The organism is Bacillus sp. CPT56D-587-MTF, assembly GCF_058792335.1.
In genome coordinates, this window is record NZ_JBYTEF010000001.1 from 3,079,449 (window position 1) to 3,310,134 (window position 230,686).

General features: G+C 36.5%; 228 protein-coding genes and 13 pseudogenes (2 of these 241 only partly in view). 48 read left to right on the forward strand and 193 right to left on the reverse strand.

Features of this window, described 5'->3' with window-relative positions; all coding sequences use genetic code 11:
* Positions 1–293 carry the 5' portion of a hypothetical protein gene (locus tag AC3WVZ_RS15845; RefSeq protein ID WP_233935065.1) on the reverse strand. It extends 40 nt beyond the left edge of the window, so 293 of the gene's 333 nt are visible here — the first part of the coding sequence; it begins with the start codon at positions 291–293; the stop codon falls past the left edge of the window.
* 149 nt (positions 294–442) lie between these two features.
* Here AC3WVZ_RS15845 and AC3WVZ_RS15850 point away from each other — a divergent pair, with 149 nt between their 5' ends.
* Together AC3WVZ_RS15850 and AC3WVZ_RS15855 are read left to right on the forward strand one after the other, a co-directional pair.
* On the forward strand, positions 443–646 hold the full coding sequence (locus AC3WVZ_RS15850; RefSeq protein ID WP_000869305.1) for a helix-turn-helix domain-containing protein: 204 nt from the start codon (positions 443–445) through the stop codon (positions 644–646).
* A 76-nt stretch (positions 647–722) separates the two neighbouring features.
* Positions 723–1,049 carry a hypothetical protein gene (locus tag AC3WVZ_RS15855; protein ID WP_233935067.1) on the forward strand — a complete coding sequence of 109 codons (327 nt, stop codon included), beginning with the start codon at positions 723–725 and terminating at the stop codon, positions 1,047–1,049.
* 42 nt (positions 1,050–1,091) lie between these two features.
* Here AC3WVZ_RS15855 and AC3WVZ_RS15860 read toward each other — a convergent pair whose 3' ends face one another.
* The 42 genes and pseudogenes from AC3WVZ_RS15860 to AC3WVZ_RS16065 form a co-directional block, all read right to left on the reverse strand.
* Positions 1,092–2,189, reverse strand: coding sequence for an N-acetylmuramoyl-L-alanine amidase (locus AC3WVZ_RS15860; RefSeq protein ID WP_233935069.1), 1,098 nt, complete (start codon positions 2,187–2,189; stop codon positions 1,092–1,094).
* A complete protein-coding gene (locus AC3WVZ_RS15865) occupies positions 2,186–2,422 on the reverse strand; it encodes a BhlA/UviB family holin-like peptide (RefSeq protein WP_088322528.1) in 237 nt (78 codons plus the stop codon). Before AC3WVZ_RS15865 ends, AC3WVZ_RS15860 begins: the two co-directional genes overlap by 4 nt.
* Positions 2,423–2,458: 36 nt before the next feature.
* Positions 2,459–2,833 carry a hypothetical protein gene (locus AC3WVZ_RS15870; RefSeq protein WP_233935070.1) on the reverse strand — a complete coding sequence of 125 codons (375 nt, stop codon included), beginning with the start codon at positions 2,831–2,833 and terminating at the stop codon, positions 2,459–2,461.
* Between the two features lie 15 nt (positions 2,834–2,848).
* Positions 2,849–8,158 (reverse strand): phage tail spike protein, encoded by a 5,310-nt coding sequence (locus AC3WVZ_RS15875; protein WP_233935072.1) that lies wholly within the window; start codon positions 8,156–8,158, stop codon positions 2,849–2,851.
* Positions 8,155–9,645, reverse strand: coding sequence for a distal tail protein Dit (locus AC3WVZ_RS15880; protein ID WP_233935073.1), 1,491 nt, complete (start codon positions 9,643–9,645; stop codon positions 8,155–8,157). Before AC3WVZ_RS15880 ends, AC3WVZ_RS15875 begins: the two co-directional genes overlap by 4 nt.
* A 14-nt stretch (positions 9,646–9,659) precedes the next feature.
* Positions 9,660–13,439 carry a phage tail tape measure protein gene (locus AC3WVZ_RS15885; protein WP_233935075.1) on the reverse strand — a complete coding sequence of 1,260 codons (3,780 nt, stop codon included), beginning with the start codon at positions 13,437–13,439 and terminating at the stop codon, positions 9,660–9,662.
* Positions 13,440–13,462: 23 nt separating this feature from the next.
* On the reverse strand, positions 13,463–13,762 hold the full coding sequence (locus AC3WVZ_RS15890; protein WP_233935076.1) for a hypothetical protein: 300 nt from the start codon (positions 13,760–13,762) through the stop codon (positions 13,463–13,465).
* Positions 13,763–13,803: 41 nt separating this feature from the next.
* Entirely contained in the window at positions 13,804–14,178 is a 375-nt protein-coding gene (locus AC3WVZ_RS15895; RefSeq protein WP_233935078.1) for a tail assembly chaperone, read from the reverse strand.
* Between the two features lie 65 nt (positions 14,179–14,243).
* Positions 14,244–14,732, reverse strand: a complete 489-nt coding sequence (locus AC3WVZ_RS15900) for a phage major tail protein, TP901-1 family (protein WP_233935079.1) — start codon at positions 14,730–14,732, stop codon at positions 14,244–14,246.
* 12 nt (positions 14,733–14,744) lie between these two features.
* Complete coding sequence (locus AC3WVZ_RS15905) at positions 14,745–15,158, reverse strand: hypothetical protein (RefSeq protein ID WP_233935080.1); 414 nt, start codon at positions 15,156–15,158, stop codon at positions 14,745–14,747.
* A 2-nt stretch (positions 15,159–15,160) separates the two neighbouring features.
* Complete coding sequence (locus AC3WVZ_RS15910; protein ID WP_233935082.1) at positions 15,161–15,520, reverse strand: hypothetical protein; 360 nt, start codon at positions 15,518–15,520, stop codon at positions 15,161–15,163.
* A complete protein-coding gene (locus AC3WVZ_RS15915; protein WP_233935083.1) occupies positions 15,520–15,894 on the reverse strand; it encodes a hypothetical protein in 375 nt (124 codons plus the stop codon). Before AC3WVZ_RS15915 ends, AC3WVZ_RS15910 begins: the two co-directional genes overlap by 1 nt.
* Positions 15,895–15,897: 3 nt before the next feature.
* Positions 15,898–16,704, reverse strand: a complete 807-nt coding sequence (locus AC3WVZ_RS15920; protein ID WP_233935085.1) for a hypothetical protein — start codon at positions 16,702–16,704, stop codon at positions 15,898–15,900.
* Positions 16,701–17,057, reverse strand: a complete 357-nt coding sequence (locus tag AC3WVZ_RS15925; protein ID WP_233935086.1) for a hypothetical protein — start codon at positions 17,055–17,057, stop codon at positions 16,701–16,703. The genes AC3WVZ_RS15920 and AC3WVZ_RS15925 overlap by 4 nt, the downstream gene beginning before the upstream one ends.
* A 14-nt stretch (positions 17,058–17,071) precedes the next feature.
* Positions 17,072–17,248, reverse strand: coding sequence for a hypothetical protein (locus AC3WVZ_RS15930; protein ID WP_233935087.1), 177 nt, complete (start codon positions 17,246–17,248; stop codon positions 17,072–17,074).
* Between the two features lie 29 nt (positions 17,249–17,277).
* Entirely contained in the window at positions 17,278–18,306 is a 1,029-nt protein-coding gene (locus AC3WVZ_RS15935; RefSeq protein ID WP_233935089.1) for a major capsid protein, read from the reverse strand.
* A 63-nt stretch (positions 18,307–18,369) separates the two neighbouring features.
* The gene (locus AC3WVZ_RS15940; RefSeq protein ID WP_233935091.1) at positions 18,370–18,756 is read right to left on the reverse strand and encodes a hypothetical protein; all 387 of its coding nucleotides are present in this window, start codon (positions 18,754–18,756) and stop codon (positions 18,370–18,372) included.
* 22 nt (positions 18,757–18,778) lie between these two features.
* Positions 18,779–19,348, reverse strand: a complete 570-nt coding sequence (locus AC3WVZ_RS15945; RefSeq protein ID WP_233935092.1) for a hypothetical protein — start codon at positions 19,346–19,348, stop codon at positions 18,779–18,781.
* The gene (locus tag AC3WVZ_RS15950; protein ID WP_233935093.1) at positions 19,349–20,890 is read right to left on the reverse strand and encodes a phage portal protein; all 1,542 of its coding nucleotides are present in this window, start codon (positions 20,888–20,890) and stop codon (positions 19,349–19,351) included. It lies immediately after the preceding gene.
* Positions 20,891–20,904: 14 nt separating this feature from the next.
* Complete coding sequence (gene terL, locus AC3WVZ_RS15955; RefSeq protein WP_233935095.1) at positions 20,905–22,608, reverse strand: phage terminase large subunit; 1,704 nt, start codon at positions 22,606–22,608, stop codon at positions 20,905–20,907.
* Positions 22,608–23,081 (reverse strand): phBC6A51 family helix-turn-helix protein, encoded by a 474-nt coding sequence (locus AC3WVZ_RS15960; protein WP_233935097.1) that lies wholly within the window; start codon positions 23,079–23,081, stop codon positions 22,608–22,610. Before AC3WVZ_RS15960 ends, terL begins: the two co-directional genes overlap by 1 nt.
* 1,017 nt (positions 23,082–24,098) lie before the next feature.
* Positions 24,099–24,923: a hypothetical protein gene (locus AC3WVZ_RS15965; RefSeq protein WP_233935098.1), complete on the reverse strand. Its 825-nt coding sequence runs from the start codon at positions 24,921–24,923 to the stop codon at positions 24,099–24,101.
* A complete protein-coding gene (locus tag AC3WVZ_RS15970) occupies positions 24,923–25,093 on the reverse strand; it encodes a hypothetical protein (protein ID WP_233935100.1) in 171 nt (56 codons plus the stop codon). The genes AC3WVZ_RS15965 and AC3WVZ_RS15970 overlap by 1 nt, the downstream gene beginning before the upstream one ends.
* A 198-nt stretch (positions 25,094–25,291) precedes the next feature.
* Positions 25,292–25,459, reverse strand: a complete 168-nt coding sequence (locus AC3WVZ_RS15975; protein WP_233935101.1) for a hypothetical protein — start codon at positions 25,457–25,459, stop codon at positions 25,292–25,294.
* On the reverse strand, positions 25,449–25,976 hold the full coding sequence (locus AC3WVZ_RS15980) for a Pycsar system effector family protein (RefSeq protein ID WP_233935103.1): 528 nt from the start codon (positions 25,974–25,976) through the stop codon (positions 25,449–25,451). The genes AC3WVZ_RS15975 and AC3WVZ_RS15980 overlap by 11 nt, the downstream gene beginning before the upstream one ends.
* Before the next feature lie 139 nt (positions 25,977–26,115).
* Positions 26,116–26,376, reverse strand: a complete 261-nt coding sequence (locus AC3WVZ_RS15985; RefSeq protein WP_233935104.1) for a helix-turn-helix domain-containing protein — start codon at positions 26,374–26,376, stop codon at positions 26,116–26,118.
* Positions 26,377–27,068: 692 nt separating this feature from the next.
* Complete coding sequence (locus tag AC3WVZ_RS15990) at positions 27,069–28,187, reverse strand: IS110 family RNA-guided transposase (RefSeq protein WP_134207532.1); 1,119 nt, start codon at positions 28,185–28,187, stop codon at positions 27,069–27,071.
* A gap of 250 nt (positions 28,188–28,437) precedes the next feature.
* Positions 28,438–28,710, reverse strand: a complete 273-nt coding sequence (locus AC3WVZ_RS15995) for a hypothetical protein (protein WP_233935106.1) — start codon at positions 28,708–28,710, stop codon at positions 28,438–28,440.
* Positions 28,711–29,004: 294 nt separating this feature from the next.
* Positions 29,005–29,535, reverse strand: a complete 531-nt coding sequence (locus tag AC3WVZ_RS16000) for a hypothetical protein (protein ID WP_425594289.1) — start codon at positions 29,533–29,535, stop codon at positions 29,005–29,007.
* Positions 29,535–29,939, reverse strand: a complete 405-nt coding sequence (locus AC3WVZ_RS16005) for a sigma factor-like helix-turn-helix DNA-binding protein (RefSeq protein ID WP_233935109.1) — start codon at positions 29,937–29,939, stop codon at positions 29,535–29,537. Before AC3WVZ_RS16005 ends, AC3WVZ_RS16000 begins: the two co-directional genes overlap by 1 nt.
* A 4-nt stretch (positions 29,940–29,943) precedes the next feature.
* On the reverse strand, positions 29,944–31,524 hold the full coding sequence (gene dcm, locus AC3WVZ_RS16010; RefSeq protein WP_233935111.1) for a DNA (cytosine-5-)-methyltransferase: 1,581 nt from the start codon (positions 31,522–31,524) through the stop codon (positions 29,944–29,946).
* 25 nt (positions 31,525–31,549) lie between these two features.
* Positions 31,550–31,672: pseudogene (locus tag AC3WVZ_RS16015) on the reverse strand (glutaredoxin family protein); the annotation flags it as partial.
* Between the two features lie 250 nt (positions 31,673–31,922).
* Positions 31,923–32,549: a nucleoside/nucleotide kinase family protein gene (locus AC3WVZ_RS16020; protein ID WP_233935112.1), complete on the reverse strand. Its 627-nt coding sequence runs from the start codon at positions 32,547–32,549 to the stop codon at positions 31,923–31,925.
* Complete coding sequence (locus tag AC3WVZ_RS16025) at positions 32,539–33,147, reverse strand: hypothetical protein (protein WP_233935114.1); 609 nt, start codon at positions 33,145–33,147, stop codon at positions 32,539–32,541. Before AC3WVZ_RS16025 ends, AC3WVZ_RS16020 begins: the two co-directional genes overlap by 11 nt.
* A gap of 13 nt (positions 33,148–33,160) precedes the next feature.
* On the reverse strand, positions 33,161–33,313 hold the full coding sequence (locus AC3WVZ_RS16030; RefSeq protein WP_233935115.1) for a hypothetical protein: 153 nt from the start codon (positions 33,311–33,313) through the stop codon (positions 33,161–33,163).
* Positions 33,314–34,012 carry an FAD-dependent thymidylate synthase gene (thyX, locus tag AC3WVZ_RS16035; protein WP_233935117.1) on the reverse strand — a complete coding sequence of 233 codons (699 nt, stop codon included), beginning with the start codon at positions 34,010–34,012 and terminating at the stop codon, positions 33,314–33,316.
* Entirely contained in the window at positions 34,012–34,449 is a 438-nt protein-coding gene (locus tag AC3WVZ_RS16040) for a dUTPase (protein ID WP_233935118.1), read from the reverse strand. Before AC3WVZ_RS16040 ends, thyX begins: the two co-directional genes overlap by 1 nt.
* Positions 34,446–34,589, reverse strand: coding sequence for a hypothetical protein (locus tag AC3WVZ_RS16045; protein ID WP_166669633.1), 144 nt, complete (start codon positions 34,587–34,589; stop codon positions 34,446–34,448). Before AC3WVZ_RS16045 ends, AC3WVZ_RS16040 begins: the two co-directional genes overlap by 4 nt.
* Positions 34,586–34,744: a hypothetical protein gene (locus tag AC3WVZ_RS16050; protein WP_233935120.1), complete on the reverse strand. Its 159-nt coding sequence runs from the start codon at positions 34,742–34,744 to the stop codon at positions 34,586–34,588. Before AC3WVZ_RS16050 ends, AC3WVZ_RS16045 begins: the two co-directional genes overlap by 4 nt.
* Positions 34,741–35,256, reverse strand: a complete 516-nt coding sequence (locus tag AC3WVZ_RS16055) for a crossover junction endodeoxyribonuclease RuvC (protein ID WP_233935122.1) — start codon at positions 35,254–35,256, stop codon at positions 34,741–34,743. The genes AC3WVZ_RS16050 and AC3WVZ_RS16055 overlap by 4 nt, the downstream gene beginning before the upstream one ends.
* Positions 35,249–36,157: an RNA ligase family protein gene (locus AC3WVZ_RS16060; protein WP_233935123.1), complete on the reverse strand. Its 909-nt coding sequence runs from the start codon at positions 36,155–36,157 to the stop codon at positions 35,249–35,251. Before AC3WVZ_RS16060 ends, AC3WVZ_RS16055 begins: the two co-directional genes overlap by 8 nt.
* Positions 36,157–37,197 carry a hypothetical protein gene (locus AC3WVZ_RS16065; protein WP_233935124.1) on the reverse strand — a complete coding sequence of 347 codons (1,041 nt, stop codon included), beginning with the start codon at positions 37,195–37,197 and terminating at the stop codon, positions 36,157–36,159. Before AC3WVZ_RS16065 ends, AC3WVZ_RS16060 begins: the two co-directional genes overlap by 1 nt.
* Positions 37,198–37,317: 120 nt before the next feature.
* Here AC3WVZ_RS16065 and AC3WVZ_RS16070 point away from each other — a divergent pair, with 120 nt between their 5' ends.
* On the forward strand, positions 37,318–37,566 hold the full coding sequence (locus AC3WVZ_RS16070) for an alpha/beta-type small acid-soluble spore protein (RefSeq protein WP_086389064.1): 249 nt from the start codon (positions 37,318–37,320) through the stop codon (positions 37,564–37,566).
* Between the two features lie 74 nt (positions 37,567–37,640).
* On the opposite strand, the gene AC3WVZ_RS16075 is transcribed toward AC3WVZ_RS16070, so the two are convergent.
* The 8 genes from AC3WVZ_RS16075 to AC3WVZ_RS16110 all read right to left on the reverse strand — a co-directional run bounded on the left by AC3WVZ_RS16075 (position 37,641) and on the right by AC3WVZ_RS16110 (position 46,382).
* The gene (locus AC3WVZ_RS16075) at positions 37,641–37,793 is read right to left on the reverse strand and encodes a BC1881 family protein (RefSeq protein ID WP_016123180.1); all 153 of its coding nucleotides are present in this window, start codon (positions 37,791–37,793) and stop codon (positions 37,641–37,643) included.
* The gene (locus tag AC3WVZ_RS16080) at positions 37,790–37,975 is read right to left on the reverse strand and encodes a hypothetical protein (protein ID WP_086389063.1); all 186 of its coding nucleotides are present in this window, start codon (positions 37,973–37,975) and stop codon (positions 37,790–37,792) included. Before AC3WVZ_RS16080 ends, AC3WVZ_RS16075 begins: the two co-directional genes overlap by 4 nt.
* Positions 37,972–40,809 (reverse strand): DNA polymerase, encoded by a 2,838-nt coding sequence (locus tag AC3WVZ_RS16085; RefSeq protein ID WP_233935126.1) that lies wholly within the window; start codon positions 40,807–40,809, stop codon positions 37,972–37,974. The genes AC3WVZ_RS16080 and AC3WVZ_RS16085 overlap by 4 nt, the downstream gene beginning before the upstream one ends.
* A gap of 194 nt (positions 40,810–41,003) precedes the next feature.
* On the reverse strand, positions 41,004–41,957 hold the full coding sequence (locus tag AC3WVZ_RS16090) for a hypothetical protein (protein ID WP_233935128.1): 954 nt from the start codon (positions 41,955–41,957) through the stop codon (positions 41,004–41,006).
* 31 nt (positions 41,958–41,988) lie between these two features.
* On the reverse strand, positions 41,989–42,396 hold the full coding sequence (locus AC3WVZ_RS16095; RefSeq protein WP_016123184.1) for a hypothetical protein: 408 nt from the start codon (positions 42,394–42,396) through the stop codon (positions 41,989–41,991).
* 12 nt (positions 42,397–42,408) lie between these two features.
* A complete protein-coding gene (locus tag AC3WVZ_RS16100) occupies positions 42,409–43,161 on the reverse strand; it encodes a single-stranded DNA-binding protein (RefSeq protein ID WP_233935129.1) in 753 nt (250 codons plus the stop codon).
* Between the two features lie 543 nt (positions 43,162–43,704).
* A complete protein-coding gene (locus tag AC3WVZ_RS16105; RefSeq protein WP_065484829.1) occupies positions 43,705–44,352 on the reverse strand; it encodes a sigma-70 RNA polymerase sigma factor region 4 domain-containing protein in 648 nt (215 codons plus the stop codon).
* An 830-nt stretch (positions 44,353–45,182) separates the two neighbouring features.
* Complete coding sequence (locus tag AC3WVZ_RS16110) at positions 45,183–46,382, reverse strand: AimR family lysis-lysogeny pheromone receptor (protein ID WP_233935132.1); 1,200 nt, start codon at positions 46,380–46,382, stop codon at positions 45,183–45,185.
* A 114-nt stretch (positions 46,383–46,496) separates the two neighbouring features.
* On the opposite strand from AC3WVZ_RS16110, the gene AC3WVZ_RS16115 reads away from it, so the two are divergent.
* Both AC3WVZ_RS16115 and AC3WVZ_RS16120 read left to right on the forward strand, forming a co-directional pair.
* On the forward strand, positions 46,497–46,694 hold the full coding sequence (locus tag AC3WVZ_RS16115) for a helix-turn-helix domain-containing protein (RefSeq protein ID WP_016125072.1): 198 nt from the start codon (positions 46,497–46,499) through the stop codon (positions 46,692–46,694).
* Positions 46,695–46,731: 37 nt separating this feature from the next.
* Positions 46,732–46,950, forward strand: coding sequence for a helix-turn-helix transcriptional regulator (locus AC3WVZ_RS16120; protein ID WP_157686159.1), 219 nt, complete (start codon positions 46,732–46,734; stop codon positions 46,948–46,950).
* A 53-nt stretch (positions 46,951–47,003) separates the two neighbouring features.
* On the opposite strand, the gene AC3WVZ_RS16125 is transcribed toward AC3WVZ_RS16120, so the two are convergent.
* From AC3WVZ_RS16125 to AC3WVZ_RS16135, 3 genes are read right to left on the reverse strand one after another with little or no spacing between them, the layout of a single operon-like run.
* Positions 47,004–47,972 (reverse strand): toprim domain-containing protein, encoded by a 969-nt coding sequence (locus AC3WVZ_RS16125; protein WP_233935133.1) that lies wholly within the window; start codon positions 47,970–47,972, stop codon positions 47,004–47,006.
* Positions 47,960–48,223: a hypothetical protein gene (locus AC3WVZ_RS16130; protein WP_233935135.1), complete on the reverse strand. Its 264-nt coding sequence runs from the start codon at positions 48,221–48,223 to the stop codon at positions 47,960–47,962. Before AC3WVZ_RS16130 ends, AC3WVZ_RS16125 begins: the two co-directional genes overlap by 13 nt.
* 17 nt (positions 48,224–48,240) lie before the next feature.
* On the reverse strand, positions 48,241–49,584 hold the full coding sequence (locus tag AC3WVZ_RS16135) for a DnaB-like helicase C-terminal domain-containing protein (protein ID WP_065484833.1): 1,344 nt from the start codon (positions 49,582–49,584) through the stop codon (positions 48,241–48,243).
* A 318-nt stretch (positions 49,585–49,902) separates the two neighbouring features.
* Here AC3WVZ_RS16135 and AC3WVZ_RS16140 point away from each other — a divergent pair, with 318 nt between their 5' ends.
* Entirely contained in the window at positions 49,903–51,093 is a 1,191-nt protein-coding gene (locus tag AC3WVZ_RS16140) for a S8 family peptidase (RefSeq protein WP_065484835.1), read from the forward strand.
* A 192-nt stretch (positions 51,094–51,285) separates the two neighbouring features.
* Here the strand turns inward: AC3WVZ_RS16140 and AC3WVZ_RS16145 are convergent, their stop codons facing one another.
* From AC3WVZ_RS16145 to AC3WVZ_RS16170, 6 genes are all read right to left on the reverse strand, one after another.
* The gene (locus AC3WVZ_RS16145) at positions 51,286–52,050 is read right to left on the reverse strand and encodes a P-loop NTPase family protein (RefSeq protein ID WP_233935136.1); all 765 of its coding nucleotides are present in this window, start codon (positions 52,048–52,050) and stop codon (positions 51,286–51,288) included.
* Positions 52,050–52,757, reverse strand: a complete 708-nt coding sequence (locus AC3WVZ_RS16150; protein ID WP_233935138.1) for a DUF723 domain-containing protein — start codon at positions 52,755–52,757, stop codon at positions 52,050–52,052. Before AC3WVZ_RS16150 ends, AC3WVZ_RS16145 begins: the two co-directional genes overlap by 1 nt.
* An 83-nt stretch (positions 52,758–52,840) precedes the next feature.
* Positions 52,841–53,227 (reverse strand): hypothetical protein, encoded by a 387-nt coding sequence (locus AC3WVZ_RS16155; protein ID WP_233935140.1) that lies wholly within the window; start codon positions 53,225–53,227, stop codon positions 52,841–52,843.
* Positions 53,170–53,385 carry a Fur-regulated basic protein FbpA gene (gene fbpA / locus AC3WVZ_RS16160; protein ID WP_233936583.1) on the reverse strand — a complete coding sequence of 72 codons (216 nt, stop codon included), beginning with the start codon at positions 53,383–53,385 and terminating at the stop codon, positions 53,170–53,172. Before fbpA ends, AC3WVZ_RS16155 begins: the two co-directional genes overlap by 58 nt.
* A gap of 414 nt (positions 53,386–53,799) precedes the next feature.
* Entirely contained in the window at positions 53,800–54,144 is a 345-nt protein-coding gene (locus tag AC3WVZ_RS16165) for a hypothetical protein (protein ID WP_233935141.1), read from the reverse strand.
* A 336-nt stretch (positions 54,145–54,480) separates the two neighbouring features.
* Positions 54,481–54,918 (reverse strand): helix-turn-helix domain-containing protein, encoded by a 438-nt coding sequence (locus AC3WVZ_RS16170; RefSeq protein WP_000108901.1) that lies wholly within the window; start codon positions 54,916–54,918, stop codon positions 54,481–54,483.
* A gap of 209 nt (positions 54,919–55,127) precedes the next feature.
* On the opposite strand from AC3WVZ_RS16170, the gene AC3WVZ_RS16175 reads away from it, so the two are divergent.
* Complete coding sequence (locus AC3WVZ_RS16175) at positions 55,128–56,258, forward strand: site-specific integrase (protein WP_233935143.1); 1,131 nt, start codon at positions 55,128–55,130, stop codon at positions 56,256–56,258.
* Positions 56,259–56,343: 85 nt separating this feature from the next.
* Positions 56,344–56,895, forward strand: a pseudogene (locus AC3WVZ_RS16180) (DUF3900 domain-containing protein); the annotation flags it as partial.
* A 336-nt stretch (positions 56,896–57,231) separates the two neighbouring features.
* On the opposite strand, the gene AC3WVZ_RS16185 reads toward AC3WVZ_RS16180, so the two are convergent.
* From AC3WVZ_RS16185 to AC3WVZ_RS16220, 8 genes are all read right to left on the reverse strand, one after another.
* Entirely contained in the window at positions 57,232–57,579 is a 348-nt protein-coding gene (locus AC3WVZ_RS16185; protein WP_000227983.1) for a hypothetical protein, read from the reverse strand.
* Positions 57,580–57,943: 364 nt separating this feature from the next.
* Positions 57,944–58,789 (reverse strand): exonuclease, encoded by an 846-nt coding sequence (locus AC3WVZ_RS16190; protein ID WP_065211554.1) that lies wholly within the window; start codon positions 58,787–58,789, stop codon positions 57,944–57,946.
* A 188-nt stretch (positions 58,790–58,977) separates the two neighbouring features.
* On the reverse strand, positions 58,978–59,178 hold the full coding sequence (cspB, locus tag AC3WVZ_RS16195; protein ID WP_001179150.1) for a cold shock-like protein CspB: 201 nt from the start codon (positions 59,176–59,178) through the stop codon (positions 58,978–58,980).
* 215 nt (positions 59,179–59,393) lie between these two features.
* Entirely contained in the window at positions 59,394–60,293 is a 900-nt protein-coding gene (locus tag AC3WVZ_RS16200; protein ID WP_063220826.1) for a WD40/YVTN/BNR-like repeat-containing protein, read from the reverse strand.
* A gap of 16 nt (positions 60,294–60,309) precedes the next feature.
* On the reverse strand, positions 60,310–60,753 hold the full coding sequence (locus AC3WVZ_RS16205) for a flavodoxin (RefSeq protein WP_001062752.1): 444 nt from the start codon (positions 60,751–60,753) through the stop codon (positions 60,310–60,312).
* A gap of 326 nt (positions 60,754–61,079) precedes the next feature.
* The gene (locus AC3WVZ_RS16210) at positions 61,080–61,700 is read right to left on the reverse strand and encodes an acetate uptake transporter (RefSeq protein WP_000070938.1); all 621 of its coding nucleotides are present in this window, start codon (positions 61,698–61,700) and stop codon (positions 61,080–61,082) included.
* Between the two features lie 86 nt (positions 61,701–61,786).
* Positions 61,787–62,182: an NUDIX hydrolase gene (locus AC3WVZ_RS16215; protein ID WP_000620822.1), complete on the reverse strand. Its 396-nt coding sequence runs from the start codon at positions 62,180–62,182 to the stop codon at positions 61,787–61,789.
* Positions 62,179–62,520, reverse strand: a complete 342-nt coding sequence (locus AC3WVZ_RS16220; protein WP_063220825.1) for an ASCH domain-containing protein — start codon at positions 62,518–62,520, stop codon at positions 62,179–62,181. The genes AC3WVZ_RS16215 and AC3WVZ_RS16220 overlap by 4 nt, the downstream gene beginning before the upstream one ends.
* Before the next feature lie 110 nt (positions 62,521–62,630).
* Between AC3WVZ_RS16220 and AC3WVZ_RS16225 the strand changes: the two genes are divergently transcribed.
* Positions 62,631–63,188 carry a CatB-related O-acetyltransferase gene (locus tag AC3WVZ_RS16225; RefSeq protein WP_000966303.1) on the forward strand — a complete coding sequence of 186 codons (558 nt, stop codon included), beginning with the start codon at positions 62,631–62,633 and terminating at the stop codon, positions 63,186–63,188.
* A 49-nt stretch (positions 63,189–63,237) separates the two neighbouring features.
* Here the strand turns inward: AC3WVZ_RS16225 and AC3WVZ_RS16230 are convergent.
* Positions 63,238–70,708: pseudogene (locus AC3WVZ_RS16230) on the reverse strand (DUF7507 domain-containing protein).
* 116 nt (positions 70,709–70,824) lie between these two features.
* Between AC3WVZ_RS16230 and AC3WVZ_RS16235 the strand changes: the two are divergent.
* Positions 70,825–71,574 (forward strand): (S)-benzoin forming benzil reductase, encoded by a 750-nt coding sequence (locus AC3WVZ_RS16235; RefSeq protein WP_033695963.1) that lies wholly within the window; start codon positions 70,825–70,827, stop codon positions 71,572–71,574.
* Between the two features lie 35 nt (positions 71,575–71,609).
* On the opposite strand, the gene AC3WVZ_RS16240 is transcribed toward AC3WVZ_RS16235, so the two are convergent.
* From AC3WVZ_RS16240 to AC3WVZ_RS16265, 6 genes are all read right to left on the reverse strand, one after another.
* A complete protein-coding gene (locus AC3WVZ_RS16240; RefSeq protein ID WP_000615373.1) occupies positions 71,610–72,443 on the reverse strand; it encodes a GNAT family N-acetyltransferase in 834 nt (277 codons plus the stop codon).
* A gap of 66 nt (positions 72,444–72,509) precedes the next feature.
* A complete protein-coding gene (gene argH / locus AC3WVZ_RS16245) occupies positions 72,510–74,018 on the reverse strand; it encodes an argininosuccinate lyase (RefSeq protein ID WP_063220822.1) in 1,509 nt (502 codons plus the stop codon).
* A 101-nt stretch (positions 74,019–74,119) separates the two neighbouring features.
* The gene (locus tag AC3WVZ_RS16250; protein ID WP_063220821.1) at positions 74,120–75,229 is read right to left on the reverse strand and encodes a serine hydrolase; all 1,110 of its coding nucleotides are present in this window, start codon (positions 75,227–75,229) and stop codon (positions 74,120–74,122) included.
* A 117-nt stretch (positions 75,230–75,346) separates the two neighbouring features.
* Positions 75,347–76,279: a nucleoside hydrolase gene (locus AC3WVZ_RS16255; protein WP_065211553.1), complete on the reverse strand. Its 933-nt coding sequence runs from the start codon at positions 76,277–76,279 to the stop codon at positions 75,347–75,349.
* Between the two features lie 123 nt (positions 76,280–76,402).
* A complete protein-coding gene (gene panF / locus AC3WVZ_RS16260) occupies positions 76,403–77,836 on the reverse strand; it encodes a sodium/pantothenate symporter (RefSeq protein WP_233935144.1) in 1,434 nt (477 codons plus the stop codon).
* Between the two features lie 3 nt (positions 77,837–77,839).
* The gene (locus AC3WVZ_RS16265; protein ID WP_000656239.1) at positions 77,840–78,118 is read right to left on the reverse strand and encodes a YhdT family protein; all 279 of its coding nucleotides are present in this window, start codon (positions 78,116–78,118) and stop codon (positions 77,840–77,842) included.
* 273 nt (positions 78,119–78,391) lie between these two features.
* Between AC3WVZ_RS16265 and dhaS the strand changes: the two genes are divergently transcribed.
* Positions 78,392–79,876, forward strand: coding sequence for an aldehyde dehydrogenase DhaS (gene dhaS, locus AC3WVZ_RS16270; RefSeq protein WP_000080281.1), 1,485 nt, complete (start codon positions 78,392–78,394; stop codon positions 79,874–79,876).
* A gap of 50 nt (positions 79,877–79,926) precedes the next feature.
* Here dhaS and fabG read toward each other — a convergent pair whose 3' ends face one another.
* Positions 79,927–80,667: a 3-oxoacyl-ACP reductase FabG gene (gene fabG / locus AC3WVZ_RS16275; RefSeq protein ID WP_000395038.1), complete on the reverse strand. Its 741-nt coding sequence runs from the start codon at positions 80,665–80,667 to the stop codon at positions 79,927–79,929.
* Between the two features lie 132 nt (positions 80,668–80,799).
* Between fabG and AC3WVZ_RS16280 the strand changes: the two genes are divergently transcribed.
* A complete protein-coding gene (locus tag AC3WVZ_RS16280; RefSeq protein WP_001035815.1) occupies positions 80,800–80,949 on the forward strand; it encodes a YfhD family protein in 150 nt (49 codons plus the stop codon).
* A 73-nt stretch (positions 80,950–81,022) separates the two neighbouring features.
* Here AC3WVZ_RS16280 and AC3WVZ_RS16285 read toward each other — a convergent pair whose 3' ends face one another.
* From AC3WVZ_RS16285 to fdhF, 17 genes are all read right to left on the reverse strand, one after another.
* Positions 81,023–82,876: a terpene cyclase/mutase family protein gene (locus AC3WVZ_RS16285; RefSeq protein ID WP_233935146.1), complete on the reverse strand. Its 1,854-nt coding sequence runs from the start codon at positions 82,874–82,876 to the stop codon at positions 81,023–81,025.
* Between the two features lie 99 nt (positions 82,877–82,975).
* Positions 82,976–83,401: a divergent PAP2 family protein gene (locus AC3WVZ_RS16290; RefSeq protein WP_000447820.1), complete on the reverse strand. Its 426-nt coding sequence runs from the start codon at positions 83,399–83,401 to the stop codon at positions 82,976–82,978.
* Positions 83,402–83,480: 79 nt separating this feature from the next.
* Complete coding sequence (gene rarD / locus AC3WVZ_RS16295; RefSeq protein WP_233935148.1) at positions 83,481–84,422, reverse strand: EamA family transporter RarD; 942 nt, start codon at positions 84,420–84,422, stop codon at positions 83,481–83,483.
* Positions 84,423–84,514: 92 nt separating this feature from the next.
* A complete protein-coding gene (locus AC3WVZ_RS16300; protein WP_000871349.1) occupies positions 84,515–84,763 on the reverse strand; it encodes a DUF1294 domain-containing protein in 249 nt (82 codons plus the stop codon).
* A gap of 183 nt (positions 84,764–84,946) precedes the next feature.
* Positions 84,947–85,345, reverse strand: a complete 399-nt coding sequence (locus AC3WVZ_RS16305) for a hypothetical protein (protein WP_000367297.1) — start codon at positions 85,343–85,345, stop codon at positions 84,947–84,949.
* A 42-nt stretch (positions 85,346–85,387) separates the two neighbouring features.
* A complete protein-coding gene (locus tag AC3WVZ_RS16310) occupies positions 85,388–85,612 on the reverse strand; it encodes a hypothetical protein (protein WP_000752375.1) in 225 nt (74 codons plus the stop codon).
* A 15-nt stretch (positions 85,613–85,627) separates the two neighbouring features.
* Positions 85,628–86,677 carry a P-loop NTPase gene (locus tag AC3WVZ_RS16315; protein ID WP_000957508.1) on the reverse strand — a complete coding sequence of 350 codons (1,050 nt, stop codon included), beginning with the start codon at positions 86,675–86,677 and terminating at the stop codon, positions 85,628–85,630.
* 72 nt (positions 86,678–86,749) lie between these two features.
* Entirely contained in the window at positions 86,750–86,986 is a 237-nt protein-coding gene (gene moaD, locus AC3WVZ_RS16320; RefSeq protein WP_000628500.1) for a molybdopterin converting factor subunit 1, read from the reverse strand.
* Positions 86,987–86,990: 4 nt separating this feature from the next.
* Positions 86,991–87,455 carry a molybdopterin synthase catalytic subunit MoaE gene (moaE, locus tag AC3WVZ_RS16325; RefSeq protein WP_000531881.1) on the reverse strand — a complete coding sequence of 155 codons (465 nt, stop codon included), beginning with the start codon at positions 87,453–87,455 and terminating at the stop codon, positions 86,991–86,993.
* Entirely contained in the window at positions 87,436–88,743 is a 1,308-nt protein-coding gene (locus AC3WVZ_RS16330; RefSeq protein WP_000442200.1) for a molybdopterin molybdotransferase MoeA, read from the reverse strand. The genes moaE and AC3WVZ_RS16330 overlap by 20 nt, the downstream gene beginning before the upstream one ends.
* Positions 88,744–88,760: 17 nt before the next feature.
* Positions 88,761–89,777 (reverse strand): molybdopterin-synthase adenylyltransferase MoeB, encoded by a 1,017-nt coding sequence (locus tag AC3WVZ_RS16335; RefSeq protein WP_000785261.1) that lies wholly within the window; start codon positions 89,775–89,777, stop codon positions 88,761–88,763.
* A 24-nt stretch (positions 89,778–89,801) separates the two neighbouring features.
* The gene (locus AC3WVZ_RS16340; RefSeq protein WP_000863998.1) at positions 89,802–90,581 is read right to left on the reverse strand and encodes a formate channel; all 780 of its coding nucleotides are present in this window, start codon (positions 90,579–90,581) and stop codon (positions 89,802–89,804) included.
* 191 nt (positions 90,582–90,772) lie between these two features.
* Positions 90,773–91,789, reverse strand: coding sequence for a GTP 3',8-cyclase MoaA (gene moaA, locus AC3WVZ_RS16345; protein ID WP_000844124.1), 1,017 nt, complete (start codon positions 91,787–91,789; stop codon positions 90,773–90,775).
* 16 nt (positions 91,790–91,805) lie between these two features.
* Positions 91,806–92,603 (reverse strand): formate dehydrogenase accessory sulfurtransferase FdhD, encoded by a 798-nt coding sequence (gene fdhD / locus AC3WVZ_RS16350; RefSeq protein ID WP_233935149.1) that lies wholly within the window; start codon positions 92,601–92,603, stop codon positions 91,806–91,808.
* 16 nt (positions 92,604–92,619) lie between these two features.
* Positions 92,620–92,964, reverse strand: a complete 345-nt coding sequence (locus AC3WVZ_RS16355) for a Na-translocating system protein MpsC family protein (protein ID WP_000039582.1) — start codon at positions 92,962–92,964, stop codon at positions 92,620–92,622.
* A gap of 115 nt (positions 92,965–93,079) precedes the next feature.
* Positions 93,080–93,562 (reverse strand): helical membrane plugin domain-containing protein, encoded by a 483-nt coding sequence (locus AC3WVZ_RS16360; protein ID WP_000729897.1) that lies wholly within the window; start codon positions 93,560–93,562, stop codon positions 93,080–93,082.
* 12 nt (positions 93,563–93,574) lie between these two features.
* Positions 93,575–96,514, reverse strand: a complete 2,940-nt coding sequence (gene fdhF, locus AC3WVZ_RS16365) for a formate dehydrogenase subunit alpha (protein WP_001063637.1) — start codon at positions 96,512–96,514, stop codon at positions 93,575–93,577.
* A gap of 332 nt (positions 96,515–96,846) precedes the next feature.
* On the opposite strand from fdhF, the gene AC3WVZ_RS16370 reads away from it, so the two are divergent.
* Genes AC3WVZ_RS16370 through gerSC form a run of 3 tightly spaced genes read left to right on the forward strand, consistent with a single transcriptional unit; the run spans position 96,847 to position 100,616 of the window.
* Positions 96,847–98,385 carry a spore germination protein gene (locus tag AC3WVZ_RS16370; RefSeq protein WP_033695956.1) on the forward strand — a complete coding sequence of 513 codons (1,539 nt, stop codon included), beginning with the start codon at positions 96,847–96,849 and terminating at the stop codon, positions 98,383–98,385.
* Positions 98,382–99,479, forward strand: coding sequence for an endospore germination permease (locus AC3WVZ_RS16375; RefSeq protein ID WP_233935150.1), 1,098 nt, complete (start codon positions 98,382–98,384; stop codon positions 99,477–99,479). The genes AC3WVZ_RS16370 and AC3WVZ_RS16375 overlap by 4 nt, the downstream gene beginning before the upstream one ends.
* Complete coding sequence (gene gerSC / locus AC3WVZ_RS16380) at positions 99,480–100,616, forward strand: spore germination protein GerSC (RefSeq protein ID WP_025687015.1); 1,137 nt, start codon at positions 99,480–99,482, stop codon at positions 100,614–100,616. It begins immediately after the preceding gene.
* Positions 100,617–100,690: 74 nt separating this feature from the next.
* On the opposite strand, the gene AC3WVZ_RS16385 is transcribed toward gerSC, so the two are convergent.
* The 6 genes from AC3WVZ_RS16385 to AC3WVZ_RS16410 all read right to left on the reverse strand — a co-directional run bounded on the left by AC3WVZ_RS16385 (position 100,691) and on the right by AC3WVZ_RS16410 (position 109,312).
* A complete protein-coding gene (locus tag AC3WVZ_RS16385; RefSeq protein WP_233935152.1) occupies positions 100,691–102,073 on the reverse strand; it encodes an APC family permease in 1,383 nt (460 codons plus the stop codon).
* A gap of 497 nt (positions 102,074–102,570) precedes the next feature.
* A complete protein-coding gene (locus AC3WVZ_RS16390; protein WP_001116195.1) occupies positions 102,571–102,711 on the reverse strand; it encodes a hypothetical protein in 141 nt (46 codons plus the stop codon).
* 57 nt (positions 102,712–102,768) lie between these two features.
* Positions 102,769–106,131, reverse strand: coding sequence for a tubulin-like doman-containing protein (locus tag AC3WVZ_RS16395; protein ID WP_000175124.1), 3,363 nt, complete (start codon positions 106,129–106,131; stop codon positions 102,769–102,771).
* Positions 106,132–106,210: 79 nt separating this feature from the next.
* Positions 106,211–108,310 carry a vWA domain-containing protein gene (locus AC3WVZ_RS16400; RefSeq protein WP_233935154.1) on the reverse strand — a complete coding sequence of 700 codons (2,100 nt, stop codon included), beginning with the start codon at positions 108,308–108,310 and terminating at the stop codon, positions 106,211–106,213.
* 256 nt (positions 108,311–108,566) lie between these two features.
* Entirely contained in the window at positions 108,567–108,905 is a 339-nt protein-coding gene (locus AC3WVZ_RS16405; protein ID WP_033695953.1) for a VOC family protein, read from the reverse strand.
* 59 nt (positions 108,906–108,964) lie between these two features.
* Positions 108,965–109,312, reverse strand: coding sequence for a hypothetical protein (locus tag AC3WVZ_RS16410; RefSeq protein WP_063220817.1), 348 nt, complete (start codon positions 109,310–109,312; stop codon positions 108,965–108,967).
* A gap of 134 nt (positions 109,313–109,446) precedes the next feature.
* Between AC3WVZ_RS16410 and AC3WVZ_RS16415 the strand changes: the two genes are divergently transcribed.
* Entirely contained in the window at positions 109,447–109,836 is a 390-nt protein-coding gene (locus AC3WVZ_RS16415) for a hypothetical protein (RefSeq protein WP_233935155.1), read from the forward strand.
* A gap of 40 nt (positions 109,837–109,876) precedes the next feature.
* On the opposite strand, the gene AC3WVZ_RS16420 is transcribed toward AC3WVZ_RS16415, so the two are convergent.
* The 10 genes from AC3WVZ_RS16420 to AC3WVZ_RS16465 all read right to left on the reverse strand — a co-directional run bounded on the left by AC3WVZ_RS16420 (position 109,877) and on the right by AC3WVZ_RS16465 (position 122,839).
* Entirely contained in the window at positions 109,877–110,596 is a 720-nt protein-coding gene (locus tag AC3WVZ_RS16420) for a class I SAM-dependent methyltransferase (RefSeq protein WP_000828243.1), read from the reverse strand.
* A gap of 82 nt (positions 110,597–110,678) precedes the next feature.
* Positions 110,679–112,373, reverse strand: coding sequence for a peptide ABC transporter substrate-binding protein (locus AC3WVZ_RS16425; RefSeq protein WP_000823435.1), 1,695 nt, complete (start codon positions 112,371–112,373; stop codon positions 110,679–110,681).
* A 440-nt stretch (positions 112,374–112,813) separates the two neighbouring features.
* Positions 112,814–114,529 carry a peptide ABC transporter substrate-binding protein gene (locus tag AC3WVZ_RS16430; RefSeq protein WP_063220816.1) on the reverse strand — a complete coding sequence of 572 codons (1,716 nt, stop codon included), beginning with the start codon at positions 114,527–114,529 and terminating at the stop codon, positions 112,814–112,816.
* Positions 114,530–114,826: 297 nt separating this feature from the next.
* Positions 114,827–116,530, reverse strand: coding sequence for a peptide ABC transporter substrate-binding protein (locus AC3WVZ_RS16435; RefSeq protein WP_000730163.1), 1,704 nt, complete (start codon positions 116,528–116,530; stop codon positions 114,827–114,829).
* A gap of 346 nt (positions 116,531–116,876) precedes the next feature.
* Complete coding sequence (locus tag AC3WVZ_RS16440) at positions 116,877–118,139, reverse strand: dicarboxylate/amino acid:cation symporter (RefSeq protein WP_001223628.1); 1,263 nt, start codon at positions 118,137–118,139, stop codon at positions 116,877–116,879.
* A gap of 204 nt (positions 118,140–118,343) precedes the next feature.
* Positions 118,344–119,381, reverse strand: a complete 1,038-nt coding sequence (locus AC3WVZ_RS16445) for an LCP family protein (protein ID WP_000526726.1) — start codon at positions 119,379–119,381, stop codon at positions 118,344–118,346.
* Positions 119,382–119,398: 17 nt separating this feature from the next.
* Positions 119,399–120,397 (reverse strand): hypothetical protein, encoded by a 999-nt coding sequence (locus tag AC3WVZ_RS16450; RefSeq protein ID WP_063220815.1) that lies wholly within the window; start codon positions 120,395–120,397, stop codon positions 119,399–119,401.
* Between the two features lie 12 nt (positions 120,398–120,409).
* Positions 120,410–120,943 (reverse strand): sigma-70 family RNA polymerase sigma factor, encoded by a 534-nt coding sequence (locus AC3WVZ_RS16455; protein WP_000864729.1) that lies wholly within the window; start codon positions 120,941–120,943, stop codon positions 120,410–120,412.
* Between the two features lie 203 nt (positions 120,944–121,146).
* Complete coding sequence (locus AC3WVZ_RS16460; protein ID WP_001041427.1) at positions 121,147–121,953, reverse strand: ABC transporter permease subunit; 807 nt, start codon at positions 121,951–121,953, stop codon at positions 121,147–121,149.
* Positions 121,946–122,839: an ABC transporter ATP-binding protein gene (locus AC3WVZ_RS16465; protein WP_063220814.1), complete on the reverse strand. Its 894-nt coding sequence runs from the start codon at positions 122,837–122,839 to the stop codon at positions 121,946–121,948. The genes AC3WVZ_RS16460 and AC3WVZ_RS16465 overlap by 8 nt, the downstream gene beginning before the upstream one ends.
* A gap of 155 nt (positions 122,840–122,994) precedes the next feature.
* Between AC3WVZ_RS16465 and AC3WVZ_RS16470 the strand changes: the two genes are divergently transcribed.
* Entirely contained in the window at positions 122,995–123,597 is a 603-nt protein-coding gene (locus tag AC3WVZ_RS16470) for a TetR/AcrR family transcriptional regulator (protein WP_002041614.1), read from the forward strand.
* 94 nt (positions 123,598–123,691) lie between these two features.
* Here AC3WVZ_RS16470 and AC3WVZ_RS16475 read toward each other — a convergent pair whose 3' ends face one another.
* Positions 123,692–124,660 carry a helix-turn-helix transcriptional regulator gene (locus AC3WVZ_RS16475; RefSeq protein ID WP_063220813.1) on the reverse strand — a complete coding sequence of 323 codons (969 nt, stop codon included), beginning with the start codon at positions 124,658–124,660 and terminating at the stop codon, positions 123,692–123,694.
* A 59-nt stretch (positions 124,661–124,719) separates the two neighbouring features.
* On the opposite strand from AC3WVZ_RS16475, the gene AC3WVZ_RS16480 reads away from it, so the two are divergent.
* Entirely contained in the window at positions 124,720–125,163 is a 444-nt protein-coding gene (locus AC3WVZ_RS16480; RefSeq protein WP_000171342.1) for a VOC family protein, read from the forward strand.
* Between the two features lie 55 nt (positions 125,164–125,218).
* On the opposite strand, the gene AC3WVZ_RS16485 is transcribed toward AC3WVZ_RS16480, so the two are convergent.
* The 8 genes from AC3WVZ_RS16485 to AC3WVZ_RS16520 all read right to left on the reverse strand — a co-directional run bounded on the left by AC3WVZ_RS16485 (position 125,219) and on the right by AC3WVZ_RS16520 (position 136,178).
* Entirely contained in the window at positions 125,219–126,250 is a 1,032-nt protein-coding gene (locus tag AC3WVZ_RS16485) for an oxidoreductase (RefSeq protein ID WP_063220548.1), read from the reverse strand.
* Positions 126,251–126,473: 223 nt separating this feature from the next.
* Entirely contained in the window at positions 126,474–128,897 is a 2,424-nt protein-coding gene (gene parC / locus AC3WVZ_RS16490; RefSeq protein WP_233935156.1) for a DNA topoisomerase IV subunit A, read from the reverse strand.
* 1 nt (position 128,898) lies between these two features.
* Positions 128,899–130,863, reverse strand: coding sequence for a DNA topoisomerase IV subunit B (parE, locus tag AC3WVZ_RS16495; protein WP_001062202.1), 1,965 nt, complete (start codon positions 130,861–130,863; stop codon positions 128,899–128,901).
* Between the two features lie 375 nt (positions 130,864–131,238).
* Entirely contained in the window at positions 131,239–131,652 is a 414-nt protein-coding gene (locus tag AC3WVZ_RS16500; RefSeq protein WP_000151390.1) for a CoA-binding protein, read from the reverse strand.
* Between the two features lie 79 nt (positions 131,653–131,731).
* The gene (locus tag AC3WVZ_RS16505; protein WP_000542646.1) at positions 131,732–132,973 is read right to left on the reverse strand and encodes a S1C family serine protease; all 1,242 of its coding nucleotides are present in this window, start codon (positions 132,971–132,973) and stop codon (positions 131,732–131,734) included.
* A gap of 203 nt (positions 132,974–133,176) precedes the next feature.
* On the reverse strand, positions 133,177–133,854 hold the full coding sequence (locus tag AC3WVZ_RS16510) for a response regulator transcription factor (protein WP_063220549.1): 678 nt from the start codon (positions 133,852–133,854) through the stop codon (positions 133,177–133,179).
* 18 nt (positions 133,855–133,872) lie between these two features.
* Positions 133,873–134,325 (reverse strand): anaerobic ribonucleoside-triphosphate reductase activating protein, encoded by a 453-nt coding sequence (nrdG, locus tag AC3WVZ_RS16515; protein ID WP_000867076.1) that lies wholly within the window; start codon positions 134,323–134,325, stop codon positions 133,873–133,875.
* Positions 134,322–136,178, reverse strand: a complete 1,857-nt coding sequence (locus AC3WVZ_RS16520) for an anaerobic ribonucleoside triphosphate reductase (protein WP_233935158.1) — start codon at positions 136,176–136,178, stop codon at positions 134,322–134,324. The genes nrdG and AC3WVZ_RS16520 overlap by 4 nt, the downstream gene beginning before the upstream one ends.
* A 225-nt stretch (positions 136,179–136,403) precedes the next feature.
* Here AC3WVZ_RS16520 and plsY point away from each other — a divergent pair, with 225 nt between their 5' ends.
* Positions 136,404–137,000 carry a glycerol-3-phosphate 1-O-acyltransferase PlsY gene (gene plsY, locus AC3WVZ_RS16525; protein ID WP_233935159.1) on the forward strand — a complete coding sequence of 199 codons (597 nt, stop codon included), beginning with the start codon at positions 136,404–136,406 and terminating at the stop codon, positions 136,998–137,000.
* A gap of 108 nt (positions 137,001–137,108) precedes the next feature.
* Positions 137,109–137,399: a HesB/YadR/YfhF family protein gene (locus tag AC3WVZ_RS16530; RefSeq protein ID WP_001054453.1), complete on the forward strand. Its 291-nt coding sequence runs from the start codon at positions 137,109–137,111 to the stop codon at positions 137,397–137,399.
* Positions 137,400–137,425: 26 nt separating this feature from the next.
* On the opposite strand, the gene AC3WVZ_RS16535 is transcribed toward AC3WVZ_RS16530, so the two are convergent.
* Positions 137,426–137,845: an acyl-CoA thioesterase gene (locus AC3WVZ_RS16535; RefSeq protein ID WP_000495812.1), complete on the reverse strand. Its 420-nt coding sequence runs from the start codon at positions 137,843–137,845 to the stop codon at positions 137,426–137,428.
* Positions 137,846–137,954: 109 nt separating this feature from the next.
* Here AC3WVZ_RS16535 and AC3WVZ_RS16540 point away from each other — a divergent pair.
* Positions 137,955–139,241: pseudogene (locus AC3WVZ_RS16540) on the forward strand (glycoside hydrolase family 18 protein); the annotation flags it as partial.
* A gap of 22 nt (positions 139,242–139,263) precedes the next feature.
* Here AC3WVZ_RS16540 and sspN read toward each other — a convergent pair.
* The 4 genes from sspN to AC3WVZ_RS16560 form a co-directional block, all read right to left on the reverse strand.
* Complete coding sequence (gene sspN, locus AC3WVZ_RS16545; RefSeq protein ID WP_000527987.1) at positions 139,264–139,398, reverse strand: acid-soluble spore protein SspN; 135 nt, start codon at positions 139,396–139,398, stop codon at positions 139,264–139,266.
* A gap of 43 nt (positions 139,399–139,441) precedes the next feature.
* Positions 139,442–139,585, reverse strand: coding sequence for an FbpB family small basic protein (locus AC3WVZ_RS16550; RefSeq protein WP_001254699.1), 144 nt, complete (start codon positions 139,583–139,585; stop codon positions 139,442–139,444).
* 139 nt (positions 139,586–139,724) lie between these two features.
* Positions 139,725–140,672, reverse strand: a complete 948-nt coding sequence (locus tag AC3WVZ_RS16555; protein ID WP_061457590.1) for a 3'-5' exonuclease — start codon at positions 140,670–140,672, stop codon at positions 139,725–139,727.
* Between the two features lie 115 nt (positions 140,673–140,787).
* Entirely contained in the window at positions 140,788–141,363 is a 576-nt protein-coding gene (locus AC3WVZ_RS16560; protein WP_000269082.1) for a redoxin domain-containing protein, read from the reverse strand.
* 195 nt (positions 141,364–141,558) lie between these two features.
* Between AC3WVZ_RS16560 and AC3WVZ_RS16565 the strand changes: the two genes are divergently transcribed.
* Together AC3WVZ_RS16565 and AC3WVZ_RS16570 are read left to right on the forward strand one after the other, a co-directional pair.
* The gene (locus AC3WVZ_RS16565) at positions 141,559–141,774 is read left to right on the forward strand and encodes a hypothetical protein (RefSeq protein WP_001047911.1); all 216 of its coding nucleotides are present in this window, start codon (positions 141,559–141,561) and stop codon (positions 141,772–141,774) included.
* Positions 141,775–141,785: 11 nt separating this feature from the next.
* Positions 141,786–142,118, forward strand: a complete 333-nt coding sequence (locus AC3WVZ_RS16570) for a YmzC family protein (protein WP_072770202.1) — start codon at positions 141,786–141,788, stop codon at positions 142,116–142,118.
* 22 nt (positions 142,119–142,140) lie between these two features.
* Here AC3WVZ_RS16570 and AC3WVZ_RS16575 read toward each other — a convergent pair.
* A pseudogene (locus AC3WVZ_RS16575) lies at positions 142,141–143,800 on the reverse strand (ABC transporter ATP-binding protein).
* Between the two features lie 117 nt (positions 143,801–143,917).
* A complete protein-coding gene (gene acnA, locus AC3WVZ_RS16580; protein ID WP_000238565.1) occupies positions 143,918–146,641 on the reverse strand; it encodes an aconitate hydratase AcnA in 2,724 nt (907 codons plus the stop codon).
* 291 nt (positions 146,642–146,932) lie between these two features.
* Here acnA and sspO point away from each other — a divergent pair, with 291 nt between their 5' ends.
* Positions 146,933–147,082: a small acid-soluble spore protein SspO gene (sspO, locus tag AC3WVZ_RS16585; RefSeq protein ID WP_000518051.1), complete on the forward strand. Its 150-nt coding sequence runs from the start codon at positions 146,933–146,935 to the stop codon at positions 147,080–147,082.
* 41 nt (positions 147,083–147,123) lie between these two features.
* Here sspO and pdaB read toward each other — a convergent pair whose 3' ends face one another.
* Both pdaB and AC3WVZ_RS16595 read right to left on the reverse strand, forming a co-directional pair.
* A complete protein-coding gene (gene pdaB / locus AC3WVZ_RS16590; protein WP_002041622.1) occupies positions 147,124–147,849 on the reverse strand; it encodes a polysaccharide deacetylase family sporulation protein PdaB in 726 nt (241 codons plus the stop codon).
* Positions 147,850–147,895: 46 nt separating this feature from the next.
* Positions 147,896–148,156 (reverse strand): hypothetical protein, encoded by a 261-nt coding sequence (locus tag AC3WVZ_RS16595; RefSeq protein ID WP_233935161.1) that lies wholly within the window; start codon positions 148,154–148,156, stop codon positions 147,896–147,898.
* A 119-nt stretch (positions 148,157–148,275) separates the two neighbouring features.
* Here AC3WVZ_RS16595 and AC3WVZ_RS16600 point away from each other — a divergent pair, with 119 nt between their 5' ends.
* Both AC3WVZ_RS16600 and AC3WVZ_RS16605 read left to right on the forward strand, forming a co-directional pair.
* Entirely contained in the window at positions 148,276–148,398 is a 123-nt protein-coding gene (locus AC3WVZ_RS16600; RefSeq protein WP_000517649.1) for a small acid-soluble spore protein P, read from the forward strand.
* Between the two features lie 124 nt (positions 148,399–148,522).
* A pseudogene (locus tag AC3WVZ_RS16605) lies at positions 148,523–148,702 on the forward strand (Hsp20/alpha crystallin family protein); the annotation flags it as partial.
* A gap of 96 nt (positions 148,703–148,798) precedes the next feature.
* Here the strand turns inward: AC3WVZ_RS16605 and AC3WVZ_RS16610 are convergent.
* On the reverse strand, positions 148,799–150,037 hold the full coding sequence (locus AC3WVZ_RS16610; protein WP_233935164.1) for an MDR family MFS transporter: 1,239 nt from the start codon (positions 150,035–150,037) through the stop codon (positions 148,799–148,801).
* A gap of 67 nt (positions 150,038–150,104) precedes the next feature.
* Complete coding sequence (locus AC3WVZ_RS16615; RefSeq protein ID WP_000965149.1) at positions 150,105–150,512, reverse strand: hypothetical protein; 408 nt, start codon at positions 150,510–150,512, stop codon at positions 150,105–150,107.
* 137 nt (positions 150,513–150,649) lie between these two features.
* Between AC3WVZ_RS16615 and AC3WVZ_RS16620 the strand changes: the two genes are divergently transcribed.
* The gene (locus AC3WVZ_RS16620; RefSeq protein ID WP_233935165.1) at positions 150,650–151,852 is read left to right on the forward strand and encodes an alanyl-tRNA editing protein; all 1,203 of its coding nucleotides are present in this window, start codon (positions 150,650–150,652) and stop codon (positions 151,850–151,852) included.
* Positions 151,853–151,895: 43 nt separating this feature from the next.
* Here the strand turns inward: AC3WVZ_RS16620 and AC3WVZ_RS16625 are convergent, their stop codons facing one another.
* Complete coding sequence (locus AC3WVZ_RS16625; RefSeq protein ID WP_000432568.1) at positions 151,896–152,339, reverse strand: NUDIX hydrolase; 444 nt, start codon at positions 152,337–152,339, stop codon at positions 151,896–151,898.
* Positions 152,340–152,443: 104 nt separating this feature from the next.
* On the opposite strand from AC3WVZ_RS16625, the gene AC3WVZ_RS16630 reads away from it, so the two are divergent.
* Positions 152,444–153,025, forward strand: coding sequence for a DUF6434 domain-containing protein (locus AC3WVZ_RS16630; protein ID WP_063220554.1), 582 nt, complete (start codon positions 152,444–152,446; stop codon positions 153,023–153,025).
* 8 nt (positions 153,026–153,033) lie between these two features.
* Here the strand turns inward: AC3WVZ_RS16630 and AC3WVZ_RS16635 are convergent, their stop codons facing one another.
* From AC3WVZ_RS16635 to AC3WVZ_RS16655, 5 genes are all read right to left on the reverse strand, one after another.
* The gene (locus AC3WVZ_RS16635; RefSeq protein WP_063220555.1) at positions 153,034–154,125 is read right to left on the reverse strand and encodes an acetyl-CoA C-acyltransferase; all 1,092 of its coding nucleotides are present in this window, start codon (positions 154,123–154,125) and stop codon (positions 153,034–153,036) included.
* Complete coding sequence (locus AC3WVZ_RS16640; RefSeq protein WP_063220556.1) at positions 154,118–155,581, reverse strand: acyl-CoA synthetase; 1,464 nt, start codon at positions 155,579–155,581, stop codon at positions 154,118–154,120. Before AC3WVZ_RS16640 ends, AC3WVZ_RS16635 begins: the two co-directional genes overlap by 8 nt.
* 66 nt (positions 155,582–155,647) lie before the next feature.
* A complete protein-coding gene (locus AC3WVZ_RS16645; RefSeq protein ID WP_001093334.1) occupies positions 155,648–156,223 on the reverse strand; it encodes a biotin transporter BioY in 576 nt (191 codons plus the stop codon).
* A gap of 123 nt (positions 156,224–156,346) precedes the next feature.
* The gene (locus tag AC3WVZ_RS16650) at positions 156,347–157,960 is read right to left on the reverse strand and encodes a long-chain fatty acid--CoA ligase (RefSeq protein ID WP_048655775.1); all 1,614 of its coding nucleotides are present in this window, start codon (positions 157,958–157,960) and stop codon (positions 156,347–156,349) included.
* Positions 157,961–158,128: 168 nt separating this feature from the next.
* Positions 158,129–158,917, reverse strand: coding sequence for a helix-turn-helix domain-containing protein (locus tag AC3WVZ_RS16655; RefSeq protein WP_063220557.1), 789 nt, complete (start codon positions 158,915–158,917; stop codon positions 158,129–158,131).
* An 876-nt stretch (positions 158,918–159,793) separates the two neighbouring features.
* On the opposite strand from AC3WVZ_RS16655, the gene AC3WVZ_RS16660 reads away from it, so the two are divergent.
* The 3 genes from AC3WVZ_RS16660 (at position 159,794) to AC3WVZ_RS16670 (ending at position 162,496) form a co-directional block, all read left to right on the forward strand.
* Positions 159,794–160,981: an IS110 family RNA-guided transposase gene (locus AC3WVZ_RS16660; protein WP_078187060.1), complete on the forward strand. Its 1,188-nt coding sequence runs from the start codon at positions 159,794–159,796 to the stop codon at positions 160,979–160,981.
* Positions 160,982–161,302: 321 nt separating this feature from the next.
* Complete coding sequence (locus AC3WVZ_RS16665; protein ID WP_000214341.1) at positions 161,303–162,112, forward strand: GNAT family N-acetyltransferase; 810 nt, start codon at positions 161,303–161,305, stop codon at positions 162,110–162,112.
* 171 nt (positions 162,113–162,283) lie between these two features.
* The gene (locus tag AC3WVZ_RS16670; RefSeq protein ID WP_000160410.1) at positions 162,284–162,496 is read left to right on the forward strand and encodes a CsbD family protein; all 213 of its coding nucleotides are present in this window, start codon (positions 162,284–162,286) and stop codon (positions 162,494–162,496) included.
* 23 nt (positions 162,497–162,519) lie between these two features.
* Here the strand turns inward: AC3WVZ_RS16670 and AC3WVZ_RS16675 are convergent, their stop codons facing one another.
* The 3 genes from AC3WVZ_RS16675 to AC3WVZ_RS16685 are packed head-to-tail and all read right to left on the reverse strand — an operon-like array spanning position 162,520 to position 164,077.
* A complete protein-coding gene (locus AC3WVZ_RS16675; RefSeq protein ID WP_000981066.1) occupies positions 162,520–162,768 on the reverse strand; it encodes a DUF2164 domain-containing protein in 249 nt (82 codons plus the stop codon).
* Positions 162,769–162,787: 19 nt separating this feature from the next.
* Positions 162,788–163,240, reverse strand: coding sequence for a peptidoglycan recognition protein family protein (locus AC3WVZ_RS16680; protein WP_233935167.1), 453 nt, complete (start codon positions 163,238–163,240; stop codon positions 162,788–162,790).
* A 15-nt stretch (positions 163,241–163,255) separates the two neighbouring features.
* Complete coding sequence (locus AC3WVZ_RS16685) at positions 163,256–164,077, reverse strand: protein phosphatase 2C domain-containing protein (RefSeq protein ID WP_069461620.1); 822 nt, start codon at positions 164,075–164,077, stop codon at positions 163,256–163,258.
* Between the two features lie 126 nt (positions 164,078–164,203).
* Between AC3WVZ_RS16685 and AC3WVZ_RS16690 the strand changes: the two genes are divergently transcribed.
* A complete protein-coding gene (locus AC3WVZ_RS16690) occupies positions 164,204–165,013 on the forward strand; it encodes a YitT family protein (RefSeq protein WP_233935168.1) in 810 nt (269 codons plus the stop codon).
* Between the two features lie 19 nt (positions 165,014–165,032).
* Here the strand turns inward: AC3WVZ_RS16690 and AC3WVZ_RS16695 are convergent, their stop codons facing one another.
* A complete protein-coding gene (locus AC3WVZ_RS16695; protein ID WP_000800772.1) occupies positions 165,033–165,404 on the reverse strand; it encodes a VOC family protein in 372 nt (123 codons plus the stop codon).
* A gap of 236 nt (positions 165,405–165,640) precedes the next feature.
* Here AC3WVZ_RS16695 and AC3WVZ_RS16700 point away from each other — a divergent pair, with 236 nt between their 5' ends.
* Complete coding sequence (locus AC3WVZ_RS16700; protein ID WP_233935170.1) at positions 165,641–167,173, forward strand: BA3702 family sensor histidine kinase; 1,533 nt, start codon at positions 165,641–165,643, stop codon at positions 167,171–167,173.
* Between the two features lie 43 nt (positions 167,174–167,216).
* On the opposite strand, the gene AC3WVZ_RS16705 is transcribed toward AC3WVZ_RS16700, so the two are convergent.
* The 7 genes from AC3WVZ_RS16705 to AC3WVZ_RS16735 form a co-directional block, all read right to left on the reverse strand.
* Positions 167,217–167,825 (reverse strand): alpha/beta hydrolase, encoded by a 609-nt coding sequence (locus AC3WVZ_RS16705; protein WP_000975454.1) that lies wholly within the window; start codon positions 167,823–167,825, stop codon positions 167,217–167,219.
* Between the two features lie 24 nt (positions 167,826–167,849).
* The gene (locus AC3WVZ_RS16710; protein ID WP_233935171.1) at positions 167,850–168,788 is read right to left on the reverse strand and encodes a ring-cleaving dioxygenase; all 939 of its coding nucleotides are present in this window, start codon (positions 168,786–168,788) and stop codon (positions 167,850–167,852) included.
* A 387-nt stretch (positions 168,789–169,175) separates the two neighbouring features.
* A complete protein-coding gene (gene putP / locus AC3WVZ_RS16715; protein ID WP_233935172.1) occupies positions 169,176–170,654 on the reverse strand; it encodes a sodium/proline symporter PutP in 1,479 nt (492 codons plus the stop codon).
* Positions 170,655–170,952: 298 nt separating this feature from the next.
* Entirely contained in the window at positions 170,953–171,441 is a 489-nt protein-coding gene (locus tag AC3WVZ_RS16720; protein WP_001183921.1) for a CcdC family protein, read from the reverse strand.
* Between the two features lie 111 nt (positions 171,442–171,552).
* Complete coding sequence (locus tag AC3WVZ_RS16725) at positions 171,553–173,127, reverse strand: FMN-binding glutamate synthase family protein (RefSeq protein ID WP_233935174.1); 1,575 nt, start codon at positions 173,125–173,127, stop codon at positions 171,553–171,555.
* Positions 173,128–173,194: 67 nt separating this feature from the next.
* On the reverse strand, positions 173,195–174,322 hold the full coding sequence (locus AC3WVZ_RS16730; protein WP_063220560.1) for an alkene reductase: 1,128 nt from the start codon (positions 174,320–174,322) through the stop codon (positions 173,195–173,197).
* Positions 174,323–174,885: 563 nt separating this feature from the next.
* The gene (locus AC3WVZ_RS16735) at positions 174,886–175,347 is read right to left on the reverse strand and encodes a CarD family transcriptional regulator (RefSeq protein ID WP_233935175.1); all 462 of its coding nucleotides are present in this window, start codon (positions 175,345–175,347) and stop codon (positions 174,886–174,888) included.
* Between the two features lie 325 nt (positions 175,348–175,672).
* On the opposite strand from AC3WVZ_RS16735, the pseudogene AC3WVZ_RS16740 reads away from it, so the two are divergent.
* Positions 175,673–177,042 (forward strand): annotated as a pseudogene (locus AC3WVZ_RS16740) (IS1182-like element ISBth7 family transposase); the annotation flags it as partial.
* Between the two features lie 161 nt (positions 177,043–177,203).
* On the opposite strand, the gene hutG reads toward AC3WVZ_RS16740, so the two are convergent.
* The 5 genes from hutG to hutP form a co-directional block, all read right to left on the reverse strand.
* Positions 177,204–178,175: a formimidoylglutamase gene (gene hutG, locus AC3WVZ_RS16745; RefSeq protein ID WP_000399838.1), complete on the reverse strand. Its 972-nt coding sequence runs from the start codon at positions 178,173–178,175 to the stop codon at positions 177,204–177,206.
* Positions 178,154–179,425 carry an imidazolonepropionase gene (hutI, locus tag AC3WVZ_RS16750; protein ID WP_000887531.1) on the reverse strand — a complete coding sequence of 424 codons (1,272 nt, stop codon included), beginning with the start codon at positions 179,423–179,425 and terminating at the stop codon, positions 178,154–178,156. The genes hutG and hutI overlap by 22 nt, the downstream gene beginning before the upstream one ends.
* A gap of 12 nt (positions 179,426–179,437) precedes the next feature.
* Positions 179,438–181,096 carry a urocanate hydratase gene (hutU, locus tag AC3WVZ_RS16755; RefSeq protein WP_000416944.1) on the reverse strand — a complete coding sequence of 553 codons (1,659 nt, stop codon included), beginning with the start codon at positions 181,094–181,096 and terminating at the stop codon, positions 179,438–179,440.
* Positions 181,097–181,119: 23 nt separating this feature from the next.
* Positions 181,120–182,637: a histidine ammonia-lyase gene (gene hutH / locus AC3WVZ_RS16760; RefSeq protein ID WP_000631874.1), complete on the reverse strand. Its 1,518-nt coding sequence runs from the start codon at positions 182,635–182,637 to the stop codon at positions 181,120–181,122.
* 103 nt (positions 182,638–182,740) lie between these two features.
* On the reverse strand, positions 182,741–183,181 hold the full coding sequence (gene hutP, locus AC3WVZ_RS16765; RefSeq protein WP_000926516.1) for a histidine utilization transcription antiterminator HutP: 441 nt from the start codon (positions 183,179–183,181) through the stop codon (positions 182,741–182,743).
* A 196-nt stretch (positions 183,182–183,377) separates the two neighbouring features.
* Between hutP and AC3WVZ_RS16770 the strand changes: the two genes are divergently transcribed.
* On the forward strand, positions 183,378–184,328 hold the full coding sequence (locus tag AC3WVZ_RS16770) for a class I SAM-dependent methyltransferase (protein WP_000166759.1): 951 nt from the start codon (positions 183,378–183,380) through the stop codon (positions 184,326–184,328).
* A gap of 3 nt (positions 184,329–184,331) precedes the next feature.
* Here AC3WVZ_RS16770 and AC3WVZ_RS16775 read toward each other — a convergent pair whose 3' ends face one another.
* Positions 184,332–184,904, reverse strand: coding sequence for a DJ-1/PfpI family protein (locus tag AC3WVZ_RS16775; RefSeq protein WP_000722200.1), 573 nt, complete (start codon positions 184,902–184,904; stop codon positions 184,332–184,334).
* Entirely contained in the window at positions 184,901–185,488 is a 588-nt protein-coding gene (locus AC3WVZ_RS16780; RefSeq protein ID WP_002041639.1) for an AAA family ATPase, read from the reverse strand. The genes AC3WVZ_RS16775 and AC3WVZ_RS16780 overlap by 4 nt, the downstream gene beginning before the upstream one ends.
* Before the next feature lie 245 nt (positions 185,489–185,733).
* Between AC3WVZ_RS16780 and AC3WVZ_RS16785 the strand changes: the two genes are divergently transcribed.
* The gene (locus tag AC3WVZ_RS16785) at positions 185,734–186,030 is read left to right on the forward strand and encodes a hypothetical protein (protein ID WP_000262401.1); all 297 of its coding nucleotides are present in this window, start codon (positions 185,734–185,736) and stop codon (positions 186,028–186,030) included.
* A gap of 103 nt (positions 186,031–186,133) precedes the next feature.
* Positions 186,134–186,565 (forward strand): DUF2621 domain-containing protein, encoded by a 432-nt coding sequence (locus AC3WVZ_RS16790; protein WP_000889373.1) that lies wholly within the window; start codon positions 186,134–186,136, stop codon positions 186,563–186,565.
* A gap of 70 nt (positions 186,566–186,635) precedes the next feature.
* Here AC3WVZ_RS16790 and AC3WVZ_RS16795 read toward each other — a convergent pair whose 3' ends face one another.
* From AC3WVZ_RS16795 to AC3WVZ_RS16805, 3 genes and pseudogenes are all read right to left on the reverse strand, one after another.
* The gene (locus AC3WVZ_RS16795) at positions 186,636–187,142 is read right to left on the reverse strand and encodes a CcdC family protein (protein WP_001028439.1); all 507 of its coding nucleotides are present in this window, start codon (positions 187,140–187,142) and stop codon (positions 186,636–186,638) included.
* A 90-nt stretch (positions 187,143–187,232) separates the two neighbouring features.
* Positions 187,233–187,940: a cytochrome c-type biogenesis protein CcdA gene (gene ccdA, locus AC3WVZ_RS16800; protein WP_001152676.1), complete on the reverse strand. Its 708-nt coding sequence runs from the start codon at positions 187,938–187,940 to the stop codon at positions 187,233–187,235.
* A 16-nt stretch (positions 187,941–187,956) separates the two neighbouring features.
* Positions 187,957–188,105 (reverse strand): annotated as a pseudogene (locus tag AC3WVZ_RS16805) (peptidase T).
* A 322-nt stretch (positions 188,106–188,427) separates the two neighbouring features.
* Between AC3WVZ_RS16805 and AC3WVZ_RS16810 the strand changes: the two are divergent.
* Both AC3WVZ_RS16810 and AC3WVZ_RS16815 read left to right on the forward strand, forming a co-directional pair.
* Positions 188,428–189,336: an EamA family transporter gene (locus AC3WVZ_RS16810; protein WP_000947043.1), complete on the forward strand. Its 909-nt coding sequence runs from the start codon at positions 188,428–188,430 to the stop codon at positions 189,334–189,336.
* Positions 189,337–189,475: 139 nt separating this feature from the next.
* On the forward strand, positions 189,476–190,621 hold the full coding sequence (locus tag AC3WVZ_RS16815; RefSeq protein WP_000253675.1) for a M20 peptidase aminoacylase family protein: 1,146 nt from the start codon (positions 189,476–189,478) through the stop codon (positions 190,619–190,621).
* Positions 190,622–190,669: 48 nt separating this feature from the next.
* Here AC3WVZ_RS16815 and AC3WVZ_RS16820 read toward each other — a convergent pair whose 3' ends face one another.
* The 3 genes from AC3WVZ_RS16820 to AC3WVZ_RS16830 form a co-directional block, all read right to left on the reverse strand.
* Positions 190,670–191,614, reverse strand: coding sequence for an ABC transporter permease (locus AC3WVZ_RS16820; protein ID WP_000482759.1), 945 nt, complete (start codon positions 191,612–191,614; stop codon positions 190,670–190,672).
* Positions 191,607–192,518 carry an ABC transporter ATP-binding protein gene (locus AC3WVZ_RS16825; protein ID WP_000180622.1) on the reverse strand — a complete coding sequence of 304 codons (912 nt, stop codon included), beginning with the start codon at positions 192,516–192,518 and terminating at the stop codon, positions 191,607–191,609. Before AC3WVZ_RS16825 ends, AC3WVZ_RS16820 begins: the two co-directional genes overlap by 8 nt.
* A 90-nt stretch (positions 192,519–192,608) precedes the next feature.
* Positions 192,609–193,184 carry an ABC transporter permease gene (locus AC3WVZ_RS16830; RefSeq protein ID WP_000050617.1) on the reverse strand — a complete coding sequence of 192 codons (576 nt, stop codon included), beginning with the start codon at positions 193,182–193,184 and terminating at the stop codon, positions 192,609–192,611.
* Positions 193,185–193,353: 169 nt separating this feature from the next.
* On the opposite strand from AC3WVZ_RS16830, the gene AC3WVZ_RS16835 reads away from it, so the two are divergent.
* Positions 193,354–193,953, forward strand: a complete 600-nt coding sequence (locus AC3WVZ_RS16835) for a YgaN family protein (RefSeq protein WP_025687645.1) — start codon at positions 193,354–193,356, stop codon at positions 193,951–193,953.
* Positions 193,954–194,043: 90 nt separating this feature from the next.
* Here AC3WVZ_RS16835 and alsR read toward each other — a convergent pair whose 3' ends face one another.
* Entirely contained in the window at positions 194,044–194,946 is a 903-nt protein-coding gene (alsR, locus tag AC3WVZ_RS16840; RefSeq protein WP_000423235.1) for an acetoin biosynthesis transcriptional regulator AlsR, read from the reverse strand.
* A gap of 153 nt (positions 194,947–195,099) precedes the next feature.
* Here alsR and AC3WVZ_RS16845 point away from each other — a divergent pair, with 153 nt between their 5' ends.
* The 3 genes and pseudogenes from AC3WVZ_RS16845 to AC3WVZ_RS16855 form a co-directional block, all read left to right on the forward strand.
* A complete protein-coding gene (locus AC3WVZ_RS16845; protein ID WP_000872365.1) occupies positions 195,100–195,465 on the forward strand; it encodes a CidA/LrgA family holin-like protein in 366 nt (121 codons plus the stop codon).
* The gene (locus tag AC3WVZ_RS16850) at positions 195,462–196,139 is read left to right on the forward strand and encodes an LrgB family protein (RefSeq protein WP_000578954.1); all 678 of its coding nucleotides are present in this window, start codon (positions 195,462–195,464) and stop codon (positions 196,137–196,139) included. The genes AC3WVZ_RS16845 and AC3WVZ_RS16850 overlap by 4 nt, the downstream gene beginning before the upstream one ends.
* Positions 196,140–196,267: 128 nt before the next feature.
* Positions 196,268–197,637: pseudogene (locus tag AC3WVZ_RS16855) on the forward strand (IS1182-like element ISBth7 family transposase); the annotation flags it as partial.
* Between the two features lie 106 nt (positions 197,638–197,743).
* Here the strand turns inward: AC3WVZ_RS16855 and AC3WVZ_RS16860 are convergent.
* Positions 197,744–198,157, reverse strand: a complete 414-nt coding sequence (locus tag AC3WVZ_RS16860; RefSeq protein ID WP_000442980.1) for an NUDIX hydrolase — start codon at positions 198,155–198,157, stop codon at positions 197,744–197,746.
* Positions 198,158–198,299: 142 nt separating this feature from the next.
* Here AC3WVZ_RS16860 and AC3WVZ_RS16865 point away from each other — a divergent pair, with 142 nt between their 5' ends.
* Positions 198,300–198,506, forward strand: a complete 207-nt coding sequence (locus AC3WVZ_RS16865) for a DUF3903 domain-containing protein (protein ID WP_000625222.1) — start codon at positions 198,300–198,302, stop codon at positions 198,504–198,506.
* A gap of 361 nt (positions 198,507–198,867) precedes the next feature.
* Here AC3WVZ_RS16865 and AC3WVZ_RS16870 read toward each other — a convergent pair whose 3' ends face one another.
* The 13 genes and pseudogenes from AC3WVZ_RS16870 to AC3WVZ_RS16930 form a co-directional block, all read right to left on the reverse strand.
* Positions 198,868–199,623 (reverse strand): sulfite exporter TauE/SafE family protein, encoded by a 756-nt coding sequence (locus tag AC3WVZ_RS16870; protein WP_233935177.1) that lies wholly within the window; start codon positions 199,621–199,623, stop codon positions 198,868–198,870.
* Positions 199,624–199,721: 98 nt separating this feature from the next.
* Complete coding sequence (locus AC3WVZ_RS16875) at positions 199,722–199,868, reverse strand: BC1881 family protein (protein WP_000644411.1); 147 nt, start codon at positions 199,866–199,868, stop codon at positions 199,722–199,724.
* 239 nt (positions 199,869–200,107) lie between these two features.
* Positions 200,108–200,657, reverse strand: a pseudogene (locus AC3WVZ_RS16880) (hypothetical protein).
* Between the two features lie 23 nt (positions 200,658–200,680).
* Positions 200,681–201,700, reverse strand: coding sequence for an NERD domain-containing protein (locus tag AC3WVZ_RS16885; protein ID WP_001110280.1), 1,020 nt, complete (start codon positions 201,698–201,700; stop codon positions 200,681–200,683).
* Positions 201,701–201,840: 140 nt separating this feature from the next.
* Positions 201,841–202,887: a GH25 family lysozyme gene (locus AC3WVZ_RS16890; protein WP_001181398.1), complete on the reverse strand. Its 1,047-nt coding sequence runs from the start codon at positions 202,885–202,887 to the stop codon at positions 201,841–201,843.
* A gap of 130 nt (positions 202,888–203,017) precedes the next feature.
* Entirely contained in the window at positions 203,018–204,781 is a 1,764-nt protein-coding gene (locus AC3WVZ_RS16895; RefSeq protein WP_000229520.1) for an ABC transporter ATP-binding protein, read from the reverse strand.
* Positions 204,781–206,532 carry an ABC transporter ATP-binding protein gene (locus AC3WVZ_RS16900; protein WP_233935178.1) on the reverse strand — a complete coding sequence of 584 codons (1,752 nt, stop codon included), beginning with the start codon at positions 206,530–206,532 and terminating at the stop codon, positions 204,781–204,783. Before AC3WVZ_RS16900 ends, AC3WVZ_RS16895 begins: the two co-directional genes overlap by 1 nt.
* Positions 206,533–206,654: 122 nt before the next feature.
* A complete protein-coding gene (locus tag AC3WVZ_RS16905) occupies positions 206,655–206,876 on the reverse strand; it encodes a YneF family protein (RefSeq protein ID WP_001123317.1) in 222 nt (73 codons plus the stop codon).
* A 78-nt stretch (positions 206,877–206,954) separates the two neighbouring features.
* Positions 206,955–207,395, reverse strand: a complete 441-nt coding sequence (sirA, locus tag AC3WVZ_RS16910) for a sporulation inhibitor of replication protein SirA (protein ID WP_000860636.1) — start codon at positions 207,393–207,395, stop codon at positions 206,955–206,957.
* 156 nt (positions 207,396–207,551) lie between these two features.
* Positions 207,552–209,552 (reverse strand): transketolase, encoded by a 2,001-nt coding sequence (tkt, locus tag AC3WVZ_RS16915; protein WP_233935179.1) that lies wholly within the window; start codon positions 209,550–209,552, stop codon positions 207,552–207,554.
* Positions 209,553–209,848: 296 nt separating this feature from the next.
* Positions 209,849–210,652: a phosphonate ABC transporter, permease protein PhnE gene (phnE, locus tag AC3WVZ_RS16920; RefSeq protein ID WP_000047897.1), complete on the reverse strand. Its 804-nt coding sequence runs from the start codon at positions 210,650–210,652 to the stop codon at positions 209,849–209,851.
* Between the two features lie 33 nt (positions 210,653–210,685).
* On the reverse strand, positions 210,686–211,453 hold the full coding sequence (gene phnE / locus AC3WVZ_RS16925; protein WP_425594290.1) for a phosphonate ABC transporter, permease protein PhnE: 768 nt from the start codon (positions 211,451–211,453) through the stop codon (positions 210,686–210,688).
* On the reverse strand, positions 211,450–211,872 hold the full coding sequence (locus AC3WVZ_RS16930; RefSeq protein WP_425594291.1) for an ATP-binding cassette domain-containing protein: 423 nt from the start codon (positions 211,870–211,872) through the stop codon (positions 211,450–211,452). Before AC3WVZ_RS16930 ends, phnE (AC3WVZ_RS16925) begins: the two co-directional genes overlap by 4 nt.
* A gap of 105 nt (positions 211,873–211,977) precedes the next feature.
* Here AC3WVZ_RS16930 and tnpC (AC3WVZ_RS16935) point away from each other — a divergent pair, with 105 nt between their 5' ends.
* Complete coding sequence (tnpC, locus tag AC3WVZ_RS16935) at positions 211,978–213,327, forward strand: IS66 family transposase (protein ID WP_345743022.1); 1,350 nt, start codon at positions 211,978–211,980, stop codon at positions 213,325–213,327.
* 116 nt (positions 213,328–213,443) lie between these two features.
* On the opposite strand, the pseudogene AC3WVZ_RS16940 reads toward tnpC (AC3WVZ_RS16935), so the two are convergent.
* A pseudogene (locus AC3WVZ_RS16940) lies at positions 213,444–213,854 on the reverse strand (ATP-binding cassette domain-containing protein); the annotation flags it as partial.
* Positions 213,855–213,937: 83 nt separating this feature from the next.
* Positions 213,938–214,876 carry a phosphate/phosphite/phosphonate ABC transporter substrate-binding protein gene (locus AC3WVZ_RS16945; RefSeq protein ID WP_000915065.1) on the reverse strand — a complete coding sequence of 313 codons (939 nt, stop codon included), beginning with the start codon at positions 214,874–214,876 and terminating at the stop codon, positions 213,938–213,940.
* Positions 214,877–215,061: 185 nt separating this feature from the next.
* Between AC3WVZ_RS16945 and AC3WVZ_RS16950 the strand changes: the two genes are divergently transcribed.
* Positions 215,062–216,645 carry a bifunctional metallophosphatase/5'-nucleotidase gene (locus AC3WVZ_RS16950; RefSeq protein WP_233935181.1) on the forward strand — a complete coding sequence of 528 codons (1,584 nt, stop codon included), beginning with the start codon at positions 215,062–215,064 and terminating at the stop codon, positions 216,643–216,645.
* Between the two features lie 39 nt (positions 216,646–216,684).
* On the opposite strand, the gene AC3WVZ_RS16955 is transcribed toward AC3WVZ_RS16950, so the two are convergent.
* Positions 216,685–216,924 carry a DUF896 domain-containing protein gene (locus AC3WVZ_RS16955; protein ID WP_000607015.1) on the reverse strand — a complete coding sequence of 80 codons (240 nt, stop codon included), beginning with the start codon at positions 216,922–216,924 and terminating at the stop codon, positions 216,685–216,687.
* 45 nt (positions 216,925–216,969) lie between these two features.
* Positions 216,970–217,626 (reverse strand): YneB family resolvase-like protein, encoded by a 657-nt coding sequence (locus tag AC3WVZ_RS16960; RefSeq protein ID WP_000991469.1) that lies wholly within the window; start codon positions 217,624–217,626, stop codon positions 216,970–216,972.
* A 141-nt stretch (positions 217,627–217,767) separates the two neighbouring features.
* On the opposite strand from AC3WVZ_RS16960, the gene lexA reads away from it, so the two are divergent.
* Complete coding sequence (lexA, locus tag AC3WVZ_RS16965; protein ID WP_000413738.1) at positions 217,768–218,388, forward strand: transcriptional repressor LexA; 621 nt, start codon at positions 217,768–217,770, stop codon at positions 218,386–218,388.
* 90 nt (positions 218,389–218,478) lie between these two features.
* Here lexA and AC3WVZ_RS16970 read toward each other — a convergent pair.
* From AC3WVZ_RS16970 to AC3WVZ_RS17030, 13 genes and pseudogenes are all read right to left on the reverse strand, one after another.
* Positions 218,479–219,284: pseudogene (locus AC3WVZ_RS16970) on the reverse strand (DUF4097 family beta strand repeat-containing protein).
* Complete coding sequence (locus AC3WVZ_RS16975) at positions 219,285–219,827, reverse strand: DUF1700 domain-containing protein (RefSeq protein ID WP_000031383.1); 543 nt, start codon at positions 219,825–219,827, stop codon at positions 219,285–219,287.
* A complete protein-coding gene (locus AC3WVZ_RS16980; protein ID WP_001102628.1) occupies positions 219,820–220,143 on the reverse strand; it encodes a PadR family transcriptional regulator in 324 nt (107 codons plus the stop codon). The genes AC3WVZ_RS16975 and AC3WVZ_RS16980 overlap by 8 nt, the downstream gene beginning before the upstream one ends.
* 371 nt (positions 220,144–220,514) lie before the next feature.
* Positions 220,515–220,745, reverse strand: coding sequence for a BhlA/UviB family holin-like peptide (locus tag AC3WVZ_RS16985; protein ID WP_233935182.1), 231 nt, complete (start codon positions 220,743–220,745; stop codon positions 220,515–220,517).
* A 61-nt stretch (positions 220,746–220,806) separates the two neighbouring features.
* Positions 220,807–221,703, reverse strand: a complete 897-nt coding sequence (locus AC3WVZ_RS16990) for a peptidoglycan recognition protein family protein (protein WP_233935183.1) — start codon at positions 221,701–221,703, stop codon at positions 220,807–220,809.
* 273 nt (positions 221,704–221,976) lie between these two features.
* A complete protein-coding gene (locus tag AC3WVZ_RS16995; protein WP_001051368.1) occupies positions 221,977–222,819 on the reverse strand; it encodes a M23 family metallopeptidase in 843 nt (280 codons plus the stop codon).
* 118 nt (positions 222,820–222,937) lie between these two features.
* A complete protein-coding gene (locus AC3WVZ_RS17000; RefSeq protein ID WP_233936585.1) occupies positions 222,938–223,924 on the reverse strand; it encodes a lysozyme family protein in 987 nt (328 codons plus the stop codon).
* 238 nt (positions 223,925–224,162) lie between these two features.
* On the reverse strand, positions 224,163–224,549 hold the full coding sequence (locus tag AC3WVZ_RS17005) for a DUF1492 domain-containing protein (protein WP_074555580.1): 387 nt from the start codon (positions 224,547–224,549) through the stop codon (positions 224,163–224,165).
* 118 nt (positions 224,550–224,667) lie between these two features.
* Entirely contained in the window at positions 224,668–225,540 is an 873-nt protein-coding gene (locus AC3WVZ_RS17010) for a DnaD domain protein (protein WP_233935185.1), read from the reverse strand.
* A gap of 148 nt (positions 225,541–225,688) precedes the next feature.
* The gene (locus tag AC3WVZ_RS17015; protein WP_001189064.1) at positions 225,689–225,883 is read right to left on the reverse strand and encodes a hypothetical protein; all 195 of its coding nucleotides are present in this window, start codon (positions 225,881–225,883) and stop codon (positions 225,689–225,691) included.
* Positions 225,884–225,894: 11 nt separating this feature from the next.
* Positions 225,895–225,987 (reverse strand): annotated as a pseudogene (locus AC3WVZ_RS17020) (phage regulatory protein); the annotation flags it as partial.
* Between the two features lie 117 nt (positions 225,988–226,104).
* A complete protein-coding gene (gene tnpC, locus AC3WVZ_RS17025; RefSeq protein WP_345743022.1) occupies positions 226,105–227,454 on the reverse strand; it encodes an IS66 family transposase in 1,350 nt (449 codons plus the stop codon).
* A 318-nt stretch (positions 227,455–227,772) separates the two neighbouring features.
* On the reverse strand, positions 227,773–227,985 hold the full coding sequence (locus tag AC3WVZ_RS17030; protein ID WP_000283430.1) for a hypothetical protein: 213 nt from the start codon (positions 227,983–227,985) through the stop codon (positions 227,773–227,775).
* Between the two features lie 202 nt (positions 227,986–228,187).
* On the opposite strand from AC3WVZ_RS17030, the gene AC3WVZ_RS17035 reads away from it, so the two are divergent.
* Positions 228,188–228,847 carry a LexA family protein gene (locus tag AC3WVZ_RS17035; RefSeq protein ID WP_011110319.1) on the forward strand — a complete coding sequence of 220 codons (660 nt, stop codon included), beginning with the start codon at positions 228,188–228,190 and terminating at the stop codon, positions 228,845–228,847.
* A gap of 335 nt (positions 228,848–229,182) precedes the next feature.
* On the opposite strand, the gene glnA is transcribed toward AC3WVZ_RS17035, so the two are convergent.
* Positions 229,183–230,517 (reverse strand): type I glutamate--ammonia ligase, encoded by a 1,335-nt coding sequence (gene glnA, locus AC3WVZ_RS17040; RefSeq protein ID WP_000092763.1) that lies wholly within the window; start codon positions 230,515–230,517, stop codon positions 229,183–229,185.
* A gap of 48 nt (positions 230,518–230,565) precedes the next feature.
* A protein-coding gene (gene glnR / locus AC3WVZ_RS17045; RefSeq protein WP_000656783.1) for a transcriptional repressor GlnR crosses the window boundary here: on the reverse strand, positions 230,566–230,686 show its end. The gene runs 269 nt beyond the window's last position; 121 of the gene's 390 nt are visible here — the last part of the coding sequence; its start codon lies beyond the right edge, outside the window — the gene reads right to left on this strand; the stop codon is at positions 230,566–230,568.

Consider the following 230,686-nt stretch of genomic DNA (forward strand, 5'->3'; position numbering starts at 1 on the left):
TTACGTAATAACTGAAACATACTAATAGTTGTTTTACTAATCGTCTGTTTTCTAATTGACGGTCCAGCTTTAAGTACTACGTGAGTAAATACGTAATAGTTCGCTTCTGTTTCGATGTAAACAATCGTATGTGGGTACCCTCCAATATTTAGCTTACGTACTTTAAACAGTAATACTCCGTTTTCTATCTCGTTTGAATCTACGTTGCTAGTAATCTCATGTTGTAATCCTACGGGTAATTCCTCGAAAGTTATGAATTGAATAGCGTTCATTAACGATTTAAACTCATTCATTCCGTTCATCCCCTTTCACATTACGTATGTGTAATTCGTTATTTATGATTTCATATTACACTTGTGTAATTCGCAAGTCAATAGTTATTGACGAAATAATTACGAAACTGTAAGATGTAACTAAGGATACTTAGGACGGAGGTACTACTATGAAAGTGACGCCACGTTTGTCGGAGATTTTAGCGGAACGTAACTTACGTCAAAAGGATTTAGCGGAGATGGCCGGTACGACAGAAGCTACAATTAGTCGGTTCAGTCGTCAATCTCGATATGAAATCGAAACTTTGATCCGTATTAGTAATGCGTTAGAATTGAAAATCGAAGATTTATTCGTTGTGGAGGACGCTAAGTAAAGCGTTCTTTTTTATTGGAGAAATTTACCGTAACATTTGATATACTGATTGTAGAGAAATTACGGGAGGGGTTACTGTGGAGTTACGAAAAACCGTGGACGGCGAATCATTTATTATGGAGATAGAGCGCGAGAAATCGTCTAATACGAAACGTGCTATGCGCTTAGTTTCTATGTTATTGGGTATCGGTGGTTTTTTACTTTCGATGCTACTATTTATCACGATAATAGGAATCATATTTGCTATTCCACTAGCAATAGCATCAATGGGACTTATTGCTGTATCGTTAGGATATCAACGTGTAGAATGTCCGAACTGTAACCGTAAGCAAGCAATCAAGAAAGGTATCGGAAATTACACTTGTGGTAGTTGTAAAAAGAATACATTAATCGAATGGAAATAAAAAAAATCGACCGCCCTCCACAGGCGGTCTTTTCTACGCTCATTAGCGTATACTTACATAAGTCGGGCTAGCCGTGATGTAATACGTATTTCCTTTCGAATTGTGCACGCGGTATTGAGGCGAACCATTTACATCAACTTTAGCATCGAGAGTAAAACCGAGTCCTGCGTCAACAGTGCCCGCTAGGTATGATTTATTCCACGTAGCTTTTGTATAGAAGTTCAAGTCGTTTACTTTCGATACGACACGTTTACCTACAACGTTAGTATTCTCGTTATTACTCCCTTTTTCATAACGAATATAAGACGAATCATACTTAATCCATTGGTCACCGCCTAAGTTTAACCACTTACCGTTAGGCCCATTTACTTCGCCCCAAACTTGGTATGCTTCCGGTTTATTTAACTTACGAATCTTAGAAAAATCAGCGCTCGGGCCTTTTCGTAAGTTAACGTTAGTTCCATCGATGTATGCGACACCGTTAGATGGCGTTACAGAGACGTTAGGTTTCTCAACCTCTGGCTTAGTAGGTTTTCCCGGTACTACAACCGACACTTCGTTATTGTCGTACGCTTTCTTTACATCAGCACGTAACTGAGCGATAGATACACCGTGAGAAGCTAAGTATGCACGTGGGTCTTCGTGATCAGTACCGCCTAGTTTTTTCGTTACATCTTCGTGAGTCCAAAGACCTTGTTCGACCGATAGACCGTTATCTTTCAGAATCTTAGCTAGTAATTTAACGTAACGCTCATACGAAGATTTAAATTTCGCTGGATTACTAGATTCAGAAAGCTCAACGTGAACAAATCGTTTATTTGCCGCTGGCCCTGCCCCATAAGCGATATATTTCGTATCCGCAATTTGAATTGTTTCGTTCCAGTCTACCGCAAAATGAACGAATGCATTTCGCCAAGTCCTAGCTTCATAGTTTCGGATATTAATAGCAGGCGCTTCCGGAGTGGCGGTTGAATGGGCAACGACACCTTCATAGGCACCGACTCCATAGCGATAGGATTGCTTAGGTAGGTCCGGAATGAGCATACGGTTAATCGATTCGGCAAACGCCCCACCCATGAATGAAAAAAAGACTACCATTACGGTAGCCATAGAGATTAATAGTTTGTTAATACGTTTCACTTTACGTCCTCCTTCGTATTTAAAATCTGTTTGATTTCCGTTACATCTTTCGATAGCGAACCAAATGCAGAAGCTTGCGTTTCGATTACCTCCTGGTTCTTCTCGATTACCGCTTGGTATTTGCCTTCACGCTCCTTGCTCTCCTTACGTGAATCGAAAAATAACCAAACAAAAAGGACTGCTAAGAGTCCTTGTGATAACGCTAATTTAAAGACTTCTTCCGGCATAAACATCGTCATCCTCCTTTATGGGCAATAAAAAAAGACCAGCTATTGCTGCTCCTGCTCTGTTTGTATGTTATTTTCATTAGTTGGTGTTGGCGGTTCTTGTGATGGATAATTTCCAGTGAGTGATGTATAACACTCTAGGCAAATATTTTTTTTCGCAAATCCCATATCCAATTCATATAGGCGTGCTCCACGTTTACATATTTCACACAGCGTAGCAATTCGAAACTTTACTGTCCCATCCATCTCTCTCCATACTTCAACCCTGCTAACACCGTTTAGAAGACCTGCATTATTTAACATATCAGCAGGTATTTGAACAAAAATCCCTGTCTCTGTGCGCTCTGCATCCACCAGCCTCCCCACAAAAGGAAAGCCTTCACCTGCTTGAAGTGGCATCATTTGATTCTCATTCATTCTTATTTCTCCTTTCTATCCAAGTGCGTTAAATTTCCAACCACTTGGAGTACTTGTATAAAAACCAGCTCCAGCATTACCGTCTGTAAAACGAATATGCCCCCATTGTTGGAATCCGCCGCCACCTAAGTTAACTCCCTGCATTGCTCGTATATTCCTAAAGATTTTAACTTCTTTTTCTGTACTTATATCAAACGTTTGTCCGTCTGGTGCTGGAGATATATTGTTATTCACACCGCCTACAGCAAGTCCGTTGAAAGGCTGAATACCATCTGCTCTTTCTGCTGCAGCACGATCCCAATTATACATAGATGCATATTTCCCACTGTATAGCGTTACACCACTTACACAAATCGCTGTCCCTTGTCTCATGTCAGCATTTCCAGAACAAACTTTAATAATCAATGCATGTTGTTGCGGAATATAGTTTGTTGGCACTTTGAAAGTAAAAGAATACCTTCTGATTTCTCCGTAGAATGTAGACGGCTCAGGGAAGTCCATCTTTTGTTCACTCAATATGTCGTAACTTACGTTGTCTCGGAATTTAACGCAGCATACGTGTATTCTCGGTTTTCCTGTCTTACGCACGCCATTTATCATAGCAGTTCTAAAATGAGCTGATGCTGTATATTCGTTACCAGGATGTATACCGTTATTCACGATTGCTTCTGGATAGTTATACATATCTACTCTTGCGGCATTCACCATTTGCTCGTAATCAAATATATGTGTATTCTTTTCTATTACGACATTTCCCCAGGACTTCCAAGTAAGACCGTATCCACCTTCAAATCCATAATAATCGTTATGTCCAATGTTTTTCTTTGTAACACTAGAAAAGTCGGGATCTGCTATTAAGTTTCGTCTTGATACTGCAGTTGTTTTTGTTCCCCATTCGTCTTGGAATAGGAAGTCTAGCATTTTAACAGTTACACCATCTTTATCAATGGTAATTTTATCACCGTCAATTCTAATGAGATTCGTATCAATACCTTTTGTAGTTAACCATTTCACCATTGTATCGGCATTAATATTCAGTTTCTCAGCATCGATTGTAATCTTACCAGGTGACATATTGATAGAAGTAATGATACCATCTTTTAAAATTTTTGCTAAGATCCCTTCATCTAATACTTCTAACCTAGATTCTGTTTTCTTTACATAGGCATTATAGGTCTCATTAATAAACGTTTCTTGTTTTCCAGAGATGATTGAAACGCCTTTTTCATTAGCACTAATACTTCTTTCTAATTCTGTAACTTTTTTAGTGTAATCTTCAGTTGCTATCTTATCGGCCACTTCTTCCATGATTTTATCTTTATCTACAATATCAACGGGGTTCTCCATAAATGAAGAAGGTTTATCGCCGATCTGCAACATAGGTTGAGCTGCCCACAGCCTTCCATTTCTACGCAGCCAGTATTGTACTTGTACTTTTTTCGTTCCGTCTACAAGTAGACCAAACACATGATGTCTTACCCACATTCCTTGTGTTAACGTAATATCTTGTCCGTATTGCTTTAACACATTTCCATTTGCATCTAAACATTTAAGTTCCATTTTCGCACCATTATCAATGCTAGACTTATTATCTGTATAAAAGTATGCAGAAAAAACGTAATTCCAACCAGGTCCTGCATTTATAACTTCATGTGATGCACCCCTGTATACGTCTGCTGTATTTCCTGTGGAGATTGTACGAAGTGTATTACAACCCTTATATAAAACGGTTGTATCTCTTGTTGTACCTGATTGAAGAACCCAATATTTTGTGTCATTCTTCAAAAGAACATTCCGTAATACAGTTTGATTACCGATTCCACCAACATACTCTTCAACATCTTTTATTTCAACTTTTCCTTCCAATGCTTTTGCAGTTGTTTCCCATCCTGCCTTAGCCTCCTGCAACTGCTTCCCTTGATTGGTTTGTATTTCTTGTAAGCTAGTAACATTTTGTTTAATGCCAGTCGCATCTTTTTCTACAGTAGCAACACGCTTATCAAATCCACTTTGATTATTCTCTACTTTTGTTATTGTTTCTTTGATACTATCTACACTTTTTGTAATTTCAGTGGTTTTCTGGGTGAATTCATCGGTTGTTACCTGTTCTTCAGGCGGTGGCGTCCAATCCTGCGGCTTATTCCCTTTATACAAGGCAACCCATTCCACAATAGATTTTGTAGTACTACTCGGATAATTATATAAGCTTAACTTTCGTTCATTTCCACTTGTAGCCGCAACAGCTTTGAAGGTTACATATGTTATTCCATTAGCGTAAACACTTGTTACATATCCAACATTGCTAGACCCGCCATTCTGCCAAATTCCAAATTTCTGACCTTGCGGGACACTCCCTTTCATTACAAAGGTATATTCCTCACCTGTAGAGAAATTTTCAGTAGAATTATATTGGTTAATTAAATAATCGGTCTTCTCATATTTAACATTTGATTTTAATAAAAGGTTACGTCCACCAGCTTTATCGCTATTAATCTTTGTTTCTACACTTGTTAATTTTTCACTAATCTTTCCTGCTTGTTCTTTAATTTCAGTTGTGGTTTTCTTTAGATCATTAGTTGTTTGCTGCACATCAGAAATCGTCTTTTTTGTACCTTCTACAGTTTGTTCGACTGTATTTAATTTGTTACTGATTTCAGTATCTTTTTTTGTTAACAATTCAACAGAAGTTTTAAATCCATCTGCGGTTTGCTCTGATTTCGTCATACGTTCAGCAAGTTTCCCTTGTTCATTTTGAATATTGCTAACAGTAGTATTTACACCTTTGATACTGTTTTCAATCTCCACTGTCTTTTTAGTGAAATCAGTTGTTGTTACTTGATCTTCTGGCGCTGGTGTCCATGCTGTAGCAACGTTAGCTAATTCAAGTTTGACGTTTTTTACATACGCTGTACCTTCAATACCTTCGCCACCATATATATACAATCTAACAGCTTTAGTAACGTCAAATTTTTCATGAAGTTTCATGGTAAACGCATAGCGTTCCCATCTATTAACTTCACTTACGTTAAGCAGATACTGACCACTGTGAAAGCTTTGTGCTGTGTTACCTTCAATGAAATGATGTAACCCACCGTTTATACGGAAACCTTTTGTATCTGACCAAATATCCATACTAATAGTAATTTCTTTACCTGCGACATTATTTCTCGCAAATTCTGCAACCACATCTTCAGCTATACCCATCCATCTATTTTTTTGACCGATTATACTGTTTTTGTTAATAAACGCTACAACTGGATAACCGAAAGTAGTTATATCTAGATGGGCATGATAACCTTTTGTTGGATCTGCTACACCACCGTTATACCCACTTCCCCAGCCAGATGCCTGAAGGTTACCATTTAACGATTTGTCCCAACCTATAGAATCATTAACAATATAACTAGAAAAATTAGAGTTTTTAAGAGAATTTCGTCCATCTAGTTTTGTATTATCTACTTGCGTTTTAAGTTCTGTAAGGGTCTGTTTCGTCCCCTCAGCTGTTGTCTTAATCTCGTTTGTCTTCTGCTCCAACTGTGACAAGCCTTCATTTGTTTTCTTTAATTCGGACTTCTCCGCTTTCTGTGTAAGAGCTTCATTCGTTTGACCCATCGATGTATTAATATCCTTGAACTTCTGTACGTTCCCTTGTTTATCAGTTTCATAGATTTGTTTCCCTATAAAACCATTGTTAATTTCCTCTTTTGTAAACACTCCAGATTTATCGGCTTTATCTTTTAACTGTGTATTAATCCATGTTTGATCCACTTTTCCATTGACTTGCTTTTGAACATCCACTATTTGTCCAGCTATTTCTTGCGCTTTACCTTCCACACTTTGAACCTTTTGATTTAACTCCGTTTTGGCGGACTCAATATCTTTATTCACCTGCGCAAGTGTTTCTTTCTTAACAGATTCAACATCAGGTACAACCGATTCCCAAGCTGCTCCTGTCCATATTTTTAAAATACCAGGCTTTCCATTGCTAATATCACGCCAAAGTGTCTTATAAGGTTTAAGTCCTGTTGTCGGTGGATTCTTAGCTTCAATGATGTCTACCGTGTTATTTTTAAGATTCTCTTGCACTTTTTCAGCCAATGTTTTCGCTGCTTCGGATTCTTTCTTAGCATTACTAGCTGTTTCATTTGCATCTTTCACTAATTTATCTAACTGATCTATCAGCTCTTGTTTATTGCCTAATGACCCTAAGATTCGATTGTAAATTTTTCGTAGTTCTTCGTTTGGATCATTAATTTCACGATAATCACCAAACACATATTTATCTTGTGTAGGGTCCGTAAAAGATTCATCACCAGCAATTACACGTGCTTCAAGGTATAACTTAGGTGTGAATCCTGTATCTTTGATTCGGATCGTATCGCCCTCATTAATTAGTTCATGTGCTAGCCCGAAAATACGTCCAATCGATTGTGCTTCTACTTCATAAGAAACGGAAGAATTGACACGTTTTTTTAATTCTATTTCCATTAAAGTCATTAAACGTTTTGGAGTCATGTCTAATTCTTCTGTTTCTGGTGTATAAAAACCAAATTTATGTTTACCACGTTCATTCCATCGTTGAAATGCATCATTATCAACAATATAGGGAAGTCCCCTATTGATACTTTCAATAGTAATTACATTATCGCCTTCACCTTTCACAAAGCCGACTAGTGCTGTACAAATGTCTCTTGAATGTTCAATACGTGTAACACCTATTAAATCTTTCCCCAGTTCTATTTCTTTCCCTGTGTCTCGACCACGCCTTTGAATCATATCAACATACCATCCAATTATTTGTGAACCTTGAATCTCAACGCGGTACTGGATTTCTAATTTAAATAAAGAAGCTATTTTCTTTAAAAACGTTAACGGATCAATAAATTCATCAATAGTCATAGTGTGGAATGAAGAATAATCCGTTATTCCACGTTGCCATTTTGAATCGGCAAGAGCGATATCAATAAACGTATTAACTGTTTCGCTCTCTATACGTTGAGGTTTAATAATTCCATCTTTAGCTATTTGAACCCAGGCACCAGAAGCATGTACGGTAATTGATCTATCCTTTGAGTCTTTTTCAACTTCGTTATTTATAACATACGGAACAATACGACCATCACGTACCTCCTTTAATACTAAGTTCTGCTGTTGTAATGTAACTGCATGTGGAGTTCCATCAAAAGTTTTGAACTCTAGCATATCAATGTTGTTTTTGATTTCCCAATGGCGTTTATCATCCCAATAGTCCTTTGATTGAATGACTGATATAATCTGATCTGTTTTGAAATCAACAACATGAAGTATCCCACTTGGTGTTCTCATCTAAATCGCTCCCTATATTTAATCTTTGCTGTTCCTATATCGGAAGGCATGATTTCAAGTTTATTAGTACCTTTATTGATAACAGGAAAATTACTAAAAATATCTTTTATGTCAATAGCGTTTTTCCCTTCAATACTGACATGACTGTTTTCTGTATCAATCACGACTTTGTCACCAACATCTACTATATAAGGAGGTGTATTTTGATTATTTAAATTCACTTTCCAAAATTTCAAATCAGAAACTGTCATTGCTTCTACTGGTGGAACATCTTGCCACTGCATGATACTAATCTGTATTTGAGCTGCTTTTTCCATATGTTTATTGTCTTTATCGGTCCATCTTGCAAAGCGCTCTGCATCATCTTTTTCTGTTCCAGGAAGGAATTTCGAAATATACGCTTCCCATACATTTCCTGTTCTAGCTATCCACAATCGTCCAAAATATTGATTCCATGTATTCGGATAATCACCACTCTCATAAATCAACCCTGTTTTCCCTGGCTTGTTATCGTATCCAATAACCATCGTTCCAAAATTTTGTTCAGCTTGCCAATAGAGGTCATTCATGGCAATTTTTGAAAGAACTTTGCTGTTTTCATCGAGTATCGCTATCTCAACTCGTCCCATTTCATTGATCTTTTTACTTTTACATGTAACGTGGGCTTGCATAATAAAATCTTGTACTGGCCCACCAGGGATACTCTTTTTAACAGATGCGCCATGCCATCCATTACTCGAACCATAGTCTGAACAATAGAATTGGTAACTATCTGTTTTCATTTCACCAACTGGATTACCATCTTCCATAGAACTAACCTTACTCCACCCCACAGTTGTGGACATTTCATCCCATATAAGACGTTGATTTCTTTCTATAGGCAATTGCTCTATTTTTAATGGCATTCCAATACGGAAATAATCTCGATCACTTAAAGATGCCCCACTGAACCATACATCTAAAAACGTGTTTGGTTTCGTAATATCAATCTCAATGATAGGGTTAGAATGGACAGTACCTTTATTTTGGATATTAGCAACTAATCCATTAACTTCTTTTTTAAAATCAACCGTTTGCTCTTTTCCTAACTTATACGGCATTGGACATATTAGTGTAATAGTCGCTTGATGAATATTAGATTTTTCTAGAGTCTCCGCTACAGATTCCTTAGTCCCGTAATACACAATATCTGGTTCGTCTGTGAAGATGATTTTTACAGGTTCCTCTGTATCTAATAAACCATTTAATTCGTCTATTCGTTTCCTCAGTTCAAAAAGGGAGACTCCCTTAAGAGAGAAATCTACTTCTAATACTCTCTTGGGAGTCCTTTTATTCAAAAAATATGAACCTGGGCGATGAGGTACCGTTAACTCATTAATTTCGTCACTTAAAATTCCGCGACCTCTTATGTCGTTAACCATAAAAAATCCTTTTTCGTATTTTTTCTCGAAGTATTCTTCTAAATTAATTCCATTAAAAACTAGCAATCTACCGCCCTCCTTTAAAATACTTCTCTACGTTTTCTAACCGCTTCTTGCTCGCCAGTAATATCGTCAACGAATCTCGCAAACTCTTGTTTACCGAGTTGGACGTTAATATACGCTGGCTGCTTATCTCTAGACGTATGATTATCGTATTGACTCGGCTTATACATGCTTGGCGTTGGTTTAGCTGATTGATACGCACCTAACCCGCTTACTCCTCTCGTTATTGTTGCACCTGTATCCACCGCTAACATTTCCGGCTTCATCCAATCAGACATTTGTTGCGTCGTACGTTGCACCGAACTTTTCATTCCGTCAACACCGTTAATCCAACCCTGCATCATGTTTACGCCGATCATGTCGCGCATCCAACGGGAAGGAGAGTGAATCGAAAATAGTCCGGTAAGCTTGTCCTTAATACCGTTACCTATCTCAGTTACCTTGTCCCAAATACGACTAGCCATCGAAGTTATTCCATTTAGCATACCTTCCATGATGTTCTTACCGATATCCATTAGGTTAATCCCTTTTAAGAACGAGATGATTTTATTCCATATATTTGATACCGTATTAGACATTGCGTCTAGGATACTTGAAGTCGCGGAACTAGCTGCATTCCAACCCGCAGAAATAATATTTCCAACCGCTGAAATTACTGATGAAATCACATTACGTATTCCCTCGAATATAGATTTGACTACATTCCATACCACATTTAATATGCTAGAGAAAATCGATTGGACTAAATTCAACCCGTTACGTACGATTACACCTATTAAAGAAATCGCTCCATCAATAATACTTTTAATTAACGACATTACATTTGACGTAATCCCCTTAACCGCGTCCCATGCGCCACTCCAATCACCTTTCAATATCGACGTAAATAGTTTGATTATGTTCGTAATGATGCCAATAACAGATTTAATAACGCCCATTACCGTTGGGAATACGGCTTGCACGATCTGTAAAATGAATTGAATTGCTGGAATTAATACGCCTTTAATAATCTCGGCTGCACCTTGTAACAATGCTGAAATTATAGGAATTACAGCCTGAATAATTGCTTGAATTACCGGAAAGACTTCTTGCACCGCTTGTAAGATCAGCGGAACTACAGTCGTAGCAACTATCGTTATAATTTCACCGAACAATTTAATAATTTCTATGATTATAGGAATAGCCGTCTCAATAATCGATTGAATGATAGGAAATACCTCTTGTACAACCGTTAGTATGACCGGTATCATCTCTTGCGCTACAATTACAAGAATCTCACCGAAAGTCTTTATCAGCATTACCCATATACCAACCGATGCTTGGATAACGTTTAATATTGTCGGGAACACTTCTTGTGCTACTTGTGAAAGCATCGGCATTACTTCAGCCGCTAATTCTGCAAACATTTGAGATAACTCCTGAACTACTTGCGTAATTGCAGGCATGATTTCAATCGTGGTATCAGCGAATAGTTTCATTAGATCCGTAACCATAGGCATGATTAATTGAATGTTTTCTCCGAATAACTTAAATAAGTCCATTGCTACCGGCATTACTTGTTTTACAACGTCTCCAAAAAGACTCATAATAGTCGTACCTAACTCACCAAACGCTGCACCTAATTCTGCAAATGCCGGTTGTAGTGATGCGAAACTTTCCATGATGACTTGACCGGTCTTTTGAAACTCCGGTGCTAACGGCGCAAAAGCGTCGATAAAACCTTTCGCTAGTGAAGTAATTATCGGCATGATTACAGAAGCAACCGTGCTAAATACACTCTGAATTGATTCCCAAGCTGACATCAATGCTGCTTTTGCCTGATCATTCGTATTCACAAGTTTGAATATCGTAGCGCCTAATGAAGCGACAATAGCGATAACCCAACCAACCGGACCGGACACACCTAAAAACGATAATCCTAAACGTACGATTAATGGCGTTAATGTAGCGATTGTGTTACCGATTGATGAGAACGATGCTTTTATAAAATCTACAACCGGTGAAATCGCTGCTCCCATACCTGAAAACTTAGCGGTTAGTCCTTCAATCGCTGAACCGAAAGCTCCACTTATACTCTGGCCGATACCGCTTAGCTTAGCCGTTACAGAACTAAAAAAAGCACCTATCGCAACACCCATCGCTGTAAATTTAGCGGGGATTGTTGCAAGATATGCACCAAATGAGTCAAATGCCGCTTTCATAGATTCTACGGCTGATATAGTTGTAGTTTTAATCGATTCCCAAGCACTATTAACAGCGTTACGGAATGTTTCGTTGTGTTTGTATAGCTGGACAAGTGCTGTTCCTAGTAGAGTTAATATCGCGATAGTTGCACCGATAGGGCCCGTTAGAAATGTGAAAGCGGCTCGTAATCCTACCATTGCTGCACTTGCAAGTTTGGCGACCATTGTGCTTTTACCTAGCCAACCGACTAACGCACCAAACGCTGTTATTGTGGCTCCTATACTACTAATAAAAACTCCTAGTACTGCCATGAATACTGTAAATACTGAAACGGCTGTAGCTACTGTAGCAATCACTGTTTTCATCGTCGGAGATAACCCATTAAATCCATCAGCTAATTTCTTAATAACGTCAGCAACAACCGAAATTGCAGGCGCTAATGCATCTGTAAATGCGCGAGCTGCTACGTCAATAGACGACTGCATCTTAACAATTGCACCTGCCCAACCTTCAAGCATTGAGTCCGCTGCTTTTTTCGAAGCACCGTCCGATTTAATGAGAGATTGCGTTAATTTATCGATTTTCTCCGGACCTGCTGAAACGAGCGCCATCATACCAGAAACAGCTTCTGTACCGAATATCGTGGCTAACGCCGCGCCTTTTTGAGCGCTTGTCATTCCGTCCATACCCTTTTGTAATTCACCGATAATTTGGGAGAGTGACTTCATATTACCGCTACTGTCAGTCGTAGTAACGCCTAACTCTTTCAGCATATTCGCCGCTGCTTTCGGCGGTTTAACTAAACGAAGCATTGCTGATCTTAACGCTGTACCTGCCGTTTCACCCTTAATACCCGCGTTAGACATAATCCCAACAGAGGCTGCAAGTTCTTCCATTCCAATACCCAACTGTGCTGCCGGACCTGCCGCGTACTTAAAGGCGTATTGCATATCGTACACGCCTGCGGCGGTTGCATTTGCCGCTTGAGCAAGGACGTCCGCTACGCGCCCACTATCCTTCGCTTCCATACTAAATGCATTTAATGCGGAAGTTATTGTATCAGCTACCATACCCAGGTCCTCACCCGATGCTGCTGCCGCTGATAAAACACCAGGCAATGCGTCAGTTGCTTGCGCTGCTTCGAATCCTTTCGCCCCTAGTTCCGCATATGCTGCCGCTACTTGACCAGTTGAGTAAACAGAGCTAGTAGCCATTTCTAAAATATCTTTCTTTACTTGTCCATATGCACCGCCTGTAAGTACGGCCGCTTTTCTCGTTTGTTGCTCGAATTCCATCGAGTTTTTAATCATGCTTCCGAAAGCTTTACCGGAAGCATAAGCGAGTGGTGCAAACGCCGTCGTCATGTTTTGTCCAACTGATTGTATCCTACGTCCCATTTCTTGTGCTTGATTACCTACGTTTTGAAACGTCCGTTGCCAACCTGACATATCAGGCGGTGGCGGAGGTGCGGGTCTAGGTATCGGCGGTGGGGACGGAATATTAGGAGCTGGTATATTAATTGGCTGACTTACTGCTTGATGAAAATTACGCCAAAGCTGGGTTGCTTGTGTTAAGCTACTCCGTAACGACGATATATCAGCTAATAACTGCACTTCTACTCTGTTTTGACTAATAACTATTCACCACCCTTTCCGTTTTGACGTAACGCCCGTTCGATATCATCGAATAAAGACTCATTGGCGTGAATTTTTTTCGTAAGTTGCTCACGCTCTTTTTCTCTCTCTTCTAACATTCGAGCATTTTCAGGACGCTTGTATATGTCATCTAAACTCTTAACCTTATCGCTTTGAGCATTTCGGTAAAACAAAGCTTGAACACTAGCAATTTCATAGGTATCTAGTAGACGCTCGCGGTATCCGGTAAGCATAATGTGGTATTCTTTAATGCTTAACTGTTTCGATTCAAGCGTTGACATTCCGAAATATCGAAAACAATCGGCCTGTAAATCATCAACGTTTATTCGTACAGACTCTCGAACACTTTCTTCTGATCCTCGCCCATGCTCGCTAGTAATTTGTTCACTGTTTTCTTGAAGAAAAAACTATTTAGAACCACCGCCTTATTTACCTTTAAGATGTCATCGAAAGATAACTCCTCAGACAGTAATTGACGTTCAATTTCTTCCTCAATATCTTTTCGTGTAATACCTTCTCCTGTATGGATCAATGCGTAATAAATTACATCAACGAAATCTTCAAGACCGCCTTGCATCGCTTTTTGGACAAACTCAAAAGGACCACCGTTTCCATCGATTAATTTAATTGCTTCAAATCCGTATTTCAGTTCATGTTCTTTCCCTTTTACTTCAAAACGTGTATATGTTTTAGCCATCTATAAAAACCTCCGTTAATTTTATTTTCGAAATTAAAAAAGACGAGCACTTAAGCCCGTCCTATCTATGCGCTAGGTTTATCTGCGATATCTCCGTCAGGAGCGCCTGGTGGAACCGTTGTGATCTTACCTACGGACAACCCGCCGTTTAATTTTGCTTCGATAGAGTACTTCGAGAACTCTTCGTTTTCGTGCGATAGTTCCACACTGCTTAACATGAACGTACCACTCTTCGATTTGTACTCACCTGCTTTCGCACTACGTAAAGAAACTTCGTGAATTTTAACGAGTTTTTTATTTGTAATTGCTTCTTCGATGTAGTCTAACGCTTCGTCACCTTCTGTACTCACGCCCTCAATAGATACCGATTGCGTTACATCGCCATAATCTGAACCGCTTTTATCTTTCGTCTTCAACTCGATTTCGCCCGCTTCAATAGAGCGTGAGCCAGACGTTTGGTTAAAGAGGCGAACTGTTTTACTAGCGCCTCCTGTCTGTGGAATATCGATTAAATATAACGTTTCTTTACCCTTAAATTCCGGTGAACCTGGCATTTAATTTCCTCCCTAGTTTCGTATAGTTATCGTGATAAAACTGCGGTGTTTCGCCGTTACTTGCGTTCCATCTTCCTGAGGGATTGGTTCGAACGACGAAACTTCCGCATATAAAAAACCGACTAGCGTAGGTACCTTCGAACTTGTGCCATACAAGTCGATAGGTCGCTTTTCTAGTCGGTCGATGATTCTATCTTGTAATTCGTTTCGGTTTGATACTGTATCGGAATACACTCCGATTTGTATTAGATGGTTTCGTGCGTAATTATCCTTTGAATACCTGTCGATTTTCCCTGTTAAAGATTCAATCGTTAGAAACGGCTTTGCTTTTCCGGTTAGAGAAACACCGTCATATACCCAAGTAGTAGGTGCGAATTCATCTAATGATTTCTTCAGCGAATACATTACGTCATTTACTGTATACATCGTTATAAACCTCTCGCTGTTCGTTGCACCGTTTTTTCCAAGTCAGAAACTAACGGTTGCTCGCCTTCGAACATTGTCTTACGCATGAATCCTTTTTTCGTTTTATGTGTGTATTCTTGAACGGCTGCATATTCGACTTCTGATCCGTAAGACCATCCCGTTTTATCTCCGTTGAAAGCTTTCACACTTGGTGGAATACTTCCCGCTAAATTACCTGATTCAACAGGCGCTCTGTTAGAAGCTGTGTTCGCTTGTAGCCTCGCATGTTTCTCTACTGTATTAGCAACTGGTGTTTTATAACGATCAGGATTAGCCATGCGGTAAATATCTCCCATACCTTTAATCCTCGCGCTGACTTTCATTAAACCACCCTCTTTACGACTACTTCTCGACGGTTAATTCCACCTAGTCCTCGTTCATCAACAAGCATAATTACGTATTTGATGCCGTTTCTTTCGAGGTACTCGACGTTATTCAAATCGATATCGAGTCGAAAAGTAACGAGTGCTTCGCCTTCTTTTACGTCAGTACCTGCGAATTTCACGTTATCTTCTAGCGTGAAATTTTTCCAAACGACTTGCACTGTTTCGCTTAAAGGCACACCGCCAATTACTTCGCCTGTAATCGGGTCTTCTTCCGTAGTGCCTTTTCGCCATAGAATAATAGATTCACGTCTATTTTGTTCGATTAATTCACGATTGGCTCGAATTTGTTCGATGTCTTTTTCGGTTAACACTCGTTACTCCTCCTCACCGATAATGTAATTTAAACGAGATGAACACTGAGGATGCGGACTAATCAATTGAGTTAGCAAACTTTCAGGTATCTTTTTCGGATATCTACCCGGACCTAATCCATAAGCGTCACGCCTAGCTAACTTGTAACACATATGCCGCGAGTGGTACCGATGTCGATGCCCGTTATCTACAATCTTGTAACCTGTAACGATATTACTCTCGTTTCCGTTGTAGATCGTGGCTGCCCGGTGCGTGTTATTACTCTCCGTAATTGCTACACGTTCAATTTTCCATTTCTCGTTATCATGTACTTCTCGTATTTTCTGAGAAATTGAACTAATACTTTCACCTTTGAGTACAGCCGGCCGTATTACCTTCGTTAATTCTGCTCGCATGTCACCTGCTAGATTCCACACTCGATCAGACAGGATTAAACCGTCCTCACCTCTCCGCTTCAGCATGTATCTTACAACTTGCTGGTTTACAGAATCTAAAGCCGTTACGTTTAACGGAGTTTCTGCAAGTCTAGAAGTCGTCCATTTCGCTGTATCATCGATTACTTTTTCGAATGACGCTCCTGCTTTCTTGCGAAACTCCTTTTCGTAATAGTCTAAATCCCGTAACAAGGCGTTTAATCTACCTCGTTTAATTACACCGTCTTTTTGGTAGTCGTTAATTAAGTCCAGTAAAAAAAGACGAATTAGCATAATAGCGCCTACCGTCTCTTCTACTTGTTTTTCATTTTCTTTTTCATATTGCTTCGATATTTTACCCAGTGCTTCGTCAAATTCACCTTGTAAATCGCTCATGGACGATCAACTCGTTTTGCAATTCGAAAGCTAGAACCTGTACCATCATATTCCGTTCGTTTGCTACGCCATAATTCATAATAGTGCTGCGCCAAGTCACGGTAATTCTTCGATACACTAGACTTATCTACGCTTTCTTCACCATCTGTATATTTAAACGAAGATGCTTCGGCTGTTGCTTTCGCTATTGAATCAACGTAGCGATAATAGAACGTATTTAATTGTGCTTGTTTCTCGTTAAGAACGGTTAGCGACGAAAAGCCATTCGCGATTAATGCTTCTTCGAATAACGAATCGTCGGCTTGCAACCGTTGTTTCAATTCTTCTACACTAATAAAACCTTCCGTCGCCATAGCCGTCACCTCTTTTATTCTTCCTTAGGTTTTGTACTACGCTTGCGTGTAGCGGGCTTTTTCGGTGCTGACTCACCTTTTTCACCCGTAACTGCTTGCGCTTCAATAATTTCGACGTAACCAATCGATGCTAAATATAACGCCGATTTTTCGTCGATTTCGATTTGTGAGCCGATACCATGTCCGTCCACGATACCGCCCACTACTTTGACCTTAATCATTATTCAGCTGCTACGTCAGCATGGAATAGTAATGATGGTTTTTCTACAATTGGGAAACCTGCTGCTGCTACACGAAGTACAGATTCGATTGGCTCGAATTTATCATAAGCGCGTAAATCAATACCTGGTTTGTAGTCATTTTCTACGGTTGGACCATATACGAAATTACCAAGTCCTTGAGCAACGAATACGACACGATACTTAGGCATGAACTCGATTACTTCGTCTTGTCCTGTGTAAACGTTCCGTACTGTAACCTTGCGTTGTTCTACGATTTGAATTGGCGGTAAACCATAACCATCTAAAACATCGTTAACTTCCGCAACTGAAACGCGTGCAACTCCGTCTTTCGCTACACCACGAGCTTCAGCGATAATCCCTTTATTCTTTTGTAATAGTGCTTGTGTCTCACGAGTCATTAAGATAACATCAGCTTTTTTCCCATTCGTATCAACGTATCTATCGTTCCACTCGATTAAGTTTCCTAAAGCATCGGCATCAACGTTAGTCCATGCATTCGTACCAGTTAAAGCAACTTTATGTTCGTTTGGGATACCATAGTCAACTACAATTTTCACGCCATTTTTGTTGTAATCGAATTTACCTTTGGTAATAGCCTCTAATTTCGCAATATCAACACGACGTTGTAATGCTTTTACTAAGTCAGCACCTTTAACGATTAACTTTTCAATCATCGCTTTGTGTTCGGCGTCAGAACGTGACTGATTTAACGCGAGTAATTCTTCCTCTGTAGCGATATATTTAAGTCCCATTTTTGCAAGTTCGCCCATTTTAGAAGCAACTGCATCACGGTCAACTACTGGTGGCTCTGCACCGTAACCAATCATAGCTGCAATATGGTTCGTTTTCTTAATTACATCGTAAGCAAACGTTGTAGAAAAGATTTGATCATTTGGTAAGAAACGGTCTGCCAACGACGGTGCGTCTTGTTTTTCCTTCTCCAATGCATCAACCAATCCGCGAAGTGCGGGCTTTTTAAATTCCTTTAATTCTGCAATACCTGCCATTAATATTCCTCCTCAATTTTCCGTAAAAATTTATAATAAAAAGCCGCTTTATTAGCGACTTGATTAGATGTGTTTTACGTATCGAATTAGTGGTGTTGCTTTTTTGAGTGTTTCTGTAACACCAACAAGTTTTGATTCGTATACTGAACCTCGAACAATTACTTGACCAACTACCCCGTCATTTTTTCCATCGCAATCCCAATCAATATCAAGAATCGCAAACTCATCGAACCCGGTTGGTAGCGCTCCTTCTGAGCCGTCTTTATAAGGTTCAAACTTACCTGTAGTTATGTTACGAGCAATAGTCGTACCACACTCAACGTATTTTGCACCGAATTTAGTAGCGTCTAGTGTCGCCCCCCCTTCGATATACTGCAAGTGTTCACTCGCTAAAATGTTTTTACCACTTTTAAACGGTTGTTCTGTAAATTTCGGTGTGTAAACTGGCATTAATATTCCTCCTCAATTTTTCTTATAATTTACCGTCGGCTTTTAATTTCGCATATAAATCGCGACCAACGTCTGCTAAATCCTTCGGCTCTGGATTTCCTCTTTTTGGATTACCAGGTGAAGGATCGGCGCCACTCCCTAAAGGTAAAACTACTGATTTTACGGACTCTAGTGATTGCTTTAATTCTTCGTCCGATTCGCCTTTTAACAGGTCTTTGACTAAAACAATTTGTTCCGGCGCATAATTTGCCCCTGCTAAAATCGCTTCTTTCTTTGCATCTACTGCTTTTTCCTTTTGTTCTTCTACTTGTTGTTGTAAGTTTTCATAAAGCGCTTTGTACTTCTCTTGTTCCTCTAATTTCTTACGTTCTGCTTCCTGGCGTTCTTTTTCCGCCTTTTCATCAGCTTCAGCCTTCGCTTTTGCCAATGCTTCGTCAATCATACGCTGAACATCTTCGTCAGTATGTTTTGGTGTAGGTGGCTCAGGCGGAGTTGGCGGGTCTTGTGGAACACCAGGTTCAGGATCTGAAAAGTGTTGCAAATTCCCTAGACGTAATCTGAATGACGCTTTCTTTTGATCAATTAATCTCATTTATTCACTACCTCCATACGGATCAGTTTTTTGTATTCGAAGTTGCTGCTCGTTTGAAATCTCCTGCTTCTTAGCTGTGATATTTTCTACACCTAAACGATTCATCGCTCCGGCAATAGATTCAAATCCTACGGACGTTTCTTCTGTAAGTAACTCGACTAATTCCTTACGATTATCTGGTAAAGGAAGAACAAATCGAATCTCATTGTCGTAGTTATCACCGATTGCTTTCACTATTTCTCGGTCGTATCCGAATTTTTGACGGTCAACCCTTGCTTGTAAGTATCGGATTGTCTTTTCATGTAATTCTTCTAAACGCGGCCCCCATGATAACCAATGCTCTTCGGTTTCTTGAATAATATCGTGGAACAATACGTGCAATGTTTCGCTATTTAATCCCCCGAAGTTCATTTCAGAAGGTACGATTTGTGGTAACGAGGTGATTTCGTGCAATGCTCCTTTTACCCTTGCGTATTGATCTTTAAATGCCTCTTTCCAACGAAAGCCACCTTCAACTTTCTTAATATCAGGATTCAGTCCATTCATCCCAACTTTTGCTTCGAGCACTGCACCAGGTGCGATTCGCATCTTATCGGCAGTTCCATCAGGTACGTTAAACAAAGCCGTCATCGAGAACATTTCAAATTTAAGTGAATCAAGTGCATCTTCATTCATACGATTTAATACGTCCGTTTGCTCTTTCATATCGTCAACTTCCGTGTTATTTGCTTCAGAGGCACTCAAATCATTTACCGGAAACAATACTACTGGAATGAAGTCGATACCCATTGCCTTTTTAGGTTGAATTTCCTTGACAACTTTCAGGGTTTTATCGTAATAAGCTTCTTCCAAGTAGCATTGTCCTTCTTCGAGACTAAACGTTTGTTTATAGATAGCTTCCTCATTGTTTAGACTTTTAAAGTTAACAAAGTGTACCGCTTCTAATTCGTCATAGTCATCGTCCGAATAAATCGGGATTACTTCCGTATCTGGGCGGAAAACCCACTTGATTTTACCGTTAGTCGGGTTAAAAGCGATTTTACAAGCGACTCTACCGACGATTAAGCGATCACGTGCTGCTTGAATCAGCTTTTCACGCATCTTATTTTCTTTCCATATCTTGTATAACAATTTTTCGTAATTGTCTGCTCGCTGGTTTTCGGCCATCTGTGCTTCAGAAGGTTGATAGTCCATTTGTAGCATTTCTTCGATTGAATCAATCCTCATTGGTGATACAGAAACACCGTGTTTACCCGCCATTTGCCAACGTGCTTTCTCATTAATCATGACTTTAAAGTAATTCGTAGCGTAACGCGTCGGGTCATAATCTAATCCATCAGGACGTGGTAGTTCTCTAGCCTTTACAAGTTGTCCGGTATTAGGATCAACGTGTTGTTTTCCGTCATAATATTCGTAGTAACGAATTTGTCTATTGATTCGGCCCCAGGTTTCTTTTCCGATAGCTTGTTGCCATGGTGAAAATAATAATTCGTCCATATCAGTCGGATTTAATATGTTGTAATCTGCCATAGGTAGATTCATAAGTTACCTCCTTTCTATCTCATTCTTTTTCCAGTCGTCCTTACTACTACGTTACTACTGATACCTGTTGAAACCGCCATGTGCAGAGCATCCGGCCCGTCATCATGATTATGATTCGGATACATTTCTAACATTTCGAGTAGTAAACGCTGATCTCGTTTAAATCGAATACGCCCAGCTTGAATGTCCGGTAATAACGATTCAATACGTAAGGCCTTACGTGTTCTTTGTTTGATTTGTTTCATACGAGTAGACGACGGATAGCCAGATTGTTGTAGTGCTTGAGATAGCTTGTCCGCAAACCATTCTTGCGCTTGCTGTGCCTCTACTGCAATGCCCGAATATTGATACTGAAGCGATTTCTCTACTGCTTTTTGTAATAAGATATCGGGATGCACACGCTCAATAAACGTGTCAACGACATAAAAAATACCGTTAGATGAACGTCCAACGGTCAAAATAACGGAATAATCGCCTTTTTCTTTGCCCATGGCGAAGTCTATCCCGCAAAAATATTCTAATTGCTTGTTTTCTATATCCTTATCAGTCCAGTACGTGAAATATTCGGGTTTGAATACTTGCGACTCCTCATCGACAGGGTTTCCAAGGTATTCTTGGTTGAATGCTCGAGCACCCATCGATTCACGTTTTTCCATGAAATATTTATAATCATATGCTTGTGGCCATAGTACTTTTGTACCACGTAGCATCTCTTCTTTATTTGCTTCGTAAAAGACGTTGGCTTGATCTACTGCGTCTTTTTCGTCTGCATTGTAGAGCTTTCGCCACTCTTCCCATAAATCTTCCCGCTCTGACCACGATAAAATAGCCGGGAATTTACGTGATATAAAATCTTTACGCTTAGTTAGTACGTGGTTCAGCAACGAATCATAATGAACGATAGTTCCCATATAAACGCAAATACCACCGAAACCCAGCGCTTCAATCATCTCTGAACGGAACCAATGCAAGTTTTTCGCTCGCAACTCCGGAGTATTCGTATTTTCTCCGCTTTCTAAGTCATCAAGGATAAATAGGCCTGGGCGCTCAGATAAATGACGCAAACCACGCATCTGAGTCCCGATACCTTTCGCTTCAACTTTTGTACCAGTAGACGTAATAAATTCATATTTGTTATCGACTTCATTCATAGACGGCTTTGGGTGTAATATTTCACCGAAATCCTCACGTAGTTTTTCGTTAAACTTAAGCTGGTTTACCGTCCATTTAATGAAATCACCTGCTACGTCTGTAGTTTCGGAAACTTCTACGATATATTTCTGTAATCGATAAACTACTTGGTGACACAAATAAGAATTCGAAAGGTAAGCGGTTTTAGCATGACGTCGTCCTACCGACCAACCTACGTTACTTTTCGTTACTCCTTCAGTGATATCGTCAAGTAAAGAACAAAGCGTTACGTGGAAATCAGCTGCGTTTTCTAACGTCTGTCCCGCCGGAATTAAGTTCGATTCGTTATCAGGGTTTAATTCATCGGAAAAGTATTCGTAAGTAAAACGTAGTACGTCGTGCTCGCAATCGTGCACTCGTTGTAACTTTTCTAATTCATCCTCCAACACTTCCCATTGTGTGAGATCGTGCTCTAACAAATCGCCTTTTAAAGCGAGTCTTTCATATTCTTTTCGTAATAATAAACGATCATTTATCGCTTGTTGGCGTTCTTGCCTAGCCAACCATTTACCATCAAGCCACGCCATTACTGACCGCCGCCCGTACGCTCTTTTAAGCGGGCAAGACGTTCTTCCATCGTTAAGCCGCCATCCGCTGATTTCGTCTTAACTTCTTGTTTATCGACTAGTAAGCCGCCGAATTTATAGAATAACTCAATACCTTTCATCGAACCTTGGCCCTTTAACATCATATCAAGATGTTTTTGCATTACGTCAGGTAGATGCGACATAAAAGCGTCTGAGGAAAGTAAATTGACGTACTCAATAAAGTTACTATCACGATGACGCCACGTATAAAGTTGGCGCGTGCTGATGTCCGATTTTTCAGCAATTTCTTCGAGGTTTAATCGAACTTGTCCGTTTTCTTTCGCTCTCGCTAATTCCTCTGGATTATCAATCGTATTTGGTTTCGGTAAGAATTTATTAATCGATAATAAAGTTGCTGCCGTAATTTGTTCACGAGTAAGTTGCGTCTCAAGGCGTCGTTTTTTATCGCTCATGTAACGTCCTCCTTTCCGTTTTAAACACAAAAAACGTAGACAAAACTCTAACGTTTCGACTACGTAAATTAATCGTAGTGTATTTGTATTCGTAATAGATTACGCTTATAGATTCCGAGTAAGTTATCGGGCACTTTCGTTAGACCCGAGGTTTTAAGATTTGTAAGAAATCGTCTGGGATCTGCGCGCTGTCGTCCATTTCGAACGCCCCCGGGCTATTTAACCCGCTTCTTTTTATACATTATTTTATTCATTGTTAGTTTACATAATTCACGTTATATGAAGTAATCAATTTGGTTACAATCACGTATAAGCCGTGTCATATCAACGTTCGTACTACTTACCGTAACTGCATACTATTTATATCGTTTATGCATAGATTACAAACGTTGATATCATGCGGTTTATTCATCGAGTGAATAAAGGAATAATGAATACGTTATACAACATCAGGGTCGATGTTTTCGAGACGTCTCCGTCGTGAAGGCATCGACTGGTAATTCGGAAATACATAGCGTCCTGTTGACGTAATACTAACTGAGTTTCTTCCTATTATATATAACGTAAATGTACCGTTTTATATTAGCTTCCGATAAACGTAATACCACACCGATAATAATCTATTTAATAGGTTCCGTTTGGACCGTGTATTATCGTTAAATGAACGTATTATATTACGCTTATAATAACGTTAGTAAAAAGATAAAATACATAAGACCTTGCATCCGCCTTTTCCGCTTCGCTCCAAAGTCGTCTGCTACTATCCTTTTATTACTTCACCGACAAAGTATCTATTATCGATAATATAATTAATAAGAATAGTAGCGACGAGTGGAGGCGACAGCCGGAACCGAAGTCGCAAGGTTTTATCTTTTACGTTTTTATAAACAACAAGATAAAGAATAGTTTTCCGTTCAAAACCACCTCTATCTATTGTGGCTCTAAGGCTCATGACGTTTTCAATAGGTATCGTTTAGACCGCATATTAGCCCGAAAAGGTATCGTTTAGACCGCATATTAATCTCTTTTCGCGTGTTGTTCAAACATCTTACGTACTGACCTCGTCCAATCTGTCTCGTACCTCTGACGAAACATGACATCGGGGTGTACCAAATAGCGGACTGTGCGACCGCTTTTAGTCGATAAGATAGCGCCTTTTCTCTGTAGTTTATTTACGGAATCAGTTATCGTATCTACATCAAGGTTAACTCTCTCTGCTAACTCTTCTCGTGTTAAATGCTTGATTACTTGCGGGTCTTCTTCGTCAGAATTGTCGCATAAGTAGTATTCCGTAAAGTGAAAGAACGGTAGTATTTTATATAATAAACCGACTTCGTGTAAGTCCAGATCAGCTACGATATCTCTTGTCTTTACACGATACAACTTCGTAAACTTCTCTCCGTCTCTAACGTAACCCATCGTATGGAAATTAGCGCTGATATAGTACGTATTACTACGTCCTTCTCTAATAACACTAATAACGCCTAATTCTTTCAGACGGTCAAGTATCTTTATTGTAGCCTTCTTACCTCGTTTAAAGATACGTTGGATATCGGCTTGCTTTAATGGATTACCATCCTTAATTAGTTTACCGTCACTCTTAAAACGCAAAAAAGGCAAGAGCTTTATAATCGCTCCTGCCTCTGTTAATGTTAATCCCGTAGTGAGTTCTCTTATTGGGTCGTTATAGCTTGCCACCCAATCTCTATCTTTCGTTAATATACGGTATCTCTCCGCGTCAATGACTTGCTTATATCCTTCGGCTTGCTTATGGTTAACTAAACTATATTCTTGTGTACGGTCTTCACCAGTAGTTACATCGATAATTCTTAATGTAGACATTAGTTACTCACCGCTTTCTGCGCTTCTTCCAATTCTCGAAGTGCTTTCGTTGCGGCTTTCGCTTCTCTTTGAATCGCTTTTAAGCCTCTAATTGCTTCCGAAGCGTCTAGTTCTACGTTAATTTGTAAACTGTTTCGTGCGTTTAATTCGCGTGATTTGTTATCCGCCATTTAATCGACTCCTTTTAGTTATAAATACGAAGGGTGGAATTCTAATTCGCTTCCCTTTAAAAAACCGTTATCGTGGACTAACCACTTGGTCTGTAGTAAATTTCCATATATTTGGAAGTCGAAGAATATTCCACGAGGGGGTTCATAACGTATAGGTAACTGAGAGGGTAAAAGTTAGTAGTAAAAAAGAAACAAGGCTTAGTTTCCTTGTTTCTTACTGTTGTTATTTCTTGTCATATATGTAGTTGTATTTTCGCTGAATTTATCTCTTGTTACTTTAGTTGTTCCTACACCTTTAATAGTTTGAGTCTTTCCGTTTTGTACAACTTCACGAAAAGAAGAAAGTTTATTGTTATTATTTGACAAACCTAATCACCTCCTCAATTATAAAATGTATTGCAAACATAATAAATCCGCAAGTCATAAAATTCAAACCTATACTATATAGTTTCATTTTAAACTCTAATTTTTCTCTATTCAGAGCAACTGCATCATTATATGTCCCAGCTACAGTTAGTTTAGCGTCGTTCTCTTCCCTCTGTGCAAAGTCTTCCGTTACAATGTTCTCTATACTAACTTGGTCGTACTCACCAGTTTTTATAGATCTTAAAAAATATATAATACTAATAGTAAAACATATAAAAATTGTTAACTTAAACACTCCTGTATAAATTCCATATGAAATTTCTTTGATTGGAGGTTTAAACGAGCCTAAATAAGTTAAGTATGCTCCAAATAAAACACCAACGAAGGCTAAGGTAATGTTTGTTTTGGCTTCAGCCTGTTTAAATCTTTCTGCTTCTTCATCATATACAGCCTTTGCAGCGTCTAAAATCACATCACAGGTACCACTATTAAAAATATTTTCATTTTGTTCGCACATATCTCTTCCCCTAACAAGTAAACAGGATAAGTATCCCTTTATTACTATAAAATCCCTAACTCTATTAATTATATTTATAAAATCAAATCTTGTCTAGTACAATTACCACGTAAAGAATAGCCGCCATCTCTGGCGGCATCTAATCGTTTTCATTTGCAGAATTATACGGCTGATATTTCTCCCGTAATGCCACTAACTCCTTACGTTTCTCCTCGACATCTGCTCGTAAAAATAAACTAACCTTGTCCAACTTTTTTACAGGCGTAATTTTCCCCTGCTTAATTAACTGACTCATACGCGCACGTGTTATACCTAATATTTCGATAGCTTCAGGAGCCGTAAGAACTTCATTACGTATGAAATCCTCGACTTCCTCGCGTGATTTTAAATCATACCTCACTTGCGTTTACCTCCCACTAAATCCTTAACGACTACTACGATTGTTATTACTATCGCGATCATCGTTATTACATCGGTAAATGTATTCTGCCACATTTGACGGATTCCAATAACAGCGAAACACATTAATATTAACGAAAATACGAACGTTTTGTTATTCTTTTTCATTTTATAACTAGACGTGTTATAATTTTATTGAGAAGCGAGCGACCAACTCGCTTCCCCTTGCTGAGTTCTTCGGTTATCTTACTCGTCGTCTTTTTTCGAAGCTTGCGCGACAACCCAAGCGATTGAAACGATGAAGTAGATAACTTGAAGAACTTTTATCATATCGTCTAGCATTTTCTCACCTGTTATGAAGTGACCTTTGTCAATAGTTTTTCACCCATAATATTTTTTGATGGCATACAAAAGCTTCAGAAATAAGATTTATCGACAGTTAACCACTCTGTTATTCGTGGATTGGTTACCTCAGGTTAATGGTCCGTCGTTAGGCTCTTATAATCTCCCTGCGTGGATCACATCTTTTCACATTCTAATAAATAGCTTGTTTATCAGAATTTCAACTGTGCCAGAAGAGGTGAGTCATAGATAGCCAGACCTGGAATTCACTATCTCTGAAGCTCATCTATGCCATCAATTGATACCTTTGGTCTCTAACTATGAATGAATCAACTTCCTATCCCTTCTTCTTTATTTTCGGTGAATTTTACCTGTTTCTAATCCCCATATAAAACACCCCAATTCTCTTGCGATAGCGGTCACGGCGACGTTTCTAGGTTTCCCTTGATACATCATTCGATGATATTTTCTTTGTAACCTTTCTACAGCCTGATCTGCATAAGAAATTACTTCGCTTCGTTGCCCTTTTTGTCTTGCTTTCACTCGTTTTGATTTTAATCCAATTGTTCCTTTTACCAACGCATTTGCACATTCTACAAGAGTAGACCTAACGATCGAATTGCCTTGCTTTGTAATCGAATTTCGACTGATTTTCTCTCCACTTGAGCTTTCGCTTGGCGTCAATCCTACATAAGCCATAAATGCTTTAGCCGTGGGAAAACGAGTGAAGTCTGCAATTTCCACATGAACAGTCATTGCTGATGTGGTGTCTATACCTTTTAAACATCTTAACTTTGCGACTGGTTCTTCATATCTTTCACTATGAGATAATTCTTCTAATCTCAGACTGAACCGCTCAATTTTATCAACTAGAACATCGTACTGTAATAGGTATTCATCTAATGTTTCTTTGAATAATCCTTGTAGATCAAGATTCTTTACCCATTTCATATACGCGATGGTCCAGCTGGATTTTCCTTCATACACATAACCATGTCTTAAAAGAAATGCTTTTATCTGTTGTTTTATTTTCTTCAATGATGTTTTAAAATCACCTAACATGCGGATATACTCTTTTACGGCAACATCCTCTTCTTCTGGAACATATACTTCTTTATAAGTGCCATTCGCTAAATTAAGAGCAATCATTTTGGCATCGAATCTGTCGTTTTTCACCATTTTATTTTTGGATGAACTATACATGGTTGTGGGAGCTAAAATATCACAATCAATCCCGTTTTCTTCCAAAAGATTATGGAGTGAATATCCTAAACAACCTGCCTCATACCCAGCTTTAATTTTTATGTCTTCGCCATATTTTGTTTTCAGTTTCTCAACGAATTTTTTCACGAGAGATACATTTGAAGCACATCGTGCTTCTCCTACAATTTCCCCAGTTGTTCCGTGCAACGCACATAAACTAAAGCTTTCCTTGTGGACATCCATCCCGATATAGATTATATTTTCCATAGTGGCCTCCTATTGTCATAGGGTATAAACCCATTCATAATGTTTGTTCTCACTCATTATTATGGTTTAAAATCCCTGACTTGATAATCTAGGGGGTCACTTCATATTATCTCCTTATACTTATATTATACCAAACCTATTAACATATGTAAATTGATAAAGAAAAATAAATTGGATTAAATTACAAAAAAAGCACCTAAAATAGGCACCTTTTTAAATATGTGGTATTCTTTATTGATAATGTCTTTTCTTAAAAACCAAAGTACCTCAACGATTCTACCTTTACGTAGATAATTTCATTAACTTTTACAGCCTGATTACCAACTAGAATAAATTCATTTTCATTGTCTTGATTTTCTATGAACTCTATCAATTCCGTTTGTATTTGCTCTTCTTTATTTTTTTCTGCTAAATCAATTCGCCCTTCTAATTCGATATCCCTCTTTGTGCTTATGTAAATATGGTATTGCATCTCTGGGTTTTCCGCTTGTTTAAGTGAAAGTACATCTGTTAGCTTTTTCATTTTTATCTCCCCCTTAATATTTAAAATCTGAATTATCAGCATCTTGATATTACTATACAATTCTAACATATGAATAAGCCATAAAAAAGACCACCATATAGGTAGTCTTCATCAGTTCTTATTTTATACATTCAACTTACTTTACTTTTTGCGTATCAATACACATATTACCTTTCGTATCGTGGGCGTTTAATACAAAATATCTACCGGAAAAGAACGTCTTGCACCATCCAGTAAAACTATCTCCTTCAGAATACGTAAGTGTTTTGAAAGTATTATCGTCAAAAGCTATTTTTATTTGCATTCGACTAGCTCCCTTCCATTATATACCCTAACCGCCTGCACCCGCGTAAACTCCCGATACGCTTTCCGTCTCTCTTCGTTTCTAGACTTCGCTTCTCTATCGATTTGCCACGTTTCTTTTCTCGTTCGTTTCCTACGTACAGGAGGTTTGTAGTTTCTACAATCAGAGCCGTATTCTTCCGCTACTTTCATCGATACTTCTCCGCTGTGTCTTCTCGACAACTGATGTTCGCTCATAATCGGATATTCTTCTCGAGTCATTTTATCGGGATGTGTATCGTGCAACTCTTCGTATAGCAACAAATCTGCTAGTCGTTCGAGTTGTTTCGGTTCGGGACGCTCTACCACCGTTCCCACATAAGCATCTGTGAGCGATTTAATTTCTTCCGCACGTACATTCCTATTACTAATCGTGCTAGAATAACTTTCTCGGAGAGTGGTAATTAGCGTACTTACGTACGTTTCGAATTGTCTTTTGTAATCTCCGTTGATATCGAATATATATTTCGTCTGTTCTCCCATTAAGCAACCGCCTTCCTTTCCGTATTTACCACCGTTAATTTATAGCCTTCATCCGACCAAGCCCATCGTTCAAACACCGCCGCTATCTTTTGTGCTAACAATCGCTTATACAAATTAACCGTAGGTGCCGTTATACCCATCTCGACCGCAGCCTGCGTTTGTTTCATATCTTCGAAATATACTAACCGCAAGACTTGAAGCTGCCTATCCGTCAAGTCCGCGTTTGAGATTGCCGTCTCTAAATCGATTAGTATGTCGCAAGCTGCATAATCGCCGTTAAACCTACGCTCTTGCATATACGGTAAGTGCCGTAGTAATAAGTCAATTGATTTCGGGTTGTCCAATGCGTAGTTTTGTTCAATGCGACGGTGTGCCGCTTCGTTGTCATATTTGCTTACGCCCATTTACTCACGCTCCTTTTTCCGTTACCTCTACATAACGACTGCCTATCTCGTTATGTGCTAAGTATTTTAATAAGCGAGTGCCAATCGCTTCAATTACATTTACCGTTACGGCGTTGCCCGCCATTTTATATAGTTGTGAGTTCGATATGCCCGCGCCAACTAACTTATCAAACTCGGAATCTGCAAAGCCTTGTAGTCGGAAACATTCCTTCGGTGTGAGTTTACGGATCCTATATGAAGATGTGAGAGTCGCTTGATTACACGATGTCTCTAACGTTTGAGCGACACCTTTGCCGATTCTTCCTCTACGGGTCTTACTATTTGGGAACTGAACGTTGATTGAATCACCTACTTCTGCAATTGCGTATCCTTGCTTCGTTGCCTCACGGATTGCCACTCCGTGTCTATCTTGTGCCGTTAATGTAAACGAAGGTTCGTCGTTCTCTTTAAATCTGCGTCCGTTTTGTCGTTTTTCTATACGATCGGGCGTTAATACGGGACGGACTTCTTGCGCAATCATTCTCGGTTGTTTATAGTCAGTTGCATTTAACGCCCCGATTAGCCCGTCATCACTATATACATCATCTAGTTGACCTTGACGTGTGCATCCTTCAGGTTTCAAATTACCAACAACAGCTATCTTTGGTTCTCGATGTCCTCCACCCATTGTTGTTAATGTTGGCGAAACGCGCTTGATTGCGTCGTGGCCTTTTATATCAACATGCCCGACTATTTGTGGTTCGGTATCAGATTGCCTTTTAACTTTCGTTTCTTCTAACTGCGCAACCAATTTCGCCGTCTTTTCTTCGCTTAGATAATAACGCTCGTCCACTTCGTCCTCTAAAATATCTCTTAACCTAGTGATTACTGTATCTTGCTCAGGCCAATCGAAGTTAAACGTTTTAACACCTTCGTATGCACTAATACGTTTCTTACCCTTCGCTACTACGTTGTTACTCTCGATTTCCCACGGTTCCGTTTTTCCGTTTAAAATACCAACAATAAATATCCGTTCGCGATTTTGCGGAACTCCGAAGTACTTCGAGTTTAGTACATTGAAATCTACGGTATATCCAATTGTATTAAGTGTCTCAACGATAATCCGTATCACCTCACCTTTTGCACTACTTATCAAACCCTTTACATTTTCGAGCAGTAACAATCTCGGATGCTTTGCTTCAGCAATTCTAGCAATCTCAAAGAATAGTAATCCTCGATCATCTTTCGGTTCAGTAATCCCCTTACATACAGGACAACTTACTCCGTTTTTATATTCTTCGTAAGCTATCAAATGCTCATGTCCACAATTTTTACATTGATACTCCATTCCATCACGCCCACCGGCTACCGAAAACGTGGGGCATGGAAAACCTGCAACTAACCAATCGTGATTCGGGACATCTCCCGTAGCGACCTTCGTCACATCTCCGACTGTTTTATGCCCGTAAAGCACTTCGTAAGCTTGGTTTGCGAATTTATCAATTTCGGAGGACATAACGCATTTCCCTCCGAGCCTATTTAGCGCCTGTTCGAATCCGCCTACGCCAGAGAATAATGATACGTATTTAAATGTGTTATTCCTCATTGAATCGCTCCTTATATTCGATTTATTAAAGATCTAATTCCGCAGCAAACTCGCCCATATCAAATCCGACTAATTCCTTTCCGCTAGGAAACATGGTTACAGGTGCGCTCATGTATCCTTTGTCTGCCATCCAGGCTGCGTGCGACGTGTAAATGATTACGTTGGTCATTTCGATTCCTCCATTACTTTCGATTTGTACTCATCTCTCTTTCGTTCAATAGTCATTGTCTTACTACCTAAATAACGCTTTGCTTTCTTTATGAACGTTATGAGTCCTTTGGTTCTCCCTTCATATCTTAACGGTGGCGCATTCCCACACCTCCTCGTTCTTCTCATCTTGCCTTACGTGGGTATATACAAGTCAGAATTTTAATCTCCACACTATTTATAAAAATTCCTTATAAAAATTTCCTAATACTAGCAAGAGCTTCCGCCATATTCTCCCTACTACTTACTGTCTGCACTCCGATATCTCGCATAATCGCGTCAAACTGACCGTACAACTGAATTAACTCACCGTTATTATTAATCTCGTAATCTACTTCAAAAGTATCGATATGACTTTCCGTTTCATGCTCCAAATCTGCTTCGGTAAATACATCGCCCGCGTTGTGCGCCCTAACAATACATAAGTCATCCGATGAATTTACTCGGATAAGTGTAAAACCTTCGTCCTTAAGACGTTGATATTCATTCGGTTGCCTCACTCCGTTTACCAACACTTTCGACTTATGGTTCACTTTGTTTAATGCGTCTTCAAAGCAATATTCGTGTACTTTTCCCATCGTCATCTTTACCCAAATATCCGGATCAATCTCACGTAACCACTGTCCAAACTTTTGATAATAAGCGCGTGGTTTCGGGTCGCGTGGTACATGTGGAAACAGACGATGGAACTCGTCCTTTAATACCGCTGAGAAGTCAAATTCCTTGAAGCCATATAACATCCAAGCGTAATGTGATAACTCCGTTTTACCACTTCGGGCTTTGCCCGTAATAGCGATTTTCTTAGCGTTACATAACACCACGACCACACCCTTTTGCAATTCTTTCGATGAATTCTTTGAGTGATTCCGTACCTGATATATTTAAGTTTTCGATATTAATCGTAATAGGTGTAACATTACGACCTTCTACCGTTTCCTTCAACTCGTCTATCTTTTCGTCAAGGAATACGATATCTTCACGTACTAAATCTAGCTGTTCGTCTAGAGCGTTAACACCACCGACAGCTTTCGATGCGTCACTACGTGCGGATTCCGCCATTTGTGAGAATGTTATGATATTGTGGTGGTTTTCTTCTGTACGTTCTGCTAAACGAGTTAGTTTCCGGGATAGTTCGTTACTTTCTGTTATATTACTGATAGGTTCGACTATTACAAACTCGCTTCTCCAAGCGCCGTTCTCATCACCATTATTATCAATAAAATCGTAAGTATTTTCCTCTGAAGTTATCCCTACTATTGGAAATACGTCCCCGTAATCATAGTCTAAGTTATCCAAAGGATTAACGATTAACACCGTGTCTCCAACCGCTGGCTCTTTCGATAACTCACGATATCTCTTTCCGTCAACCTCGTAGATATTTCCGTCTTTAGTTTCGATTTTAGTTACTTCTGCCATATTAACGTCCTCCTTAGTTAATTAGGTATAAAACGCTTAACAGTAACGATGGTAAGAAAAGCACTATCGTTGTAATTCGTACTGCTAATTCGTATTTTTTATTCGTTGTTACCGCTACTATAAACATTAATGAAATTGCGATTACGATCCATACTAGTACCGTCATTTATTTGCCACATCCATTTACAAGTTCGTCAATACTAACCGGAAACTGTTCTTTAGTTAATTCAAGGACGGCTTTTGCATATGCTTGTATTTCGAGTTGTGCATCGTGTGCTAACCGTTGATTAAGGAAATGAACAACTGATTGTAAACTAGCCGTCCAGTAATAGCGGACGTACATTCCGTAAGCCGGTAAAAATAGGCGTGCTTGTTCTGCACAAACTCCACTATCTAACGCGAATTGATAAAGGTGTTCCCCTTCTTCGATGTATTTTTCTAACTCATCCGTAAAAATGAAACCACCACTTGGAGAGACTAGATTGCCACTGCCTTGCTTGCTATTTTCTGGCGCTTTTCTCCATTCATTTTCTTTTGGGATATAAAATGTCGGTTCTTCCGTTACATATCGTCTACTAGATTCGTTCCAGGCGTCCATTGTATGATCGCTACCAACAATATATTTCCAATGTTGGCGTGCTACCATTAACGGAGCATAAATTTCAAACTGCAATGTAGCATGACGAAACGGTGACGTGTGTCCTTCTCTCGCTAAGAACTTGATTAATCGGATATCTTTATCGGTTAGTTCCGTTGATTCCTTGTCGTAGCTGACACGAGCGCTATTCACGACGGATAAGTCGCATCCCATTGTATCTACTAATCTAACGTAACCTTTGTCTAGCACATTGATAAACATCTCCATCACTTAACGCCTCCCTTTTCAAAATCAAATTCGAGTTGTCCTGGTATACCTGACCAATCTTTACCGTTAGCCCAATCGATTCCCACCACGTAACCTTTCTTTGTACTCGTTCCGCCCTGCCTTGCGTGATTCTCTCGATTCTTCTCCAAGTAAATACGATAAACATCTTCCGCTGATAAACCGCATATTAACGACAGACTAATAAGGAAATGCCACATGTCGATTACTTCGCCTTGTAACGCTTCCTTATCGATTGGTTTCTCGTTCTTCCACCACTTCCAGTTCACTTCGCGTCTGATTTCGTCAATCTCACTTTCCATTGCTAGTGTAATACCTACGACCCATTCATCAAGGGATTTATTGATGTTTCTTTCGGAGATAATTCGATTATCTAAAGCACGTTGTAGTTCGAAAAGTCCGGTTAATTTGTCGGTCATTGGGAAGCCTCCTCATTCTCTACTTCTAAAACATTGTATGATGTCCAATCAACTTCATTTCTTTCCAGCCCTTGGTACAATGCGTCTGAAATATCGCCTTTTGTCACTTCGCCAGATATTTCTATTAAGAATCTTTTCATTCCACGTCCTCCCTTTGCTTACGTAAGAATTCTTCTAAATGTCTTTCTAACTGCTCAAAGCGTTTACGTGCAAATCGAATCGGAAATGGTCCAACACCTTTAAACGTTAACGACGGTGAAAACTTGATTCCTAGTCGGTGAAGTACGTATTTCATTTAGTGACCTCCTCAATGATTCCTTTATCGATTAAATACGCTAAAGCTATGGCAACACTATCCGATTCATCACTCGTCTTAAATTCACCATCCCACTCAACGTACCGTCTCACACCAGCCTCGACCTCTTCCTTCTCTGCTCGCCCTTTACCAAGTAGTTTCTTTTTAACGGAAGCCTGTCCGATGCTGTCATCGACTTTCAATCCGAAATCATTTAATGCACGATCCACCGCATTCCAAGCGCTAAACACCGTATAGTTCGTATGTGGTATTTTACTAGCGAATCCCTCTCGGACTATCAAATCGTAGGGCGCGTACTTGCGTATAAATAAGTGCGCCCACGCTTCGATTGTTTTCGTACGTAAAGCGATCGGTTCCGTCGATTTTGTTTTTACGTGTGACACGTCGATTAGTTTCGGCTTGCCGTTGATTACGTCTATGACCGCAATGCCTGGAGAACCTAACGAAGTGTCTACCGAGAGGACACGGTAGACTTTTTTACTTCTAGACATGCATTAACTCTCGCTCACGAATGATTTCTTTTACAATTACCGCTAACCCACGACCGATAGCTTTACGAATTTGTTTCTCTTCGAATTCTTTCGGTAACATTTCCGATTCTTCTTTCAACATGGCGTCGTAAACATGTCCGCCTAAGTTCTGTAAGATTACTTGCATGTCGGTAATATCGAACTTTCCATCGAGAATACCTTCGTCTACTAATTTATGAATCAGCTTTTCTACGCGCGCTTTCGTCATACAAGTATCGACGAATACTTGCTCTTCTGTTTTCTTTCTTGGGTCTTTCGGCGCTTTCTGACTTTGTACTTCACGGAATGCATCAGTTACTAATTTAACGAATTGCTGTTTACCGAAACGGTCGAGATAAGAAACGTTTTTAACGACGATACCTTCACCAGTTTCCATGTCGCCGAGCTTACCGCCTAGTTGCGTCTTACCTACGAATTGTTGCAGGTGCTCAAATCCTCGGTAAGGGCCCTCGTAAAATACAGGTACAAGATTAAGTCCTAAACGTTGAGCCTCCATTTTAACAACACTGAAGGATACGTATTTATCTCGATGTAAATCGTAAATATCAAACAAAATAAATTGTTTTTCGTAGTTCCCATAACGTATTTTGTGAGGGATTAACCATTCACCAAAGTATAAATACCCATCAAACAATTTATAAGAATCTAACGAGTTAGCAAACTGATAAAACCCACCAAGTGTATTTTCTTCGCTTAGCTCCCTATTACGAGAGAAACAACGAATAGATTCTCTGTATACCATAAAAGAAGCATTTGCTCCGTCAATTTTCTCCTGGATAACAATCTCGTCACCTTCATTTAAAACACCTACGGTTGATCTATGACCTAATCGAACAACATCCATATATTTTTTCTGTTCCATTACATTCCCTCCCGTACTTTATCGATAAACTCTAATGCTCCAATATACGGAGCTTTCTTCACATCTGATAAACTCGATCGCTTTACCCGACTGACTTGCGCTTTAATCTCCTCATACTCTTCATCACTTAGCGACTGAGCACACGCTGTCTTAAAGTTGTTAAACATCCAATGTTCAATATCTAATTTCGGAGGCTGCTTCGTCTTAACGGCCTCTACGATACTAGCAAACTTATCTAAGACTTCGTTGCGCATCTCGTCCGTTATCGCAACACCAAACGCTCTGAAATCAGGGTATTTCATATAGTCTTCTTCACTCATATTCCACGCTTTCTTCGATGCGTTAACGTAAAGCACGATGTAATAGTCCAAGTCGTACATTAACGAGTAGCATGTAACTTGTTTGACGTGGTCGGCGCCAGGTTCGCGCAGTGAATATTCGGAAGTTTTACTGTAGGTTGTCTGTTTCGATTTTATTTCGAGTCCGACGCGTGTAATTACGCCATGCTCATCGGTGTATTCTAAAATGCCGTCACACGTACCGATTAAAGCGAATTGTTGGTCATTGTGTTCGATTACCTTACAAGTTTTAACAAAATCTTCAAACGCTGGATATCCGTCTTTCGTACGTTCGATTCTGAATCGTGGTTTCTCACTGGTGAACTTCTCGTAATGTCGTTCCGCTAGTAAAATATCACGTTGGATTGCATCTCCAATGTTAGTTCCGATAAATTGCCAGCGTCTTTGCCAAGGTTTCACTTCGGCTTGATCACGTGGACTCCGTAACGCCTTTTCGTAAAGCTCTCTCGGACATGAGTTAGCCGAGGATGGTGAGAAATACGGTAGACTTCGATAGTCTAAGTAACTGCCTTTGCTTAATACTTTCGCATAGCTTTCGTGGAGCCAGACGTCTAAAGGCGTATCGTAAGGCTCCGTGTATGAATGCCATGTTTCGAGGAAATTACGGAATTCCTCTGCGATTTCATAAGCTAATATTTCTTTCGTATTCTGACGTAGTAATTGTGCTGCGTTTCTACTCAAATTACCGACTCCCCTCAAATATTGATTTCTAAAGTAATTAATCACCATATCCCATCCAATTATTTCCTTGTATAAAAAATAATCTGTAATGAATTCTAATAGTAGAAAGGCGGTGATTTCATGAATAGCTTTAACACTAGACCAAGTGATGACGGCTCTTATACAAAACCAAAAGGCCCAATCGATCCGATAGGTCCAATCGCACAAGAAGTTGCACGCGAGTTCGGCGTACATTTGGGGGCAGAAACAACATCTCGCGCTAATGGTTCAGTTGGTGGCGAAATTACCAAACGCTTAGTAGCAATCGGGCTTCAGAAGATGTCAGGATCAATTAGTCCTCAACCAGACCCATGGAAAGTTTTACATTAATACGTTTCTTACATAAAGCTACTTATCCCGACCACTCACCAATACATAACGGGATTTTAAGTAGCTTTATTTATTTAATCCTGATTTATTAAAACGATTGCCGGACCGTTAACCACAATACCTCCGACCTCTATCTTTTCGTAAGGCTCAACATGGACGGTAATTACACCTTGTCGTCGTTCTAATTCCTCGCTTAGTTCTTTCGTTGGTACTTCGAATAGATTCATTTAGTCACCCCACTATCTAATTCGACATCCTCCAACGACGTCCAATACTCCTCACCGTCCGAATCACATACTCGAACATCTACACCGTGAATTCCTTCACGAGCATCTATTACTTTGAAAGTTCTTATAATTACGCCAGTATCACCGATTAAATCTTCTCGTTTCTTAACTCGTTCACTCATTCCGTTTCCTCCTTAGGTTTACAATTTTCGAAATCCCAATCTTCCGCCGAATACTCGCTCATCCACTCCGGTTCAATTACCGTGTCGCATTCTAGTGGAGTTTCTAGAATGACCGTATTCGTCATAATATCGTCATACAACGCAATAACTTCGGGCGTTAATTGATCGTTGGGAATCGAATGCTTCATTTCGTCATGTAACGTTAGGTTGAATTCCCAACCTTTCGCAAGAGTACATTCGTAATAACTACGAATCATACAAAGCTGTAATACGTTAGCACCCGAACCTTGAATCGTATGGTTGAATGCTTGTCGCTCGGCTTTCCCTGTTGCTTTGATTAACTCCCAAAACTCCGAACGTTCTTCCCACTTCAGCTTACGCGATTTCTCACCTAGCTTCGGATCGTTTTTATTTGAAATGCGTGCTTTACGCATGAGTATATTCAATCGTTTCCATTGTTCTTTATATTTCGGGAATCTACGTTTCTGTCCCCATAAGGTAGCGACCCATCCATGTTGGCGAAGATGTTCAAATGTCGCTTCTACCATCTTTTTAAATCCTGGTAATACTTCATCGAATTTCTTATACGCCGTTGATGCGTGTTCTTCTTTAATTCCATATACTTGAACGGACTTATAAAACTGCTCGAAAGCCTGTCCGTATCCTTCCGCTAGGAATAATTGTTTCATTAATTTACGGAATGGAGGTACGGCCCTATCAGTGCCCTTTACTTTTTTGTAATACGATTCCACGCAATGTTCTTTTGGCACATCGAACAGCAACGACGCGAATTCCACGTAAGGATCAAGCCCTTTGCGGAACATAATTGCGAATATCTCATCACCGAATTCTGTAGACATGCGATGCGCTTGTAATCGTGGTTCAATCGAAGATAAATCCGAACCGGCAAACGTATATCCCTTACGAGGAACAAACGTCTTACGCACTCGCAATCCTTCTTCCGAGCGTGAAGGTATGTTCTGTAAATTCGTTCCTTTTTCAACTTGTTCATTACAATCTACTAATCGTTGAATAATATCTAAAAAGGTACTATCCGTAACTGAACCGGCATAAACATCGTTGGGTTTTCCTTTATAACCGCTCGAACCATAGCGTCCAGTTGATACCGTTCTAAGTTGCGTATGAATCCGCCCGTCGACATCTAATGCTTTCGGCATCTTCTCAACATAGGTACCTAGTAACTTGCTATATTTTGAAAAGTCCGCTAGTGGTTTTAGCGATTCTTCTTCCTTGAAATAACGTTCCAGCACATCATTCGAAACCGCTCGTACTTTCTTCTTGTCCTTTACGATTTCTTTCGTACGGTCCTTAATGCCTAAATGGTCGTATATTAAATACGCTAAATGATCATTACTTGATAAGTTAAATTCATGTATATAATCCGGAGCGTTCTGCGGAATCGCCTCGGGTAGTTCCACGGTTTGATACTTATGAATACGAGTCTTTAATTGTTGATACTTTTTAGTCGTTGGATTGGCTGTTTTAAATTCCGCCTGGCACTTCTTTAACATATCTTTTTGTTTTTCAATACGTTTCTTTTGCGCCTCAATCCACTTGTTAATCTGTTCGCCTTTAATTGCAAGCGACATCTTATATAGAAATTCATCGTCAATCTGATATGTCTCAAATAACTTACGTTGCGCTTCGCCATGAGCTTCTCCGTACTCAACTTCCAATTTCGAAAGCTCTTCTAAGTTTAATTCGAATCCAGTACGAACAATCTCTACGTTTACTTCAGGTAAGTATTGACGGATTTCAAAATACGCTTTCGCTAAATCATCTGTTGCTACTAAATTATCAATTTGCCATTTCGTTAATAACCAACCTTTATGAACGTCCTTGATGGCGTATATCCCAACAGTTTCAGCGTCGTATGGTAACGGCGACCCATTTCCGAATAAATCTTCGAAAGTGAAATCGTCCATCTCTAACGCATAACCACCGATTCTTTCTTTATACTTCGTAAATAACGGTTTCAAACCGTATGTTTCTTCGTGATCGTATAAGATAAGCTGTGCGTCCATTGAATCGAATCGTACTCCCGCTGGTTTAAACCCATCGTTACGTAGTAAGTTCAAATCGTACTCTGCGTTATGAAACGATTTGATGTGTGCCGCATCTTCTAAAAACGGTTTTACAACCTCTAACGCTACGGAACGTCCACATTGTTGTTTTTCATTTACATGGCCATAAGCTACGTAATACCCTTCGTTTAATAACGGAAGCCAAAACGAATAGCCACCCGTTAAATCAATCATCTTGTCTAATCCGGAAGTCTCCGTATCCCACACCGTCAATGACAGCGCTGAAGGGATTGTGATACCTCGTTCTTTCAGTTTTCTTCGAATTAGCGTATTATCGAATAGTTTAAATACCTGTTGAAACCATTCATTAGTACGTTGTAATTCTATTTCTTTATATAAACGCGAAATCATTTCGCCTAGTTTCGTTTCATCAGTAATAATGTGATAATTACTTGGTTTATTACCAAGCGTTTGTTGGATACGCTGCTTTCGCAACGCATCCTCACGCTCTTCTTGTACTCGTTGTCCCATTTCTTTAATTTCTTTTTTCGTTAAACGCTTTTCCGATAACCTGCCTATCGCACCGGAAAAGAACGCTTCATATGCCAGTTTAAATAATGCTGCTTCTTTCTCGTCCCATTTACTCGTCTGCCAAACGCGTTGGAACGCTTCTTCAATCGTTTCGGTCGCTTTTTCCTTTCGCTCGACCGCTTTTGCCACTCGTGCCTTCGTCTCCTCAACGTCTTCAGCACCAGGTATTTTTAAGTTCAACGTTAACTTCGGCGTCATGTTTACCGCCCCGTTTCCTTGCAATTTAATCGGTAATAAAATGTTACTGCCACTTCGTGATTATCTTCCGCCCACTCTTCGAAACAACGTTTATCGCAAAAATGATTATCTTCACGGTCGTCATAAACGTGATTATGATACGGCCCTATTACGGAGCTGCAATTCTTACAATATTCGAAATGCACGTGCATCGATTAACCTACTGTATCGAAGCGTTGTTCTACAGGGACGATATCGCCTTTTTTAATTTCGCCAACCTCACGACCGATAGCCGCCCACTTAGCACGCTCTGCTTTCGCTTTCTTCTCTTCCTCAGCTTCACGAGTAATGTGCTCCGTTTCTTCTTTCGTTAGTGGCTCGAGGTCTTTACTATAAACTCCCCAGAAGTCTGATCCGTCAAGGTAGTAAGCGGAAAATGATTTAGTATTACTGTTATGACTCTTCAGATTTACTACCGTACCGATTTCAAAACGGTGGTTTGAAGTGTTAGCGATAATTCTCGCAAAGTCGCCTTCTTTCAATAACGCTTGTTTAGCTTCGAGGACTTCTTCGTCGGTTGCTTTTACTAAATCGTCTTCGCAATGCCATCCGGAATATTTTCCGTCAAGATGCTCGCCTTTAAATGGTACGACGCTTTCATCATCTACTACGATTTTTATAACATCGCCCGCTTTTGAATACCCAATACCACCAACGATTAGTTTCGCGTAATCACCGATCTGTAAACGTTCTAATACCGATTCACTTGCGTCCGCCTCTTCCGGCATTTCCACCGTTGCTACCTGTTCCACCTGCCCTTGCTGCTCATTTTGCATCTTTTGCATACTACGAGTAATCTTTTCTATGTCAGACGGAGTACCTTCGAGTTTAGTTCCGTCAGGTAATTCGATTTTTACTACGCCTTCCGCGTCGGTTAGTTTGTCGTTAGTGATTGCGTGGGATTTACGGAATACAGAATGTTCTCCTTGATTAAAGTAATTCGAATCATCGACATTGTCTTTAAAAACGATATCGTTGTCGTCATCAATGTCTACTACTAAGTAAAATGCTCCTTCTGTTACATCAAATTCTTGCTCAGATGCTTTCACTATATCTTCTACTTTTGCATCTCCTGTAACTAACGTATAAACAAACCCGTTATATTCCACCGTTTCATTAACCACTTTAACTCCGTCTAATTTAGCCATGTTTAATTTCCTCCTCGTTTTCTTCGTTATTAGTTGTCGCCGTTAACTCAATCCATCGTTGACTTGCGCTAGTTTCCGTAGCCCAATACTCACGTTGTCCTGCACATTCGAACATGAATACTCGGTCACCTTCGACGCCTGCGATATAGTCACAATCATCTTTCGTGTAAGCTTCGCCATTACCTTTCTTCGCTTGTACTACTAATGCATCATCACGGTCATGTCTTACTCGAATCGTTTTTACCTGTATCGTGTACCACTGTTTATTAATCGGATCACGCGCTACTAAGTCGTAAACCTCCGGGATGAACGAATTCGCTACTTCCCAACCGAGGTTTAAGAGCGCGAGTGCTACTCGGAGTTCCGAGCAACCGCCCTTAACTGTTGTTTCATGTGCCATATGCGCTCCCCCTTAGAACGGTAAATCATCATCTGAGATATCGATTGGTGTACCTTCGTTGTTTGTGACCGCCGGCAATTTAGATTTATCAATCGCTCCGTCTTCCGCATCTTGTAACAATACAATGATGTCGTTCTCTTCGCGGTAATTAGCTAAATCTTCGTAACTGAAGTCTGTACCAATAAAAGTCTTAGCCTTTTCGATTTGCTCGTCTGTTGCTTCGCCTGACTCAAGTGAATAAGATTTATCGACTTGTTTGAAGTGGACCGCTTCACCTACTAGTGAATACTGCGGATTAAACTTCCGGCCCATCTTTTCTGCTTTGTCGTAATCAGCGATGATGTTGTTAATGTGGAATTCTGCCGTATCGATCACACGGTAAGTACCGTATTCCAAGTCGTACACAGGAATCATTGCGTACATCTTACGTTTCGCCCCGACTCTACACGACGGACACTCAGTTTTACCTGGTTTGAAATATTGCGTAATGTCTGCGTCTGTTTCACGTGGAGAGTGTAAGCAAGAATGTTTTCTGAATCGGTGAATCGTACGTTTACCATCGAATGTTTTATCTTCGTGCACAAAGTAGAAGTACCAATTATCCGGATCAGCTAGTAAGATGAAAGTTCTACCATCTGCGTTTACTTCACCGTGTTTTCCCATTCGGACATATCGCGTTACGCCTTCTGGAAAATCGTTTTTACCTCCGTTTTGATTTGCCTCTCGTTGTTCCTCACGCTTTTTTAACGTTTCTCTAATACCCATTGAAACAACTCCCTTGTTATAAATTCGAGCTTGGGTGATCCCACGCCCGTATTACGCAACTTATCGCTTTTGTACGCTAAACAACCGCCCAAGTTACGCAATACCGACGTGGGGGATACATCGGTAAAAATCGAGAATTTTCGTAGGACGTAACACATCGTACTGTAATGCCAAACGCCCATATGACGCCACTACCCGTTTACTATACTAGGGGAAAGAAAAGGTTGACGACGGGTAATGGCGTTATATCGACATTCGTTAAATTATTTCATACAAATAATACGTAATATATCGAATATTGTCGTTAGAATTTACATATATTTAATTTGTGCGCATTTCCGTAATACTGTATAATTACAGTGAGGTGCACTAGCAGTGTACTTCCGCTTGACTCCTCGTTAAGCAAAAATATTGCAATTGATTGACCTGCCAAGTCAGTTAATTGTAAGTACAAAGGGAAGCGTTTTGCTCCCTTCGTACATCAAACAAAATGTGTTAAATTACTTGTCCTATATGCAATGCCTAAGCATATAGAACGTATTTTTACGCAAGAAGGTAGTCTTGGTATGAACCAAACTGTCTCTCGTCGAAGCGCTTTGCCAGGCGTTCGATCTTGCGTATAACTGTCGAGTGATGTAGCCCCAACATTTTGCCGATTGCCGTCGGCGTTGGAGTTGTATTCTCACTCGATAGGAACGATTCAACGATCGCCGTCGTTGTCTCGTCATTGACCTGCTCAGGGTCTGCGAGGAAGTCGATTAGCTCACGCTGGTCGGCTTCTTTCTTTTTTATAACATGTTCTTCTAAATCAAATTCGTCTTTGAGAGTTTCGAACATTGCCGTGTTCTTTTCCTCCCCGCTATCTGATCCATCGTATAATTCGTACTTTCTTCTCGTACGTAACTTTCGTAATAATGACTTGTAACTATTACCTAGCGATACTGCGAATAGTTTTACGAAATCGCCGCCAGCGTTATTTCGTAAACTTTCTAATACTTTGTGTATTACATCATGGAACAGGTCGGTTATGTCATGTTCGTTTGCCATGTATGTACTCGTGCTCCAGTACCGAAGCTTGTCCCGATATACCTCCGATAAGCTAGTGTACAAATCCGTAAATACGAAATCATCACCTGTTCGAAGATAATCGTTTGCCATCTCGTTAATATTCAATTTTTGTTCGTCTTTCACTTCTTATTCCCCCTTACACTAACTATGACGCACAAGCGGACAAGCCCGCGCACATTTTTTATAATCTTTTTAAACAAGAGAGTATTTTGTTTATTAACAACATTCGAATTATATCATATTGAAATGGAATATTTTTAAAAGTACACTAAGTAATGGAATTTATACTTTGTATACTGTATTATCATTATCTAGTTTCATCTCACACATCGGAGTTCTCTATCTTCAAGTTCTTTATCCAACTCATTCATATTTTGATTACTTAAAATTGGTTCTATTTTTACCATTAACATATTCGGAGTACGTCGCTTACGCATTCGCGGCGTTGAAACACTATAAACTGTTCGGCCCTTCATGAATTTGTTTCACTACTATGGCTTCGGCTGACTTCTTGCGGCTAACCATTTTCGACTGTACTATTTCAAGGTAAGACAACTATCTTTCCTCTTTTACTCGCCTGATTTACTCTACAAAGTTACGCACATCTATTTGGACTTTAACTTGAATTGGAGTCTCATCCCTTTATAGAGCCTTCGTATCAGATTTCTGTTCGTCGAGCCAAGATTTTATTCCACGCTTCCTTCAGCCCTTACCTCACGGCAAGTACCTTGCGCTTCCTTAGTGGTTGGTCGATGTGTGCCCCCCTACAGTGGACTTTCACCACCTAGACAGTTGCCATGCCTGGCACACAAGAAAAAGCGATCACTAGGATCGCTTTTTCTAAAAATATTCATTCATTTTTCAATTAGCCCCCGGGTCTAGTTTCTTGTTCCATTTTCTTTTGCTGCGCACTTAATTTCACTTCATTATAGTTATCGAAGACTAATATTCCATTACTCAAGATTAACATTGTAAAAGCTGCTAATATAATCTTTTTCAAATTTAACCTCTCCTTTTATTTTTTGAGATTTAAAATTAATCATCATCTTTGTCATTGCAGAGCAATCACCCCTCTTATATATCTCTTTAGCAGTTAAGCTTGCAAAAAAGTAATTTGAGTTTGAAAAAAAATTATAGAAACACTCATATAGCTGTTCCATTGATTGCTGGCTACATGCCCGATATAACAAAAGAAAGTCCCTTTTTCCTCTTTCCATTATTAAACTCTCTATCACCTCCTCCAACATCCTGTTATCTTGATATTGTATAAGCCTAACATCCGAATCACTCCCTAACTGTAACTCTAGATAGATTTTTACATAATCTAGATTATCACGAGTTTGTGTAATCAAATTGGGAATTCTAAGAGTTTTTGCAATATCATAACTATTATTAAGGTAATTTAAACATTTTTTGCTATCTGAATTTAGATACGTCATGCCTATATAGTATGACGCATCAGAAACAGTTTTTGCGCAGATATTAGCATTAATTAATAAAAAAGAATAATGCCTTGATAATTCTAGCTCATTCATATGTAGATACACAGGTGCTAAAATCTCAGCTATCCTATGAAGATAGCATTCTTTGATAAATAACTTACGACTATCATTTAAATTCTTTATCATCTCTTCTACTTTCAGGGCTAAATCCAACATATGGTGAATCTTTTTTTGTGCAAAATAATCATAGCACTTAAGAATATTAACCAAAATTACAAGTGTACCATCTTCAGTATTTTCTACCTCTTTCAAATTATCAGATATTTCATAACCTTCTATATCATAGTTCATATATCTGTAAATCACTTTGTATACATTTATGTAATCTCCAATAACACCACCTTCTTTTTTATACTTTTCTACCAACTTCTTTAATAAAGATGTATTTCTAGTAATTGCTGCATACTCTAAACATTGCTGAATTGACTCTACTGAATCTAACTGTAGACACCAGTTAGTCATTTTCTCAGCTTGATTATCAGGGAAAAAATAATAAGAGAGCCTCAAGAGCTTTCTAAACCCAATAGTCCCATCCTTTTTAAATTTAGACATACATTGTTTTGATGCCCCGATTTGTTCGCCGATTGCTGTAAATGTTATATCATCCCTATCATTTATAATATCGCATATTTCCCTATGAAATCCTGGCATTTTAAAACCCTCCTATGCTGTATAAGAAAATTTTGGTATAATATAATTATAATTTCCCTGTTTACAAAAGTAAACATAGAGTAGGTTGAGAAATTTTTCTAAGGACGTGTTAAAATGATTGACTATTCTCCGTTACATGAGACACTAAATGAAAAAAAAATGGTAATTAGTGATCTTCGTGGTACAATTCTGAATGCAAGAACTATTGCAAATATTAACAAAGGAATGTCTGTAAATTTAAATACAATTGAAGAAATTTGTCTCCATTTAGACGTACCTATAGAAAAAGTGGTTAAAATTAGAAATATTTAAGAACAATGATTTCAAACCCTCCAATGTAAGAAAGGAGGTGATTACATCGTTTAAAGTCGGAAGGTGCCGTATCCCCGAACTCTGTAAGAAAAATGGGATTACACAAGCTCAACTCGCAAAAAAAGTAGGTATTGTCCCACAATCTATAACGGATTATGTGAGTCTGCGTAATTTACCGAATGTAGAACGAGCATGTAATATCGCTTCGATACTACATTGCGACATCAAGGATTTATACGAATGGGATACACAATAACATTTAATTAACGGGAAGATTCTCTTACTTCCCCTGCCTAATAGTACGTGAATTCACGTAAATAAATTTAATTGAACTGGCTTCATTCCATCAACTATAGATATCAACGAACCTTTTCCCTCTTTTACCAACGCTTCGTTCGCATCCTTATATCCAGACACATATCCGTTCGTCAATCGTATTTTTCCATTTAAATATTTCTCAAGTTCTTTTCGAAGTTTCTCACCTGCTGGATCGTTATCCGCCACGATAACTAATTCTTCTATCGGCGACTTCAATATTTGCTCTGCTTTTCGTTGGTTAAACGACGAGCCTCCGTTTGCCAATCCGAAAATCCCAGCCGTCATAAACGACATCGCATCTATTTCCGCCTCACAATATACTGCACGTTTAATATTCCGTTTATAAGCGAGATGTAGCCCGTATATCAAATCTCCAATTGGCTTTCCATCCTTTTCGTACCAAAAAACTTTCGAAGAAACCTTCCGATACTTTATATTCGCCAATCTACCGTTTGTATCAAACCACGGAATTACAACCGTCTGCCTAAAACGGTCGTAACCGATCTTCATTTGCCTTTGTACTTCCTCGCTAATACCCCGTTGTCCTAAATACGGATGACGATAAGCGTACTCTTGTAATCGACCAAAATTGAGGGCCTTGCGACCGTTATCAATCCGGAATTTCGGTGGCTTAAGTACGAGGTTATCATAACCGTATTCCACACCGTACATTTCGAGTAAATATTCTTCCGTTTCTTCATACGTTTCGTTTCGCAAGTAAGATAACAATTTGGTAAAGTTGCCGCTTTCCCATTCGTTATCAAATGCGCCTGAATCTTTCCATGTACCAGAATAATTCCCGTCTAAATTGACGAAAAACGAAGGTGTATGTTCATATCGAAACGGACTCGCTGCCATTAGTTTATCAGATGACCATCGTTCATTTGTCCAGATATGTTGCCGAAGTTCATACTCGATGTCTACATTTATTGACTGATCTCGGATTTTTACTGTGGGCATACAGATACCTCATTAGGGCTAGCACAAATTGTATACGGTAATTTACCTGTTTCAGATAACCCAAAGTGTCCTAGTCTTGATGTCATTACGACTGTATACTCATTATCTTTATAAATTACTTTTTCACCTTTCAAGATGCCGTTATAACCTACAATTCTACCAAGGTGTATTTCCTTATCGATTTCAGTCATTGCTATTGATACGATTCCGTTACTATTCTCGCTCGCTTCGAACCATTCTACGTTATCCATGTTCATTCTCCTTTCGATTAAAATGCACTCGTAAATTGCTTCGCCACATGCTCACCAGTTTCCATTTCCTTAATAACGCCAATCTGGGGCATGTAAATAATTTCAGCTGATTCACCTTCGCCACCATCACGGCCTTTATTAATACCGATTATACCTCGTCCTTGTTTTGCGTCAGTATCAACCGCTATCAATAACGCCGCGTCCTCTAAAAGCGCTTTCGTTTTCTTTACCTCGCTACGTTTCGGTAAACGTAATTCTCGTTGGCCATCTTCGTCCTCACTATTATCGACCTCATCCGCCTGTGTGATAGCAAACATAACCACGCCTGTCTTACCGGCTAATCGACGTAACTTTTTCGATGTTTCAGCCGCATCGCCACCAGCCGTTTTAGACGTGTTCTTCTCGTAGTCTAGATAATAGAACGGATCGACAATCACTACATCTGCGTTCGTCTCTGTTATATCTACTTCTAACTGTCGTAAATCCCTTCGGTGAAAGTCGTCATCATCTACGCCTCGTACGATAATATTACCAGGTAGAATTTCGTTGATATTCGCTAAGAACGTTTTAAACCCTTGTTCAAATTCTTCTGATAGTTTACCATGACGGATTTCCTTCGAATCAAAACCGGCTTCGAGGTTTACGCCATCTAATTCAGCGACTGTTGCTCCGATGCGTGATGAAATCGAAGTGTACAAACGCACCATTCCTTCGAACCATCCCATTTCCATTAACCAAATAAGTACGTTCGCACCTTGGAACGCCATCTCTACACCCTCTTCGATAGTCGTTGCGGATTTACCACGCCCTGACTTTCCGTAGATTGTATATACGTTTGAAGAAACATAGCCACCAATCGCGTTATTAATGAATGGGAATCGTGAGTTCCAAATGCGATATGACTCGCCTTTTTTACGACGTTCGTATTCTTCTAGAAATTTAGGCGCATCGGCTTTTAAACTTGTTCCCACTTTATCACGAACGTTTGTTCTCATTATAACTCCGTCGACTTTTTCTCGCAACCATTCAAGGAAAGAATTTCCGTCTAGTTGTTCGAATTGGACCGGCGCTTCGTTTTGTAGTAATCCCATCACTTCGATCTTCGCAGAATAGGATTTTATTTGCTTCGTTAAATACTCAAAACTATCTTCTACTTGTGGGACGTAGGTGAATCCGTCAACTTCTGCTACTAGCGTGCGGAAGTCGGGCGTTTTCCCTCGATTCATCTCTACGTAATCTTTGATAAAACGGTACGCTTTCCGTTCAGCTTCTGTAACAAAATCTCGCTCTGTTACGTGGTTCAGTTGAACTGGGTTAGCGGTATCAACCACTTTCGATAAGAGCATTTCTCCGTAGTTCATTAACTACACCTCCACTATACAATTTTTCATTCGGTTAGCAAAGATTATTTATACGTAATACCCGTGATGTTCGTTGATTTTATCCTCCAAAAACAATAATGTTCGAAAGGCTTCTTTATAAATCCAGGTGTCTACAGGACATATCTTATACATGTATTCAAGCTTTAACGAAAAAACAAATTCAATTCAATTCGAAGATACCTTTTCTCTGTCTACATGTGCCGTTTATAAAAAAATGATTTTGATAATACAAGATATAAATCTTAACCCCCGACTATACAATAGAAAAGAAATGCAATTCAAAGGAGGTTTTTCTATATGTTTCGAAAATTTCTTTTCATATTCATCGCAGCACTATTATGCTTATCCGGGTTCTTTTTCATCACGCCAGTCACACAAGCTCAAGCCAAATCAAATCACTACGTCCCCAACCAACTGATTGTAAAATTCAAACAGACCACCTCTCTGCAAAGCATTCAAAATTACCATACATCTGTAGGCGCTACTGTACTCTCCAAAGATGAAACACTAGGGTTTGAAGTCGTAAAATTTCAACAAGGATCTGTAGAGGAGAAAATAAAAGAATACAAAAAGAACCCCAATGTCGCATACGCAGAACCAAACTACTATTTCCATGCCTTTTGGACTCCAAATGATCCATCGTTTCAAACACAATACGGCCTAACCAAAATTCAAGCTCCTCAAGCCTGGGATACCCAACGCAGCGATTCAAATATAAAAATTGCAATTGTTGACACCGGTGTGCAAGGAACCCACCCTGATTTATCCTCAAAAGTCATCCACGGACATGACTATGTAAGTGATGATGCAATTTCAAATGACGGAAATGGTCATGGCACACACTGCGCCGGTATCGCTGCCGCCATAACAAATAATAAAAAAGGAATCGCAGGCGTTGCACCGCAGGCCTCCATTTATGCCGTTCGAGTATTAGACAATCAAGGAAGTGGTACTCTCGATGCTGTAGCGCAAGGTATTAGAGAAGCTGCTGATTCAGGTGCACAAGTAATCAGCTTAAGTTTAGGTGCACCAGATGGAGGAACCGCTTTACAAGAAGCCGTTCAGTATGCTTGGGACAAAGGGGCTGTCATTGTTGCAGCTGCTGGAAATGACGGAGATTCAACACCAAATTACCCAGCGTACTATGATAAAGTCATTTCAGTGGCTTCCACAGATCAATACGATCAAAAATCCTATTTTTCAACATACGGAAAATGGGTAGATGTAGCCGCTCCTGGTTCTAACATTTACTCTACCTATAAAGGAAGCACATATCGTACATTAAGTGGTACCTCCATGGCTACACCTCATGTAGCAGGTCTAGCAGCTTTATTAGCAAATAAGGGTTACTCAAATTCTCAAATCCGTCAAATTATCGAAGATACTGCTGATAAACTTCCTGGGACAGGTAACAATTGGAAATACGGGCGGGTAAATGCCTACAAAGCTGTAAACACACTTCCAACCATTCAACAACACGCTTCCTAACCATAAGTAGATTACGTCTCCCAAGAAAAAACATGCTACCTTTTTTTCTCATTTGTCGCGTAAAATATATTTTTTAACATATTTATTTTTCTTATCACATATCTTGTAGCGAAAACAATGATTTTGTGAGTGTGCTCCTTAGGAAAGAGCACACTCTTTTTTCTTATCACATATTTCACATACAATCATATTTTACCTACGCATCCCCCTTTTTGATTCACCCTCGAACGGCAACACTACGCACAAATCTCGCACTCTATCGTACAACCTACGATCAAATACGCTTTCCAATCCGTCGATAGGAATGTTCGACGTGTAGACCGTTGGTAATCCGTTTGTTACCCGATGGTTTATCACCGCATGTAAACCTCCTCGAAATGCTTCGGTTGCACTACGTACTCCAATATCGTCTAGCACTACGAAAGGTGCCATCTTCGCATGACTACCTCGACGGTAGTATTCTTTCGCTGCTTTCTCTGACACTTCTTTCGGTATGTTTGACCGATTAAATTCGTTAAATAACGTTTGCCATTCGTTCACATCTAAAAAATATCCAGGTACCTGCAACGATTGCCTATTTCGCTGCAAACTACCGATGTAATGCCGTACGAGCCATTCGTTTAAAATTACGGCTGCTGTCGTCGTTTTCCCTGTGCCAGTTTCTTCGGAAAACAAATACATCGATTTGATCTTATCCTTCGGGTCTAACGACGCTTCCGCCTCAAATTGCCGTGAGAAAGTCGTTACTTGCGCATCGATAATCTTATAGACTTTCGGTTGAGACGCTCGTACAGGCGAATTTAGTAACGTTAAATGACGATATTCTTTCGGTAAGTTAGTCGCTGCCATACGTCCTCCATTACCGTTATGTCCATGTAGTGCGATGTACGAGGTACACTGTCGGTTACATGCTTCGCTTTTGTATAATGAACAATGATCGGATAGAATGCATTGCATTAAATCGTCACCTCTTTCCGGTCGATACGTTCCTTCTCAAACTTCACCTTATAATGCTCAATCACCGCGTCTGCATCCTCACTAGCTAATATTGCACCACATCTTCGAATATCTAACCCAATTCCATGAGGGCAGTTTTTGTAGCAATGTTCTTCAATCACTCCGATATACGGTAAATCCTGGTTTGGGCAATCGTAACAATACGTATCTAGCAATCTCGAAGTTTCTTGACGTGCTTTTTGACGTTGCTCTTTCGTATAGATTGACGGTCCATTCGGTGCTTGCTCTATAAAATGTGCTTCCGATCGGACTTGTCCGCTTCGTTCTTGTCCACATTTCGGACAGCCGTGCCCTCTTCGTAAATGTGAAAACAGTATCGTAAATAATTCGTTTGGATGGTGCGGACATTTATATCGCATTTTCGTTCTATCATTTACGTAATTATTTTCTAGTAACTTGTAACCTCGTGATTCAAACGTTTCTTTTACGAGTTCAAAAGAATGTCTACGTTTTAAAATCCCACAATATCGGCAACCACTACCGTTTCGTAATTCCGAATAGCTAATCGACAATTCTTTGTCAGGATGGTGCGGACATTTATATCGCATCTTTGCCGTTCCTATTACGTATTCAGTTTCCAATAGCTCGTAACCACGTTCTTCAAACTTCTCTTTCACTTGTTCAAACGTTAATTTAGGTCTTGCCATTTGTATCCCTCCATTCCTACTAATACATATCTCGTATTTTTCACGTTTCACTTGCACATTCTCGAAAAAAATAATTTATCCGGTTATAAATAATCGATAATTTCTTGAGTACTCACTTTAATATGTGTCTGATTTCGCGAAAAACGAGCCTCTTTTTTACGAATTTCTTCAAGAACTCTCGGCAACAACCTAGATCGCATATACGAATACATAAACGCAAAGTTTAATCCGGGATACTCCCGTGTCGACTTATAGTCGGCGAAACATGCGTCGATGAATAGTTTTGTTGCTCCCGGTTTATATTCGGCGATGAACGTCTTCAACATACGACCTTCCATCGCATAGCTGCGAGTGACATACGGAATTTTATAACGTTCCTCATGTACATGCTTTAGGTACTCACGGAATGTCGTTACGTTCCACTTTTCGATTGGTAGGTTGCGGAAATCTTTCGTTGATATACGGGGCATTGGTTCCCCTCCTCGTCAAATAATTGTGCGTGTAATTCCTCATTAGACGCCTGCCATAAATCTCGACCGTCTTCCGTTTTGAATACGTTGCGACGGATTAGCGCCTCGATGTAAACCTGCTTTCGTATGTCTTCGTTATGTGTGATTGCTGAGTACATTCGTTTGTTTATTCGGCCTCCTTCGCCTTCCAACTATGGATACAATTACCGCTAATAATTTCAGAAGATTCATGCTATCCTTCAGTTATCGAGCAGACATTACTCGACGCGTCTTCCTAACAGACGCATATACTCCATCCCTTTCGAATCTCTGTCCCCACAGAGGTTCTTTTTTTCTATTTTTTCGACATATATCGTTATGAATTTTCTCAATATGATACATATAGTCTTCGACCGACAAAAATGTTAATATATGGCTACACCTTTTCTTTTGACCTATATTCTTAGGTCTTTTTTTCTGACCGGTATCATATATCTGCGTTAGTTACCGCCTATCCTACCGATAACACTCCTTGTTATATACATTCGTAGATTCCTAGATTCTTATCTCGTTATTTGAGTGTAAAATTTACGTCAGTAACCTTTTGTAACCTTGCGTTCTTGTTGACGTTCAATGATTCCGGTTACACTTCCGATGCTACACTCGACTCTCCGCTTAACGCCTTTTAGCGTGTGCATGACCGACTGTAAAACCGCTTGATCGTCCTTTGCCTTACGACGTTCTTTACGAATACGTTTCAGTTCTTTCAACATGTAATTACCACGTGCTGTAGTGAACGTCTCAATTTCAATAGTATGTAAAATATCTTGCTGCGCTATATCCGTTTGTGACCTGCGTATATTCGTTTGTTGCATGTCGGACTCTAACGATTCTAGTTCCGATAGGATACGTTGTAATCGTTTCGTTACGTCTCTCACCGTAAATACCTCCTCTTAATTATCCTTTTATATTTTTCGTATTATGCTTTACATAAAACTTAGTACTTTTCTTTGTTTGTAAATCTATTTATCCTTATAAAGCATTAATCAAAACCTTACAACTTCACTTACGCTCGTTGTATCTCAGCATCTATTAGCGGAGTTCTTTTATAAAAGTAAGTACCGCAGGATATATTAATGATGGAAGGATATTTCGCTAGAAATAGACTTCAAGGTTTTAGCTCTTAATCTTTTTCTAGTTAAAAGATAGTTCTTGTTAAGAGTTAGTTCTTGTTAGTGTGAACTACAACCATGTGTGGAAGTCGCCATATGTGGTCATACGTCACATGGACTGATAGATTCCGGTTCATTTCCGAATATTGTTAGCTGACTAATAGGTAGAATCGTATATACCGTATTCTCCCACTGTTGTGTACGTTCGTGCCTGCGCCTTTCCTTAACGACTAAAGGCTTTCCATCCCAACGATATTCACATAGCTTTTTGATACGTCTATTCGCACTCTCACGACTTATATTTAATCGTTTTGCAATCATGTCTTGCGTTGGATAGCATTCTCCATCTTCGTCCATAAATGACGCTAACACACATAAAGTCGTCCATCTTTCAGGACCTAAGTCCGCTATTAAACCGGAGTGTACTGCGTCGACATACATCTTAAGAAAGATACGCGTCTCTCGCTTTCCACTCGTAATTGAATATTCTGTTTGGGCTTCGATTGATACTAAGTTGCTATTTTCGCTCACTGTACTCACCCATTTCCACCTCCGTGTAATGCCTTGTGAATGCCTTATACTATACATGACGCATCACTTTGGAAGGTCGCGCACTTTTTTTCGAAAAAATATAAAATAAATTACGTTTTTCTACTTTTTATACCCCTATACAATTTGTGTCCAAGAGTTTAAAATACTTGATATGGAAGCTATTATTTCAATAGTTAAAGCCTAATGGAGGTTTAATTATGAAAGGTAGCGTATTACAGGATAAAAAAAGAGGGACCTGGTATTTTTCTTTTGATATAGGGAAGGACCCGTTTACTGGAAAAAGAAGACAAATAAAAAGACGTGGATTTAAAACTGAAAAAGAGGCGGAGAATGCACTTATTAAAGTTCAGGCCGAAATGTTAAATGACGAGTTTCTTGATTTAACACAAATGTCCTACTCTAAATATCTCGATGAATGGTTTGAAGAAAGAAGGATTTACCTCCAGAAGTCAACCTATGAAATTCACTCTATTTATTGTGAGAACATCATTAAACCAAAACTTGGGCACTTCCAATTACAAAAAATCGAACCTATTCATATTCAAAAGTTTGTAAATAACTTAGCGAATGAAACAAATTATTCATCTCACACTATTCATTTAGTATTTCGAATAGTAAGCTCATCATTAAAAAAAGCTAAGACTATGAAATTAATTAAAGACAATCCTGCAACCGGCACGACATTACCGAAGCGACAACGTAAAGAAATGAACGTGTGGTCACTCGATCAAGTTAATTATTTTTTAACCGAATCTAAAACTATTAAGCGATTGACCCGCTGCTATATCGCATTTGCAATGTCTCTTCTTACTGGTATGCGACAAGGTGAAATAATGGGACTACGTTGGAAGGATATAGATTTCGAAAGAAATATCATTTACGTAAAACAAACATTAACACAAGCTGCCGAAATAAAAGTCGGGGCAAAAAACACATCAAGTGTACGATCAATTCACATCCCAAACAAGCTCGTCAATGAACTGAAAGGTTATCGTAAAACGGTTCTTGAAGAGCGTTTATATCACGGTAAAGATTACGAAGATAACGACTTAGTAATTTGTACACGTATTGGTAAACCGATGATTCCTCGTAATTTACGAAAAGAATTCTATAACTTAACGGAAAAACTCGGATTACCTAAAATACGATTCCATGACCTACGTCATACTCATGCGACTATGTTAATTCAGCAAAATGTTAACGTTAAATTAATTGCGGATCGTCTTGGCCATTCCGATATTGAAACGACACTTAATACGTACAGTCACGTTCTGCCTGACATGCAAAAATCGGTATCTGAAAAACTCGATAAAATTATGGATATATAAGCGACATGTTGCCACGTCTGTGTCCACAATTGATTTTACGTCTGTTAACCGTTGGCGATACGTGAATTTACGTACATTTTAAACATACATGCCTGAAGAAGGTATGGTTGAAGTAGGCGAACTAAAAATACACCAAGCATCACATGCCCGCTACTTTGAAGACTTCTTAAAATTCGTCGAATATGAACGCTCTATGCCTGAAATTATGAAAACACAGGTAATGGACATGGTATACGACCAAATTGAAGATGTATTTGAAGAAGGTACGGAAGAACGCGAACAATTCGACCAAGCGATGGAAGTATGGGCTGCTAGTCCGAAGCGGGAAATTATGGAACAATTTTCAACCGAAGAAGTAATGGAAGCTACCGCTCAAATCGTCGAGCATGCTCCTGAAGTGGAATTAAAACTAAAAGCCGATCATATCTCTGTGAAGGCTTTGCTTGCTGATTTCGGGGATCAAATACATATTGCGAAGGTAAATGACCGATATGTACTTATGATTGAAGCAGACACACTTACATTTGAAAAAGGCTTCTCTCCGATTGAGTTTCTGAAGCCAGATGAGCTGCAGGATGTGATTGAGCGGATTGAGAATAAGCAGCAGTATTCATTTGATCCGAGCGGTATTGAATAAAATGAAACTTTAATCAGTGGGGTTTTGTTCATCCCCCACTAATTATTACCCTCACCAATCGGGCTGTTACGGGATAAATACTTCCATATAACTGTTGTTACTGGGCGCTTATAATAAGCGCTCTTTTGTTTATATTAAAAACCGATTCTACTAAGAATCGATTTTTCTGCTTTATAATAAAACATGTTTATTTTCAAATTTTTTTGATGCAAGATGACATTTGTTGCAGAATCAAATACATCCCTTCCTTGTTATACAAGCTTATTTCCATTAGAAATATCTACTTCAATATTTCTAGTTGACCAAGACCTTCTATAAGTTGTTAAGATGCAAATTTCACTTTACTACCTCAAATTTATTGTACTCGTAAAAAGATAATTGAAAACGATATTCCGGATGTTCTCTCACCCAATCGTAGGCTTCTTCTAAAATTTCCATTTTGTTTTGCAAGTCATTAAGTTCACTACATTCGTCCCTTTTCTGTTTGCACAGAGGGCAGAATCCATTCACTATTTCCGCACTCGTCGCCCTAATAGTTTTACTTTCTAAATCAACTACTAGACGAAGAATAACAGAATGCTCTTCTTTTGTAGTCACCTTCATTTCAGCAATCCGATCCTCATTCCAAAAGACACCGTTTAATTCCATCTTTACTGTGACATCTTTAATATCCAAGTCTACCACTATCACACCTCCCTTGTACAAAACTCAATCTTACTCTTCTATTTTAAACTTTAATACACCACAACTTAAAGAGATATTAAGTTTTTTCCAATTCTTCTTTACTATGAAAGAAAGTGTAGTTAATGCTAATTGTGTGGTAAATATTATCCCAAAAACTAAAACAGTTAAAATGTTAAAGATCGTTTCCATTAAACTACACTCTTTTCTTTATATATATTTTTATTTTATTAATACGGTTTAAAACTCTTATTACGTCTTAACAATCCCAAAGCAATTATAATGCACAATCACAACAACAAGTTGATGCCTATTTAATATCAATACGCTGTTATTACATGTATGTAGTTAGAGGGGGAGGAGAAATTCATTTAACCTCTGTATTCTCCTCCATCTCAGCCAAATACCTAATCTGCCGTTCCGCTTTTCTCACTGCTGTACGAAAATGTTTTTTCAGGAGTTCCACTGTATTTTCACTTATATAATATCTTTCCGTTATACTTTCCCACGTGTCACCACTTTCAAATGTACTCCATTCAAAAGGGCGTTCTGTATTTTTCTTTAGTTCTTTAAAAACCCATTTTCGCATCTTTTTTTTCGCTTTTTCTGTTAGTTTTCCGTTTTTTACAAGTTCAAGTTCACCATGTCTTTTGTATCGCTTATTGATATCTCTCTCGCTATATACTTTAAGAAGTATATTTGCTGTATTTTCAGCATCTGCTAAAGCACGGTGCTGTTTTCCTTCCCACGTTAAAGCGAGCTGTTCTACCGCAAAGTGTAAACTTGGCGTATGTTCAAACAATTCCTCATATGCTTGGAAAACAAATTTTTGCAAATCAATTCTATTTTCTTTTTCTATACTTGGGCATTCAACACCATATAATGTACAATCATGAGATAGAAAGCGATAATCTTCTTTTCCCCATGAAACAAATATAGAACCTTCGCCGATGAACTGAATAAATTTCTCTATAATTTGAGGGAATTTTTCTACACCCATTAAATCTTTTTTCGTAATACCGGTTAATTTTGTTGTATGACGAGTTAATCGTGCACTTGGTTTTACTAACTCCGAAAATTCTTCAATTATCTTCATTGTACCTATTTCTATTTTTACAGCTCCGATATCAACTATTTCTGATGGATCTTCTGATTTATACGGTCTGAAATTCCTTTCAATATCAAACACAATGAAATGTGTAGCATTTTTCAATTTATTTACCTCTTTCTAAATTCCTTTTCACACAAACACTTTATTTTCAGTATTTATTTATTCATGTACTTTATACAAAAATACTCCGAATAAATAAATGAAAATTCAGTCTTGTTATGATATGTAAGTAGGAGGACATCTATAAAAATGCAAAAAAAAAGAAGGGCGAGCCCTTCTTTTTTCAAAAATTACTTCTTGTTTACGTTAGTAGCTTGAGGTCCACGGTTACCTTGTTCTACTTCGAAAGTAACTTCTTGACCTTCTTCTAAAGTTTTGAAGCCTTCGCCTTGGATAGCTGAGAAATGAACGAATACGTCTTCTCCGCCTTCAACTTCGATGAAACCGAAACCTTTTTCTGAGTTAAACCATTTTACTTTACCGTTTTGCATGAAAAAAATCCTCCTACAATGTACCTATATGTACATATTCATTTTCAACCACCTTACAATAATAAGCCAGATATTAAAAAACTGCAACCCCTGAGGAGATTTAACATTGCTATCCTCCTCGGAAGTTACAGCTCATTTAAATCTCTATATTATTAAAAGTAAAATGGTTTAAATATACTATATCATATCAATATAATAAAAGTAAAGTTTTTTTCTTAAATTATTTTTTGTTCCCACTGCATTGCTTTTAATTCACCTGATCCGGCTACTACATAACCATCTTTTTGATTAACAATGCGCCATCCGTGCCCTTTAACTGAATCACATACTGTAACAATACCTTCTTCAAGAAGCACACGGCACACACTACTAATCCCCGCCTTATTTTGCGTTGAAGTTGTATATAAAACATGTTGATCTACACTTAAGTCTAAATAACTACTTGCTTTCTGCTCACTTTGACATGTATGCCAATATATTTTTTCACTTGCAATACTTTCATCTATTTTACAATAAGAAATATTTCCGCTAACTCCCTTGCACGATCCACTTGCCACTACTAAATAAGAATTGTGTAAAGTCAACGCGGAGATCATTTGATTCATCGCAATTTTAATCCTCTTTAATTTACGTGTCTTCAAATCAAAGAGCCAAACACCACCATATTTAGCATGTATTTTCGTACCAATAAATAAGTAATGTTTATATAAAAATAATGATCGAATAGACGGTGCCGCACTGCCATACTCAAGAAACGGATGAATAGTTTCCCATGTCAAACCGAAATTATTAGAAAGATACAGCGTTTTTTCTCCATGAGCAACAACAGTTCCTTGTACATTGCTACATACATTCCAACTCGTTGCTTTTGTTGGAAAACGCTGAATTGTCCAGTTCTCTCCACCATTCATACTGCGAATAAAAATCCCTTCGTCACCTACACCATAAACTACATTATCTTCGCTATGTAAATCCCTAATTCGTTTTTGAAAACCATTTAAAATTCGTTTCCATTCTCCGTCTTGTTCAACAAATAAGCCATTATATGTAGTAGCTAACAACAGTTTTCCATCTCTTAACTTTGTAATAGCAGTTGCACTTAACATTGTCTCCACGTTGACACTCCCATTCTTAGAACTTCTCAGCAAATGCAATTGCAAAATTACTGCATTTTTCAACATCCTCTTCATCTTCTGGAGCTAATTCAATTTTCAGCCCTTCTTGTACAAGCTCTGCACCGCGTTCCACAAGACGTTCTTCAAATATCGTTACCGCTTCACAAAACAGTTCATACGCTGTATCACCCGATCCGAATACCGCTACCTTTTTCCCAGCTAAATCTATATTTTCTAAGTCATCATGAAAATCTTCCGCTTCAAATGGTAATTCACCATCGCCCCACGTATAAGATCCTAAAATGATTCCATCATAAGCTAATAATTCTTCAGCGTCCATGCCTTCCATTTCTTGCAATACTACTTCATGATCAAAAGCATCTAAACTAACTTTAATTAAATCAGCAATACTCTCTGTATTTCCTGACATACTTGCATAAGCTATTAAAATTTTTGCCACTTTGGCATCCCCCTCTAACAATAAATGATTCTCATTCTCATTATATTAATAATGAGAATCAATTTCAATTGATTTTTTCTACTTTTATTTACATTTCACATTACTTATTTCAAATAAGGTGAAACTTTAATCAGTGAGGGTATTCATCCCCCACCTAACTTCTTTGTTTCCGCTGAATTTTGAGGCGGGGGGCTTACTGCCCGGCAAATAGCGGGATAAAGTGAAAGTTTAATGAGTCCTCACCAATCAGGCTTTTTCAGACAACCCACAAAGAGCGGAATAAATAAAAAAGCACAGATGACTATACAATCATCTGTGCTTTTTTATTATTTTTTAAAAATACCAAAAGGCTTTCCTACTGGTAAAACAACTTTTCCGAAGTGTGTATTTAACACTGCTGCAGCTGAACCGTAGAAAGATAATAATGAAATAAGAAGTTCAGAATATGCTGCTAAATTATGCATTGCATGCGGCATAACACCTAAAGTACTTAATGAAAGACCGATAAATAAGAAATCAATAAGGACGAAAATCATAAATAATACTTTATGTGTTTCCATTGCACCAATTGTCATAAAGATTGTGAAAATCAAATATCCGATAAAGGCTACACCAAGCTGTTTTGAATCTGCAGCTTGTGCTAATTTTTCGCCAAATACTCCAAGTTGAATTAACCAAGTCATTCCAACACCTAGCCAAAATAGACCGTACGCACCGAATGCTGTTGTACCGAATGTATTGTTATGCTTTGCATCATGAATGCAAGCAAAGATTTGTGCAAATCCTCCTAAAAAGATTGCCCACGGTAATACAAGTGAAACGCCATCTGTTAAGCCTAACTTTTGAGATGATGCTACAAGTGTTACCATCGCTAATCCAAATAGACCAATTCCAGATGGATCCGCTGTTGTCATTTTCACATGATGTGTAGTAGTTTGATTGCTCATATAAACCTCCTGATTATAAACATACTCGAATACAATACTTAAATCAGAAGACTATGTCAATGTTTTTTTTTGTATGTTGTCAGACGTTATATTTTATAATGATTAAATATATTTCTGACCACTTCATAAGGTTTTATATTCACTTTTTCCAACTCGTTTATCGGTAGCCATAACGGAATATAATTTCCCCTACCTTCCAGCTGAAATTCCTCAGCTGTTCCGCTTCCGAACACTCCGCCTGTAATATAGGCAGCATAATAATATTCATTTCCTTTATATTTTACCTTTGCAATAAGGTGCTCCACTTGTATATGTACCCCTAATTCTTCGTATACCTCTCTTTTCGTTGCCTCTTCAGGCGTTTCACCTTCCTCAATCCCTCCGCCAGGAAAAACATAATATCTTTCCTCTTCTCGAATACGTTTTATAAGAGCGATTTTTCCTTCCTGTACAATGATAGCGGCTCCGCGATTTCTTATCATTTTATTACCTCAATACGAATCGCAACTGTTCCCCACTCTTTTTCTTGTTCTTTCGTATATATTTTGTATGTACTTTCTAACATTTCCTCTAAACTATCATTTTCACAATCCAATAATTTTTTATCGATTTGTTCATATATAGCTTTAAAGCTCTCGTATCGCTTTATTTCCTTTACTTTTACCGTCATCATTTCTGTTGTCTTAAGATTCGTAAATACGATTTCATCGTCTTTGTTTATTAGTTGACGTTTTTTATCGTATAGGCGTACTTCATATACTTTTTTCCCTGATCGAATTGACTGAAACGGTTTATTATATAAACCCATTTCGTATCGCATACATCCCACTCCCTTTTGTTCATTTCACCTATTAATACAGTTCACATTACTACATCTTGCATATAATATTCCATACGTATCACTTAATTGAGAAAGGAGGCTGAAGAAGCATGTTATATTTAAATCAAAAACCTGAATATAATAAATATGATATTGGTGATTATACTTATAGTAAAGTAGGGCCAACCATTTTTTCTTGGAACGATGAAACAAAATTGAAAATAGGTAAGTTTTGTTCATTAGCAGAAGAAGTCGTTTTCATACTTGGCGGTGAACATCGCGCAGACTGGATAACAACTTATCCATTTAATGCACTTTTTGATGAAGGAGCACATATTACTGGTCACCCTTCTTCAAAAGGTGATATCGTAGTTGGCAATGATGTATGGATTGGTTATCAATCCTGCATTTTATCTGGTGTTACAATTGGTAACGGTGCCATTATTGGTGCAAAAAGTGTTGTTACAAAAGACGTCCCTCCATATGCAATTGTGGCTGGTAATCCAGCAAAATTTATTCGATATCGTTTCCCGCAAGAAACAATTGACAAACTAGAGAATCTTGCATGGTGGGACTGGGACATTTCTGTTATAAAAGGAGCTATTCCATTACTACTTTCCGACAAAATCGACGAATTTTTCACCTCGCCCGAAAATGAATCTATATGATTAAAACAGAAAGAGCATCCAATTATTTTTCAGGATGCTCTTTCTGTTTTTATTTTTTATGTCCATGCAAATGATTACACGGAGAACATTGAAATGGAATCTTATCTAAGCAATTAAAGTTTGTTTCGCAAATTTGTTCAATCGTTGGAACAAATGGAATGACAACTATGTTACTTTCTACTATTTGTGTAACAGGTGGCAATACTGTGCCTACTTGATGTTCAAAACGAATACTCGCTTGATTTATATAATTTCCTGAACCATTTGGCGCGCTCTGTACTGCTACTTGGAACGAAACTGTCCTTGCTTCACCAGGATTTAAACTTCCGATAAGAAACCCTACTGCCGGGCTTACATTCGGCACTGGCGTATTATCAACCGTTACACTTCCAGGAACAAATCGAACACTACTATCTAACATATCTTGAAAACGAATATTTTGCATTACAGTATCACCCGTATTTGTGATGACTGTCGCAAACGTAATGACATCTCCAATTGTTGCTACCTGTAAATCTGCCGTTTTTACGACTGTCGTTGAGACATTTTGAGGAATAAACGGGATAACAACTGTATTACTATCACCTTCAACTACTACTGGCGGCTCATTCGGATTTACAGTTGCAAGCCCATTCGCTGTAGCAGTATTTGTAACTAAATTATTTACTTGCCCTCCTATTATTACAACTTGGAAATTAATAATTGCTGCATCATTTGGCTGAAAATCACCTAACGGAATACCAGTATTCGGATTAGCAAATGGAAGAGGTACATCATTTACCGTTACCGTACCATTTATAAATAGCGTATTCGGATCAATGATATCTGTTAACACAATATTGGTCACAGGAACTGTACTATCATTTATAACAGCGATTCCGTAAGTGACAACATCCCCTATCATTGCTACTTCAAAGTTTGCTCCTTTTGCAACAAATAAGATTGCAGTATTTACCGTCACTATAACTGTATTGCTTGTATCCATCACTGTAACTGGCGGCTCCCCTGGTACTAAAATATATTCTGCTAACGCCCCAGCAACGTTCACTACTGTACCACCATCCGGAAAACTTGTAATCGTAGCTTCATATGTTACAAGTGACGTCTCACCAACTGGTATATCAGGTATCGTAAATCCAATCTGCGGATTTAACCCCGGTTGCGGAACCCCATTTATCGTTACACTATTTGGAACGAAATCAGCTTCCTGAGATAGCACATCGATAAATTGAACATTCATTGCATCAGCAGTACCAGTATTTAATATACGAACAGTATACGTTACCGTTTCTCCTACACCAACAACTGAATCGTCTACTTCTTTTAGCATATCTAAGCTACCTCTATTTACCGGCGTAACCGTCGTATTACTTGAATTGGTAATTGTAGACGGAGGTTCTCCTGGAATCAATTCGAAATCACCCGTTACTCTTGCTGTATTCATAATGCTACTAGAAGGCGGAACTGCGATTACATTTACTTCAAATGTAATTAATACACTATCCCCCTACTGCAAGATCAGGCAATGCAAAGCCTACAAATGGATCTAAACCTACTTGCGGAATCCCATTTATTTGTACACTTCCAGGAACGAATTCTAAACTAGGTGATGGAACATCGATAAACTGAACATTCGTTGCTGTTACCGTTCCCGTATTTGTAACTTGCACACTATACGTTAACGTATCTCCTAATCGTGTCGCTTCTTTATTTACAGATTTTATAACGCTGAATCGTCCTCTATTCACTCTAGTTATCGTCGTATTACTCGGCTCTGTTACTACAATTGGTGGTTCTCCTGGCACTAAAGTAAAGCTTCCTGTTATATTTGCAACGTTCGTAATTGTTCCTGATGACGGGATGTTTGTAACTGTCGCTTGAAACGTCACTATAACTGTTTCACCAACTGGGATATCTCCAACTCCAAATCCAGTAATCGGATTTAAGTTTGGTTGCGAGGCTCCATTTATCGTTACACTATTTGGTACAAATGACGCCCCTGCTGAAATGGTATCAACAAACTGAACAGCATTAGCTGTTACTGTTCCAGTATTTGTTATTTGAACCGTATACGTTAATATATCTCCAACGAGAGTAGCAACCCTATTTACTTGTTTAATAACATTAAATTGCCCTCTATTTACAGTTGTAAGTGTTGTATTGCTCGGCTCTGTTACTATAACTGGTGGTTCTCCTGGTACTAATACAAAACTTCCAGTTACATTTGCCGTATTGGCAATTGTTCCGTTTGATGGCGCACTAACAACGGTTACTTGGAAGATGACTTCTACACTTTCACCTGGGTTTATATCTGGAAGCGGGAATCCATTATTCGGATTGAATCCAGGTTGTAACACACCGTCTATCGTTACAGTGTTCGGCACGAATGCTATAGAGGAAGGTAATACATCACTATATTGAATATTCGTTGCTGGCACTGTTCCTGTATTTTGAACTACTGTTGTATATGTGATTGTATCGCCTACTGCAACAACCGGCTGACTCACTGATTTTAAAACATTCAAACCAGGCTCATTGATTTCTGTTAATGTCGTATTACTTGTCGTTGTTTCCGTAATAGGCGGTTCTGTTTCACTTACAGCAAATGTAGCTGTAACGTCTACAAAATTAACAATCGTTCCACCTTCTGGTATGCTTGTAACCACTTCCTGATATGTGACAAGTACAAAGTCATCGACAGGTATATCTGGAACTGTAAAACCAATGAAAGGATCTAATCCTGGTGCTGGTACCCCGTTTATGCTCACACTTCCTGGTACAAATGCTACACCCGCGGAAGTAGTATCGATAAATTGAACATTCGTCGCTGGCACTGTTCCGAAATTAAAAATCAATACATCATACGTTAATATTTCTCCTACCGTCGCTACTTCTTTATCTACTAGTTTCAATGGAAAAATAAACGCTATATTAATTGTCGTAACGACTAAATTTGTTAATATCGTTTCCGTAATCGGTGGTTCCTGCGGATTTGGTTGTGAAGTAAATGTAACATCTGCATCATTTAATATGACTTCATTATCTGGAATTTCTGTAATCGTCACTTGGAATGTGACCTCAATACTTCCACCAGCGATTAATAATGGAGTAACTGTAAATCCTATTTCTGGATTTAAATCAAGTTGCTGCACTCCACCTATCGTTACACTATTGTCAACAAACGTCGTTCCTTCTGGTATGACATCTTGGAAGAACACATCTGTAACAGGGATAATTCCTACGTTTGAAATGAGCACAGTATACGTTAATACATCCCCAACGGCCCCAGTTGCAACATCAACTGTCTTTGTTGCAGTTACTTCACCAGGAGGTAACGGTATTGTAACTACCGTTGTATTACTTGAATTCGTTGTTGTTACAGGTGGCTGTAAAGGATTTAATAAGAAAGTGGCTGTAGCAGATGCTGTATTTAATACTGCTCCACGTGTAGACGGTGCAACTACCGTAACTTGGAACGTTACTGTCAATGATGTTCCAGCTGCAATATTAGGAAGCGGGAAACCAACATTTGGGTCAAATCCAGGTTGTGGCGTTCCATTTATCGTTACACTATTTGCTACAAAAGTTGTTTCTAAAGCAATTGGATCAAGGAAAGAGACATTCGTTGCTGTTACTGTACCGTTATTTCGAATAACAACAGAATACGTGTAAGTTTCTCCAAGTGCTGCTTGTTGTACAGATGAAGATTTTTGTATATTTAACTGTGCTGTGTTTACTTGCGTCACTACAAAATTACTATTTGTAACAGTCGTTATTGGAGGGTTTGCTGGATTTATAAGAAAACTTGCAGTAACGTTTGATTGGTTTCTTATATTTCCACCGCTCGGAACACTCGTCACTGTAACTTGAAACGTAATCGTAGCCGTTTGCCCGACCGGAATATTTGGTACCGGGAAACCTAGCATAGGATCCGCGCCTTGCTGTACGACTCCATTTATCGTCACACTATTTGCTACAAAGGCAGTACCAGACGGAATTGGATCTTGAAAAACAATATTCGTTGCAGGAACAGTTCCTGTATTTTGAATAAGAATCGTATACGTTAACGTATCTCCTACACCGGCTTGTAGTGTATTTACACTCTTCATTACATTAAGTGATCCTACATTCACTCGCGTCACAACAATATTACTAATCGTTACAATTGTAATTGGTGGCTGGAGAGGACTTACTTGGAAATCAGCAGTGACATTCGCATTATTCGGAAGAACTCTATTTGGTGGTACACTCGTGATTGTCACTTGAAAAGTGACCGTCACCATTCCTCCTACTGGAATATTAGCAAGTGGAAATCCAGTTGTCGGGTTTAAACCTGGTTGAGGTGTCCCGTTTATTGTTACACTATTCGCTACAAAAGTGGTTCCAACTGGAATCGGATCAAGGAATGATACATTTGTCGCTGTCACCGTTCCACTATTTTGTATACGAACTGTATACGTTAACGTATCTCCTACACCGGCTTCAGTAGCACTTACACTTTTCATTACATTTAACCCTGAAGAATTCACGATCGTCATAACAGTATTACTTGGTACTGTTACAGTAATCGGCGGCTCTGTTGGATTTACAAGGAAATCTCCAGTTACATTCGCATTATTTACAACATTATTTCCTTGGGGAATTTCATCAATTAATACTTCAAATGTAACAATAACACTGGCGCCAGTAGGCAAATTATTTAATGGGAATCCAAGTTCTGGATCTGCCCCTTCTTGTAAAACACCATTCACAACTACACTATTTTCAATAAATAATGTCCCTTGGGGAATTGAATCTTGGAAAAATACATTCGTAGCTGGTACACTACCTGCATTTATGACTTCTATTGTATATACTAAAATATCCCCTACTGTTGCAACATCCGTATTGACTGCTTTCACAACTTCAAAGTTTCCTGATTGTACTGTCGTATTCACAACATTACTCGGTACATTGATTGTTACTGGTGGTTCATTCGGATTCACTTGAAAGCTTGCTGTTACATTTGCTTGATTTAAAATATCTTCATTTTCTGGATTCTGTACAATTACTACGTCAAATGTGACTACAACCGTTTGAGCCGCAGGAATATTCGGAAGAGAGAATCCTGTATTCGGATTTAGTCCACTTTGCTGTACTCCATTAATTGTTACAGAATTTGCAACAAATGAAACAGCAGAAGAAATAGGGTCTTGGAAAAATACATTTGTTAACGGAACATTCCCTGTATTTTGAACGGCAATTGTGTATGTTAAAGTGTCTCCTACTGCCGCTTGCGTTGTATTCACTTCTTTTATTACATTTAAACCGCCTGTATTAACTTGTGTCACAACTGTATTCGTTTGTCTATTAATCGTTATTGGTGGCTGATTTGGAATAACGACGAAATTAGCAGTTACATTTCCGCGATTCGCAATTGTGCCTCCTGATGGCGTTGATGTCACTCGTACTTGAAAAGTCACTGTCCTACTTCCGCCGGGAGATATATTTGCTACTGTAAACCCAGTCGCTGGATTTACCCCAGGTTGTGAAACCCCATCCACAGTCACACTATTTGCTATAAATGTCGTTCCAATTGGTATTGGATCTTGAAAAATAACGTTCGTTGCAAGTACATTTCCTGTATTTTGAATTGTTACCGTGTACGTAAGAACATCGTTAACCGTTGCAAAAGCTCTATCCACTGTTTTTCTCGTTGTTATATCAGCTATATTAATTGTCGTAACTACAGTATTACTTGTCGCTTGCCCTGAAACTGGTTGTTGACCAGGCACTGGAGTAAAGGTAAATGTTGCACTTGCACGGTTTGGAATTGGATTGACAAGAGGGTTCGATGTTACTCGAACTTGAAAGCGCACTACAGTCGTTTGCGAAGCATTAATACTTCCTAGATTAATACTACTTGCTGGATTCGCTCCTGGACGCGCTACTCCATTTACCGTAACGCTATTTGCGACAAATGTTGTTCCAGCAGGGATACTATCAACAAAAATAACATTGCTCGCAGTGACATTTCCATTATTTGTGATATTAACTGTGTACGTTAATACATCATTAAGCGTTGCCGTCTGTAAATCTACAGATTTCTGCATACTTATAGTTGCTTGATTCACTGTCGTTTGTACTGTGTTTGAAGAAGACGTACTTGTAATAGGAGGACTACCAACGAAAGGACGAAATTGATATGACACCATTGCACGATTTAAAATAGGATTGGGATTCGGGAATGATATTATTCGAACTTGAAATGTAACAATTCTTTGCGTGTTATTTGGGATTGTACCTAAATTAATTCCATTAGAAGGGTTTGCATTCGGCTGTGTTACTCCCCCTACCGTAACACTACCTGCAACAAACGTCGTTCCGTTCGGAATACTATCACGTAATACAACGTTTTCTGCACTTCCTGTTCCTGTATTTGGGACCGTAATCGTATAAGTGAGAATATCCCCTACCCCTGCGACTGTTCTATTAACTGATTTAACAGGATTAATAATTGGACCTGTTGCATCAATTTGAACACCAAAACCAGCTGCTGCATATCCATCTCCATTTGTAACAAATCGAACCGTTGCTGATGTTTGATTGTTTACTAAAGATGAGGAGGCATCTACATTCGTAATATCCCACCCTTGTCTTCGGACGGCCAAAGCTACCCCTAACGGCTGATTCAAATCTCCAAACGTGCCGCTCGTATCTAAATTTCCACTATCATTACAAATTTGTGACTGAAAGAAATTATTCGCAGGATTTCTCGGTCCGAATAATGCAACTGTAGCATTTGCATTCGGCCCAAAGCGAAGTTGATCTCCAACAATGTTAGAATCACCTTCTTGAGCAGTTACGAGCACTCTTCCTGTAACAGCTCCTGTTGCCGGCGTAGCAAAACCTGAAATTGTAGCATCAACTGGCGGGGATGAAGCATCGATAATTTCTTGACCTGCATATACTGACAAATTTCGAAGTGGTAAACTTGCATTTTGATACACAACCTCAAGCGTCCATCCAGCTGAACGACTGATTGTCGGGTCGGCTGAAGTTCTTGCAGCTGGCACGGCACCTGTAGTATATGTGCCTGCTCCACCTGCACTAACAAGATTCGTTACATTGGCAGAGCGAGCATAATAAAACTGGTTTCCTACTGAACCTTGCTGCGCGGTAGCAGGATCTGGCGTAACAGAAAACGTCCCTGCTGGCGTTGTAAATGTAATGTTATCATTTAAAAATGGTAAAACATCTTCCGTATCAGTCCGGAAAGTACCAGCCCAAACTAATTCTGCATATAACACACTGCTTCCCGCTGGAATATTTAAAATTGCACTTGAAGAATTCAATTGCCACTCATCTGTTGTCCCCGCTGGGAATCCTGGTACTTGCAATGCTGTATTTACTGTCGTAAACACAGCAAGTGTACCAAAAATATTACCTGGTGCAGGTGATGTAGGGCTAAGTCCCAGCGTATTCCCAGTAAACGTGACGGCACCAGGTACTGTTGTCGTAAACCTATTTATAAAAGGCACACAATCATCTCATTTCAATTATAGTAAAAAGTGCTCTATACTATAAAATGTAGACAAACTATACAATGTACGTTGTCCAACAAAATTCCGCACATATGAGAGGGGTTTATAAAACTATGCGCTACGTTATCATAACAGGAACTTCACAAGGTTTAGGTGAGGCAATCGCTACGCAATTATTAGAAAAAAATACAACTGTCATCTCTATTTCTAGAAGAGAAAATAAAGAGCTTACGAAACTTGCAGAGCAATATAACAGCAATTGCATTTTTCATTCCCTAGATCTTCAAGATGTACATAACTTAGAAACTAACTTTAAAGAGATCATTTCATCTATTAAAAAAGACAATATATCCTCTATTCATTTAATTAATAATGCGGGTACAGTTGCACCTATGAAACCAATTGAAAAAGCAGAAAGCGAACAATTCATTACAAACGTTCACATTAATTTACTTGCTCCAATGATTCTTACATCTACTTTCATGAAACATACAAAAGACTGGAAAGTAGATAAACGCGTTATAAATATTTCATCTGGCGCAGGAAAAAATCCTTATTTCGGATGGGGCGCTTATTGTACGACGAAAGCTGGTGTAAATATGTTTACACAGTGCGTAGCAACCGAAGAAGCAGAAAAAGAATATCCAGTAAAAATCGTCGCTTTTGCACCTGGTGTCGTTGATACAAATATGCAAGCACAAATTCGGGAAACAAATAAAGAAGACTTCACAAATTTAGATCGATTCATCGCATTAAAAGAAGAAGGAAAGCTATTATCACCTGAATACGTTGCGAAAGCTATTCGTAACTTACTAGAAACTGAAAACTTCCCTCAAGGCGAGGTTATTAGAATTGATGAATAACAAAAAGGCGTGCTAAAATAGCACGCCTTTTTGTTCTACTTCTCTAAAAATATAAGCACAGACTCCGCAATTTGCTCATAACCAATTTCTTGATAAATTTTATTCGATGTCGGATTCGCTAAATCAGTATATAACGTAGTCGTCTTGTACCCTTCATCTAACATACGTTGACTAAGTGCCGCTACACACTTAGATGCGTATCCCTTTTTCCTTGCTTCTTTCGGCGTATATACAAAATTAACTGTTATATTATTTTTAGTTGGTCTCGTTTTTGCAGCTACAGAAACGAGTTTCCCATCCACTTCCAAACCAAACAGTCGATTTGTAGTTATTAATGTATATGCAGTTTGTTTTGCTTCTTCTTTCGTAGTAGGAAGCTTTACATCTTCACAAAATTGATATATCCACTGTTCTATTAATGGTAATTCATCATTATTTACCGCTCGAAAAAGTCCATTCGCATTACACTTCTTCTTTACTCTGTTCAACTCATACACACCTTGCTCCATTGCAACATTCATTTTCTTATTTTCTAATACCGCAATCTCTTCCGCTAATTTCTGTACAATTTTCTTATTACCGATCAATCCAGGAATATCCGGATATACTTTCGTTAACTCTTTTGCAAGTTCCTCAATAGCTACTCCCGAAATTTCAGAAGTTGCAACAATGATTTGTTTCTTCTCTTCTGTTTGCAGAAATACAACCGCAATGTCTTCTCCTTGTTTCGCTATCCCCATAAATATCGGTTCTTGAACCATTTGTAATACACCTAATATGAGATTGTTTTCCTGCTCATTCTTTTCTAGAAATGGTGTAACATCTTCTTTAAAATGAAAAATCTCTTCATATACATGTAATTGAATCATCGACAATCTCTTCTCTCTATTTATATTTTAATTAAGTATTGGCGATTAATTCATTAAATCCCTCTTTTACGATTCAATAATATTCAAAGCTAATGTATTCAAGGCATTTTCAGCTTGTAAAATTCTCTGTTTTTCCTTTTCAAATACATCTTCTTCTTTTCGAAAGGACTCTTTTCGATTTTTAATCATACGCTTCATTTCTTTTTTACTCGGTCCACCGTATACATTTCTTTTTTGAATAAAAGCTTCTGGCGATATAATTTCTTTCCACTCTTTTTCTAATAAATTTATTTTAAAATGTTCTTGCAAATACATATTTACATCTTTGAAGTGTAATTCATGTAGTTCTTTTTTCTGCTCCAATGACATATTTGCAATAACACTTGCTGCATGATGAGCATGCCGAAATGGAATTTCATAATTTTTCGTTAAAACATCAGCGAAATCCGTTATCGTTATTGCATGTTTATAGGAACGACTTTTTAACGTTTCTTCTTCTACTTTCATCGTTAGGATCACTGCATTCATCATACAAAAAACACGAATCGCCTTTTCAATCCCTTTATATAAATATGGCTGCAAGTCATCTTCCGTATCGACAATATCACCAAATGGTGTATTATGAATCATTTGAAATACTGTAAATGCTTCTCCTAAAGCACTACTCGTAATTGCACGAGCGTGTTCAATTGAAACCGGATTTCGTTTTTGCGGCATAATACTACTAATTTGTACATATGGCTTTGCAACAGTAATACCGTCATATTCTTTCGTTGCTAACAACAAAAAGTCATGAATCCATCTACTCGTATTCGTCATCATTACCATAAGTAGCGAGCTAACTTCTAATAAATAATCCGCTCCGGCAACAGCATCATATGAGTTCTCAATTACAGTTGTAAATCCAAGTAGATGAGCAACTCGTTCTCGTTTAATCGGGAAACTTGTTGTAGAGAGTGCAGCCGCCCCCATTGGAGACTGATTTAAAAGCTGGTACGTTTTTTTCATTCGTTCTAAATCTCTTTGCATCGTATCATAAATTGCTAACGTATAATGACCAAATGTTGTTGGCTGTGCCGGTTGTGTATGTGTATAAGCTGGCATGATCGTTTCCTTATGATCATCAGCAAGTTGCAGTACACTTTCTTGCAATAGCAAATAATGTTCCATTAATCGTAATATATACCGCCTTAAACTCATGCGATACATCGTTACACCCATATCATTTCTACTTCTACCAATATGCATATTACTTACAAAATCGCATTTCGCTTCTTGAGAAATTAAATGTTCGATTAAAAAAAAGAGGTCTTCATGCTGCTCTGTATATACCAATTTATCTTTTGGTATTCGCTCTACTTTTCTAAGTGCGTTTAATATAACTTTAGCTTCTTCTATTTTTATTAAACTTTCTTCAGTCAGCATCGTAATATGTGCTTTATGCACTTGAAACATATCTTTCAATAAGTAATTTCGTTGAAAATCAAATACATGTTGTAATACACAATCCACATATGTTTTTCCAGGGAAATCAGCGCCTTCACTCTTTATAAACTCTTCCTTACTCTGTTTCATCACCTTTTCCCCTCTCACCTAAGTATTACTACCCATCATACCCATTGATAGAAAAAAAGTGCCTGTACATAAAAATAAACTCGGTGCTCTCTGCACCGAGTTTATTTAATAAAAGTCGCATCATACTTATCACTTTGCAACACTTGGAAATGTAAGTTTGCTAAATGTTTCCGTATTTCTGCACTATCGTCTTCATTTAAATTATTCGCCAAAAACACAATCTCCGTACAGTTTCCACGTTTATCCATAGCGTAAACTGCTTTTGTAACCGTCCATGGTGTATAACCATTCTTTTGCCCAGCATGTCTAAATGTTTTACGGTATTTCTTGGCACTCATGTCTGTTTCAACGATATTTGCCCACACTTTTTCTTCAGCTTCTGTCAAGCCACCTTTATGGTTTGCCTTTTGAAGTAATACCATATAATCATTTGCAGAAGCTGCTGGTAATCTATCTGACCAAATTTTGTCGTAACGTTCCTCTAAATAAAGCGGAATTTCCTTCTGTAATAATGGTCCCTTCTTCTTTAAGCGTTCATGAATAATCATCGCATATTCACGATATTGCTCTTGAGACATTTCTTTTAACTTTTTCTCTATTTTATATTTTGGAACATGTAATTCTTTATGCAAATATCCCGGGATATACAAAGATGAGACGATTGGAAATAGTGGTTGATGTGCAGGAAGTGATAAACTTTGTAAATTTCGATTGATGTTATCTAATCCTAACAATTCCATTAAGTATTCAGCATTTGCATTCGAACTAAACTTAACCATTCCTTTTGCCACTTCTTCTAAAGAAACCGCTCCTTCAGTTATCTTGCCCGTCTTCTCCAAATACTTTTGCCATCTATCTTGTGCACCACCATCTGTATTCGGCACATAATAGCGATTCACATCATTAATCGACACGAAACTAGAAGAATCAATTTTCCCATCAGTAACTTGTTTCGTATATTCAAGCGCCACAATTAATTTCATCGTACTAGCAACTGGCAATACAACATTTGGGTTTACAGAATAAACAACTTTATCATTTCTCTTTACTAGAAGCGCACTATTTTTTTCATCTTTATGTTCTTCAATAAAAGATGCAATATACTGTGCATCATCATTATTTGAACTCCACACTTTTTTCACTAAAAAGTTACCCGATATTAGCAAAACAAAAATACCCACAATTACTGCGCATACTATAGTTTTTTTCAAGTAAAATTCCTCTCCTATTGTGTAACTCTTCTCTATTTATCATTTAAAAACAAAATAATGGAGATGGTTATTTACATAACCATCTCCATTATTTTAACTTGTATGCTCCTATTATGTCTACGTCATAAATTTCACAAAATCCTCAAGAAACTTTTTATAATGTAACGACCAACCAATTCGCACCCAATTTTTTAATGCTTTTGCATCAGGTTGAGGCCGAAAATCAGCAATACTCTCTCCTTTTGCAATTCCAGCTGTATCTACATCGACACGACGATATACATAATCTAAAAGGGATGGATTTGCCGCAACCATCATTGTAACGACGTCATGTACTGGACTTCCCTTTATTTTCGGATTTAACTTTCTATAAGCTTTATAATAGTACGTAAATATCGGCTCGATTAACTTATTAAAACTCGTTTTAGAGTGTTTCGTAATATATTTTACCATTTCCGGTGTAATAATTGCTTCAGATGTAACGTTAAGTGGCACTAATGTCACATTTTTGGCATTTTGCATAACTAATTGTGACGCAATGGGATCACCATGAAAATTCGCCTCTGCGACTGGTGTTACATTGCCAGGCATTAAGAAAGCACCGCCCATTATATAATATTCTTTCACATACTTCATCATCGGCTTTTCTAAAATAAATGCTGTCGCTAATGTTGTTGATCTACCAGCATCGACTATTATTAATTCTCCTTTATATTTTTCAAGAAGATCAAAAAATGTACAAAAAGGCTTTATATTTGGTAAAAAAGTTTTTGGAGGTTTAATTGGCCCTAAACCGTCTGTCCCATGAATTTCTGGATAATACGTCGTAATATCTCCGGATAAAGGAATTTTCGCACCATTAATAACAGGTATATCTTCCCGTCCTGCCATTTGCAATAAATATGCGGCATTACTTGTCGCCTTTTCTTGTGTTACATTTCCATATCCCGTTACTACACCAACAATATCAATATCAGGATGCAACAATCCATACATAATTGCTAAAGAGTCATCAATTCCTGGGTCTCCTAAAAATAACACTTTTTTCATCGACCTCAACTCCATCCCCTCAGTTGTTATTAATTTATGAATAACCGTGGATATACAGAATAAAAAAAGAACAAATTCATACGAAAAAACGCAGTCTTATAAGGACTACGTTCTTCAGCTAACCTATACTGTTTTTTTTACAGCACTCATACTTCCAATAACATAAGCGATAAACGCAAAACAAATCGGGAAGACAACTGTATGTATACCGAACGGATTTGGATAGAAAAGATGAATACACATATATGAGCCTACCCCAACTAAAATAGACGCAAGCGCTCCTGTAGCATTTCCTTTCCTCCAATATAACCCTAATACGATTGGCCAAATGAATGCTGCTTCTAATCCACCGAAAGAAAATAAATTTAGCCATATTAAAAAATCTGGTGGTTTAATCGCCGTTGCATAAACGAGTAGTCCTACAATACCAGTAATCCACAAACTTCCTTTTTTTATCGTACTGTCTGCTGCATCTTTATTTATGTAATTTACATATATATCTTTAATAATTGACGAGCTTACAAGTAATAATAAAGAGTTTACTGTAGACATAATCGCTGCCATCGGTGCAGCTAAGAAAACTCCAGCTAACCAAGGAGGTAACACTTCCATCGCAAGTAGCGGCATTACTTTATCTGGTACCGTTATACCTGGAAGTACTACTCTTGCAAATACACCAGTTAAATGCATACCGATCATACTTGTGCCAACGACAACGGTTCCAATTATTAAAGCTTGATGCATCGCTTTTGAATTTTTATAAGACATGGCACGCACGCTAATTTGCGGTAAGCCGACAACGCCAATTCCAATTAAAATCCAAAATGATGTAACATATGATTTCGTTAAACTGCCATCTGCTCCGAATGGTGTAATTAACTTTGGATTAATTTGAACAAGTTCCTGCATAATCTTTTCAATTCCACCACCAGCAATGACAGTAGCAATTAAAATGATTGTCGTTCCAACTAACATAATGATTCCTAATAATGTATCTGATAGAGCAACTGCACGAAATCCACCAATTAATACGTACACAAGTACAGAAAAAGTAAATAAAAATAGTGCTGTTGTATACGATAGACCAGTTAGTGACTCGATTAATCGTCCACCACCGACCCACTGGGCTACTGTCGCTGAAAATAAAAAGATAATAATACATAACGCAGAAAGTATAACAACTGCTTTATTATTGTATCTCCCTTTTAAATAATCGATAAGAGTAATTGCTTCCATCTTCCTAGCGATAATTGCAAACTTTTTACCGATAACGGTTAAAACGATATAGCCTGTTACAACTTGAATCGCAGATAACAGTACCCATCCAAGACCCATATTGTAAGCAATACCAGGGCCACCAATAAAGCTACTTGCACTACCGTACGTAGCAATCATTGTCATCGCTAATAATAAACCGCCTAGCTCACGCCCACCAAGAAAATATTCTTGTAAAAATTTATTATGAGCAGTTGCTTGCACACGTCTTGAAGCATATACACCAATTAAAAATACAACGATAAACGAAATTATCATTGGAATGATTACATACCAATTCATCTATTATTCCTCACTTTTTTCTTCCTCATCGAGTGAAATATCTTGAAATACAAAACGAACAACTAAACTAAGTAAAATAACCATAACGATAAATCCAACGATACAGCTATAAAAAAACCATGCGGGAAAACCTAATACATATGTATATTCATTCGGATTTTTACTACCAAGCCCATAAGCAAATCCGTACCATATTATAAAATTAATAATAGCAAGTCCAAGACCAATTAACGCTTCTCTATGGGCTATTCGAAAGCGTGGATCATCATGATAATCTTTCATTTTTACCCCTCCTCTCACGATGTATTATTGTACCATTGTTCTTCTAGTTTTTCCTACTAGAAAGCAAAAACAAGCAGGATTTTTTATAATCATATAGAAGATTCTCTTACATTACATATTTTTTACAATTGTAACACAAATGAAATTTGAATTTTCAGTATTTATTAATTATGATTTTAATTAGAGGCTTTCCATCTAGTTTCCACATCCTTGATTTCGGAATAAGCGCCGTCTCGTACTGCGTTTACATTATATTTTCAAGGGGGTTATACAATGAGTCAACTAGCTGTAAATCTTCATGAAAAGGTAGAGAAATTTCTTCAAGGTACAAAAAAGTTATATGTGAATGGATCTTTCATTGAAAGCGCTTCCGGTAAAACATTTAAAACACCTAACCCAGCAACTGGTGAAACACTTGCCGTCGTTTCTGAAGCTGGTCGCGAAGATATTCATAAAGCTGTAGTCGCAGCTCGTATGGCTTTTGACGAAGGTCCTTGGTCTCGTATGAGCACCGCTGAGCGAAGCCGTCTCATGTACAAGTTAGCTGATTTAATGGAAGAACATAAAGAAGAGCTTGCACAGCTCGAAACATTAGATAACGGAAAGCCAATCCGTGAAACCATGGCAGCAGACATACCACTTGCAATTGAGCATATGCGCTATTACGCTGGATGGGCTACGAAAATCGTTGGTCAAACAATTCCTGTTTCCGGTGATTACTTTAACTATACACGCCATGAAGCTGTTGGTGTCGTTGGTCAAATTATCCCTTGGAACTTCCCGCTTCTTATGGCAATGTGGAAAATGGGAGCAGCGCTTGCTACAGGATGTACAATCGTTTTAAAACCTGCAGAACAAACTCCACTATCTGCTCTATACTTAGCTGAATTAATTGAAGAAGCTGGATTCCCGAAAGGTGTTATTAATATCGTACCTGGATTCGGTGAATCAGCTGGACAAGCTCTCGTTAATCATCCACTCGTTGATAAAATTGCATTTACCGGTTCTACTCCTGTCGGTAAACAAATTATGCGACAAGCATCCGAAACATTAAAACGCGTTACACTTGAATTAGGCGGTAAATCACCAAATATCATATTGCCAGATGCTGATTTATCTCGCGCGATTCCTGGTGCACTTTCTGGTGTTATGTTTAACCAAGGACAAGTATGCTCTGCTGGATCACGCTTATTTGTTCCGAAGAAAATGTATGATAATGTCATGGCTGATCTCGTCCTCTATTCTAAAAAACTAAATCAAGGTGTCGGTCTTAACCCTGAAACAACAATTGGCCCTCTCGTTTCCGAAGAACAACAAAAACGTGTAATGGGCTACATTGAAAAAGGGATTGAAGAAGGCGCTGAAGTACTTTGCGGAGGAAGTAATCCATTCGATCAAGGCTACTTCGTTTCTCCTACAGTATTCGCTGACGTAAATGATGAAATGACGATCGCAAAAGAAGAAATTTTCGGTCCAGTTATTTCTGCAATACCGTTTAACGATATTGACGAAGTAATTGAACGTGCAAATAAATCACAATTCGGCTTAGCGGCTGGTGTGTGGACAGAAAATGTTAAAACAGCACACTATGTTGCAAGTAAAGTACGTGCAGGTACAGTATGGGTAAACTGCTATAACGTCTTTGATGCAGCATCTCCATTTGGAGGATTTAAACAATCTGGTCTTGGCCGTGAAATGGGATCTTACGCATTAAATAACTATACAGAAGTAAAGAGCGTTTGGCTTAACTTAAATTAATGAGAAAGAACCTGACCTACCTGGTCAGGTTCTTTTCATTATGTATTCCTTTAAACTTGCAGTCCTCCGCTCACATTTAATACTTCACCTGTAATATAAGATGCGTATTCTGATGCTAAAAAGGCTGCTGCGTTCGCAATATCTTCTGGCGTTCCAATTCTACCAACTGGAATAGCGCCAACCATCTTTTCTTTCACTTTATCTGGTATCGTTTTGGTCATATCTGTATCCATAAACCCCGGACAAATCGCATTACAAGTAATACCGAAACTTCCAACTTCTTTCGCTGCTGTTTTCGTTAATCCTACAACTCCTGCCTTTGTAGCCGCATAATTTGCTTGACCTATGTTTCCTTCTCTACTAATTGAAGATATATTAATAATGCGTCCATACCCTTGTTGTCTCATGTAAAGAAGCGCGGGTTGCATACAATAAAAAACTCCAGTTAAGTTCACTTGTAATACTTGTTCCCAAGCAGACTTCTCCATTTTATGTAACATTGCGTCTCTTGTAATTCCAGCATTATTCACCAAAATATGTAATGTACCAAATTTTTGAACCGCATATTCAATTAACGACTTTGCTTCATTTTGATTACTCACATCACATCGATATGAGCACACTTCATATCCTTCATCTGATAATTCACGTGTCGTTTTTTGTAGATTTTCTTCATTTACATCGCTAATTAATACTTTCGCCCCTAGTTTTGCATAAACCCTTGCAATCTCTTTTCCAATTCCCTGTGCAGCTCCTGTTACAACAGCTGTTTTCCCATTTAAAAACTCCATTCCTATCCCCCATTTCTATTACTTATACTGTATATTTCGGCTCCTTGCTTTCCAATTCCTCTTTGTATAAAAAAGTCTATTTGTGTCAAACTAACTTTGCAACGTCGCATAAACGCAAGGAGATTGTGTCGAATGAACAAAAAGAATTTCAAACAAAGCAAAGCAACTGATGGCATTGATGTTGAGTTCTCTCGCGAACTCGCTGACCACAACGACTTAGAAGCAAATGCACGTGCAAATGCCGCTGATGCACGTCAAAAGCGCCAATCAACCGAAAAATAAGGTACATCACAACCTTATTCTTTTCAAAAGGGACCTACTACCCAACAAAATAAACCGAGAGACATCTCTCGGTTTATTTTCTATATTTTTTTGCATAATGAGCCAAAGTAAGCAATGGATATATATGAGCATAACTATGATAACGAATATAAAACCCACCTGGTAAACCTGTTCCAGTAGGATATTTTTCATTTATATAAGAGTTGGAGAGCAAATATGAAATACCTTTTCGAATGACTGGCGTTTCTTTATCATAGTAAGAAATGAGGGCATCTAACGCCCATGCTGTTTGGGATGGTGTACTAAATGGCAAAGTAACAAATCTTTTTTCCACGCTACTTTGGCAAGATTCTCCCCAGCCACCATCTTCATGCTGTATATGTTCAAGCCATAAAGCTGCTCGTTTCACTGATGGATCGCTAGATGGTATTCCTAGTGACCGTAAACCAGTCAACACTGCCCATGTACCATATATATAACAAATTCCCCATTTCCCATACCACGATCCATTTTCCTCTTGTACATTCATTAACCAATTTATCGCACTTTGTTTTTGTTTCTCGGGCAATTCATTTTGCGTATACGTTCCGAAAAATTCTAATACTCTTCCTGTAATATCTGGTGTAGAAGGATCTGTAATCATATCACTTCCATTTTCGATTGGTAAATTTGCTAATATACGGCTCGTTACCCCCTTTTCAAAAGCCCCCCAACCACCATCATTATTTTGCAATCCTTTAACCCAATTAACCGCTCGCTTCCAAGCAGTGTCTACATTTTCGTTCCCTCTACTTCGCGCCAATGCTCTTAACGCAGCAGTTGTATCATCAATATCTGGAATCGTCGTATTCACATCCGAAAAGCCCCAACCACCCGGGAAGAGATCCGGTGCATGTACACTCCAATCTACTTTCTTCGTTTGCTGTTTTCTTAGTAAATATGCTGATGCATTGTGAATCACTTTACTTGCTTTCGGAACTTGAGCTTCTTGCAAAGCATAACTGAGTAAAGCTGTATCCCATACAGTTGATGGAGAGTTTTGCAAATGGCTCCCTCTCTCCATCTTCCATATATAAGATGTGATTCCCGTTATAGCTTTTTGAATAATTGGTGATTGAATAGAATGTCCTAATGCAAGTAAAGCATAAATCATATAAAACGAGGCAGTTGCGTAGCTATATAATGTTCCATTTTCATCAATACGCTCTTTCATAAAACGTTCTACTTCCTCATATCCTTTATGATGCAAAGAAAGTGGATACGTTATAATTTTCTTCACGTCACTTACTAACGTTTGAAAAACTGGAGACCGATCCTCCCGAAACCATTCTCCGCCCCCGCCTGCAATGTGATTTAAATTTGGCAATAACTTTTTCCCTACTCGAAATCTTTTATTTAAACACAACATCATCGGAATTAAATGAATACGTGCTGAGCTACTCAGTTCAAAAATACTGAGAGGGGAATCATTCTGCAGAAACATAATTGGTGTTGGCAAATGAAAGAGAGAAGGATATTCATATTCTCCATGAATCGCTAATAAAAACTTCGTCATAAAATGAGCACGCGCTACCCCACCGCGCTCATTTATAAACATTTCCGCTCGCTTCATATTCACATCTTCTTTTGTATATTTTTTCGATGCAAGTAAGGCAGCATAAGATTGAATTGTAGCAGATAAATTACCACCCACTTCATCTTCATACAATTTCCATGTTCCTTCATTTGTTTGGAGTGATGCTAATCTTTTTACAAACGGTTCTATCTCTTTATCTTTACCTAATAATTTTAATAAAAAAATCATATGACAATCTGTTAGTGGCGCTCCTTCAAAACAAAACCGCCACGTACCATCTTGCTGTTGCATTGTTTGAAGTGCAGTTGTTCTTCTCGCTATTTCTTCATGCACTTTTTCATATAATAACAAGTTGCTCACCCACCCTTTCGAAATCCGTATAACGATATTCAAAAAGGTAGCTGAATATGTATAAAAACAAAGAAAAGCAGAACATATAAAATGTTCTGCTCATAAACAATACCCTACTCCGACAATAATCCCTAATAAAGCACCGACTACTACTTCATACGGTGTATGCCCAACAAGTTCATTTAACTTCTTATATTCTGTTTCTCTACCGTGAAAAAAGTCATTCAATATTTTTGCTTGTTTACTTACTGCAAGCCTTACTCCTGAAGCATCATACATAACAATAATGGCAAAAATTGTAGCAACCGCAAACATCGAGCTTTCCACACCTTCCACTACTCCAACTCCTGTAGCAAGCGCTGTAACTGTTGAAGCATGAGAACTTGGCATCCCACCTGAAGCAAAAAACTTTGCAAAATCAAATTCACCTGTTTTAACTAATTTGAAGACTACTTTCGTTAATTGTGCTAAAAACCATGAAATTACAGCTGCCATAAGCGGATCATTATGTAAAATTGTTTCCATGTTCTCAGCTCCTTACTGACTATAATGGAAATTCTATATAATATAAGTATAAAGAAAAATGCGTAGAAAATACTACGCATTATGATACTTTTGCTGATTTATTTTTTATAAATTTCGGTTGTTTCTGCACTAAAAACTTAGTCTTCGCTACCGAGAATACAAATAATGCAACCCATATACAGAAAAATGCAATCATATGAGTAGATGTGAAATGTTCACCAAATACGAATACACCTAAAATTAAGCTAATTGTTGGTGCAATATATTGTAAAAAACCTACCATATAAAGCGGAATAAGTTGGGCTCCTTTTGCAAAATAAAAAAGTGGTAGAGCTGTAACAATACCTGCTCCTATTAATAGTAATGTCGATAACATTAAAATAGATCCAAATGAGCCGAAACCATGGGCGCCTGTCATAACAAGGTAAATGATTGCAAGCGGTGTCACTAACATCGTTTCCATCGTAAGTCCAATTGTAGCATCATAGTTTAACAGTTTTTTCGTTAATCCGTATAATCCAAATGAAAAGGCAAGTGAAAGAGAAACCCACGGAATAGATCCGAAACGCACTGTTAAAATGATAACCCCCACTCCAGCTAAACCAACTGCAACATATTGCCAGAAGTTTAACTTTTCCTTTAAAACGACTGTACCAAGTAAAATACTAATAAGCGGATTAATATAATAGCCAAGACTCGCTTCAATAACATGATTATGATTAACGGCCCATATGTAAACAAACCAGTTTCCGCTAATCAAGACTGAAGCTATTGTTAATGACATTAATAATTTAGGTCGTTTAAAAAGATTCACAAATTCCCCAATAAACTGACGAAACCTCTTCGTAACACCTAATACGAGTAACATAAAAACAAATGCCCAAACGATGCGGTGTGCTAATATTTCATCTGCTGGAACTTCCTCAACCCATTTCCAATAAATCGGTAGGATTCCCCACATCGTGTAAGCACCAGCCGCGTATAGTATCCCTTTTTTTTGCTCTGCTGATTGACTCCCCATCTTCCTTTTTCTCCTCTTCTCATTTTTTCTCCATTATACGGTCTCACATGCTCACTTTACCAATAATCAATCTGCATTTCTTTCGACATTTCTCATACAACGAATAATAAACATACCGTTATTACAACAAGTAACGGTATGCCGAAAACAAATTTCTTTTTATGAGTTTTATGATGAAACATATACATGCCGATCCAAGCTCCAACTGCTCCTCCAGCTGCCGCCGATAAAAACAACGTACTTTCTGGCGTTCTCCACTGTTTCTTCTTTGCTTTTCGTTTATCAAGCCCCATAAGGCTAAAAGCTATAACGTTAATAATAAGAAAATAAATCCATTTCATCGCTTTCTCTCCTTATGAAAAATTCGATTAATAGTAACACGAAAAAACGACGGAAACAACTGAAGAACTCTTTTTATCCAACTAGTTTCATTCCTTTTTCTTAATTAGTTACCTTCATATTTACATAACCAACTAAAATCGCAGTTAAAGCATTTAATATAGAAAAATGTTATGAGTAGAATCTTATATTTCATTACATTCATCCACTACCATATCATCAAAAAAATTGCTCTCAATCACTTTCTCATCAAAACGAAGAACTACAATTAGCCCTACATATAAAGAAACAAAATTTAGAAACCATTCCCCATTCTCATCTTTCTTAGCTAAGCATTTAAATATCTCTTGAAATTGCATACGCTCGTCTGCAGCAACAATGGGACGTACACCAAAATATTTCAATACAAGATTCAGCTTCAGCTGTACGGATAATGATAAAATATATTTTAATAGCTTCGTATACTCTGCACTATCTTTTTGACTATACAACTTCACAAGCTTTGGATGTAAATTCGAAATCGATAATTCCTCGTCAGTCACTCTAGTTACTTCTATCGTTTCAATCATCTTTTTCATATCCATCACATTCACCCCTTCTGAAAAAATTCTAAAGCCAAAGAGTACTTAATTCAAAATGTACAACAATTGTGCGTTTCTCGTCTCTCGTTCTTCCTCACTGACTAAATCATACTTTTTTAGGAGGTGAAAAACATCATTTAATAATTTCTGTGAATGAATACCTTGCAAAAAACTCTTTAACTCTTTAAAGATCCCTTCAGGTAAAAAATTCTTTTGACTTTCAAGCTTATTCATCACATCTTCAATAGAATGATCAATGTTACATGCCATACTAAACTTCCCCCTCTATCCTCTATAAATAATATCCTCAGCTAACGATGTAAACACTTCTCCAACAAGAGAATCTTCATCATATACAGATGAACCATTATTTTCTTCACGTTTCGCAAAAGGTATTTTGGCAATTACTTCTGTTTGCAATTGTTCTGCAAGCATTTCGCCGCCGCCTTTTCCGAAGAGATAATTTTTCGATCCATCTTGTTCTTCATAATAAGCCATATTTTCCACAATACCTAAAATCTCATGCTTCGTATGTTTTGCCATTACACCAACTCTTGAAGCAACGAATGAAGCTATATTGTGCGGAGTTGTAACAATTATTTCTTTCGCTTGCGGAATCATCGCTGCAACATCAATCGCAACATCTCCTGTACCTGGTGGTAAATCAAGTAATAAATAATCTAATTCTCCCCAGTGCGTATTCGCAAGGAAATTTTGAATCCATTTATTTAGCATCGGTCCGCGCCACATCACTGGGTTATTTCCTTCTGTAAAGAATCCCATCGACATGATTTTAACACCGTGACTAATGACTGGAATTGCCGTTTGATCAATCATCGTTGGTTTCTTATTCGTTTCCATCATAGCTGGAATACTAAAACCATATATATCTGCATCTAATATCCCCACTTTTTTGCCCATACGAGCTAGTGCAGTTGCAAGATTAATTGTCACCGTTGATTTTCCAACTCCGCCTTTTCCGCTCGTTACAGTAATAAAACGTACTCCTGAATCCGGGCGAAGCATGCTCGGCATACCAGTTTCTGTTCTAGTATTTCGCTTTAACTTCTCTGTTAAAGCTGCACGTTCTTCTTGTGTCATAGAACCAAATGTTACCTCCACTTTAGAGGCACCAATTGCGTGAAGCGATTCTTCAATATCTTGTTGAATTTTTGCTTTTAACGGACAACCTTGGATTGTTAGTACTACTTCAAGTTTAACCTCTGTTCCGTTCATTTGTATATTTCTAACCATATTTAATTCTACAACACTTTTGTGTAACTCTGGATCCTCTACATGTTTTAATGCATTCATTATTTGTTCTTGAGTAAGCATAGAACTCATCCCTTCTCTTATTCTAATTTATATACAACATTTTCTTGGCACTTCATCTGGTGAAAAAGCTTATTATCCCCCGCTAACGGGTGGGATTAATGCGACTATATCTCCGGCTTTTATCATCTCTTCATTCATTACAAACTCTTCATTAACAGCCACCATCACTTTATCCAGCGATTGTAAACAATAGCTGGCTTTGAGCCATTCTTTTAATTGCTGCACTGTCATTTCTTGCTTTTCTGAAATTACTAATCGATCCGATCCAACTTCCTCACGCAAATTTGCAAACAGTAAAATTGTAATCATTTTCTCATTCTTCCTTCTTTGGTTTTCCTTCTGGATAAGGTGTGTTTTCAAGTTGATCTCCAACCCACATCGTTCCATCTTCCCAAAATTCTTTTTTCCAAATTGGAACGATTCGTTTTATACGTTCAATCGCGTACTCATTCGCTTCATAAGCTACTTTACGATGCGGTGATGAAACTGCAATGACTACCGCAATATCCATTATTTCTAGCCGCCCTACACGGTGCGTAATTGCTACTTTTGCATCCAGCCATCTTTCACTAATTTCTTCACCAATTCTCATAAGTTGTTTTACTGCCATCGGTTTATATGCTTCATACTCTAAATGTAGCGTTCGTTTTCCTTTTGTTAATTCTCTCACCGTACCAATAAATGTTGTAATCGCACCTGCTTCCCTTCTTGCGACTTTATTCGTTACTTCTTCAACTAAAATCGGTTTATCTACAATCTCAAATAGCACTTGTCCCATTAAAACCACCTCTCACTTTATGAAATGTCCAAGGCCATTCACTACCTTCGTTATCTTCTAATAAAAGAACATCGACAAACATATCTTTTTTATATCCTCTTGTCCCGCCCGGCAATACGATAAACGCGTTGGATTCTGCCAATGAAGAAACTGAGCTAGATTTATCAAACCCTGATGGATAAGCGATTAATTTCCCCTCATCATATTGCAATTTTGCTCGTACAAATCTTGTAAATGGATTCGGTTTTAGAAAATCTTCTCCTAATAACGCTTTTTCTCTTTTTAAATGTACTTTTTCACTAAACATATACGTCCGAATACACGGTCTTACGAATAATTCAAACCCTACGTAACAAGCTGATGGATTCCCTGATAAACCAAATAATAACTTGCCATTTAATTGTGCTACAGTCGTAACACTTCCTGGTCGCATTGCAACTTTATTAAAAAGAACAGATGCACCTAACTTTTCGTAAATAGCTGGTAAATAATCATAATCTCCTACTGATACACCGCCCGTTGTAATTAACATATCTACTTGGCCAAGCGCTTCTTTCACAGCTGTAAAACACGTATTAAAATCATCACTAAACTTCCCAAAATATTTTACTCTTCCGCCCGCTCTTCGAATTTGAGACAATATCATGTACGTATTACTGTTTCGGATTTTCCCTGGCTGTAATGAATCATTGACATCCAGTAATTCACTCCCAGTCGCTAACAATCCAATTACAGGCTTTCTCGCAACTGGTACTTCACTATAACCGAATGTAGCAAGAAGAGCTGAAATACCTGGATTAATGTACGATCCCTTCTTTGCAAGAACTGTTCCTTTACGAGCATCTTCACCTTGAAAAGAAATATTGTCGCCCGTTTTGAATGATCGCTTCACTTCCATATAATTGTTGCCATTCTTCTCATATTGACGAGTCAGCTCTAACATAACAACCGCATCACATCCATTCGGAATTTGTGCTCCTGTCATAATTCGAACTGCTTGAAATGGACCTACTTTCTCATGGAATAGCGATCCTGCACCAATTTCACCCACTACTTCAAATACAATTGGCGTTTCATAACTTGCTAAATTAGTATCTTCTGCTCGAATAGCAAATCCGTCATACGGCGAACGATTAAATGACGGTACATCATGGTCAGCTACTAAATCCTCTGCTAATATACGTCCATAAGCTAATTCAATTGGTAATAGCTCCTTTAAGCCCTTATCAGCAAATCCCATCACTTTACGAACAGCTTCTTCAACCGTAATTGGCACTCTTCTTTCCATTGTTGACACCCTCTCTATTAACCGAATACGCGATAATATAGTTGTTTCGCTTTCGAAATATCATTTGTACCATGAATAAAAACACGACCATCCCGAAAAAAAACGATGCGGTAATCATCGGATTGGCAAGATAGTAAATACGGATTCCGATCTACTTTTCCCAGTTTTTTTAATACTTTTTCTATATCATCAAAATTGTATTTCCTATTGTCTACTGTTCTAATTTGAACTGTATTTCTTCCGCATAAAACAGCTGCTTTCGTTTGATTTTCGTATGATAAATAAGGATAAGTTCGATTCAAACCGCATGAGAGACAAGCGTCTGTTTTTATTTTCCCTAATTTTATAAAATGATTTTGATTACTCCATATATCAAACATGAAAAATGTTTTTCTAATTGCTGAGAAATCTTCCACTAAAATTTTGAGCGCTTCTGCCACTTGATATGCTGCGACGATTTGAACAGTCGGGCTAATAATCCCAGCAGTATCACACGTCACACCTGTAACAGGGATATTTTTCAGCATACAATGTAAACACGGTGTCTCTTGCGGAATAATTATATAACTCATACCATATGATCCAACGCAAGAACCATATACCCACGGAATATTATGTTTTTGTGATAAATCATTTATTACAAATCGAATATCAAAATTATCTGTTGCATCAATGATTACATCTACATTTTTTAATAGACCTTCCATATTTTCTGAAGTTGCATCCATTACGAAAGCATGTATTTGTACTTCCGAATTAATTTGTTCTAGCCGATTTTTTGCAGCAATTGCTTTCGGCATTTTCTCTCTCGCATCTTGTTCAGAGTACAATTGTTGCCTTTGTAAATTACTCCATTCAACGTAGTCACGATCGATAATCGTCAACTTACCAACACCTGCACGTACGAAACTTTCGGCACTTGCACTTCCTAATGCGCCTGCCCCTACAATTAACACATGTTTATTTCGAATTTTTTCTTGTCCTTTACTCCCAATTGGTTTGAACAACTGTTGTCGTGAATACCGATCAGCCATTACATACCCTTCCTCTCAAGAACTCTATTTCATATTAGAATGTTGTTTCTGATAACAAGCAAAGTAAGCAAAACCAACAAACCCAGCTCCTCCAATTACATTTCCGATAAAAACAGGAACAAAATTTTTAGCCAGATCCATCCACGTTAGATGACCAGCAAAAATAACAGCGGAAATGACAAACATATTTGCTACTACTTGCTGAAATCCAATCACTACAAATGCCATAATTGGAATCCAAATTCCGATGATTTTCCCGACAAAATCACTCGTCCCGTAAGCGAGCCAAAGAGCAAGACAAACGAGCCAATTACAACCAATTGCTAAAATCAAAGTTCTCCCAAATGATTCATGTAACTTCCCTTCCGCTATCGCTACCGTTTTATTTAAATACTCTCCCTCTGTTAATCCGCCAAGATGTCCAAAGCAATACGCAACGAAAATTGCCCCAATAAAGTTCATGAGAGTAATCCAAACCCAGTTATTCAGTACACTTATCAATGTAATTTTCTTTGCATAAAGCGCCATAGACAGTGACATCATATTTCCCGTAATTAATTCTCCTCCTGCTAATACTACGAGCATGAGTCCAACAGGAAATACTGCTCCTCCTAAAACATTCACTAGACTTCCCCAGCGCTCAGGTAAATTCCCTAAAACTCGAATGTTAAGTAAAAAACCTATCGCAATAAACGCTCCTCCTAAAAAACCGAGAATAAGCATCGCTGGCAATGTCTGTCTTACTTTTTGAACACCGGCCTCAATGACAAGCTCAGCAATTTGTTCCGGCTTATGAAATGCCATTACCCATTCCTCCATTTTCTCCAAATAAAAAAGCAGCTTCAAAAAACCTCCTCAAAATAAAGGTTTTTGAATGCTGCTTAATTTCTCTGCACATCTTTTACAGAGATATCAATCATCACTTTTACTATAAAATAGAAAATCCACAACTCTTGTAAATTTTCCATTTTTCACTATGACGCTAGCTTTATATATTAACCACCGATATGTGACATTTCAATTTTAGGTATTGTTTTCTTATTTGTATGATTTAAGCGTTCATCTGAATAACGATCTTCCCTATTATTCCATATATCGCGTACTACATCTGTAATGTCCTCATCTGTATGTTCAGAACGAAGCAATTCTCTTAAATCATTTCCTTTAGAAGCAAATAAGCAAGTATATAATTTTCCTTCTGCAGAAATACGAGCTCTCGTACATGATGAGCAAAAAGAATCTGTTACTGATGAAATAATACCTATTTCCTCATCGCTTCCTATATAACGATACCTAGTAGCCACTTCACCAGAATAATTTGCTTCTATCCGTTCTAACGGCATAACTTGATGAATCGTATCTACTATTTCTTGTTTAGAGACGACCTCTTTTAAATCCCAACCATTATAATTTCCAACATCCATATACTCAATAAAACGAAGAATATGCTTATTTTCCTTAAAATATTGCGCCATCTGCAAAATGTCCTGTTCGTTTTTTCCCTTTTGAACGACCATGTTTATTTTAATTTTCATTCCAACTTCAGCTGCAGCCTGTATTCCTTCCAGAACCCTTTGCACTTTGCTCCTATTACCATTTAAATAGAAAAACCGCTCTTCTTCTAAGGAATCTAAGCTAACTGTTACACGTGATAGTCCCGCCTTATATAAATCAGGAGCAAACTTTTTAAGTAACGATCCATTGGTTGTTAAACCGATATCTTCTACACCATCAATTTTATTAAGGCGCTCAATAAGCTTTGGAAGCCCTCTTCGAAGTAACGGTTCTCCGCCTGTAATCCGTAATTTTCTCACACCTAAAGAAACGAAAATACGTGTTATCCTTTCAATTTCATCAAAAGATAAAATTTTATCATTAGACAAAAACGAGTAATCAGGACCAAATATTTCTTCTGGCATACAATATCGGCAGCGAAAATTACAGCGATCAGTAACTGAAATACGTAAATCCTTTAACGGACGTTGCAACTTGTCTAATGTAACTGATTTCATCTTCATTGCCTCACTTTTATTTTATATTTAAAACACGTTCTGGATGGGTATATACATTTAAGGAGTGATTACGAATAAATCCTATTGTCGTAATACCTAAATCTTCCGCTAGTTGCAAAGCTAACTCAGTTGGAGCTGATTTTGATAGTATAATTTCACAACCGATTTTTGCAACTTTCAATAATATTTCCGAAGAAATACGACCACTAAAAACAATGATTTTATCTTTTATAGAAATATCGTTTCTTAAACAATAACCGTAAATTTTGTCTAGTGCATTATGCCTACCAATATCCATTCGGCTTAAAATAATACCATTAACATCACATAAAGCTGCATTATGAACCCCGCCAGTACGATGAAACGTATCCGCAGATTGCTGCATTTCTTTCATTAACCGAAAACAATCATCGGCAGCAACCTGTACATGGACACCCTTCATTTTTTTTGCACTTAGTGCATCATTTGCAAAAACAAACCCTTGCCTACTCATATCACAACAAGACGTAATATAGCGTTTATTTTGCATTTGTTCATAATACGGATTTACTTTTGTCGTTGTTACATGCACAAATCCTTCTTTCTCCTGCACCCATACACTATCAATGTCTTCATACTTCCGAATGATTCCTTCAGACGCTAAGAAGCCTATTACCATATCTTCTATATATTCTGGGGTACTAACCATTGTAACAAACTCCTGTCCGTTCATTTTAATGGTGACAGGAAACTCTGTTACAATGCTGTCCTCTATATGTTTAAATGCTCCTTGTTCATAACGAAAGATTTCTCTTTCTACCTGTATCGGTTTCACGATCAGTATCCTTCTCTCACGTTATATTTTTATCAAAAACAAATACAGAAACTGCAATATCTTCTTCTACTTTCATATCTGAAAACAAATTCACTAATTTCGCTCCAACAAGTTCCTCCAAATGTTCACGGGAATTCGCAGCATACACTTCTTGAATCATTTTCGTTCTAGCCATATGAACCATTTCCGCACCGTCCATCGTACTTGAAATAAATTTTTCAGTAGGTGTTAAGTTTCCATAAAGAGTCGCTATAGCCATATTTTCCGCAAAAACAGTATGAATTCGTTCTGGTCCTTTTCCGAAAAGTTCCTTTCGAAGTTTTCGTATCATATCATTAAATTCATGTACTTTTTTTGACATACAATTATACCTCCCAAAAGCCTCATTTTACTCTATTATATATTTTACCAAAATGAGCCTTCCGCCCAAACTATTTCCTACAAATATTTGGGCGGAAAGGTTCACTTCATGAAGTTTATTCGTCTTTTAACCCTTTCCCCATACCTTTTAAAAAATGAAGCCCAAACCCGATAGCACGGTTAATATCTGGGTCTTTCAATACTTTCATAAGATCGAATACCCCTACTTTTTTATTACTTTCTAGATGTTCATTACCTTCTTCTAGCCCGACTAATAAACTACCTATAAGCTTTTTCGTAAGTTCTGGGTCAAGTTCAGTTAACGCACCTGCAGCGCCCATCATATTATTAATTAAATTTGTAACAGGCTCACGAGTTACTTGACCTAGAACAATTTTCGCAATTGGTTCTTTCGCTTTTAGCATTGAATTTGCAGCTTCTAGCATTCCAATGTCATTTAATTCCCCTACTATATTAAACATCTGATTTAGAGCTTCTTCATTATTAGTTAGAAGCTCTTTTAAATCATCTAACTTTTGCTGTTTTATTTCTTCCTCAGTTAATTCTTGTTTTTGAATCATTTTTATAGGTGCAGCCATAGTTTTCTCCTCCTACTTATCCGTTAAATGCACATACCCTGGACGTGCCCACTTACGATGTACCTCAATTCCAGCTTGAGGGTGACGTTTTTTATTGCGTGGGTTCGCTTTTGGCATCGGATTTTCGCCATCAACTTCTAATACTTCCATACGTACTTTTGTTTGTTTATACGCAGGTGTATTCGTACGTACATCCACAGCAGGACCTGTTAAGAAATTAATTGCCGTTTCGTTATCTGTAGAGTTCATCGGTAAATATAACTCATTCGCTTTTACACGATCTGTAACGAGTGCACGTAATTTTAATGCTCCAAAAGGAGAGACAAGACGAACTAACGAACCTGTTTTTACGCCACGTTCTTTTGCAAGGTCTGGAGAGATTTCAACGAAAACACCAGGTACTTTCGTTTGAATACCTGTTGATTTATTTGTCATATTCCCTTCATGGAAATGCTCAAGCATACGACCGTTGTTAATGTGAAGGTCAAACTCAGCTGGAAATTCAGCTGGACGTACCCAGTCAGCAATCGCAAAACGAGCCTTTTTATCTGGGAAGTTAAATCCGTCTTGGAACAGAAGTGGTGTATTCGTTCCATCAAAACTTCCCCAATGGAAACTGTTCCATCCTTCAAGCACTTCATAGTTCGCTTGGGAGAACAATGGTGATAAACTTGCCATCTCAGCAAAGATTTCACTTGGGTGGCTATAATTCCAGTTTGCACCTAGTTTATTCGCAACTTCCTGGACGATCCACCAGTCTGGTTTCGCATCTCCTAGCGTAGGAAGAACTTGATATAACCTTTGGACACGACGCTCTGTATTTGTGAAAGTACCTTCTTTCTCAAGAGATGGCGCTGCTGGTAATACAACATCTGCATATTGAGCAGTTTTAGAAAGGAAAACATCTTGCACAACGAAGAAATCAAGGCTCGATAACACTTCATGTACATGATTTGCATTAGAATCTACAAGAGCCATATCTTCTCCGACAAGATACATTGCTTTCATTTTTCCTTCGTCAATTGCGTGAAGCATTTCGATATTATTAAGACCTGGTTCACTATCAATTTTCACTCCGTAAGCAGTTTCAAATTTCGCACGTTCCATTTCGTTAGTAACGTGCTGATACCCTGGAAGCCACCCTGGTAAAGTACCCATATCACAAGCACCTTGTACGTTATTGTGGCCTCGAAGTGGGTATGCGCCTGCTCCTGGACGACGGTAGTTCCCTGTTGCAAGAAGTAAGTTTGAAATTGCAGCGGAAGTATCAGAACCACCTGTATTTTGCGTTACCCCCATACCCCAAAGGATACATGTACCATCTGCATCACGAATCATTTCAGCCATTTGAATAAGCGTTTCTTTTGAAATGCCTGTTACTTCTTCTGCATATTCAAGTGTATATTCCTCTAGGCTTTCTTTGAAATCTTCAAAGAAGTTTACATTCTCATTAATGAATTCCTGATCATGCCAACCTTGATCAATCATATATTTCGTAACAGCCATTAACCAAACTTGATCTGTTCCTTGTTTTGGACTAATAAAGACATCTGATCGCTCTGCCATTTCGGTTTTACGAAGATCAGCTACAATTAACTTTTGTCCGTGTAATTTATGTGCACGTTTAATACGTGTAGCTAGAACAGGATGACCTTCTGTCGGATTACATCCTACAATAATAACAAGACCAGATTGCGCAATATCTTTAATCGTTCCGGCATCACCGCCCATACCAATTGTACGGAACAAACCATCCGTTGCTGGTGATTGGCAATAACGTGAGCAGTTATCAATATTATTCGTTCCAAATACTTGTCGAGCTAATTTTTGAATTACATAATTGTCTTCATTTGTAATTTTAGAGGAAGAAATAAATCCGATAGAACCTTTACCGTACTCTTCTTTAATAGCGCCTAATTTATTTGCAACTACATTCAGTGCTTCTTCCCATGTAGATTCAACAAACGTTCCATTTTTACGAATTAAAGGTTTTGTTATTCGTTCTTTAGAATTTACGAAATCCCAACCAAATTTCCCTTTTACACAAGTGGAAATTGCGTTAACTGGTGCATCAGAAGAAGGTTGTACTTTAAGAATTTTACGTCCTTTCGTCCACACTTCAAATGAACACCCTACACCACAAAATGTACATACTGTTTTCGTTTTCTTCGTACGAGTATCACGCATGGCCGCTTCCACTTCTGATACCGCAAAAATACCGCTATATCCAGGCTCAACTTCTTTAATTAAATCTACCATTGGTTCAAGAATATCTGGTTTTAATCCCGTCATAAATCCAGCTTCACCGAGCATCGTTTTCTCCATTAAAGCATTACAAGGACAAATCGTTACACATTGACCACAGCTAACGCATGAAGAATCATTAATATTTACTCCTTCATCCCAAATAACTCGTGGGCGTTCCGCTTCCCAGTCTATCGATAACGTTTCATTTACTTGTAAGTTTTGACACACCTCAACGCATTGACCGCATGCAATACATTGATTAGGATCATAGCGATAAAACGGATGCGTCATATCAACTTCACTTACATCTACTTTTGGTTCATACGGATATTTTTGATGTTCAATTTCCATTAATTCTGCTGTATTATGCAGTTTACAGTTCCCATTGTTGTTGTCACATACTGTACAGTATAATAAATGATTTTCTAGTAACCGATCCATCGCCTCTGTTTGTGCTTCTTTTGCGCGAACAGAAGCACGTTCAATGTTCATACCTTCCGTTGCTATCGTCGAACAAGAACGCATTAACTTTCCGTCAACTTCTACAATACAAGTGTCACATGTTTGAATAGGATCTACTTCTGGCACGTAACAAATTTGCGGATGTTCAATCCCGTTCTCATTAATAACACCCAATATCGTTGAACCGGGCTCCGCTGTATACTTTTTTCCGTCAATTGTAATATGAACCATGTTGTTATTCATGGTCTTTCCCCCTTTTTGAGAATAAAAAAACTCCACCACGAAAATATACGCACCACATTTCGGCACGTTATTATCATGGTGGAGTAGTTTATTAGCACATCTTGCTAAAATACCAATCCATTTATTCATAAATAAAACGATAGAGTCATAACAGGTCCTATCACGATTCCATCTTTAACACTATAATTATAGCGTTAAAGTTAAAAATATACAATATAAAATTTAAACTACGCATATGTCAGCTTGTAACTATCCATAATAACCCATATAAAGTGAAACTTTAATCAGCCCTCACCACTCGGGATAAAACATAACAAGGAGTAAGCGAACAAATGGGGTCTTTTAATAAATGGATTCGTGGTGAAAAATCTTTTTCTACCCAAGAGCAAGCTGATTACGCATTAAATAAATCTATCTCTTCTTCCCTTTCCCTTAATTTAAAGCACTTGTCCAAACTGTTTAGCGGTATTCCAGAATTAATAACACGCACTTTTCCATTAAAAAACGGACAGGAAGCTGCACTCATATATATGGAAGGACTTGTAGACAAAACTGTTATTAACGTAAACATTCTTCGTCCTCTCTTATTTAAAGAGTGGAATGAAGACGATTTTTGGAAAGCCTCTGTTTCTATCGGAAATATTAAAAAAGTTCAACAGTGGACAGACATTGAACAATCTCTTTTACACGGCAAAAGTATTTTATTTATAAACGGACAACTATCCGCTTTAGAGCTCGATACGCAAGCGGCACCAAAAAGGAGTATTGAAGAACCTACAACAGAGAGCTCCATAAAAAGCTCACACGAAGGATTTAATGAAGTAGCGAGCGACAGCCTTGCACTTATTCGTCGATATATTCCAAATCGCGAACTAAAAGTGAAGGAATTCACTGTTGGTGAACGAGCTACTTCAAAGGTTTTTTTGCTTTATCTAGCAGATGTTGCGAACGAAAATGTCGTAAAAGAAATGGCATCCCGTATCGAGTCAGTAAAAGTTGATGCGATTCTTACTACTGGTGAATTAGAGGGGTTTGTTGAAGATAATTCATTTACTCTCTTTCCGCAATTATCAATAACTGAACGCCCCGACACAACAGCACATCATATTCTAGATGGGCGAATTGCCGTTGTTGTAGATCGCTCACCAGGCGTATTAATAGGACCTATGACCTTTTCATCCTTTTTTCAGACGATAGATGATTACAGCTTCAGACCCATGATTCCATCTTTTATACGACTCCTTCGTTTCACTGGGCTATTTATTGCAATATTTGCTCCTGCTCTTTATATTGCTATGATTTCCTTCCATTATGAAGTGATTCCGCTCAAATTGTTGTTAACGATTGGAGAATCTCGAGCCAAAATTCCTTTTCCTCCCATATTAGAAGCTTTATTAATGGAATTAGTTCTCGAAATGCTCCGAGAAGCAGCGATTCGGCTTCCTGGACCTGTTGGGCAAACAATCGGCGTCGTAGGAGGAATTGTAATTGGACAAGCTGCCGTTCAAGCTGGGATTGTTAGTAACGTTATGGTTATCGTCGTATCAATTACTGCGGTTGCCTCCTTCATTATTCCTAACTTAGAAATGTCAGCAGGAATTCGGCTTCTTCGATTCCCTATGATGATAGCCGCCTCTTTATTTGGCGTCATTGGAATTATGGTTGGGATGGCGATCATTATTATTCATATACTTTCTATGGAATCTCTCGGTGTTCCTTATGGTAGTCCTTTTTCTCCGTTATTTGCTTCGGATTTAAAAGATACCCTTGTACGTTTCCCATGGAAAATTATGAAGAAACGGCCACTATCTCTACAATTAAAACAAGATAACCGGCAAAGAGATGTTGAGGAAAAGGAGGATAATAAGTGACAAAACGTGCAAAGAGGGAGATTAGTTTATTTCAATACATTTTAACGATTAGTGGTGTTCAAGTAGGATTCGGTGTCCTTACACTTCCGCGTGAAGTTGCACAAGGGGCAAATACAGATGGCTGGATGTCTATTATTATTGGATGTGCTCTCACTACTTTAGTCAGTTTATGTATTGTGAAAATTATGGAAAAGCATCCTGGATATACTTTACTCGATGTGCTAACTCGTTATCTTGGGAAGTGGCTAGGAAGAGTAGGAATGATTTTTTGGATTTTATATGCTGTCCTTGCAGCTATTTCCTTAATTTTTTCCCTCTTATACGTTATTCACATTTGGATTTTACCTAGAACTCCAATGTTTTTAATTATGATTTTACTATCTATTCCAATGTTAATGCTAGCATGTAAAGGCGTTCTTATTATAAGTCGCTACGCTGTTTTCACTGTATTTTTCACGCTATGGATGCCTTTTCTATTGTTTATTCCGCTTAAAGATGGGCATTGGATTTATCTTCTTCCTCTTCTTAAAGAAGGCTGGATACCAGTTTTAAACACAGTAAAATCAACTATCATTGCGTTTCTCGGATTTGAGTTTGCATTTGTCCTTTATCCTTATCTCAGTAATAAATCATCTGCAAAAAAAGGAATTGTTATCGCAAATTTGATTACGCTATTTATTTATCTTCAAGTCACGTTTGTCTCTTTTGTTTATTTTAGTCCAGATGGTATAACAAAGTTTTTATGGCCGACTCTTTCTCTTGTTACACCGTTTCACTTCTCATTTCTTGAGCGATTTGAAATTATCTTTTTGTCATTTTATCTCTTTATTATTTTTGATTCCTGTATTCCTTATATTTTCACTGCTTCAGATGGAATTAATCAATTTCTTAACAAAAAAGGCAGTTCATTACCTATTTATGTTTTATTATTCGGGTGTATTTTCATCTTATTCTTTTATATCCCTTCCTCTTACCAAATAAGTGCGTTGCGGGAATTTTGGGGAACTGCTAGTTATTTTATCGTTTTTCTATTCCCAGTCGTATTTCTCTTATACATGACACTTTATCAGTATTGGAAAAGGAGAAGAGTTTAAATGTGGCGCTTTATTCATTTCACTATACTTTACTTTCTCATAACCTTTTTAACAGGCTGTGGAGATCGACTCGACTTAGAAAAACAATCGATTTCATTAATTTACGGCTTTGACGCAAAAGCAAAAGGAAAATTAATTGTGTACCACGTGAATCCTATTTTTAATGAAGACGTAGAAAAAAAGTACGAAACACATGAAGCAAAAGTGCGTACACCTCGAGAAGCAAAAGCAACGTTTAATAGTTCAAGTGGCGGTTTAGTATCTACAGAAAAGTTACAGCTCATTTTATTTAGCACAAATTTTTTAAAACAAGAAGGGGCTATGCCTTACCTTGATGTTTGGTATCGTGATCCTAAAAACACTGGAAACATGCGCATGGTTGCAGTAGACGGTCCAATTTCTTCAGTTATATATAATAACTTTAAAGATAAGCCTGCCCTTCCCGAGTATTTAACAGATTTAATTAATACGAACAAACTGTACAATCGGACCGTTTTTACGACATTCCATGAATTTCACAGGCAAACGTTTAATAAAGGTATAACACCTGCTATTTCAGAAATAAAAAAAGGTAAAAAGGATGTTATCGTTACTGGTTCCGCGCTATTAACTTCTCGCGGAATTTATAAAATGTCATTAAATCGTTATGAAAGCGCCCTTCTTCTTTTGTTACAAAAGAAAGCGAATACACCGGTTTCGCTTACATTGAAAATCCCTTCTACTTCAGTTGAAAGTAATAGTGATTTAAAAGATACCGATGGCGGCGATTTCGTAACAATAAATGTTCTTAGCATGAATCGTGATATCCATACAGATTATAGCGATAACCACTTCAAATTTCATGTTAAAATGGATTTAAAAATTGCTGTCTCTGAACTTACATTCAATATGGATATAGACAAAGATAGAAAGAAATTAACTTCTCTTATTACAAAACAATTAAACAAAGATTTGAACGATTTAATCCACAACATTCAAAAACAGCAACTTGATCCATTCGGATTTGGTGATTATGCGAGAGCGTTTCAATATAAAGAATGGAAACAAGTCGAAGATGATTGGCCGAGTGCCTTTTCAAAAGCTAATGTGAAAGTGGCACCAACTATTAAAATTTTAGAAAATGGGATTATTAAATAGAAAAAACACGCTACTTGTTCTTATATGAATAAGTAGCGTGTTTTCATTTCCATTACAAGTATTATTTCAATGGACTATACTTTATTTCTATTTCTAACATTACTATGTTTTTTAGCATATACAAAATATATGAAAACACCTACTATAATCCATGCAACAAAACTAATTAAAGTAAGCTTAGAAAGGTTCAAAGCTAAATATATACAACTTACTATCGAAACGATAGGTAAAAAAGGTACTAGAGGAGCACGGAATGGCCTCTTCATATTAGGATGTGTCTTTCTTAATACAATGACAGCTATAGATACAAACACAAACGCTGTTATCGTTCCCATATTCACTAAATTAGCTAATAAATTCAAATCCACTAATCCCGCTAATAAAGCTGCTAGTATACCTGTAACCCATGTATTAAAAAATGGAGTTTGTAAACGTTTATGAACACTTGAAAGTCTTTTTGGTAACAATCCATCTCGACTCATCGAGTAAGATACACGAACAAATGCAAACATAGCTACTAACAGAACTGTTGTTAGCCCTGCTATCGCTCCCACCGATAACAACCCAGCAATTCTATCTTCTCCTACAGTGCGCAACGCATATGCAACAGGATCAGCAACATTTAATTCCGTAAACGGAACCATTCCAGTTAACACGAATGAAACACCTACATATAGAACCGTACAAATGAACAAGGAAACAAGTAGCCCAATTGGCACGTTACGTTGTGGACGCTTCACTTCTTCTACGGCTGTTGCAACTGCATCAAATCCTAAAAAAGCAAAAAATACAGTAGCAGCGCCTCCTACCACACCGTGAAAACCAAACGGTAGAAATGGTTGCCAATTCTCTGGTCTTACATATTGTGTCCCTACAACAATAAATCCTACAATAACAGCCAGTTTAATAATAACCATTATATTATTTATTCGTGCACTTTCTTTTGCACCACGGCTTAATAAAAATGTAACAACTAAAATAATAAGAACTGCTGGTAAATCAATGATTCCACCCTTCCCCATTCCTGGTGCCGAAGCAAAAATCGTAGGAATGTGAATATTAAAACCTAGTAGCAATGACTGAAAATATGCTGACCAGCCTGCTGCAACCGCAGAAGTCGCTAATAAATACTCCAGCATAACACACCAGCCAACTATAAATGCAAAAATCTCACCTAGTGTCATATATGTATATGAATATACACTTCCCGAAACTGGAACTGTAGATGCAAATTCAGCATAACAGAAAGCTACACATGCACATATAATTGCCGCTAATACAAAAGATAATACAATCGCTGGACCAGCATGTTTCGCTGCTACAATACCAGTTAATACGAAAATACCTGTACCAATAATTGCTCCAATCCCTAAAAGAGTTAGATCAATCGCTCCTAAAGTTTGATTCAATACTTTTTTCTTTTCTTCATCCATTGCTTTCTTTATGAAAAGACTCATTCTTTGAAACCTCTTTTTCAAGTTTATCTCTTACTTGTTACATTCTTTATTACTGTTCTATTTTAAAAATAAAAATATACATAGTTCACTTCCCCTATAGACTTAGTAACCCACCTCAAAAAAACAGAAAAATCAATCTCTTTATGCCGTATTGAATTTTCAAAATATTAATCGTACCAAAAACCATTAAGAATGCTGATTGAATTTATCATACAATTAATTATATTGTCAATAATAAATCAATCAAAAATAATCGGTTGATTATGTATCAAATGTTATTTTTATACATAATTATTTTCTCAAAAACATTGTTGTTTTCCACCTTAATATTCATACACATTTTATTACATTGATTTTCATACAATTTTCATTACATACAATGCAATAAAAATTAAAATAACCTCAAATGAATTATTATTTAAAAATAATAATTCATTTGAGGTTATTTTACCATTTTAATACTAACAAAAAAGTGCAGATTTTCATCTGCACTTTTTTTATTCTTCCGCTTCAGCTTCTGCACTACTATTTCCAAGATGCTCCTTCTGAGCTTCCTCTTGCAGCTCCGCTGAAATCATCCCATAATAAAGTTCCGGATATAACCCAAATATTTGATATACACTTCCTAAAAACGGCATCAGAATCCCTCTTTTCTAAAGTTGTATTGCCACTTTTAAGGATTCCCTTTTCATTCATTATACATTCGTTTTTGACGTTTCTTCTTCATCTTGAACACCTAATAAATTTTGCCATTTTTTATACGGAGCGCTATTTGGATCTACATATCCTTTCGCATGCGAGCGATCCCACAATTGTTTAATAAACATTTCTTTCTCTTTCTTTGCCACCATATCGGCACCTGTACCGTAATAGTTCTGGAAATACAACTCGATTTCATCAAGGAATAGTCTTAATAATTCATCTGATGTTTCTTCTAACGTCGGATCATACTTCGCTTCACGATCATACATTAAAATCATATCTAAAAGATTGTGGACATGTTCTTTTCTAAGCCATCTTACATCTTGGGCTCCTAATACGAACGGATGTGTATATAAATGTCCACCTTGTATCATCGCCTTTTCTTGCTCTTCTTCAAATCGTGACAAGATGTTTTCATAAATAAACGGATTATGAAGCAACGCTCTGTGTAATTTATAACTTTCGCTTGAAATATTTTTCCCCATTGACTGAATTAAAAAGCTACGTCCTACACCGTTATATTGATACACAAACTGTCCATCAACAGCAACTAAACTAATCCAGCGATACATATATGCGTATAGTAATGCACGATTACATTTATCATAATCTAATTTTGTTTGAGTCGCATTTAAATCTGGCATAAAGGCTGGTAAGTGCCAATACTTATCTAAATGCGGCGTTAAACTAGATTTTTTACTATTTAATTTGTTTACACGGCGATAATACGATTGGAAATAGTCACCTTTATCATTCATAAATCCATTTGAAATATGTCCTGATGATAATTTAGGAAAGTCTTGCAGCGATAAGCCGTAATGCGCTCGATAACAGATCACTTCAAATGGCGAAAAGGCTTCATGTACTGTATCTTTTTCTTTAAACATTTCTTGAATTAATTCCTCTTGCAACTCTTTCTTTAAAGAAGGATGTATACCCCAATATTGTAATTCCCTATGATGAGCAACTTTCGGAACGAATGGACTCGCTAAATGGAACAGGTCTTCAATTTTTTCACGAACGTATTCATCGCGATCACGTTTCTTATAATCTGCTTCTTTTCGCAACGCTTCAATAATATTCAGTTCTAATTTATCACGATAGCGTACTTGCAGTTCGTCATAACAATAGCTCAGTATATGTTCTCGGTAGAAATCCTCTACCTTTTTCGACTGAATCTCTTCTGTTTTCGCATCACGACAATATTCCCCGTACAAACTCATGTAAATTTCCGCTGATATATCTTTCGGTAGTACACCTAAATTTAAATGTTGCTGCATATCTTGCCATATCTTTTCTTGCAGCTGTTCCTCAGCTAATACATATACATTCGTCGGGTTTGTTTTCCCTTCAAATTCCTTACTGCGCTTTTGGATTTCAAACAGTAAATTTTCACGTGTTTCATGTAAATTATCAAAAAATCTTTCCCAATATTGAATCATTTTATTAACTGCTTGATATAGCGATTGATATACAAGTTCTAATAGCATTTCTTTTCGATATTCATTTAATTTGTGTACATATTGCGTTACGATGTCTTCAAATTCTCTTTTGAATAAACGTTGCTGATTATTAATCATTTTTCCGAACCAGCCTTGTTGTTGAGCAATTTCTACTCGGCGTACAGCCGTTACCGTTCCATCAATATTACCCACATTAAATTTTTTATCGTAATTTTGAATTACATTACGCTTTTGTTCATTATTTTCATGTAGTCGATTCATTTTTTCTACTAACTGCTTTCGAATTTCATATAACATAAAACGCGCTGCTACTGGGTGAACGGGATCTGTTTTCTTTAAAAACCATGTATTTAATTGATAGGACTGCCCTTCAGAACCACTTGGTGAAAAGCGGTCTGATTCAATCATGTCATATAAAAGTGTCGTTACATGTTCATGTACCCGGCTCGGAATCGCATACGCATATAAACGCACCGCATGATCCACTCTTGCCACTTCACCCTTCATCTGTTCCATCATTTTCAGTTTCGTAGCTGAAATTTTACACTCATGTTGCAGACGATTTAATTCCTCATCTTTTTGCACCGTTCGTTGTACATAACTTTCTACAGCTTCTAAAAACAGTTTTGATTTCGCAACTCCGAGCTTACCACCCTCTGCTCCTTCACGTGTTTCATTGTACATTTGTCTATAGAAAATATGAGCTTGCTCTGGACGGGTAGCAAGATGCTCCAAGTCCTCTAAATAACTTTTACCTCTCTCCGGCTTTTCACGTTGCATCCCACGTTTTACATCTTGATCGTATCTTTGCTTCTTCTCTTGAAACAGTTGATCTAAATGAAGCCACGATTCATCTAAACCTTGCACAGCCCATTTTAAAGCACAATATTTTAACACATGTTCATATGGATAAATGAGTTTTGCCGTTCCTGCCCCGCAATATCGTCCTTTTCCGCTTGATTCTGCTAATTGCTGAATTTGATTGTCTTCCTGTGCAAAATGACTTGTGGACATCGGGCTAAATAACTGTAAATAAATTGTATTTGCCATCTGTTCCATATAGTCTGATAAATTGTGTAAATGGTGTCCATGTAGGTTTTCGTAATCGTATAAGAAACAATAATTGTACGGTAAATGATGTTGTTTAATTGTATGATTCGTTCTTCCGTCTTCATCTACTTGATCAGGGCGATACTCTAATTCAATTGTTACACCGCCGCGTTTTGATAATTCTCCAGTAGACCCGAGCGTAATAGCATGTAATTCTTTTAACGATGCATAGCCATTTGCTTGCACCGTTTCAAATTCTTTCGCGCTAACCGTTCTCGTCTTTACTAAAACATCCGGCATTAAAAACGCACCGCGTATTAAAATGTTATGATGCTGCAATTTCTTCCGAAGCATTTCACGTAAATATAAAGCAATTTGCAGAAACATCCCTGAACCTGTTCCGCCTGCTAGTGATGTTACTATAATGACACGCACACCATATTCCGTTTGATCACTTGTAACCGGAAAGATTTTCTCGATTTCTTGCCAAAAAGATGTCAATTTATCTTCTTTCATCGCAGCACGTAACGCTAAACGTGAAATGACGCGTAACTGTCCTGCTCCTTCTGTTAATGGTTTATCAAGTATAGTCGGATCCATCGGAAACCACTCTGGGATCGTTGGATCTCCCGCAATATACTCCCTAGGCGTTTTACTAGAACTTGTTTGTGTCTTAAACTTTCGAATATGATCGAATTTACTTAATGTATTCACATCTGTATCAAATACGTGCATTGCTACCTTTTTCCGGCGCTCTTCAGGCAGTTTTTCATATATTTGATGCGTCACAGTACTACCGATTCCACCTAAACCAATTAATATTGTTGGAACTTGTAATGTCATGTGAACCACCTTCCTATTCTTGCTTGTTGGAAAAAAGGGAAAGAGGATTAATACTCCATCCCCTTCTTATCCCTACCTACTATTCACATTCGTACTTGTAAATCTCTTTACCATATCCCCTATCAATTAGTAAAAGTTCATTTGGATATAGTGTCTTATGTTCCATTCCTACTTCATCCTCTGCTATAAACATTCCATCAATAATCATTCCAACTACTTGTGATTCTTTCGCTACAAAGACAGATTTCGAACCTTTCTTCGCTATAAACGTAACGGATTGCACGGTTTTTCTTTCTGCTCTATACGGAATACCAAAATAATGGTTCCACCATTTATTTCGAAGTAATTCTGGTTCAGATTGATATAGCCAATCTTTCGCTACCTCTTGATCCCATTCATAATACAGTAGTGCTTTCCGGTGAAATCTTGGCCGAATAATCCATCCTAAAACAATGATTCCTACTACTAGCAGTAATAAAGTGATAGGAATGACAAACTTAAAAATAAGCGCATATTTTTCATAAAACGGAGCATCTTGAATATGGAATGTTATGTTTTTCTTTACTTCTTGTAACTTTGAATCCTGCATTACGATGGTAGCTTCTACGGTGCCGGTATCTGTAAAATTAAATGTGTCGGAGTAATAGGGACGAGGATAAACATAGATTTGATTTCCATGTTGCTTTATTTCATAATTGATTGATTGTTTAGATGTGACACCAGTAGATTTTAATAGTTTTTTTACAGCCTCTTCTGTCATCGGCTTATCATCTAACTGTGGTTGTATAATAAATGGTTTACTATTCTCTAAATTTGTTACTTTTTCTTCATAATCTTTCGTGACAGTTTGAAGTGATAATTTAGGCTTTTTCGTTGTTTCGATTTTAAATTCTTTCGTCTGTCTGTAAAACCCCTTTATGTTCATATGAACTTTCCCGCGTACTAACCCTTTAGTAAGCTTCGTTTCGTAATAAAATACATGTCTTTTATCGTCCCACTTCATCGCATATTGCTTCCCGTCTATTTCTACTTCTGCCTGAAAGTAAGAAGACTGAACTGGCAACTCAGTAGGTTTTGCTTGAATAACAGCTGTCACATCTTCATACATTTCCTCAACATTTTTTCTATCCTTATCCTCTTTGTCATAAGTAGAAACAGTATAATTAAGTGCCGGTTCGACTAGTACTTGTAATCCTTCTTTCTCAATATCTCGGTCCACTTCTATCGTATACGTTCCTGGTTTAATAACTTCTTCATTTTCCGTACTGATATGAACTATATTTCCGAACAATTTCGCTTCACCTGGTGCATGTATGGAAAAAGAAGATTGTAATTGTAATGGTTTAGAAATTTGTGTGACCTGATAATCGGGCAAAGAAGGCGATTGTCGTACAAGTGTCATACGTTTTAACGGAAATGGTGTTGTAATCTCTACTTTCTTCCCTATTACTTTCGTTTTTACAATCGATTCAACGGAAGAGAACGGATCACGATTTGCAACTAATGCTGCCACTTGATTGACGCTTTTTACAATCCCATCCTCTCCACTAGATGGCATCGTAACCCCGTTGAGCTCTTTCTTCCATATTTCTTTAAACGTATTTAGTTGTGCTTTTTCTTGTTGCCCTAAATCCTCTTCCATCGTAATTAAAATTGGATGTAGCGATATCTTTTTTGCATCCATACCCTTCTTAAACTGTGCTAACTTTTGTGTAATTTGTTCTTTTCCGCCAACCTTATCTTTCTCTAAATCATTAAATGCCCCGTCAGTTAAGACAATAAGCCAAAATTCACGCTTCCCATCTATATCTGCTTCCTTTTTTATAGATTGCATCGCCGTTTCTACCGCGCTAAATGGAGTATTTAAATACGTTTTCCACGCTCCAATTCCCTCAATTTCCATTTGTCTCTTATCCTTCGCTAACGAAATGTTTAATGGATCATTCGGCTTACTCATTGGAACGTAAGAAAATTTATCTTTTTCATCTAATAGCGCAACTAAACTTTGCAAAGCATAATTGGCATATTTCCAGCGATCGTTATTTCTCATGCTGCCCGAATCATCATATACAAGTGAAACGACCCTTTCCTTTGCCTCCTCTCCTTTTGCAAAAGTCCAAAAAGGATGTAACCATATAAATAGAAACAACATGAATGTGGCACAAATTCGAATTTTCATGATGAGGCTTCGCCACCTTTGTAGACAAATTCCTATGTTTAAATTTATGAGAGGAAACAAGATATATGACTTGTATTTTAGGACAACTAACCCACCATAACTTTATTATGTAAACAGATCATACACTTGGTAATATTCCTTCTAGCATTCTCTATCCAATTATATAAGTAAAAAAGCCTGTTTAAGCTCCACGCTTAAAACAGACTTTTCCTACTTTTTATTTTAAAAACACATGACAAAAAGTTTGATTTTTAACTTAACACATCACTTCTATTGTAAATCCACCAGGTGCTTCAACGTAAAACGTATACGCATGGGCATGCTTAGGAGGCTGGACCAAAAATCCATCTTCCTTCAATCTTTGATTTATCTTATCTACTTGTTCTTCACTTTCTTGTGGAAATCCTACATGAAATGTTTTTGGATACTGAACTTCTTTTCCTTTCATTAACGTTAGTATAAATCCATCATTATCACGCATAACTGCAAAGGCATTCCCCCTTGTTCCACTACAAGTTAAGCCAAAATACTTTTCTAAAAACTCTCTTGCAGCTACTACATCTGCAACTGTTAAATTAAGATGTTTAATTCCCAATTCATCACCTTATTTCTTAATTTTCTAACATTTTATCATACAATTAAAAAACACGCCTTTCACAGCGTGTTTCCTTGCTTTACATACACTTCAACAATCGGATTCTCTTTATGATCCGCATGCAAGCGTATATTCTCTTCACTTGTATTATAAATACTAGCTAATAACATTATCGTTAACACATTAGGTGTCTTCGCATCACTTCCGTATTTTCTCTCAAGCGCTTCCTTATATTCAAAATCTAAATCCCCCTGCACATATGTATACACTTCAAAACCATCTTCTAAATTGCAAACTACTGTATCAATAATATCTGCCCCTACTTGCTTCTTCATTTCCTCTCGCAACGCTTCAATAAATTCTTCCCACGGTACTTCGTATGTCTGAAACTGATTTGTAGATTTCATGCCTTTTCCTCCTTATATATCCTCTTCTTATATTTCCCCTTTCCTATAACAATTATGATAGATAGGGCATTCGTACAAGCCGCACTTGTCCCCCTTACATATCGTATTACTGTAATGCGGAAGGAGGAAAGAACATGCATAGACAAAAATGTTATGATACATGCCGACGTTACTTCGGAAAAGTTGTTCGGATTGAAGACCGTGATGGCCGTATACATTTAGGGAAAATAATCGATGTGACACAAAGCTCTGTATGGATTGAACCGGTGCAACAGCGCTCATCTTTTGATTCAGGATTCGGCTACTATGACGCTTATGCAAACGGTGGTTGTGACCTTTGTGGAGGCCTTAGCAGGTGTGATAGTTGTGGATTCGGATGCGGTGGTGGATTCAGCAGCTGCGGATGTGGTGGTCGTGGTTGTAGTAGTTGTGGTGGCTGGGGAGGCGGCAGTTGTGGCTGGGGTGTTGAACTCGGATTTGGTTTCATCTTCGGAATTACATTAGCTTCATTATTTTTCATTTAACATAGTAAAGAGTTGGCTACCTTTAGCCAACTCTTTTTCTTTATTTTTCACATATAAAAATACGATGCCCTAAAATGTGTTGGTACATAAGCCGTATATTTTCATGCTGTACCCACGCCTCATATAACTCATTCGGAATATGTGAGGATACATTCCATTCTGGCTCTTCTACATAGCCAGAGATCGTTTCTGCAATCGTGCCACCGCCAGCAATTGTAATTCTTTTAAAATTTGCTTTCTGAAATAATTGTACCCACTCATTCTCCGTTAATAATTCTTTCATACCATATAATTGGGCGATTTTTTCTTCCTCACCCTTATCAATGTGCCTATCAATAATCATTTCAATGACAACAAGCTTACCGTCCTGCTGTAATACACGATAACACTCCGAGATAACCCTTTCTTTGTCTGTAAAAGCGATGATTGATTCTCCAAGTACGAACTCAAATGAGTTATTCAAACACGGTAAATGCTCCACATTTCCTTCAATTAATTGTATAGCTAACCCTTCAAACAACCATCTATCTTTTGCCTTTTGAATCATAATTTCATTCTTTTCAACCGTTGTTACTTTATAACCAAATTCCCTTGTCATATATGCCGCTGTTTTCCCCGTACCGCAACCTATCTCAAGGACATTCGCTCCATATTTAAAAGGCAGTTGTGCTAACAATTGTTTTGTTAACGTAAAGCCACCAGGATGAGCGCTTCCTATTCCGTAATAAGCTAGGAAATCGATGTATGTGTTTCGCTTCATGGGATTCTCCCTTTTTTATTTTATATATTCGAGCAAGGAAGAAAAGTGCATAGAAAAAAGGGCGTATTGTACGCCCTTCATCTTACTTATCCTCTGTAATATATGCCCATTTATAGCTGTAGTCTCCACCAACTGGATGGTGAACAATACCTTTTACTTTAGGTCTTTGAACGATAGCATCACCACGTTGATATAATGGTGCAATTACAGCATCTTCCAATAACATTTTCTCCGCTTTCAGTAAGCTATCCCAACGCTCTTTCGTTTTCGTTAATAGCTCACCTTTACCTTTTTGTACAATCTCATCATATTTAGGATTTGAATATCCTGTTTGGTTATGAGGGCCATTTGTAACAAACATATCAATGAATGTCATTGGATCTAAGTAGTCAGGCCCCCAACCAGCGTAAGATAAATCATAATCTAGATCTGATTCTAATTTTAACTTTTGTTTAAATGGCTGGTTTTTCAAATTCACCGTTAAACCTGGTAGGTTTTTCTCAAGTTCTCCTTTTAAGAATTCTCCTACTTTTTTCGCACCATCACCATCATAGTTTAATAGTTCTACTGTAATTGCATCTTTTCCAAGCTCTTTTTTCGCTTTTTCCCAATGCTCTTTTGCTTTTTTCACATCTGTTTTTAAAATATCTCCATTTTCTTTACGGAAGTCTTTTCCATCTGGGCTCTTAGCAAATTCTTTTGGCACTAAATAATCTGCAGGTGTAGAACCATCATTTAAAATTACATTCGTTAAGCCTTTTTTATCGTACGCTTTTGCAATCGCTAAACGTAGATCTTTGCTCTTTAACACTGTATCTTGCCCACCACGTTTTTGGTTTAAGCGTAAGAAGAATGTTGACGGTGTTTTTTGTGTAAAGAAGTCGGGGTTTGATTTATATTTGTCAACAAATTCAGATGTAAGTCCTGAACGATCGATTTGTCCACTTTCATATAAGTTAACACGTGTACCGCTATCTTTTACTACGTCAAAGTTGATTTCATCTAACTTAACTGTTTTATTATCCCAATATTGTGCATTTTTCTTTAACTTCCAACCTTCTTCATGTTTCCAGTCTGTTAATGTAAACGGTCCATTGTATAACGTCGTATCTGATTCTAAACCGTACTTTTCTCCTTTTTCTTTTACAAATTTCTCGTTTAATGGATAAAATGTTCCAAATGAAGTTAATTCTACAAAGTAAGGAACTGGATTTTCTAATTCTACTTCTAACGTATAGTCATCTACAGCTTTTACTCCTAACGTATCTAGTTCAGCTTTTCCTTCATTAATCGCTTGTGCATTTTTCAAATCAAACATAATGTATGCATATTCTGCTGCTGTATTTTTATCTACCGCACGTTTCCAAGCAAACACGAAATCCTTCGCTGTTACAGGCTCTCCATTTGACCATTTTGCATTTTTATTTAATGTAAATGTGTATTTTTTACCATCATCACTCTTTTTATATGATTCAGCAACTCCTGGTGTTGCTTTATTATCTTTATCAAGTCGATATAAACCTTCCATTACGTTGTTTAAAGCTAGAAACGATACTTGGTCTGTCGCTTTAGCAGAGTCCATAGATGGAATCTCTTGAGACTCTGTTAAATTAAGCACTTGCTTCGCCGCTAGCTTTCCGCCTTCTTTTTCACCGCTTTTTGGTGTTGTGCTTGCCTTCTCTTTATCTCCTGATCCAGAGCAAGCTGTTAATGCCATACTCATTACTAAAACTGGTGCTACGACCGCTGTAAATTTTTTCATCTTTTTTCTCTTCATTTTTTTGTACCCTCCCCAATTATATGTACGATATTAACATTTAGAAATTCTCTACTAACTTTCGTTATCAGAAAATTCTTATTAATTAATATTCTACTGTTTTTTTAAATTTTGTAAAGTTTTTTGTAAATTTTCTAAATATTTATTTTTTTATTATAGTATCTTGTTGTTTTAACTACTATATGAATTATCCCCCGTCTACTATATGTAAACATCCCTTCTCTTATTCCACTCTATTACTACATTCTATATTTTTCTTATTAGCATGAGGTCTCTTACTATCATTCATCTTTCTTACCACTTACTGACCTCTCTAATTTCCTCAGATAGAACCTTCCTAATCACCTATCCAATTCTCAATAGGCTAAAGAGATTTATTCCCTTATACATACTAAAAAGCATTTCAAAAGCAGCTCAGCCACTTTTGAAATGCTTTCACTTTATTTTTTTCCGCCATCCTCAGTTACATACGCCCACTTAAAGCTATATTCTGGACTGATGTTATGTTTCACAATTCCTTTTACATTCGGTTTCATTACGTACGATCTTCCTGTTTGATATAAAGGAACTAACCCTGCATCTTCTTCAAGGAATAATTTTTCAGCTTTCCCTAACGTTTCCCAACGTTTTTTCGCATCACTCATTAATTCATTACCTGCTTTTCCTACCATTTCATCGTATTTTGGATTTGAATAACTCATTTGGTTGTACGGGCTCTTCGATTCAAACATATCAATAAATGTCATTGGATCCGCATAGTCTGGACTCCAACCTGCATAAGAAATTTCATAATCTTGCGCAGTTTCTAATTTTAATTTTTGTTTGAATGGCTGAATTTTCGTATTAATCGTTACACCTTTTAAATTTTTCTCAATTTGATCTTTTACATAGTCAGCAATCTTTTTCGCAGTTCCATCATCATAACTTAGTAATTCAATTGTCACTTGATCTTTTCCAAGTTCTTTTTTCGCCGCTTCCCAAGCTGCTGCTCCTTTTTTCGGATTATATTTCAGACCATTTTTAAATGTATCTTGATAATCTTTACCATCTGGCCCTGTCGCAAGTCCTTTTGGAACCAATTGATCTGTTGCTTTTGATCCATTATTTAAAATTACATTTGCCAATCCTTTTTTATCAACTGATAATGCAATTGCTTCACGTAGTTTTTTGCTCTTTAAAGGTGTATCTTGTCCGTTACGTTTTTGATTTAAACGTAAGAAGAATGTACTTGATTCCGCATACTCACCATATTCTTCTTTGTTCGATTTATATTTATCTACAAACTCTCCTGATAGTAATGTAAAATCAATTGATCCTGTATCATATAAGTTTACTTTCGTTGCAACCTCTTTTACTACACTATAGTTAATTTCTTCTAATTTCACAGTCTTTTTATCCCAGTACTTATCATTTTTCTTCAGCTGCCAACCTTGTTCATGTTTCCATGAAGACATAACGAATGGACCGTTATACACAGTTGTATCTGCTTCTAAACCGTACTTATCACCTTTTTCTTTTACGAATTTTTCATTTAATGGATAGTATGATGGGAATGCTAATAAATTTAAGAAATACGGTACCGGTTTTTCTAATTCTACTTCTAGCGTGTAATCATCTACCGCCTTCGCTCCTAATTCAGTTACAGGTTTTTCCCCTTTATTAATCGCTTCTGCATTTTTAATATAGTAAGCAATAAATGCATATTCTGCCGCAGTATTCTTATCAAGTAAGCGCTGCCATGCGAAAACGAAATCTTTCGCTGTTACAGGATCACCATTTGACCATTTTGCATCTTTTCGCAGTTTAAACGTATACTTTTTACCATCTTCACTTTTCGTACTAGACTCTGCCGCAGCAGGAATTGGCTTATTATCTTTATCAAGGCGATATAGGCCTTCCATCGTGTTCCCTAAAATTTGCGCACCTAATGTATCAGTAGATTTAGAAGTATCCATTGTCGGAATTTCTTGGTTTTCCGTACGATTTAATACTTGTTTCGCTGCATATTTAATATCAGATTTTTTTTCTTCCCCACTATTTGATGTAGTAGTCGTTTTCTTTTCCCCACCTGACACAGAACATGCTGTCAATGCAACACTCATCGCTAAAACTGGTACCACAACTGCCGTTAACTTTTTCATCTTTTTTCTCTTCATTTTTGTACCCTCCCTAATTATATGTACATTACCAACCCTTGAGAGACCCCTTACTAAAGATTAATTTTTCGGAAAATTACAACTAATGTTATTCTACTCTTTTTTTCGCATTTGTAAATAGTTTAATTTTAAATATTCTGACTTTTTTGTTTTAGTAGGATTTATCCCCCATCTACTATATGTACATACTATACACCTTATTCTCCTCTATTTAACCATACTAAAAATTAGTATTTTAAGCTCACAAAAAAGCATTTCAAAGTAGCTTAGCTACTTTGAAATGCTTTTTTAACTCTATTATTTTTCAGTTACATATGCCCATTTAAAGCTATATTCCGGACTGATATTATGTTTTACAATACCTTTAATATTTTGTTTTAGAACATATGCATCACCACGTTGGTATAAAGGTACAAGTGCTACATCTTTCTCAAGAAGTAATTTCTCAGCTTTTCCTAGCTCTTCCCAACGTTTCTTCGCGTCACCCATTAATTCAGTGCCAGCTTTTTTAATCATATCATCATACTTAGAATCAGCGAAGCTCATTTGGTTATGAGAATGATTAGACTGGAACATATCTAAGAATGTCATTGGGTCAGCATAGTCAGGTCCCCAACCAGCATATGATAAATCATAATCTTGCTCTGTTTCTAGTTTTAGTTTTTGTTTGAATGGCTGAAGTTTAATATTAACTGTTACACCTTTTAAATTTTTCTCAATTTGGTCTTTTACATATTCCCCTACTTTTTTCGCATTACCAGTATCATAGTTTAATAACTCAATTGTAACTTGGTCTTTACCAAGTTCTTTTTTCGCTTCTTCCCAGGCCGCAGCAGCTTTTTTCGCATCTGGTTTGATACCATTTTTAAATGTTTCTTGGAAGTCTTTTCCGTCTGGTCCAGTCGCTAACCCTTTCGGTACTAAGAAGTCTGCTGGTTTAGATCCGTCATTTAAAATAACGTTTGCTAAGTTTTTCTTATCGATAGAAAGCGCGATTGCTTCACGTAATTTCTGACTCTTTAATGGTGTATCTTGTCCACCACGTTTTTGATTCATACGTAAGAAGAATGTACTTACTTGTGAGTATGTGCCAAACTCCTCTTTGTTATTTCTATATTTGTCAACGAATTCACCTGATAGAAGTGCGAAATCAATTGCACCTGTATCAAATAAGTTAACCCTTGTATTTATTTCTTTTACTACACTATAGTTGATTTCATCTAATTTTACAGTCTTTTTATCCCAATATTGATCATTTTTCTTTAGTTTCCAGCCTTGCTCATGCTTCCAATCAGTAAGAACGAATGGTCCGTTATATACTGTTGTATCAGACTCTAAACCGTATTTATCACCTTTTTCTTTTACGAACTTCTCATTTAATGGATAGTACGATGGGAACGCTACTAAGTTTAAGAAGTATGGTACCGCTTGTTCTAATTCAACTTCTAATGTATAGTCATCTACCGCCTTAACTCCTAGTTCAGTTACTGGTTTTTCACCTTTATTAATCGCCTCTGCATTTTTAATTGGGAATGCGATAAACGCATATTCTGCAGTTGTTTTTGGATCTAATAATCGTTGCCATGCATAAGCAAAGTCTTTTGCTGTTACAGGATCACCATTTGACCATTTTGCATCTTTACGTAGTTTAAATGTATATTTTTTACCATCTTCACTTTTCGTACTAGATTCTGCTGCAGCTGGGATTGGTTTATTATCTTTATCTAATCGATATAACCCTTCCATTGTGTTCCCTAAAATTTGAGAACCTAATGTATCTGTATTTTTTGAAGTATCCATTGTTGGGATCTCATTTGTTTCTGTACGATTTAACACTTGTTTTGCTGCTAATTTTTCCCCTGATTTACTATCTCCACTAGAGCTAGAATTTGTGCTTGTCTTCTTATCTCCACCTGATGTAGAACATGCTGTTAACGCCATGCTCATTGCTAAAACCGGTGCTACAACTGCTGTTAGTTTTTTCATTTGTTTCTTTTTCATTTTGTACCCTCCCTAATTCTTAACGATAGCTATTAAAGAATTTTCTGATAATTCTGTTTTTCTCTATATATTTATCAGACGATTCTTACTAATTCTTATTCTACTAATTTTTTAATTTTTGTAAAGTATTATTATTGAAAATTTTTAAAAAATTATTTTTTTACAGTAATATTCATAAAAATTCCATATTTTGTTCAAACCTTATTTCGCATTCATACACATTCGTTGTTTTAATCACTTTCATCTCATTTACCACTTGAATACTTGTTAATTATTGCTAATAAATAATGCATATATCTAAAAACATCTTTTCTACAAAAATAAAAAAGTCAGCAAAGCTGACTTTTTACCCGACCATTTTTTCTCTTTTCATTTCCTCTACTACTCTCGTATACTTCTCATCATCAAATTCATTTTCACTTTTCGCAACAACTACAGTTGCAATACCGTTACCAATTAAATTAACGATAGCACGTGCTTCTGACATGAAACGATCTACACCAAGTAATAACGCTAAACCTTCTAATGGGATAACATTCATTGCCGATAGGGTAGATGCTAGTACAATGAATCCCCCGCCGGTTACTGCTGCTGCTCCTTTAGATGTAACTAACAAAATAGCTATTATAGTTAATTGTTGACCTAGTGAAAGATCGACGTGAAAAACTTGCGCTAAAAATATAGTTGCCATTGATAAATAAATCGTTGTTCCATCTAAGTTAAAAGAGTAACCTGTTGGAATGACTAAACCTACTACCGGCTTCGAACACCCGAAGTCTTCCATCTTTGTCATCATCCGCGGCAGTACTGATTCTGACGATGATGTCCCGAGAACAATAAGTAATTCTTCTTTAATATGCGCTAAATATTTCCACAAACTAAATTTATACAATTTACAAATAAAATTTAAAACAATAAAAACAAATAATGCCATTGTCGCATATACACAAATCATTAATTTACCAAGTGGTATGAGCGTGCTTAAACCATACTTCCCAATTGTAAATGCCATCCCACCGAATGCTCCAACTGGTGCTAATTTCATTACAATTGATAAAATGTTAAAAAATACTTTCGATAATCTTTCAAAAAAGTCAATAACCGGTTGTCCATTTTTTCCTAACATCGTTAACCCTGCTCCGAATAAAATGGAGAAGAACAGAACTTGTAAAATATCACCTTTGGCAAATGCTTCAAACATGTTAGACGGCACGATATGTAAAAAGAAATCCATCCATTTCATTTCTTGCCCACTTTGTACATATTGCGAAACATCTCCGCCTTTTAGTTTTGAGGGATCTAATCCATCTCCTGGACGTACAACATTCGCTACGATGATACCAATAATTAAAGCCGCTGTTGTAACAATTTCAAAATATAATAGTGCCTTCCCACCAACACGGCCTACCTTTTTCATACTTCCCATACTTGCAATACCGAGCACAATTGTTAAAAAGATAATCGGTGCAATAACCATTTTAATCATATTGATGAATGTTTCACCAATTGGCTTCATTTGTTGTCCAACACTCGGCCAAATTGCCCCTACTGCAATACCACAAATAATGGCCACAATAACTTGGAATGTTAAATTCTTTACGATTCTCATTTTTGATACTCCCCTGTATTTTCATTTCTCCCATACTATTTCAATAATTGCTAATGATATATTCTATGTAATAGCCCCCCTGTTATTTAACTTAAACTATAACTTTATGTTACACTATTATCTTAAACTTGAAAATAGTATATAATATTCACGAATAAAAGACATACTATTTAACGTAATAAAAAAGCAGACATTACATCTGCTTTAATTCTCCTCAATCTGTTTTTCACTTAATCCTAGATGTGTTCTAAGAGTATTACTCAAACTCTGTAGATCTTTTTTATTAGGATTATAATAATATACACGTTGCCCGTTTGGGCCATTAGGTAAGTATAAATCATCACCAGCTAATTGTATTTTTTCAACTGAACCGTTTAAACCGTATTTATAAAAAGATAAAATATCATCCATTACTAAATTTGTTTTAAAATCACCATCAACCGCCTCAACTATTTTTTCTAGCTTCGTAATCGATCCTACACTTTTTAATTTACTTAAAATCGCTTCAATAACAAGTTGTTGGCGCTGTCCTCTCATTGCATCACTATCAATATGGCGCGTTCTTGCTAGTGCAAGTGCTTCTTCCCCATTTAATTTTTGTAATCCTTTTTTCAAATGAATCGCATCAGGTTCATCTTTACTATTTTGCTCCGTAAATTCAACTGGGACATCCACTTCAATACCATCTAACCCATCAACAATTTTAGTAAAGGAACCAAAATTAAATTTCACAAAATAATCAACAGGCACCTGTAACAATTTTTCTACCGCTTCCACAGAAGCTTGCGGTCCTCCATCTTTACCATTTTTAACGAAACCACTTCCATATGCATGGGTTATTTTATCTTTTTTCTTTTCAACTGGAACATATGTATATGTATCACGCGGTATGCTCGTTAATTTCACTGTTTTATCGTCTTTATTAAAAGTCGCTAACAATAATGCATCTGTATGAAATGCACCATTATATTCCTTTTGTCGTTCTTGATTTTCATCAATTCCCATAATTAAAAGTGAAACATGATTTGCAATTGGCTTTACAGATTTCTCACGTAAATTGGATTTTTCACCTCGTGCTAAATTCAAATTAGATTTTTGTACAAGACTAGAAGTTTTCATATATACATAGGCCCCATAGCCAATTCCACCAAATAGTAATACCGCCAGTAGTAAACTTATTATCTTTTTCTTTTTATATTTTTGCTTATTTTTCTCTTCTCTTAAAGATGAATGATTCCCCATTTACTCTCCTCCTGTTTCTATTCATCCAATATGTTTTTCATTTTTTCATATTTAGCGCTATCCTTTTGAAACATACTTTCTTTCAATCCCTTATCTATTTGTATCCATTCAGTCGTAACTGAATATTGAATCAAGCCTTCTTGAAAACTAAGAAATTTCAACATAATCCCTGTATTTTTCTCCACAACCATTTCGAATTTCCCTCTTAAATCTTCAGAGGTGCTAACAGGCATCTCTATGTTTATAACTCCTTCAATTTTGTAACAATCTAATCCAAGATATTTCGTTTCTTTATAATTCCAATCTTTATATCGAATTAATAAATCTGCGAATTCTGATTGAATACTATATTTAGCTAGCCCTACATATTCATCATCATATCTCTTTTTCTCATCTGATTTTCTCACTAACCTTTCCGTAGGATTTAATTTTAATAGTTCATTGTTTCTTTCTTTCGGGTTCCATTTTGTCTCTTTATAGGTATACTTCTCATCATCAAACTCTTTTTTCTTCCCCTCGTTATATATAATTGTTCGTTTTTTGGCTAGTTTATCTTCTTTCGAAGAGATACCTCTTTGTTTCTCCGTATCAATCGCATACTTATATGTTGTAGCAATTCTTGATGAGCTAGAATATTCCTCAAATTGTCCTGAAATATTTTTAAAATAATCAATAGAATCTAGCATTTTTTGATGAATCTTTTCTTTATCTGGATAATGTACATTCGATTTTATTTCTTCTTCATTTTCATAATCAGAAAACGCTTTTTTCTTTACATATTCAAATACTCCACCATTTTGCGCAAAACTTTGTATAGAAAACTCAGTCATAGATACCACTGAAAGTATACAAACCGCTGCACTAATTATCATCATATGAATTTTGTAACTCTTCTTTTTTACCTTAAGATTATGTAGCGTGCTATTAATCTTTTCATTTAACTCTGGAGGTACTATAACATTTTCATCTTTTATTCTCTTTTTTAATTTCTCATCAAATAATTTTTCATTATCCATCCTTTACACCCCCTATTCCATCTTTAATCGTTTTTGTAGTTGTTCCCTCGCACGTGATAATCTTGATTTCACTGTTCCTTTCGGTATTTCTAACAGCTTTGCTATACTCTCTTGATGCATGTCTTCATAGTAATAAAGCACCGTAACAGCTCTTAATTCTTCATGTAACGATTGAATCGCATTACACAAATCTATATCTTCATACTGATCACACGCACTCATAATGTAATCATTCTCTTCTGTCACAATTACATTTTTATACGCTCTAATAATATTGTTACACTCATTTATTAGTATTCGAATTAACCAAGTTTGAAAAAATTCTTCTTTTTTTAATTTTTTTATATTTTCATAGGCTTTTAAAATTGTTGTCTGTATCGCATCCTCTATATTTGTCTCATCACGTAACATCGCCTTTGCTATTCGATACATCTTCGCTTTTTCTGTATGTATAAGCGCTATAAAGGCTTCATGATCACCTTTTTTCGCTAAAGAAACATCCGTTTCTTCTTTTACAATCATTTTATATAAAGGGATTACTTTCACAATTGCTCCTCCTGTTTCATCCTCACTTCATCACTTCCAATTTAACTTTACATGTATTAGACGTATGAACCTAGAAAAAGGTTCATTTTTTTGAATATTTTCTTAATTAAAAAGATAAATATCCTTTATAAGTGTTATGCGATAAACATACTAGTTTAAATTTACAAATAAAAAAAGCCCACTTTCTCAGTGGACTTTCTACTCTATAACGGTAAATCCCTCTTCCTAAATAATACAATCGCTACGATAAAAATACAAAGCGCTACAGTAGTTAAACCTATACTTACCGGCCATATATTATATGATCCTTCAGCAATTTCTTTCGGACGAAACAGCGTGAATAATGATAGGTTTTTCATCCATTCTAACTTATCACTTAACTTCCCTACCATATCCAATACGAAAAATAAAATAGTTAAACTCGCTGAATAACTTAGTGCTTTTCTTTCGTCATTACATATACAAGAAAAGAAAAATGAATACGCACTAATGACTAAAAATATGAGCCCTCCGACTACATTTATCTTCAAAAATAATTCTTTATTTAAGTTGTTATCTTGTAAAAACCATTCTGCACCTACTAACCCAGCTACATACGTAACAGATACAATAATTAGAAGTCCCAATATGAGAACAGCAGCTTGTGTAATCGCAATTTGCACTCTAGATACAGGTGTTGCTAGCAAGTATGCCATTGCTCCTTTATCTACATGACGAGCAATTAAATGTGTCGCAACTGTTACGCAAAAAATTGTTAAAATGATAATAAACAATAGACTATAGTATTCGCCCGCTAGAAAATCCATTACGTTTTGAATCGGACTTTCCATACCAACGATTTTTTTCACACTATCAGGCATGGCAGCTATTAATTCATTTAGCCCTTTCGCTGATACCATTGACGGGAATATCCAAATTAATAACCACAGATATAAAGCTGCACCAGACGCATAACTCAAAATACTTTTTTGTGTTTCTTTCAAACTAGCTAAAAATAATTGCTTATTCATGCGTTACCCCTTCTTTCTTATCGTAATAATGCATAAATAAATGTTCTAAATCCATCGCTCTCGTTTGAAGTGCCGTTACATTATAGTTTGAAAGTGTTTGTAAAACAATTTGATAGTTTCCTTGTACAATGATAGATGCCTCTCTACCTTTTACCGCTTCAAATTGCAAATTACACTTTGTAAGGGACTCAATCTCTTCTTGTGATGATACTGTTACATCTATCACCTGTCTTCTCATACTTTGTAAATCGTGAATATTTTCAACCGTTACGAGTCGACCATCTTTAATAATAGCTACTCTGTCACAAGTTCTCTCAATTTCAGTAAAAATATGTGATGACATTAGGATTGTTTTTCCTCTTTGCTTTTCCTCTAATATTAAATCTATAAACACTTGTTGCATAAGTGGATCAAGTCCAGATGTTGGTTCATCTAAAATTAACACCTCTGGATCGTGCATAAATGCAGCGACTATCCCTACTTTTTGCTTCATTCCTTTAGACATTTTGCGAATCGGTGTTTTCACATCAAATTGCAGACGCTCTATCAGTTCATCTCGTTTTTTCGTATCCTTTAATCCACGCATTCCCTGCATTAATTTTAAAAACTCTAATCCATTCATTCCTTCAATAAAAGAAATTTCACCTGGCAAGTAACCAACTTCCCTTTGAATTTTCGCTGCTTCATTCCAACAATCTAATCCAAAAATTGTCGCTTTACCAGCTGTCGGTTTTATAAATCCCATTAAATTACGAATCGTCGTTGATTTTCCGGCACCATTCGGTCCTAAATAACCAAATACTTCTCCCTCTTTTACATCAAATGTAATATGAAACAAACCTTTTCCATTCGAAAACTGTTTTGTGACATCTTGAACTGAAATCATAATTCCACCTCATTTTTTGAAATATTTAATGTTTGATATTTCAAAATTATTGTACTCCTCATCTTCCATATTCGCAACAACTTTTTGAAATATTTATTAGTCCATATTTCAAAATTATTGTTTTCCATTATTTTTTCTTGTATATTTTAAGTGAGGTGATTGCATTGAACGGCTTTGAAAGAGTAAAAGAAAAGAAAAAGCGTGCCATTAAAGAAGCAGCATTCGTATTATTTTCAGAACGTGGATTTAATGAAGTGAAAATAGAACATATCGCAAAAGAAGCAAACGTTTCTCAAGTTACAATTTATAATCATTTCGGAAGTAAAGATGCGTTATTTAGGGAGCTTATACAAGAATTTATCATATCTGAATTTCAATATTATAAAGAGCTTGCAGAAGAAAAATTACCTTTTCATGATATGATGCAAAAAATGATTGTAAGAAAAATGAATACTGGCGGATTATTTCAACCTGATATGTTACTACAAATGATGCAAAGGGACGAAGAACTCCGTAAGTTTATTTATAGTTATCAAAATGAAAAAATCCTACCCTGGTATTTAGAAATATTAGAACAAGCTCAGCGCAAAAACGAAATTAATCCACACCTTACTAAAGAAATGATGTTACTTTACATTCAAATGTTTACAAAATTAGGTGATGAATTTGGAGCACAACTTCTTGAAGGAGATCGGGAAAAACATATAAAAGATATCGTTACGATGTTCTTTTATGGACTGTCCGTCCCAGAAAAATAATTGTTTCTAAAAAACAAATACAATCACCAAAAAGCCCTTTGGATATTTAAATCTCAAGGGCTTTTTCATATCAAATAAATAGCTAAAACTAACTTTATCTTAAAGAAGTTAAATGCTGCTTTATAGATAACACCTTATTATAGATTAACTCTTTTAGCATAACAGGCTGAATTGAAATAATCGTTTCACCGAAATTCAGAAAATAATTTGAAATAAAATCAGATTCTTGCTTGTTAAAATAGCCTGTTATAATGTAATTTTCATTTTCCTTTTGCAACCTCATGGAAGGGTAATTCTCTTTATCAAAAATGTCTTTTCCTTTTTGATTAACAATGACGCTAAAATCAATTGCATCAGACTTTCTGTGAAAGGTAGTAAGATAACTTAATAATTCTTCAAGATTTTTTGGATGAACATTGCTTGTTTCCACAATAGAAAGAATTTTATCACATCTAATTATTTGAACATGATTTGTCTCAAAATTAAAGATTTTAGCATACCACTGGCCAAATTTAGATTCTATTCGAATAAATTGGGCAACCAATGCTTTCTCCTCACCTTTTTTTAAATATGTTAAATGATAAACTTGCTCAGCAAAAATTCCCTGTAAAATTTCTTTTAAGAACGGACTAAAATTACTATGATTTGTTACTTCAAAGGAAAGCGTTCGTTCCATAATTGAAATATTTTTACTCACATTATCAGGTAATACATGTTTAAATTTATTTTCAAGCGCAATACTTTCTACATTAAATGGTTTTGTCTTGTATCCATTTAGCGTAAGAATTGAAAAGTATAACGCATACATTTCATCCACACTAAAATAAATTGGCGATAACACACTATTTTCTATAATTTTATAACTTCCATTTCTACCTAATTCAGAATATATGGGTACACCTATTTCTTCCAATGATTGAATATCTCGCAACGCAGTACTTTTAGAAATATCATATCTAGCCATTAAATCTTTTAAATTAAAATATCTTTTATTATTTAAGAAAATAAGCATGTCATTTATTCGTTCAATTTTTTTCATATTTCCCTCCCAAAAAGGTATCATGTATTGAAACCTTTTTAATCTATATTATAATTATCAACTAATAAAGGAGTTATATATTTATGACATTAGAGATAGCTATTTTTCTTTCAATGAACGGGCAAGCAAAGGAGGCGATTAACTTTTATACACGTAATTTAGAAGCCAAAAAATTAATGATTGTTACGTATGAAGAACTGGCGAAAAGAGATAGTTCTTTTAAAATTACAAGTGAAAATAAAGATCATATTGCTCACTCTGTTTTACAAATTGGGAATACAAAGCTAATGATAGCAGAAGATACAATGAAGCATAATGAACGTTATAACGTTGGAAATAACATGTCACTTTGCATTCAAAGCGCTAATTTAGAAGAAATACAACGGTTTTATAATAATTTAATTTCCGATAAGCATGTGAAAATAATCTCTCCGCTAGAAAAAAATATATTTAGTGAAGCATATGGTATTATTGAAGATCCTTATGGCATACAAATCCAATTAATGTATGATAAACGACTAAACTAATTAATTAATCATATTCACATATTCCTAATAAAAAAGACACGAATTTCGTGTCTTTTTATTTTATAGAAATGACTCTACCCTTTTCACTACTTTCAATCGCTAATTGAATCATTTTAATAACATCTAAACCTTCTTTTGCTGTTACAGGTAGTTCCTCACCATTTAATATACTATCTCGTACACCTTGATAATAATTGTCATAACAACCGACTTCTGTTGGAATACGCTCTAAGCTTTCTTCTGTTTCTAAAGTAGCAAAATTCTCTTCATCGTCTACTCCATAACCGTTATCACCTGGCTTCATTCCATTTTTTAATTGCTCTTCCTGCGAATCCATACCGTACTTCACGATAGAACCTTTCTCTCCATGCACTATAAAATGTGGTCCAGCTTTTTTCACATAACTGCTACTACGTAAAATGACACGTTTAACTCCGTAATGAAGTACTATGTGGAAATAATCATCCACCTCTGCACCTGGTCGTTGTTTTATTACATCTGCACTTATCGCATCTGGTTTCCCGAATATTGATAACGCTTGGTCAATTAAATGCGATCCTAAATCGTATAATATACCGGAGCCTGGTAGATTTTTTTCTCTCCATCGATCACGTACATGTGGACGGAAACGATCAAAATTCGATTCATATGCGTATACATTCCCTACTCTGTTTTCTCCTAACAATTTCTTAATTGTTAAGAAATCATTATCAAAACGACGATTATGATATACGCTTAACATTACATTATGCTGCTCTGCTAATGAAATAAGCTCTTCCCCTTCTTCAATTGAGACAACAAATGGTTTTTCTACAACAACATGCTTACCTTTTAAAATTGCTTCTTTTACATATGGAAAATGAGTTGTATTAGGTGATGTAATAACAACTAAGTCAACATCAGCTCGCTTCACCAATTCATCAATTGTACTAACAACATTAGCGTTTGGTAATGTGTCTTTTACTACCTCTTCTTTTGAGGATAATACAGCACGAATATCATATTCTTCTATTGTTTGTAATAGTGGGATATGAAATGTCGTACTAGAAAAACCAAATCCTACAATCCCTACACCTATTTTTTTCATGTTGCCCCTCCATTTGTGCCGCTTTAACGAGCAGTAAGATTCCTAACCCAAAATTCAGTGAAAGCTAAGGAATTAGGTGAGGAATCAACTGCTTGTTAAAGCCCGATTAGTTGAACTTTATGAGAACGATTTCATTTAGTTATTATAACAAGATTATTATTATTTACATAATAAATTGCCTAGAAAAAAGCATCTTGCTACTATTCATAGCAAGATGCCCTCTTTATTCTGGTCTTTTCTTCGTCCACGTTTCTACTACTTCACCAGTATCATTAACATCTAGCACAAGGCTACCATTACTATACCGGTCTTTATTTCGATACGCTTTCGGATCAATTTCTTCTACAATGTTTTTCTCTGTCTTCATGTAAACTAATTCATCGTCCCGAACGATTTCAATACCGACAATGCGGTACGGATTACGTTTTAATTCTTTGAAAATAACAAGACCTCGCTTCGCCCTCGTTGATTTCTCAATTTCTGATGCTTTTAGGCGTTTTACAGCACCGCGCTGTGTTACGAGAATAAGTTGATCTTTGTCACCATTTAACGGTTTACCAGAAGCGACATAGTCATCTTCTTTTAAATTAATTGCTTTCACTCCAGCAGCTCTTACACCGACTGGACTTACTTCCTCTTCATGGAAAATAAGTGCATATGCACCGTGTGTAGCAAGAACAATATCACTCGTTCCATCTGTCGCAAATATATCGACAACTTCATCATCTTTTTTCAAGTTTACAGCAACGAATGCCCTTGAATAACGCTGAACTTTATATTGATTTAATTCTGTTTTCTTTATCATACCATTTCGTGTTACAAATACGATAAATCGTTTTTCTTCCTCAAAGTTCGGTACAACCGTTGCCCAAATGATTGTTTCATCCCGGTCGAGTGAAACGATATTAGCAACGTGCTGACCTAAATCTTTCCAACGAATATCTGGCATTTCGTATACTGGCAGATATATATAGTTTCCTTTATTCGTAAATAAGAGGACTGTCTCTGTCGTATTCGTATCGAATCGTTCAAGTAAGATGTCACCCTCTTTCATACCGAAGTCTTTGCCATTTGAGGCATTATGTGAGCGCCATCCAGTACGTTTCACATATCCTTCTTTCGTTACAGTAACGATGACATCTTCTTGTGGGATCATCACTTCTACATCGATTTTAATTTCCTCGATTTGATCTTCAATAATCGCGCGTCGATCATCACTATACGTTTTCTTAACTCTCTTTAAATCAGTTTTAATTACTTGAAGTAATCTTTTTTCACTTTGTAAAATTGCCTGTAGCTCAATAATTTTCTTATTAAGCTCATCTGCTTCTTCTTGTAACGCCGTAATGTCTGTATTCGTTAAGCGATATAATTGCAAGGAAACAATTGCTTCTGCCTGTGCTTCTGTAAAGCCAAATTTTGCACTTAAATTATCTTTCGCGTTACGTTTATCTTTTGAAGCTCGAATTGTCTCAATTACTTGGTCTAAAATCGATAATGCTTTCTTTAAACCTTCTACAATATGTTGACGATTTTCTGCTTTTCTTAATTCATATTGCGAACGTCTCGTAATAACCTCTTTTTGATGTCCAATATAAGCATCTAAAATTTTCGGTAATGTCATAAGTGTTGGACGACGATTATTGATCGCTACCATATTAAAGTTATATGGAATTTGCAAATCTGTATTTTTATATAAATAATTTAAAATACCTTCGGCGTTTGCTTCTTTCTTTAATTCAACAACAATTCGTAAACCAGTACGATCTGTCTCATCACGCACTTCAGCAATACCATCTAACTTTTTATCTAGACGTAATTCATCCATTTTCTTTACAATGTTTGCCTTATTCACTTCGTAAGGAATTTCAGTGATTACAATTTGTTGTTTCCCACCACGCACTGTTTCAACTTCTGCTTTTCCGCGAATAATAATTTTACCTTTACCAGTTTCATACGCCTTTTTAATACCATCAATCCCCTGAATAATACCGCCTGTTGGGAAATCTGGTCCTTTCATAACTGTTAATAAATCATCAACAGTACTATTTGGCTTATCAATACGCATCATTGTAGCATCAATAACTTCTCCAAGATGATGCGGAGGAATTTCTGTTGCATAACCAGCGGAAATCCCTGTAGATCCGTTCACTAATAAATTCGGGAACGCTGCTGGTAATACAACTGGTTCTTCACTCGTATCATCAAAGTTTGATACGAATTCTACTGTTTCTTTATCAAGATCACGTAATAACTCAGATGCAATTGGTGATAAACGAGCTTCCGTATAACGCATTGCTGCTGCTGGATCCCCGTCAACACTACCGTTATTACCATGCATTTCAACTAAAACATTACGTACTTTCCAAGTTTGGCTTAAACGTACCATCGCCTCATATACAGAGGAATCACCATGTGGATGATAATTACCAATAACGTTACCGACTGTTTTAGCTGACTTACGGAACGCTTTATCATGTACATTACCTTCTACATACATAGAATATAAAATACGTCTTTGTACTGGCTTTAAGCCGTCACGCGCATCTGGAAGTGCACGATCTTGAATAATATATTTACTATAACGTGCAAAGCGATCACCTAACACGTCTTCAAGCGGGAGGTCATGAAACTTCTCTGCTTGCATGTTATTCCACCTCCGTCTCCATAATCATTTCATTTTCTAAAATATTTCCTTCTTCTTGCATACCAAACTGTACATTACGTTCAATCCATTTACGGCGCGGTTCTACTTTATCGCCCATTAACGTTGTAACGCGGCGCTCTGCCCTAGCTGCATCATCAATTTTCACGCGAATTAATGTACGCGTTTCAGGATTCATTGTTGTTTCCCATAATTGATCCGCATTCATTTCACCAAGTCCTTTATAACGTTGTAACATATAGCCTTTTCCAACTTTTTTCGTTACACCGTCTAATTCCTCATCTGACCAAGCGTATTCAATTACCTCACTCTTACCTTTTCCTTTACTTACTTTGTATAAAGGGGGAAGTGCGATAAATACTTTACCAGCTTCGATAAGTGGCTTCATATATCTGTAGAAGAACGTTAATAACAATACTTGAATATGAGCCCCATCCGTATCGGCATCGGTCATAATTACAACTTTATCGTAGTTAATATCTTCAACATCAAATTCATTTCCTACACCGCCGCCAATCGCATAAATGATTGTATTAATCTCTTCATTCTTAAAGATATCAGCAAGCTTTGCTTTTTCTGTATTAATTACTTTACCACGTAACGGTAATACGGCCTGGAAACGTCGGTCTCGTCCTTGTTTTGCAGAACCACCGGCAGAGTCACCCTCTACTAGGTATAGTTCATTTTTTTGCGGGTTACGTGATTGTGCAGGTGTTAATTTCCCGCTTAACGTACCTTCTGATTTTTTCTTCTTCTTACCACTACGCGCTTCTTCTCTTGCTTTACGGGCTGCTTCACGGGCTTGTGCTGCTTTAATTGCTTTTCTCACAAGAAGTGTAGCTACATCAGGATTTTCTTCTAAAAAGTATGCTAAATGCTCAGATACAATGGCATCAATTGAAGAACGCGCTTCACTTGTACCTAGTTTCCCCTTCGTTTGCCCTTCAAACTGAAGCACTTCTTCTGGTACACGTACCGAAACGATAGCCGCTACACCTTCACGAATATCTGTACCTTCTAAGTTTTTATCTTTTTCTTTTAATAGTGCTACTTTACGAGCATACTCGTTAAACACACGCGTCATCGCTGTTTTAAATCCAGCTTCGTGTGTTCCACCATCTTTTGTACGTACGTTATTTACAAACGATAAAATGTTTTCTGAGTAGCCATCGTTAAATTGAAATGCTAGTTCTGCTTCAATTCCATTTTGTTCACCAGTGAAATATACAACTGGATGAATGGAATCTTTTTCTTCGTTTAAATAGGAAACGAAAGCTTCAATTCCCGTTTCATAATGAAATACATCCTCTAAATCATTTCGTTCATCTTTTATTGAGATTTTCATCCCTTTTAATAAGAATGCAGATTCACGTAATCTCTCACATAATGTTTCATAATTATAATTTGTTGTGCTGAAAATCGTTGTATCTGGTTTGAAATGCATCGTAGTACCAGACTCTTTCGTCTTCCCGATTTTCTCAAGCGTCGTTACAGGAACACCGCCATTTTCAAAGCGTTGTTCGTAAATATTTCCGTCACGCTTAATCGTTACGACTAACCATTCTGATAAGGCGTTTACAACCGATGCCCCAACACCGTGTAAACCACCACTCGTTTTGTAACCACCTTGACCAAACTTACCACCGGCATGAAGTACAGTTAAAATAACTTCAGGTGTAGGTTTCCCAAGTTTATGCATTCCCGTAGGCATTCCTCGCCCTTTATCTATAACGCTAATACTATTATCTTTATGTATTACGACTGAAATTTCGTCGCCAAATCCCGCTAACGCTTCGTCAACGGAGTTATCTACTATTTCATATACTAAATGATGCAATCCACGGCTGTCCGTGCTCCCGATATACATACCCGGGCGTTTTCGAACGGCTTCAAGTCCTTCTAACACTTGAATCGCATCTTCATTATATTGGAACTGATGCTTCGCCAAACTCCTTGCCCCTTTCCTAATCCAAAATCAGAACATATGTTTCTATTATAGAATAACGCCTCGACTATCGTTTTGGCAAGTTATCTTATCTCTTTTATATACCATTTTCAATAGAAAAATCCTTGTTTTCTCACAAGGATTCCTCTAGGCTACTATTTCAGAAAAATAATCGTTTGTCAACGAGAAATGGATATGTATTCCAAGATTACACATTCCAAACCTTTATTATGATCCAAATGATCAAGATCCAAAATGGGATTACAAGTAACAATCCCCAAAAACAGCCTTTAAAAAATCTCATGATGAACACCTCGTTCATCGGCCCTACTTATCTATAATGAGGGCTGAATCAATCTTTCTACCTTTAAATCTATACTATTTTGTCATCGCATGTTCTACTTTAATACAACGATCCATTATTACAGTATAGTCTTTTTCTTTTAAAAGTTTATATGTATCCTCATCTTGTACTCCTAATTGTGCCCAAAAAACATCTGCATCAATCTCTACAAATTCTTTTGCAACATCCATTAAAAACTCTGAGCGACGAAATACATTTACAATGTCAACGTGTTCCTTAATATCCTTTAGTGAAGAAACTGCCTTTTCTCCGAGCACCTCATCTACTGTTGGATTAACTGGAATAATGCGGTATCCAGCATCTTGCATTGCTTTTGAAACCATATACGATGTACGTTCTGGCTTATCTGATAATCCAACAACCGCAATTGTTTTGCTTTTCTTTAACACTTCACCAATTTCCGTACGAGTTGGGTTTTCAATTGTCATAATTAGTCCCTCCTATTCCTTTAGTATAGCCGATAAAGAAAGTCTCTTTCAATATGAAAGAGACTTTCTTTTATTTCGATTATTGATTCTTTGTAGCTGAATTATCTGCTAAAGTAGCCGATTTCGTCATTTTTTGACCGTTACGGTAGAATGTAACTTCTACTTTCTCGCCTACTTTTTTCTTTTCATATAAATATTTACGGAATTGAAGAGCATTCTCTACTTTTTGATTATCTAATGCTACTACAATATCATATTGCTCTAAACCAGCTTTTTCAGCTGGTGATATTGGGTAAATTTTACCTAATACAACGCCGTTTGTTACTTCTTTCGGTACTTTCAATTGATTGACTGCATAAGCTTGCACATCTTCTAGTGAAACAACACCTACTCCAAGAGCTGGACGTTTTACTACTCCATCTTTTTCAAGAGATTCAATAACTGGTTTTGCGATGTTAATTGGAATAGCAAATCCAATTCCTTCAACTTCTTGTTGTGCAATTTTACTTGAATTAATCCCAATTATTTCACCATTTTGGTTAAATAATGCACCACCACTATTACCTGGATTAATCGCTGCATCCGTTTGAATAACTTGTGCTTGCCAATCTGGTCGTTTATCCCCATCAATATCAACCGGAATTTCGCGTTCTTTACTACTGATTATACCTTCCGTTACACTTCCATCAAATCCAAGTGGATTACCGATTGCAATGGCTTTTTCACCCGCACGAAGTTTACTTGAATCACCTAAAGTGGCAACTTTATTTACATTAGATCCATCAATTTCAACAACCGCTAAGTCTAACCAAGGGTCCTTACCAACTAATTTCGCATCAACTTGCTTTCCGTCGCTCAGCTTCACAGCAAGTTTATTTGCTCCATCTACTACGTGGTTGTTTGTTACAATATATGCTTTATTTCCTGCTTTTTTATAAATAACACCTGATCCTGAACCGGCTTGTTGTTCTTGACCTGTCGGTTGCATTGCAAATGGATCAACACTTTGTTGCATATTAATAACACCTACAACAACATCTTTCGCCCCTTCAATCATACCAGGTAAATCAGTTTCATTTTTCGCTTTATTTACAACAGGAACTACAGTACCTTCTACTTTTGAATCCGAACTAAATGATGATACTGGCGCTCCATTATTTTGAGCCCATGGCATATATGGTGCTGCAAAACTAATCGAAACCGCTCCGACTACAGCTCCCACTAAACCTGTGAAGAAATAGCCTTTTTTACTACCTGATTTTCTCACTTCTCTCGTTTCACTATGCTCTTCATTTAAATTTGGTCCGTCGTAATATCCCATGTTTTATTTCCCCTCTCTGGTGAATTCGTATTTTCAGTATAGTCACGTTTTGTGTCCTTCTTGTGAACTCATCGTGAAATCCAATTAAAAAAATACACTTATCTAACATTGTAGACAAAAAAAGTATTTTTTGTACATTTTACCTTCAAAAGAGAGTATAAAATTACCATTTCCCTAGGCTAAATTACACAAATCGTTCTAGATTATTCTTCAAATTTATAACCAACTCGAATAACAGTACCGATATGCTTCGCTTTATCTCCTAGCTTATTTCGAAGTTTTTTAATATGGGTATCAACCGTTCGGTCATCACCGTAATAGTCATATCCCCATAACTGGTCTAATAAATGTTGACGTGATAACACAATTCCTTTGTTCTCCATTAAATACACAAGAAGTTCAAATTCTTTATGTGTCAATATAATTTCTTCTCCATCTACTAAAACAGTTCTAGATAGACGATTCACTTCTATTCCAGCTAAAGACATAGCATTTTCTTCCGCTACTCCTACCGCACCCTCCGCACGTTTCAATAACGTCTTTGCACGAGCTACTAATACTTTCGGGCTAAATGGTTTCGTTACATACTCGTCTGCACCTAATTCGAAACCTAGCAATGTATCATCCTCATCCGAACGCGCTGTCAACATAATAATTGGTACTGCTGATTCTTTTCTAATTCTTCTACAAACAGACCATCCATCTATTTCCGGTAACATAATATCTAACATAATTAAATCAATTTCATGCTCTGCAAATAACTCTAGCGCTTTTTTTCCATCTTCTGCTTCGATTACTTCAAAGCCTTCATTACGAAAATAATCACTAACAATTTCACGTAATCTTCTTTCATCTTCAACAAGCAATACCGTTTTGTTCATATAATCTATCCCGCCTTTTTACTCTTTCAATCGAATAATACGTTGATTGGAGCTTCCGCGAAATGGAAGTGTTAAATCTTTTTCCTCAATTTCAAACCTTCCATCGACTAAAACATCCCCATAATGTAACAACTCTATCATATCATTATTTTGAGAACTCTGTATCTCTTCTAACGTATAACCTGTATACATCCATAGGTTTTTTTTCAAATCTTTCACGATTTTTGCTACCTTTTTCACTTCAGCAGCTTGAAAAAATGGATCTCCACCTGAAAATGTTACATCAGTTAATGGATTACTTGCAATCTCTTTCACAATTTCTTCTACTGTCATTTCCGTTCCGTTGCAAATATTCCACGATTTCGGATTGTGGCAACCAACGCAACGATGCGGACAGCCCGCAAAAAACACGACTGTCCGCAATCCTTCTCCATCTACTACACTATCATGAATAATATTCATCACTTTCATTTATGTTTCACCCGATCTATCTCTTCACTACGTTTCGCACTATTCCACTTTGACATATCTCCTACAAGATAGCCTGTTATACGGCGAATTCTTTCTATATTAGCCTCATCTTCATTCCCGCAACTTGGACATTCATTCCCAATAACCCCGTGATAACTACAGCACTTACAACGGTCAACAGGATGATTAATTGAACCGTATCCAACGCCATGTTCTGCCATGGCTTGTACAATTTGTTTTAATGCCTTTTTGTTATGCATTGCTGCTCCGTCTAGTTCAATATAAGTAATATGTCCCCCGTTACATAGAGCATGGAACGGACCTTCTAAACGAATTTTATTTATCGCTTGAATGTTATAATAAACTGGAATATGGAATGAATTCGTATAGTAATTATGGTTCGTTATGCCGCTAATCACGCCAAATTCTTTTCTATCTTTTTTCACAAACTTCCCTGATAATCCTTCTGCTGGAGTTGCAATTACTGAGAAATTCAGTTGATGTTCTTCTGTCGCTTTATCCATTCTATCTCTCATAAAGGAAATAATTTCATACCCAAGTTTCCATGATTCTTCATCTTCCCCATGATGCTTTCCTGTTAAAGCTACTAAACATTCCGCAAGACCGATAAAACCAATACTTAACGTCCCTTGTTTTAAAATCGAGGCTACGGAGTCTTCAGGCTGCAACGTTTCTCCACCACGCCATACACCTTGTGAATATAAAAACTGAAAATCTCTTGCTCGCTTCGTACATTGATACGCATATCTTTCTAATAGCTGCTTAATTCCTAAATCTAAATAATAGTTTAGCGCTTCAAAAAACGCTTCTTTTGAACCACTAATTAACGCTAATTTCACTAAATTAATAGACGTAAATGATAAATTCCCTCTACCAATCGCTGTTTCTTCTCCATGTATATTAGACATAACACGGGTACGACATCCCATGTAACATACTTCACTTTCTGGTCTTCCATCATAATGCACTGCATTAAACGGAGCATCTAAAAATGAAAAGTTAGGGAATAATCGCTCTGCGGTTGTCTCTAATGCTAATTCAAATAAATCGTAGTTCGGATCACTTTCTTCAAAATTCACACCTTTTTTCATCTTGAAAATTTGAATCGGAAAAATCGGTGTCTCTCCTTTACCAAGTCCAGCTTGTGTCGCTTTTAAAAGTTGTTTAATTAACATTCTTCCTTCTTTTGATGTATCTGTTCCATAATTAATAGAAATAAACGGTACTTGTCCTCCGCCCCTACTATGCATACTATTCGAATTATGAACGAAAGCCTCACACGCTTGATACGTATCATTTTCCGTTTCTTTCCATGCAAATTCTTCTATTTGTTCTTTCGTAAGCGGATATGATTGTAATCGTTTTTTATGTCTCTCAATTGTTTTTCGTACATAAGGTGCTAAATCAATATCAAAGAGTGCAAACGATTGACCACCATGCTGCATATTTTGATTCGCTTGAAAAATAATAGACGAAAGAGCCACTGCACTTTTAATGTCTTGCGGTTGTCTCATATGTCCATGTCCAGTATGAAAACCGTTAGCAAGCATTTGCGCTAACGGAATTTGTGAACAAGTCGTCGTTCCTGTTGCATAAAAATCTAAATCATGTGGATATAATATATTTTCATTTATCGCTTTTTTCACTTGATCTGACAATAAATTCTCAACAGCATAATATTTTGCACTCTCAGATGCGAACGTTCCCATTACGCCCATTGGAGAGCGGCCGTCTACATTTGCATTTTCTTGCATCAAATCTTGTTCATTGCCGTGGACTATTGTCTCAAACACTTTCATTAATTCTTCTCCACGTGTATTATTTTGTAACATTTATAACCCTCCACCAATATGTTGTTATCTTTTGATTAAAATGTTACTACATATAGTCTTACTGTTTCTGTGAGAAATGTAACATTACTGTGAAATTTTTTTCACGAAATAATGAATTTTTCATTTACAAAAAAGAAATGTGCTCTTTACAAATGTATGGTACAATATACGGGAAAAACTCTTTTTACCCTTTATCAACACATTTGAATAAAGGAGACTGAACTTATGGTTACTACATATCTTTTATTTATCGTTGCCTACTTACTTGGCTCGATTCCATTTGCACTAGTTGTTGGAAAAATCGGCTACGGAATCGATATTCGTGAGCACGGGAGCGGTAATCTAGGCGGAACAAACACATTCCGCACATTAGGGAAAAAAGCAGGTTTTACCGTTACAATTGCTGACATTTTAAAAGGGACATTAGCAACAAGTCTACCAATGATTTTCGGATTAGATATTCATCCACTATGGTTCGGGTTAGCGGCTGTTCTTGGACATGTCTATCCAATCTTCGCGAAATTCCGCGGTGGTAAAGCAGTTGCAACTTCTGCTGGGGTGCTATTATGCTATTCACCAGTTGTTTTTGCAATATTGGCTGTTGTATTTTTCACCCTTTTATTTACAACAAGATACGTATCACTTTCTTCTATGGTAACAGCAGTTGTTGCTGTTATTGCATCCATTGTTAGCGGGGATAAAATCTTCATTATTGCGATGTGTTTATTAACAGGTATGGTTATTTATAAACACCGTGCAAATATCGGACGAATTATAAATAAAACTGAACCAAAAGCAAACTTTTCAAAAAAGCAAAAATAAGATCGTAACCCACATAACGCAAAAAGAAAACGTGAAGCATATTAATAGCGTCTTTTTGCGTTATTTTTTATACTAAAGAAAAAGCAACATAATTTGGAGGAACTATACATGAATCTTTCCGTAACAAAAGAAGCAGCACAATGGTATAAAAATGAATTAAACTTACAATCAAATGAAACACTACGCTTTTTCGTACAATACGGTGGTTGCAGTACTGTGCAAAAAGGACTTTCTTTAGGTATTCGTAAAGATGATCCTGCACATCCTGCTGTTCAAATTCAAGAAGAAGGTATTAACTTCTTTATTGAAGGCGATGATGAATGGTTCTTCGATGGACATAATTTATCTGTTACACTTAACGAAGGTGACGACTTCCCACAATTTAATTATGAAAAATAAAAAAACGTGGCTTCTGCCACGCTTTTTTATTTTTTCTTAATTTCCTCATATTTCGCATACCACTCAGGATATAACTTTTTAAATGATACAGGGCGGAACCCTTCTTTTTTCGCACAAATATTCGTTGTACTTGCAGTAATACAAAGTTCACCATCACCATTATATATTTCATATCCATATACAACGCGAAGTGGGCTCACAGTATCTACCCATGTTTTTACGATTGCTTTTTCTCCGTAACGCATCGCTTTACGGTATGAAATTTGTAAATCTAACACAGGAGAAATAATTCCTTCTTTCTCCATTTCAACATATGAAAAACCTAAATCTTGTATAAGTTTCGTGCGACCTAACTCAAGCCACACTAAGTAGTTTGAATGGTAAACAACACCCATTTGATCTGTTTCCGCATAACGGATTTCAACTTCATGTTCTGCTACAAACATATGTATTCGCCTTCTTTCACTTCTGCTACCTTGCATACATTTAATCATAATACAGTGACATCAAAAATAAAATAAAAATAGTGAATCTTTTCCCGAAAGGAGCAAGCATATGATTCAAATTGTAACGGTTCGTAGTGGTGATAGCGTATATAGCTTGGCATCAAAATATGGATCAACACCTGACGAAATAGTAAAAGACAATGGATTAAATCCAGCTGAAACGCTCGTTGTTGGTCAGGCACTTATCGTTAATACGAAAGGGAATAATTATTATGTACAGCCTGGTGACAGCCTATATCGAATCTCTCAAACATATAATGTCCCCCTCGCTAGTTTAGCTAAAGTTAATAATTTATCTTTAAAATCTATTCTCCATGTCGGACAACAATTATACGTACCAAAAGGTACAAAACGAGCTGTAGAATCCATCGCTTATTTACAGCCTTCCACTATACCGATTAAAGAGAGTTTAGTTAATGCTACACGTGCCATCAATCCATTTTTAACATACTTAGCTTATTTTAGTTTTGAGGCAAAAAGAGATGGCACATTAAAAGAACCTACTGAAACAGCTAAAATCGCTAATATTGCAACGCAGGGTAAAACAATCCCTATGCTCGTTATTACAAATATTGAAAATGGTAATTTCAGTGCCGATCTAACATCGGTTATTTTACGCGACGCAACGATTCAAAACAAATTTATTACTAACATTTTGCAAACAGCTCAAAAATATGGCATGCGAGACATTCATTTCGATTTCGAGAGTGTAGCACCTGAAGACCGCGAGGCGTATAATCGCTTTTTACGAAATGTAAAAACACGCTTACCTAGCGGGTACACATTGAGCACAACTCTCGTACCGAAAACAAGTTCAAATCAAAAGGGAAAATTTTTCGAAGCTCACGATTATAAAGCGCAAGGGCAAATTGTTGATTTCGTCGTCATTATGACATATGACTGGGGATGGCAGGGCGGGCCACCGATGGCAATTTCTCCTATCGGTCCGGTGAAAGAAGTACTTCAATATGCAAAATCTCAAATGCCTCCCCAAAAAATTATGATGGGGCAAAATTTATACGGGTTTGATTGGAAGCTTCCATTTAAACAAGGAAATCCACCCGCAAAAGCAATTAGCTCTGTCGCAGCTGTTGCACTAGCTCGTAAATATAATGTCCCTATTCGTTATGATTTCACAGCCCAAGCTCCTCATTTTAATTATTTTGATGAAAACGGCGTGCAACACGAAGTTTGGTTTGAAGATTCACGGTCTGTTCAAAGTAAATTCAATTTAATGAAAGAACAAGGTATAGGTGGTATTAGTTACTGGAAAATCGGTTTACCATTCCCACAAAATTGGCGTTTACTCGTTGAAAATTTTACGATTACGAAAAAGAAGAATGATAACATTCTCCTTTTTAACCGTTATCAACAATCGGTTGTTTACCTGTTTGATCTTGCATTTGCTTTCCTTTATTTCCACCAGCTTTTTTCGATTGTGTTCCAATATGATTTGGTGCAAAGTCTTTTGAATTTTTTTTCGGATTACCCATTACTATCGCCTCCTTAACACTAGTATCATACTAGTGTTAAGAATTATTCAGCTTGCTTAAAAAGTTTCATTTCATAACGTTTTTCAATGCGCTCTTCAATGCGATCAATTGCATCACGATCGCTTAATAATTGTTGTTTATTTTCATTTACAAGTTCTTCAAACGATTTACGGCGACTTCTTCTCATGTTGTTCACCCTCTCTCCTTCGCTTTCTTATTACATAGTATGAGCAAACGAAAAACTCTTTAATCAGATTTGTAAGAAAATTTTATGTTTTAGTACTCCTAAAAAAACTCCGTGTACAATATATTGCACACGGAGTTTTTTATACCATAATATTTAAATACTCTTTCAACTTTTCATCTGCATTCATTTCATTTTCTTTATAATCATGAAGCGCCTGTAATACAAAATCATACTGCTCTAAAATATAACTTTCTAATCTCATAACATCCTCTAAGCTATTAAGCATAATTCTCGTATTACCAACTTCACTTTTTAACGCTGGTTCACATTTTAAGCTTGTACATATTTCTTTCACATCTTCTTCTAATATCTCTGTTAATACATATTTCTTTCGTCCTTTTACCTTTACTCTCATAACTGGATAAAAAGCTTTTATATCTAAATAACTTCCTACGTTCATACAACGTAGCCATTCTACATTACGTTTATTACATGCAAGTATTTCTTTCACCGCTTCATATACCGCAGTTTCATCAAGCATAACCTTATTTACTTTTCGTTTCCCTTCTTCTTCAATAGCTGCACACTTTTGATAAACAGCAGCACACGTAATGCAATCGTCAAATGCATTATGAGAGCTTAAACGAATTCCAAGCATTCGCTTTAACGTTTCAAGTTTATGATTAGGCGCATGCTTCATGTATTTCTTCGCTAAAAATACAGTATCAATTACTTTATTTTTAGGTTCAGGCAACCCAAGCATATTTACATTACTTTTCAAAAAGCGCATATCAAAAGAAGCATTATGGGCCACAATAACATTTGTATGTAAAAATGCTAAAAATAAAGGTAATACCTCTTCAATCGTCGGTGCATCTGAAACACGATAATTGGTAATACCGGTTAAACTCGTTATTCGGTCCGGAATTGGCCGCTCTGGATTCACGTATGAAACAAATTGATCTACGAGTTCATGATTACGATATTTCACCGCTGCAACTTGAATAATTTTATCATTATAAGGGTTAAATCCTGTTGTTTCAAAATCAATTACAACATAATCTAACGGTAAGGATACATTCCCCACTCCATACACTCCTTTATCTCTAAACGATTATATTTCTTACATCATATCATGAAGTTATTACTACTTGAAAAAGAAAAGGCAGAAATGGGAACTCTCCCCCTCTACCTTTTCACCATTATTTTAATTTAGCAACCCTTTTCTCCATCTCTTTTTGCGTCATCGGCCCAATAAACTTATCTTGAATGACACCTTTTGTATCTATAAAATACGAAGTTGGAATCGTAATTACTTTATACGCTGTTGTCACATCAATGTTCTTGTCCAATAAAATAGGAAAAGTAATTCCTTTTTCTTTAGCAAAATTGCTTACCTTTTCTGCCCCCCCACCTTTTTCTGAAGGCGTATAGTTGATTGCTAAAATTTCTACGTTTTCTTTATGTTCTTTATAGAAAGCCTCCATATCCGGCATTTCTTGTTGGCAAGGTCCACACCACGTTGCCCAAAAGTTTAAAATCACTTTCTTTCCTTTTAAATCTGATAGCTTTACATTCGTTCCATCTAACTTCGTTAATTCGAAGTCTGGTGCACTCTTCCCTATTTCAATACCATTCCTTGCAATAATCTCTTTCATCGCAGCTTCACTTTTTTCTTGCTTCACTTTTACCGCCTGCTCTTTATTACCAAACTGTTCATAAGCTGCATATCCCGCTAAACAAAGTAACACTACAATAATCGTAAGCTTCCGCCACATTTTATATCACCCTAACGTATTATCTTCTTTTAACACATTCATCAAAATACTATATACCTTATTTTAGCTTATACGGACAAGCTTGGAAATATTCACATTCTAAATAATCAGAATTTTTATAACTGCGATGAAATATTTACCTTTCCATCATATAATTAGAAATAAATATAATATTTTACAATGAAAGGAGCTCTCATGAATTTATTTGAAAAAATACTTCTATATATTCTTAGTTTTATATTTTCCCCAATCGGAATTATCACATGGATTATCTCACTATTTAGTAAAGACCCTGAAAAAAAACAAGTTGGACGTATTTGTCTCTATATCGCTTTAATTTCATTTATCCTGTTAGCAGGCCTCGGTGTTCTTACTTTCTTCACGACGACCACCATCACTACTACAGAATAATTATAGAAAGGATGACTGTTTTGGGAGAACATCCAATTTGCAAAGAACTTCGATATATACGAATATATTTAGTTGTTTTAGTGATTGTTCTTTTATTTTTTAACGGCAAACAAGTCGTTGAAATTTCTACAAATCACGATTCTATAGAAAATGTTTCGACCAGTAATATGACACAGGTTGCTGAAAATACATTTGCCATTCAAGAATATAATCCATCTCTAAGTAGCGAACATACGGTCAAAATTTTCAAATATAATCCAGATACAAACCAACTGACTCTAATGAAAGAGTTTAGTACTAACGATACTGAATCTTATACGTATCAACTTAATAAGAATGAATAAAGATAAGAGCATTATGTCGCTCTTATCTTTTTATTAACATCTTTTTGAAAAATGATTTATATGTTAATAACTCTCTAGGATCCCCACATTCCACAACAATTCCATTATTCATGACAACAACCCAATCCGCTATCATCGCCCTCTCGACATCATGTGTTGCCACAATTCTCGTTACATCGCTTCCTAGTTCTTCTATCATATTCCAAAAAAATTCTTGATTGTTCGGATCTAATCCCGCGGTCGGTTCATCTAAAATAATAAGATGAGGCTTTGAAACAATTGCTCGCAATAATGCAAGGCGTTTTCTTTCTCCCCCTGAAAACTCTTCACCGCTTTTATGTAGTACAGTTTGAAGACCTTCAGGTAACCCCCTAATAATCGGCGTTACATTGACAAGTTCAGCATTTTTTTCTAACTCGTTTTCTAGCCTCTCTTCCCCAAAATACATATTCTCTTTTACTGTCACCCGAAAGAAACGAGGTTCTTGCCACACTGCAGTCAATTGAGCCTCATTTCCATAATAAGTAATGCTACCGTTAGATGGTTTATACAAACCTGTCATTAATTTTAAAAGCGTCGTTTTTCCTGCACCACTTTCTTCCTACAATCATAACGAGTTCACCAGGTTGAATTTGCAAATCAATATTATGAATTCTACATTTCTCTTCATTATTTTCCTGAAATGAGACATTTGTTATTATCATCCCCATCGCTCTTTCTACATTACTATCTGCCACTCTTTTATCAAAAAAGGAAAAAACTCTATTTGCCGAAGCGACTGCAACTTGTGTCATCATTAATAAATCGCCCACATAACGGACTGGGAAAAAGAGCATCTCAATTGTCGCTAACACTGCAATGAGTGAACCAACTTCTATTTCTCTCCTCATTATTTTTTGTGCACCTATAATGAGAACAAGGATATATGCTCCTGTTTCAATCACCGTTCCAACTACTCCAATACAATGTTGCATCATCGTCTTCTTTACTTCCGATTTATACGATTGTGCCGTTACTCTTTTAAATAAGCGAATTGCCCATTTTTCTTTTTGTAAACTCCGCAAATCTTGTATTCCCTTTACAAACTGTGACACCATCTCTACAACACTTGAGTGATTTTTTTGAGCAACGCTTGCGATATTTCTTACCTTTTCCCCAAACAACATCGGAACCGTTGCACTTAAAAATAAAAACGGAGTTATCCACAATATGAACTGTATATCTATATGTTGTAGTGCTATGAACGCACCTATAAATTGCGCAATGGCATGTATATATTCTATTAATATAGAGCCATATAACCTGACCCAGTTCGGAATATCAGACACGACCAAAGTTTCTAACTCTCCTTGCTTAATCTTCTCACTCTCTTCAAACGGTAATGAGAAATAGTGACGCAATAATTCTATACGTTTCGTTTGTAATATACGTTGACTGGCTTTTGAGCTTATATAATCAAATAAAAGATTGTTCGTCCACATTAAAAAGCGAATACCCGCAAACAAAGCTATATATAAATACGTACCTTTTAGCTCCCTTTGAATAAGATTGTCTACAATTAATCCCATGAAAATTGGGCGTGATAAATTTAAAATGGCAGCAATTATCCCACTACATACAGCTGCCAGTACTAATATTTTCTCTTTTCGTAACGGCAACAATATTCTTTTATATTCTTTCATGACTTTCCCTCCACTTTTCGTAGTAAAAAGAAAGGGATGAAACCAAATGGTTTCATCCCTTTCCATAAAATAAGGAAGCTAACAATTGTTAGCTTCCTTATCATTCATTTCAATTGTTTAGTTCGACACTTTTGACTCTTCAATTTTCTCACGAAGAACCATTTGCAGAATACCACCGTGACGGTAGTAATCAATTTCAACTTCACTATCGAAACGAGCTACTACTTCAAATTGTTTTTCGTTGCCATCTGCATCAGTTGCAACTACTTTTACAAGATCGCGCGGTCTAACTGTTTTGTCGATTTGAATTTCAAATGACTCGTTACCAACAAGACCTAACGTTTCAGCACTTTCGCCATCTTTAAATTGAAGTGGTAGTACACCCATTAACACTAAGTTACTGCGGTGAATACGTTCGAAGCTTTCTGCGATTACTGCTTTAATACCTAATAAGTTAGTACCTTTCGCAGCCCAGTCACGAGAACTTCCCATACCGTAATCTTTACCAGCAACAACTAGAAGACCTGTTCCATCTTCCTTATATTTCATAGCAGCATCATAGATAGATGTTACTTCACCAGTTGGCCAATATGTTGTATATCCGCCTTCTGTTCCTGGTGCGATTTGGTTTTTAATACGGATGTTCGCGAATGTACCACGCATCATAACTTCATGGTTACCACGACGAGAACCGTAAGAGTTAAAGTCAACTGGTTGTACGCCGTTTTCTAATAAGTAGCGTCCAGCTGGTGTATGCTTACCGATTGAACCTGCTGGTGAAATGTGGTCTGTCGTTACAGAGTCACCAAATTTACCAACTACGCGTAGGCCTGATAATGTTTCAACTTCACCTGGCTCTTTAGATAAACCTTCAAAGAATGGTGGGTTTTGAATATATGTTGAATCATTATCCCAAGTATATAAAGCTTCGTTTGAAGTTTGGATTTCATTCCAGCGCTCATTGCTGTTAAATACTTGTGCATATTCTTTCTTGAACAGTTCAGATGTAACAACGCTTTGAACTACATCTTCAATTTCTTTAGCTGATGGCCAAATATCGTTGAAGTAAACAGCATTGCCATTTGCATCTTTACCGATTTCATCATTTTTCAGGTCAATATCAACAGTACCTGCAAGTGCATATGCCACAACAAGTGGTGGTGATGCTAAGTAGTTTGCTTTTACAAGTGGATGAATACGACCTTCAAAGTTACGGTTACCAGATAAAACAGATGTTACTAGTAAGTCGTTTGCTGCGATTGCTTCTTCTAATTCTGGCGCTAATGGACCAGAGTTACCGATACAAGTCGTACAGCCGTAACCAACTGTTTGGAAACCTAATTGATCTAAATATGTTGTTAAACCAGACTTATCTAAGTACTCTGTAACAACTTTAGATCCTGGTGCTAATGATGTTTTTACGTACTCAGGTACTACAAGTCCTTTTTCAATTGCTTTCTTCGCAACTAGACCTGCTCCAATTAATACGTATGGGTTTGATGTATTTGTACAGCTTGTAATTGCTGCGATTGCAATTGCACCTGTTTTCATCGTTACTTCTTTATCTTCTAATGTAACCTTCACTTCTTTATCGAACTCTTGCTCATTAAATCCAAGTCCTTGTGTTCCAACTGGTGCTACAACAGCTTTGTGGAACGCATCTTTCATATCTGAAAGTGGAATTAAATCTTGTGGGCGTTTCGGTCCAGAAAGGTTAGATTCAATTGTATTTAAATCAATTTCAACAAGATCAGTGTAAATTGGATCTTTGCTGTCTGCTGTATAGAATAAGCCGTTCGCTTTACAGTATTCTTCAACAACGCGAATTTGTTCTTCATCTCTACCTGTTAAACGTAAGTATTCTAATGAAATATCATCGATTGGGAAGAATCCACAAGTTGCGCCATATTCTGGTGCCATGTTTGAAATTGTTGCACGGTCAGCTAAAGGCATGCTCTTTAGTCCATTACCGAAGAACTCAACGAATTTACCAACTACACCTTTTTGACGTAATACTTGTGTTACTTTTAATGCAACGTCAGTTGCTGTAGTACCACTTGGAAGTGTACCAGTTAATTTTACACCGATTACTTCAGGTACTGGGAAGTATGAAGGCTGTCCAAGCATTCCTGCTTCTGCTTCAATACCACCAACGCCCCAACCAAGAACGCCGATACCGTTAATCATTGTTGTATGTGAGTCTGTTCCAACTAATGAATCTGGGTATGCAACTAAGTCACCTTCAGCATTTTTCACCGCGTGAACAACTGGTGCTAAATATTCAAGGTTTACTTGGTGGACAATACCTGTAGCTGGTGGAACTGCTCGGTAGTTATCAAATGATTTTTGTGCCCAGCTTAAAAATTTATAACGTTCTTCATTACGTTTAAACTCTAAGTCCATGTTGAATGCAAGCGCGTCTGCCGTACCCGCTCTATCAACCTGTACAGAGTGATCGATTACAAGGTCTACAGTAATTTCCGGATTAATTTTATCAGGATCCCCACCCATGTCTGCCATTGCTTTACGAAGCGAAGCCAAATCAACAACAGCTGGAACACCAGTGAAATCTTGTAAAATTACACGAGATGGTTTAAATGGAACATCGATATCTTGCACATCTTTCGTTCCCCATTTCGCTAAATTTGTAACATGCTCTTCTGTGATTACACGTCCGTCTACTTGACGAAGTACTGATTCAAGTAAAACTTTCACGGAATATGGTAATTGAGATACGTTGCCAACCCCTGCGTTTTCAAGCGCTTTCAAATCATAATAATGATACGTTTTTCCATCTACTTCAAAAGTTGCGCGTGATTGAAATGGATTATGTTTGACCATTATGTTTCCCCCCTGTTAAACGTGACTAAGTTGTCTGAATATAAAATGTAGACAAACTTTTCAATACCTTACGATAATATCTTATTACAACTTTCTAAATAAGTAAATAATAAGAAACTTATAGATTATCATAAGTTTTCTTTATGTTTCTAAATTTGAATAGTGTTCATGTTCCTTATGAATACTATTACCATAAAGTAAAGTGCTCTATTAGCGCTTTCTTTACAGTTCATACATACTATGAACTGCTCATCATGCAACTTACAAAAAAAGTTATAGAGGTGAAATAAAATGGGTAAAAGAAAAGCAAATCATACTATTTCAGGAATGAATGCGGCATCTGCACAAGGACAAGGTGCTGGTTATAACGAAGAGTTTGCAAATGAAAACTTAACTGCTGCAGAACGACAAAATAATAAGAAACGCAAAAAGAACCAGTAACGAAAAATCCCAAAAGGAGCATTCACCTTTTGGGATTTTTTCTAATGTTTATAACGTAACAATTCCGAAACCGTTACAAATCGATAGCCCTGCTTTTTCAGTTCAGGTAAAATTTTTGCTAGCGCTGCTACTGTTTGACTACGATTATTTCCCCCATCATGTAACAATACAATATCACCACTTTTTGCATTTTTCACTACATGATTTACAATGGATTCAACCCCTGGATTTGCCCAATCACGTGGATCTTGATGCCACGACCATAGAACAGTTTGATAACCAGCTTCTTTCGCTGTTTTAAATACAGCATCGTTAATATATCCACCCGGTGGACGGAATAGCAAAGGTTCTTTCACCCATTTTTCGAAAAATTTCTTTCCATCTAAAATATCATTTTCTAATTTTTCATCTGATGAATTACTCGCATACAAATGATTCATCGTATGATTTCCAATTTCATGTCCCTCTTTTAACACTTGTTTCACTAAATATGGATTACGCTGAACCCGAAATCCAATCATAAAAAATGTCGCTTCTGCTTTATATTGACGTAATAAATTTAAAATTTGTGGTGTATAAGTTGGATCCGGTCCATCATCAAATGTAATAGCAATAATCTTTTCATTATTAGGTACTTCCCATGTTACATAGCCAGTTGGTTCTAGCTCTTTTCTGAGCAACATTTTCGCTTCCACTTTTTCAACTTGAAATATATGTACTGCGCATAATAAAGAAAAAACGAGTAGAAAAATTTTCTGTTTTAGCATAATATTCGTTAAAGTAATGAGGTTGTCGAATACACAACAACCTCATTTACTTTTCTAATTGATCTACATGCTGCATAATATTTTGAAGGTTATTTTCGTATTGCTCAAGTTGTGGGCGTTGTGTTTCTGAAGCTACTTCTAGTGCATTTTGAATTTGTTCATACGCTTCCTGAACCTCTTGGCGTAATTCTTTTAAATCATGACCGTAGTTTGGATCATTTTTTACAATGTTGTTAAATGCATTTTCTGCTTGTGTAACACCTTGCTGAGCTGCTTGGAACGCTTGTTGTTTATCTTTATATGGCATTATATAATCCCCTTTCCATAATAGTTAGTCCCATTTATCTTTACCTTTTTTTCTAAAAACATTCTCGTATAAATTTGCAAACTTCTCTCATTCTAAAGAGGAAGGAGGTGTCACATACAATGGGAAAAAACAATCGTGAAGCGAAAGAAAAAAAAGGACAACCTGAACCATTAAGCGGATCTCATAAAGTAAAAAACCGTAACCATTCACGCCAAAAACATCATGCGCATCATGATATGTAAAACAAAAAGTGCACACTAGCTATCTTTTCCACATACAATGTTTATATTTTTCCATTTATTCTTCACCCCTACTTCATTCATGCATAACATAGTATGAATTGAGATTTTACGGAGGGTGTCTTACATGGGCAAGAAAAAGAAGGATTGTCTTTTTCATGTTGATGGTTTCGAAGAATGGATGGATCAATTTTGTTCTGACTCTTGTAGTAACTTTAGTTTCCCAAATCAAATTCATATTGACCTTTGCGAAACGGAACAAGAATACATTTTGGAAACAGATGTACCAAATGTAACTGAACAAAATAATGAAGTTGCTGATAAGCATGAAAAGAAAGTTCTTTTTTTAAATTAAGAGTTAATATAATACACACTAAGCCCCAGTTGGTTACTGGGGCTTATGTTATTTCGCATGCATTTCTATATTAGAATTTCTATCATATCTTTTTTTCGATAAACCTTTTGTAACTAAAAGCACAGGAAATGCCACAGTTGAAAATATAGCTAGTGCTGAAAATATTGCAAACCCATTTTGGTACCCGTAGTAATCGAGAAGTACTCCTCCAAACCATGGACCTATTACTGCTCCAATTCCCGAGAAACCCATCGCACCGAAGTATGTTCCTTTTAGATGCGCAACAGCAATATCATCAATAAATACATCCGTCATTGAAAACATTAAGACTTCTCCAATTGTAAAAATAATTGTACAGACGGCAGCACCTAGCATAGATTCTACTACTCCAAATCCAAACAATCCTCCGCTCACAAATAAAGTTCCAACCATAATGGATGCTAATGGTGTGTATTTTTTGCACATTTGAATAACAGGGTATTGGATAATCACTACAACAATTGCATTTAAAGCGAGCATATATGAGAATAGCTTCACTCCATCCTCAAATATATGTGCATTTGCAAAATATTGAGATACTGTCGTCGTTAAATGTGAAAAACCGCAATTACTCAAAATAATACCGACTAAAGCAACTAAAAATACTATATCTTTTCGCAATATACGCATTGCATTTAACATTGTAACAGGTTTTTCTGTACTCACTTTCTTTTTTTCCATTGGATACTTCTTAAATTGGAACGCTAATATAGCTGTATATAGAATATATACCCCAGCTGCTATTAAAAAAGGAATTGTTGATTTTGCACTTCCAATCTGTAATCCAACAATTGGTCCAATAGCAACTCCAACATTTATTGCACCGTATCGTAAGTTATAGACGAGTAACCAATACTCAGGCTTTGTTAAATCTGATAATAATGCTCTTGATGTTGGCTCAAAAAACGACCTACATAATCCATTTAAAGCGTTTAATAAAAAGAAACTTAAAACATGATCCGCAAGTGAAAAACCTATAAACACAAAAATCCAAACGATCATGGACCAGAGCATAATCCTTTTCCGGCCAAATCGATCTGATAAATTCCCTCCGATAAAACTAGCAAAAACACCAACAAGTGCACTCGTTCCGATAATAGCACCAGTCATTCCAGCTGATACACCTTTAACAGTCGTTAAATAAATCGCTAAAAAAGGGATACTCATTGAAGTTGCAAACCTAGCAAACAATGTCCCTAAAATAATACTCATTCCAAGCGGATGAATATGCTGTAACTTCCCCTTCATCGTTAAACCTACTCTCTCTATTTTCACAAAAAAAAGAAAGCAAAGGATCTGCTTTCTTTTCCTTTTTCTATACTTGAGCTGTTGATACCCGAGTTGTTCTCGTTATGTCCATATCAATTCCATATGTGAACTGTAATTCTTTACACACATCTTTAATTAAGATTGCGACATTATACTTTTCATTAAATTGTAAAACTATGTTTTCTACTTCTTCATATGTATACTTATATTCCCCTGTAATGACACTTTTTAGATCAAAGCATTCGTTAATACAAAGTTGTACAAGTAGCTGGTCATATTTCTCTATTACATCTTCTTTCTTCCAAAGTAACTCTTTTACATATAACCGATCAAACTTCACACTTTCTCGATTACAATCCGTTAAAATCCGGGTCATTTCATTTAATTCTCGATATAATTCAGAAATATTTCTGCTTAAACTAAGCAGTTTATCTACGCCGTTTTCATATAACATATTCATTCCACCCCCGCATTTTCTTTTTCTTATTATAGCAAGAAAATTCTAAAAATAGTTTCTTTCTTCTGAAATATTAGGAAACTAATTTCAATTGCTTTACAATGAAACTAGTTAATGCGAGAGGAGAAAGAAAATTGGAGCACAAATTATATTACACTGACGCTTATAAGCAAGACTTTACTACTAAAATTATAAAGCAAGATTATGATAAAGACGGTAACTTATACGTTGTTTTGAATGAAACAGCATTTTATCCGACAGGTGGCGGACAACCATATGATACTGGTACATTAAATGATATCAATGTAATCAATGTAGAAGAGATAAACGGAGAAATTCGTCATTACATTGCAGAACAATTACATACAGAAGACGTAGAAGGTAAAATCAATTGGGAGCGCCGTTTTGATCATATGCAGCAACATGCGGCTCAGCACATTTTATCTGCTGCCTTTTGGGACCATTTTAACATACCTACAATTGGATTCCATCTTGGTAAAGAAACAGTAACAATTGATTTAGAAACAGAAAATCTTCATGCAGAAACGGTTGAAAAAGCAATACAAATTGCAAACAAAATTGTTTTTCAAAACCATCCAATCCGCATCCAGTGGATGAACTTAGAAGAAGCGAAAACGTTGCCCCTTCGTAAAGAACCGACTATGACAGAAAATATACGCGTTGTTATGATCGAAAACTTTGATTATAACGGCTGTGGCGGAACACACCCGAAACGTACTGGTGAAGTAGGTCCTATTCAAGTACTAGGATGGGAACGCAATAAAGGTTGCATACGACTAACGTTTATCGCTGGCTGGCGCACACTTAAATTAATAGGGCAGCAACAACAAATTATAAAGAATGTTTCCAAACAATTAAACAGTAGCGAAACTGATATTCCAACAAAAGTGGCGCAACTGCTTACTTCTCAAAAAGAAAACGAAAAAGCAATACAAACAATGAATGAAAAATTATTATTTGCAGAGGCAAATGAACTACTTCAACACCCTACGGAAATACATGCCGGCATACTTATTTCTAAAGTATTTACAAATCGTTCTATGCAAGAAATCGCAAAGCTTTCCGCTATTATTACAGAACAACAAGAGCATGCAATTACGTATTTCGTCATCGAAAATGATGACAAACTACAATGTATTCTCGCTTGCGGAAAATCAGTATCACTCGATATGAATGCTCTTTTAAAAGACGCTCTTCCTACAATCGAAGGAAAAGGTGGCGGAAATAAGAAGAGTGCTCGCGGTGGCGGGAAAGCAATTATGAGCGGAGATGAATTTTTAAATCAGCTTGTTTCTTCTTTACAGTCAGCAGTTTAAAACATGTTATGAAGGATAGCGAACGGCTATCCTTCCCCTATATTTACAGACCTATATTTTGTTTCAAACCTTGATAACTCCCTGCATTTACAAAACCTTCACTTATAAGATTGATAAAAGTTTCCGAAAAACCATAATGACTTAAATCTTTAATCGGCACCATTTGCACATCATGAATTGGATTATGATCAAACTCGTTAGAAGGTAGCATAATTTCACCTTCAATCCTTTTAAGCAAAAACGTTATATGTAATAAAGACGGGCGAGCATCTGGTTTATCACAAACATAGAGTAGCTTCTGAATGTTAACTTCTAACCCTGTCTCTTCTCTCATTTCTCGAATCATTGCTTCCTCTAACGTTTCGCCATTCTCTGCTCTTCCTCCAGGTAAAGACCAATTTCGATTAGCCACTTTTTGCTTTACTAGCAATACCTTTTCATCTTCAATTAAAATTCCTGTAACACGAACTTGCATTACATTTTCCATATGCAATCTCCTCTTCCCATTATATTTACAAATTAACCCTTCCATAAAAAGAACATATGTTTTATAATTGAAGAAAATTATGGAAGAAAGTAGTTGTTACATTCATGCGTCCACCTTTAACAAAGTCTATATCAATTGAAGATTTCCAAAACTATTATTGGCTAAAAGCAGAACTCCAAACATTTTGTCGTGAGAATGGGTTGCCAGCTAGTGGCTCTAAGATCGAAATAACCGAGCGTATCTCACATTATTTAACTACTGGTAAAATATTAAAAAACAGCTCTGTTCAAAAGGTGAGTAAAGCTTCCCTATCCTATAAAGACCTTTCTCTTCAAACGATTATTACTAACAATCACCGCTGTAGCGAAGATGTTCGTGCTTTTTTCAAAGAAAAAATCGGAACAAACTTCAGCTTTACAGTAGCTCTTCAAAAATTTTTCAAAGAGAATGTTGGAAAAACATATGAAGACGCGATAGCTTTTTGGCATGAAGAAAACGAACGAAAAAAAGACCCTACATACAAAACAACTATCGGTGCACAATTTGAATACAATCGCTTTACTCGTGACTTTTTCGAAGATCCAAATAATAAAGGGAAAGCAAAAGCTGATGCGATTGCTGCTTGGAACGAAATGAAAGCGAAGCCTGGTAGTAATGTTTATGTTCCTCAAAAAGTAGAAAACTAGTTACCTCGCTAGTCTTCTATTTTCTCAAATAATAGCGCCATCCCTATCCCGCCTCCAATTCCTAATGTAGCAATTCCATATTTCATAGACTCTCTTTGAGCCTGATAAAACAAACGTGTTACAAGCATAGCACCAGATGCACCGTACGGATGACCGAGCGCAATTGCTCCACCATTTACATTTACTTTTTCGTACGGAATTTGTAACTCTTTTGCGCAAGCAACAACTTTTGAGGCGAATGCTTCATTTATTTCAAAATAATCGATGTCCTCTACTTTTACATTCATTTCGTTTAATAATTTGTTCACCGCAAATATCGGACCAGTCCCTGGAAGCTTGGGATCCACTCCCACTACAGCACTACGAACGAAACGAAGGACAGGTTTATAACCTAACTTTCGAGCTTGTCCCTCTTCCATTACAAGAACAGCACATGCCCCATCATTTACACCACATGAATTACCTGCCGTCACTGTTCCATTTTGTAAAAATGCGGGCTTTGTTCTTTTAATGATTCGTTCATAATTCATTTCTGGCTTTATAGATTCATCTAATAATCCATTAAAAGAAAATATTTCATCATGTATATATCCTTTTTCTAACGCTTGCAGTGTCCGCTTATAACTAAGACAAGCATACTCGTCTTGCATTTCTCTCGTTATATTATAACGCTCCGCAACATATTCAGCCGCTACTCCCATGTCAGGATCACCAATTGTTTCAGGTGAAAATCGTGCTCTTTTTTGAAAAGGTGACGTACTTGTACTCTCTACTCCCCCGGCGATATAACACTTACCTGCCCCGCCTTGAATGAGATGACACGCAGTTCGAATTGCTTCTAAACCAGCACCACATTGCCGATCAATCGTTACACCAGGAATATGATAGCCAAGTCCCGCCTCTAAAGCAGATAGTCTCGCAACATTCCCTCCTGGCCCAACAACATTACCTAATATGACATCATCTATTTCCCTCTCAATCCCTTTACTTAAAAACGTAAGAAGCGGCGTTGCTAATTGCTGAACTTCATACTCTTTTAACATCCCATTCTTCTTACCAATAGGTGTTCTTTTCGCCTCTACAATAACTGCTCTATTCATATATTTTCTCCCGGTTTTCAATCATACTTTTTGCTTCCATACGAGCGATTTTCCCACTATTTGTATAAGGTATTCCATCTACAAAATGCCATTCTTTCGGTATTTTAAAAGAGGATAATCTCTGTAAGCAAAAACTCTTTAATTGTTGTTTCGTAGCACTTCCTTTTACAATCGCGACGGGCTTTTCACCCCAGTAACTATCTTTCACACCAATTACAACTATTTCATCGACAGCTGGGTGTTCATGTAATACACTTTCTATTTCTTCTGGATAAATATTGACTCCTCCAAATAAAATCATATTCTTCTCTCTACCAACAATATATATAAAGCCTTCTTCATCTTCATAGCCTACATCTCGCACTGTCATCCAACCTTCTGCATTCAACTCCCGTGTTAAAACCCCATCTATTATGTATCCCATAAAAAACTGATCACTTTTCACATAAACAGTTCCTATTTCACCTTTTTGTACTTCTTCGCCTGCTTCATTACATATTCGAACTTGCACATTATGACAAGGTTTTCCTACTGAATTTGGCCTTCTTTCGCTTTCTGCATCGACTAGTGCTGTTACAAAACTTAACTCTGATGCACCATAAAATTCATATCTTTTCGCATAAGGAAATATATTCTTTATTTTTTCTTTCGCTTCAGCTTCCCATTTCGCTCCTGACGAAATAATTTTCACTTTATTTTCTATTACTCTATTTTCTTTATATAAAGATTCAAGCATTGTCGGAACTGTATACATAACCGATATATTTTCAGTTTCTAACTTATCTAATACTTGATTCGGAATGAACTTTCTCATAATGTGCACTGTTTGTCCTACATATAATGCACTTATTGCCCCGTATAAGAAAAGAGAATGAACGAGCGTCCCAGCTATTAAAATTGAATCCTCCCTTTTCATATGAAAGTCATGTACATTACAATCAAAACTATGAACCCACGATTGTTGTGCACGTAAAAATGCCTTTGCTGTTCCTGTTGATCCTGATGTAAATCCCATATAAAAAGGAGCATGTTGTACACTTTCTACAGTGGAATATGTAGGAAGATATTTCTCTATCATTCTTTTCCACTCATCAATTTCAATTACTCTTCCTTCTTCATCCAATAGATCATTCACCTTATATCGTTCTGTCACAATCATATCCGGATTACTAATTTCAATTCTTTCTCTGAGCTCATCTTGTTTCCACTTTATATCTAACGGAACACAAACCCACCCGGCCATAGCGGCACCAGAAAATAGTTGTAAAAACTCTATACGATTTTCTAATAGGATTGCTATCGTTTTATTCTTCGATTTTTTTTCATTTAACCAGCTTGCTACTTTACAAACTGATTCAAACCACTCTTTATATGTTAAAACTCTATCATTTTCCTTTATCGCTATTTTATTCGGTTGTACAGAGGCATGCTTTTTATATTCTTTTGTAATCCCCATATGAGACGTCCTTTCTTTACAATAATAATAAAAAGAAACACGCAATTAACGTGTTTCTTCCCTTTATCATCCCGCATTTGTATATTTTCCATTCTTTAAAGCGGGCGTAATAATATGTTTCAATGAACGATGTAATTTTGTTACGAGAACTGCCGCAATAATTGCTTTTATACAATCCCCTGGTAAAAACACAGCACTCACTTTCATTGTCTCCCATACAGAAACATCCATTAAGAACGCTTGTACAGTAATACCAAATACATAAACTACGAAAATACCACCAATTATATTAATACATAATACTTTTATAATAGAAACTTCACGTAAACGCTCAATTAAATAACCAATAACAAACGCCCCAATGATGTAACCAAGTAAATATCCTGCACTTGGTCCAACAAATACACCAAGGCCACCGCGTCCACCAGCAAGCAATGGTGCTCCAACTCCTACAATAAGTAAGAAAATAAGCTGACTTAACGCACCTAGACGTGATCCTAACAACCCACCCGCAAGCATAACACCGAGTGATTGCAATGTAATTGGAACTGGTGTAATAGAAAGAGCAATCGGAGGTATTAACCCTAACACTCCCATAATAGAACTAAATAAAGCGACAAAAACTAAGTTTTTTGTATTCATATTTGCTTCTCCTATTTGTAAACTTAAAATTTATTTTAGGTAACATATCATAAAAATTATATTATCTTTCCACTCCTCTTTTGTCAACCATTAATGTATTAGAGTTTACAAATAGAAGTTCACTTATTTCTCTCTATGCAAATGCTCCAGTTCTTTCCGAAGCGCCTGTTTTAAAAACTTCCCAACAGATGTTTTCGGTATTTCTTCCATAAAGACAATATCGTCTGGCAACCACCACTTCGCAAACTGTGGTTTTAAAAACTCATATATTTCTTCTTTTGTAACCGTACTATTTTTCTTTTGAACAACGCAGGCAATTGGTCGCTCTTGCCACTGAGGGTGAGGAACTGCAACGACAGCCGCTTCAAATATAGCATCATGTGCCATTAAAGCATTTTCAAGGTCAACTGAGGAAATCCACTCGCCTCCGCTTTTAATAACATCTTTCGTACGGTCAACAATTTTCACGCATCCTTCCTCGTCAACTGTAACAACATCTCCTGTATATAACCAACCATCACGAAAACCTTCGACAGTACGCTCATCGTTATAATAGCTTTCAGCGATCCACGGCGCTCGTAAACATAGTTCTCCCATCTCCGTACCGTCCCACTTCACTTCACCATTTGTACCGACTACTTTCATCTCTACACCAGGTACAAGATACCCTTGCTTTGATCTAATTTCTAATTGCTCTTCATACGATAATTCTGTTTCATAACTTTTTAAACGTGCAAGTGTTACGAGTGGGCTCGTTTCGGTCATACCATATGCATGGATGAACGGAACATTGTGTTTTTGTTCAAATGCTTTAATAACACTTTTCGGTGCAGCTGCACCACCGCATAGTATTCTCGTCATACTAGATAAATCGTAACTATTATTTTCTAACTCTTGTAATACACCAAGCCAAATTGTCGGCACACCGGCAGCTAACGTCACTTTTTCAGATTGGATCATTTCTAATAAAATTTTTGGCGTAAACATCGGTCCTGGAAGAACTTGTTTTGACCCAAACCAAGTAGCAGCGAAAGGAAGTCCCCAAGCGTTCACATGGAACATCGGTACAATCGCCATTGCAGCATCACTTTCCGATAAAGCAGCTGTATCCGCTAAACCGAGTGCCATGCAATGCAGTACAGTACTACGATGCGTATATACAACACCTTTTGGATTTCCTGTAGTCGCTGACGTATAACACATACCAGCAGGTGTATTTTCATCAATATCTTTTACAAATTGGAAAGTTGGATCGCCTTCTTCTAATAGCTTTTCATAATGATATACAGGCTTCAGCGTAGTATTTGGGAGTTCATCTTTATCAGTCATAATAATGTAAGCTTGTACAGTTGATAATTGTGATTGAATATTTTCAACGAGTGGTACGAGATCTTCATCAATAAGTAAAATTCGATCTTCTGCATGCTGAATAATGTATGAAATATGTTGAGGAGATAAACGAATATTAATTGTGTGTAAAACGGAAGCAATACCAGGAATAGCAAAATACGCTTCCACATGCCGATGATGGTTCCATGCTAACGTTCCTACACGTTCACCTTCTTTAATTCCAAGCTTTTTCAACGCACTGGAAAGTCTTCTCGTTCTTTCCCCTAACTGCTTATACGTTAACGTTGTAACTGTATCATGTGTCCGTGAAACAATTTCTTTCTTCGAAAACAGTTTCTCTGCTCTTTCCATCATAGAACTAATTGTTAGCGGTACATTCATCATCATATTGGTTATGTCCCCCTTTAAAACGTTTTCATTTTTCGTTTATTATAGCAGACTTCTACAAATGATTACGACATTTTTCTGTATTTTCCGAATTATTTCTTTGGAAATAATTCAGAACGATAAAAAACATGTTTTGAATACATTGATTCGAAACATGTTTTTTATTTTTTATAAACTATCTACCTTTTTCCTTACTTTCTTTTTCAGTTTAAAAATAAAACGATTACTGTATTCCTTATTTTCTACTAAAATCCGATACGTCTCTAACACTCCTAACACACGTACAAAAAGATAAACTCCGATAGCAATAAGTACAACACAGTACGGATAATACTGCACTAATTCTCCTGAAGTGATATGCTTTTCCTCAAACAAAAACGGTATTGCGCCTGCGGCAATAAAACAAAATCCAACAATCACCACTGCGGCATACTTCTTCTTAATAATCGCATATCTGTTGGTCAATTCTTTTAGAAAGTTTTGATCAAATAGTAGTTCTTCCTTTTTCAATACATTGTATCGACTCTCTTCTATCGTTACAGGTGCCATCATTGCTCCGATCCCAAGCACTGCAATGATAATGACAAGAAACGTAGACATTGTTGCATTTTCTTTAAATAATAAGTACGGTATTGTAGATAAAATAAGCAAGCTAAATCCTAATGCAATATATTTAGAAATTTTTTGTCCATACACTATATACCCTTCTGCCATTTCCTTACTTACATAATAACCATTTTCCTTTTCGTTACTTTGCTCAGCAATTTCTTTTAATAAATAGTCAAGTGATACTTCAAATACATTTCCAATCATTATTAACTTTTCAGTTTCAGGAAAACCTTGACCGTTTTCCCATTTACTAACCGCTTGCCTTGTTGTGTTTAATTTCTCGGCTAACGCTTCTTGAGAAAGACCCTTTTCTTTTCTTAATTTAAAAAGCTTCTCACCAAATCCCATATGTGTGTCCCCCTTCGTTTTCTTAACTAAATTGTATGTAAACATTGCTCTTACCTCTATCTTCCTGCGGTTGCACTTTGTCAACTTACGGTTGCGATTGTGTTATATAGTGGTTTTGTATACGATTTAGCTATTATTCTTCTATGATTATGGCGTTAATAAACCACCCTCTCCTAATAACCAATTATAACAATTAAAGGTAATTATTGTTATAAAAAATCAAAAAACTCCTTTATTCATTTAAAGGAGTTTTAAATATGAAATATTCCAAGAGGAGCTGTTTTTTCTTCCTCCTACTACCTCACAATTTCTTCTATATATTTTTATGTGTCATATAACGAACTATGTACTGTATATGTTTTCATCTCTTTATCTGAGGCATACTCATATATATGTAAAATATTACTCTTATTAACTACCCTAATAAAACCACTACTCAATAATCATAACGGCTTCTGCTTAAACTTTTCATAATGTCGTACTTTTAATGAAAGGATATTTCCGCAGTCTGTACAAATATAAGCATCCACCGGTGAAGATGTGAACATCGTTTCCTTTTTCCGTATTTGTGCATATCCGACAAACTCACCTTCTTGTATGTTTAAGTTAGGTTTTTAGGAAAGGGATTTACCTATAAACCCAAGGGTATTTTAACTATTGTAAGATACTCTTACTTGTAGATAGAGTGTTGCCGTTCACCTCCCTGAATCGTTGTATTCGTCTTGGAGACTGGTACCTCTATCTAATAAGTAGTTTACGAATGAGTTGGATGTTGCTGACCGTTGGTCATTCTTCGTATCTCTAACAAGGCAGTAACGCTTATTAGATTAGAGGATGTACAACTATCTTATAGCTATAAAATAAGGAGTGAACCTCATGTACTATGTCGGAATTGATATTGCCAAATTTAAACACTATGCTTCCATCATTGATCAAACAGGAAAAGCACTAACTAGACCCATTTCGTTTCAAAATCATACGGATGGTGGAAATAAACTTTTAGCCTGGATACATCAATACGTGGATAACCCTACCGATGTATTAATTGGAATGGAGGCAACCGGACACTATTGGCTAGCCCTCTATTCGTTTCTTTTAGAAAAAGGGTTTTCAGTCATTGTATTAAATCCTCTTCAAACCAATGCTTGGAGAAAGGGAACAGAAATTCGAAAGCGTAAAACAGATTCCATTGATGCAACCTTAATTGCAGACGTAATTCGCTTTGGAAGATTTACAGAAACCGCTTTAGCTGATGAAACAATGCTGGCATTAAAACAACTAAGTCGTTTCAGATATTCGCTTGTACATAGCGTGAGTGATTTAAAACGAAAAGCCATTGTGGTATTAGATCAAACATTTCCGGAATACCATACGGTATTCTCTGATATTTTTGGAAAAACATCCTCCGAAATTTTAATGGAATATACCACTCCCAGCGATTTTGAAAATGTCTCAATTGAACAACTAACTGAACTTATGGAAAAAGCTAGTCGGAAAAGAATTGGCGAAAATAAGGCGAAACAACTCCTACAAATCGCGTCCCAGTCCTTTGGTGTAAGATTTTGTAAAGATGCTTTTTCATTTCAATTAAAAATGTTACTCGAACAAATCAAATTTATTGAAGAGCAAATTAAGCATTGTGAACACCAGATGGGAGAGTATTTAGTTGAACTGGACACCCCTATCACAACCATACCTGGGATTGGCCCCATTTTAGGTGCCACAATTCTAAGTGAAATTGGTAATATTCATCGTTTTGATAAACCAGCTAAGCTTGTTGCCTATGCAGGAATTGATGCTTCCATTTCACAATCTGGGCAATATGAAGCATCAAAAGGTAGCATGTCTAAACGTGGCTCTTCACACTTACGACGTGCCTTATTTCAAGCTGCCATATCCGCCTATCGATGTGACCCAGTGTTACAAGCGTTTTATAAAAAAAAGAAAGCACAAGGAAAGCATTATTATGTTTGTATTGGCGCAGTAGCTAGGAAATTGTGTTACATTATTTATGCCATTTTAAAAAGTAATAAACCATATGAAATTCCACCACATATAGAATAAGTTATATACCACTCTCTATTTTTTCAGCCTTTCGATAAAGGCTTATTTCCTATGCTTTTTAAATTGAATACCCATATTTTCACTTTAATTTACAGTTGACTTTTCATAGTTGGTCTCCTATGTTTTGAGAACCACAATTAGAGCATGTCTGCACGGTTTTTTGTTTCATGAGAGCACCACCTTTAATCTGTTTCCACTCCCTTCGACAGCTCACTTCCATTTCCCTTCCAAAAAACCTCTTATTCTCTCACATTTCAACAGGAATCTCAAAACAAAAATCGTATATGTACTATGAAATATATTTATTAACGGAGGAATTTTATGACTACTGTTATGACACTCGATATAGCAACAGAAATTGAAAATGCAGAAATTGATATGCTCTCTTCTAGATTAGAGAGACTACAAACAATAAGCGGAAACCCAATGCAAGTGCAAATGAAAAAATTCGGTAGCGCCACTGCCTTTTCATCAAAAATAATTGCTGGTCCAGCTTTTAATACGGTAAAAGGTATTACAAATGCAGATGCGATTGATGCAATCATTTCTTATTATGAATCACTACAAATCCCTTGTCGTTTTGAAATTACCCCAGCACAAGGTACAACTGAATTATTTCAATACTTATCTCAAAAAGGGTTTTATCAATCTAGCTTCCATACTGCTTTGTATAGTATACCGAGAGAGGGTTCATCACTTCTTCCTTCTAATATTACAATACGAAAACTAAAAGAAAATGAGTTTGATATTTTTGCAGACATTTATGTACGTGGATTTAATATGCCATCCTTTACAAAAGATAGCGTGCGCCAAAATAATGAAATTCTTTACAATGAACCAGGGTGGCATTTTTTCATAGCTGAAGTTCAAAATATCCCTGCTGGTATTGGTGTCCTGTATATAAATAAGGGTGTCGCATCATTAGCTGCTTCTGCTACTTTGCCAGAATTTCAGCGTAAAGGCTGTCATACTGCATTAATTCAAAAACGAATTAAGAAAGCTATTGAATCCAATTGTACTTTAATAGTTGGACAAGCAAGGTTCGGTAGCGGCAGTCAAAATAACATGGAACGTGCTCACATGAAAATCGCTTATACAAAATCAATATGGACCGCAAAAGACATATTATAATTTACTTTATTTCTCCTCCCGTTACATTTTTAAACATTTTATGACAATTCCTTTTCTATCCTATTAATCATTTGAATATTCAAACTAGATTTGTTACGCTATTACTAGATACATCATTCAACTTGCAATATGAAAAGAGAATTCTAATCAAACTACAAGGAGGAGAAATGTATGACTAAACATGATCATGGTTTAAAAGAAAAAGTAGAAGGTGCCATTGATAAGGTAAAAGGTGAAGTAAAAGAAGTTGTTGGGAAAGTAACTGACAATAAGAAATTACAAGCTGAAGGAAAATGGGATAAGGTGAAAGGCACTGCTAAAGATACAGTTGGTAATGTGAAAGAAAAAGTACATGAATATAAGGAACATAAGAAAGAAAAATAAAAAAGAGCCCATCGGCTCTTTTTTTATTTCCCTTCATTTTTCTCTAACACGTATAAATCTTCTTCCATATTCGTTAATTTCTCACTTACAAGCTTTCTTGCATCTCCAATTGCTTGATTGTATGCAAATGGTCCAACTAATTTAATCATTTCTTCTATTAAACGCTCTGCTTGGAAACGCCCAATTTCATCTAGATCTTCTTCCATGAAAAATTGCTGAATTTGCGCTACAAGCTCTTCTTTTTTATCATTTGGTATTTTTATATTCATCATCGTTGTTACTCCTCTATATTTAAGATAATATCTTCCTTAACTCTACCATAGAAAAACGATTACCAGGACAGCTTTTTGTAACTCCTTCTAACTCCCTATGACCTAGTATATTTTCTTTCTTTACAGCAAATTGCTTCATAAACATTTTGCATAAAGAATATAATGCATTCACTTGCGGGGGAGTGGGATCATATTTATCGAAATTTCCCGTCATACATATTCCAATTGTATGACGGTTATGGTCTTTCGCGTGCGCTCCAATATGTAAACCTCGCCCTTCCACTACAGTTCCATCCTTTTCGATAAAATAGTTGTAACCAATTCCGCTCCACCCCCTTACAGTTTGATGAAATTCATGCGTTTTATACACGTCCCATCCATCTTCAGCTGTATGGTGAATAATCAGTTTGTTTACTTTTTCTAAAGGAACTAATTCATCTTGAAATGTTAGATTGACACGTTTAATTTCCATTTGAACTGCCTCCTCTTAAAAATCAATCATAATAATCGTTTTATCATCTGGCCTTATTCTCTTTTCCGCTTCTAGCTCTTCAATAATTGCTATATATTCGTTTATACTATTCTTTCTTATATATGCAACAGTTTGTTCTAATGACCAATCTGGGTGAAATAACCCGTCTGAACAAATAAAAATCCCACTCACTTCATCTGTATGTAATTCACCATGTTGTAAATAATGTATCGCTTCTTTCATTCCATTTGCAACTGAATAACCATTTGGCATATTTGCAAGATAACGATTGTATTTTAACTGTTCTCGAACATCTTGAAAAACATATTCTTCTGGTACAGATAACCCTTTTTTACGATCTTCTTCCCTCTTCTTTTTTGCTCTTTTACTAATTCCTTCAACTGTGTCTTTCGTTAATACTTGCATCGTTCCATTTTGAAAAGTTGCGACAATCATACAGTCCCCAAGCTGCGCATATTCAATTTTCTCACCAACTATTTGGACTGCCGCGATACATGTGCACCACAAATGCTCTTTTTTTCTCGTGTCTACTTCATATTCTAACATTTTGCTTTGCAATGCTTCATTTGCTTTGGCAACTGCAAATTGTAAACTATGATTCTCTCGTAATACAGTAAAATAACTTGCAAATAAATGCGAAGCGATGTATGCTCCATTATGTCCCTTTTCATCACGAAACGGGACAAGTGGTGTTGCACCGTCACATACACCATAAATCTTTTTTTCTTTATTACAAAAATAAGAATCCTCACATTCTTGCTTCAACGGGCTTTTCTGTTGATATGTTTTTATCTTCACAACTGTATCCCCTTTCAAATGATAAAATACTCAAATTCTTTTGATTAATCTAATTTACCTAAATAAACTGTTTTTACCCAAAACTTTCAATATCATATATAATCTTGAAATAATATGAATTTTTCAGTGAAGGACGGGAAAGAAATGGTCAGATTCCTTGGTGTTATTATCGGTTCTATTATTATTGCGGTTGCCTTTAATCTTTTCCTTATCCCCCACAAAATTTTAAGTAGTGGAATTGGCGGAATTGCTATTATTTTAGGGATTGTAACCCCTGTAAACACAGGCATTATTAACTTTGTATTAAACTTACCTATCCTTATTTTAGGGTACATAGGTCTTGGGAAAAAAGTAATTTTTAACACAGTTGTCTCTGTAGTTGTATTATCTGTTGCATTATACTACGTTCCAGTAAAAGTCGTAGCAACAGATCCATTGTTATCTTCTATCTTCGGAGGTGTAATCGCCGGAGCTGGTATTGGTCTTGTTTTTAACTGTAATGGATCCACTGGTGGATTTGATATTATCGGTATGCTTTTATCCCGCAAGCGAGACATTAAACTTGGCGGATTCCTTATTATTTTAAATGCAGTCGTTGTAATAATCGCAGGATTCTTCTTCACCTGGGATGTTGCACTTACAAGCTTACTTTCAATTTATGTAACTGGTAAAGTAATTGATGCTGTTCATACAAAACATCGTAAAGTTACACTTATGTTTGTAACAAATGAAGCAGAAAAAATGAAAAAACAACTTCTTTCAACTGTTGTACGTGGAATAACGTTACTTGATGGCGAAGGTGCTTATTCAAGCGAGAAAAAGCGTGTACTTATGACCGTCGTTTCTCGTGAAGAATTAGCAAGTATGAAACTAACAATTTCTGAAATCGACCCGAATGCATTCGTTAATATTACAGAAACTGTAGAAGTGTTAGGACTTTTCAGAAGAAGTTAAAGACTAGGTGGGAATCCACCTAGTCTTTATTTTGCATAAATTCAATTCGGTTTCCAAATGGATCTGACACGTAAAATCGAATTACATCTGGCCGTGCATAATCATCAATCACTTTAACACCTTGCTCTATAAGTGTTTGCTTAAATTCATTAATTTCATTCACATAAAAAGCTGGATGAGCCTTTTTAGCTGGTGTAAAGTTCCGCTCGACACCAATATGGATTTCTTGATTTCCGCATTTAAACCAACATCCACCTCGTTTTTTCAACTCTTCTGGCTTTGGAATTTCTTCCATACCAATCGTATTCCCATAAAAATCACGCGCCTCTTCTTCACACCCTACAGGTGCAGCTACTTGCACGTGATCAATCCCTTGAATATAATTTTTCATTTTCTCTCCCCCTCCTCTACCCTAATGTTATACGGAAAACAACCGTCTGTAACTTACAAAAGGTTTATAAAACAATATAAGCTCCCCTTATTACCATCCTGCATTCACCTTGCAAAAAATAAAAAAAACAAAATTTATTCTATAACTTCCATTTTTTATAGAAATACACATTACATCTATATTATAGTTATGAATAGACAAATCTTTTTAGATGCTATTTGTACGGAGGAACTATTATGAGTCGTAAAAAATATTCACCAACTCAAAACAAACGTCATCCGAACATTTCTAGACGTTTGCGAAACCATATACAAGATCGTTCATTAACAGAAATGTACGCATCTCTGTTCGAACACAATCCTGATAGTATTATTTCATTAAATTTAGAAGGAGTTATTCTACATATAAATCCTTCTGCCGAAAGAATATTAGGTTACACTTCTTTAGAATTAGAACAGAAAAATATTACCTCTATTTTAGAAGCCCATATTTCTGAGCAAGTATTACAAAATATAAAGAATACTGAAGCGGATAATCAACAAGAGTATATCTTATCTATTTATCATAAAAATGGATTCTTATTAGATGTTGTGACAAAACTAGTTCCTATTTTTGTTCAAAATCGTCTTACTGGCGTATATGCTATTATGAAGCCGCTTGAAAAATCAGAAAGAATTGAGAATATGCTAAAAGAAAGTGAGAAGAGATTACGTACATTAGTAAACTCCATGCCTGCGTTTGTTATTTTTAAAGATCATGAAGGGCGCTGGCTTGAGGCAAATGATTACGCACTTTCTTGCTTCAATTTCCATCATGTACCTTACCACGGGAAAAAAGATAGCGAACTCATTCAATATAATGAAGCATACCGAGAAGCTTTTTTACATTGTGAAGAAATCGATGAACTAGCATGGCAACAAAGACAAATTCTTCATGGCGAGGAATTTATTATACATAGAGATGATTTCGATCTAATCTTAAGTATATCAAAAGTTCCGCTTTATCATCCTGATGGTTCTCGCAAAGGTCTTATCGTGATGGGGAGAGATGTTACTGAGCTAAAAGAAACTGAAAAGTTACTACGAAAATCAGAGAAGCTGTCAGTAGTCGGACAACTGACAGCTGGAATTGCCCATGAAATTCGAAATCCACTCACTTCTCTAAAAGGTTTTCTAACGTTGCTCCTCCCTGAAATAAGTGAGGAGCAGAAATGGTATATCGATGTTATGTTAAGTGAGATTTCACAAATGGAATCCATCACGAGTCAATTTATGGCGATGTCTAAGCCACAAGTATTATCTATCCAAACTTGTAACATACAAACTTTAATTGAAGAGGTAGTTACATTTATTTTACCGACTGCAATTATGCATAGCGTTCATATCATCATGGATCATTTTGATTACGTATATGATATTCAATGTGACGGTAACCAATTAAAACAAGTTTTTATAAACATATTAAAAAATGCGATAGAAGCAATGCCAAATGGCGGAAATATTTTCATCCAAACAAAACCATTAGAGGATAATTTCATCTTAATACGAATTATCGATGAAGGTTGCGGCATTCCTGAAGATCGTATCTCCCGTCTAGGCGAACCTTTTTATAGTTTAAAAGAAAAAGGCACAGGACTAGGATTAATGATGTGTTACAAAATAATTGAAGAACATCATGGTAGATTACACATTTCAAGCGAATTAAATAAAGGTACGATTGTTGATATTGAGCTACCACTTTCTTCATCTCATCTTGCAATCCAGTCTTAAATAAAAAAGAAGCATCTGCTAATCGTTAGCAGATGCTTCTTTTTTAAAATGCTTTGTCATACCACTCTTTTGCTTTTTCTACTTCACCCATCGTTAATTGATGCCCTCGATTTTCCCAATGCATTGTTACATTCGCATTTGCATTTTCTAATAGTACCTTCAATTCCTCTGACTCTGCTGATGAACAAATTGGGTCATTTGTCCCAGCAGCAATAAACACAGATTTCCCTGCTAAATTTGCTAATTGAATTCCTCTTCTTGGTACCATTGGGTGATGAAGCACAGCACCTTTCAATGCATTTTCGTAATGGAATAATAAGCTTGCTGCGATATTTGCCCCATTCGAATAACCGATAGCTACAATGTTATTTCTATCGAATTTATATTCTTTAGCCGCTTCATCTAAAAATTCATTTAATTCCTTCGTACGGAAAATTAAATCCTCTTCATCAAAAATGCCCTCTGCTAATCGGCGGAAGAAACGCGGCATCCCATTCTCTAACACATTTCCCCTAACGCTTAATACCGACGCTTCCGGATCAATTATTTCTGCAAGTGGTAGTAAATCTAATTCATTACCACCTGTGCCATGAAGTAATAACAACACTGGTTTTGACGTATCTTTTCCTTTTTGAAAAACATGTTTCATCATAATCCTGTTCCCCCTCCAATCACTTTAATCTAAATTTCTCACTTCAAATGGTAAAAGCGTTTGTTCAATCTGTTTTCTATGTTGTTCATATTGTTCCGGTAACTTTAATTCCTCACCCATCGTCTCTAACGATTCATCATGAGCGAAACCAGGAGGATCTGTTGCAATTTCAAATAAGATTTCACCATGTTCTCTAAAATAAATCGCGTTAAAATAATTTCGATCTTGTACAGGAGTTACGTGATATCCAAAACGCGACACATACTCTTTCCAGTCTAGCTGATCAGCATCATCACTCGCTCTCCAGGCAATATGATGAACTGTGCCAACGCCCATTTGGCCACGACCGATTGTTGATAATTTCAAATCAATAATATTTCCAATGTCAGCAGAAGAACGGAATCGAACAAATTCGCCCTCTTCTCCAATTTTTTCAAGACCCATAATATGTTCTAACAATTCAGCTGTTTTTTGAGGCTGTGCAGATAAAAGAACAGCACCTCCAAACCCTTTAATTGCTACTTCTGGTGTAACTTCTCCAAAACTCCAATTGTTTAATTCGCCTGCTTCTCTTTCAACTAATTCTATATGCAAACCATGCGGATCATCAAATTCTAAATACTGCTCTCCAAAACGAGTCATTTTTGTATACGAAACATCGAATTTTTCTAATCTATTTTCCCAAAACCCCATTGTACCTTTTGGTACAACGTAAGACGTAATTCCTACTTGACCGTCCCCAATAATACCTTGACGAGCACCTGCCCATGGGAAAAACGTAATAATTGTTCCAGGCTTTCCTCCTTCATTTCCAAAATAAAGATGGTACGTACCTGGATCATCAAAATTCACTGTTTGTTTCACTAAACGTAACCCTAATACACCAGCATAAAAGTCTACATTTTCTTGTGGATGCCCTACAATCGCTGTAATGTGATGGATTCCCATTGTTTTCTTTTCCATTTCTTCCACTCCTTTTTTATTTCATTATAAAAATTCTTTTACATTTAAATTCATTATTCATTTTGTCCATGCTACAAAGTAAAATTCATTATTCATTTTGTCCATGCTACAAAGTAAAATCCGTTATAATAATTTTATCTCGAATTCGAGATATTAATTACAAAATTACACATTAGCGTCTAACTTATCGGGATTATCTCGATTTCAAGATAGTTTCCAAAAAACATTTACTCACTCTAAAATCATAATAAAACTTGATTTAGAATATCATTTATCTCAACCTCAATACTTATTATAAGTTACTTACTTTTCTTTGTCAATAAGTTACTTATTTCATTTAAAAAGAAAAGAGAGTAAACGTTATTCACCGTCTACTCTCTTTTCAAATCATTTCGTTTCTTCTTCCAGTACTGCTTCCATCTCATTAAATTCACGATGAACTGCCTTAACGGGTTCTTTCGTTAATAAACTTACAACGATAACAGTTAATAAACTACAGAAGAATCCAGGTACCATTTCATACATAATTGCTTTTAAACTTGGAATTTGTACCCATGCTATAACAACTACTGCACCGACAATCATACCAGCAAGAACGCCCCATTTGTTCGTTCTCTTCCAATATAAACTTAATAAAATAGCGGGTCCAAATGCTGATCCAAATCCTGCCCAAGCATATCCAACAAGCGTTAAAATTGTATCACTCGGATGATACGCTAAAACAACTGCAATCATCGCTACAACTAATACTGACAGCCTACCGATAAATACAAGTTCTTTATCACTTGCATTACGACGGAAAAATGTTTTATAGAAATCTTCCGTTACTGCACTTGAAATAACAAGTAATTGTGAGGAAATACTACTCATAATCGAAGCCAAAATAGCTGATAATAAAAATCCTGTAATATACGGATGGAATAAAATATTTGAGAATGTTACAAAGACCATTTCTGGGTCTTGTAATGTCGCATTATTTTTAGCATAATAGGCGATACCAATTAGACCAGTAAGCATTGCACCTATAATTGAAATCGTCATCCAACCGATACCGATTCTACGAGAAGTTTTTAAATCTTTAATAGAGGTAATTGCCATAAAGCGGACAATAATATGTGGTTGACCAAAATATCCAAGGCCCCCTGCTAAAAAGGAAATAATCCCTAATACTGTAGTCCCTTTAAACATATCCAAATGCGATGCATCGACTTGCTTAATCGTATTAAATGTTTCTGTTACACCACCGACATCCGTAAAAGCAACAATTGGCACTAATACAAGCGCAATAAACATAATACAACCTTGCACAAAGTCCGTCCAACTTACGGCTAGAAAGCCACCGAATAGTGTATACGCAACAACGACACCCACTGTTACAAATAAACCAATTTTATAATCAAGGTTAAAAGAATTTTCAAACAAACGTCCACCTGAAACTAAACCAGCCGACGCATAAAATGTGAAAAATACTAAAATGACGATAGAGGAGACAAAACGAAGTATTTTCGTACGATCTTTAAACCGATTCTCTAAAAAGTCTGGAATCGTAATTGAATCATTTGCCACTTCTGTATACGTTCGTAAACGCGGGGCAATGATTAAATAGTTTGCATACGCACCTATTAATAAACCTATCGCAATCCATACACTTGATAATCCTGTTGCATACATCGCACCAGGTAATCCCATTAGCATCCAACCACTCATGTCAGAAGCACCAGCTGATAAAGCTGTAACTGCTGGACCGAGTCCCCTCCCGCCTAACATATAATCTGATAAATCGGATGTCTTCTTATAAGACCAATATCCGATATACAACATACCTGCCATATAAATAGCAAGCGATACCATAATTTCAATCTTCACCAAATCTCTCCCTTAGTCCATAAGCCATTCAAAATTTCGAAAAATGACTTTTTCTATTTTCTTGTTTTCGCTTATGGTTCCCTACCTTAACAAACATTTTTTGTTCTTTCAAGTGAACGAGCACTTTTTATTACATGTGAAAACCTTTATAAACGCCTTTATCCCAGTGGATTACAATGATTTTTTAAGGAATTAAAGTAATAATATTCAGAAAATTAAACGGTGTTTTTTCACACCTTATTTTCATTCGTTTACCCGATAAATTTTAAAAGAAAAAAGCCATACAAATGTATGACTTTTAGCTTATTGACGTCTCAATTTTCTCTTTCTCTACATATACTTTACGAAATTTCATATAACATCCAATACGCCAAGGTACTATATAACAAACCGCAAGAGTGTAGAAAAGAATGCCGATTGACTTTGGATCTAGACCTTGTAAATGTCTTCTAAAATAAGCACGTAAAAGAACGATAACTAAAAATGTAGCAATAAAAGCGATACTTTTTTTTGCATAAATTTGACCATCTTCTCTGACTTCATACCCACTTAAAATAATAAGTGGAATTGACAATAGCAGTCCGATCCCAGCAGCTATACAAATTTGCCAACCAGCAAGTTGTATCGGTGCTGCGTATAAAGAAAAACCTGGTAATAAGAAAAATAATGGCAATAGTAGTCGTCTTCCTTTATTATTAATTGGTCGATTCATAGAGCGCATGCGTCTAAATATAACGAGCCCTATGACGAGTAAAAAAATTGTAATACTGTAAGAACCTTGTTGCAAGTGAATCTCTCCCTAAAAATAGTCATTTTTAAAAATACTTCCCTATTATAATCCTAATTTTTCCAAAAATATGATTATTCCTTAAAAAAATCTTACATATCAAATATACTTTTAGGTTTGATTTACTATAGGAAACAATTCCGAAAGAGGAACTACTCTCCCCACCTCGTCTTTAAACACAATATGCTCTCTAGTTAAATGGCGCGGGCTCTTCACTCCCGCCGCTGCCGCTAATGAAAATAAACTATATCTCATACTAATAATATAATTCATGACTCGCCACTTCTTCTCATACGGATCTAACGCTTTTTGATAATGCGGATTCGTCGTGGCTACACCAGATGGACATTGGCCAGAATTACATTGAAGGGCCATAATACAGCCGCTTGCCATCATAAATCCGCGGGCTGAACTTACAGCATCCGCCCCAATCGCTAAAGCAATCGCTACTTTATCTGGTGTGATTAATTTACCCGATGCAAATACTTTAAACTTGTTACGAACACCATAATGGTTTGCTGTATCAATAAATGTAAGTAATGCTGGAATAAGCGGCAGTCCCATACAATCTGCCATCGATTTATACGTTGCCCCTGACCCGCCTTCTGAACCGTCTATTGTAATAAAATCTGGATAAATGTTTAGTTCTTTCATTGTTTTTATTAAATCTTTCAAAGGCTTCTGCTGACCAATTACAATTTTCATTCCAACTGGTTTACCGCCGCTTTCTTGCAACTGTTGAATAAAATAAAGTGTATCCGCTGCATTCTTTAAAAATGAAAATCGATTCGGTGAATTAATCGTCTCTCCCTTTCGGACGTTGCGAACAAACGCAATTTTCTCATTTACTTTTTGCCCCTCTAAATGACCACCACGTATTTTAGCACCTTGCCCAAATTTCAATTCGAATGCTCTAATATTACTTTCTTTCACTTTCTCCATGAATTTTCCCATTGAAAAATTACCGTCTTCATCACGGTATCCAAATAACCCTGGACCAATTTGCGCAACGATATTCGCTCCTGTATGTAAATGTTCTGGAATAACGCCACCTTCACCCGTATTAATCCACGACCCGCCTGCCATTTTTGCTCCAAGACCACTCGCTAAAATATAATTTTCTCCAATCGCACCATAAGAAGTCGCAGATGCACCAAACATGCCATGTAGCTTCCACGGATATTTACGGTTCTCACCGACTATAATTGCATCATCTTCTTCGTACAGCCAAAGATTCGTTGTATCCGCTGTCAATTTTTCTCTTCTTGAAAATAACCCTTCTTTATGAATCACGTACTTTTTACCTTCTCGCTCTTGCGTGAGATTCACACTTAATTCCTCCGTTAATATCGGAAATAATGTATTAGCAATATAATATCCAGAAGCTTCAAAATCTCGTTTTGATCCAAAACCAAGTATTTCAGAGCGATATTTCGCTAAAAACATAACACTTTGAAAATCATAACGTGAGAAAGGCTTTCCATCCGTATCATGATCAAACCAATATTGTCGAAATTCAGGCCCTATCTTTTCCAGTAAGTAGCGCATTCTTCCTAAGTACGGATGTAATTTTAAAATAGAATGATGTGTTCGTTTTTTTATAAAAAATGTAATGATAAAAAAGACGATTAAAAGCAACATTAAAAATAGTAATATACTAATAATAACGAGTAGCGTTTCACTCATCCCGCTTCCCCCTATGAAATTCCATAATAAAAAGAGAACACTAGATGTGTTCTCCTTTTATCTTTATTCATACTAACGTAACAAGATGCTCTTTCGCGTCATATTCAACTAAACTTTCAGCGTGTTTAATTCGATGAACAAAGTCTGGATTAGCAATTAACGGTCTTCCGAATGCCGCTACATCAATCGTTCCTTCTTGCAACGCTTCTTCGGCCTCTTTCGGATTTAAATTACCAACCCCAACAATCGTACCATCCCAATATTTTCTTACTAGTTGATGAAAATTCTTTCCGTCAGCAATCTCTTGGGTATAATTCATCGTTGAAGGATGGATCATCGTTAATCCAACCTCTTTAAACATATTTATGAACGTTTCAATTGCAAACTCAGGGTTTTCCCACATATAAGTAGGATTATCACCTTTGAAAGCAGAGAAACGAAGAAGTGTTTTATTAGCTCCAACAGCTTCTATTACAGCTGCCGTTACTTCTTTCATAAACGTTAACCTTTGTTTTAAATCACCGCCATATTTATCTGTTCGCTTATTCGCAAACTCATACGTAAATTGATCGATTAAATATCCGTGTGCACCGTGAATTTCTACTCCATCAAATCCAGCTTCGATCGCATTTTTCGCAGCTTGTGCGTATTGATCGATCACTTCTTGTATTTCTTCTAACGTCATTGCTTCTGGCATATCAAACGGTTTACGAAAGCGTGGAACATTTCCCTCTGCAGCGATAGCCGACGGCGCTTGTGGCATTTGACCACCAATTATTTCATGATGACTCATACGCCCAACATGCCATATTTGAGCAATAATCGTCCCGCCTTCTTTATGTACTGCCTCTGTAACAGGTTTCCAAGAATCGATTTGTTCTTGTGTATAAATACCTGGTACTCCTGGGTTTCCTTTTGCTCTCGGACTAATGACAATTCCTTCTGTAATAATTAGTCCAATTCCATCCGCAGCACGTTTTCTGTAGTACTCCACTACATCCGCACCAACTACTCCAGTCTCATTATCTGCAAAGCATCTTGTCATCGGTGCCATCGCTATACGATTACGAAGAGACCAAGCTCCAACTTGAATTGGATCAAACAACTTTGTTTCTTCAACGTTTCCAAAAAATCCCCCAGCATTTACATTTGTTCCTTCATAAATACTCGCTGCTTTATTACTTGAACTTGTCATTTTTCTTCCCCCTAAAAAATCTTACTATAATCGCATCATACTTACTTTTAGATAGTAACGTCAATTTTTACGACTTTAAAATAAAAAAATCGAATATTCAAAAAAACAAAACGCTATAAATAATATTAAAAAGGTTTCCTTAGGAGGAAACCTTTTTTGTTGACCATATATGGCTGTCAATTCGTTTATCTCTTTAATAAAAAAGCACCTTATCAATAGAAGTGAAAATGGTTCAGTATTCTTCTAAAAATAATAACTTATATACCTAAAACAATGAAAGCCCTACCTCTCTTTCATCCTTACGGCTCCTCGTCCGTGCCAGTGTGAATCAGGATTGCAAAAATCAAGTAACTATTTTATCGAAGTATTCAATTAAACTTCGAACATTCATAAATGAAATTAAAAAATAAAAATGGATTTGATTGTAGTAATAACAATAGAGGTAATGCTCTAAAAGTGGTTTGAAAGAGTTGAATGTCTTTGAAATGATAAATTTTCTATAATTATGTTCCCAAAAAATTCAAGATCTTTTTTGGGATATAATACATTATTTGTAATGAACCTTAACAAAAGCTTTTTATCTGATTTTCTGTGATACCTTCAATTAATCCCAGTTCACTAATCAAAAATTCATATGCGTTATCTAACATCTTCTTTTCGCTTGCATTAAGTGCTTTTTCTTTCTGTATACGCATTAAATCACGCACAACTTCAGCACCTTCTTGCATTTTACCCGTCTTTATTTTATCAGTGTTCAATTTATACCTTTGTTTCCACGTAAGTAATCTATCTGATTCCCCATGTTGAAAAATATCCATTATGTGTGCTAATGCGGTTATATCCGTAACTGGACGTATATTCGAATTCAATATTCTCTCTGCTGGAATCATTAGTTCCATATTACTAGCTGACATTTTTATAACATAATACTGTTGTTTTTCTCCTGAGATTTCCTTCTCTTCTATGGCTTTAATTATACCTGCTCCCTGCATTGGATAAACAATGTTATCGCCAATTTGAAACAAATAATCCACCTCCATATATGGTAACCTTCTCAAGCTTAACATACTTTTAGTTTTTTAGCAAAATTTTTATTTTATCATAAAATTATTTTACACGTCAACACTTCAGAAGCAAGAAATTAAATTTACACAATAAACTATAAAAATCGCAATTCCATTAACGGTTCCACACACATTCATTCTCTTTTAATACAAAAACACATCACTACATTTAAGTAGTGATGTGTTTTCAGGCTGTGGAGAAAGTCTTCTCCACAGCCTGTTTTTGTGTCTGAACCTCTTTTTATGTGTCAACACTGATAAAAAAGAGGAAAAGGAGAGATTTTTTATGATGGGTGCTTTAAAAAATCATCGTGATGAGCGTGTATCTGTTTCTGTAGAAGAGTTGGTTCCACAAGATCATTTCCTTCGTGCAATTGAAGCGACAATTAGTTTTGATTTTATTGAAGAGAAGTTACGCCCTTATTACTGTGAAAACAATGGACGCCCGTCCATTCATCCTATTGTTTTATTTAAGATGATGTTTATTGGATATTTTTACGGTATTCGTTCTGAGCGTCAATTGGAAAAGGAAATTAAAACGAATATTGCCTACCGTTGGTTTTTAGGGTTTTCTCTATCGGATACTATTCCGGATCACTCTACAATCAGTTGGAATCGTCGTACTCGTTTTATTCATACAAATATTTTCGAAGAAATTTTTGATGAGATTGTGAGACAAGCGACGGAGCACCGGATGGTAGGAGGACGTGCACTGATGACAGATTCTACACATATTAAGGCCAATGCCAATAAAAATAAATTTGTACATAAATATAAAAAAGAAAAAGCAAAGTTTTATATAGACGAGCTAGAAGCTGCGGTAATCGAAGATCGTGAGGTACATGGAAAAAAGAATTAAAACCTAGAAAGGAAAGTGATACCCCTACCAAAAAAACTCGTATAAGTACAACGGATCCAGATAGTGGATTTTTAATGAGAGATGGAAAACCAAATGGTTTTCATTTCTTGGATCATCGTACGACTGATGCGAAGTACAATATTATTACAGATACCTATGTAACGGCTGGAAATATGGCAGATTCCGAGCCGTATTTAGCACGCCTCCAAGCTCAGATTGATAAATTCGACTTCAAAGTAGAAGCTGTTGCCCTTGATGCTGGCTATTTTACAGGATATATCTGTAAGAAACTATCAGAACGGAATATATTTATGGTGATGGGGTATCGCCGATTTGGAAAACGGAATAAAGAAGTACCGAAAAGCCAATTTAAATATGTAGAAGAAATGAATGTTTTCGCTTGTCCGATGGGATGTATTCTAGAATATGTAACAACTGATCGTGAAGGATACCGTCAATACAAATCGAATCCAGAAGACTGCGCTGTTTGTCCGTTACGTGAGGTGTGCTTTTCAAAGAAACAAAAACAAAAAGTTATCACTCATCATGTGTGGGAGAAATATAAGGATATTGCTAGAAAAAACAAGCTAACAGCTACAGGGAAAAGGTTGTATAAAGTACGCTGTTCCACTATAGAGCGAAGCTTTGCAGACGCCAAAGAACTACATGGCTACCGCTATGCCCGGTTTCGAGGGCTGAAGTCTGTCCAAATGCAAGCTTATCTCACCGCAGCTTGTCAAAACATGAAAAAAATAGCCCTCCACCTGACCAAAAAGGGTCAGGTGGAGGGCTATTTTTTAAAATTCTATTATTTTATGTTGTTTTTATTCGCTAAAATCAAAAAAGATTCCAGAGTGTTGGGAACCCTAAAGGGTTTCCCAACACTCTGAAAACACATCACTACATTTAAGTAGTGATGTGTTTTTGTTAAGGCATAAATAAAGATCTACTTTTCCGTCTATATACTAACTTGCTTACTAACCGTTTCCCTCGCTAAAAGAAAACTCATAATCACTTGCGCTGCTACTCTACTCGTCATATCTCTGAAATCAAGAGTTGGATCAATCTCTACTATATCCATCCCTTGAACGAGCGGTTCTTTACCAAGGAATTCAATCGCATCTAGTAAAGTCGTACTATCCATTCCACCAGGCCCAATTGCTGGACAACCTGGTGCAAACGCTTGGTCTAGCACATCCATATCAAGAGAAATATAAATAGAAGTCACACCTTGATTTCTTAATAATTCAATACTTTCCGTGATAATATCTTTTATTTCTCGCTCTCGTACGTCTTTCATTGTATACACTGTTACACCATGCTCTATTGCATATTCATGGTACGCACGTGCATTAGAAAAATTACGAATTCCAATTTGAACAAGTTGTTTCCCTGTAATGACATCATTTTCTAGTAAACTACGGAATGGTGTACCATTTGACGGGCCTCCATCATCTAAATTACGTAAATCATGATGAGCATCAAATTGAATAATCCCGACCTTTCCTTTACTGTTTGCAAAGCCTGTTATACTCGGAAAACTAATCGAGTGGTCACCACCAAGAACGATTGGTATCATGTTCGGATTTACTTTCGTTACATGACCAACTGTTTTCGCAATTCGGTTATGACTTTCTTTTATATCCGTCACATGCATCGTAATATCGCCGCAATCATATAAGACACTTTCTTTCATATCGTGTTCTTCTGTAATTGCATATGTGCTGTATGCATCTAACATCGCACGAATTGTCTTTGGAGCAAAACTCGCTCCTGAATGACTAATAGATGGTTTAGAAAGGGGTGCTCCAATTAAGGCAGCACCGAATATTTCTACACCTTCCTCCCAATCTTTAATCATCTCACTCCATTTTGTCACTTCACGATCAATAAACTTTGCGTTTTTCTTTAAATAGTGGCCGTGCTCCACGATTGTTCACCTCTTGTATATGCAATATTACCATTCTTCCATACTGTATTCACATGACTTACGCCGTAATGATACGGTACGTAAGCATAATTGTAAGCATCCCATAAAACTAAATCTGCCTTACGACCAACTCTAATTTTCCCAGCTACATCACCACGGTTAATGGCATATGATGAGTTAACCGTTACGGCATTCCAAACTTCTTCTGGTGTCATTTTCAGTTTTAGCATCGCAATGCTCATAATAAGCTGAATATTTTCAGTTGGACAGCTACCTGGGTTAAAGTCTGTAGCTAACGCAACTGCAACACCTTCATCAATCATTTTACGACCACGAGCAAAGCTTTCTTTATTTAAATAGAAAGTTGTTCCTGGTAATAATGTTGCTACTGTATTCGAGTTTGCAAGCATTTCAATCCCTTTATCAGAAGCGCCAACTAGATGGTCTGCTGATGCTGCACCGATTTCTGCCGCTGCTTCCGCACCACCAAGAGGGTCGATTTCATCTGCATGAATTTTCACATCAAAGCCAAGCTCTTTCGCTTTTAATAAAAATTCTTTTGATTCTTCTACTGAGAACACACCTGTTTCACAGAAAATATCAACGAATTCCGCCAATTGTTTCTCTTTCATTTCTGGTAATAGGTCTAACATCCATTGTAAAAATTCTTTCGATCTACCTTTATATTCTTTCGGAACTGCATGAGCACCTAAAAATGTGGAAACTAAATCGATTGAATGCTCTTTTTGTAATTGTGCAGTTGCCTCTAATTGTTTCCATTCCGTCTCATCATCTAATCCGTAACCACTCTTCGCTTCTACAGTTGTAACGCCGAAAGATAGCATACGGTCTAAATGGAATTTCGCTTTTTGAACAAGTTCTTCTTTCGACGCCTGTTTCGTTGCATTTACAGTTGAAAGAATACCTCCGCCTTGTTCTAAAATTTCTAAGTACGGAACTCCTTGTAATTTTAGCGCAATTTCATTTTCACGAGATCCACCAAATACAAGATGGGTATGCGGATCAACAAGACCAGGAGAAACCATTTTCCCCCCGCAATCAATAACTTCTTTCGCTTGTAATCCTTTCGCTTCTTCCGCTGTTCCAACGAAAGTGATTACACCATTTTCAATTCCAACCGCACCGTTTTCGATAACAGGAAGCGTGTTCATCGCTTCTCGTCTTAACAAGCCATCTTCTTGATCCATTGTTAGTAATTGACCGATATTTATTAGTAAAGTGTCCAGCATGTTTTCTCCTCCTTATTTCATCATTGGAATGTTAACGCCTTTTTCTTTCGCAGTTTCCACAGCTAAGTCATATCCAGCATCCACGTGACGAACAACACCCATACCAGGGTCAGAAGTTAATACGCGCTCAATACGTTTTGCTGCTGCTTCTGTTCCATCTGCAACAATAACCATTCCAGCGTGAAGTGAATAACCCATACCAACGCCACCACCGTGGTGAACAGATACCCAGCTCGCACCGTTTACACTATTAATTAATGCATTTAAAATTGGCCAGTCAGCTACTGCATCACTACCGTCTTTCATCGCTTCTGTTTCACGGTTTGGAGATGCTACTGATCCGCAATCTAAATGGTCACGACCAATAACAATCGGTGCTGATAATTCACCATTTGCAACCATTTCATTAATGATGCGACCAAATTTCGCACGCTCACCGTAACCTAACCAACAAATACGTGATGGAAGTCCTTGGAACTCAACTTGTTGACGTGCCATACGAATCCAGTTACATAAATGTTCATTATCAGCGAACTCACGTAAAATTACTTCGTCTGTTTTATAAATATCTTCTGGATCACCAGAAAGTGCTACCCAGCGGAATGGCCCTTTTCCTTCACAGAATAATGGACGAATAAATGCTGGAACGAATCCTGGGAAATCGAAAGCATTTTTCAAACCTTCATCGAAAGCAACTTGGCGAATGTTATTTCCATAATCAAATGTAATTGCACCTTTTTCTTGCATCGCAAGCATCGCTTCCACATGTTTTGTCATACTTTCTTTTGATAATTGTACGTAACGTTCTGGATCTTTTTCACGAAGTTTCGCTGCTTCTTCTAATGTGTAACCTACTGGAATATAACCGTTTAATGGATCATGAGCAGATGTTTGATCTGTAACTAAATCTGGCGTAATATCACGCTTCACTAGTTCTGGTAAAATCTCTGCCGCATTTCCTAGCAAGCCAATTGAAATTGGTTCTTTCTTCTCTTTATACTCGTTCGCAACAGTTAATGCTTCTTCTAATGATTCTGTATACATGTCACAATATCTCTTTTCAATACGACGATCGATGCTACGCTTATCAACATCAATAGCAATGACAACACCGCCGTTCATCGTTACAGCAAGAGGTTGTGCACCACCCATACCACCTAAACCAGCAGTAAGTGTTAATGTACCTTTTAATGAACCGTCGAAATGTTGACGAGCTGCTTCACCAAATGTTTCATATGTTCCTTGTAGAATCCCTTGTGTTCCAATGTAAATCCAGCTACCAGCTGTCATTTGTCCGTACATCATAAGACCTTTTTTCTCTAGTTCTCGGAAGTGATCCCAGTTTGCCCATTTTGGTACTAAGTTTGAGTTCGCTAACAGAACGCGAGGTGCATCTTCATGTGATTTAAAAATGGCAACTGGTTTTCCTGATTGAACAAGTAACGTTTCATCGCTTTCTAACGTTTTTAATGAATCTACAATCGCCTGATAGCTTTCCCAGTTACGAGCTGCACGGCCAATTCCGCCATACACAACTAATTCTTCTGGTTTTTCAGCAACTTCCGGATCTAAATTGTTCATTAGCATACGAAGTGCAGCTTCTTGCACCCACCCTTTCGTTTGTAACTCTGTACCTCTTGGCGCGCGAATTGTTTGTTGTACTTTTTCCATTTCAATCTCTCCCTTTTCTCATTTTATAGTGCTGCGTTTACATCCAATCTTTCTTTTATCGAATAATTCGTTTTTAACCAATGTGCAATATTTTCAATATCCGTTGAGAAGATGCGATCATTTGTAATAGATGGTACTTGCTGACGCCCTTGATGGTAGAAGCTCTTCGTCACTGTACTCATGTTTTCAATTCCACGATATTCTGCCGCTTGCATCGCACAAATCATTTCAATTGAAAGAACACGTCTTACATTTTGAATAATTTGATGTGCATGACGTGAAGCGATTGTTCCCATACTTACGTGATCTTCTTGGTTAGCTGATGACGGGATTGAATCAACACTCGCTGGATGTGCTAACGTTTTATTTTCAGAAACTAGTGACGCTGCAGCATATTGCATAATCATTGCACCAGACTGAAGTCCTGGTTCTGGACTTAAAAATGGCGGTAAATCGTTTAACTGCGGATTTACTAAACGCTCAATACGACGCTCTGAAATGTTTGCAAGTTCCGCCATTCCTACTTTTAAGAAGTCCATCGCAAATGCAATCGGTTGACCATGGAAATTACCACCTGAAATTACTTTTTCCCCGCCATCAAAGATTAGCGGATTATCTGTTGCGGCATTCATTTCAATTTCTAATTTTTCTTTCACATAATTCAAAACTTGCCAAGAAGCACCGTGTACTTGCGGGATACAACGAAGTGAATAGGCATCCTGTACACGTAGTTCTCCTTGTTTTGTTGTTAACTTACTATCATGAAGAATGTCACGAATTCTGCTTGCTACATCCACTTGCTCTTTATAGCCACGTGCTTTATGAACATTTTCATCAAATGCATCAATAATGCCTTGTAACCCTTCAATTGTCATCGAAGCAATTAGTTCAGCTTGATACGCCGTTGCTTCTGCTTCTATATAAGAAAGAACTCCTTGTGCTGTCATCGCCTGCGTACCATTAATTAACGCAAGACCTTCTTTCGCTTCAAGTTCAATTGGCTCAAGCCCTTCTTCTGTAAGAGCAACCATTGCATGAACGCGTTTCCCTTTATAGAACACTTCACCTTCGCCTAATAATACGAGCGCAAGATGAGATAAAGGTGCTAAATCTCCACTTGCACCAAGTGAACCTTGTTGCGGAACGACTGGATGAATTTTACGATTTACAAACTCAAGAAGCATATTTACAACAAGCGGCCTTACGCCTGATACTCCTTTAAGCATCGTGTTCGCTCGTAAAATTAACATTCCGCGCGATACTTCTTCCGGGAATGGATCACCTATCCCACATGCATGTGACTGAATTAAATTATGTTGAAGTGCCTTTACATCATCTTTTTGGATAAGCACATCACTAAACTTTCCAAATCCAGTTGTAATACCGTAAACGACTTTTCCGTCCTCTACAATTTTCTCAACTACTTCGCGGCACTCCGCTACCTTTTGCATACTAGTTGGACAAGCTGTTACACCTTCTCCTTCCAGTAATAACCTCTTCATTTCTTCAACTGTCAATGTATGTCCTGTTAACGTAATCATCATTTTTCCTCCTTAAAAAGGCAAAAGGGGACCTTATCTTTTTAAGACAGACTTCTGTCCTAAAAAAGTAAGGCCCCCTTCTAACTAATAGACTATGGGCAAATCATATGTGATTAATTCCTAAACCAATCGCCTCATGCTCAGATCCTTTTACAGGTGCACCAATCGTTCCATATAATGCAACAGCAACCCATTCGCCTTCTTTTTTCCCGTCGTATGGTGTACCGCGCACAATCGCAAAACGAAGTCCTACTGTACGAAGAACGTCTGCTAACTGAATTTGACCTCTCGTCACTCCGTACAAAGCTTCCATAATTGCATGATAAAGTGCATGTGTTTCTCTGTAAACGTCTGTTTCAATAACTTGGTTGCTTTTAGCCGCTGTTTCCATTGCTGCGACAACCTTTTGCGAATTCATCGAACCCACTTTCCCCGTACAATACTTCCAACCTTTTGGAATGGATAATACAGGACTTTCATTCTCATCCGCAAGTGCCAACAGCATGGCCATACGACCAATTCGATGTGTTCCTTGAAGAAGCATGTGACTCTCTCATTTCTTTTGAATTATTTGAATATTACTTAATTTAAGAATATATGAAAACGGTTAAATCGTCAATAGTTTAAAATCATATTCAAACATTTTTTTCATCCCCCTAATTTTGTGTACACAAATGATTTACACAAAATTTCCAGACGTGCTATAGTCTCACTAACAGATGCAAAGGGGCGAAATTTCAGTGACAAAACGAAAAGATATTCATTTTCGAATTGAAGAGAAATTACTTGAAAGGTTTGAATCAGCACTCCATTACGAAGGTTTAAAGAAAACAGATGTATTAACACATGCAATCCAACAATTTTGCACAAAGGTGGAATGTGACAAAATGAATGATGTAAAACGACAATATAACGTTAGCAACCATTTACAAACACGCATCGACACACATACACATTACGAAGAAAAACACGTAGATTTAGATAAGATCGTCATTGAACATTTACACCTTCAAGGGGATGAAAACATATTAGAGGTTGGGTGCGCTAGTGGAAAATTCCTTTCCCTTTTACAAACAAATGGTCATAAAGGCCCATTAACCGGGTTTGATCAATCCGAAGCTATGCTTGCTGAAGCTGCTAAAATAAATAACTTAATAGAATGGAAACGAGGGGACGCTAGTAAACTTCCTTTCGAAACAAATTGTTATGACCTAATAATTGCAAGACATATGTTATACCATGTGAAAGATGTTGAAAAAACAATTCAAGGCTTTTATAAAGTCATTCGTTCTGGCGGAACACTTTTAGCTACAACAAATTCTAAAGTTTCATTACCTCGTATAGTTGAAATGTGTAACAACATGCTTGACGCATTTGATCTACCGAAAACATCACCAGCAGTCTCTCCATTTTGTTTAGAAAATGGTAAAGAGATAGTAGCATCTGCTTTTCCAACGGTTGAAGAAACAGTTATTCATAATGCGCTCGTTTTTCATCATGCTACCCCAATAGTAAACTATATTTCCAGCATGTTTCCATCGTTAAATATACCCGATAATATGTATCTTCAAGCCGAGATGAAAGAATGGCTAACAGAAGAAATCAACAAGGAATTATCGCTCCATAACGGTATATGGCGCGATCCAAAAACGTTAGTAATTTATCGGTGTAAAAAAGCTAGCATTTGCTAGCTTTTACACGTTTTCTCGTAAAAGTTTCTCCATTACTACATTGCCTTTACCACAATAAAAATCTGTATTATGTTCGTCTGCCACTCCAAAATAAGAGGCAATCGCTATTCCAAATGGTACAAATGCATGCCCTTGTGCTGTAATGATATTTGAGTGTTGCACAACTTCTTCATACACGAAATTTTCTACTGGAAAACAATCGAATTTTTGATAATCTATAGTCGCAGTATAAGAAATCCCTTTAAATAACCCTGCTTTTGCTAGCGCATACGGTCCAGCACAAATTGCCGCCACTAATTTTTCTTGTTCGTGAAATTGACGAATGACTGAAAAAAGAGATTTCGCATCTTTCAACTGTACTTCTTCTCCACCTGGAATAAGTACCCCCTCATACTCATCTACACGTACTTCACTTACTTCTATATGTGGTTGCACTTGCAAACCTGTTTCACTTATAATCAATTCTTTTGTTAAGCCCGCTGTAATGATTTCAAATTTATTTTTCAGCAACGCCGTCGCTACTGTTATTTCAAACTCCGCAAATGTTGGGTATACAAATAAAAGTATTTTTTTCATAGCCCTCTCTCCTTTAACCAGTCCATAAAATATACCTCTAAATCGTCAACTGTTAATCTATTTGTGTCCACATAAGTTACAGGAAATTGTTTATACCAGTCTTTTTCAGTTTCTGCTAATTTAAATTGCTCCTCAAATGTACTTCTGTTTCTTGTTCTATCATTATTTTTTCTATCATATACATTCTTTTTCGTAACATCTAAGTAAAAAATCACATCCGAACGGCATTCTCTTAATTTATATAATTCATCTTTCAATTCAGTTTCTATATCCCACTCTTCTCCTATAATCGTTGGATAAAAGAGTGTAAAAAACTCAATGTCTTCTGGTCCGCGATCAAAAATTACGACTGAATCTTTCACATTTTGAAACTCCTTTATTTTTGCTTCCATAAACATTTTTTGATTCATAATAAACCCTACTTTTGAATTCATATCTAAATTCAATTTTTTTCGCTTCTCTACAATTGGATATGGATTTTCATATATAACTCGAAACCCTCTCTTTTCTAACCTTTTTGCTAATGTTGTTTTTCCGCTAGCCATCGGCCCTTGCAGTGAAATTACGTATGTCACACCTCTCATTCCCTTACACTTTAGTACACCTATAATATACAGAATCTTGAAAACTCTCAACATTATATATATCATCTTGTTTCTTATTCTTATCTAACTTATAATGAAAAATAGAGATTATGACGGACGCATCAATAATGTAAGCTTGGAAATCCAAGCTTACATTATTTTTTGCTTTCCCTTTTCTAATAAAAAGAGTATACTAGATTAGAACGTATGTTCTTAATAATTACATACAGTAAGGAGATAGAACAATGGTATACGACACAAAAGCAATTTCTTGGAATGAATCTTTAAAACAACTTCAACGCCGCTATACAAACAAACAAGTTGACCGAAAAGAATTTGAGGATATTGAACTGATGGAATTCTTCCGCGATAACGACTACATTTCTTTACCTACACACATAAGCGGCCTATCAAAAACACGTTTTACTTCTTACTCTATTTTCACAACTGAAGATAAAGATCGTAAAGTTGGCACATTAATCATTGAATATGTAGAAGATGATAATAATAATTTACATGTGGAACAACTATACTTTGTTTAAATGATAACGCTTGGTCAAAATGACCAAGCGTTCTTGCTTTCTATGAATCTCACTGTATATAATATGAATAAAAGAAAACCGCTATCATTAAGGGGGGATATGCTTGCTCGAAGGATGGTTCAGTTGGTTCATTGTATTATGGACGGTTATTTTATTAGGGCTTATGTCTATCGGTGGATACTTTATGTTCAGAAAATTTTTAAAACGTTTACCAAAAGAAGACGGCATGTCCATTTTGGATTGGGAAGAACACTACATAAATAAAACGAGACATTTATGGGCTGACGAACAAAAACAATTGTTAGAAGAGCTTGTAAGTCCTGTTCCAGAACTATTTCGCGATGTTGCAAAATCAAAGATTGCTGGAAAAATCGGGGAACTTGCATTACAAGAAAATGCCTCTCAAATTACACAAGACTTAATTATTAAAGGATATATCATTGCCACACCAAAGCGTGATCATAAATTTTTAATTAAAAAACTACAAGAAAAAAAGATTGATTATTCTAACTATCGATCTTTACTCGCAAAGTAACTTCATATTATTTTCGATAAAAAAGACAGCGCCTTTGACGCTGTCTTTTTATTTGGTACATATACAGTTTTTAAGTTAGCTTCATATCTTTTTCATTATAAAAACCATCTTCTTTTTCCATTTCCTTTTGTAATTTCGTAAAGGAACGGTACATGGCAATTCTCCATGACACAATCATCGCGAACGCCAGTAAGAAGAACATGCCACTAAGTTGTCCTAAATCAAGAGATTGGCTTAAGTATGTTTTAAATACAATCCGCACGACAAGTAATCCAATTAATATAAAAACAAAGGCTTTTGAACGCTTCAAATAAATCTCTTGTCCTCTAATTTCAAATTTAGATGTTTTAATAAGAAAAATAGAGAAAAACAAACCGACGCCAATTGCTTCTAACATTTCCGCTGGAGTTAATCGAAATTCAGGAAAAACATACATCAATGCTCCCGTGCTCATAAAAAATGGCGGAAGTATAATTTTTTTCAATGTTGCAGGTTTCTTAGCTGCTTTTAAACGAATAAACATCGCACCGACAGCCATACAAACAGCAACGATACTTGATAAAAGAACTATGTTCATATTTTCTCATCCTTTTTTGTGGCTATATGCAAAATATACTTTCATTATATGCTTTTCCGTTAGTATTTCCAACATTTTCGCAGAATAATACTAAAAACCGGTAAAACCACCAAATAAACTTGAGAAATATACGATAATTTTCGTCATCCAGTTAAAGTATAGGAAGACCCCCATAACAATCATAATATATCCTCCGACTTTCATGAAGGCCATACTATTTCTTTTAATCCAAGACATTTTCGTAATAAAGAATGACAGTACGAAAAACGGGATAGCAAATCCAAGTATGTAAGCAATCATGTAAATCATTGCTGATTCTGGGTTTGTTGCTGCTAATCCAATTACCGACACTAGAATTGGTCCGGTACATGGCGTCCACCCTGCTGCAAAGGCTAATCCAATTAGTACTGATCCAAAATAGCCACTTGGACGATTTTTAAATGTAAATTTACGGTCTTGCATTAAAAATTTCGGCTTAAACACCCCGACAATAATTAAGCCGAACACGATGATAAATATACCACCTAACTGTCTGATTAAATCTTTATAGTCAGTAAAGATTCCTCCAATAAAACTTGTACCAAATCCAATTGCAATAAATATAATTGAAAATCCAAGTAAGAAAAACGCTGTATGTATCATACTTCTTTTGCGAAGCATTGCATTTTCTTCTTTCAATTCAGAAACCGACATACCTGTTATGTACGATAAAAATGCCGGATAAAGCGGTAAGCAACATGGGGAAATAAATGATAAGAACCCGGCGCCAAACGCTAAAAAAATACTAATATCTTGCATCATTCCACTCCTCTCCCTAAATATTGTAACAAAAACACATAAAAATACTATGAACAATTCGTGAAATCACTTTTACAACGTGGCAATAAGAAAAAAGTACTTCCTCACAGTTTCTAATAAAACGTTTTCATTTCCTTCTATTATATAGAAAAAACTCAAATGGATTATGAAACTCCTTTAATTGTCATTACCATAACAAAGGTAACATAGTTTCTCAAATAATTAGCACGTTACTAGTACGTCTATATACATATTGGTTTAAAAAATATTTTTTTCAAATGCTGGCTCTATACAATGCAAAGTTGATTTTATAATACTTCTACTATTAATAATTTCAAGATTATGCATAAATATCATACTTTTATTATTATTCTATAAAATGTCATACTTTTCTTTCATTTGACCCTTTATTTCTAATTTTGTATACTTCCCTCTAGTTATATATTTTCGATACGGAACAACTTCATATAGATGGGAGGAATTTTTCATGCTTCGTTATTCTCTTTTAGTTTTATTAGGAGCGTGTAGTTATGGAATTTTAGCTATTTTTGTTAAGCTTGCATATGCAGAAGGATTTTCACTTGGAGAGGTAATTGGCAGCCAATATTTGTTCGGTTGGATTATTTTGCTTGCTATTACACTTCTATTTTCTAGACATCGCGTTCCTTTAAAGCAAGCATTACTTTTATTCGTTGCAGGAACATCTGCAAGTTTTACCGGAATTTTTTATTATGCTTCATTAAAAACTGTACCAGCTTCTATTGCAATTATTCTTTTATTCCAATTTGTTTGGGTCGGAATTATCATTGAAGCAGTCGCAACAAAAACATTACCTTCAAGAGAAAAAGTTATTTCTGTTATTTTCTTACTTGTAGGGACATTTTTATCAAGTGGTTTACTTGAACAATCAGCAGGTGCTTTCGATACGACTGGGATCATTTTAGGTTTATTATCTGCTGTTACATTCGCAACATACATTTTCGTGAGCGGAAAAGTTGCTGTTGAAGTACCTTCATTACCGCGCGGTGTTCTCTTAATGACTGGTGCTTTAACTTTAGTCATGATTGTATTCCCACCAACATTTATTTTTAATGGTGCCATTTCTCAAGGTCTTTGGAAATACGGTTTAGGATTAGGAACATTTAGTATCGTAATTCCATCTATTGCCTTTACAATCGGTATTCCAAAAATCGGTTCTGGCTTAGCAACTATTCTTGGTGCAGCGGAACTACCAGTTACAACAATTATGTCCGTATTCGTTTTAAAAGAGGCTGTACTATCTTCACAATGGTTCGGTGTATCACTTATTTTAATCGGGATTGCAATCCCGCAAATTGCATACGCAATGCGTGGACGTTATCGTAAACATCATACGCATAAAAAAGTCGCAGCATAAAGTGAAACTTTAATTAGTTGAACCAATCGGACTGCCCATTAATACGGGATAAACGAGAGAGGATTTTCATTTGAGAATCCTCTCTTTTATTGTTGTATACTTATGATAAATATTTTGCTGAAGAAAGAAGGCATACTACATGGTATCTATTTCAAATCAACTAAAAGAAAAACTTATTTCCATCCGTCGACATTTACATGAGTATCCAGAACTATCATATGAAGAGTTCGAAACAACAAAAGCAATAAAAAATTGGTTAGAAGAAAAAAACATTACTATCATTGACTCCAATTTAGAAACAGGAATTATCGCTGAAGTGTCTGGTAATAAAAACGGGCCAATTGTAGCAGTTCGTGCTGATATTGATGCCCTTCCTATTCAAGAAGAAACACATTTGTCCTATGCATCTAAAGTACGAGGGAAAATGCATGCTTGTGGACACGATTTTCATACAGCTGCCATTTTAGGTACTGCTTTCTTATTAAAAGAAAGAGAATCTTCCCTAAATGGAACGGTTCGCTTCATATTCCAACCAGCTGAAGAAAGTAGTAATGGCGCTTGCAAAGTTATTGATGCTGGACATTTACGTAATGTGCAAGCGATTTTCGGCATGCATAATAAACCTGATTTACCAGTAGGTACAATTGGCATTAAAGATGGTCCACTGATGGCTGGAGTTGATCGATTTGAAATTGAAATTCACGGAGTTGGTACACACGCGGCTGTACCAGATGCTGGCGTAGATCCTATTGTCGCATCCTCTCAAATTGTGATGGCACTGCAAACAATTGTAAGCCGAAATATAAGTTCATCTCATAATGCAGTTGTTAGTGTTACAAATATTCACGCAGGAAATACGTGGAACGTGATTCCTGAAAAAGCTACGTTAGAAGGAACGATTCGCACGTTCCAAGCTGAAACACGTGAAAAGATTCCAGCACTCATGGAGCGTATTATTAAAGGTGTATCTGATGCATTAGGTGTAAAAACGAAATTCCGTTTTTATTCAGGTCCTCCTGCTGTTCACAACGATAAAGCTCTTACAGACTTATCTACTCAAGTTGCCACAAAGATGAATCTTAATATCATCTCGCCTAGTCTATCAATGGCTGGAGAAGATTTCTCATTTTACCAACAGGAAATACCAGGTTCATTCGTCTTTATGGGAACGAGCGGTACACATGAATGGCATCATCCTGCTTTTACAATTAATGAAGAGGCACTGCCTATAAGTGCAGAATACTTTGCTTTACTAGCCGAAAGAGCACTTAAACAATTCTCATAAAAAAAAGCCGTTCAAAGTGCATCTCAGCACCCTGAACGGCTTTTCTTATTAAGTTAAATCACGTTTTAAAAACACAGTATATGAAATACATAAAAATACGAACAAATAAAGTAGCAACATACATGATGCAAACGGGAATGTTACTCCATCAATAAAACTTCCGTTCTTTGAAATACTATATAAATCTGTGTTTGCTGGCAATAAATATTTCGCCCAGTTATATCTAGTGGCTGCTAATAACGCAATATTGCCTGATAAAGCAAGGAATAGTGAAATACCAATTGCACCTCCACTAGATCTCGTTAACACAGAAATCATAAATGCAAACGATGCGTACACAACCGTTGGTAACCACGATAAAACATAATATTTACTTGCTTCTACAAAAATGTTTTGTTTTATTATATTTCCATCTTGGAAAATAAACTCACTCCATGCAGGCTGTTGGAATTTATAAATAACAAGTCCACATAAAGCGGAGAAGATCATATTAAATATAAATAATAAAGCTGCAAATATAACGATTGCTAAAAATTTTGCTGTTAAAATTTTAAAGCGACTCGCTGGTCGTATCGTTAAAAATTTATATGTTCCCCAGCTATATTCATTCGCAAAAATTGTACTTGCATACACGAGGATAAATGGGAGCAAAATTGGAAATACGATAAAACCTGTATCTCTCATGAAAGAAAGTGGAGAACTGCTTGCCGGTGCTGTATCCGTATCTAAATGCTTCATCTTAAGCTGGTATTCTTTTACAAGCTCATCCCCTGATTTTTCTGCTAAAATAGCTTCTTTTTTCATGCCAAGCTTTTTCTCAATTTCTACAGTTCGTTCTGTATAATCTACTTTCCATCCTTTTGTTTCCGGTTCAAAATACTTTACCGTAACCCATCCTAATCCGATTATTAATACTGCAATAACTGCAAATGGAATAATCGTTCGCTTCCGCTTAAATATTTTATACAGTTCGTTATATACTAAATTAAACAATATCTTTTCCCCCTGTTAATTCTAAAAATTGCTCTTCTAACGTTTTTCTTTCTTCATATACACGATACACTTGAATATTTTTCTCAAGCAATGTACGAATAACATTTGGGATTTCTTCATCTTTTACATTAATAAGTAATTCATTATCTTTTACTAAAACATCATGCCCTAATATTTCTGCTGCTTTATTCGCATCATCTACACGTATACGGATCGTCTCCATCTCTTCGCTTTGGCTATGCTGAATATTTTGCGTAGCCACATATTCCCCGTGCTGAATAATGATAACTCTGTCACACATTAATTCAACTTCTGAAAGTAAGTGACTTGATACAAGTACAGCTTTTCCTTGTTCATGTGCAATTTTTTTTATGTACATTCTCATTTCATGTATTCCACTAGGGTCTAATCCATTTGTCGGTTCATCTAGTATCAACACGTCTGGATCGTGAATAAGTGCCTGAGCGATTCCTAAACGTTGTCTCATGCCGAGTGAATACGCTTTTACTTTGCGATCAATTACTTGTCCCATCCCTAACAATTTCACTACTTCATCGATACGTTCTTCGGTCACATTACCATTCATTCGTCCGAAATATGTTAAATTTTCATAGCCGCTCAAAAAAGGATAAAATTCAGGTGTCTCAATTACCGCTCCAATTTTCGCAGCTGTTTTTTCGAATTGCTGTTTCACAGATTGACCATCAATCCATACTTCACCTTCTGTCATACGGATCATACCAACCATCATTCTCATTAAAGTCGTTTTTCCAGCACCGTTTGGTCCGAGTAAACCGACAACCTCGCCTTTTTTCACTTCAAAACTAATATTTTGTACAAGTGTCTTTGATCCGATTCGCTTCGTTAACCGATCGACTTTTACAATTGATTGTTCATTTGTCATTCTATACAACCTTTCCTTCCCATTCTTTGTCAGGTCTTTTCACTGTAACATGATTATTTTTATGTGTAAAATGGAAAAAGGCATGATTTCTCATGCCTTTTTCTTGAAATGCAACGAATTTTTATCTTGTAAACTTTGAACAAATCGAAAACATTGCACCATCGATAATAGAAGGATAACAATCATAATTATACTCACTACTACTATTGCATATATTGTAATCGGTGCACTATTTATCCCTTGTATTCCTGCTATTCTTATAAAAATAATCGTAAATAATTTTAAAAATAACATCCCATTAACTAATCCAAAAACAAACGCTGCTCCATAAATGAATAATTGCTCCTGACATAATAAACATAGTACTTCTTTTCTTTTTATATTTTCTGCTACATAAGATGTAAACTCCTCTCTCCTCACTAGCAAAAGGGAGTACATCATTTTATATGTAGTAAAAATACATATGAAAATTAGTACAATAAACAGTGTGTAAAAATACATTTGAAATACAAATGCATCCCCTACTTTCAAAATAGCTCCTTCATTAAATTGTAACGATATCATAAAAAACAAAATCATAATACTCATAGCAATCCACATAAATTGCTTCATCCTTTTGGTAGCAAATGTTCTTATATTTTTTCTCGCTAACCGACATAAAGACATAAAATTCTTCCCCTACCTTATTACATACGCATTCTATACTACTAGTGTATAAAAATATTACATTTTAAACATCGCACTACAATCGGAATTTCTTCTAAGTCTTTAGTCCTAGAAAACGAAATGATAAAAAATCACATTTAGAATATAATTGTAAAAAGGAGGAGATTGCATGCGTATAAAATTACTATCAATCTTGTTTTTATTATTACTCACAAGTTGTAGCCAAATAAAAAACAATGAAGTTGCCATTGTTGAGCCATACAAATTAACAAAAGAGCAAGCTTCTATTTTACAAATGACTCCTTTTCAAGAAGGAAATAGCATGTTTTATAACGTTACGCTTAAAAATGATAAAGATGAAATAAATGCTACAATTGATTATTATAACAATGGTAAAAAAACAAAAGAAATTGCTAATATAGCTACCTCACATTTTTCAAAAAAGAAAGTAAAGCTTTCTTTTTTACCACCACATTTCCAATTCGATAAAGATATACAAGAAAAAAGGCAGTGGTATATGAATATTGAAGGTGCTTCAACGCTTGTTCATGAAGAAGCACCACCAAGCGTAAATAGCTCCGCAACTACTACAATCCAATCTATAAAAAATTTAAAATACAATCAAAAAACAATTTTAGCTGCTGTAATCCAAACAAGTAAAGAAACTGTAAGCGTTCCTACCATTGATGAAGAAACAGGTATTGATCTACTCTTAAAAGAAAATGAACACGTTTATCTATTCAGTATCGAGCTAAAAAAAGAACAATAAAGCGGAAATGCAACTTAAGTTGCATTTCCGCTTTATTGTTTAATAAGGTGTACTTTTATGGATTTGAATTAAATCCATATTCTGTTACTACTATTGCTCATCCTCTACTTCTATTCTTTTCTTCTCTCTTGCAATTTTTAAAAACTCTAGCAGCTCTGGATTACTATTCATTTTTTTGTAAGCCACTGACATTTCTGCCACAAAATTAGAATCATATAATTCTTTATATACAACTTCTGTTTTATATAACTTATTTGCCGATACGGGTATTACTGTAATTCCAATCCCTGCCGCTACAAGCCCCATAACTGTTTGATACTCTGTTGCTTCTTGTACAATACGTGGACTAAATCCAACTTCTCTGCAAAGAGATAAAATTGTATCATACAAAGCTGGCCATACTGGTCTCGTAATAAATACAAACGGCTCATCTCGTAAATCTTCTATATGTATTTCATCTTTCTCTGCAAGTGGATGTGCCTTTGGTAAACATAAGGTACAAGATAACCTTTGAATTGGCTCTAATTCTAATAATTGTGTTGGAATTGGTGGACGTAAAAAGCCAATATCAATACGGTTATCATGAAGTGCATGAACTTGATCTGGTGTTGACAATTCATGTAATGCAACAGACACTCTCGGAAATTTCTTTCTATATTCCCTAACAATTGATGGTAAAATATCATATATCGCCGCACCTACAAAACCAATTGAAAGTGATCCTACTTCTCCCCTTTGCGCACTTTGTGCAACTTCTACTGCTTTTTCAATTTGTTCAAACGCTTTTTTTACTTCTTTTAAAAACATTTCTCCTGCTTCTGTTAGTTCAACCTTTCTTTTCGTTCTTGAAAATAATGTAACTCCCATTTCTTTTTCTAATTGCTGTATTTGTTGACTAAGTGGTGGTTGTGTCATTTGTAAACGAGCAGCTGCCCGTCCAAAGTGTAACTCTTCTGCCACAACAACAAAATATTGCAAATGCCGTAATTCCATTTTTGGACACCCTTTTCACTTTCGATTAATATGTCTAATATATTAATAACATATAATTTATATATTAGACAAATATTTTGAATGAACGTATAGTAGAAATTGTTAATTCTTTTTTACAATTTTTATGTAAAAAAAGAAAGAGGTGGTTACTGTATGAAATGGTGGAAGTTAAGCGGACAAATTTTATTACTATTTTGTTTCGCTTGGACAGGTGAATGGATTGCCAAACAGGCACACCTCCCAGTTCCAGGAAGTATAATCGGTATTTTTTTATTATTAATTTCGTTAAAATTTAACCTAGTTAAAAAAGAATGGATACAGGACGGAGCAGATTTTTTATTAAAAGAACTTATTTTATTTTTCATCCCTTCTGCAGTCGCTGTCATACGTTACAGAGATACACTAACACAATATGGAATCGATCTCATTTTAATTATTATGATTAGCACTCTTTGCGTTACCTTAGTTACAGGACTTTTAACAGAATTGCTACTAAAGCGGAAAGGATCAACGCAATGATCGGATTTCTTTGTTTACTATTAACACTATTCACATATTGGATATCAAAAAAAATGTATCAACGTTGGAATTGGAGTCTACTTTCTCCTCTTCTCGTCTGTCCCATTATTTTAATTGCTTTATTGCTCGGATTAGATACACCTTATGAAACATATGAATCTGGTGGTCACTGGTTAACTGAATTATTAAAGCCCGCAACAGTTGCTTTTGCATGGCCAATCTATAAATATTTTGATTTATTAAAGAAACATGGAATGGCTATCTTACTTAATGTCATTGTCGGTTCGTTTTTATCAGTCATTACTTCAGCACTACTAGCAAATTATTTTCAAATTGATTCATCACTAGAACATAGTTTAGCGCCACATATCGTAACAACACCAATCGCAATGGCTATTTCAGAAATGATTGGTGGTATGTCACAATTAACTGCTGTATTTGTCGTTTTAACTGCCTTAACAGGAGCATTGCTCGGTCCTTCTCTCATACGTATTTGCCGTATTAAAACAGCAATCGCAAAAGGTATTATGTTAGGAACGAGCGCAAATGGAACCGGTACATCAAAAGCATTCGAAATCGGTCCTGTGGAAGGAACAATTGCAAGTTTATCCATGCTTTTAACAGCAGGCGCTAGTTTAGTGATCGTTCCGCTTTTCTTGTCTTGGATACATTAAAGAAGCAAGTATTTACATACTTGCTTCTTTCAGGCTGTGGAGAAAGTCTTCTCCACAGCCTGTTTTTGTGTCTGAACCTCTTTTTATGTGTCAACACTGATAAAAAAGAGGAAAAGGAGAGATTTTTTATGATGGGTGCTTTAAAAAATCATCGTGATGAGCGTGTATCTGTTTCTGTAGAAGAGTTGGTTCCACAAGATCATTTCCTTCGTGCAATTGAAGCGACAATTAGTTTTGATTTTATTGAAGAGAAGTTACGCCCTTATTACTGTGAAAACAATGGACGCCCGTCCATTCATCCTATTGTTTTATTTAAGATGATGTTTATTGGATATTTTTACGGTATTCGTTCTGAGCGTCAATTGGAAAAGGAAATTAAAACGAATATTGCCTACCGTTGGTTTTTAGGGTTTTCTCTATCGGATACTATTCCGGATCACTCTACAATCAGTTGGAATCGTCGTACTCGTTTTATTCATACAAATATTTTCGAAGAAATTTTTGATGAGATTGTGAGACAAGCGACGGAGCACCGGATGGTAGGAGGACGTGCACTGATGACAGATTCTACACATATTAAGGCCAATGCCAATAAAAATAAATTTGTACATAAATATAAAAAAGAAAAAGCAAAGTTTTATATAGACGAGCTAGAAGCTGCGGTAATCGAAGATCGTGAGGTACATGGAAAAAAGAATTAAAACCTAGAAAGGAAAGTGATACCCCTACCAAAAAAACTCGTATAAGTACAACGGATCCAGATAGTGGATTTTTAATGAGAGATGGAAAACCAAATGGTTTTCATTTCTTGGATCATCGTACGACTGATGCGAAGTACAATATTATTACAGATACCTATGTAACGGCTGGAAATATGGCAGATTCCGAGCCGTATTTAGCACGCCTCCAAGCTCAGATTGATAAATTCGACTTCAAAGTAGAAGCTGTTGCCCTTGATGCTGGCTATTTTACAGGATATATCTGTAAGAAACTATCAGAACGGAATATATTTATGGTGATGGGGTATCGCCGATTTGGAAAACGGAATAAAGAAGTACCGAAAAGCCAATTTAAATATGTAGAAGAAATGAATGTTTTCGCTTGTCCGATGGGATGTATTCTAGAATATGTAACAACTGATCGTGAAGGATACCGTCAATACAAATCGAATCCAGAAGACTGCGCTGTTTGTCCGTTACGTGAGGTGTGCTTTTCAAAGAAACAAAAACAAAAAGTTATCACTCATCATGTGTGGGAGAAATATAAGGATATTGCTAGAAAAAACAAGCTAACAGCTACAGGGAAAAGGTTGTATAAAGTACGCTGTTCCACTATAGAGCGAAGCTTTGCAGACGCCAAAGAACTACATGGCTACCGCTATGCCCGGTTTCGAGGGCTGAAGTCTGTCCAAATGCAAGCTTATCTCACCGCAGCTTGTCAAAACATGAAAAAAATAGCCCTCCACCTGACCAAAAAGGGTCAGGTGGAGGGCTATTTTTTAAAATTCTATTATTTTATGTTGTTTTTATTCGCTAAAATCAAAAAAGATTCCAGAGTGTTGGGAACCCTAAAGGGTTTCCCAACACTCTGAAAGAAGCAAGTATTTACATACTTGCTTCTTTATCTATATATTGGCACAGCAATTCATAATCCTCTGGAAAAGCTAAACACAATTGTTCAACTTCATGTATCCCTTTCCAAGCAATTTCATGTATTAACTCATCAGGATCTTGGATTTTCATATTACCGCCTATTTGTTTAACAAAATAATAATGGACATACACTGGAACACCGTATGTAATACCCTCTTTTTCATATATTTTATTTACCACTTCCACATTGTAACCTGTTTCTTCCCAAACTTCCCTGATACAACATTCTTCTATTGTCTCTCCCTTTTCAAGTCCTCCACTTGGGACAGACCATCTTTTTTCTTCTCCCTCTTTGCCCTGCAGTACCATTAAAACTTCATTTCTTTCATTTACACATACCGCTGCACTACCTATCCATCTCTCCATAAACATCCCTCCCCTACTAAAATTCGCCCTCTTTTTTATTTTCCCCTTGAAAAAAAGAGGAAAATAATAAAACAATGACGAAAAATTACATCAACTTCATAGACAATCCTTTTTTAGAAATTAAAACTGGAAGGATGAAAATATGATTTCTAATTATGTTGTGGAATGTGTCTTTTGTGAAGAAAATCGAAAGGCTCGCCAAGCTATTGTCACAGTTCCCGCGACTACTCAGCTACTAGCCATTGAAAAAGTGCGTGCGGAATGCAAACGTCGCTTCGGAAAAACTGTATTATTACAAACAGAAATTAAAGAAAAAATTGTTTTTGAACAAAAAGAAAGCCGACCATAAATTGGTCAGCTTTCTTATCCGATCATATTTTCACATGAAGATTAGGGGCATCCTCTTTAAGGATCGGGATTTTCCCATTATGTACGTTCCATAATGGTCATCGAACAATATATTTCTATGCAATTAACTATTGAATAGAATAGGGCAAAACTTGTTCGCATTTTTAGAAAAGGGATAGGGATATAATTCAAGTAGTACTTCGAATACTCGAACTTTACACTCATAATATTAAAACAAATCCTTTTATATGGGAAATATGAATTACCTACATAATTCATTCGTAAAATATATTAATAGTTTGCTATATTAATTTTATCCCGCTATTTGTAAGCAGTAACCCCCTACTTATTATAATTTCACCTTACTCTATCAATAGCATACATCCAGCTAAAACCGGTGTCATAATCATCGAAAACCTCAAAAGCATTCGCGGTGCATAATTTGTAAACTTCGCGCCAATATATGCCCCTAACATGGTCCCAATTAATACTTGCAATAACAATATATAATCTAAATATCCTTCCGAACTATATCCTAGACCGCCTCCAATTGCAATCGGTAATATAACAAGCATTGTTGTCCCTACAGATTGCTGAATCGTTAATCCCAATAGAACCATTAATCCAAGCTGAATAAACGGTGCAGAACCAATCCCAAATGAACCAGCCATCATTCCAGTAACTAATCCAAGGCATATACATTTCAACAAGTAGTTCATGGAAAACTCTTTATGCTTATATAAAGATGACTGTTCTTTGTTTTGGAACATAATTAATTTAATAAACATAAAAATTGCCGATAAAAATAACATCCCAGCTGTAAACCAATGAAGAAGATGTGCTGGTATAAATGAACCAAATTTAGAACCAATATAAGAGCCAATTGCGCCAAATCCCCCAACAATCCCGCCTATAATAAGTGCTACATTACCTTCACGGTAATGACTGACAACACCTGATAATGTCGTAAACGCCATTGCAGTTAAAGATGTTGCAAGAGCAACATGAATAGGAATATGAAATACTAAAGTGAGTATCGCGATAATAAACCCAGCTCCTCCAGCTCCAACAAATCCTAATAAAATACCCATTACTAACATTGTTATAATAATTGCCACAGACTTTCCCTCCAATAACACAATTATCCATCATATTTATCCTTACATACAAATAAAAAGCATCCTAGATGGATGCTTTTTATTTCAATGATATGTACTTAATCTTGATTAATCAAAATAACCGCTGGACCAGCTACTACTACTCCAGCTACTTCTATTTTTTCAAATTCCTTTACTGTAATAGATATAACTCCTTCTCTTTCCATCAATTCTTTACTCAGGACATCAGTCGGGATTGCTTTCACCGTCTTACCTCCTTTTCATTTATACAATATGATAAAGTGAAACTTTCATCAGTGGGGTTTTTGTCCGTACTTATTGATTATTAACCCTCACCAATCGGGCGAATAATCGCCCAATGCATCTATATATATGCATCACCCCCGCTTTCATTCCTTATTCCACTCAAAAACCTTCTCCCCCTTCCTTGACATATTGAAAAATAAAAAAGAAGCTATAACATATAGCTTCCCTCCACGTTTCTTTAATCTTTATGCACCGTATATTCCATGACTTTACCATCTCTATCAAATTGTAAAATAAGCTGTTCGCTATCTATTGGGATAAAGCCACGTTCAGTCCCAAGATAATACAAAGTGATAACTCCTTCTCCCCCACTTCTCGTTTCCGTTGGGGCTCCTAACAATTGTGTAATTTCTTCATTTGATTTCCCTTTTAATTTATATTTTTGTAATAGATCATCTACCATATGTACCCGCTTATCTGCATGATTTAACCATCTATTTTGATTAAACTTTGATGTATATTCATTTACACTTAGTTGTACAGTGCACACTATTAATGGTATGAGTGCTACTATTACCCCCCCCCAACATTTGCTTCTTTTCTTCATTACGATTTTTAGAAACATATAAAATAGCCCTTTGAATCATGACTAATAAAACAAATGGTATGAATACTACAAAAATGCTGCTTACACTTAAGGGTATATGGACCATATCAATGACGAATATAAATACAATGTACATTACTATATATAAACAAAAAAAGACATACAAAATGCCACGTAGCATAGCGTTCAGAAAGATCTCCCCTTTTAACTCACTATATAATTCATCCGGCTAATCATTTCTTGAATCTGTTCTAATTCTTGCACTGTATATACTACTTCCCCTGCTAATATTTCATTTCTAAAGAACGTTACAATTTGCTCCCGATCTTTTAATCTAGGTGTTTCCTCACTAGAAAGGTCTACTATTTCTTTTCCATTTTTATTATAAAAATATACAACTGGTTTTACTTTTTCTTTTATACTATTAGCCTGCATTTCTTTCAAACCACTGTATAAAATTTGAGATAGTTTCTTCGCCCTATATACTGGATTCCCTTCATTTTTCACTTGTATAGTTGACGAATCTTTACCTACTATATATTCAAATGTCTCTTCTTTTTCAACTTCTTGTTGATACTTACCCATTTCATCAATCATAAATGAATATATACCAGCATTTTCTTTCGTTAAACCATGAATTAATTTCTCTTCCCATTCTTTCGTCTCAAGTAGATAAATACCAGTTTTGCACAAGATGAGATGATGGATTCGATTATCGTTTATTTCACTATTATTTTTAATAAAAACATTCGGCATGATTTGAATTTCAGCATCTAATATGGTGCCTTGCTCTATGAATCCTCGTTTCATATAATGTAATGTTTCGTACGTATTCATTTCAGCGCCGTTTTTAGTATATTCTCGTAGATTTGCAATTAGTTTTTGAAACATATGTATTTCGTTATTATGTTTATTTTGCATTTCACTACGTTCTTTACTATGCTGCACAGCTAATTGATTTTTCATCATACGCATATTTTCAATTTCTCTATTTGCACTTACTTGTAAATCATTGTATTTTTTCTGTTCCATATTTTTTAAATTATTTTGTTGTTCTTTATGCTCTATCACCGTAGCTGCAATTTCATTTTTATACGTTTCAATCGCTTGTTTCTTTTCAAATTCTACTTGCTGACTCTCTGATTCTAACTGTTTATTTTTATAAAACAGCACAAATACTACAGCTAATAATATTAAAACCGCACCTATTAGCACATAATTCATATTTTTACCCCTTTATTTCATTTTCGATTATTTTTTATAAATATATCTATTATAGTATACTATGGTTTCGATATAGACTTTGTAAAAGTTGTATATTTTTAATAAAAGGCACCTCTGACGGGGCACCTTTTATTTTCACTCTATTGTACACCATACTGAATATAACTTGGATCATAGTATATCCATTGATTTGTCCCTAAGCAAAGCCATCCATCTTGCTTACTCCATACTCGATACGATTCACCATGATGTAACTGTCTTATAACATTTCCATTTAATGATGGAGCATCACGCAAATTTACATTATCACCAGTAATAGTCGCCACATAATGTTTATACTGAATATAACTCGGATCATTATATACCCACTGATTTGTCCCTAAACAAAGCCATCCATCTTGTTCTCCCCAAACTTCATATGTTTCGCCACGATTCAATTGGCGAATTACACTAGACTGCAAAGATGGTCCACTTCTCAAATTCACATTATCTCCATTAATTATAGCAACCCCGTACACTGGAGTTGCATTATTAGGCGGGGAAACATTACCTCCACCACTTGCTCCATTCCCTTTTAAAGCTTCTAATGAAACTGCAGCTGATACATCACAATTTCCTACGCCTGAAATTTGTCCGGAATCTGTGTACTGCCACGCTGTCCACGTTGTCCATCCACCAGCATCAGCAGGCGGTGTACTCGAGTATTTAGCAATCCAAAGCGGTATATCACTTAATCCGCTAATTCCGAACTCATTAATATACCAAACTCCTGTATATAACATTACATCTTTTCCAGTAGCCTGTTTCACATAATTTATGAAGCTTCTTGCCCAATTCGATATAGCGTTACCAGTTAAATTACTGTTACTCGGATCTGTTGGTGATTCTAAATCCAGAACTGGCATTAAGTCTGTCTGGTTATTTTGTAATATACTCACAAAATATTTTGCCTCTGAAATTGCATCATTTTGTTCTGGGCGCGCAAAATGGTATGCACCAATTAATACATTCGCATTTCGTGCTGCTTGTACATTCTTAGTAAAAGTAGGATCAATGTAGTTTACACCTTCTGTCGCTTTTGCATACGCTGCTGGAATTCCAGATGCCTTCACTGCATTCCAATCAATATTCCCTTCCCAATGAGACACATCAATAAACGTAACATTTGAACTTGATCTGTTTTGCATATAAAATCTCCTATCATTTTTTTACTTCGTATACATACAATATGTACAAGTTTCATAAGAGGACACGACATTTATGCTATAGAAACAAAGAGTAAACATATTTTGTATACAAAATAAAAAAGACCTTGTATTACAAGGCCTTTTGCAAACTCACTTTATTTTGTAGCAAATACATATTATAATACAAACCTTGCTCACTTAATAATTCTTGATGTGTCCCTCTCTCTACTATCTCTCCATCATGCATCACAAAAATTTGATCCGCATCTTGAATTGTAGATAACCTATGCGCAATGGCTATCGTCGTTCTACCTTTTCGCATTTGTTGCAACGCTGTTTGAATAGCCTCTTCTGTTTCTGTATCGATATTAGCTGTTGCTTCATCTAATACTAATACTTTCGGATTCGTTGCTATCGTTCTAGCAAAAGCAATTAATTGTCGTTGACCGCTTGAAAATGCTGCACCTCTTTCTACTACTTCTGTTTCATACTGTTTTGGTAACTTTTCAATAAACGTATTCGCTTGCACAAATCGAGCAGCTTCTTTTACTTCTTCATCCGTAATCTCTTCATTATACATACGAATATTTTGCTTTACATTTCCAGCAAATAAAAATGCATCTTGCAATACGAGTCCTATTTTCTTTCTAATTTCTCGTTCTTCAAATTTTTCTAAATCTACACCGTCTATTACAATATTTCCTGACTTAATATTATAAAATCGCATTAACAAATTCATAATCGTACTTTTTCCGCTACCAGTATGCCCAACAAAAGCAACCGTTTGCCCTTGTTTCACGTGAAATGATACATTTTTTAAAACGTCACGCTTTCCATCATATGAAAAAGTAACATTTTTAAATTCAATATCTCCATCCACGATTTGAGGATTCTCATTACCTTTTTGAACCGGTGCTAAATCTTTCTCGTCCATTAAATGAAATACACGTGATGACGAAACAAGTGCCTGTTGGAAGAAGGACAATTTCATCATCATCTCATTTACAGGTTGGAAGAAACGATGTATATAGTTAACAAAAGCATATAAAACTCCTACTTCAACAGGGCTCTTTAAAGCATCAATCCCAAATAAACCTAGTACTAACGCAATAGCTACAATATGTACTAAATCCGTAGCTGGTCGTAAAAGTAATGCGTCTAACTTCAAAGTACGTCGCCCTGCACTATAATGTTTATTATTCACTTCTTCAAACTCTTTTCTCATACGTTTTTCTTGTCTGAACACTTGAACAATATTCATTCCTTGTATGGACTCGTTCAACTTTGCATTTAACACGCTTAGTTGATTACGTACTTCTAAATAAAAAGCTGCACTTTTCCGGCGATATAATACCATAATCGCAAACATTATCGGAATTAATACGAGAGAAAATAGCGCTAATTTTACATCTAATAAAAACATCGCTACTAAAATACCTACTAAAAAGACTACATTTTTTACAAATGTTGATAACACACTGACATAAAAATCTTTAATCGCTTCCGTATCATTTGTTATACGCGATACAAGTGTACCAATCGGCGTACGATCAAAGAAACTTAATGACAGCTTTTGAACATGTTCATATACTTCAACTCGCATATCTTGAACAATCTTAAAAGCAATGTTCTGAAAGTACAATAGATTTAAATACGTAAATAGTACTTTTAATAAATGAGCAACTATGTAAATTACAAATAAAGTAACAAGCGCTGATCGTTCAAAATCCCGCGGTACTAGGTGTTCATCGAGGAATTGTTTAATTAAAAAAGGACCCATCATTTCCGTTACTGTCGCACCAACTAAAAAGATAAATGCTAAAGATAGTAACCCTTTATATGGCTTCATATAGGAAAGCAATCTACTTAAATCACTTCGCTTCTTCTCTACCATCATACGCCTCCTTTCTCGACTAAAGCTTCTAATTGCTGGCTTTCATACATTTCCTTATACCAGCCGTTTTCCTTCATTAATTCCTCATGTGTACCTCTTTGTACAATTCTACCTTCATCAACAACAAGAATAAGATTGGCATGCTGAATTGCACTTAATCGGTGTGCAGTAATAATCGTCGTTTTCCCTGCTCTCTCCCTCTTTAAGGCACTTAAAATCGTCTCTTCTGTTTTTGCATCTACCGCTGATAAACAATCATCCAAAATTAAAATTTCAGCATTTGTTAATAAAGCACGAGCAATAGAGATTCGCTGTTTTTGACCACCAGATAACGAAACACCTCTTTCCCCTACTACTGTTTCATATCCTTCTGAAAATTGGAGGATGTCATTATGAATACAAGCAATCTCTGCTGCTTGGGTAATTTCATTATATGTAGCATCCGCCTTTCCAAAGGCAATATTCTCGCCAATACTTGCTGAAAATAAAAAATGATCTTGCGGCACGTATGAAATGGCAGAACGGACACCATGAAGTGTTATATCTCGAATATCTCGCTCCCCAATTTTTAATTCACCATTAAAATAATCATACTCACGGATTAAACATTTTAATAAAGTCGTTTTCCCTGCGCCTGTACGTCCTACAACTCCTAGCGTTTCGCCCTTCTTCAAATCAAAGTGAATATCGTTTAAATGTAACAATTCATTTTTCTTATACGAAAATGAATCAACGGCAAACGAAACATTACCGCTCGCTATTGTATGTACAGCATTTTCGCTATTTACTACATCTGATTTTTGTGAAAGAATTTTTTCTACACGGTCATATGAAGCACGCCCACGCTCCATAATATTGAATAACCATCCAAACGCTAACATTGGCCAAACGAGGGTACCTAAATATGTCGTAAATGTAACGAGATCACCTACTGTTAATTCACCTCTTACAACTAATACCGATCCGTAACATACTGCGATTAAAAAAGAAAATCCAACGATAAGAGAGATTGTCGGATCAAATAACGAATCAATACGTGCAACTAACACATTTTTATGTACAACATCTTCTGATTTTCTTCGAAACGCCTGTAAATCTTCTTTCTCTTGTCCAAGCGAGCGAATCACTTTCATTCCACTCATACTCTCTTGCACTTTATCATTGATTTCCGAAAACGATTGCTGTGCTTTATGAAACCTTTTATGTAATAAAGTTCCATAATAATTTGTCGAAATAGCTACAATCGGCATTGGAATTAAACTTAATAATGTTAACTTCCAACTAATTGTAAAACCCATCGCTACGAGTACACATCCTCCGACAGCTAATGAGTCAACAAGCGTCAAAACACCTGCTCCAGCAGTTTGCTGGATCGCTTGAATATCATTGGTCGCATGTGCCATTAAATCACCTGTCCGATTTGACTGATAGAAAGATGGACTCATCTTTGTAAAATGTTCATACAAATTTTTTCGTAATTGGCGAGCTAATTTTAATGAAGACCCGAAAATCATAATACGCCATATGTAACGTAATATGTACATCGTAATACCTACAATTACTAATAGTACAACCCATTTTAGTAACTTATCGGTCGTCAATGTTCCATCATTAATTTCATCTACAACGATTCCAATTACTTTTGGTGCTACAAGTTCTAAAAGTGCAACGCCAAACAATAAAATAATTCCAGTTATGTACGCTCGTTTTTCTTGTTTAAAAAACCACGCTAAATTCATAAACACTTTCATTTTTTTCCTCCTCCCTTAAAATGAGCGATGTTTTCAGTTTACCAAAAATACAGAATTTTTAAAAGTTTTAAAAACTATAACTAACAAAAAGAAAGACACTCTTAGCGAGTGTCTTTTAGCGCTTATTTCATTTGTTGCTTGTTCATTGCGCTCATCATTTGATTGATTTTCTTTTGGGAAGGTTTTTGTCCCATTTGCATCATCATCATTTTTAACATTTGTTCGTTAATTGGTGGATTTTTTTGTAAGTAATTCATCATGTATTTGCGGGCAATGAAAAATCCTAACGCCACGCCTGCTACTAGTGCTACTACGCCCACTAGAATACCTAACCAAATTGGCATATATTTTCCTCCTTCATGTTGTCTACCTTACAGTGTACTAAAACCTTTTCAATAAGACAAGATACAATTCGACATTTTTTACACATATGTTCGTACTTGTTTTAGAGGATTCAGCCATCCGTACTTTGTATTTTCATAATCCATAGCTAAAAATGTTAATTCACACTTTCTTAACACCTCAAAAAACGTCGTTTCCATAGAGACATTTCCAGAGGTATTCATACGAATATAGTGCGGTTTCACCATTATTTCGCCGTACTCCGCTCCCGTATAAATTGTATGTGTATGATGTGTTCTATCATATTTACCAAGAACGCGCAAAGCTTGTTCTAATTTATGATGAATTTTCATTACTTGCAATGGCATCGTTATATACATCATTTGCTTATATAACACTTTTTTCTCCGAAAGGGACCCAGATTCTGAAAATCGAGCAAATAAATCAAAAAACAAATATTCACGACCAAAATAAGCTTTCGCAATATCCTCTTGAATTAAATACAATTCATACGTTTTCATTTTTCCACTCCCAATCTGGACAACCTTTTCTCTTCATTATATATAAGAAAATTTGCAATGATTGTCTGACTGCGGAGAGATAAAAAACTTTTTCTGTCGAAAAAACTCATTTACATAGAAAAACCTCTCCATGCCGGAGAGATTTTTCTGAAATCATTAAAGCATTTCTTTTACTTTACGAACAACGTTCTCTACAGTAAATCCATACTCTTCCATAATCTTCTCACCAAGAGCAGAAGCACCGAATGTATCGATACCTAACACATCTCCTTCAAGACCTACGTAACGGTGCCATCCGAATGTAGCACCCATTTCGATTGCGAAACGTTTTGTTACTGCTTTTGGTAATACAGATTCTTTGTACTCTGCAGTTTGAGCTTCGAAGCGATCCATAGATGGCATGCTGACAACAGCTGCGTCAACGCCGTCTACTGCTAATGCTTTTTGAGCTTCAACAGCTAGGCTTACTTCAGATCCAGTTGCAAGTAAGATTACGTCAGCCGTTTCTTTCTTGCTTGCAGAAACTACATATGCACCTTTTGCTACTTTTTCATACGTATCATCTTTTGCACCTTCTAATGTTGGAAGGTCTTGACGAGTTAATACTAAAGCAGTTGGTTTGTTTGTAGATTCTAAAGCTAGTCTCCAAGCTGCAACAGATTCGTTACCATCAGCAGGACGGATAACAGAAACGTTTGGCATTGCACGAAGCGCTGCTAATTGCTCGATTGGTTCATGTGTTGGACCATCTTCACCAACAGCGATACTGTCATGTGTAAATACATACGTTACTGGCAATTGCATTAATGCTGCAAGGCGAATTGCTGGACGTAAGTAATCAGAGAATACGAAGAACGTACCACCGTAAGTTTTTAAACCACCATGTAGTGCAATACCGTTCATTGCTGCACCCATTGCGAACTCACGTACACCGTACCAAATGTTTTTACCGCTGTAATCATCTCTTGTAAAGTCTTTTTCGTTATTCATGTATGTTTTGTTAGAACCAGCAAGGTCAGCAGATCCACCGAAGAATGATGGTACAGACTCTGCAATTGCATTAATTACAGCACCAGAAGAATTACGAGTTGCTGCTTTTGATCCTAATTCATAAGTTGGTAAGTTTTGCTCCCAACCTTCTGGAAGTTGACCGTTCATTGCTGCTTGGAATTCGTTTGCTAATTCTGGGTATGCTTGTGCATATTCACCTAGCATCGTGTTCCACTCAGCTTGCGCAGTTTCACCAACATCTTGTACTGTTTTACGGAAGTTGTCATATACTTCTTCTGCTACGTGGAAGTCTTGCTCAGCAGTCCAAGCATATGCTTCTTTCGTTAATTTTGTTTCTTCTACACCAAGTGGAGAACCATGTGAAGCTGATTTTCCTGATTTGTTTGGAGAACCGAAACCAATTGTCGTTCTTACTTCAATTAGCGTTGGGCGTTTTTCGTCAGCTTTCGCTTCTTCAATTGCTTTCGCGATTGCTTCAATATCGTTTCCATCCTCAACACGGATTACTTGCCATCCGTATGCTTTGTAACGATCTTCTACACTTTCAGAGAATGAACGATTTAAATCGCCATCTAATGAAATATCGTTTGAATCGTAAAGCACAACAAGACGACCTAATTGTAAATGAGCAGCTAATGAAGATGCTTCAGCAGAAACGCCCTCCATTAAATCTCCATCACCACAAATAGCGTATGTATAATGATCTACTACATTATACGCATCACGGTTATATTTAGCAGCTAAATGTCTTTCAGCCATTGCCATACCTACAGCAGTTGCAATACCTTGTCCAAGTGGACCAGTCGTTGCATCTACACCAGCTGTATGACCGTACTCAGGATGTCCTGGAGTTTTGCTTCCCCATTGACGGAAGTTCTTTAAGTCATCCATTGTTACATCATAACCAGATAGGTGAAGTAGGCTGTATAATAACATTGAACCATGACCTGCAGATAATACGAAACGATCACGGTTAAACCACGTTGGGTTATTTGGATTGTGTTTCATAAATTGAGTCCATAATGTATAAGCCATTGGTGCTGCACCCATTGGCATTCCTGGGTGACCAGAGTTTGCTTTTTCAATCGCATCGATGGATAATGTGCGAATCGTGTTGATAGAAAGTTGTTCGATTGAATGTGACATGCTATTCTTCCCTTCGCTTATATTAGTAAACGTTTTATACATTTATATGATAGCTTCCCACGCAAGATTATACAACATGTATCGACAAATATGTTGATATTTTTTTGATTTTTTATAAAAAAATCAATGTTTCCGGGAATGTATGGGCATTCAATATGACATACTTTTTCATTATTTTTATTTTAAAAAGAAAGGGAATTATCTGTATATTTATACAAATTTCTTCTATACTTACTTTTTTAAATAAGTTTTTAAAAACATAAAGAAGCATCTAACTTCGATGCTTTTCAAATAAGTTAAACAATCCGTTTCCGAATCGAGCTTGAAATCAAATCAATTATAATTACCATTAAAATAATACCTAATAAAATAATACCAACACGAGACCAATTCCGTGAACTCAGCGCAAAAATTAAAGGTGTACCAATCCCTCCTGCTCCGATAACTCCTAAAATCGCAGCGGATCGTACATTAATTTCAAATCTGTATAACGTATACGATAGAAAATCTGGTAACACTTGCGGTAACACCGCATACCAAAGTATTTGAAAACGATTTGCTCCTGTTGCTAGTAACGCTTCCGTCGGTCCTTTATCTATGTTTTCAATTCCTTCTGAATATAGTTTTCCTAACATTCCAATAGAATGCAATCCTAAGGCTAATACTCCTGCAAAAGAGCCTGGACCAACAGCTTTTATAAATAAAAGAGCCATAACTAATTCAGGAAATGTACGAACAAAACTAAGTACAAATTTCCCAAATCCTGAAGTTAATTTTCCACTACTCATATTCGTTGCCGCCCAAAAAGCAAACGGAACAGATAAAAATGCAGAAATAAATGTACCTAATATCGCAATTGCCAACGTATCAATTAATCCATGTAATAAATCTTCACCATCTGGCAAAGATACATACGACCAGTCTGGAGTCAATATCCCTGTCATAATTGCTTTTGTAATTTCTCCCGCCGTTTCCTTTATTCCCTCTAGCGGTACTCCTGAAAAAGCCCATATATAAACAAATGTAAGTGCTATAAAAATAAACGAGCGATACACACTCGGTTTCTTCGGTTTTGGTACGATTATCGTCGTTTTACTCATTATAATTTCTCCCGCAACAATGTACTTACATAATCAATAATCAATTACCAATACAACAACAAGAGTATAGATGATAATAGATGCAGTTTGTTGATATTGTAAAAATCCAAGTGTACGATCATAATATAGTCCAATACCACCTGCTCCTACTAAACCTAGGACAGCCGCTGCCCGTACATTCACCTCAAATGTATATAGTACATAGGAAACAAAGTGTGCTTTTACTTGTGGAATGACTCCATAAACAATCCATTGCACCTTATTAGCCCCTACAGCTGTCATCGCTTCTAGTGGGCCAGGGTCAATTGATTCAATTGATTCATACAACAATTTCGCCACGAGCCCAATTGAGAAAAAAGTAAGAGCTAAAATACCCGGAAGTGGTCCTATTCCAAAAATAGCTACGAAAATTGCCGCTAATAATAAATCTGGTATCGTTCGAATAAAATTTAAAATCAATCGAGCTGGACTGTATAAAAATGTACTAGTAAACACATTACTTGCCGCAAACAGTGCAAGTGGAATAGCTAAAATCGCTCCTAAAGTCGTCCCAATAATCGCCATACGTATTGTATCTAACATTGCTGTTGTAATAACTTGAAAATAACTCCAATCTGGCGGCACCATTTCTTTTAACAAATCCATTATATTAGGAAAACCAACTACTAGCTTTGAAAATGATGCGTCGACCTGTATACTACTTCCCCACAACAGTAAAATGAATAGAATAAACGTTAACATATGTTTTAACTTACTCGGCGGCTTCGGTATCGACTTCGAATATATCGTCACATCATTCATTTAGCTGCCACCTCTAACAATTCACTTTTCTGTGCTACGTCACCATAAATTTCAGCAAACTTTTCATCCGTTGCTGCTTCTACTAAACCATCAAAAACAATTTCGCCTGCATGTAATCCAATAATACGCGTCGCATATTGCCTAGCTAAAGCAATAGAATGTAAGTTTACAATTGTTGTAATTCCAAAATCTTCATTAATTTTCTTTAAATCATCTAATACTTGCTTTGTTGTTAGCGGATCTAACGACGCAACAGGTTCATCTGCCAATATGATTTTTGCTTCTTGCGCCAATGCTCTAGCTATCGATACACGTTGTTGTTGTCCTCCTGATAATTCATCAGCACGTGCATATGCTTTTTCTAAAATGTAACTACTCAGCCACCTTTCGGTGTCTTTTTTAAATTTTACTAGTTTCATATGCCTCCCATTTGTAAATACTGAGTATATCAAACAGGGGAGGTGAATCTTATGGTCGATCGAAAAATTATTTGAGATACATATAAAAAAGGACCTGAAGCTGTTATTTCTTTATTTGAAGAAACATTTTCTAAGTTAGAAAAACGTATACAAGAACTAGAAAATGCTTCAAAAAAAAACTCCAAAAATAGTCATAAGCCACCTTCTACAGATGGTTTGGGTAAGCCCGTTACAAAAAGTTTGCGCAAACCGTCTCATCGTCAAACGGGTGGCCAGTTGGGCCACAAGGGACATACTCTTGGTTTGACAGCGACTCCAGATCATACGATTACACATTCTCCTACATATTGTACTTGTTGTCATACTTCCTTGAACCACGAGCCTGTAAAAGGGTATCGCATTCGCCAAGTGTATGACTTACCACCTATTCAGATCGAAGTGACAGAACATAAAGTAGAACAGAAAGAATGCCCACATTGCCATTCTATCCAAGAAGCCCAATTTCCTTCGACAGTATCTCGTCCTGTTCAATATGGTCCAAATATAAAAAGACTGATTCCCTATTTAACGCATTATCAATGCATTTCTTTGAAGCGAACAAAAGAATTCTTTCAGGATTGTTTTGGACATTCTATAAGCGAAGGAACCCTGGTAAATCATACACAGGCTTTCGCTTCTCAATTGCAGCCATTCATAAAAGAAGTAAAGGAAAAGATTCTGCAGTCTCCTGTTGTCCATTTTGATGAAACTGGTATGCGTGTAGAAAACAAAACACAATGGTTACATACTGCCAGTACACCGGAGGTGACATTGCAACATATTCATCAAAAACGTGGAAAAGAAGCAATGGATGCTGGAGAAATCTTGCCATCTTTTTCTGGAATTGCGATGCATGATGGTTGGAAATCGTATGATGCGTATACAGATTGTCGTCACGTTTTATGTAATGCCCATCTCTTACGAGATTTACAAGGAATTATAGATAGTACTGGAGAACAATGGGCACAACAGATGCAGAAATTTCTAACGCAAGCGTTGACGATGAAAAAGCAATCCGAAGGTACCATGCCAAAAGCGACGCAAAAGAATCTGTTTATTATGTATCAATCCATATTGAAAGAACAACAGATTCTTTCCACGAAACAAAAGAAGAAAGGAAAGCAGACGCCTTCTCAAAATTTATGGAATCGCTTCGTCAAGTATTCTGACAGAATTCTAGCGTTTTTAGAACATCCAGCCATTCCATTTGATAACAATCAAGCAGAACGGGATATTCGGATGACGAAAGTAAAACAGAAAGTGTCTGGGACTTTCCGAAGTAAGAAAGGCGCAGAATCTTTTTGTCAGATACGAAGCTTTATGAGTACCATGAAAAAACAAAAACAATCGGTCTTACAAGCGATAAACCAAGTCATAGAAACTAGAACGGTTCCTTGGAATAACACGACTTCATAAGAGAATTTCTCTATTTGGCATAGATTCTTTCTCTGATTGGAGTATTTTCTTTTCATGTTTTCGAATCGGAAACATGTATTTGGCCTGTTTTTTTATTTGAAGAAGCTGAGTAGTTACTCTAAAATATTCACTCTTTTTAACGCTTGAAATGCGAGCTCCACATCCTCTTTCGGAAACAAACCTAACGTTGTACACAATGTCGAATGATATCCAACACGGCCAGCTAATACATTCTTCAATACTGTTGATCGCTTTACAAGGTTAAAACTTTGAAAGATCATACCAATATCCCGGCGCATACGTCGTAAATCTTTTCCTTTTGCAGCAGTAATAGACTCACATTCAATCATGATTTCGCCTTCTGTAATCTCATGAAGACGATTTACCGATTTTAGAAGTGTAGACTTTCCAGCTCCGGACAGCCCTACCATTATAACAAACTCACCTTTTTGAATTTTCAAGTTTATATTATTCAATCCTTTTGTACCATTTGGATACACTTTGGAGACATTTCGAAATTCTATCACACATCTTACCTACCTTCTATGTATTCAAAACGGCAAACTAACTGAAAACATTCCCTTTCAGCTAGCTGCCATTTCCATATGTATTATTGCGTTTTTACTTTCTTCCCATATTCACGAACGATGTCAAATTTACTATCATCAGATTTAACATATCCTTCATGTGAATATACTTCTTTAATGATTTTGTGACCTTCCTCATTTTTTCCAATTTCAATGAAAGCATCCTGTAATTTCTTGCTCCACTCTTCATCTAAATCAGAACGTACCGAAATCGTATCGTTTGGAATTTTCTCCGTAAATTTCACTATTTTCGTTTGCTCGAATATATTCGGATAATCTTTTTTTACAATATTACGAGCATCTTGGAATACAACAGCTGCATCTACGTCACCATTTAAAAGAGCAATAAGCGACTGATCGTGACCTTTTAATGTAACAGGTTTCACATCTTTTAACGGATCAATTCCCTCTTTTAATAGAACAGCTGCAGGCCATACATACCCTGCTGATGATGTTACGTCTTGATAACCAATCTTTTTACCTTTTAAATCTTTTACACTATTTATATTAGAGTCTTTTTTAACAACAAACTCAGATTTATAATAATCTACTAAATCTTTTGTAGGAGCTCCTGTTTCATCCTCTACTCCAAAACGTTGTGCTTGTAAAATTACATTTGCAGCCTTCTTTTCATGTGCTAATACGTACGCTGTTGGCGGTAAAAATCCTACATCTACTTGTTTAGATGCCATCGCTTCTACAATTGTATTGTAGTTCGTTGAAATACTAACTTTTACTGGAATATTTAACTTATCACTTAATAGCTTCTCAAGCGGTTTTGCCTTCGCCTCTAACGTATCTGCATTTTGAGAAGGAACAAATTGAACATTTAAAGTCTTCGGTACATACCCTTTTTTCGTATCTTCATTTTTACTTGCACTTGATTCCTTCGTTCCACAGCCACTTAATAATCCCGCTGCTAGTACAACTGTTGTGCTCATTGCAAAAACTTTTTTCAACATATTAATGCCTCCATTTTTCATTGTTATAAAATAACCTTTCATAAACATGAAGAAATATATCACATATTTTTACAAATAATTGATTATTTACAGAATCTTTACACATTATATACACTCACATTAAAATTCTCTTCACATATTTGATATGATGAATTGGAAGATAACAATAGAAAAGGTGAGTCATATTGGAACAAAATCAAACTGTAACTTTAAACATCTTATTAACAAGCGATATACATGGCACTGTTTATCCTATTCACTACCAAGATAACTCCCCAGCAGAACTTGGTTTAGCTAAAATTTCTACTCTTATAAAAAAAGAACGTTCCCAAAATACAAACGTTCTTTTAATTGATAATGGCGACTTTATTCAAGGAACACCATTTACTTATCATTATGTTACATACGAAAAAAACAAAAAAAACCCAATGTCCTTATTAGCGAATTACTTACAGTATGACGCTGCAATTATCGGCAATCATGAGTTTAATTACGGGATGGGTATATTAAATAACGCTGTGACTACTGCGAACTTCCCGTACCTATCAGCAAACATTTTAGATAAAAACATAAAGAAACCTTATTTCGGAAAACCTTATATAATCAAACAGATTGAATCCAATATAAAAATCGCTATTTTAGGGGTGACAACGCACTACATTACCAATTGGGAACAATCCCATCACATTAAAGACTTACAATTTGAAGATGCATTAGAAACAACGAAAAAGTGGGTTTCTTACATTCGCAAACATGAGAAACCAGATTTACTAGTCGTAGCGTATCACGGGGGAGTTGAACGAGATTTACAAACCGGGGTACCGACTGAAGTTTTAACAGGAGAAAACCAAGGATATGCAATGTGCCATGAAATTGAAGACATAGATATTTTATTAACAGGTCACCAACACCGGGAAATTGCTCACACAATGGCTAACGGTGTAACAATTTTACAGACCGGATGTAATGGAAACTCAGTTGGAAAAGTAAAAATAACATTCGAAAAAACAAAACATAAATGGGTTAAAAAAGAGAGTTCTTCTGAATTATTATCTGTACAAGGAGTTGAGGCTGACCAAGATGTACTTTCATTGGTAGCCGATTACGAAGAGAAAACACAAAAGTGGCTTGATCAACCTATTGGAATCATTCAGGGGGATATGCAAATTTCAGATGCTATGCAAACTCGTTTGCATGATCATCCTTTTATCGAATTCATAAATAAAATACAGATGGATATAGCTAATGTATCAATTTCTTGTACAAGTTTGTTCCATAATACATCTCCAGGTTTCCCGGAACATGTAACAATGCGTGACATCGTTTCTAATTATATTTATCCAAACACATTAAAAGTAATTAGAATAACTGGAGCGGATATAAAAAATGCTCTTGAACTCTCTGCTTCTTATTTCACATTAAAAACAGATGGATCCATCACCGTAAGTCCTACCTACATAGAACCAAAGCCACAACATTATAATTATGATATGTGGGAAGGGATTTCATACGTATTAAACATTTCAAAACCAATTGGTGAAAGAGTAGAATCTTTACAGCATAACAGTGCTCCTCTTAATATGAATGAAGAATATGACGTTGTAATGAATAATTATCGTGCAAGTGGCGGGGGAAATTTCTTTATGTTTCAAAACAAACCGGTAGTAAAAGATATACCCACAGATATGTCTGAACTTATCGCTAATTATATATTGGAACATAAAACGATAGAAGCAACAGTTAATAACAACTGGAAAGTTATTAAATAACGATTTTTACATATAAAAAAGATGGGCTTCGCCCATCTTTTAATTTAATTTTGCATTATCTTGCTTTTTTAAAGCTTTTAATTTCGTCGGTGTAACATCTGTACCTTCTTCGTTAACAACTTTAATACCTTTAAGTTCGTTTAACATATTTTGACGAAATCCTTTTAAATATTGTTCACGTAGCGATTGACGCTCACGTTGCTCTTCTTCAGTTAAACCTTCAGCTTTTGCTTTTTTCGCTAAGAAGTTAATGCGTTCAACGAGTTCGTGATTAATCATCTCGAATCCCCCTTCTAATCAAAACTGATTATTATCATACAATAGTTACTCTTCTTTATCAAGCAATTGCTTCGTATACTCTACATATCTACGATGTACAGTCGCCTTTGAAACATTATGACCAAATCCACGTAATGTTGCTGCAATTTCTTCAAACGTGAGTTCACTTTTTCGCAAACGTACAATTTCCTCAATTGGCACTTCTTTTTTCTCTCTTCCTACACTTAAATGACGATTTTTTAAATTTTTTTCTGGACGATAACCTTTTTCTACTGCACGTTGCATACCTCGTTTAATTTTCAAATTATGAATCTTTCTTTGATATTCTTCAACAATACCAATAATATCTAATACCATTGAATCAGAATCCGACAATTGTAATTCACCATTATGTGTATGCGTATATACTTTTATGCCTTCTTTATGTAAACAATGCATTAACGCGATCTTCGCATTTCCTCTACCAAGACGCGTTTCATCTTGTATAAGTAACACATCAATTTGTTCGTCTCGAATTGTATCCAACACCTCTAATATACCGTCACGTTCAATTGTATATCCACTAGCCTGCTCTTCAATCACCTTAGTAACATTCATTTGATAGCGCTCAGCTAAATGCAATAATTCATCTTTTTGACGTAATAATGATGTTTCTTGCGCTTCTTTCGTTGTACTCACACGTGCATAAATAATTGCATTCATTTTGAACCCCTCTTTCTCCCTACTATTTCCCTATAGTGTAACATAAATCCGCCATTTGTTCGAACTTATGTTTGTAGAATGTTTTTTCACATGTTATACTTATTAATAAGAAAAATGAAAGAAAACGAGGTGTTAGAAAACATGGAAAAGTTAACGAAACGCCAGCAAGACATTCTCGACTTTATTAAGCTAAAAGTACAAGAAAAAGGATATCCACCTTCCGTACGTGAAATTGGTCAAGCAGTCGGCCTCGCTTCTAGTTCTACAGTGCACGGACATTTATCACGATTAGAAGAAAAAGGATACATTCGACGCGATCCAACAAAACCACGTGCCATTGAAATTTTAGGTGAAGACCGAATGGATACGGAAACACAATCTGTTATTCAAGTTCCAATTGTCGGAAAAGTCACTGCTGGTTTACCAATTACAGCGGTCGAAAGCGTAGAAGAACATTTCCCACTTCCAGCTAGTATTGTTGCTGGAGCAGACCAAGTGTTCATGTTACGTATTTCTGGAGATAGTATGATTGAAGCTGGTATTTTCGATGGAGATTTAGTTGTTGTTCGCCAACAGCAGTCTGCATATAATGGTGAAATTGTAGTCGCTTTAACAGAGGATAACGAAGCAACAGTTAAACGTTTCTATAAAGAAAAAGACCATTTCCGTCTACAACCAGAAAACTCTTCATTAGAACCTATCATTTTAAAACAAGTGTCAGTTATCGGGAAAGTAATTGGCGTATATCGTGATTTACATTAAAAATAACAAAAAGAAGATAATTACCTTATTTATATACGGTAATTATCTTCTTTTTGTATTTTGATAGATTTCCATGCATTCTATTTCTTATTAACGAGTTTCAATCGTCACATCTCCCGCAGCCGTTTTACCGCTAATCTTTTTACTACCATTTCCAATTGTTACATTTTTATTTTCTTCATTAAAAATTGTTACATCTCCAGCAGCACTTTGCCCAGTAATTACCGCATCTTGTGGTTTTTCCGATAAAGTAATATCTATATCTCCCGCAGTTGAACTTGCTTCTAGATTATACTTAGAATCATGATCTTGAATATTTATTTCCCCACTTGTTGTTTTTGCGGTCACTTTCCCTAATACCTTCTTAAAGTTCACCTCACCAGCTTTTGTCGATCCCTCCACATTCTTAGCCGTTACTTGTTTCAACTCTACTTCTCCAGCAAGTGTTCTAACACTTACGCTATCACTTTTCACATCACTCATTTCGATTTGTCCAGCAGATGAATTTACTTTTACATCTTGGTAAGAGCGTTCGGGCACAAGGAGAGTCAATTTAGACGTTTGAAACCTAAAATCGTAAAAAGAAAAATCAAATGAAGCACCTTTTTCTCTTTCCCCAATAATTTTTAATGTGTCACCATCTTCTGCGATACGAATCTCTTGTTTACGTACATCTCCTGACTCTGCTTTACATAAAAAGCAGAGTCAGGAGATTTTTGGACAATAATATCCCCGGCATCTAACTTAACTTCTATATTTTTTAATGTTTCGTTTTTAATTACATTTTCTTTATCGCCTTTTTCAGCAGTTTGTACTGCTTTTTCATATGTTTGGGAAATTCCTATTACTCCAATAATGATACAAGCGATAGCGATTAAAAATAGTTTTTTCATCATTTACTCTCCTTTTATCATTTTGAAGTTCCATATTACATATCGTACACACAATCTCTTAAACCACTTTGTACTATAAAAAGCGATAATACATAACAATAAACCTACCCCAACAAACGTTATACTAACGAAAAGATCCAACCATATAAAAGTACCCATAAATACTTTTCCAATAACGAAAAATGGTGTTACTACACTAGCAATACCACCGATCCAAAAAGAAAATATAAAAGCAATAATTGCGACTAACGGGCCTAACACAATAATAAAATTAAACAAACTAAGTCCAATCGCTGCCATAACAGCTCTTGTCACATTTGAAGTCGATGGATTTTTTTTCATTTCATCGAAGCGATACATCGCAAGTAATTCTTTCGCGATTACTTTCGGAGAACCAAGGCCCTGTATTATTTCCGATTCAGTTTTCCCCTCTTCTAGTCCAAACTGAAAGTGCTCTTCATAATCCAATAAAATATCTTGCCTCTCTTCCTCTGGTAACTTTCTAAGATAACTTGATAATTCTTTAAGAAACCCTTCTTTACTCATCCCATTCCACCCCTTCAATAATTTCTTGTACCCCTTTCGCAAAATCACGCCATTCTGTTACTAACAAATGAAATTGCGTCTCCCCTTGCTCTGTTAATTGATAATATTTACGAGGTGGCCCTTCCGTAGATTCCTTTAAATACGTTTGAAAATACCCTTCTTTCGTCAAACGACGTAATAAAGGGTATACTGACCCTTCCGATATTAAAAATTTATTAGAAATTTGCTGAACAAGTTCATAACCGTAACTATCTTTACGTTTTACAAGTGCTAATACACAAAGTTCAAGCACACCTTTTTTAAACTGAACGTTCAAGTGCCATCCTCCTTTCCTATCTTAGTACTGTTCAATACACGGCACCTGTTTTATCCATAATATACCACTTAGTATTATTTATTGCAAGGTACTAAACTATATTTATTCCCTAAATTTAGAAAATTAACTAACGAAATCCTGAATAAGACTATGTTATAACTAAGCAGCATTCAAAGTTTCATTTCATTTACATTAATATTAGACTTCATTCACTCTTTCCTCTTGAAAAATCCACCACAAACTTATTCACTATAGCTAATGAGAAAAAGCCCCCATACTTATCGGTATTAGGGCTTTTTCTCATTAGCTATATATGAATCGAATTCCTATTTGAGAACCTGCATATGCGACAAATACTTTAATACCATATTTTATTTCTCATCATCGTTCCCCAAGATTTTTCGCTTAACATCTGACAAATCCTTCGACAACGAACTAAATGCTTTTGCTTGTTCTTCAATGACCTGTTGATTTTTTTCAATAACTTTTTGATATTGTTCTTCGCGCTGTTCATTCTTTTTTTGCGTAGTAAACAGCATCCTTACAAATAAAGCTGCGAATGCTCCTTGTTGAATCATTGAATTGAAGATTTGTTCTTCCATCGTTCTCATCTCCTTTTCAAAAATTAAAGAGAATCATACGAGTGATCCTACTCTCATATCCTTATCTCACATTAAAATGTTCTTCTTTTACCCATGTGTTTTGCCCAATATCGATATAACCATCTTTTCTTGCAAAAATCCCATATGGATAAGATCCATCCACATTTCCTTTATAATTTCCATTTGGACCATCATATGTGTTAATGCCATAACCTGCGGGATATTTTGAGTAAGCATGGAACCACTCTACTTCAAAGTGTTCTTCTTTCGCCCACGCTTCCCAACCTAGACATAACATATTTTCATTCCCACCATACCAAGCAGCATCTATAATTAAATATGGCATTTTTGTATTAATGACATGACCTGTAAACCAAGCATTTTTTCCAGGACCACTATATAAATTAATGCCCCATCCTTCTGGGTATTTAGACGTTGCAATTCCCAGTCCTTTTGGTTGTAGTGGTTTATTATTATCTTCATTAAATGCTTTGTTTATCTTCTCAATGAATTGATCCACTCTTCCTTCATCGAGCATTCGATGTGGGCAATGCTTTCCACTCCACGATTTATGTGTACGTACATTACTAATCGGTATATTGAATTGTTTCATTAACTGAGCAATAACAATTGCTGCATTATCCTCCGCCTTGTAATATCTATCCCCACCGCTTAGAGAATAGCAAATTTCCACTCCGATAGATTTACGATTACCATTTCCGTTACCATCACCTGCATGCCAAGCATTACGATCAAACGGAATACCTTGTACTGCTTCTTTGTCATCTACTGCAACATGAAACGACACTGAATTATTATTCCCAATCATATACGATATCTCATTTTCTGCTGATGCATCATTGTACGTATTATGTACTGTGATGAATTCTGGTGTCATTGTATTGGGACACTTTATACCATATTTACTTGGATCCACTAATTTTTTTCTAATTTCCATTACTGATTATCTCCTTTTTTATTTTTTATCATTTAAAATTCCACTGAATTATTAAGTACATCTAGAAACTAAATCCTCAGACAGGCCATATTCTATATAATGGGTTATGGTCCTCACATTCAAAAAAAAGAAAAAGAGCAACTTTTTACATCAGTTGCTCTTTCAAAAATCGCACTCTATATTCCGCCCAGCATTTTACAGATATTACTCTAATCTCAAGAGGTATGATAACAAGTTTTTTCATCCTACTTAATACATGCTGATTTAAAGATATTATCTTACATTAAAATGCTCTTCTTTTACCCATGTGTTTTGTCCAATATCAATGTAACCATCTTTTCTCGCAAAAACACCATATGGATAAGATCCATCCACATTTCCTTTATAATTTCCATTTGGACCATCATATGTGTTAATACCATAACCTGCTGGATATTTTGAGTAAGCATGGAACCACTGCACTTCAAAGTGTTCTTCTTTTGCCCAGGCTTCCCAACCTAAGCAAAGCATATTTTCATTCCCGCCATACCAAGCAGCATCTATAATTAAATATGGCATTTTTGTATTAATGACATGACCTGTAAACCAAGCATCTTTTCCAGGACCACTATATAAATTAATGCCCCATCCTTCTGGGTATTTAGACGTTGCAATTCCCAGCCCTTTTGGTTGTAGCGGTTTATCAGAAGGGTCAGTTGTACCACCACCGTCTCCTTTTCCTAAGTAGTCTAATGGATTCACAGCATTACTCTTATTGATGTTCCAAGACCCTTTATGCAATTCAAAATGCAAGTGTTGACCACTAGAATCCCCTGTGTTCCCCATAACCCCAATAGTTTGTCCTTGTGTAACATAATCACCTTCTTTTACTGTTCGAGAACCGCTACGCATATGGGCATATACTGTTTCCCATGTAACCCCATCAATAGTGTGCACAATCATAATACATTCACCATAACTGGATGAAATATAAGAACGACTAACTCGTCCGCTAGCTGCTGCATAAATTGGATGATAGCCCGATTCAGCAAGATCTATCCCATGATGATCTGGTCTGCTCCCCCGAAATCCACTTGTTACTCTCGTTGTATCTGTTGGATAAATAAATTTTGCCATAATAATCTTCCTTTCTATTCATACGTAATATAAAAAGGCACTTAAAAAAGCACCCTTTTATATTTTTTCTGTATATTAAAATTTATAATTTTAAATCAAATAATAAAAAACTTTGTTATTACCTTACATTAAAATGCTCTTCTTTTACCCATGTGTTTTGTCCAATATCAATGTAACCATCTTTTCTCGCAAAAACACCATATGGATAAGATCCATCCACATTTCCTTTATAATTTCCATTTGGACCATCATATGTGTTAATACCATAACCTGCTGGATATTTTGAGTAAGCGTGGAACCACTGCACTTCAAAGTGTTCTTCTTTTGCCCAGGCTTCCCAACCTAAGCAAAGCATATTTTCATTCCCGCCATACCAAGCAGCATCTATAATTAAATATGGCATTTTTGTATTAATGACATGACCTGTAAACCAAGCATCTTTTCCAGGACCACTATATAAATTGATGCCCCATCCTTCTGGGTATTTAGACGTTGCAATTCCCAGTCCTTTTGGTTGTAACGGCTTATTGTCACCGCCACCAGTTCCTCCATCAAAATCTACATATTGTTTAACAATTTCAGAGTAGAAGAAATTCCCTCCGTTTTTATATCGATAACCACCATTGTAAGCAACAGCGATAGGGTTACTATATTTCACCATAGCACCGGTCGTATTTCCAAGTGATGGCGCAACAACCGTTTTAGAATACAGATCTGCCACCGGTAATGAATGCTGTTTATTGTTAGATGCTAACCAGCGAAGGTAAGCTCGTCCAAAATTATATGATTGAACAATGGCACTTAAATCTGTAATGCCATTTTTCTGCGCATCATCAAAAGCACCCTTTAAATGCTTCACTCCGTAATAAATTGAATCTTTCGGGTTTTTAATTGTATTCATTGCCCATCCTTGTGATTCACTGGATTGCATAATATCAGGTGTCGTTTCAGAATTCCCTCCACTTTCTACCATAATAATTCCAAGCACGTAAGGAACTAATTCAGGTACACCTTGTGTAGAACATTCGCTTTCTACCATTGATTGCCAACGTAACACCTGTTGTGGCAAATTCTTTGTTTTGACTGAAGCAGCTAATAAACTCATCATTAAACATCTCCTTGTTTTTCTATTATTTTCGCCTGTAAAACTACTACTTTACTAAATATAACTAGAAGCTAAAGACCCATTAATCCATCAAATCACTTCATATTACTCACCTTCTTTCACAACAAAAAGAGCAACCATAAAAATAGTTGCCCTTTCGTCGAAATCTTATATTACTACTATAAATCACTTTTTCAATACTTTCTGTACACTGCATGTATCCTACAAAAAGGTAACATTAAAATCCATCTAAAAACTTGACAATCTTCCTTATTTCAGCGTGTTTTCGGCGTATATAACCTGTACTATAATGTAATTCAAATGCAATTTGTTCTAAAGTCATTCCATCAACATATTTCATTTTAAGTATTTGATGATCCAGTCCTTTAAACTTATTAATCAAAAGCTTTAAATCATACTCTTCATTCATCTTATGAGCTAATTCATATTCAATTGCCTCAATCCGTCCTTCTACCTTAGCCCCTTCCGATTCAGCGGTTAATCGTACATTTTGCAAATCACCGCTAATCCAACGCTTCAATTCGGCTTTTGATTTGTCTAAGTTGTATTCTAAATAAGCAATTTCTTCTTCTAATTTCTTATAATCTTTGAGCCACTTGAACACTTACTGATTCACCCACTTCCGTTCTTTTTACAAAGTCTCTTAATACTAATTTAATAGCATGAATATGCTTATTAGCCTTTTCAATCTTTATTACTTGTAAATCATCTAGCATTTTTTCTTATGACCTATATTTATTTAACACTTCTTGTAATCTCTCACGCTCTTCATCAATAGACTGTACAGTTTTTCTTTCCTCTTCTAGATTTGTTGATTCATCATCTTTATATAACCAATCGGGTACAATCTCTTTTCTATTTGAATACTTCTTACCTGTCCCGTTATATTTCTTTTTCTTGCTCATTTCGAAACGTCTATCTAGTATGGCCACATCAACTAATGTTTTAACTTCTTGCTCCTTCCAATTCCTCAATATAGCCTTAATGTAGTTCCATCTTGGTGCATTCTCATCAACGGCTTTATTAATTGCATGCTGAATTAACTCCCCACTAAACAAATTACAAAAGCTCCCCAACTCTGCAATTGCAATTTCACTTAACGGAATGCCCATCCCCTTAATAAAGTTACAACTTACTTTAACCCTCTCATTGATGAATATACGAGATTCTAATTTATCCATATCATCATAATCATTATTATTTCGTTTATTAGTATTTAGTCTATTAGTATTTAGTAGTTTCTGATTTTCCTCATATGGCTTTACCACATCTTGGTTTTCCATTTGTGGCATGTCCCTTTGTGGCGTTTCGTAAATTTCCGTATCCCACCTTGTAATTTTTTTCGTATTCCCATCACGAACAGGATAACGTTTTACATAACCTAATTCTTTTAATTCCTTAAAACCTGTACGGAGCGAATCTTCTCCATCCTTAGCATGTCGAGCTAATTCACTAATATGAAAAGTCCAATCGTCTGGTAATGTAAGCGCATAGGCTAAGATTCCTTTCGCTTTCCATGACAACCTTTCATCTTTTAAACCAGTATTATTTATAACGGAATAATTACTATCTTTTTTCACTCGAATAATCCCCATACTAGCCACCTCATAAATTCTCAAAAACGGTATTCAATGTTATACTTATCTAGAGATATTTTTTCTTATAGAATCCGCTGCAACGGATTCTTTTCTTATTCATTCAAAACAATCATGCTATCCATATCTATTTTCTTCTAAACCTCTCTTATTCCTCAAATTCAACATCCACTTGAATTTCGATATTCATTGGAATTTCTTGTGTTATACGAATCACATTTTGACTCATTCCTTTTTGAATAAGCTTTCTAACCTGCTCTTTTGCATCTTCTTTTGTTTTAAATTCACTGACAGTTGGTAATCCTGCTAAACTGCTAGTAATTACTAAAATCTTTCTTTGCATGTTCTTTCCTCCTACTGAATGTCTGCCATATTTATTTGTGAGTTTTTAACTGTAATTTCTTCATTTAAAACAGTTGGGATTGAATATTCTTCATTAATAATTTGGTAACTACTCAGCTTCTTCAAATAAAAAAACAGGCCAAATACATGTTTCCGATTCGAAAACATGAAAAGAAAATACTCCAATCAGAGAAAGAATCTATGCCAAATAGAGAAATTCTCTTATGAAGTCGTGTTATTCCAAGGAACCGTTCTAGTTTCTATGACTTGGTTTATCGCTTGTAAGACCGATTGTTTTTGTTTTTTCATGGTACTCATAAAGCTTCGTATCTGACAAAAAGATTCTGCGCCTTTCTTACTTCGGAAAGTCCCAGACACTTTCTGTTTTACTTTCGTCATCCGAATATCCCGTTCTGCTTGATTGTTATCAAATGGAATGGCTGGATGTTCTAAAAACGCTAGAATTCTGTCAGAATACTTGACGAAGCGATTCCATAAATTTTGAGAAGGCGTCTGCTTTCCTTTCTTCTTTTGTTTCGTGGAAAGAATCTGTTGTTCTTTCAATATGGATTGATACATAATAAACAGATTCTTTTGCGTCGCTTTTGGCATGGTACCTTCGGATTGCTTTTTCATCGTCAACGCTTGCGTTAGAAATTTCTGCATCTGTTGTGCCCATTGTTCTCCAGTACTATCTATAATTCCTTGTAAATCTCGTAAGAGATGGGCATTACATAAAACGTGACGACAATCTGTATACGCATCATACGATTTCCAACCATCATGCATCGCAATTCCAGAAAAAGATGGCAAGATTTCTCCAGCATCCATTGCTTCTTTTCCACGTTTTTGATGAATATGTTGCAATGTCACCTCCGGTGTACTGGCAGTATGTAACCATTGTGTTTTGTTTTCTACACGCATACCAGTTTCATCAAAATGGACAACAGGAGACTGCAGAATCTTTTCCTTTACTTCTTTTATGAATGGCTGCAATTGAGAAGCGAAAGCCTGTGTATGATTTACCAGGGTTCCTTCGCTTATAGAATGTCCAAAACAATCCTGAAAGAATTCTTTTGTTCGCTTCAAAGAAATGCATTGATAATGCGTTAAATAGGGAATCAGTCTTTTTATATTTGGACCATATTGAACAGGACGAGATACTGTCGAAGGAAATTGGGCTTCTTGGATAGAATGGCAATGTGGGCATTCTTTCTGTTCTACTTTATGTTCTGTCACTTCGATCTGAATAGGTGGTAAGTCATACACTTGGCGAATGCGATACCCTTTTACAGGCTCGTGGTTCAAGGAAGTATGACAACAAGTACAATATGTAGGAGAATGTGTAATCGTATGATCTGGAGTCGCTGTCAAACCAAGAGTATGTCCCTTGTGGCCCAACTGGCCACCCGTTTGACGATGAGACGGTTTGCGCAAACTTTTTGTAACGGGCTTACCCAAACCATCTGTAGAAGGTGGCTTATGACTATTTTTGGAGTTTTTTTTTGAAGCATTTTCTAGTTCTTGTATACGTTTTTCTAACTTAGAAAATGTTTCTTCAAATAAAGAAATAACAGCTTCAGGTCCTTTTTTATATGTATCTCAAATAATTTTTCGATCGACCATAAGATTCACCTCCCCTGTTTGATATACTCAGTATTTACAAATGGGAGGCATATGAAACTAGTAAAATTTAAAAAAGACACCGAAAGGTGGCTGAGTAGTTACCTTTATTGTATTGAGATAATTTCGCACTACGCATAATTCGTTGCTTTCTTTTTACAGATTAACTAATTATCGAAATTTAAAATAAATACTATGATATGAACCCTTTTATTAAGTCATTATTCAATAATTCGGTTATCCATTTTAAGCAATTCTCCTCCGATTTCAATTCGCTTCGTTTTCTTCAAATTCAAAAAGATATTCCAAATTATGTTCTGGAAAAAAAGTTTTCTTAATTTCAAAAGCTTCATCATAATAAAAACGAAATTTACCATTTATTTTGTCGCTCACTGTTGCGTGGCGAAGTTTCAGATGCGAAGAAATTTGTGTAATCATAATTCTTTTTCTCGCCATCTCTGCACGCAAATTCGGATACATCGACTCACCACCTATTTTTTGTATGATATTGCGTTCATTTCCATTTAAATATAAACTCAATTTCGTATTTAGTCAACAAAAAAACGTATTTAAATACTCAATTTCGTATATTTTTCTATTTACTAACAATTTTAGTTAGGTTATGATATATACAGAAATACGCAATATCGTATACATTTTAATAAGAAAGATGGTGAAAGTAATGAAAAAAGCAGAGGTTGTAACACGCTTAATAAAAGAAGCTGGCTATAGTAAAAGAGCCTTCGCCGAAAAAATAGGTCTCCCCCCCACAACACTGCAATCCATGTTATCAAGAGGGATTGGTAAAGCATCTGTTGATAATGTCATAAAAGTTTGTAAAGGATTAGGAATCACTACTGATGATTTAGAAAGACTCGCAACTCAAGAGGACAATACTGTTAAAGAAGAAGTTTCTATTTATGAAACCATCCAAAACGATCAATCAAACATTATTTACATTCCTATCATTGGTTCTGTAGCAGCCGGTACACCCATACTCGCTGAAGAAAATATCGAAGGCTATTTACCCATGCTAAGTACATTTTTAAACAAGCGTAAAAAGTATTTTTATCTTACTGTAAAAGGCACTAGCATGAATCTCGAATTCCCTGATGGTTCTTATGTTTTAGTAGAGGAAACTCCTTATGTTGAAAACGGACAAATTGCTGTTGTAAAAGTCAATGGTTATGATGCTACCGTGAAAAAGATTTCAAAATCCGGAAGCATCATTACTTTAATACCATTGAGTAATGACCCTATCCACGAACCAAAAACTTACGACCTTTCAGCTGAAGATGTAAAAATAATTGGTCGCGTTGTACAGGCAGTAAAGAATTATTAAGTTTTAGCACAAGTGATTAAAAAAGATAAAATCAATTCTTTTGAAAAGATTTTCTTAGTAACATGATTCAAAATAACCAAAAACAATCCATTATCTAGTAGTTAACATATCCAATAACTTCACTAAAAAAGCCCTGATACCGTAGTATCAAGGCTTTTTCATTTCACAAATTATATAAAACTTACATTTATCTGATAATATTTTTCTATGATATCACTACTTGTTATTAATTATTGGCTTTTATGTGGCTGTTTTTCATTTTGCAACCACATAAAATTGTAATAATAGGGAATTAAAAAACCCTTGATACGAGTTGTATCAAGGGTTCAAGCCTCTTAGTAAAGAGACATATATTGATCGCGTTCCCATTGGTGAACTTGTGTTCTAAAAATATCCCACTCAATCTCTTTCGCTTCGATGAAGTGCTCAAGTAAGTGTTCTCCTAGTGCACCGCATACTACTTCATTAGATTGTAATGTAACTAATGCTTGCGCTAATGTTGCTGGTAAGTCAACGATACCTGCTTCTTCGCGCTCTTCTTTTGTCATTACATAGATGTTACGATCTACTGCTGCTGGTGGAGTTAATTTGTTTTTAATTCCATCAAGACCTGCAGCTAATAATGTAGCCATTACTAAATATGGGTTTGCAGCTGGGTCAACACTACGTACTTCTACGCGTGTACTAATACCACGAGATGCAGGGATACGTACTAACGGGCTACGGTTTTGTGCAGACCATGCTACGTAACAAGGTGCTTCATATCCAGGTACTAGACGTTTGTATGAGTTTACAGTTGGGTTTGCTATCGCTGTAAATGCTGGTGCATGTTTTAAAATACCTGCGATGAAGTGACGAGCATCATCACTTAATTGTAAGTCACCGTTTGCATCAAAGAATACGTTCTCACCATTTTTAAATAATGATAAGTTACAGTGCATACCTGAACCGTTCACACCGTATAGTGGTTTTGGCATAAACGTTGCGTGTAAACCATGTTTACGAGCAATTGTTTTTACAACAAGTTTGAATGTTTGAATGTCATCACATGAGCGAATTGCATTTGCATATTTAAAGTCAATTTCGTGCTGTCCCGGAGCAACCTCATGGTGAGATGCTTCAATTTCAAATCCCATTTCTTCAAGTTCAAGAACGATATCACGACGACAGTTTTCCCCTAGATCCATCGGCGCAAGGTCGAAGTATCCACCGTTATCGTTTAGTTCTAATGTTGGATTTCCTTTTTCATCCACCTTAAATAGGAAGAATTCTGGCTCTGGTCCAAGATTGAAGTCTGAAAATCCTAAAGCTTCCATTTCTTTTAACACACGTTTTAAGTTGTTACGTGGGTCTCCATCAAATGGAGTGCCATCTGCATTGTAAATATCACAGATTAGTCGAGCTACTTTACCTTTTTCAGCTGTCCAAGGGAAAATTACCCAAGTGTCTAAATCAGGATATAAATACATATCAGACTCTTCAATACGTACGAAACCTTCAATCGAAGATCCATCAAACATCATTTTGTTATCAAGAGCTTTCGTTAATTGTCTCACTGGAATCTCTACGTTTTTAATTACCCCTAAAAGGTCCGTAAATTGTAAACGGATATACTTTACATTCTCTTCTTTCGCCAAACGGAAAATATCTTCTTTTGTGTATCTAGACATTATAAATTCCTCCTTAGTCCCTCTAATCGCCTTCAGAATCAGTTATCTTTAGTGAAAAAATCTTGAAATGTCACCTTGTCGCAATGAAGTTCGATTGAATCTACCTGTATGTTGTAGTTCATCTCGAAGTATTTTGCGAAGCTCAGTTTTTGAAATTTCTTTCGTTTCT

Excerpts from the sequence above, each read along its gene's own strand:
- AC3WVZ_RS15850 (WP_000869305.1), top strand. The coding sequence starts at position 443 with ATGAAAGTGACGCCACGTTTGTCGGAGATTTTAGCGGAACGTAACTTA.
- AC3WVZ_RS15865 (WP_088322528.1), bottom strand. The coding sequence starts at position 2,422 with ATGTTTATGCCGGAAGAAGTCTTTAAATTAGCGTTATCACAAGGACTC.
- AC3WVZ_RS15870 (WP_233935070.1), bottom strand. The coding sequence starts at position 2,833 with ATGAATGAGAATCAAATGATGCCACTTCAAGCAGGTGAAGGCTTTCCT.
- AC3WVZ_RS15875 (WP_233935072.1), bottom strand. The coding sequence starts at position 8,158 with ATGAGAACACCAAGTGGGATACTTCATGTTGTTGATTTCAAAACAGAT.
- AC3WVZ_RS15890 (WP_233935076.1), bottom strand. The coding sequence starts at position 13,762 with ATGTCAACGCTTGAATCGAAACAGTTAAGCATTAAAGAATACCACATT.
- AC3WVZ_RS15895 (WP_233935078.1), bottom strand. The coding sequence starts at position 14,178 with ATGGCTAAAACATATACACGTTTTGAAGTAAAAGGGAAAGAACATGAA.
- AC3WVZ_RS15900 (WP_233935079.1), bottom strand. The coding sequence starts at position 14,732 with ATGCCAGGTTCACCGGAATTTAAGGGTAAAGAAACGTTATATTTAATC.
- AC3WVZ_RS15905 (WP_233935080.1), bottom strand. The coding sequence starts at position 15,158 with ATGTATACAGTAAATGACGTAATGTATTCGCTGAAGAAATCATTAGAT.
- AC3WVZ_RS15910 (WP_233935082.1), bottom strand. The coding sequence starts at position 15,520 with ATGAAAGTCAGCGCGAGGATTAAAGGTATGGGAGATATTTACCGCATG.
- AC3WVZ_RS15920 (WP_233935085.1), bottom strand. The coding sequence starts at position 16,704 with ATGAGCGATTTACAAGGTGAATTTGACGAAGCACTGGGTAAAATATCG.
- AC3WVZ_RS15925 (WP_233935086.1), bottom strand. The coding sequence starts at position 17,057 with ATGGCGACGGAAGGTTTTATTAGTGTAGAAGAATTGAAACAACGGTTG.
- AC3WVZ_RS15935 (WP_233935089.1), bottom strand. The coding sequence starts at position 18,306 with ATGGCAGGTATTGCAGAATTAAAGGAATTTAAAAAGCCCGCACTTCGC.
- AC3WVZ_RS15940 (WP_233935091.1), bottom strand. The coding sequence starts at position 18,756 with ATGCCAGTTTACACACCGAAATTTACAGAACAACCGTTTAAAAGTGGT.
- AC3WVZ_RS15945 (WP_233935092.1), bottom strand. The coding sequence starts at position 19,348 with ATGAGATTAATTGATCAAAAGAAAGCGTCATTCAGATTACGTCTAGGG.
- AC3WVZ_RS15950 (WP_233935093.1), bottom strand. The coding sequence starts at position 20,890 with ATGAATCTACCTATGGCAGATTACAACATATTAAATCCGACTGATATG.
- terL (WP_233935095.1), bottom strand. The coding sequence starts at position 22,608 with ATGGCGTGGCTTGATGGTAAATGGTTGGCTAGGCAAGAACGCCAACAA.
- AC3WVZ_RS15960 (WP_233935097.1), bottom strand. The coding sequence starts at position 23,081 with ATGAGCGATAAAAAACGACGCCTTGAGACGCAACTTACTCGTGAACAA.
- AC3WVZ_RS15965 (WP_233935098.1), bottom strand. The coding sequence starts at position 24,923 with ATGTCTACATTAAGAATTATCGATGTAACTACTGGTGAAGACCGTACA.
- AC3WVZ_RS15970 (WP_233935100.1), bottom strand. The coding sequence starts at position 25,093 with ATGGCGGATAACAAATCACGCGAATTAAACGCACGAAACAGTTTACAA.
- AC3WVZ_RS15980 (WP_233935103.1), bottom strand. The coding sequence starts at position 25,976 with ATGTGCGAACAAAATGAAAATATTTTTAATAGTGGTACCTGTGATGTG.
- AC3WVZ_RS15990 (WP_134207532.1), bottom strand. The coding sequence starts at position 28,187 with ATGGAAAATATAATCTATATCGGGATGGATGTCCACAAGGAAAGCTTT.
- AC3WVZ_RS15995 (WP_233935106.1), bottom strand. The coding sequence starts at position 28,710 with ATGAAAAAGCTAACAGATGTACTTTCACTTAAACAAGCGGAAAACCCA.
- AC3WVZ_RS16000 (WP_425594289.1), bottom strand. The coding sequence starts at position 29,535 with ATGGGAGAACAGACGAAATATATATTCGATATCAACGGAGATTACAAA.
- AC3WVZ_RS16005 (WP_233935109.1), bottom strand. The coding sequence starts at position 29,939 with ATGGGCGTAAGCAAATATGACAACGAAGCGGCACACCGTCGCATTGAA.
- dcm (WP_233935111.1), bottom strand. The coding sequence starts at position 31,524 with ATGAGGAATAACACATTTAAATACGTATCATTATTCTCTGGCGTAGGC.
- AC3WVZ_RS16025 (WP_233935114.1), bottom strand. The coding sequence starts at position 33,147 with ATGGCAGAAGTAACTAAAATCGAAACTAAAGACGGAAATATCTACGAG.
- AC3WVZ_RS16030 (WP_233935115.1), bottom strand. The coding sequence starts at position 33,313 with ATGACGGTACTAGTATGGATCGTAATCGCAATTTCATTAATGTTTATA.
- thyX (WP_233935117.1), bottom strand. The coding sequence starts at position 34,012 with ATGGAGATGTTTATCAATGTGCTAGACAAAGGTTACGTTAGATTAGTA.
- AC3WVZ_RS16040 (WP_233935118.1), bottom strand. The coding sequence starts at position 34,449 with ATGACCGACAAATTAACCGGACTTTTCGAACTACAACGTGCTTTAGAT.
- AC3WVZ_RS16045 (WP_166669633.1), bottom strand. The coding sequence starts at position 34,589 with ATGAAAAGATTCTTAATAGAAATATCTGGCGAAGTGACAAAAGGCGAT.
- AC3WVZ_RS16050 (WP_233935120.1), bottom strand. The coding sequence starts at position 34,744 with ATGAAATACGTACTTCACCGACTAGGAATCAAGTTTTCACCGTCGTTA.
- AC3WVZ_RS16055 (WP_233935122.1), bottom strand. The coding sequence starts at position 35,256 with ATGTCTAGAAGTAAAAAAGTCTACCGTGTCCTCTCGGTAGACACTTCG.
- AC3WVZ_RS16060 (WP_233935123.1), bottom strand. The coding sequence starts at position 36,157 with ATGGAACAGAAAAAATATATGGATGTTGTTCGATTAGGTCATAGATCA.
- AC3WVZ_RS16070 (WP_086389064.1), top strand. The coding sequence starts at position 37,318 with ATGAATAGCTTTAACACTAGACCAAGTGATGACGGCTCTTATACAAAA.
- AC3WVZ_RS16075 (WP_016123180.1), bottom strand. The coding sequence starts at position 37,793 with ATGAATCTATTCGAAGTACCAACGAAAGAACTAAGCGAGGAATTAGAA.
- AC3WVZ_RS16080 (WP_086389063.1), bottom strand. The coding sequence starts at position 37,975 with ATGAGTGAACGAGTTAAGAAACGAGAAGATTTAATCGGTGATACTGGC.
- AC3WVZ_RS16085 (WP_233935126.1), bottom strand. The coding sequence starts at position 40,809 with ATGACGCCGAAGTTAACGTTGAACTTAAAAATACCTGGTGCTGAAGAC.
- AC3WVZ_RS16095 (WP_016123184.1), bottom strand. The coding sequence starts at position 42,396 with ATGGCACATGAAACAACAGTTAAGGGCGGTTGCTCGGAACTCCGAGTA.
- AC3WVZ_RS16100 (WP_233935129.1), bottom strand. The coding sequence starts at position 43,161 with ATGGGTATTAGAGAAACGTTAAAAAAGCGTGAGGAACAACGAGAGGCA.
- AC3WVZ_RS16110 (WP_233935132.1), bottom strand. The coding sequence starts at position 46,382 with ATGCCAGGATTTCATAGGGAAATATGCGATATTATAAATGATAGGGAT.
- AC3WVZ_RS16115 (WP_016125072.1), top strand. The coding sequence starts at position 46,497 with ATGATTGACTATTCTCCGTTACATGAGACACTAAATGAAAAAAAAATG.
- AC3WVZ_RS16125 (WP_233935133.1), bottom strand. The coding sequence starts at position 47,972 with ATGCCCACAGTAAAAATCCGAGATCAGTCAATAAATGTAGACATCGAG.
- AC3WVZ_RS16130 (WP_233935135.1), bottom strand. The coding sequence starts at position 48,223 with ATGGATAACGTAGAATGGTTCGAAGCGAGCGAGAATAGTAACGGAATC.
- AC3WVZ_RS16135 (WP_065484833.1), bottom strand. The coding sequence starts at position 49,584 with ATGAACTACGGAGAAATGCTCTTATCGAAAGTGGTTGATACCGCTAAC.
- AC3WVZ_RS16140 (WP_065484835.1), top strand. The coding sequence starts at position 49,903 with ATGTTTCGAAAATTTCTTTTCATATTCATCGCAGCACTATTATGCTTA.
- AC3WVZ_RS16145 (WP_233935136.1), bottom strand. The coding sequence starts at position 52,050 with ATGCAATGCATTCTATCCGATCATTGTTCATTATACAAAAGCGAAGCA.
- AC3WVZ_RS16150 (WP_233935138.1), bottom strand. The coding sequence starts at position 52,757 with ATGGCAAGACCTAAATTAACGTTTGAACAAGTGAAAGAGAAGTTTGAA.
- AC3WVZ_RS16155 (WP_233935140.1), bottom strand. The coding sequence starts at position 53,227 with ATGCCCCGTATATCAACGAAAGATTTCCGCAACCTACCAATCGAAAAG.
- fbpA (WP_233936583.1), bottom strand. The coding sequence starts at position 53,385 with ATGTACTCAGCAATCACACATAACGAAGACATACGAAAGCAGGTTTAC.
- AC3WVZ_RS16175 (WP_233935143.1), top strand. The coding sequence starts at position 55,128 with ATGAAAGGTAGCGTATTACAGGATAAAAAAAGAGGGACCTGGTATTTT.
- cspB (WP_001179150.1), bottom strand. The coding sequence starts at position 59,178 with ATGCAAAACGGTAAAGTAAAATGGTTTAACTCAGAAAAAGGTTTCGGT.
- AC3WVZ_RS16210 (WP_000070938.1), bottom strand. The coding sequence starts at position 61,700 with ATGAGCAATCAAACTACTACACATCATGTGAAAATGACAACAGCGGAT.
- AC3WVZ_RS16215 (WP_000620822.1), bottom strand. The coding sequence starts at position 62,182 with ATGATAAGAAATCGCGGAGCCGCTATCATTGTACAGGAAGGAAAAATC.
- AC3WVZ_RS16220 (WP_063220825.1), bottom strand. The coding sequence starts at position 62,520 with ATGCGATACGAAATGGGTTTATATAATAAACCGTTTCAGTCAATTCGA.
- AC3WVZ_RS16225 (WP_000966303.1), top strand. The coding sequence starts at position 62,631 with ATGTTATATTTAAATCAAAAACCTGAATATAATAAATATGATATTGGT.
- AC3WVZ_RS16235 (WP_033695963.1), top strand. The coding sequence starts at position 70,825 with ATGCGCTACGTTATCATAACAGGAACTTCACAAGGTTTAGGTGAGGCA.
- AC3WVZ_RS16240 (WP_000615373.1), bottom strand. The coding sequence starts at position 72,443 with ATGATTCAATTACATGTATATGAAGAGATTTTTCATTTTAAAGAAGAT.
- argH (WP_063220822.1), bottom strand. The coding sequence starts at position 74,018 with ATGAAACAGAGTAAGGAAGAGTTTATAAAGAGTGAAGGCGCTGATTTC.
- AC3WVZ_RS16255 (WP_065211553.1), bottom strand. The coding sequence starts at position 76,279 with ATGAAAAAAGTGTTATTTTTAGGAGACCCAGGAATTGATGACTCTTTA.
- panF (WP_233935144.1), bottom strand. The coding sequence starts at position 77,836 with ATGAATTGGTATGTAATCATTCCAATGATAATTTCGTTTATCGTTGTA.
- AC3WVZ_RS16265 (WP_000656239.1), bottom strand. The coding sequence starts at position 78,118 with ATGAAAGATTATCATGATGATCCACGCTTTCGAATAGCCCATAGAGAA.
- dhaS (WP_000080281.1), top strand. The coding sequence starts at position 78,392 with ATGAGTCAACTAGCTGTAAATCTTCATGAAAAGGTAGAGAAATTTCTT.
- fabG (WP_000395038.1), bottom strand. The coding sequence starts at position 80,667 with ATGGAGTTTTTAAATGGGAAAACAGCTGTTGTAACAGGAGCTGCACAG.
- AC3WVZ_RS16280 (WP_001035815.1), top strand. The coding sequence starts at position 80,800 with ATGAACAAAAAGAATTTCAAACAAAGCAAAGCAACTGATGGCATTGAT.
- AC3WVZ_RS16290 (WP_000447820.1), bottom strand. The coding sequence starts at position 83,401 with ATGGAAACAATTTTACATAATGATCCGCTTATGGCAGCTGTAATTTCA.
- rarD (WP_233935148.1), bottom strand. The coding sequence starts at position 84,422 with ATGGGGAGTCAATCAGCAGAGCAAAAAAAAGGGATACTATACGCGGCT.
- AC3WVZ_RS16300 (WP_000871349.1), bottom strand. The coding sequence starts at position 84,763 with ATGAAATGGATTTATTTTCTTATTATTAACGTTATAGCTTTTAGCCTT.
- AC3WVZ_RS16305 (WP_000367297.1), bottom strand. The coding sequence starts at position 85,345 with ATGGATATGAAAAAGATGATTGAAACGATAGAAGTAACTAGAGTGACT.
- AC3WVZ_RS16310 (WP_000752375.1), bottom strand. The coding sequence starts at position 85,612 with ATGGCATGTAACATTGATCATTCTATTGAAGATGTGATGAATAAGCTT.
- AC3WVZ_RS16315 (WP_000957508.1), bottom strand. The coding sequence starts at position 86,677 with ATGCTTACTCAAGAACAAATAATGAATGCATTAAAACATGTAGAGGAT.
- moaD (WP_000628500.1), bottom strand. The coding sequence starts at position 86,986 with ATGATTACAATTTTACTGTTTGCAAATTTGCGTGAGGAAGTTGGATCG.
- moaE (WP_000531881.1), bottom strand. The coding sequence starts at position 87,455 with ATGGGACAAGTGCTATTTGAGATTGTAGATAAACCGATTTTAGTTGAA.
- AC3WVZ_RS16330 (WP_000442200.1), bottom strand. The coding sequence starts at position 88,743 with ATGGAAAGAAGAGTGCCAATTACGGTTGAAGAAGCTGTTCGTAAAGTG.
- AC3WVZ_RS16335 (WP_000785261.1), bottom strand. The coding sequence starts at position 89,777 with ATGGCTGATCGGTATTCACGACAACAGTTGTTCAAACCAATTGGGAGT.
- AC3WVZ_RS16340 (WP_000863998.1), bottom strand. The coding sequence starts at position 90,581 with ATGGCATTTCATAAGCCGGAACAAATTGCTGAGCTTGTCATTGAGGCC.
- moaA (WP_000844124.1), bottom strand. The coding sequence starts at position 91,789 with ATGAAATCAGTTACATTAGACAAGTTGCAACGTCCGTTAAAGGATTTA.
- AC3WVZ_RS16355 (WP_000039582.1), bottom strand. The coding sequence starts at position 92,964 with ATGTCAAAAAAAGTACATGAATTTAATGATATGATACGAAAACTTCGA.
- AC3WVZ_RS16360 (WP_000729897.1), bottom strand. The coding sequence starts at position 93,562 with ATGGCTGCACCTATAAAAATGATTCAAAAACAAGAATTAACTGAGGAA.
- fdhF (WP_001063637.1), bottom strand. The coding sequence starts at position 96,514 with ATGAATAACAACATGGTTCATATTACAATTGACGGAAAAAAGTATACA.
- AC3WVZ_RS16370 (WP_033695956.1), top strand. The coding sequence starts at position 96,847 with ATGGGGTCTTTTAATAAATGGATTCGTGGTGAAAAATCTTTTTCTACC.
- gerSC (WP_025687015.1), top strand. The coding sequence starts at position 99,480 with ATGTGGCGCTTTATTCATTTCACTATACTTTACTTTCTCATAACCTTT.
- AC3WVZ_RS16385 (WP_233935152.1), bottom strand. The coding sequence starts at position 102,073 with ATGAGTCTTTTCATAAAGAAAGCAATGGATGAAGAAAAGAAAAAAGTA.
- AC3WVZ_RS16390 (WP_001116195.1), bottom strand. The coding sequence starts at position 102,711 with ATGCCGTTTTTAGGAAGTGTATATCAAATATTTGGGTTATATCCGGAA.
- AC3WVZ_RS16395 (WP_000175124.1), bottom strand. The coding sequence starts at position 106,131 with ATGACATTACAAGTTCCAACAATATTAATTGGTTTAGGTGGAATCGGT.
- AC3WVZ_RS16400 (WP_233935154.1), bottom strand. The coding sequence starts at position 108,310 with ATGAAAATTCGAATTTGTGCCACATTCATGTTGTTTCTATTTATATGG.
- AC3WVZ_RS16410 (WP_063220817.1), bottom strand. The coding sequence starts at position 109,312 with ATGAAATCTACAAATCAGTTTCAGACATACGAAGTACCGTGGGAAGAA.
- AC3WVZ_RS16415 (WP_233935155.1), top strand. The coding sequence starts at position 109,447 with ATGCATAGACAAAAATGTTATGATACATGCCGACGTTACTTCGGAAAA.
- AC3WVZ_RS16420 (WP_000828243.1), bottom strand. The coding sequence starts at position 110,596 with ATGAAGCGAAACACATACATCGATTTCCTAGCTTATTACGGAATAGGA.
- AC3WVZ_RS16425 (WP_000823435.1), bottom strand. The coding sequence starts at position 112,373 with ATGAAGAGAAAAAAGATGAAAAAATTTACAGCGGTCGTAGCACCAGTT.
- AC3WVZ_RS16430 (WP_063220816.1), bottom strand. The coding sequence starts at position 114,529 with ATGAAGAGAAAAAAGATGAAAAAGTTAACGGCAGTTGTGGTACCAGTT.
- AC3WVZ_RS16435 (WP_000730163.1), bottom strand. The coding sequence starts at position 116,530 with ATGAAAAAGAAACAAATGAAAAAACTAACAGCAGTTGTAGCACCGGTT.
- AC3WVZ_RS16440 (WP_001223628.1), bottom strand. The coding sequence starts at position 118,139 with ATGAGAATCGTAAAGAATTTAACATTCCAAGTTATTGTGGCCATTATT.
- AC3WVZ_RS16445 (WP_000526726.1), bottom strand. The coding sequence starts at position 119,381 with ATGGGGAATCATTCATCTTTAAGAGAAGAGAAAAATAAGCAAAAATAT.
- AC3WVZ_RS16450 (WP_063220815.1), bottom strand. The coding sequence starts at position 120,397 with ATGGATAATGAAAAATTATTTGATGAGAAATTAAAAAAGAGAATAAAA.
- AC3WVZ_RS16460 (WP_001041427.1), bottom strand. The coding sequence starts at position 121,953 with ATGAATAAGCAATTATTTTTAGCTAGTTTGAAAGAAACACAAAAAAGT.
- AC3WVZ_RS16465 (WP_063220814.1), bottom strand. The coding sequence starts at position 122,839 with ATGATTTCAGTTCAAGATGTCACAAAACAGTTTTCGAATGGAAAAGGT.
- AC3WVZ_RS16475 (WP_063220813.1), bottom strand. The coding sequence starts at position 124,660 with ATGATACCTTTTTGGGAGGGAAATATGAAAAAAATTGAACGAATAAAT.
- AC3WVZ_RS16480 (WP_000171342.1), top strand. The coding sequence starts at position 124,720 with ATGACATTAGAGATAGCTATTTTTCTTTCAATGAACGGGCAAGCAAAG.
- AC3WVZ_RS16485 (WP_063220548.1), bottom strand. The coding sequence starts at position 126,250 with ATGAAAAAAATAGGTGTAGGGATTGTAGGATTTGGTTTTTCTAGTACG.
- parC (WP_233935156.1), bottom strand. The coding sequence starts at position 128,897 with ATGCAAGCAGAGAAGTTTCATGACCTCCCGCTTGAAGACGTGTTAGGT.
- AC3WVZ_RS16500 (WP_000151390.1), bottom strand. The coding sequence starts at position 131,652 with ATGACAATTGAAAACCCAACTCGTACGGAAATTGGTGAAGTGTTAAAG.
- AC3WVZ_RS16505 (WP_000542646.1), bottom strand. The coding sequence starts at position 132,973 with ATGGGATATTACGACGGACCAAATTTAAATGAAGAGCATAGTGAAACG.
- AC3WVZ_RS16510 (WP_063220549.1), bottom strand. The coding sequence starts at position 133,854 with ATGAACAAAACGGTATTGCTTGTTGAAGATGAAAGAAGATTACGTGAA.
- nrdG (WP_000867076.1), bottom strand. The coding sequence starts at position 134,325 with ATGAAAGTGATGAATATTATTCATGATAGTGTAGTAGATGGAGAAGGA.
- AC3WVZ_RS16520 (WP_233935158.1), bottom strand. The coding sequence starts at position 136,178 with ATGTTACAAAATAATACACGTGGAGAAGAATTAATGAAAGTGTTTGAG.
- plsY (WP_233935159.1), top strand. The coding sequence starts at position 136,404 with ATGGTTACTACATATCTTTTATTTATCGTTGCCTACTTACTTGGCTCG.
- AC3WVZ_RS16530 (WP_001054453.1), top strand. The coding sequence starts at position 137,109 with ATGAATCTTTCCGTAACAAAAGAAGCAGCACAATGGTATAAAAATGAA.
- AC3WVZ_RS16535 (WP_000495812.1), bottom strand. The coding sequence starts at position 137,845 with ATGTTTGTAGCAGAACATGAAGTTGAAATCCGTTATGCGGAAACAGAT.
- sspN (WP_000527987.1), bottom strand. The coding sequence starts at position 139,398 with ATGGGTAATCCGAAAAAAAATTCAAAAGACTTTGCACCAAATCATATT.
- AC3WVZ_RS16550 (WP_001254699.1), bottom strand. The coding sequence starts at position 139,585 with ATGAGAAGAAGTCGCCGTAAATCGTTTGAAGAACTTGTAAATGAAAAT.
- AC3WVZ_RS16560 (WP_000269082.1), bottom strand. The coding sequence starts at position 141,363 with ATGTGGCGGAAGCTTACGATTATTGTAGTGTTACTTTGTTTAGCGGGA.
- AC3WVZ_RS16565 (WP_001047911.1), top strand. The coding sequence starts at position 141,559 with ATGAATTTATTTGAAAAAATACTTCTATATATTCTTAGTTTTATATTT.
- AC3WVZ_RS16570 (WP_072770202.1), top strand. The coding sequence starts at position 141,786 with ATGACTGTTTTGGGAGAACATCCAATTTGCAAAGAACTTCGATATATA.
- acnA (WP_000238565.1), bottom strand. The coding sequence starts at position 146,641 with ATGGTCAAACATAATCCATTTCAATCACGCGCAACTTTTGAAGTAGAT.
- sspO (WP_000518051.1), top strand. The coding sequence starts at position 146,933 with ATGGGTAAAAGAAAAGCAAATCATACTATTTCAGGAATGAATGCGGCA.
- pdaB (WP_002041622.1), bottom strand. The coding sequence starts at position 147,849 with ATGCTAAAACAGAAAATTTTTCTACTCGTTTTTTCTTTATTATGCGCA.
- AC3WVZ_RS16595 (WP_233935161.1), bottom strand. The coding sequence starts at position 148,156 with ATGCCATATAAAGATAAACAACAAGCGTTCCAAGCAGCTCAGCAAGGT.
- AC3WVZ_RS16600 (WP_000517649.1), top strand. The coding sequence starts at position 148,276 with ATGGGAAAAAACAATCGTGAAGCGAAAGAAAAAAAAGGACAACCTGAA.
- AC3WVZ_RS16610 (WP_233935164.1), bottom strand. The coding sequence starts at position 150,037 with ATGAAGGGGAAGTTACAGCATATTCATCCGCTTGGAATGAGTATTATT.
- AC3WVZ_RS16615 (WP_000965149.1), bottom strand. The coding sequence starts at position 150,512 with ATGTTATATGAAAACGGCGTAGATAAACTGCTTAGTTTAAGCAGAAAT.
- AC3WVZ_RS16625 (WP_000432568.1), bottom strand. The coding sequence starts at position 152,339 with ATGGAAAATGTAATGCAAGTTCGTGTTACAGGAATTTTAATTGAAGAT.
- AC3WVZ_RS16630 (WP_063220554.1), top strand. The coding sequence starts at position 152,444 with ATGCGTCCACCTTTAACAAAGTCTATATCAATTGAAGATTTCCAAAAC.
- AC3WVZ_RS16635 (WP_063220555.1), bottom strand. The coding sequence starts at position 154,125 with ATGAATAGAGCAGTTATTGTAGAGGCGAAAAGAACACCTATTGGTAAG.
- AC3WVZ_RS16640 (WP_063220556.1), bottom strand. The coding sequence starts at position 155,581 with ATGGGGATTACAAAAGAATATAAAAAGCATGCCTCTGTACAACCGAAT.
- AC3WVZ_RS16645 (WP_001093334.1), bottom strand. The coding sequence starts at position 156,223 with ATGAATACAAAAAACTTAGTTTTTGTCGCTTTATTTAGTTCTATTATG.
- AC3WVZ_RS16650 (WP_048655775.1), bottom strand. The coding sequence starts at position 157,960 with ATGATGATGAATGTACCGCTAACAATTAGTTCTATGATGGAAAGAGCA.
- AC3WVZ_RS16655 (WP_063220557.1), bottom strand. The coding sequence starts at position 158,917 with ATGGGATTTGGTGAGAAGCTTTTTAAATTAAGAAAAGAAAAGGGTCTT.
- AC3WVZ_RS16660 (WP_078187060.1), top strand. The coding sequence starts at position 159,794 with ATGTACTATGTCGGAATTGATATTGCCAAATTTAAACACTATGCTTCC.
- AC3WVZ_RS16665 (WP_000214341.1), top strand. The coding sequence starts at position 161,303 with ATGACTACTGTTATGACACTCGATATAGCAACAGAAATTGAAAATGCA.
- AC3WVZ_RS16670 (WP_000160410.1), top strand. The coding sequence starts at position 162,284 with ATGACTAAACATGATCATGGTTTAAAAGAAAAAGTAGAAGGTGCCATT.
- AC3WVZ_RS16675 (WP_000981066.1), bottom strand. The coding sequence starts at position 162,768 with ATGATGAATATAAAAATACCAAATGATAAAAAAGAAGAGCTTGTAGCG.
- AC3WVZ_RS16680 (WP_233935167.1), bottom strand. The coding sequence starts at position 163,240 with ATGGAAATTAAACGTGTCAATCTAACATTTCAAGATGAATTAGTTCCT.
- AC3WVZ_RS16690 (WP_233935168.1), top strand. The coding sequence starts at position 164,204 with ATGGTCAGATTCCTTGGTGTTATTATCGGTTCTATTATTATTGCGGTT.
- AC3WVZ_RS16695 (WP_000800772.1), bottom strand. The coding sequence starts at position 165,404 with ATGAAAAATTATATTCAAGGGATTGATCACGTGCAAGTAGCTGCACCT.
- AC3WVZ_RS16700 (WP_233935170.1), top strand. The coding sequence starts at position 165,641 with ATGAGTCGTAAAAAATATTCACCAACTCAAAACAAACGTCATCCGAAC.
- AC3WVZ_RS16705 (WP_000975454.1), bottom strand. The coding sequence starts at position 167,825 with ATGATGAAACATGTTTTTCAAAAAGGAAAAGATACGTCAAAACCAGTG.
- AC3WVZ_RS16710 (WP_233935171.1), bottom strand. The coding sequence starts at position 168,788 with ATGGAAAAGAAAACAATGGGAATCCATCACATTACAGCGATTGTAGGG.
- AC3WVZ_RS16725 (WP_233935174.1), bottom strand. The coding sequence starts at position 173,127 with ATGAGTGAAACGCTACTCGTTATTATTAGTATATTACTATTTTTAATG.
- AC3WVZ_RS16730 (WP_063220560.1), bottom strand. The coding sequence starts at position 174,322 with ATGACAAGTTCAAGTAATAAAGCAGCGAGTATTTATGAAGGAACAAAT.
- hutI (WP_000887531.1), bottom strand. The coding sequence starts at position 179,425 with ATGCTGGACACTTTACTAATAAATATCGGTCAATTACTAACAATGGAT.
- hutU (WP_000416944.1), bottom strand. The coding sequence starts at position 181,096 with ATGGAAAAAGTACAACAAACAATTCGCGCGCCAAGAGGTACAGAGTTA.
- hutH (WP_000631874.1), bottom strand. The coding sequence starts at position 182,637 with ATGATTACGTTAACAGGACATACATTGACAGTTGAAGAAATGAAGAGG.
- hutP (WP_000926516.1), bottom strand. The coding sequence starts at position 183,181 with ATGCTTCTTCAAGGAACACATCGAATTGGTCGTATGGCCATGCTGTTG.
- AC3WVZ_RS16775 (WP_000722200.1), bottom strand. The coding sequence starts at position 184,904 with ATGAAAAAAATACTTTTATTTGTATACCCAACATTTGCGGAGTTTGAA.
- AC3WVZ_RS16780 (WP_002041639.1), bottom strand. The coding sequence starts at position 185,488 with ATGAGAGGTGTGACATACGTAATTTCACTGCAAGGGCCGATGGCTAGC.
- AC3WVZ_RS16785 (WP_000262401.1), top strand. The coding sequence starts at position 185,734 with ATGGTATACGACACAAAAGCAATTTCTTGGAATGAATCTTTAAAACAA.
- AC3WVZ_RS16795 (WP_001028439.1), bottom strand. The coding sequence starts at position 187,142 with ATGAACATAGTTCTTTTATCAAGTATCGTTGCTGTTTGTATGGCTGTC.
- ccdA (WP_001152676.1), bottom strand. The coding sequence starts at position 187,940 with ATGCAAGATATTAGTATTTTTTTAGCGTTTGGCGCCGGGTTCTTATCA.
- AC3WVZ_RS16810 (WP_000947043.1), top strand. The coding sequence starts at position 188,428 with ATGCTTCGTTATTCTCTTTTAGTTTTATTAGGAGCGTGTAGTTATGGA.
- AC3WVZ_RS16815 (WP_000253675.1), top strand. The coding sequence starts at position 189,476 with ATGGTATCTATTTCAAATCAACTAAAAGAAAAACTTATTTCCATCCGT.
- AC3WVZ_RS16825 (WP_000180622.1), bottom strand. The coding sequence starts at position 192,518 with ATGACAAATGAACAATCAATTGTAAAAGTCGATCGGTTAACGAAGCGA.
- AC3WVZ_RS16830 (WP_000050617.1), bottom strand. The coding sequence starts at position 193,184 with ATGTCTTTATGTCGGTTAGCGAGAAAAAATATAAGAACATTTGCTACC.
- AC3WVZ_RS16835 (WP_025687645.1), top strand. The coding sequence starts at position 193,354 with ATGCGTATAAAATTACTATCAATCTTGTTTTTATTATTACTCACAAGT.
- alsR (WP_000423235.1), bottom strand. The coding sequence starts at position 194,946 with ATGGAATTACGGCATTTGCAATATTTTGTTGTTGTGGCAGAAGAGTTA.
- AC3WVZ_RS16845 (WP_000872365.1), top strand. The coding sequence starts at position 195,100 with ATGAAATGGTGGAAGTTAAGCGGACAAATTTTATTACTATTTTGTTTC.
- AC3WVZ_RS16850 (WP_000578954.1), top strand. The coding sequence starts at position 195,462 with ATGATCGGATTTCTTTGTTTACTATTAACACTATTCACATATTGGATA.
- AC3WVZ_RS16860 (WP_000442980.1), bottom strand. The coding sequence starts at position 198,157 with ATGGAGAGATGGATAGGTAGTGCAGCGGTATGTGTAAATGAAAGAAAT.
- AC3WVZ_RS16865 (WP_000625222.1), top strand. The coding sequence starts at position 198,300 with ATGATTTCTAATTATGTTGTGGAATGTGTCTTTTGTGAAGAAAATCGA.
- AC3WVZ_RS16885 (WP_001110280.1), bottom strand. The coding sequence starts at position 201,700 with ATGAATTATGTGCTAATAGGTGCGGTTTTAATATTATTAGCTGTAGTA.
- AC3WVZ_RS16890 (WP_001181398.1), bottom strand. The coding sequence starts at position 202,887 with ATGCAAAACAGATCAAGTTCAAATGTTACGTTTATTGATGTGTCTCAT.
- AC3WVZ_RS16895 (WP_000229520.1), bottom strand. The coding sequence starts at position 204,781 with ATGGTAGAGAAGAAGCGAAGTGATTTAAGTAGATTGCTTTCCTATATG.
- AC3WVZ_RS16900 (WP_233935178.1), bottom strand. The coding sequence starts at position 206,532 with ATGAAAGTGTTTATGAATTTAGCGTGGTTTTTTAAACAAGAAAAACGA.
- AC3WVZ_RS16905 (WP_001123317.1), bottom strand. The coding sequence starts at position 206,876 with ATGCCAATTTGGTTAGGTATTCTAGTGGGCGTAGTAGCACTAGTAGCA.
- sirA (WP_000860636.1), bottom strand. The coding sequence starts at position 207,395 with ATGAAAACGTATGAATTGTATTTAATTCAAGAGGATATTGCGAAAGCT.
- tkt (WP_233935179.1), bottom strand. The coding sequence starts at position 209,552 with ATGTCACATTCAATCGAACAACTTTCTATCAACACGATTCGCACATTA.
- phnE (WP_000047897.1), bottom strand. The coding sequence starts at position 210,652 with ATGAGTAAAACGACGATAATCGTACCAAAACCGAAGAAACCGAGTGTG.
- phnE (WP_425594290.1), bottom strand. The coding sequence starts at position 211,453 with ATGAATGATGTGACGATATATTCGAAGTCGATACCGAAGCCGCCGAGT.
- AC3WVZ_RS16930 (WP_425594291.1), bottom strand. The coding sequence starts at position 211,872 with ATGAAACTAGTAAAATTTAAAAAAGACACCGAAAGGTGGCTGAGTAGT.
- AC3WVZ_RS16945 (WP_000915065.1), bottom strand. The coding sequence starts at position 214,876 with ATGTTGAAAAAAGTTTTTGCAATGAGCACAACAGTTGTACTAGCAGCG.
- AC3WVZ_RS16955 (WP_000607015.1), bottom strand. The coding sequence starts at position 216,924 with ATGATTAATCACGAACTCGTTGAACGCATTAACTTCTTAGCGAAAAAA.
- AC3WVZ_RS16960 (WP_000991469.1), bottom strand. The coding sequence starts at position 217,626 with ATGAATGCAATTATTTATGCACGTGTGAGTACAACGAAAGAAGCGCAA.
- lexA (WP_000413738.1), top strand. The coding sequence starts at position 217,768 with ATGGAAAAGTTAACGAAACGCCAGCAAGACATTCTCGACTTTATTAAG.
- AC3WVZ_RS16975 (WP_000031383.1), bottom strand. The coding sequence starts at position 219,827 with ATGAGTAAAGAAGGGTTTCTTAAAGAATTATCAAGTTATCTTAGAAAG.
- AC3WVZ_RS16985 (WP_233935182.1), bottom strand. The coding sequence starts at position 220,745 with ATGGAAGAACAAATCTTCAATTCAATGATTCAACAAGGAGCATTCGCA.
- AC3WVZ_RS16990 (WP_233935183.1), bottom strand. The coding sequence starts at position 221,703 with ATGGAAATTAGAAAAAAATTAGTGGATCCAAGTAAATATGGTATAAAG.
- AC3WVZ_RS16995 (WP_001051368.1), bottom strand. The coding sequence starts at position 222,819 with ATGGCAAAATTTATTTATCCAACAGATACAACGAGAGTAACAAGTGGA.
- AC3WVZ_RS17000 (WP_233936585.1), bottom strand. The coding sequence starts at position 223,924 with ATGAGTTTATTAGCTGCTTCAGTCAAAACAAAGAATTTGCCACAACAG.
- AC3WVZ_RS17010 (WP_233935185.1), bottom strand. The coding sequence starts at position 225,540 with ATGGGGATTATTCGAGTGAAAAAAGATAGTAATTATTCCGTTATAAAT.
- AC3WVZ_RS17015 (WP_001189064.1), bottom strand. The coding sequence starts at position 225,883 with ATGCAAAGAAAGATTTTAGTAATTACTAGCAGTTTAGCAGGATTACCA.
- AC3WVZ_RS17030 (WP_000283430.1), bottom strand. The coding sequence starts at position 227,985 with ATGTATCCGAATTTGCGTGCAGAGATGGCGAGAAAAAGAATTATGATT.
- AC3WVZ_RS17035 (WP_011110319.1), top strand. The coding sequence starts at position 228,188 with ATGAAAAAAGCAGAGGTTGTAACACGCTTAATAAAAGAAGCTGGCTAT.
- glnA (WP_000092763.1), bottom strand. The coding sequence starts at position 230,517 with ATGTCTAGATACACAAAAGAAGATATTTTCCGTTTGGCGAAAGAAGAG.